This is a genomic window from Bacillus stercoris (assembly GCF_029772985.1).
GTDB lineage: Bacteria > Bacillota > Bacilli > Bacillales > Bacillaceae > Bacillus > Bacillus stercoris.
Genome location: NZ_CP121861.1, coordinates 402,913 through 633,598, shown reverse-complemented (window position 1 = coordinate 633,598; position 230,686 = coordinate 402,913). Strand labels below are relative to the sequence as shown.

Here is a 230,686-nt window from a genome sequence, read left to right as displayed (position 1 = left end):
TCCAGTTAGTTGGTTCCTTTAAACGATATCCATTTGAATTGTCTCCAACTATCTTCTCTCTATCAGCTATCGCAGCATTGTATTCTTCAGTCCGTTTCTTTTTACTGTAGTTAGTACCATTATGAGCAACGTAATCATTTTGAGTCATCCCCTCAGGTTTTTCCAACCATTGGGGTTTTTTAGACTGGCTACTCGCCATCTTCACAATCCCAAGATCCTTAACAGCCGGCTTTTCCACATTGACACGGACTGTCGGGATTCCGAATGTGAAGCCGTCAGGAGTTACTGGGCGTTCTGCGTATACACGGACGTTTGTTGGGACTTTAAATTGTTTTACTTTTTCTAGGGTTTTGTTAGCTTTTTGAACTTTTGAATGGGTTGCAAGCGGGATGCCTTTATCAATGTGTTTCGCCAATGCACCAGCACCAACCAAACTCAATGCCGCTTCGAGCGCCCCCTGTTTCCGCTTCTCCTCAGACACTTTGTTTCCGAACATATCCCGGCCTGTGACGGCTTCTGAGAATCCGTTTGACGCTACAAGGCCGTATGCACCCATTTCTGTCATTTTGAGAATGTCTAAGGATTTGCCTGTTTTGTAGGCGTCTAAAGCGTGTTCAGCAGCGATAGCTGCTTTTCCGGTTTTGTAGATGGCTTTTCCGCCTTTGAAGGCGCGGCCTGCCCAGCCGACGACTGGTATAAATCCGGCTGCGGCCATAGCTCCTGCTGTCACACGTTCTGCGGTGGAGAGTTTTTCTCCGGTAACCGGATCAACGCCTTCGGTTGCTCTTTTATAATCATAATAGCCAGTGACTTCTCCAGTAAAGTTGCAAACTCCATCCCATGTTTTTTCGTACCATGGTTTGTTTGCTTCTTCCTCGGCTTTTTCCTGGAGACGTCTTGCTTCTGCTTGCTGGGCTTTTGCATCGATATAGGTGGTTCCTTGATTTTCTACTTCAATGACGCTTTTGTAGACTTCATTGCTGTGGAAGGCTTTTTTGTCATAGTACATAGGGGATGCGCTCTTCCCATTGCTGGTGGCCTGCATGAGAACAGAATATTTGGTGAGCACTGCGTTGTCCAGAGATTCTAAATTTTGATATTCAGTGGTCAGGGATTCATCAAGCTTATCGACAGCTGTGATCGTGTCACGTCTGATTTTTTGGGCATCGCCCATTTTATCTGCATAGTCGTCAAGCGTATACATATCGAGATCAATAATATCGCTGATGCCTGACAAAATAGAATCGATTTCTTCTTTATGAGCGGAGACAATCTCTGAGGCTTTCAGGTCTCCATTGGGCAGCTCATGATCCAAAAATGAAGTTTCCACATATGAATCATTCAGTTCTTGATCTTTAATATCGCCTGAAATGCCATTTAAAAACGCAATTTGAGCAGAGACAAGCGTCAGCCAGCTTTCGACGATTTCCGCCTGTCCCTGAAAGAAATCTTTAATATTGTCCGCGCCTTTTCCTTTAAAATTATCGCCTAAATCTGCAACTCCCTGAAACGCTTTTTTCAGCGTGTTCAGCTGCTCTTCAAGCGTCTCATATTGCTTTTTTCTGCTCTTCGCTTCTTCGATTAAAGATTTTGATTCAAATACTTTACTCATCGCACTGCCCTTTCTGTTCTATTTTACCGCTATCGCCTCGTCCTGCTCTTTGAGTGAATCTACGTTATCCTTTGTATCCTCAATATTTTTCTGTACCGCTTTTTTGTAATCTCCGAGCATGGTTTTGATGTTCTCCTCACGCTCATGATATTTTTTCGTATAATCGAGTTTGTTTTTTCCATTGGATCCCGCGGCGCCGATTGATACGTCAGCAAGCGCATCTTTGACAGAATCTAATGTTTTGATTACAGTATCGTATTTCAATTTAATTTCTGACATAAAAAAGATCACCACAATTTAATAGATTTAATTTGATTAACAGCATCCTCCAAGAATTCTTCACCCTTAGCAAGAGTATGACCAGCAAAATTCGCTAGCTTTAATTCTTTGTCATAGAGAAATTTCTTAGATTCCAAATGAATAATCTCCATCTGAATCGAAGCCATATACTCGTTATATTTATCATTCACAATCTTGGATGCTTCCGATTTCGCCTCTTCTCTTCCCTTGTCGAAATCATCCGCTTTTGTTCCCGTCCAGTGCTTGCCCAATTCTGGTTTGACAATTTCTTTGATTTCAGTGATTGCCTCTTCTTGCAGTGTGTCTATGTCCTTTTTTGCTTTTTTCAGCTTTTCGATCTTGTCTTCCACGTCGGAAATTTTTCCGTTAAGCGAACTTTTGATATCCGCCAGCATACTTTCATAACCCATCTGAATCACCTCTTAATACTCAAAAAGTCGTATGGAGGGGCTGATGAAGATAGACTTTTCCATACTTTATTTCCATATATTATATTTTAAAATAGCCAGAAGGCGGCTTAAATAGGGTAAACGGCTTAATTTAGGCTTATAACACTCTTAAAACATAGGTATATGCTCTTGTTTTTGTTCGTTATACAGCTAATAAAAGCGTTTTACAAAATGGAAATACCTAAAGTCATAGTAATAAAGGCACTTGAAAGAGGCAGATGTTGTTGATCTGCCTCTGTTCATGTTTATGTTCTTCATCGGTTCGGCCACGTCTGATTTTGTCATTTGGCTTATATTATTTCCGCTTCTGATCAGGTATGACCCTTTGGATCAAAAGCTTGTATTAGCTGCAGTCCCAGTTGTACAGAACGTTTGAAAAGTCTTTTTTTCTTAAATCGTCAGGTGTGATGAAAAAATTGGCGATGCCGACGTCTCCCCACATTGAATCGATATCATCGTCTGAATCAATTTGCAAAAGCATGATGGTGTGTTCTTTATATGCGTATTCCCGCGGATCATGCTGGGTAAAAGAAGCGTAGCCGCCAATTTTATGGCCAAATCCGTTTTCAGCCAGTTCATTATAAACGTCTTCTTCATCCTCGCCGAACTGGCCAAAGAACTCCATTGTTTCCATGCCCGTATACTGCTCAAATTGAAAATCTGTCGGCAGGACCCATTCCGAAGATTTCACAGGCTCAACTGCTGCTTCTGATAAAATCGGAAAATCACATTCGCCTGTGCCAATAAATGAAAAATCAGAAACAAGCTCGTCTTCGTTTTCTATGATATTTTCAAAATAGATTACTCTGAAATCCTTTTGTTCACATCGATCGTCAAAATTCAATCCATAGACATCATCATGAACAGAAATGTAGAACTGCAGGATACCCGAAGAAGGATAGCCGTCAAGCTGGGGAATGTGCGAGAAATTAATCTGCGCCAGAAGCTTCATCGGCTGTCCATTTTCATCAGTCGGGTATGTTTCATGCTTGGGGAAATAGGGATCACCGGCAATTTTACTGTCATATCGTCCTGTTTTCCCTTTTCGGACATTCAATTTTACGTATTCTTTCGCTGATTTCTCCAGCAATTCGCGGTACGGTCTCATTTTTTCAGGCAGATGATTCATCAGATGACTCTCCTTTTCCGGCCTCTCCAATAATTTTTGAAAGATTTTATTTTCTGGTTTTCTTCGTTTCTTCTAATGTTTTATCAAACGATTGTGTAAAGAAGCCCTAATTCTGCATACTTTTCCAAACAATAGTTAAATAGTAGCAAATGTATTCAGCACCCCGCAATAGACGAAAAAAAGACTGGTGCGCAACCAGCCTTTCTTTTTCAATTATTGAATTAAACCTGACGGCACAACCGCCTTTCGTCCGACAGAATAATACTCCACTCCTGCAGCCAAAGCTTCATCCAATGTGTAGCAGTTTCTGCCGTCAAATATGAGCGGCGTTTCCATCAAATCCTGATAAGCCTCTAACGGGAATTGTTTAATGTCAGCCCAGTCGGTTAAAATCATGACGGCGTCGGACCCTTTGACAGCTTCCTCGATCGTCTCTTTATATTCAACAGCTTGCGGGAGAACATGCTTTGCATGGCTAACTGCAATGGGATCGTAGGCTCTAATACGGGCGTCGAGCGCAGCGAGACGGTCTGCAATGACAATTGACGGCGCTTCCCTCATATCGTCCGTATTCGGTTTAAATGACAGGCCTAAAAGGGCAATCGTTTTTCCCGTCACCCCGCCAAGCCTGTTCAGCGCTTTATCAACCAGCATCGCCTGCTGATTGTTGTTGACTTTGATAACCGATTTCAGCAGTTCAAAATCATGCTCGACATTGCCGGCAATTTGCACGAGGGCGTTTGTGTCCTTTGGAAAACAAGAACCGCCGTAGCCAATGCCCGCTTTTAAAAACTGGCTCCCGATCCGCTTATCCTGTCCCATCCCGTAGGCGACCGCTTCGATATCGGCGCCGACCTTTTCACATATATTCGAAATTTCGTTTATAAAACTGATCTTAGTGGCCAGAAAAGCATTTGAGGCATATTTGATCATCTCGGCGCTTCTGATATCCGTTTTGTAAATCGGGATTTGAAACGGACGGAAGAGCTCCTCAAGCGTATCGGCTGTTTTCTTATCGGCTGTTCCGATCACGATCCTGTCTCCATGAAACGTGTCAAAGATCGCCGACCCCTCACGCAAAAATTCCGGATTGGATGCGACCGATATACTGATAGGCTCAGCTAGATGTTCAGTGATCAGTCCATTAATCAAATCGTTTGTCCCGACGGGCACTGTGCTTTTCGTTACCACAATGGCATCTCGTTTGACATGCTGTGCGATGCGTTTGGCCGCATCTGTAATTTGCTCCAGATTGGCGTGTCCATCGCTTTTCTGCGGAGTGCCGACCGCTATAAAAATGATGTCTGCCTGTGCCAAGCCTTTCTCATAGCTTGTTTCAAAGTTCAGCCGTCCATCAGCCGTATTTTTTCTCATCAGCTCTTCAAGACCAGGTTCAAATATGGGGGAAATGCCCTTTCTCATTTCATCAATCTTGTGAGCGTCAATATCAATGCAGGTTACATGATGTCCAATCTCAGAAAGAGAAACACCTGTCACAAGACCGACATAGCCTGTTCCGATGACTGTAATATTCATTGTTTCCCTCCAACAGTTAAATTGCTGCTTTGCAGCTTTCGTAATATCGTATGAGAACATCCTATCATGAATGCGAATGATCTCCCGCATAGCCTGTCGGGTACAGCCTGTACAGATTTCTGAAATGTGATTCAATCATACAATACACTATTATATCGCTCTCAAAAAGAAAGTGGTGAAATGAGAATCGGCTGTTAAAAGAGACCAAACAATTTTCTTCTTTTGACCGGCTGCGGAGGCTGTCTGAAGATGGTCTGATTCCGCAGGAGAAGCTCAGCATTTTCCGTCAGCATGTAAGGAAGGTCCGGACCGAATTCTTTCTGTAAAACATAAAGGGCCTCTTGAGTGTGAAAATTTCTCGTTTTCACATTATGGGCATCTGAGGCTACGAAATGGATCAAATTGGCTTCAGCCAGCCGGAGAGAAAATGCTTTCAGCTGCTTGCCGAAGGTCCCCGCAAGACTCCCTGAAGTAACCTGAGATGCTGCTCCTTTTTCCACAAGATGATACAGCAAGGAGGGGTTTTCGCGAATTTCCCTGTTGCGTTCAGGATGGGCGATAACCGGAATATATCCTTTCAGCTGCAAATCATAAAAAAGCTGCTCCGCATATCGGGGAACGTGATCAAACGGAAACTCAATCAAGATGTATTTTGTGTCATTCAGCGAAAGAAGCTGCCGTTTCGCAAGGTCTTGTTCCACATCGCCGTAGATTCTGATTTCCTGCCCCGGAAGCACATGTAAAGGGATGTTTTCTTTGATTAAACGTTTGTTTAACTGGTCTGCTGCTTCTTTGACTGCGGCTGGCTCGTTTTCATACACACCGTTTTTATGATGAGGTGTCGCAATGATCGTCCGGATCCCCTGACGAACAGCGGCCTTTGCCATTTCTATGCTGTCAGCTGAATCACCTGCCCCGTCATCCATTGCCGAAAGAATGTGACAGTGAATATCGATCATGTCCTAGCCCCCTTTTTCACAAAAATAAATAACGGGCACGATGCACGTTATTTATTTTGCATGAAATTGTCTTTGTTTCCGTAATAACCGTATTCAGAGTGCTTTGAAAGCTTTTTGCCGTTCATAATCGCTCCAAGGAGCTTGCTATTGCACGATTCAAGTGCTTCTTTCGCTTTTGCGGCTTGTTCTTTTTCTGTTTTCCCGCTTGAAATAACCAAAACAGAACCGTCTGCCACGTTGCCTAAAATCTGTGCATCTGCTAAGGCAAGAATAGGCGGCGTATCAAAAATCACCATATCATATGCCACTCTCGCTTCGTCAGCAAGCTCCTTCATCCACTTCGAGGAGAGAAGCTCGGCCGGGTTTGGCGGGATCGGGCCGCTCGTCAGCACGTCAAGATGTTTTTCATTTGAGGCTTGCACAGCTTGCTCCATTGAACTTTTCTTTAATAAAACAGATGTTAAGCCAACCGTGTTTTCAAGAAAAAAGGCCGTATGTACTGTAGGCTTCCGCAAATCAGCATCAATCAGGAGCACTTTTTTTCCCTGTTGGGCAAATACGACAGCCAAATTGGCGGCCGTTGTTGATTTCCCTTCCCCCGGACAAGCCGATGTGATCATGACTGATTTCATTTGCCGGTCCACTGAAGCAAATTCGATATTCGTGCGAATCGTCCGATATTGTTCAGAGTTCAAGGATTTCGGTTCTGTCATTGCAATGACATTCCTGCGCATCCAAGAGCCTCTGCTTTTTCTAAGCGCCAAAATGTCCACTCCCCGCTTTTTCAGATTGGAAACCCTGTATGGCCTTTGCTGTTTTCTGCTCATTCGCAATGGTGGAAACCGTCCCTAAAACAGGTATGTCCAGCAGGGATTCGAGCTGCTCTTCCGATTTGATCGTATTATCCAAATGCTCAAGCAGGAAGGCCAGTCCGATGCTTCCCGCCAATCCGGCCGCAAACGCGATGGCAATGTTTAAAAGCGGCTTTGGCGATACAGGCGACGGATGTTCTGATACCTCGGCTTTTGACAAAATGCTGACATTATCAACATTCATAATGGATGTGATTTTGTCTTGAAAGACAGACGCGATGGTATTGGCAATATGAGCCGCTGTTTCCGCGTTTTCATCCCTGACCGATATGTTGACCACTTGAGAGTCCTGTTCGCTGGATACGGTAATTTTGTCATTCAGTTCTTGGGATGTCATCGACAGGCCCATTTCTTTAATGACTTCATCTAAGATGGCAGGGCTCTTAATGATGACATTGTACGTATTGATTAACTGAAGATTGGTTTGAACATCGTTAAATTGGACTTCTTTTCGGTCGTTTTTCGATTGATTGACCAGAATCTGAGTTGAATTTTCATAGATGGGTGTAAGTGCGAAGAAACTAATGAGTCCGCCTGCAGCAGTGGCAGCTGCGGTTACAATCATAATCAAAAGTATGCGTTTTGTTAACGTTGATAATATCTCTTTTAAGCTAGTAGATTCTCCCATGATACCTCCAAATCTCTTATAACATCCTTTTCCATCTACGATTATACAACGTTGAAACCGCATTTCTAAAGCTTTTCACGTGACATAATTCGACATTATTTTACAAAACGTTATGTTCCTTCATTTTATGTAAGCGCTTCACCAACTGTCTTGACACTGCTGCCTCTTTTTCTCTTATTCAGACAGTCACGTCATCTCGCATAAAAAAATCCCGCAAAAGGCGTGCGGGATTTTTATGTTGCATATCCATTTTTAATATGAGAAATCAAATTTTCAAGCATTTCCTTCGTCGTCATTTCAGATGACTGCTCACCAATTTCATGTGCATGCATCAAAATTTTCAGAAATTCTTCTTGATTCAATTTCTTTTCACTCATCTTTTTTTTCCTTTCAGCTTCCATAAGTTGAAAACACGATTATTATATGATCGGTTATCAATTTGCAATCTCTAATACATCATTCGACACATCCCATTTTTTATGTCCTTTTTTAGGAAAAACTTTTTAAGGCCGATGTGTTGCGATATAATAGAGAAATTGGATCTTTTTATTACGTGACTCGGTTAGGAGCGATAATCATGCTTCAGAATATGATTTCCAAAGACGATGTGCTGGCATCTGCTGAACAGTTAAAGGAACTTCTTCCTTACAATGAGGAAAATGTTCAGCTGATCAAAAAAGCCCTTATTTTATATCGGCAGGATTCAGTCTATCGTTTACAAGCAGTGAGTCCGACGGAAATTACGGCTTACGTGCAGGATGTTGTGCCTGTGCGGGTCACATTGAACTTGTTTGTCATAGTCAAAAGCGGCTGTTCATGTCCGTCCGGAAGAATCTGCCGCCATATGCTGGCTGTGTTTTTATATGTATATGCAATGTTCGAGCGAGTGGGTACTTTTACAGAGTATTGGCTGGAGAGGGAAAAGCTTGAGGAAAGCAAGGAGCTCGTCCGCCGCCAGTTTCAGGAAAAGGTGCTGCCGAATGAAGAATCGCTTTCAAGCTGGCTCACTTTTTTTGATTCAGAGTTTTCTCTCTGGCAGGCACGCACGCCAGAAGGCAGCCAAAACATGCAGGGCCTCTATTACGGCTACCTGTCCGCATTAAAAAAACATGCGCCGAACAAACCGGAGCTGAAAAGCCTGTATCAGATTCATTCTGCGATTGCGGTTTGGCTTCGCATGTTCACATTGATCGAAGCAGGCAAGCTGAACCCCGAACAAGATTTTTATTCCCTCAATCCGTACGTTGAACAGCTGATGGATACAATCTACAGCTCTATTGATAAATTAAAAACGTACGCACTGTCTTTTGCGCTCGATCCATTTTTGGATAAAACACCGGATGTTATCCGGCATTTGCTGTTGAAAGAAGAAATTTTCCAATATGAACGCATCCGTGTCTTTGGTGAAATTTGGAGTGCGCTGCTTTCGCGTCCAAAATGGGTGACACGCGAACAGGAGATATTGAAAAAAGAAGCAGGACGGCGTTTTTCTCCTGAATTGCAATTCGGGCGCCTGCATTTGGAGTTCCTGCAAAAGAATGATGACGTTATTTTTGCGGAAGTTGATCAATTCCCGCCGGAAGCGCTCCCTTATACGTTCCAATGGCTGAGTGAAATGACTGCCAAGAAGGACTGGAAACGGCTTAAAACATGGTACCAGCAAATTGAACCGATTGCGATGGGTTATACGAAGCTGGATAAGCCGTTTAAAGAGATTCGCGATGTGATCGGCGAGCTGTTCCTTCTGCTGAATGCCTATGTGAAGCAAACCAATGATCAAGCGCTGTTTGAACGCTATGCCGCGGGCTGTCTGCCGTATACGTTCACAGAATACAGCCATCATTTATATGAAAAAAAACGCTATGCCGAGTGGATTGAAATTCACAGCCTTGTCGGCTTTTCCATCAATGAAATGGATAAAATCATGCTGAAGGAAATTGGAGCGAGCGACCCAGAGGCGCTTATACCCGCTTACCATAGAGAAGTGTCCTTTTTTATCGATCAGAAGAACCGCAGCTCGTACAAGGAAGCCGCACGGTATTTGAAAAAACTGCGCACCCTGTACAGAAAAGCGAAGAGGCTGAAGGTGTGGGAGCGGTATATTCAGCAGCTGAGCTCACATTACAAGCGCCTGCGCGCGCTTCAAGAAGAACTGCAGAAAGGAAAGTTGATTGATGGCGAGTCTTAAAGAAATTCTCATCCACGTCGAACAAATGGAAGATGGATCATTTACGCTCTCGGCCTTTGATGAGAATGAGCAGCCTCTTCCCTACAGCCATATGAAAAAGCATTTGTTCCAGTGGCATGAATCCTCATTTTACGGAACCTTTCTTGAGGATGTCAGCTTCATCGGGACGACTGCTGTTCTGCTATCTCCATGGATGACTGTAGAGCTTCTCGGCAAAAACTCGTTCAACTCATTCAGCTCCGTGCAGCTTACAAAAGAAACGGAGCCGCTGATCGAGGCGGCATCGACCATCTATGAATTTATCGCAGACGGCGATTTTATGCCTGACTATGAAGCATGGACAAACGGTGTTTTTCGCTGGAAGGACCGCGACGATATATTGGAAGGCTTTACCGCGGAATGGTTTTCCGCTGCCGTTCAGGATTACATCCAATATGACGATGACCTGCGGGAAAAATGGGAACACATCAAGGAGAAATCGCCTGCGGTTACGACATTCCGCGGCCATTTTCTTGATGAAGAGGATTTTTTGGAGGGGATTGGCTGGATTGACGATCAATCTCCATTTACAGTCGGCTTGCGCTTAAATGAACCGGACTTTGACGGGGACGATTGGAAAATCGAAGTGTTTTTACGTGATAAAAAGAGCGGCGCTGTAGAATTTTTTGATGGGCTGAAGAGCCTCAAAAAATCGTGGCAGGCGTACAGCGATAAAATTGCGCGTGAGCAGGACCGCTTTCACAGAACGGTTCCGTGGCTGTCATTTGATTCCGGGACGACCCTGATCTCTGAGGAAGAAGCCTGGATCTTCCTATCAGAAGCAAGTGAGACGCTTGTCGATATGGGCGTTGAAATTCTGCTCCCATCCTGGTGGCAGATCGTCAGAGACAGCAACATGATGCTGAAGGCAAAAGTGTCGTCGGCCCCGCGCGGCGAGTCATTTGTCGGCATGAATGCGCTGCTTGATTTCAATTGGCGGTTTGCGACAAATGGAATTGAGCTGACTGAGGCTGAATTTAATGAGCTTGTCGCCAGCAACAGGCGCCTCGTTAATATACGCGGGCAATGGGTAAAAATCGATCCACAGTTTATCAAACAAATGAAACGCCTGATGGAAAAAGCGGAATCGGAAGGACTCCACATGTCCGATATTCTGGCGCGCGAACTAATGGATCAGGGGGAAGGCGGGCTTGAGGATTCAGATCTGATTGATACATCCGCTTTTGCCGGTATTCAATTTGATCTGTCCAAACAGCTCAGGTCACTGATTCGAAAGCTCACTGCCGCAGAAAACCTGCCGGAGCACGAAGTCAGCCCTTCTTTCCAAGGGACACTCCGCCCTTATCAGAAATATGGCATGAACTGGCTGCTATTTCTGCGGGAAAGCGGTTTTGGCGCCTGTCTGGCTGACGATATGGGGCTTGGGAAAACGATTCAAATGATCGCCTATTTCCTGCACGTGAAGGAAAGCGGCCGGCAAAAAACGCCTCATTTGATTATCGCGCCGACATCCGTACTCGGCAACTGGCAGCGGGAGCTTCAAACCTTTGCACCTGATCTCTCTGTCGCGCTCCATTATGGGCCGCGCCGTATAAAGGGTGATGATTTCGCCGCTCATTACGAAAACGCAGACGTGGTGCTCACTTCATACGGGCTGTCACATGCTGATTCGGAAGAGCTTTCTTCTGTGACTTGGAACACGATTTGCCTTGATGAAGCGCAAAATATTAAAAACGCGCATACAAAGCAATCACGCGCAATCAGAAAGCTGAAGGGGCTTCATCATATTGCGCTGAGCGGCACGCCGATGGAAAACCGTCTGACTGAGCTGTGGTCCATTTTTGACTTCATGAATAAAGGCTACCTCGGCAGTTTGACAGGCTTCCACAAACGCTATGTGCTGCCGATTGAAAAAGACCGGGACGAAAAGAGAATCGGACAGCTTCAGCAGTTAATCCGGCCATTCCTTCTGCGGCGGACAAAACGGGATGAAGAGGTCGCGCTTAACCTTCCTGAGAAGCTGGAAGAAAAAGAATTTATCCCGCTGTCAGCCGAACAGGCATCACTTTATGAGCAGCTTGTCAAAGACACTTTTGACCATATGACATCACTGACCGGCATGCAGCGAAAAGCGCTGATCCTCAGCATGCTCGGACGGCTTAAGCAAATATGCGATCATCCCGCGCTCTATTTAAAGGAAGAGCAAACCGAGCTGCTGGCTGGCAGATCAGTCAAGCTCGAAAAATTGCTGGAACTGATGACAGCGATCCGCGCCCAAAACGAAAGCTGCCTGATTTTCACGCAATACATTCAGATGGGGAACATGATGAAGCGGCTGCTTGAAAAAACGTTCGGGGAACCTGTGCAATTTTTAAACGGGAGTCTCTCCAAGCAGGAGCGGGATACACTCGTTGAGAAATTCCAGAGGAAAGAATATCCGACACTGATTCTTTCACTCAAAGCTGGAGGTACGGGACTTAATTTGACCGCCGCCAATCATGTCATCCATTATGACAGATGGTGGAACCCAGCGGTTGAAAATCAAGCGACTGACCGTGCATACCGCATAGGCCAAGAGCGCTTTGTCCACGTTCATAAAATGATTACGACTGGAACAATCGAAGAAAAAATTGATGCCATGCTCGAATCGAAGCAAACCTTGAACGATCAAATTATCCAAAGTGAACACTGGATTACCGAGCTTTCCACACAGGAGCTCGAAGAACTGTTTACATTAAGCGCAACAGCGCAATGATCATGACTAAAAAAGCTGGCTCTATAGAGCCAGCTTTTTTCCGTTCATAGCCGTCACGCCGAATTTCCAAGAATCCGTTACGCCGGTTATCAACAGGATACACTTTTGGTGCAGCACCTATACCTACAGCAAATGCTTAATCATATGTGCAACACCATGTTCGTCATTGGTCAAGGTGACAGCGTCGGCTATCGCTTTAATATCTTTCCGGGCATTGCCCATCGCTACCCCTTTTCCCGCAGCCTCAAGCATCGATTTGTCATTTAAACTGTCACCTACAGCCGCGGTTTCCTCGAGCGGAATGCTCAGCCGTTCCGCAAGCCTCTTCAGCGCCTGCCCCTTGGAAGCTTTGCGGGAAGAAAGCTCAAAGTTGTGCTCAGCCGAACTGACAAGCGTCAAATCTTCAGCGTGCTCATATCTTTTCCAGCCTGCCTCAAGCTTTTCTTTAAAGAAAGAAAAGCCGAGAATATTATAAAAATCGATTGGCTGATCCGCTTCAAACAGCTCTTGAAAGGAATTAATGTAAGCAAAGCCCGATTGGCTGTATTGCACCTCGGCCGCCTGCATAAGGACAGAAAGATCTGCTTCCGGATTTGCGCTTCTGAATCGGTCCAGTTCAACGTCTAGAAGTTCTCTGCCGTTTTGCGGTGTATAAATGGCTGAACCTGAGAATACCTCGTAATAATAGTTTTCTGATTCAAGCCATGAGAGAATGTCATACGCCCTTTGCTTATCAATGGTTTCGTGATGATAAAGCCTGCCGTCGGGATCGTGAATGACGGCGCCGTTTGCGCTGATGACCCACGTTTTGATCCCCAGCGGTTCAAAAATTGACCTGACATCAAAATGAGCGCGCCCAGTTGACACCACCACTTCAATGCCGTCCCGCTGCGCCTGCCGCAGTGCGTTTTCATTTTCCAAGCTCACCTGATGCTTGCTGTTGAGTAAGGTTCCATCTAAGTCAATCGCAATTAATTTCATGTTTGTCAGCCCTTTCCTTCATCCTGCTCTGTCACGAGAAGCTCCACGCCGTTGCGGTCAAGCAAGTCACAAAATGCCTGATTCGGCAGCCTGTCTGTGATCAAGAGATCGATTTCATTCAGCTCTGCATACTGATAAAAACTGGTGCTGCCCAGCTTCGAATGGTCTGCAAGCGCGATTACCTGCTTTGCCTGCTGAATCATTTTCCGCTTCACCATGCCATCTTCTTCATGCGCAATGGTAATGCCATGTTCGGAAATACCGACCACACCGATCACCGCTTTATCGACGTGGTAGCTTGAGAGCTTTTCAATCACAGAGGCGCCGTACAGAAAGCGGTGCTCCTTTTCCAGCTTGCCTCCCAGCAGATAAATTTCAATTCCTTCTTTATCGGACAGCACATCCGCAAGATTAATTGAGTTGGTGATTACGGTACAATCAACCGCTTGCAAATGCTTTGCACAGGCCTGAACGGTTGTCGAAGCATCTAAAATCACCCGGTCACCATCATGAATAAGCGATGCTGCAAGCCTGCCGATCTTGTTTTTTTCCTCTGATACTGTTTTCAAGCGGCCGGAATAGCTTTGAATTTTCTGATGAACAGTCGGCAAAATGGCGCCGCCTCTAGTGCGGATGATGACATTCTGTTCCTCCAGCTTTACTAGATCGCGTCTCGCTGTATCCCTTGACACTTTCAAGAGCGTACAGATTTGCTCTGTTGTAATTCGGTTATGCTGTTTTAAAAAATCCAAAATCGCTACTAATCTTTCTTCTTGATACACGCCCTCATTCCTTTTCTTAGCAATCATCTTTAAGTAATTATAAGTTTTTTATTAATTTTATTCAACATTATTAAGTGTTTTTAAGCAAAAATGCATCATAGGAACCAATTTTTCCTAAGTAAACAAAAAGAAAGAACCAGTCTGGTCGACTGGTCATTTTTGAGGGGATGATGCGGAGATCCGAATGAGTGAATGGATAGAAAACGGGAGGAGCGGGGGTTGTCAATCAGCAGCTTTTTCCCGGGGTTTAGGGTCCATAAAACGAACAGTGTCAGCCAATACTTCTGTTACATACACGTTAACCCCTTCTGCGTTTTCATAGCTTCTTGTCTGAATCCGTCCGCTTACGCCGACAAGAGAACCTTTTTGGCAATACAACGCGGTGTTTTCAGCTGTCTTTCTCCAAAGTGTGCAATTGACGTAATCAGCTTCGATTTCACCTGAAGCATTTTTGAAGCTGCGGTTCACCGCGAGCGTAACGTGGGCGACTGCCGCACCGGCGGAAGTGTAGCGAAGCTCGGGATCTTTTGTAAGACGTCCGACAAGCATGACCTGATTGAACATGCGATTCCTCCTCTCCTTGCGGTTGTATGTATTGTAAATGATGCAACAAGAAAAGAAAAACGCTTAAAAATGGCTTTCAGCCTCTGTTTTTATCTTTCGTTTTCATTTTCCCTTCAGCTAAAAACATCTTTTGCTTTTTCCCTTTAAAGAAATATGTACTTTTTAAAAAACGGAAAAAGATTTGCTTCGTCAGCCAATTTTGCGTATTCATGCGCACATAGGAAGAACCATCCCACGCAAACCACTGAAAGCTCAACTTTTTTTCCGGCATTGACAGCTTGATTTTATACTGCTCCATGCCATCTTGTGTTTCGTATAAAAAACTTATCCTTCCTTTTTTGTTCAGATGGACCTCAAACACTTCCTTACGGCTTAACATATATGTTACTTCCTTTTGAATCAAATGGTTTTCAGAAGGAGCGCCGTCAATATAAATTTCCTTTAAACGAAATTGATTCATACCACATCTCTCCGTAATCCATAGTCAGTTACAGTATAATGAAAAAATAGAAATTATTAAATGTTTCACTCATACAAAATTCTTTAGCCCCAGCATTGCAGCATTTTTTCCTCGAAAACGTTTATGTTATAATGGAAGGCAAGAAATCTTTGGAAGTAATCGGGGTGAGAAGAAATGAAAACCTTTAAACTGGTTGACCTGAATGTGGAACGAGTGGACAAGGAAGAACAATCAATTGAACAGTTTCCTCTTATTGACGGACTGATTATCAATAAAGAAGACGGTGAAAATCACTGGCTGATTGAAGCGCTTGTACAGAAAGAACATCTTTCTTTTTTTGAACAGCTTCAAAACAGCCAATCTGAAGCCAAAGTATTTGTAACGATTACGAAAAAAAGCAATCGCCCCGCCCAGCTGACAGCAGCAGTGAAAAATATCGTCAAGCTGGAAGAAAGCATACAGGTTTTACTCTACGGACAAATGGTCACAAGAAAACAGCAGGGAACTGAGACCATACTCGAATCCCTTGTAAAAGAGGGCTATACAGGAACAAAACTTATTGAGGCATTTAAGCAAAAAATATAAAAAAGAAGCGAAAAAGCCGCCGTTCTAAAACGGCAGCTTTTTTTCACTCTTGCATAATTAATTGGTATGGCCAAAAGAATCAACCAATTCCCCTTTCACAACGAGGCGCCCTTCGGTTTTGACCGCCTTGTCACATGTGATTAACGTAATCTCCTTTTTGTTTGTCTCCTCAATTACATCTGCATCCATTTCCGATATGATGTCTTTAGATGTCACAGAATAGATATAATCCTTTTTAAAATCCGTGATAACAATTTGGGCACCTGTTTTTACGCTTTCCAGAGGTCCGAACAGAAGACTCTTTTGCTTCAAATGATGGCCCGCCAACGGATAATTCCCCTCGCCCATTTTTTGATCCGGGCGCATTGTTGCCGCTCCTATCAATAGATTTTCGTTGGTTGTTCCTTTTACGATCGGAAGCTCCAGATCGACGCTTTTAATCGTTATCCGTCCAATAACCGCTTTTTGATCGTGTTCAAAGCCGGCCTTTATGGCATCCATCAACTCAGGCGGTTCGATTGAATCAAATTCAAATTCCGCTTCTCTCTCATTATTTTTTTTCAGCTGCTCTACAGTTAAGGCCGACTCACTTTGGCTTTTGCTAAGATAGGCTATGATTCCTCCTTTGATATAAGGAGAAGAGATCAGCAGCAGTCCTAAAAGAATGAACACCGTAATGATCATTTTTTTGTACATGCAAAAAACCCTTTCTTATGCTTCCTTCTAAAAATGCGCCTTGTCAGTTTCACTTTTAAAAAAGCACCTGATCGGTTCTTCAATGATCAGGTGCCTTCCTATTTATCCTTTTCTTTGCTTCTTTCTTGAGGCAACAGCTAAGCCTCCGCCTGCCATAAGCAACAGGATGCCAATCATGGCCGTCAGCATGCTGTCTGTATCTCCGGTTTTCGGAAGGGTTTTGTCTGTGTTCGTCTGACCATTCGAGCTGCCATCTGTACCATTGGTTTTCGAATGATCTCCATCTTCTTTACCATTTCCGTCCGGTGTAGGTTTATCAGGATGATCATGTTTATCTGGCGTTGGTGTTTTCACTTTTTGATTAGAAACAACGATCTCAACAGCTTTTGACTGTCCTTTTTCAATTGTGAATTCAATCGGTGTTTCATCAAGTTTGTAACCTTCGGGAGCCTTTGTTTCAATCAACTGATAGCTTCCAGGCGCAAGGCCTTTTACAGTGAACTGTCCATCGTGATCCGTTTTCCAGAGTTCAGAAAGCTCTTTTCCATATCCGTCAGTTTTTACAGGCTTGCCGCTTTCATCCAATAACTTGAATTCAGCGCCTTCCAAAACGGTGATTTTATCATCTTGATCCACTTTTTTCACATTTACGTCACCTGGTGCCAATATGTTTTCCGCGGTGATTTCGACTGTTTTTGTGTCTGTGTTTGTGATCTTGAACGATATAGGAGTTTGGTTCAACTCATAATCTTTAGGCGCTTTTGTTTCCACAAACTGATATTCGCCAGCTTTAAGGCCGTGCACCGTGATTTGTCCTTTGTCATCGGTAACCAAACCGGACTTCAGCACTTTGCCATTGGCATCTGCCAAATTGAACTCCGCGCCTTGCAGAACTTTATTTTTATCATGCTGATCCACTTTGGTGAGAACGACAAGGTTCTTTGTATTAACCGCTGTCACTTTCACTTGCTCAGGTTTGCCGCCATATTCTGCTTTAATGGTGAATGACACTGGTTTTTCGGATAAAAGATATCCATCTGGCGCCTGTTTTTCAACAAATTGATAGCTTCCCGGCGCTAACCCGTCAACTTCAATTTTACCGCCTTCTTTTGAGACTAGATCGTCTCTCACAGTGTTCCCACCGCTGTCCGTGATTTTGAATACCGCACCTGCTAAGCCTTTTCCATCTTGGTCTTCCTTCGTCAGCTGAACCGATCCTTGATAGTTCACGACGATCCCGGCATCTGCGGATTTTGGCCTTCCTGCTGCTGATTCAGAAATGATAAACTCTTTTTTCTCCGTGTTCAGCACATAACCGTTTGGCGCTTTCGTTTCAACAAAGGCGTAGCGTCCCGGTGCAAGACCCGTAGCCTTCACTTTTCCGTCATTATCGGAAGTCAGCTCTTCTTGAACCGTATTTCCTTTTTCGTCGACAATGTTGAAAACTGCACCTTCAAGCTTCTCGCCTTCAGCATTTTCCTTCGTCAACTCAACGGAGCCTTTATGGTTAATGGCTACCCCGGCATCTGTAACTGCAGGCTTTCCTTCAAAGGAATCAGAGATCTCAAACTCAATTTTCTCTGTATTCAGCACATAGCCCGCTGGCGCTTTCGTTTCAACAAAAGCGTAGCGTCCCGGTGCAAGGCCTGAGGCTGCGACTTTCCCGTTTTTATCCGAGGTCAGTCCTTCTTGAACCGTATTGCCTTCCTTGTCGATAATTTTAAAGACGGCTCCTTCAAGCTTCTTGCCATCGGCATCTTCCTTCGTCAGCTCAACAGAGCCTTTATCGTTAACGACGATTCCGGCATCTGCGGCTTCAGGTTTTCCTGCTGCAGATTCTGAGATGGTAAATTCTTTTTTCTTTGTATTCAGCACATAACCCGCTGGCGCTTTTGTTTCCACAAAGGCATAGCGTCCCGGCGCAAGGCCCGAAGCCTCAATTTTTCCTTCCTTATCTGAAGTCAGCTTCTCTTGAACGACCTTCCCATCTTGATCGACAATGTTGAATACTGCGCCTTCAAGTTTCTGGCCTTCAGCATTTTCCTTCGTCAGTGAGACTTTTCCTTGATAGTTGGTCATTTTTCCTAAATTCACATCAGACACTTGATTCTTTTCATTCTTTGCGATTGAGAAGTGAATCGCTTTTGTATTTACGATAAAGCCTTCAGGAGCTTGTGTTTCTGTCAAGCGATAGTATCCCGCCGGCAAACCGTTCATTTCTACTTTTCCGTTTTTATCAGATTTGATATCTGTTCGTATGAGAGTATAGGTGCCGTCATTTGACTTTTTCTCCAGCTTGAAAACAGCACCTGCCAAAGGGTTGTTTTGTTCGTCTTGTTTGATAAGCGTCACCTTGTTCTGTTGATTTACGACTTTGTACAGCGCTCCTGTCTTGGAGGAGTTGCTGTCTATTTTCACAGAGACTCCTTTTGCATAAGCATCACTGATGGTATATCCGTCAGGCGCTTTTACTTCTTTTAATACATAGGAACCATAGCGAATATTTCCAAATGCAAGCTTCCCGCCGGCATCCGTCGTACCAGTGCGGAGGAGCTGTTTGGAGTCCTCAGACCATAACTGGAATTCTGCTCCTTCTAGAGCTTTATCGTCCTCTCCAGTCTTAAAAATCGTCAGGCTTCCTTTTTCTCCAGATCCGGAACCGTCACCGCTTGAAATGGCAACAAAGATCGAGCTGCTGTTTTCTTGTGTCTGCTCCTTCACATTTGTTCCTGAAATGGACACCTTATTTTTAACATGGCCGCTCGTGCCGGCTATGTTAATCAGAGACCGGTATTTGATCACATAGGCACGGTCAATTTGTTTATAGCCGCCTATAAATGTCAGGACAAATGATTGTTCACCTGTTGTATTGTCCGTTTTGATGTGTAACGTGTAATCCTTGTCTTTTTGAAGCTCGAGATCGCCCGCGGTCAGATTTCCGCTGCTGTCTTTGACCACTCCGTTTTCATCATATTTTGCTTGATATACTTTAAAAGAATCTGCATCTAAAATTTGATTTTCATCCGGCGTGTCTGTGACTTTTACATCATCCAGCGTTGATTGGCTGGAGTTGACATTGATGTTCCAATCGATGTAGTTTCCATTTTGTTTGCCGCCTTTGAAAACCAGGCTTCCTCCGTTCGTAACTGAAACAGAGCCCGTCAACGTACGGTCTGCATAGCCGTTATTATAGTAGGTTGCCTTGTTTGTGTACTGATTCTGATCAATGACCTGTCCTTTGAGTGATGTCTTAAACTCAATCAGATATGGTACAGAATCGCCTGTTTTAAGATGTACCGTCAGAGTGCGTTCATTATTCGCAGAAGGCTCTTCGACATCATACTTGGAAGGATCAAGCGCGTCTCCTTCTGTGATCGAGCCGTTTTTATTGATCGTATAACTCTTAACGACAACGGAACCCGGCACAAATTGCTGAGGATCTGTTATGGCATCTTTGATATAAGGATTTTTCGTCGGCTCGCCGTTATAGTTGACGCCGATTTTCCACGTGATTTCCTTTGAAACCGCGTTGTATGAACCGTTTTTAAACCCATTATTTGAAGTCTGGTGATTCGGCGTAAAACCGCTTGATACTTTATTCGTGCGCTCATTGCCGTTTTGATCAGTCCATGTCGACTGAGCTGTATTCTTAACGATTTCGTTAGAATAATCGGCATTGAATGTTGTCGTATAAGTGATCTTAAATTGACTGTCTGTTTTTGCATAATCCCCGATCAATGCCAAAGTAAAGCCTTTATGATCCGTTTTTTTTGTTAACGTGTAGTCTTTGTCTTTCTGCAATGTTTTGTTGTTCGTTATGTCTTGAAGCTTGAACGATTCATCAAGCAGAACCATTCCGCCGCTTTCAAATTGATCATCCAAAGCCCAATTGTGCATCAAGTATTTATTTTTATTAACGGTAATCGTCCAATCAACCGTCTTCTTTTCATAATCTACGTTTGAATATCCTTTGATGAGATTCTGCTGAATGGCTATTCCGGAAGCTTCTTTTGAATCCCCTGTTCCGGTCACCACGCTATTGGTATATGTTGTAGATTTATCAATGATCACTCCGCTGTTGACCTTTGTTTGATATGTGATTTTGTAAGCGCTGGTAATGGTTTTATTAAATTTGATTTCAAATCCGGTTCCATTATCGATCAGCGTGTAGTCTTCGCCTTCCTTTAAAGGCGTTCCCGCTTGCTCGCTGCCATTCTGTCCGAAGGTAATAGGAACAACCTTCAAGGAATCTTTTACAAGATGCAAATCGCCAGTTCCAAAAGAATCTTTAATGCTGGCCTTGGATTGGTCGATCTGTTTCTCACCATAGTTGTATACAAGAGCCCAGCTGAATGTTTGAGATTCTCCATCATAGCCTGTTGATGATTTCGCGATCATTTTTCCATATTTGGCTGCAACAGTGGCTTCTGCAGAAATGGGCTCCAGTTGATCTCCGCTGAATGCTGCCTTGTTCGTCAACGTTATATTTCCGCCTTCACTCGGCTTCGCACTATTGTCAATGTCGGTTTCGTATATAAGGCGGTAGGCTGAATCAATTGTTCCGTCAAATGTGACATTTCCTTTTGAATCAACACTGTAGCCGGAAGAAACTTCATTTCCTCTTCTGACAGAACCATCAATGTTCACATTGAGTTCATACACTTTAACTGAACGGTAGATTACGCCATCTGGAAGGCTCTCCGTGAGTTTGGCATTTTTGACTTGATCCAACTTTTTATTGACATCTACCGTCCATGTTACTTTACCAGGGTTGATGCCTTTATCCAGCACACCTGATTTATCAATGGTTTTACTCACATTGGGTTTAAAATAAACTGTTGTTTCAGGCGTATCGGCATTCACAGGGAATGGAATCTTTTGTGTGGTCGAACCCGTAATTTTTTTCTCGTTGAACTGCGTATTGATAACCAAAGTACCTTTGACATGAGAACTTTCTTTTATCTCGCTGTTAAATGTCATCACCACATGTCCGTTCGTATCAATAGAAAATGTCCCGAAGGTGGTGTCTCCGGCGCTTAACGGCAGGTTCACAATGTCATTATGCATAATAAATTCTTTAGGCAAATCAAATTCATATTTATCGCCGGCATTGATTGTTTTTCCTAAATCGTCAGGAATGGCCCAATCAATTGAAATTTTCACCGGAGAATTCGTATTGGCGCGATTGCCCTTGTCATATGGCTCTCCGTTTGCATCCGTCAATGTCACGCCAGTTAAAATATTTTGCGTGATTTGTTTTTCTTCAGTTTGCAAGCTTTTGAAAGCTGATTGACTTGAGGATGACACTTTTTTTGAATCATCACTCTTAGAGGATTCGCCTCTCTTAGAATCCGCTGATGGCTGCTGTTCTTCCTCTTTTTGCTCCTTGCTGACTGAAGGTGCAGATTTGTCATCTGCCCCTTTCTGATCACCCGCAGTATCAGAAGAGTCGTTTTTTGGCTCTTCCTCGCCATCTGGTGTCTCCTCTTTCTTAACAGGGATGATCACCTGCTGGGTTTTGCCTCCCCCTAGCTGAAAAAGGGCTGCTGCTGTATGTTCATCGTCTTTTACATCTGCAGTAAACTTAGCTGGCAGTGTAATGGTCCCCTTGGCATCAAGAGAATCCGCGGATGCAGTTGTTAATTTTACCGTCATGGTGCTGCTGCCCGCCGGCACTTGATAGCTGCCGATGACCTGATCAGCAGATTTGATCTCACCTTCTGCACCTTTATCAAATGTAAAGCTTTTAGGTATCTCCACATTGATATCCTGTTCGCTATCTGCTTTTTTGTCTTTTTTCAATGACCATTCATATGTCAGTGTCACGTCGTCCCCCGGTGTTAGTGCCGGTTCGCTTCCTTTTGATCCGTCAACAATCCGGCCCTTGGCGTCCTTAACTGTTACCGAATCGAAGAATTGACTGTCACTTGGCGTTACACCTACAGCCTGCGCTGTAAGAGTATAGCTGGCGATCTGGCTGAAGAAGAAAAAGATGGCAAGGCTTATGATCATGACGATCCGCCCGCTTTTTTTCAGCCCTAAGGGAAAACTCCTCGTTCTCAACTTTTCATTCCTCCCTCTCCTATCTATTTTTCACTTGCCGATTGATCCGCGAGACCATAACATCATGTCTCATCCCCCACAATGAACTGCTAATACCGAATGTGCTCCAAAACTAAGATTTGCCATCCGAACCAAACTACATTGTATGAAATGGAACTATACAATTTCTGTACAACTCAAAAATCATGTATGATTGAAGTGAATTGGAGAGTTGAAGATTCAACCAGGAGACATATGGCGAGGGCCTTCCCTTTAGCTGACATGCACAAAAAAACCAGTGTGCATCGAAAGGCAATCGACACATACTGGTTTGGAGTTTTTTAATTAATTTGATCCTTCATTTGTTTGTAACGCTGATATTCTTTTATCGCCTCTTCTACCTTCCCGTTTTTGTTAAATAGCTGCAGCTTGTATTGCATGATTTTATGATCACAAGGCTCAATTTTCTCGGCTTGCAGGCAAACGTCCATCGCTTGATGATCGTTCATTTCCTGAATATGATAATCGATCAGTTCATAAGCCTTTCCAAGCCAAAGCTGGGAAAGACGCGTCTTTTCCGGTTCTGCCCAAAGATAGCCGTGCTCCATTAGATAATGATTTTGATAGGACATGAAAATATCCATGTGCAAATGTAATGTAGCTGCATTTAGCGGCGGCGCCCCTTTTAGTGATTTTTCCCATTCCACAACATCGATTTTTGCGCCTGAAAGCCGAAGAATATATCCAGTATCAGTCTTCTCGATTGTTTGGCTGAAAGGGATCTGGCTGAATAATTTTCGTATTTGATAAATGGTCGAGTAAAGCTGGGTGCTTGCTTTTGAAATATCATAATGAGGCCAAAAAAGATCGATCAGCATGTCTTTACTAACCACACGGCCATGATTGTGAAGTAAAAATAAGTATATTTCACGTGCTTTCGACGTTCTCCACTTGACTGGAATGTTTGTTTTGGCACCCTTTAAGATTTGATGAAACTGCAGGCTTCCAAAGCATTGGATCGAAAAATGCGCCTCGGTATTTTCTGCATTTTGTCTGAGCATATGATTTGTTTTGATTCGTTCAACAGTAGTCTCAAGCCGCTTGTATACGACAGGCTTCAGCAAATAATCAATGGCATTCAGCTCAAACGCTTTGATAGCAAACTCATTATAAGCCGTGATGAAAACGACTTGGATGTTTTCATTCATCGATTGAATGGCCTCAGCAAGCTCAATGCCATTTACCCCCGGCATTTCAATATCAAGAAACACCGCATCTACAGCAGGAGTCTCAGGATGCTCCAAGGCTTCAACCGGATCTTGATACGCCATAATAGATTGAAAGGCGTTTGTTCGTTCAAGCATTTTCTTAAAATGAAGCAATGCCAAGTGCTCATCATCAACAATTAACGCTTTCACAAAACATCCCACCCTATATGTAAAATCGAGATATCAGTAAATAACTTCTATTATATCATGACAAATAACCCCTTTATCTGGATTCTTTTTCTTTCTATTGTAGTTTTTGAAATTTTGCACTTACAATATTTATAAAAAAATAGGAATTTAGAATGATCTGATCCTATTTGAATAAAGGAGCCATGATATGAAAGAGAAATTCATCTTTACTTCGATTATTTTCGGTTACGCTGCATTCTTTATGGTTTTCATTGCCATTGACCATTCTTCCGGGTCAACGCTTCCTGAGGCAAGGCAAGGGGTCATGAACTTAGAGAATTGGGATTTTCAGAAGGATGGGAATGTACAGCTGAACGGAAAATGGGCATTGTATCCAAATCAGATTCTGTCACCAAAAGAGATCGCTACAGCAAAAGGAAAAGATCCTCTCTTCGTTGATGTTCCCAGCAATGTAAAGCTGTCCAAACAAGGTATGAATGTAGATTACGGAACATATAAGCTGACCATCAGATCAAAGCAAGACCATCAGGTATTCGGGATCAGCACGTCGTTTATTTACAGCGCCAATCGCATCTATTTTAATGGACAACGCATTGGCCAAAGCGGAAGCCCTTCAGATAATCCTGATTTCGCGGCACAAAACCGCCCATATACGAGCTTTTTTATGCTTCACAAGGGTGGCAATGAACTTGTCGTACAATTTTCGAACTTCGGAAAAACGCCGGGATGGGGAATCGCAAAGCCAATTACTTTTGGCACTCAGGACCAAATAGTGCGAGAAAACAAAATTTCCTTTCTTAATGATACGATCATGATTACAGCTTTTTTCATTACCGGATTATATTTTCTGGGCTTTTTCCTGCAAAGAAAAAAAGATAAACATTTGTTGTTTTTTTCTGTTATGTGTCTTCTGTTTTCGTTCATTATTCTGATGATCGGAAAAGAGCGGATTATATTTCTCCTTTATCCGTCAATTTCATTTTCATTGCTAAATTCATTGAGGGCCATCTCTACAGTGCTTGTCAGCATTGCGGTTTTTCTTTATCTCTATTTTGCTTACAGAGAGATTGTTTCAAAGCGTTTTATTCGCATAGCCACCGTTTTTTCCGGACTGGTCTTAGTCACAGATTTTTTAACCGTCGGTTTTATCGGCCATACCTCGTACATCTTACATTCTGTGCTAGCCGTCTCGACTCTGGTTTATATTACATATATTTTTACGATTGCTGCGATCCGCAAAATGGAAGGAAGCCTGTATCTGACCATCGCCTCTATATCAATGAGTGCTTTTGTCATTTTAACCACCATATCAGCTTATAGCGGCAAAACAGCCTTTTCCTTTAATTCGATTTATTCATTGCCAACAGTTATCGCTTTGCTGGCGATCGTTCTGCTAATGGCACAGCAATTCGCCGGGGCATTCCGTGAAAATGAAGTGCTATCGTGGAAATTGCTCAAAAGTGACCGTTTAAAAGATGAATTTATCGCCAAAACATCACATGAATTCAAAACACCGCTGAACAGCATCATTAATATATGCCAGACCCTGTTGGCCGGCAAAAGAAAAAGAACGATAGAAGAAGAGAAGGAAAATATGCAGCTCGTCATCCGCATGGGCTACAGGCTGTCCAATCTGGTAAATGACATCCTGGATTTAGAAAAAATAAAGCAGGGCATGCTTCAAATCCACCCGGTTCCTGTTGATATTTATACTTTAGTTTGTTCGGAAATGAATTTCTACAATCTTTTATCGAGACATAAAAACTTGAATATGGTGATTCATATCCCGGACGATCTTCCTTTAGTGCTCGCGGATGAAAACCGCTTCCGCCAAATCTTAACCAATTTAGTCGATAATGCAATCAAATATACAACAGAGGGCCAAATCACACTTTCTGCTTCAAGACTGAACGACAGCATGATCAAAGTGACAGTAATGGATACGGGAAGCGGCATTTCAGAAGCTGATCGCCAAACCATCTTTGAGTCTTTTCAGCAAGCCGAAGCGAATAAAGACGATGGTGCCGGTCTTGGCCTTAGCATTGTCAAACAGCTGGTTCAGCTCCAAAACGGAGACATTTGGGTCGAATCGAAAGAGGGAAAAGGTTCGGCATTCCATTTCACATTGCCAATCGCCCAAAATGAATCTGTATCTGAAACAAAGAAACGTCTTCCTGAATTGCATTCCAGGAAAGATCTGTCGGATATCTCATTTAGCACACCTTATTACTCTGAGCGTATTGACGCTCCAACCATTCTGATAGTCGATGATAACATTGACAGTTTGAAAATTTTGAGCGATATGCTTGAAGGTGTGCCCTACAATGTGATTGCTGCGAAGAATGGAAAGGAAGCATTAGAAATCATCTCTTGCACGAAGCTTGATTTGGTTATTTTGGACTTGATGATGCCGGATATGACTGGTTTTGAAGTCTGTATGAAAATTCGCGAACGATTCAGCATGGTCGATCTCCCGGTTCTGATGATTACAGCAGCCATTATCGGCCATGACAAATACAAGGCGTTTCATGCCGGAGCGAATGACATTTTGCAAAAACCTTATCATTACTCTGAATTTATGGCGCGTATTCAAAACCTGATCATGATGAAACATACAGCAAATCAAGCGACAAGAATGGAAATGGCATTTCTCCAATCGCAAATCAAGCCTCATTTTCTTTATAATGTCTTAAACACGATTATTTCTCTCACTCATTTGGATATTGAAAAGGCCCGGGAGGTAACAGAGGAATTTACCAACTATTTGAGAATGAGTTTTGACTTTCAAAATACATCTGCCATCAGTTCCTTCAGACATGAGCTTTCGATTATCAATTCCTACCTTTCTATAGAAAAAACGCGATTCGGCAATCGGCTTGAGGTTCTTTTCGATATAGATGAAGACATTGACTTTATCCTTCCGCCTTTAATGATTCAGCCCTTAGTGGAAAATGCCGTTCTTCACGGTGTCAGCAAGAAAAGAGGCGGAGGATGGATCAAACTGACAGCTAAAAAACAAAGCAAAAATGAGTATTACATCAAAGTAGAGGATAACGGTGCCGGGATGACTCCGGAAAAACAAAAAGATCTCTTATCTGCGGATTTTGATCGCAGCGTCGGATTAAAGAATATCAATCAGCGGCTGAAACATTTTTGCGGAAGCGAGTTGATGATCAGCAGCAATCCGGATGCAGGCACCTCAGTCTCAATGCTCATTCATCTCGCTGAAACAACGGAAAACCCCGCGGGACTGAAGGACATAGAACGCACCTAAACGAAAAAAGAGATAAAAAAAGACGCCGTTTCTAACGGCATCTTTTTTATTCCGGCGACTTCGTTTGCTGCTTCAGCAGGTCTCTGATTTCTTTCAGCAGCTCCTCCTGCGCATCCGCAGCTTCCTCCGCTGCCTCTTCTTCTGCTGCTTCTTTTTTGCGCCTTAACCCATTCAAAGTCCGAATGACGATAAAAATGGAAAAGGATATAATTAAGAAGTTCACAATCGTCTGTATAAAGCTGCCATACTTCACTACAGCGTCGCCAAACGTAAACGACAGGCCTGAGAAGTCAAGCCCTCCCAGCAGCAAACCGACCAAAGGCATAATGATATCATTTACTAGAGATGTGACAATCTTGCCGAAAGCGCCGCCTATCACAACACCAATCGCTAGGTCTACGATATTTCCCCGCATGGCAAAGGCTTTAAATTCATTCCACATACAATCACCTGCTTTTCTATTTTTGTAAAGAAAAAGACAAATGTGCCCCTGGCCATCTGCCTTTTTTCATTTATTCTCCGAGGGCAAAAGTCAGTTCAACTTCGCAAACGACTTCGCCATCAACTGTGGCAACGCCTTTTCCGCGCCCGATTGTGCCGCGGGCACGAATGATTTCAACCTCAAGGTGAAGCTGGTCACCAGGCTTGACTTGTTTTTTAAAGCGGCAATTATCAATGCCTGCAAAAAAAGCCAGTCTGCCGCGGTTTTCTTCTTTAATCAGCATCGCAACAGCTCCGACTTGAGCAAGCGCTTCTACGATTAATACGCCGGGCATAACCGGATACTGAGGAAAATGTCCGTTAAAGAACTCTTCATTTGCGGTTACATTTTTATAGCCTTTCGCCCGTTTGCCTTCTTCAACTTCCGTAATCCGATCCACAAGCAAAAACGGATAACGGTGAGGAATAATTTCTTTAATTTGCTGAGTATCAAGCATTGTCTTGACATCTCCTTCATCTGCATTAGTATGTATAGCAATCATCAAAGATCCAATCTGTACATTTGAAAAGTATATTATGAATTAATCTCTTTTTCAACTGCGCTAACTATGTAACCAACTGTCAATGAGAGCCGTCAAAAGTTATGATATGATAATTATAGATTTTACCAATAGCAAAGAGGTAGGAAAATGATTTCGAAGTTTATTGAAAAAAGAATGCTAAACATGTTAGACGAGTGGTATTCCGCAATGAGCAAACGCAAAATGAATCACGTTTGCACACTGAAAGAGAAAATTGACCAGCACCTTCCTAAGATCAAAAAGAACACAAAGCTTTGGATGCGTTATCAATTGTTTCAGGCCCGCCATCAGTTGCTTTTTGAAAACCAGAACGGACTCGATTCATTGTTCGATGACCTATATGGCCTGGAAGACAAAATGGATGATGAATTGAAGTATTATCTGTATTTTTTCTCTGGATTATATGAAATGGTAAAAACAGCTCCGAAACATGCAGTACATCATTTTAAAAAAGCTGAACAGTACCTGGCCGCCATTCAAAATACGTTTGAAGCCGCTGATTTATATTATCAAACCGCCGGCGCCTATTACTTGATGAAATCACCGCCGCTTTCCATCCAATACGTCAAAAAAGCATTACACATCTATTTGCACCAATTCGGCTATATCAAAAAGGTAATCACCTGTAAACTTTTGCTCGCCGTTAATTATATTGATCAAGAACGCTACGAAAAAGCTGAACAGCTTTTCAAAGACATCATTAGGAAAACCCAGCAATTACATGACGAAAACCTGCTATGCCACGCTTATTATAACCTTGGCTTTTTAAAAGCAACCGAAAAAAAAGACCAGGAAGCGCTTCTTTACTTTAAAAAGGTATTAAAGAATCAAGAATTTGAAACGAATTCTCCAGTCTCGTATCTGCATTGTGTGTACGAATCTGTCAGAGCGCTTTTTAAAACAGGAAAGGTCACAGAAGCGAAAGCCGTCCTGGAAAAAGGGAAAGAATTATCTGAAAAGGTAGACATTCAAACCATTTATTTAAAATTAAAAACGCTTGAAGCACTCTACACCTCAGTGGAAGATCCCTATGAGCAGCTGCTCGAATATGTGATTGAATTAGAAAAAATCGAGGCGTGGGTGGATTTAGAAGTCCTGCTAGAAGATATTACGGAATACTACAAAAAAAAGGACGATTTCGAAAAAGCCGCTTTTTTTATCATGCGCGGCTGATTGAAAACGCCCATTTTCTTATTATCTGACTGAATTGATTAAACCGAGCATTTGATCTCCCATTGTGATCGTTCTGCTGTTCAGCTGATATGAACGCTGGGACGTAATCAAATCTGTCATTTGTTCTGAAATATCGACATTGGACATCTCAAGTGAGCCCTGCTGCATGCCAATGTTTTGTCTATTTGCGCCATTCAGCTCTTCAAAAGCTGCCGCATTATCAATAGAGAAAAGGTTATTCCCTTCCGATTTCAGCTCTTGAGGGTTATTCACTTGGACAACCCCAAGGTTAAACCGCTGGACCGCATTTCCGTTAGAGGCGGTTAACGTGCCGTTCTTATTGATGGTGATATTCTTCATTGAACTGTCGATGTTCACTGTATTGCCGTTTTCATCAAGAACCGGATACCCATTTCCAGTAACGAACTGAAGCTGGTTGGCATTATTGGCTGAAGGCGTTAAATATAATGCTCCGTCTCTCGTATACTGGCGGTTTCCATTTACATTCACCTGAAGATATTGGTATGGTGACGTAAACGCGATATCAAGATCACGATCCGTCTTCTGAACGCTTCCTTGATCAGAGACAAGGCGTGAATTCATCATCGCTCCGACGCCAAGGCGCAAGCCGGGCGGCGTTTTTCGGGCTTTTGCCACTTCCTCGTTTTTTTCATCAACCTGATCGAATTGCTGTCTGACAAGCTCAGAAAAATTCGTATCTTTTGCCTTATAGCCGGTTGTGTTGCTGTTTGAAAGGTTGCTGCTGATGGTGTCAATCTGCTGCTGCAGCTGGTTTAAGGTTGTTGATGCCGTTAGCATTGACCTGAGCATGGTTCATGTCCCCCGTTTTTTCTTCCGTTATCTTAAATTTTTCCGATTTCATTCGCTGCTTTATCCATACTTTTATCGTAAGCCTGAATAACCTTCTGATTCGCCTCAAACGATCTGTACGCTTCAGTCATTTCTGTATAGGCGCTTGTCACATCCACGTTTGAAAGTTCTGAGATGCCTTGTTTTAATGAATAGGATACTTGATTATTTCCAGCTGCGCTTGGCAGATCATTGCCGTCCGCCGTGCTGTACAAATCGTTTCCGTCACGTTTCAGATTGCGGACATCTTCCGCCATTCTGACATCAATCTGGCCGGCTGTCCGTCCGTTTGTTGTCACAGTACCGTTTTCAGACACAGTGAAATTCTCATTATCAACAGTAATTGGCTGGCCATCCGTCGATAAAACAGGGCGTCCGTTGATCGTCAGCTGATTATTCTCATTTAGTGAAAATGTGCTGCTTTTTGAATAACGGATTCCATCCGCTGTTTGAACCGGATAAAAAAGAGCCGCGTTTTCATTGGTTTCCGCATTGATCGGAACTTGATTTTCGACCAATGCAATGTCTGTAGGCTGTTCTGTAGACTTCAGGCTCCCCTGTGTAAGGAGTGGCTTAAGCTCCTGCATGTACACTCCCGTATTCACGGAACCGATTTCCGTCCTCGATGTTCCGGCCGGAGATTTTGATTCAATTCTGCTGAGCAGCATCTCAGGGAACGCTCGCATCGAGCCTTGATCAGCTTTATATCCTGATGTATTTGCGTTTGCAATGTTATTTGAAAGCATTTCCGTTCTTCGCTGCTGGGCAATCATTGCGGATGTTGCTGTATATAATCCTTTTAACAAATTTTCCACCTCTAAAAATGGCATTTTTTCCAGTTGTCATATAGGAACGTTTGTTCTATAATAGAAATCAGTATTTTATCCTATTATCGTCATTTAATATCTTTTCGTGAAGGCTTTTCATAAAAAAACCTCATTCTTTTTCAGAATGAGGTTTGTGAAATCAGCTTAGTTTGCGTTTAGGAAGCTTGTCCATATTATCAAGCATGACACCTGTGCCGATGGCTACGCAATCCATAGGATTTTCAGCAACGAGGACCGGTACCCTCAGTTCTTCGGCAAGCAGCTGGTCAAGACCGTTTAAGAGCGCGCCTCCACCGGTAATAATCACGCCGCGGTCGATAATATCAGCAGAAAGTTCAGGCGGTGTTCTTTCAAGCACTTGTTTCGCAGCCTGAACAATAACAGCGACAGATTCACGAAGGGCTTCTTCAACTTCTTTACTGTTGACTGTAATTGTTCTTGGAAGACCGGAAACCATGTCCCGTCCGCGAATGGAAATTTCCTCGTGACGTGCGTCTGGGAAAACCGTTGCGACTTTAATCTTAATATCCTCCGCAGTACGTTCACCGATAAGCAGCTTGTACTCGCGTTTGATATAATTTAAGATTTCCATGTCAAACTTGTCCCCAGCCATTTTAATAGAAGAGGAGGTGACAATATCGCCCATTGAAATAACCGCGATATCCGTCGTACCGCCTCCGATGTCTACAACCATGTTACCGCTTGGCTGGAATATTTCCATACCCGCGCCGATAGCGGCAACTTTAGGTTCTTCTTCAAGGTATACATGTTTCCCGCCGCTTTTTTCTGCAGCTTCTTTGATTGCTTTTTGCTCAACAGATGTAATATTCGTCGGGCAGCAAATGAGCATGCGCGGCTTTGAAAACAGGCCTTTTACATTTAGCTTGTTAATAAAATGTTTCAGCATTGCTTCTGTTACTTCAAAGTCAGCAATAACTCCGTCTTTCAGCGGGCGAATCGCAACAATATTCCCAGGTGTACGTCCAACCATTCGTCTTGCCTCTTCGCCAACCGCCAGCACTTTGCCGCTGTTTTTATCAAGTGCAACTACGGAAGGTTCATTCAGAACAATTCCTTTACCTTTAACATGGATCAGTACATTTGCAGTACCGAGGTCAATACCAATATCCCTTGCAAACATCTATTTATATCCTCCTTGAAAATCTGTTTCACAGTAAATATCCACATTGTGCCCTAATTATATATATTATCATAAAATATAGAAAAAAAGTTGGAAGCACATTAAGTTCTTTACAAATTTTTGCGGATGTTTTATGAACGATTTCAAGAAGACAACGTCAGGCGATTACGATTGCTGAACAGGCTCTCCCTCGAGTATTTCATCTTTTTTATATTTGAGTTTTGTCGCTTCTCCTCCTCTTAAATGCCTGATGGATTTATGATAATCGAGTATTTCTTTCACTTCGTTTGCCAAGTCGGGGTTAATTTCAGGCAGACGCTCTGTTAAATCCTTGTGTACTGTACTTTTGGAAACACCAAATTCCTTCGCAATGACACGAACGGTTTTCTTTGTCTCCACGATGTACTTCCCTATCTTGATTGTTCGCTCTTTGATGTAATCGTGCACACCACTCGACCTCCCTAAAATGGATGTGAGAAGTGTGAAATGAGATCCGTATTCTGTAAAGAGTCATTCATTATGCCGCTTCTTTGTTGTATGGTTTTAAAAGTAAGTTTGTGAAATATGCCCACGATCCCTCACCTCAAACACTCTCTTTGTTAGGTTTGTAACAGTGTATTAGCATTCTTTTGGGAATATGCTAAAAACTCAATAAGGACAAGGGGTGAAACGAACTTTTTCAGCATCAGCAAACTATTTCGCGTCACTAAATTTTCATCTTTACATCTATTCACCGCTCCTGTAGAATGAAATAAGCAATTAGTTACTTAGGTAAGTTTTTTAGAAGGAGACAGACATGACCTACGTCAACAGACACCTCATTCATCAAATCAACCAAAGCGCCCGCCTGATTGCCAAGAAAGCCAATGAACAGCTGGAGCCATTCGGCCTTTATTCATCTCAATGGTCAGTTTTATATTGTTTGCGTACGATCGGACCAATGACTCAAAAAGAGATTTGGTCCTATTTAAATGTGGAAGCGCCGACTGTCACACGGACGATCAAACGCCTGGAGGAGAACGGCTGGGTCCAGAGACGGCAAGGTGAAGACAAACGGGAAAAACTTGTTGTCCTCACCAAAGAAGCCGAGAAAAAATACGAAGAAATCAATGTGAAAATGCTGAAATTCGAGGAAGAGCTGCTTGCAGATTTCCGGGATGAAGATAAAGAAGCCTTTTCTCATTTATTCCGCATGTTTTTACAACAATGATAATAAGGAAGTGACATACATTTGAAAAAAGCGGATGCGATATGGACCAAGGATTTTATTATGGTCCTGCTTGTCAATTTATTTGTGTTTGTGTTCTTTTATACATTTTTAACGGTATTGCCGATCTATACGCTGCAAGAGCTTGGCGGCACAGAATCACAAGGCGGGCTTTTAATCAGCCTGTTCCTTCTGTCTGCGATCATTACTCGGCCATTCTCCGGGGCCATTATTGAGCGTTTCGGGAAGAAAAGAATGGCGATTATATCGATGGCGTTATTCGCCCTATCATCTTTTCTGTATATGCCGATTCATAACTTTTCCCTGCTGCTCGGATTGCGGTTCTTCCAAGGGATTTGGTTCAGCATTTTAACGACTGTCACAGGTGCAATTGCCGCTGATATTATTCCAGCCAAACGGCGCGGTGAAGGGCTTGGATACTTTGCCATGTCTATGAACCTGGCTATGGCGATCGGGCCTTTCCTTGGCCTGAATTTGATGAGGGTGGTCAGCTTCCCTGTATTCTTTACAGCCTTTGCGCTGTTTATGGTTGCTGGCTTACTTGTTTCGTTCTTGATAAAAGTGCCGCAAAGTAAAGACAGCGGCACGACTGTATTCCGTTTTGCGTTCTCGGATATGTTTGAAAAAGGCGCACTCAAAATTGCGACGGTCGGTTTGTTTATTTCTTTCTGTTATTCAACTGTTACATCATATCTGTCTGTATTCGCCAAATCAGTTGATCTTTCGGATATCAGCGGATACTTCTTTGTTTGCTTTGCGGTGACAATGATGATTGCACGTCCGTTCACAGGGAAACTGTTCGACAAAGTCGGACCTGGCATTGTCATTTACCCATCAATCCTGATTTTCTCTGTGGGACTCTGCATGCTGTCCTTCACACACAGCGGCTTGATGCTTCTGCTTTCAGGAGCGGTTATCGGGCTTGGATACGGATCAATCGTTCCATGTATGCAAACATTGGCGATCCAGAAATCTCCAGCTCACCGCTCAGGTTTTGCAACGGCAACGTTCTTTACCTTCTTTGACAGCGGAATTGCTGTAGGGTCGTATGTATTCGGATTGTTTGTAGCATCTGCCGGCTTCTCTGCCATTTATTTATCAGCGGGGCTGTTCGTTTTAATTGCTCTGCTTCTCTACACGTGGAGCCAGAGAAAACCTGCTGAGGCTGAAGGAAAAGTGTCTATCGCAGAATAACTTGTCAGACTGCCGGGAAATCCCCGGCAGTCTTTTTTGCATCTAAAAAACGGCGTCCCGCTCGGTTGAACGAGAGAACGCCGCTTATAGCAACTATTCAATGACTTTCCGCGCAGGTGAATCAGGATCTAACGTAAAGTCATAGGAATCTTCATCACGATACATCGGATCGGCATAAATGGATTGCTGATCGTTATTTGTTGCTTTTCGATACGACGAAAATGAATCGTATTCATTCTTTTTCCACATCCATATGCCGTCTTGATCCGCTTCCTTATGGTACACGTTATGATTGACCGTATTGCCTTCATTTTCTGTAAAATCGTTTCCGATAAATAATCTTGAATCACTGGCCGTCAAAATATTCTTTTCGATTGTGTTGTTTTTCGTATCGTACTGCAGCAGCAGTTGTCCGCCATACAGCCCCTTTGTGTCATTCCGGTACATAATGTTGTGTGCAATCAGAGAATTGCTGGTTCCGCCCCGCTTTTTGTCATATCCTCCGATTGAAATACCGGTGTACGCATTGTTGTACACTTTGTTATCTGTGATCTGAATAGCATTTGCATACTTTCCTTTATGTTCAGATGTTGCTTCAATCCCAATATCGTTATCGTAAACTGTGTTGTTCTTAATCTCGATACCGTTTCCGCCATCGACATAAATCCCGCCCGCTGAGTAGTCGTCCCCATAGGCAGGATTGCCGTAAGTCGAGTTTTGATAAACCGTATTGTTTTCTACGACACCGTTTCGCACGTAATCGTTTTTATCCGCGGTTCCCTCATAACCGATAAGATCAATCCCAATGTTGTTATTGTTGCGGACCACATTGCCTGCAACAGTAAAGCCATCGATATTACCGTTCAGCACAACTGCTTCACTCGCTCCAAGCGTCAGTTTCTCAACTGTATTGTCCTCGATTCGGATGTCCTTCATGCTGCCAGTCCCATAAACTGCGATTCCGTGGGCATTTCCTTCATCCGCTGCTGTCTTAATACCCTGGATATGATTATCCTTGATGGCGATATGACTGCTGGACCCTGACACATAAATCCCCATAGCAGTTGCTTCCTCAGATGAAACAGAAAGATCTTGAATCGTTAAACCGCTGATGGCAATGTCATGTTTATCGTGAATGCGAATCAGCGGTGTTTCATATTCAGCGTTCGCAACGGATTCACCGGTAATCACGACGTTTTCATTTTCATAGTTTCGGAACGTGATAGGCTTTCCGTCCGTACCGCTGTGCTTCACATCAAGGATTTCATGATACGTGCCCTCTCGAATCATGACGGTTGTGCCGGGAGCAGCCTTCTCAGATGCGTGTGCCAATGTACGAAACGGTTTTTCTTTTGTTCCTTCATTTTGATCGCTGCCATTTGGCGAAACATATAGGCAGTCTTCATCTCTTTCCTCATTCGCTTTTGTCTCATCAAAAACGAAAGCGAAGATGCCCAACGCTAAAACACCTGCCAAAAGAATAAAATACCTTTTTCTCATTTTCGATTCCCATTTCGTTTTAGAATAGATTTCTAAAACCATTATAAATGCTCTATTTATGGAAAACCATTTCAAAAATATGAAAATATACCGTTTATATAGATCTTATTCAGCCTGGCGGACCTGTGCAGGTTCAACCGTTTCAATCGCCGACGATGCAGGCGGGTGAACACGCATCAGAACAATGTAGAAAAGAAAGGAGATCAGCACACCTACAAACCAAGAAATATCGTATAAGCTCTTCAATGCAGGAACATACATGCCAATCAGCGAAATCAGCGCTCCTAACATTGTGGCTGCGAACGCACGGTAATTGTAGCCCTTCCAATACACATACCGTCCTGTTTCGGAATACAAGTCATCTACCGAGAGCTCACGTTTGCGAATGATAAAATAATCGGCCATCATCACGCCTGCCACCGGTCCAAGCATGCCGCCTATTAAACCGAGAAACGCATACACGCTTGTCGCACTCTCCATCAGCTTCCACGGAACCGTAAATAAAGCGAGCAACGCTGTGATAAAGCTGCCGCGTTTGAAATTAATATATTTCGGCAGGGCATTCGCTATATCATAAGCGGGCGATACGATGTTCGCCGCGACATTTACAGAGATCGTGGCGATGCAGAGCGTGATGACGGACAAGACGATGACATAAGGGTTATCAAACCGCGCCAAAATATCGACAACATCCCAAATCGGTTCTCCGAACGCGACCTGCGAGCCGGAGGTCACCGTAATACTGGCGAAAGCAAACAGCGCAAATGTTCCCGGCAAACCGTAAAATTGCCCTTTGATTTGCTCCTTTTGTGTTTCAGCAAACCGTGTAAAATCAGGTATATTTAAAATTAATGTCGCCCAGATGCCGATGATGCCGGTCACTCCGGCAGCAAACGGCCAGAATGTTTCTGAAAACATATGAAACTTTCCTGGCTGAGAGTATATCGGCCCCAATCCTCCGGCAATATCGACGGCCCACCATACCATACCGCCAAATACCAGATACACTAAAGGCCCTGCCCATACCTCAAAACGTTTAATTGACTCCATGCCGTGATGCAATACGAGTAAATGAACGGCCCAAAAGAATACAAAAGAAAGCAAACCAGGCAAGTGAATGCCGAGAATGTTCCACTCGCCGCCAATTTCTCCCCAGCCCGGCCACATATTCAAAAGCAAAATGTTCAGTGCCGTGCTGCCCGCAAAGGTCTGGATGCCAAGCCACATGATGGCTGTAAACGCCCTCAGAAGCGCGGGGACATTTGCGCCATATATCCCGTAAGAAGCCCGGATGATCACCGGAAACGGCAGCCCGTATTTTGTCCCCGCATGGCCGTTTAAGGCAAGAGCGCAAAATAAGATAAGCGATGCCGTAATAATGATCGCCAGCACCTGCCAAGGCGAAAGGCCGATCGCAATTAATCCTCCCACCGTCGCGTATGTCGGTATATTATGTATACATCCCATCCAAATGGAGGCAAAGTTCATTGCTCTCCATGTCCGTTTTTCCTGCCCCAAAGGCACCAAGTCTTCATTGCTCAGCCTGTTGGACTGCTGCTGACTCTCTTTTAATTTCATAGCCGGCTCCCCTTTCGATATTGTCTGCTCTCCATCACATGTATCGTTTTCTGACATTCGATGTCACTTAATATAACTGAAGAATCAGACAATAACATTGGCTATGATGTACAATTTTCTTATTTGTATTTGAACAGCCTAAACAAGAAAAAGAGACAGACCCTCAGAGCCCGTCTCTTTCTCAAGATGCAGTTTTCATTAATGCAGCAAATCTCACAGCCATTAACAGGCTTGCTCCCCCCGTGATGATCATAATGATTCCCATCATATCAAAATGGGCTGCCGTGATTTCTTTACCAAAAAGAATGCCAAGAATCACCGAAGATAAAATCGATCCTAGGTAACGGCAGGTTTGAAACAGCCCGGAAGTCGTTCCTACCATGTTGGAAGGACTCGTTTTCAGCATTGCTGCCTGAAGCGCGACATTTCCCAGTCCGTAGCCTATACCCAAGAGCGATAGAATGAGGCCTTTCCCAATGGTCTCGACATTGATAAAAAAGATGGTTAAGAGCACAGCTCCAACCGTCATCAAAAGCGCTCCAACAAAGATTGGCTTGACGACACCTGATCGGTCGATCCATTTGCCCGTAACAGGTGACACAATGATGCTCATTCCAGACATAAACAGCATAAACAGGCCGCTCGTTTGAACAGAAAGATGCATTTCATCCTGAAAATAACTTGGCAGACCAAAAAATAAACAATAGAAGAAAACATTCAGCAAAATAAATTGAACATATACGGCTGACAGGTTTCGCTGTGTTTTAAACAGACGGACATCAATGAAGGGCTTATCCGTTTTCAGCTCGCGCCAGACAAACGCACAGAGCAGAAGCACGCCAAGCACACCTTCAACCGCATGCGGCGTTGTGCTGAACGACAGAAGGAAGGATAGAAGGAAAATGATTCCCCCGGCAAATAAAACAATTCCAAGAATGTCGAGCTGCCGAATAATCGTTTTGATTCCTGTCCCTTTTTTCTGATCCTTCGGGAACATATACAGGCCCAAAAAGAAGCTGAGGATAATAAACGGCAAATTAACGATAAAGATCGCCGGCCAGCCGCCCCACACAATTAAAAACCCGCCGACTGTCGGCCCCAGCGCCGTCATGGCGGACGCAAAGATAGAAAGTACAGCCAAGGCTGAAGCTTGGCGCTCATGAATATGATTCCGAATCAATCCGACACCTGACGGATAAATCGCACTGCTCCCCACCGATTGAAACAGCCGCATGACCAATAATGTCATAAATGTTGGCGCAAACGGTGCTCCGATGGCTGAAACCGCTACAAGAATAAGCCCGAATAAAAACAAGCGTTTCCGCCCAATTAAATCACCGAGCTTTCCCGTTACAGGCTGCGCTACGGCACTTGCCAGGTAAAACGAGGAAATCAGCCAAGAAACCGTTGTAAACGAGAGGTGAAACTCATGCTGGATGCTATGGAGCGCGAGAGAAATCATAGACGAGTTCAGCGGATTCAGCATTGTTCCCGAAGCCACCGCTGTTAAAAATACAGCCCGGCTTTTTTTCGATAACATCATTTCACTTGTTCCAGAAATTCTTCCGTTGTCCGCGATTTACCGATTCTCGGGAAAATAAAGCGCAGTGTAGCTTCATGCTCTTCATCGCTAAACGTGGACATGGCATCTGTAATAAAAATCTGCTGATAGCCAAGCTGAAAGGCCTCGCGCGCTGTACTTTCCACCCCAATGTTCGTTGCAATGCCGCACAATACAATCGTATCAATGCCTCGGCGTCTCAGCTGCAAGTCTAAATCTGTGCCAAAAAACGCACCCCACTGCCGTTTTGTCACCGTGTAATCTCCATCCTGCACACCGATTTCCGGAACAAATTCGGCCCAGTCCGCCGGCATCTCCCCTGAACCTGCCTGCGCAGGCTCATCCGTTTGCGGCTTCAGGGCGTCCACTCCATCGTGAAAGGCTACATTTACAAAGCTGATGAACCCGTTCTGTTTCCGAAATTCTTCTACAAGCTTTTTCGCGTTCGGGACAACCTGGCCGCTTTGATCAATCGGCACAATCCCCTTTTGTAAATCAATGATCACCAATGCTGTTTTTTGAAAATCAATGTTGAGTGTATTCATCATACGTCTCCTCCTGATGCTGTTAGTGTTTCTCACATTGCATATTTTACTCTTCACACTGCCTAAGTTCTTTTTTGATGCTTGTGAAATTCTCAGAAGGAGCGTTTTCTCATGATTTTTCTTTTATGTAATAGTAACAGGTTGTGCATACGAACAAACCGGCAAGCACTGTAATCATAAGGGGCGTCATCACTTCATCACCTGCCTGCCGTCTATCGGTTCCTGCTTGAAAATGCCTATGAATTTGCGGCGATCCATCCAAAGCAGGATGAGACACATAACCATTAATATCGTGCTAAGATCCTGCACGCCAATATCAAAACAATAGTTAATCAAGACGATGTTCACTATAATGGGCATAAAAATAACTGCCCCTAATGCAGCCGTTCGCGGAATCAGTAATAAAACAGCTGCTAAAATTTCACCAAAACCTATAAACAGTTCATAGACATGAGAATAACCGAAAAATGCCCACGCGATGGTAAACCCCTTCCCGGCAGCCGCCTCGATTTCAGGCGTCACCTCGCCAAACTGGCCAATCACCACTTTCGCCAAACCATACACGAAAAAATTAAAGGCTAAAAACAATCGGAACGTCGCGGGAATCGACTTGCGCACCGCTCTCCTCAACCTGCCGCCTTTATTCATCACCCATCCCCCTAAGTGTATTATTTGATGTAGTACAATTAATACAATATATAGTATTCTAATTAATGTCAATTCCCTTTTCCGTTCATATGAACATCTTCTTTTATAGATATAAAGTCTTATATCATAAAAAAATGCTGTTCTCCTTTCTTTCCATCCTTCGATAACATTCCCTGAAAAACCATGTTAGGAAATCTTACATGAAAATGTTTTATCATTCTTTTTTCTCTATAATGAAGAAATATAATAATTGCTTTTTATTCTGAAAGATACGGAGGAATGAGACATGCAAATGGGCGATACAGTTTTTATGTTCTTTTGCGCTTTACTCGTGTGGCTGATGACCCCGGGATTAGCGTTATTTTATGGAGGGATGGTAAAAAGCAAAAATGTGCTGAGCACTGCCATGCACAGTTTCTCTTCCATTGCCATCGTTTCCATCGTTTGGGTGCTGTTCGGATATACACTTGCCTTCGCACCAGGCAATTCCATCATCGGCGGACTGGAGTGGGCAGGCCTCAAAGGGGTCGGATTTGATCCGGGAGATTACAGCGATACCATTCCCCACTCGTTATTCATGATGTTCCAAATGACGTTCGCTGTCCTGACTACAGCGATTATTTCCGGGGCTTTCGCAGAGCGGATGCGATTCGGCGCTTTTCTTTTATTCTCGGTTTTATGGTCCTCCTTGGTTTACACACCCGTAGCGCATTGGGTATGGGGCGGCGGCTGGATCGGCCAGCTTGGGGCGCTCGATTTCGCTGGCGGCAATGTTGTTCATATTTCTTCCGGTGTGGCAGGACTTGTTCTTGCTATTGTGCTAGGCAAACGGAAAGACGGCACAGCGTCTTCTCCGCATAACCTTATTTACACCTTCTTAGGAGGAGCCTTGATTTGGTTCGGCTGGTTCGGCTTTAACGTCGGCAGCGCTTTGACCTTAGATGGCGTGGCCATGTATGCCTTCATCAACACAAATACTGCGGCAGCAGCCGGAATTGCCGGCTGGATCTTAGTCGAGTGGATCATTAATAAAAAACCGACAATGCTCGGAGCGGTATCTGGCGCGATTGCCGGGCTTGTCGCCATTACGCCGGCAGCCGGATTTGTCACACCGTTTTCTTCCATTATTATTGGCATCATCGGCGGGGCCGTATGTTTCTGGGGTGTATTCTCGCTGAAAAAGAAATTCGGATACGATGACGCGCTTGACGCCTTTGGCCTGCACGGGATCGGCGGGACATGGGGCGGAATCGCGACAGGATTATTCGCCACAACCTCTGTTAACTCAGCGGGAGCAAATGGGTTATTCTACGGTGACGCAAGCTTAATCTGGAAACAAATTCTCGCCATAGCCGCCACTTATGTTTTTGTATTTATTGTCACTTTCGTTATTATTAAATTTGTAAGCCTCTTCCTTCCCCTTCGTGCAACCGAAGAAGAAGAATCACTTGGGCTTGACTTAACGATGCACGGGGAAAAAGCATATCAAGATTCTATGTGAGGAGTGACGTTATGAGCGGTCAAATGTTCAAGGTAGAAATTGTAACGCGTCCGGCAAATTTTGAAAAGCTGAAGCAGGAACTCGGAAAAATCGGTGTCACCTCTCTCACCTTCTCCAATGTTCACGGCTGCGGCCTTCAAAAAGCACATACGGAGCTCTATCGAGGGGTAAAAATAGAAAGCAATGTATATGAGCGTCTAAAAATTGAAATCGTGGTCAGCAAGGTGCCTGTTGATCAAGTGACTGAGATCGCTAAAAGGGTGCTGAAAACAGGATCGCCGGGTGACGGTAAAATATTTGTCTATGAAATCAGCAATACGATCAACATCCGCACAGGCGAAGAAGGACCTGAAGCACTTTAATGGTTTAGAAGAGATCCGAAATTCCGGGTCTCTTTTTTTGCCCCCCATAAACACCGCGCCCTCTTCGAATTCTCTTCAAGCGTCATTCTTTCTGACAAACTCTTTTTTGATTTGAAACTTTTTATGAGTATAATGAGTCTATTATTAAAAATGTAAAAGGTGATTATTTGAACTACGAAATTTTTAAAGCCATCCATGGTCTATCTCATCACAATTCCGTTCTCGATTCTATTATGGTCTTCATCACGGAATATGCCATTGTCGCCTATGCCCTTATCCTATTGGCGATCTGGCTGTTCGGGAACACACAAAGCAGAAAAAATGTACTTTACGCAGGCCTCACAGGAATTGCAGGTCTTGTGATCAACTATTTGATTACACTTGTTTATTTCGAACCGCGCCCGTTCGTTGCGCATACTGTGCATACATTGATACCGCATGCTGCGGATGCTTCATTTCCAAGTGACCACACGACAGGTGCATTAGCGATTTCTATCGCGATGCTTTTCAGAAACCGTAAAATCGGCTGGCCGCTTGTCATTTTCGGGCTTTTGACAGGCTTTTCGAGAATTTGGGTGGGACATCACTATCCGGTAGATGTATTAGGCAGCCTCGTTGTCGCCATCATTATCGGGTTCCTATTCTTTAGATTTTCAGAACTGCTTCGCCCGTTCGTCGATTTGGTCGTGAGGATCTATGAAGCCATGATCAATAAACTGACGAAAAAACCAACCGATCAAAATTTCTAAAAAGACAAAAGCCGGCGTCTTTAACCAAGACAGCCGGCTTTAATATTTTTCATACATCTCTTGTTTTCTCCGCTTCGCCAACACATATAAACCATAAAACAATCCAATTCCCACAGCATCGATGAGCACATCCCGAATGCATCCATTCCTGCTGAAGAAGAGCTGAAGAACTTCTGTGAAAAAAGCAAACGCGAATGAGCCGGCTGCTGCTGATCTTATGCTGCCCCGCTGTTTCCACAGCAAATAAGTCAGCACAAAGAAGGAAAACGCGTGCCCGATTTTTTGAATACACGCTTCAGGTACAGTAAGCTCAGTAAAATCCATAACGAAAAATTGAGACAGGTCAGGGTGCGGCTGAAAATGAAAAGCCACCGTTTGCGATACGACCATACCGCTGAAGCTTTCCGTACAAACAGAAAGCAGGATAAAAAAGATCCAGCCTGCAAGCAATAGGCGGTTCATGACATAACCTCCTTTATAGTCTACGTGCCTATGTGTAACTACATAGACGATTAAATAAAGCAGAAAGTAACAAAAAAAACGTCCATCACACGGATAGACGTTTTCTAGATTAAGACTGTTCAGTGTCTTCTGTTGTGCTGCTTTCTTTAGAACCAGATTTGTCAGTTGAATCGTCCTTTTTCTCACCGGACTTTTCTTCTGTTCCTTTTTCAGTTGATCCATCCTTTTTTTCGGAAGATTGCTGAATGGATTCTTCTGTTTCTTGTGTGGCAGCTTTTTCTTCAGCAGCTGCTGCTTTTTCAATAGAAGAAACCGGCTTGTCCATAAAGTTTAACGGATTCATTGCGACTCCATCTTTACGGATTTCAAAGTGCACGTGGTTTCCGCTGTCTTCACTGTAAAGGTTCTTGCCAGATTTTCCGATCACTTGGTTTTGTTTTACTTTGTCACCTTGCTCAACACTTACTTCAGAAAGGGATTGATACACAGTCGACAAACCGTCGGCATGTTCAACTTCTACAACATATCCCAGCACTGGATCTTTTTCAGCTTTGACAACCGTACCGCTCAGAGAAGCAGAAACATCGAAATCTTTTCCGTCTTTCTCAGCTAAGTCAATTCCTTTGCTTAGGCTGTACGTGTTATTATAGGTAACGAGTGCTGCTTCTTTCTCTTCTTTTGCGGCATCGGTTTCATAGAACTTTTTCACAACAGAAACGTTTTCAGAATCAACAACCGGCATTGCGACATTTTCCATTGACTTTCCTACTTCAACTGCATCGTCGTTGTTGTCATATGCAGAGTTTCCGCCGTTATCAGCTAACTGATCCTTCACTTCATCATTTGATACTGATTGATACCAAAGGACAGCTGTTAAAATGACGGCCGCACTGACTAAGTAAATTGCAGGGAACACCCAGCGTTTACGAAAAAACTGCTGAAGTTTTTTGACTTGAGAAGTTTTCTTTTCTTCCTCTCTCATTGTTTCATCACCTCAGCAACATTCTGAACACTTTTCTGAAAATATATACACCTATCCAAAAAAACTTTTTTTAGATGTAGTTTGCGCAGACTAAAACGAAAATATGTCATTTTTTTGAGAGGAGTGCCTAATACGCATGAACATGACATTGCGTCTTGCTGAACATAAAGATCTGGAGGCTGTTGTTGCGATTTATAATTCAACGATCGCTTCTCGAATGGTAACAGCCGATACCGAACCGGTAACTCCTGAAGATCGGATGGAATGGTTTTTGGGACATACAGAGTCACGTCCGCTCTATGTTGCCGAGGACGAAAACGGAAACGTCGCTGCCTGGATCAGTTTTGAAACATTTTATGGAAGGCCGGCCTATAATAAAACAGCGGAGGTCAGCATATACATTGACGAAGCATGCCGCGGCAAAGGTGTTGGATCATTTTTGCTTCAGGAAGCGCTCCGCATTGCGCCGGATCTTGGCATCCGCTCACTTATGGCCTTCATTTTCGGACATAATAAACCAAGCCTGAAGCTGTTTGAAAAGCACGGGTTTGCAGAATGGGGACTATTCCCCGGCATCGCCGAAATGGACGGGAAAAGATACGATTTAAAAATTTTAGGGAGAGAGCTGTCATGATTAGTTTGGATAAAGATGAAAACGAAATGGAAAATCATAATGAAGAAAACAGCCCCGTTGAGCAGGAGACTGCGCCTGCGGAAAATGAGAGCCGCCAGCTGAGCGCCTCTGCTGTCAAGTCGCTATCCGCCATTGCCAAGTGGGGCAAAATTTCCGGCATCTTGTTCATTATTATGGGATCGCTTGTTACACTGTCTGCTTTAATGACAGTAATTGGCGCCATTCCGGGCGTACTGCTCATTATTTCAGGCGTATTTTTAATGCGCTCGGCAAAAGCAGCCGCTGAAGCCGAAGGAAATTTAGCCGGCAGCGCTGGCGAAAGCATGCTTGAAAATTACGCGACATTTATTAAAATGCAGCTGTTTTACGCAGCATCCAGTATCGTCACCTGCCTGATCGGAATTATTGTAGCCATTTTCGTGCTGGTGATAATCGGCATTGCTGCTTTTGAAAATACCCCTTCGTATGATGATCCGGATTCTTACTATTATGAGGACGATCCGGTGTTTGAATAATGATGAAACAGGACAGGGCATGAGTTCCAGATCAAACGGAACCATGCCTTTTTTATTTGTCGATTTCCGTAAAATTGTCAATCAAAGCAGGCTGGCGTAAACACCAAGTCTTGAAGCAAGCATACAATCAGACATCACTAGTAGAGGAAAATCACCCCAGACATAAATAACAAAAAAAAACTGTCCATGAGGTCTGGTATCTGCATACAAAAAAACACCCGGATTGTCTGGAAAATCCAACAATCCGGGTGCAGCTTTTATTCATACATTTTCTTGCGTCTGTCTTCCTCAGTCAAAAATTCAACAAAACTCCGCATCGCAAACGGTTCTTCCTTTATCTGTCGTGCGTAGGAGTTTTTCCGTTCTTCTGAAAGGATGTCGCTCTTTTTGATCCTGTTCAGCATATAGATGTGAACCGTTTTTTGGATTTGTTTGTGCTGATAGCCTGCCTCTTTAAAAAACGCCAGCCCGAGCGCCGCCAAAAGAGCGAATATGCCCGCACTGATCAGGGATCCCCTGTCAGCTGAAGCGTGAAATAGAAAAGCAGCTAAATTAAAGAGAGAGAATGCAGCAAGCGGAATAGCAAGAAAACGGTAAATGACGGTTTTTTTCATGAAAGGCTGTACAGCCTTTTGAATTTTTTGCATTTCTGTTTTGATGAACCCCGGCATTTGTTCGACTCTGTAAAAGTTCATGTTATCCTCCCCCTTTATTTGTTGTTGCAAGGCTTCACGAACGTTATCATATGTGTTTATTTTAACGCAGGTGCAAGCCGGTTTTAAAGAAATCTGCCCGTATTTTTCACGAAGAATCTGGATCGCCGCTCTTTATTCTTTTAAAATGTGAGTGTTATAATTTGTAATGGGAATCAGATCACTGTTATTCATGGAATACTAATGGCAATCTTCTTGATAAATATGAATGAGCGGGGTTACAAAGTGAGTATTTCTTCCATCCTTTTATCACTTTTTTTCATTTTAAATATTCTTTTGGCGATCATTGTCATCTTCAAAGAACGGCGCGATGCCAGCGCATCTTGGGCGTGGCTGCTTGTTCTTTTCTTTATTCCCGTTTTAGGCTTTATTTTATACCTATTATTCGGCCATAATCTTAGACGCAAGCATTTGTTTCAATGGGAAGACCGAAAAAAGATTGGAATCGAAAGACTGCTGAAACATCAGCTTGAAGATTTAGAAACCAAGCAATTCCAGTTCAACAACCGGGCAACCTTTGATAACAAAGATTTAATTTATATGCTGATCATGAATAATCATGCTGTGTTTACAGAGGATAATTCAGTTGACGTCATTACAGACGGACGGGATAAATTTCAGCGGCTGCTGAATGACATTTCAAAGGCTAAGGATCATATCCACTTACAGTATTATATTTATAAAGGTGATGAATTAGGCAAAAAATTGCGGGACGCTCTCATCCAAAAAGCGAAAGAAGGTGTTCAGGTCAGAGTGCTTTATGATGAACTCGGGTCCAGAACGCTGAGAAAAAAGTTTTTTAAAGAGCTTCGCGAGGCTGGCGGGCATGTGGAGGTCTTTTTTCCTTCAAAGCTCAGGCCGATTAACCTGCGGCTGAATTATCGGAACCATCGAAAGCTTGTGATCATAGACGGCATGACCGGGTATGTCGGAGGTTTTAATGTCGGAGATGAGTATCTGGGGCTTAATCCGAAATTCGGTTATTGGCGGGATACGCATATCAGGCTGCAAGGGACGGCCGTGCACGCCATCCAAACACGGTTCATCCTTGACTGGAACCAAGCTTCACATCACCATACGCTGACATATATTCCGAATCACTTTCCTGATTACGGCCCAAAAGGCAACGTCGGGATGCAGATTGTCACAAGCGGCCCTGATTCGGAATGGGAACAAATTAAAAATGGCTACATCAAAATGATATCGAACGCCAAGCGTTCCATTTTGATTCAAACGCCTTATTTTATCCCGGACGCAAGCCTGCTGGATGCTTTGAGGATCGCGTGCCTATCGGGTGTTGACGTCAATATTATGATCCCGAACAAGCCTGATCATGCCTTCGTATACTGGGCCACGCTTTCATACATCGGCGATCTGCTGAAAGCCGGAGCGACTGTCTATATTTATGATAACGGCTTTATTCACGCGAAAACAATCGTGGTGGATGACGAAATCGCTTCAGTCGGCACAGCGAACATTGATGTCCGAAGCTTCAGGCTGAATTTTGAGGTTAATGCATTTATTTACGATATCACCATTGCTAAAAAACTGGTTTCAACTTTTAAAGAAGATTTGCTAGTATCCAGAAAATTCACCTATGAAGAGTACCTGCAGCGCCCGTTGTGGATTCGTATAAAAGAATCCGTCTCGCGGCTGTTGTCGCCGATCTTATAAGATGCGCCAAAAAACCCGGCCTTTACGGCCGGGTTTTGTCTTGATGGTCACAGTAAATAATGATCGCCTCCCGCAAAAAAGCGGCAAGACCTTCTCCATATTGATCGATCGAATCAGTAAATCGCGCGTCAGTGATATACACTTCTCCAAGTCCCCTGAAAATGTCGAGTGTGCAATCGTAATGATATTGGCAAATATGATTGCGAAATGCCCCCACTGCGTCCTGAACCTCTGCATCATCGGGCCCATGTTTCATTCGTGCCGCAATTCGTCTGTAAATCGAATCGAATTCATCCATAATCGTGCGCCAATCATCTGCCGAGTAAGAAGACGTCCTTTTCTCTGTTTCTTCTGCGATTTCCTTTCCATACAGCTTTCTGACTTCATCAGCGTATGTCTGCTGGTGCTCTTCAATGTCTTTCATGCTTAATCCGGCAAATAAATCCCGTTTATTCATCGTTTCCCCTCCATCAACGGACAAAAGCGTCCTGTCTATTGTTTGAATCATTTCTTCCATTCTTTGTTTTTTCTTCATCAATATTTCCTTTTGCGACTGAAGCGCCGCTTTCCGGTCAAAATTCGGATGATCCAGCATCTCTTTAATTTCATCCAGACGAAACCCAATTTCCTTGAAAAATAAAATCTGCTGCAGTCGTTCCAGATCTGCGTCACTGTACAATCGATACCCAGCATCAGTAAGCGCTGAAGGAATCAGAAGCTCAATATGGTCATAGTGATGAAGCGTCCGAATGCTGACGCCCGATATTTCCGCCACTTGTTTGACTTGATATTTCATACATAACACCTCCTCTTTTTTATCGTAAACAATCACGCAGCGTTATGGTCAATCCCAAAAATGTTGTTTTCTATATACAAAACTTCTCACAAATAGTGTATAAAAGAAAAGTGAGTATTTTTTTGTAAAGGGGAGCTACTATACATGAATCCTGAAACAATGAACAAAACCCTCATCAGCATTTCAAAATGGGGAAAAGCTACAGGCATTTTATTTATTATTATGGGCGCAATTACCGCGCTTTCCGGCGCGTTCTTTTTTCTAATCGGTGCCGTGCCGGGCGTGCTTCAAATTATTTCCGGCATCTTTTTGATGAGGTCAGCTAGAGAAGCAGGCCAAATGGCTGAACACAATAGCGGACAGTCTGAAGACTTAATGCTGGAGAATTACGCGAAATTCGTAAAGATGCAAGGGATTTATTTGATCGTAAGCATTGCTGTATCCATTCTTGCGATCATCGCCTTCTTTATCTTTTTCATGCTTGGGATTGCTGACGGCATATTCAGCGATACGTACAGCACTTATTAATGAGAAAAACCCGGAGCTGGCTCCGGGTTTTTTATTATTCCGCTTCGCTTACCACTGTGAAGCGCTCATTTTTGTGTTCGGGATTTTCAAGCTCATCCAACACGGCAATGGCATAATCTGCATAGCTGATATAGCTGTCGCCTTTGGAATTTACGATGACATTGTCTTTCCCTTTTTGGTAAGAGCCAGTCCGTTTTCCTGCCGGATCAAAAAATGCCGCAGGACTGAGGAATGTCCAGGAAATAGAGTCTGTCTGCTGCAAGTCTTTCAGGTTCTCGCCTTGATTTGATGCAGTTGGCAAATATTCTTTCGGAAATTCCGGCGTATCCATTAAACGGGTTGTTTTGGCTTCATCAACAAACAGGCTTCCCGCTCCGCCAACAACAAGCAATCTTGTGTGCTTCGCGTCTTTTAAGATGCTGATGAGTGCTCTGCCTGCTTCTACATGAAGATGTTCCTGGCCAGGCGCTGCCCCAAAAGCATTTACGACCGCGTCAAAAGGCTTGATGTCTTCTGCAGTCAGTTCAAACACATCTTTCTCCAAAACCGCTACGTCCTGTTCCTGCACTTTTGAAGCATTTCGGACGATGGCAGTCACTTCATGGCCTCTTGTTTTCGCTTCTTTCAAAATCTCATTTCCTGCTTTTCCGCTTGCCCCGATAATTCCAATTTTCATTTTTCATTTCCTCCTTGTTTGTAACAATTTTAGTTACATGTTAGCGGTGAGAAGTCATCCCTTTTGTCTAAAAGAGATGATTCATAACATCTTTTAATGACTTGCTTGCCAGTTCATTTTCCATCGCTCTTTGGACACTTTCAAACGTTTCATCCAGGGCGTTCTGAATTTTTTTCCCTACCGGACATTTCGGGTTTGGATTTTCATGAACCGCAAAGAGTTCTTCTTGCTTTTGGACAGCCCGGTACACTTCTAAAAGAGAAATATCCGCCGGATCTTTTCTGAGGCTTGCACCAGGCACACCTGCGCGTGAGGTGAGAATATCAGCTTTTTTCAGCAGGCTGATCATTCTTCGGACCACTACCGGATTCGTGTTGACACTGTCAGCAATGATTTCTGAAGATGTTTTTTCATCCATCGAGATGAGGGATAAAATATGAATGGCAACAGCAAGACGGCTGTTAATCATGTTTTTTCACCACCGTTGTAACTATAATAGTTACATTTAGTTCGTTTGTCAACATCTAATATACACTAAATACACGTGTTTTGTGCACCGTTTTTAGTCAATATAACGGCCGGATGCACTCCGGCCGCGTCTTATCAGAATAAAAAATATCTTTGTCCAAGCGGAACATAATCGACAGGCTGGCAAGACAATTCCTCCCCATCAGCGAAGACCTGATAGGTTTTTGGATCAACCTCGATCTTCGGCAAAGCTGAGTTCAATTTCATATCCAGCTTGCTCAGCTTTCTGATATTTTTGACAGGAGAAATTCTTTTTTGCAACCCTAAGCTTTCCGCCACACCCCGCTCTATGCTTGCCTGAGACATGAATGTAATCGAAGTTGAGTTGTTGGCTTTTCCGTAAGACGCATACATTTGGCGCATGAAAACCGGTTCAGGAGTCGGGATGGAAGCGTTCGGATCTCCCATTTGCGCACGTGCAATCATGCCGCCCTTTAAGACCAGCTCCGGTTTTACACCAAAAAATACCGGGTCCCACAGAACGAGATCGGCAAGCTTCCCTTTTTCCACCGAGCCGACTTCATGGCTGAGCCCGTGCGTAATTGCCGGATTTATCGTGTATTTGGCAATGTACCGTTTTGCGCGCACATTGTCGTTTCCATTTTCGCCAGCAAGAGCGCCTCGCTGCTTTTTCATTTTATCGGCTACCTGCCACGTTCGAATGATCACTTCACCGACCCGTCCCATCGCTTGGGAATCCGATGATGTCATGCTGATCGCACCGATATCATGGAGAATATCCTCCGCGGCAATCGTCGCAGCTCTGATTCTGGAATGGCTGAACGCCACATCTTCAGGCACTTTCGCATCTAAATGGTGACAGACCATCATCATATCAAGATGCTCATCCATCGTATTAACGGTATAAGGAATGGTTGGCGTTGTAGATGACGGCAGAATGTTCGCGTAAGAGGCGAGCTTCATAATATCCGGGGCATGTCCGCCGCCTGCACCTTCAATGTGATAGGTATGAATGACCCGGTCCCCAATCGCGTCGAGCGTGTTTTCCAAAAATCCCGCTTCATTAATCGTATCTGTATGGATGGCAACTTGAATATCAGCCTCATCCACAACTTCCATACACGTTTTAATGGCGCTTGGCGTCGTGCCCCAGTCTTCATGAAGCTTAAGGCCGATGGCGCCGGCTTCCACCTGCTCGATCAGCGGCGCTTTATCGGATGCATTCCCTTTCCCTAAGAAGCCGACATTGATTGGAAATGCTTCGGCCGCTTCCAGCATTCTCGCCATATACCATGCGCCGGATGTACAAGTGGTCGCTTTGCTGCCTGTTGCGGGTCCTGTTCCGCCTCCCAAAAGGGTCGTCACACCTGAAGAAAGCGCAACTTCCATCTGCTGTGGACAAATAAAATGAATGTGTGTGTCCACTCCCCCGGCTGTTAAAATTTTGCCTTCACCGGAAATCACCTCTGTACCCGCTCCGATGACCATATGCGGATCGACACCATCCATGATATCAGGATTTCCGCTTTTTCCGACGCCGACAATCCGGCCATCCTTCACACCGACATCCGCTTTGACAATGCCTTTGTAATCCAATAGCACGACGTTGGTGATAACCAAATCCAAAGCGCCGTCCTTCCCTGTAATTCTGCCGTTTTGGCCCATGCCGTCGCGGATCGTTTTTCCGCCGCCAAAGATCATTTCTTCACCGTATACTGTGAAATCCTTTTCGACTTCGATCCATAAATCCGTGTCGCCCAATCTGATTTTATCGCCCGTTGTCGGGCCAAACAGCTCCGCATATTCCTTCCGTGACATTTTCATCGGATTACACCCTCCATCCAGCCGGCTTGTTTTAAGTTGGCCAATGTTTTTTCTTTGCCGCGTTCATCGATAAACGTGTCGGCCATTCCGTTCAGGCCTCTAATTGTCTTGCGTCCTCCGATTTCCACAAGTGTGACCGTTTTCTGCTCTCCAGGCTCAAAACGGACCGACGTGCCCGATGGAACATCAAGGCGCATGCCGATCGCCAGCTCACGGTCAAATAATAAAGACCCGTTTGCTTCCGCAAAATGAAAATGCGAGCCGACTTGAATGGAGCGTGATCCGGTGTTTTTTACCGTAATCTCCCGTGTCTCACGGCCTTCATTAATCGTTATCGTTCCCTCAGCAATTTGAAATGCCCCCGGCTTCATGACTTCACCTCCGCAGAAATTGGCTGATGTACCGTAACAAGCTTTACTCCATCCGGGAATGTGGCCTCCACCTGAATGCTGTCCAGCATCTCAGGCACACCCTCCATCACATCTTTTTCCATTAACACATGGCGGCCGGCTTCCATCAGCTCTGCTACTCCCTTCCCATCACGCGCGCCTTCCATAATAATGCAGGTGATATAAGCGGCAGCCTCAGGATAGTTCAGCAGAACGCCCCGCGCCTTTCGCTGTTTGGCTAATTCCCCCGCTGCAAAAATGAGCAATTTTTCTTGTTCAACCGGTGTCAGTTTCATCTGTAATCCTCCTTCTTTTGTCATATAAAGCGGATGCGGTTACTACGAATTTTTGGAGCATGCAGGCGGGACATCACCTCCCTTTCTTCAAGTACCGGGTCATACGGTAAGATGCCTTTCAAAGCGGCGTGCCGTTTCTTCATCGGCCTTTCCATGGTCGACAACCGTTCCCCTGTCGATCACATAAAGGTAGTCAGCACATGTTAACGCGTTTTCCAGACTGTGCTCGACTAAAACAACGGAAATGTCTTTTTTTCTGGAAATTTCTACGATAACTTGTCTGATTAGTTCGATAATTGATGGCTGAATTCCTTCCATTGGTTCATCAAGTAAAATAATTTTTGGATTTCCCATCAGCGCTCTGGCAATTGCAAGCTGCTGCTGCTGGCCTCCGCTTAAATCGCCGCCTTTGCGGTCAAGCATCTCCTTTAAAACAGGAAACCATTGAAAAATGTCTTCCTTGACCTGCCCCGTTCGCTCCTTCTTCGGAAGCGGCTCTTCCCCAAGCAGCAGGTTGTCACGAACAGTTAAGGAGGAAAAGATGTCTCTTCCCTGCGGAACGTACGCAATTCCCGTTCTTGCCCGTGTTTCCGCCTTTTCGTTTTGAACAAACGTTTGATTAAAACAAATATCCCCCTTTTTTGCCGGAAGCAGGCCTATGATTGTTTTCAGCAAGGTGGATTTGCCGACTCCGTTTCGGCCTAATACAGCGACAATCTGCCCCTCGCGAACCTCCATGCTGAGGCTGTGCAAAACCATCGATTGATCGTAACCGGACGTTACATTCCTGACGGCAATCATGACACACCGCTCCTTCCTAAATACACCTCTGCCACCTCTTCATTGCTTGTGATGTCATCCATCGACCCTTCACAAAGCACTTTGCCTTCATGCATGACCGTGACTTTTCTGGAAAACGAGCGCACAAAATCCATATCGTGCTCGACAATCAGAACAGTGCACGTTTTTGCAATTTCTTCAAGCAGGGCTCCGGTTTTTTCCCGCTCCTTTCCTGTCATGCCGGCAATCGGTTCATCCAGCAGCAAAAGCTTCGGCTCCATGGCGAGCTGCATGCCGATCTCAAGCCATTGCTTCTGTCCGTGTGACAGGCTGCCAGCTGTTAGATCCCATTTGTCATCTAACCCAATCAGCCGCAGGATGTCTATGATCCTGTCACTTTGCTCTTTTGTCATACGAGCTGTCAGCAGTGAAAGGATCGTTTTTTTCTGTTTCATGGCAAGTTCGAGGTTCTCAAACACAGTCAGCTGCATAAAAACACTCGGAGCCTGAAACTTTCTGGCGACCCCCAGTTTGGCGATCTGATATTCCCGCGCTTTTGTCAGTTCATTCGTTTCTTGAAATAGCACTTCGCCTGAATGCGGCTTCGTTTTTCCGCAAATGATGTCCAGCAAAGTCGTTTTTCCGGCGCCGTTCGGCCCAATTAAAAAATGGATATCACGTTCCTGCACGCTGATATCAACGCCCTGCAAGGCCCAAAATCCGTCAAACTCAACCTTCACGTCACGGCAGGTAAGTATCGGTTTCATAAGTAGCCGCTCCTTTCTTTTTCGAGGAAGAAAGCTGGGTTCTAATCTTCTCGAACAGCCCGATAATCCCTTTTGGCATATAGAGCACCACAATGATAAACAGCGCGCCGAGGAAGTACAGCCAAATGTCAGGGTAATATTCGCTTAAATAGCTTTTCATGCAGTTCGTTAACAGCGCGCCAAGCACCGCCCCGAAAATGGAGTGCCTGCCGCCGATTGCGACCCACAGCACCATTTCCACCGAAGGGATGATGCCCATCATTTCCGGCGAGATCATCCCATCCTGAAGCACAAACAGCATCCCGGCAATCCCCGCCATCGCAGCAGATACACAGTAAATAAACACTTTAAAAACGGTGGAGTGATATCCGAAAAAACGGACTCTGCTTTCTCCGTCGCGCACCGCCTGCAATAGCCGCCCAAAACGGCTTCTCGTCAGAAACAAAGCAAACATGACAGAAACACCGAGGAAAAAGACTGTCGTAAAATACAAAATCTGCTTTATTGCAGGATCGGCCAGAGCATATTGAAAAACGGTAAAGAAATTCGTGAGGCCATTCGTGCCGCCGGTGATGTCCTGGCTGCCGATGAACAGTGTGACAACAACAACCACAACAGCCTGAGAGATCAACGAAAAATAAACACCCTTTATGTTGTTGCGGAAGGTAAAGTAACCGAGTGAAAAGGCCAAAAAAACAGGAACAATAACGGCTGCAGCAATCGCAGCAAAAGGATGCCTGAACATTGCCCATATCCACGGCAGTTCACTGACGCCGGTCCACTCCATAAAATCAGGAATGCCTGACGGTGAGGCTTCTATTTTTAAGTACATGGCCATGCAGTAAGCGCCCAACCCGAAAAAGACGCCATGTCCCAAACTCAAAATGCCTGTATATCCCCAAATCAGGCAAATGCCGACCGCCACAATCGCGAAGCATAAAAACTTCGCCAACAGCCCTAATCGAAACTCCTGCAGAAAGAACGGAGCGGCGATAAAAAGGGCAAACATCACCAGATACGGACTGAATTGTGAAAACCGCTTCATCCGGTTCCCTCCTAATCAAGTAATCTCGTTCTGACACTCGCAAGACCTGAAGGCCGCCATTGCAGAAAGAGAATAATAAATGCAAACACGACTACCTTTGCAATCGTAGCGCTTGTGGAATACTCAACGAATGTGCTCAGCAAACCGATCGTCACCGCGCCGATAATAGTGCCTTTTAATTTGCCAATTCCGCCTAATATGACGATCATGAAGGCATCGACGAGGTATGAGGAACCGAGAGTAGGCCCGATCGAACCAAGCAATGTGAGTGAGCTCCCCGCGATACCGGCCAGTCCGCTTCCGAGCGCGAAAGCCAATGTATCTGTTTTTCTCACAGATACGCCGAGACACGATGCCATGCTCCGGTTCAGCGTAACTGCCTGCATCCGCCGCCCCGCAGAGGTTTTAAATAAATAGAAACCGAGCAGTGCCAGCGTAAAAAGAACGAGCGCCAAAATAAACAGCCTTTTATACGGAAAGGTAACCGAAAACAGCGTCACCCCTCCCGTCAGCCACTCAGGTGATTTGACGGCCACATTCGGCGCGCCAAAAATTGATCTTGCTGCCTGCTGCAGTATCAAGCTCACCCCCCACGTCGCCAAAAGGCTGTCGAGCGGACGGTCATATAATCGCCTGACAATCACTTTTTCAATGACAATCCCAATAAACGCCGCAACCGCAAACGCCATGATGATCGCGATTAAAAAATAGTAAGAAAACAGAGAAGCCGGCAAATAGCTTAAAAACAGCTGCTGAACGACATATGTCGTGTAGGCTCCTGCCATAATCAGCTCACCGTGCGCCATATTAATCATGTTCATCAAACCGAATGTAACGGCCAATCCAATCGCAATGAGAATTAAAATAGAACCGAGACTGATCCCGTTAAATAATTGAGTAACGACGACAGACATGCTCCGCCTCCTCCCCCGCAAACGGCTTTGATTTATTTAGATAACCCCTTTGCCCAGTCGTACGTTTTTAAATATGGATCAGGTTTTACCGGTTCACCTGAGTTCCATACTTCTTTAAACTGTCCATCCCCCGTGATTTGCCCGATTCTGACCGTTTTGTAGAGATGCTGTGTATCACCGTCAATTTTCACTGTGCCGCCCGGGGCCTTGAATGAAATCCCGTCAGCCGCTTTCTTCACCTTATCGACATCAAAGGACTTGGCTTTTTCAACTGCCGCTGCCCAGAGATAGACCGCATTATAGCCGGCTTCAATCGGATCGCTCGTCACCCGGCTATCGCCGTTCATTTTTTTATAGTTCTTCACGAATGTTTGATTTTCGCTCGTATTGGTTGTCTGGAAGTAATTCCACACCGCATAATGTCCTTTTAGCACATCAGGGCCGATCCCCCTAATTTCTTCCTCAGCGACACTTGCCGACATGACAGGCATATCATCAGCCGATATCCCCGCATCTTTCAGCTGTTTGAAAAACGCCACGTTGCTGTCGCCGTTTAATGTGTTAAAAATGACATCGGGCTGTTTTTCTTTGATTTTGCTGACGAGCGTACTGTAATTGGTGTGGCCTAGCGGCGTATACTCTTCACCGGCAATTTCTCCTCCGTCCGCTTTTACTTGTGCTTTAATGATTTTATTGGCTGTTTTCGGGAACACGTAATCTGATCCGATCATAAAGAACTTTTTACCTTTATTTTTCAGCAGATAATCCACAGCTGGCACAATTTGCTGATTCGTCGTTGCTCCGGTATAAAAAATATTAGGTGATGTCTCCATTCCCTCGTACTGCACCGGATAGAACAGCAGCCCATTGTTTTGCTCCACAACCGGAAGCATGGCTTTGCGGCTAGCAGATGTCCATCCGCCAAAAACAGCAGCCACTTTGTCTTGCTGAAGCAGCTTTCTCATTTTTTCCGCATATGTAGGCCAGTCTGAAGCGCCGTCTTCCACGACGGGTTCAAGCTTTTTGCCGAGAACTCCGCCTTTTTGGTTGATTTCTTGAATCGCGATTAACTCTGCATCATGGACGGACACTTCGCTGATCGCCATTGTCCCGCTTAGTGAGTGAAGAATCCCGACCTTCACTGAATCCCCGCTTGTGTCGATATCAACTGTTTTTTTCGCACTTCCGCTGGCTTCTGACACTTTCTTCGGCGCAGCACACCCTGCCATCAACACCATGATCAGACACAACAGAAAAACAGCCTGTATTCCAACCCCTTTGTTTTTCATTCAGAACCTCCCTTTGTCATGTGATGTTACAAAAGTTAACAACTCATGTCATTATTATATAGAAGAGATTCATCAATTCAAATAATATTTGAAAAATTTAGATATTTTGACCAAATCAGATGCTTTTTTTGTTATATTTATTCACATCAGAAAAAGTGAACAAAAAAAAGACAAGAAACATATCGTTTCCTGCCTCTTCCGTATGATTAATCTTTATCTGAGAATTTATCCTTCGCTTTCCCGATATCCTTTTGGATTTCGCCTTTCGCCTTATCTTTTTTGCCTTCAGCCTTCATATCCGTTCTGTCAGTCATATCTCCGGCTTTATCCTTCACTTCTCCTTTGGCTTTATTAAAGCCGCCTTTCATTTTGTCTTTTACACTATCGTTACCCATGTTGATTCTCTCCCCTCATTTATATGTGTACTTGTTACCTTCCCGATCTGAGAGGCACTAAACATTCGAATGTTATTTATCGATTTCGTAGCGCTCTCCGTGACGGAGCACTTTGTATATCGCCAGCCCGTCTGATGACTTTTTCTCTGAATACCGAACCGGCAGAAGGGCGAAAAACACGTAATACGTAGAAAAATAGACAAACTGATAGAAAAACACATTCGGCTTTAATACACTGTGGATAATCAGCAGATTGACTGCAAAAATCGTGATAAGGTTAAACAGGCAGCCTCCGGCATACACGAGTGCATTTGAGAATCGATTGTCAATCTTCAAATCCCCGTATCGGCAAAAAGAATCGATAAAATAAATCGTTCTGAACCGTATTGGCCCAATCTTAAGCAGTGTTTTTCCCATTCCAATATCCAATGAGCCTTTTCCGCCAAAAATAAAGGCCATAAAGCTGTGCCCCGAAACATGTATGATCTGTACAAGCGGCAGAACAATGAGGAAAGACCATAGAAACTTCACCATATCATTGAAACCAAACATCGAATTCCCCCTCAATCAATCATGTATATCTGCATCCCAAAACGGCTTTTGTACAAAAAACAGTGCTGTAGCGATTTTTCCTGTTCTCCCCGGAAATAAACGTTCCGATGCTCCCCTTTTTTTTGCATATAAAAAAACCATCTGCCGGCAGATGGTTTTGTCTCATACTTTATATAAACAATCGTTCCTTTGAATCATCTCTCTCATGCTGACCGCTTTTTCATAAAAATACACCGCTTCTTTATATTGCTCACGATGACTGAAATGGGAGGCAGCATCTAAAGCAAATTCTTCAATATATACGTACAGGCCTTTTTCTTCCATATAATCAAATACTTCTTGAATCATATCCAAATTGACAGATTCCACATATAAGGCCTGCAGAAATTTATATTTTGCCAGACTGAAGAAGTCGTTACGTTTTTTGGCGATGGCAATTCCCTTTTCATAGTAGTGCATCGCAGCCTCGGCATCTTGTTTTTTGAAAAGAACGCGGGTCAGGCTGAAGAGCGTTTTTGGAAGCTGTTCAAGCTGATAATCCTCGAAGACTGGAAGCGCTTTTTCAAAGTATTCGGCGGCTTGATCCAGCTCCCCCTTGTCATCATAGCAATTCCCGATATTATAAAGGGCTGATCCGATCAAACGGGGCTGTCCCTCCAATAAAGCAAGACGGTATGCGTCATCCAAATGCTCAAGCGCTTTTTCATAATTTCTGTAGTCTATGTAATTTCCTGATATGACGAAATGGCATTGAATTCTTCTGACTCTGTAAAAATCGTTAGCCTTATACGTCTCCAGCGCCTGTACGGCGTGGTTCATGGAAAAGTGCGTCTGCTTCATAATATAAAAGACTTCTGCCACCTTAAAATGAAATTCCGCTCTTTCAATTTCATCTTCTACAAACGCAAGCATCTTCTCAGCTTTCCGGTAAAAGGATATAGCGGAGATGTAATTGTTCTGTTCAAATTCGTACATTCCTCTAAACAAGTGAAAATAATACTCAGATAATCCGGAGATGCTGTCCTGATTGCTTTCCAGCCTTTTGATCAATTCACGATATTGAAGCTGAGATTCCTCGTGCAGGTCGGGCTTTACATAATCCAGCATAATTTGGTGCCTGTAGCTGATCAGCTGATAATACAAGAGAAGCAGCTGATCCTCTTCCATCTGTTCTATGTCTTGATCAATTTCTTCCTTCAGCTTTACGGCATCAGCCACTTGAAATGCTAAAATGTGCTTATACCACTTATTGATTTTCACTCCTACTTGAGATGACGGGATCTCGTACGCGGCCATGCCCTCCAACCCTTTCTATTTTCTAATTGGTTATATTTTATCATAATGTATGGCTTTGGAATTAAAATTTCTTACAATGAATCCTTCTTTATGCCTATCCTTATATATTTCGGTTTTTATACGAATTTTTTGCACTCAGATTTTGATAAAAAAAGCTTACCGGACAGCGCCGATAAGCTTTTGACTTCATATTAACCGCCAATATAAGACATTTCCACTTTCTTTTTGCCTGATGCTTTTGATAGCGTACGATCGACTGAATACTGATCGATCCGGTTTTTCCAGACTGTGCCGATCATTTCTGACAGTTCGTCATCACTTAATTCCTGCCGAACCGGAGCTCTGAGGTCAAATCCGCTTGAAGCGAATAAACAGGTGAACAGCTCACCCCTCGCAGAAAGACGGGCCCTGTTGCAAGATCCACAGAACGCATCAGATACAGATGAGATGACGCCGATTTCTCCGGAGCCGTCCAAGTAGCGGAATCTGGAAGCCACTTCGCCTGTATAATTAGGCGCTATCGGCTCAACCGGCATGTGTTCATTGATCAAATCTATGATTTCCGCCTTCGTCATAACGTCTTTCTTTTCCCATTGGTTGGTATTGCCTACGTCCATAAATTCAATGAATCTCAGGATATGGCCTTTTTCTTTAAAATAACGGGCCATTGGCAGTATATCTTTTTCATTGACGCCCTTTTGAACGACCATATTGATTTTAACACCGAGCCCCGCTTGCTTCGCCGCTTCAATACCTTCCAGCACCTTGCTGACAGAAACGCCGCGTCCGTTTATCTTTTTAAAACGCTCATCCTCTAAAGAATCAAGGCTGATCGTAACCCGTTTCAGCCCGGCTTCCTTGAGCCTCTCCGCATAAACAGGCAGCAGTGAACCGTTTGTCGTCATCGCAATATCACGGACACCCGGAATGCGGGCCAGTTTTTTGATTAGTTCCGGCATATCCTTTCTCATGAGGGGCTCTCCGCCGGTCAAGCGGATTTTTTCAACGCCAAATCTTGTGACAAAAAGTGTCGCAAGCCGTTCCAGCTCCTCAAATGAAAGCAGCTCCTCTTTCTTTAAAAAAGGATAGTCCGGACCGAATAATTCGGCGGGCATACAGTACGTGCATCGGAAGTTGCAGCGGTCTGTAACAGAAATGCGAAGGTCTCTCAGCGGTCTGTTTCTCTTATCCAACATCTGACGCGACTCTGTAATCATAGCTACAGCCCCTTCCTATCCCCCGATTCTCTCAGGGTGTGTATATACATTAAATGATTCGTTTCTGACAAATCCGATCGCTGTGATATTCAATTCTTCCGCCATTTGAATCGCAAGCTCCGTCGGGGCCGATTTGGAAATGACAATCGACACGCCGATTTTTGCCGCCTTTAACAGAACTTCTGATGAGATTCTGCCGCTGAACACAATCAGTTTGTCACGGACGGACATCCCATTTAGTAGACAATGCCCGTATAATTTATCAAGTGCGTTGTGCCGGCCGATATCTGTGCGCATCAACAGCAGTTTCTCTGTGTCGCATAGCGCCGCATTATGGACGCCTCCCGTCTCCTGAAACGTCCCGCTCATTTGCTGCATGTCTTTCATAAGCGCCAGACATGCATCAGGCGATATCTTGATTTGGCTGACAGCCGTCTTGGCTGTTTTGACATCCTGCTGAAAATAAAAATGACGGCCCTTCCCGCAGCATGAGCCGATCACCCGTTTCGTATAATCCTTTTGATCCAATGTCTCAGGATGAACGAGGTCGACATAAACAAAACCGAGACTTTCATCTATTGTAAACCTTTTAATCTCTTTTTGAAATCGTATTACACCCTCTGATGCGAGAAATCCGATGACAAGCTCTTTGATATGCTCAGGCGTGCAAACGAGCGTCACAAATTCACTGCCATTCAGTATCACTGTCAAAGGGTATTCCGTTACCATCCGGTCTTTTATTTTGCTTATTTCCCCTTGTTCATAGCGCCATACATCCCTGACCGCAGTTGCTTTATCGTTCAATGTCTCTTCCCCTCCGCAATGTTCCTGCCTTTATATTTTTTCACACTCCCCGGATTTTGTCGAATTCTGAGGCATAAAAAAGAGCCCTCTGTACAAAGGACTCTATGTTTGATTATGCTGATTCTTTCTCAGGACCGTAAACAGCACGATAGCTGCGATCAAGGTGAGAATGCTGACAAAAAAGAAGGCTGCCAGTTTTAGAAGAACACCAATCAATATGAATGCCACGGTGGCTATAAGAAAAATCATTCCTAATAATTTCATATGTCCAACCCCTTTTAAGGGTATCATTCCCGCCCCAACTGTTTTTAAACCAATAAAAAAAGGCGCCTGGGGGAGCGCCTGATCTTTAGGTTCCTTACTCAGTAAATTTTTGTGCTTCTTTTTCCCAAGCCTGTTCAAACTCATCCGCACTGTTCGCTGAAATGTATTCTCCGCCTCCAGCTACAGCCGCTTGTTTCATCTCTTCATTGCCTTTAACATCAAAGTTGAAGCCAATAATGTTTACGATCGTGTCCACATTCGATGCACGAAGCTTTTCGATTTCCGCCGCTGGGTCTCCGCCGCACGTTTCTTCACCGTCAGTGATTAAGTACACCACATTTTTTCCGTCAGCGTCAAAAGCTTCAAATTCTTTTCTTGTATCTGAAAGTGCTTTGGCAATCGGTGTCCAGCCAGTCGGCTTGATCTCACTCAATGAATTGTCAAACAGCGATCCTTCATATGGGTGAAGGCCGTAAATGGTTTCCGTCGTGCTGCATGAAAGAGCTTTGCCGGACAATTTATTGTTTCCAGCATGTCCGAAAACGCGAAGCATGAGATTTGTATCCTTCGGAAGCAGCTCGGCAAAAGACTTTACTGATTTTTTGGCAATGTCTATTTTGCGCTCTCCCCCTGTTTTTTGAATCATGCTTCCGCTTCCATCAAACAAAACAGCTACATTTGTGTCAGTCTGTTTCTCAGCGGCAAAAGACGGGGAGGCAAAGGAGACAGTCAGCAATCCAATGATGCCGGCAGCCAGCAGTTTTTTCATGTTTTTCTTCCTTTCTTTATCATATTTTCCAACTATAGCTGGATTCTTCTTTATGCTAGAATATGAAAATGCAAAAAGATATAGGGCAAGCTGCCTTTTGTGCTGCTTTCACTTTCTGTTCAAAATCACTTGAAATGCCGATGATATGTAGCCTTTTTCGCCCAAAAAGCATATACAGATTGTGACATGATTCATTCTTTTTTCGCCTTGATCATCACAGAAAAACGGAAATCTGCTACTATGCTACAGGCTGATACCTGATTACTTTTGAACATTATGTTACATACCAAAAAGAGGCTGACCGCTATCAGCCTCTTTTTTTCTTATTTAGATAACATCAATGATTGCTGAGTGAAGATTTTCTCAACATCTTTTTGTGTATAAGCAGGGAAGTATTCACCGCCGCCTACTTTCGCAATCGCGTTCAGCTGGCCTTTGTATCCCTCTTTATAATCAAAACCGATCACATTCACAGTGATATTGTCTTTTTGCAGTTCCTTTGCTGTTTTAATCGGATTTCCTCCGCACGTTTCCTCACCGTCTGTCAACAGATACACCACTTTTTCCCCTTTTGCGTCAAGCTGGTCAAAAGAAGATTTCGCCTCATTCAGCGCTTTGGCAATTGGCGTCCAGCCAGTCGGCCCAATTGTATTAAGAGAATTGAGGAAGCTTTGCTCGTTAAAGCTTTGGAAGCCGTATACGTTGCGAATGGCTTCACATGATTGAACTTTTCCGGAATTTTTATTGTTTCCTTCAGAGCCAAACACACTCATTTTCACCTGAGTTCCTTCTGGCAGTGAGCTTGCAAACTTTGAAATTTCTTTTTTGGCTGAATTAAATTTAGAGACACCGTCTATTCTTTTCGCCATACTTCCGCTGGCATCAAGCAAGACTGCCACGTTCGCAGGAGCTTTAGCCTCCGTTTCTTTCTTTTCAGCTGCAAAAGCAGGTGAAGTTAATCCAAATAACAATCCCGTCATCATGATCAGTGAAAATCTTTTCTTCATGTTCGTACCCCTTTACCAATTTGTTTCTGCGTGCAGATGTTCAACGCTGAACATAACCTATCGTAATCGACAAAAACCGAGAAATAAATAGGGCGGGCTTCCCCATTGCTGTTGTTTACTTTTGCATAGAAACCTATGTTTTTATTAGTGATTTCCACCTAACGCTCCTATGAAAAAAGAAGATTGTCCGCCTTTCGGCTTTCGTTATATGAGTCTGTCGAAGTCTGTCGACAAATGTGGATGACTTTACCACAATCTTAAAACCTGCAATCAGGAAAAAAGGACTGGTCCTTAAAGACTGCCAGAAGCTCCTCTAAACCGTTTCAACCGCTCTTAGATAAAAGACATTCAGGAATAGAAAAAGACGCTCAATGAGCGTCTTTTTTACTTTTTCGCCATATATTTATTCAAAAACGAATCGGCCTCAGAAATTTGTGTGCCCTGATAATAGTACTTCACGATGTCATCAACCGTTTTTCCTTCTTTCGCCATAAAATTCGCTCCGTATTGGCTCATCCCTACACCGTGGCCAAATCCTCTCGTCGTGACTGTAATTGTGTCTCCATTTCGCTTCCAATCAAAATCGGCGGAGTTGAGACCTAGCTTTTCACGTATGTCTCTTCCTTTCAGCGTCTTGCCGTTAATGACAGCTGTTGCGACCTGGTGGCCCGGTGTCTCTCCGGTAATCCTTCCTACTGCGCTAGACCCATCCAGCTTGACGCCAAGCTTTTGCTCAAACTCTGCCGCTGTAAAGGTTTTTGTTGACTTATATTTCGGAGACTTTTTATCCCATGGGCTTTTGACACTTTTTAAATATGGGATAGCACTTGTCCAATAAGCTTCTGCATTCTCTGTGTAGCCATTGCTTGTGGAGAAAAAGGAGGCTTCAATCGGCTGGTTGTTGTACGTTAGGATTTTGCCTTGCGTACTGGCAACCGCATCTGTGATTTTCTTCAGTTTTGCTTCATAGCTTGTGCCCCACTGCTTTTTTAGCTCCGCTTTGTTTTTATACACCTGGAACATCTGTGTATCATCCACCAGTGAACCTTTAGGGGCCTCAACCGCTGAATTTGACACCATCAGTCTGACAATAAATGTTCTGGCGGCGAGGGCCTGGGCTTTCAGCGCTTCAGGTTTAAAGGTTGCCGGCATTTCGGAGGCGACGACTCCAATCACATACTCTTCAAGCGGAATGTTTTCTACGGATTGATTTGCGGTTCGATAGACGGGAATAGAAACAGGTGATGTCTTCAATGTTTCTGCTCCTTTCGATGCTGGTTTCGTGCTGACTGCTGTCTTTTCTGATTCTACACTGGCCCCCGCTTCCTTATTATGCTGGAACGGTATAACCAAAAGGGTGGGAACCAAGAGAATCAATGCACATAGTACGGATAGTGTGATTGCGAATTGTTTCATATTCAGCTGCCTCCTGCTCGGGATTCGACTCTAGTCTAGTCTATGGGCAGGGACAAGCTAATATGACTCTCGTTTTGGACAGAAACTTTATTTGTCATTTACGTATTCTTTTTTGCTATTTTGCGCATAATGATGATAATACACAAAAAATAAAAAACCAGTATGCCAGAGTGACATACTGATTTTCAAGTAAGTTTATGCATTTAAGTCAGAAACGACTTCTTTATTCTCTTGCTCAGAAGCAGACTCATCATTTACACGTTCGATGTCTGCGCCCAGAGCGGCAAGCTTCTTATGGAAACCAACGTAACCGCGGTCTAAGTGCTTCAGTTCAGTAACACGTGTATGACCTTCAGCCACTAACCCCGCAAGAATCAGCGCTGCACCTGCACGCAAATCAGTCGCTGCAACTTCAGCTCCCTGAAGCTGTACAGGACCGTTAATGATGACAGAACGTCCTTCAATCTTGATATCACCATTCATACGGCGGAATTCTTCCGCATGCATAAAACGGTTTTCAAAAACAGTTTCTGTAATCATGCTTGTGCCGCTTGCACGAAGCAGAAGCGCCATCATTTGTGACTGCATATCAGTCGGGAAGCCTGGGTGAGGCATTGTTTTGATATCAATCGGTTTCAGTTCTTTCGGGCCGATGACACGCAGGCCTTCACCTTCATCCTTAATTGTTACACCCATCTCTTCCATTTTTGCGATTAAAGAGGTAAGGTGCTCAGGAACCGCTCCTTTTACTAATACGTTTCCTTCAGTGATTGCAGCAGCAACCATAAATGTGCCCGCTTCAATACGGTCAGGAATAATATGGTGTTTTACGCCGTGAAGCTTTTCGACTCCTTCAATTTTGATGGTGCCGGTGCCAGCTCCGCGGATTTTTCCGCCCATGCCGTTGATATAGTTTGCTAAATCAACGATTTCGGGTTCTTTTGCCACGTTTTCCAGCGTTGTTGTTCCTTCAGCTAAAGCAGCTGCCATAATCAGGTTCTCTGTAGCTCCTACACTTGGGAAGTCCAGATAAATTTTTGCGCCTTGCAGTCGGCCTTTTACTTCAGCTTCAATGAAGCCATTACCGACTTTGATTTCAGCGCCCATTGCTTCAAAACCTTTTAAATGCTGATCAATCGGTCTGGAACCAATTGCGCATCCACCCGGAAGCGCAACTCTTGCATGACCTGTACGCGCAAGAAGCGGCCCCATGACAAGCACAGACGCACGCATTTTACGAACATATTCAAAAGGTGCTTCAGTTTGCAAAGCGTATGAAGCATTCACAGTCACTTCATTATTCTCAAAATGCACATCTGCTCCTAAATGACGCAACACTTCGTTAATTGTATATACATCGGAGAGCGTAGGTACATCACAAATTACGCTTTTTTCTTCACTTGCTAATAAAGATGCAGCGATAACAGGTAAAACGGCATTTTTAGCGCCTTCAACTTTGACTGTGCCGTTTAACTTCTGACCGCCGCGGACGATGATTTTTTCCAAGGTATTCCCCTCCGCGTCCCTAAATTCTCTATATTAATATTCAGTCGTAACGATTGGTGTGCCAACCGTAACGGTATGTTTTCCGCCCATTCCTGCACTTCTAAGTGCAATTTGCAAATTCATCTTATGTTTCGAGGTCATAATGTACTCTTCCCACTCATCTGTAAACGCAGAAATAGAAACGAAATTTGGCTCAACTACATGTTCTACTGATCTTGCTTGAAATTCATTTAATAACTGATTTGCTTTTTTTTGCAAAACAATATTCATATTATCATCTAAATGACCATTTAGACAAGTAAAAATAACTACTTTTTCTTGGAATATCCCAAGTGTCTCCCGTTCAAACTGTTCATATGTATTATTCCAGCTATCCGGTGTCTCAAGACTCATTTGCTCATATAATAAATACGAAGTTGGGTTGTGTTTTTTGAGGGTTGTGACAAGCTGCAGTCTAAAAGAAGTGCGATTTTTTTTGTCAGTATATGTGCCAATTGCCTTTACGACTTTATCTTCCTGTGCAATCGTCCAATCATATTGACGATACTCTGATTTTAAACGTTGCACTTTTTGATCAAATTCTTTTTCGGTCAGTGACATGTTTTGTTTTGCATGCAATGTCCACTTATCTATTGACACATCTTGGCGTTCCATCCCCTCTGCTATTTGTGCCAACGGCGTTAATTCACTCGCATGAATGGTATGGAAAACAGCAATGACGAAGCTTAACATGACGGAAATCATAATGGCGTGGCTTACTTGTTTTTTCTTCATGTTTATCTCTCCCCCTTATCCCCAGTTTTACCGGAGGCAAGAGGCGCCATACGTAAAAATCTTCGTCAAAACTCGAGCTATAGCTTCAACCCCGCTTCCTCCAACCATTCCCATGATGACGATAGTCAAAACCTATTAAAATAGATAGGGAAGCTGCTGTGAATAATTGAGGTAATCTAAAAAGAAATTCGCAACCGCCGTTCCAATAGCGATTGTCAGCAAAATCATCAGGAGTCTTGCCTGCACGACTTTGCCTTTTTTGATTAACGGATCTATATTGACGGCTTGCAGCGCCCACCAAGTCACTGCTATAAAAATCAGGTGAACGACAATGCCGATTGCAGCCTGCTGTCCCAATACACTCATCTATTACACTCCTTTCTCTGCGCTCATACCCTTTCTTATTATATAAGAAGCGCAGATAAAGATGATACATTTTATACAGAACGGAATAATCAGCCAAATCTAGGGCTAACCCCCACTTAAAGTGTGATTCTTTTACATGATATACTTTATTGGAAAGGAGCTGGCAAATGTGAATCATTCTTTTTTTCAGCCTGAAAAGCAATATGGTGAGGACCTGCCAATTTTTGAACAGGAATGGGAAGCAATTGCATTCTATTATGATTATAGACAGTCACAGATTGAAGAACTGAATGAATTGTGTCAGTTTTTTAACATTTCTCTTACCTATACGAGAGAAAGCCTTGAAGAGCTGGAAAACCTCTATTTTCAAAGTATACAAGAGCTTTTGCTTGCTGATTGGAATCTTCCTATTGAAGAATTCGAGAAAATGATCAGTGTTTATCTTATAGATTGCGTGATTGCCCACCATGAAGATGCTGAATGGGTTGTAAAACCTTATCCGTATAAAGACGGCGCTTATACACTGGGCTTTAGAAGACATCGCAAATCGTGGAATACCATGAATACCTGTGATGGTTTATACTTGCGCCAAAAAGAGGATCGCCCGCTGCTGTCGCTGTTTGATTCTCTAGTGCGTTCATAAAAAAAATCCTTCTCATAAAGAGAAGGATTTTTTTCTTATTTCCCTGCTACATCCAATCTGTTCAAAGCCCGCTGTAACGCAAGCTCAGCCCGACGAATGTCAGTATCATCTGATTGAGAATTCAAACGCTCCTGCGCCCGCTGGCGTGCAGCTTCAGCGCGCTCTTTATCGATGCCTTCCGCTGTCTCGGCAGCCTGGGCTAGGATGGTGACCTGATCAGGACGGACTTCTACAAATCCGCCGCTGACGGCAACCATTTCAGTCTGTCCGTCTTTTTTCAGACGGACAGCGCCGATTTTAAGAGGAGCCACGGTTGGAATATGACCTGGCAAAATACCGAGATCGCCGCTTTCGGCTCTCACACTCACCATTTCGATATCCGCATCGTATACTGGGCCGTCGGGAGTAACGATATTGACTTTAACGGTCTTCATGCTTTTACCCTCCTAGGACCAGATTAAACTTCTACACCCATTTCTTTTGCTTTCTCAACAACTTCTTCGATACGGCCTACAAGACGGAACGCATCTTCTGGAAGATGGTCGTATTTACCGGCTAAGATTTCTTTGAAGCCTTGTACCGTCTCTTTTACAGGCACGTAAGAACCTTTTTGTCCAGTGAACTGTTCAGCCACGTGGAAGTTTTGAGAAAGGAAGAACTGGATACGGCGTGCGCGTTGAACGACAAGCTTGTCTTCATCACTTAATTCATCCATACCGAGAATCGCAATGATATCTTGAAGCTCTTTGTAACGCTGAAGCGTTGACTGTACTTCACGTGCAACAGCATAATGCTCTTCTCCAACAATTTCAGGAGCAAGGGCGCGTGATGTAGATGCCAACGGATCAACCGCAGGGTAAATACCCATTTCAGTTAATTTACGCTCAAGGTTTGTTGTCGCATCCAAGTGAGCGAACGTTGTCGCCGGCGCTGGGTCAGTGTAGTCATCGGCAGGCACGTAGATCGCCTGGATAGATGTAACTGATCCAACGTTCGTAGACGTGATACGCTCTTGGAGCTGACCCATTTCAGTTGCAAGCGTCGGCTGATAACCAACCGCTGAAGGCATACGGCCAAGAAGGGCTGAAACCTCAGAACCCGCTTGTGTGAAACGGAAAATGTTATCGATGAAGAACAGTACGTCCTGTCCTTGTACATCACGGAAGTGCTCAGCCATTGTAAGGCCTGTCAAAGCAACACGCATACGTGCGCCCGGCGGCTCGTTCATTTGTCCGAATACCATGGCTGTTTTGTTGATTACGCCAGAGTCACTCATTTCATAGAAAAGGTCGTTCCCTTCACGAGTACGCTCTCCTACGCCGGCGAATACAGAGATACCGCCATGCTCTTGCGCGATGTTGTTGATTAATTCCTGGATTAATACGGTTTTACCTACACCGGCACCGCCGAACAATCCGATTTTACCGCCCTTGATGTAAGGAGCAAGCAAGTCAACAACTTTAATACCTGTTTCAAGAATTTCAACTTCTGTTGAAAGCTGATCGAATGATGGCGCCTGTCTGTGAATCGGATCCTTTTTCGCATCCGCAGGAACCGGCTCATTCAAATCAATATTTTCTCCGAGAACGTTAAATACACGTCCGAGTGTTACATCACCAACCGGTACTGAGATTGGCGCTCCTGTATCTACAGCTTCCATACCGCGCTGAACACCATCCGTAGATGCCATTGCGATTGTACGTACTGTATCATCACCTAAATGAAGAGCGACCTCAAGCGTTAAATCAATACCTACTTCGTTTTCACTTGCAGCTGGCTGTGAAATTTTAATCGCATTATAAATTTCAGGCAAGTGACCGTCTTCAAAACGCACGTCGACGACCGGTCCTAATACCTGGCTAACGCGTCCTTTCTTCATCGCTATCCCTCCTGACAAAATCTTCCTATTCTAAAGCGGCTGCTCCGCCGACAATTTCCGTAATTTCTTGTGTGATGGCTGCTTGGCGAGCGCGGTTGTATGAAAGCGAAAGTGAATCGATAAGTTCCTTCGCGTTGTCCGTCGCATTTTTCATCGCCGTCATTCTTGCAGCGTGCTCACTTGCTTTACTGTCAAGAAGCGCACCGAAGATTAAGCTTTCTGCATATTGAGGAAGCAAAACCTCCAGAACCTCCTCTTCAGATGGTTCAAATTCATAAGACGCCGTTCTTTTTCCGCCGCTGCTGCCCAAATCAGATAACGGCAGAAGTTTTTTCTCCGTTACTTCTTGAGAAATGGCGCTGACAAAATGGTTATAAACAAGGTGCAGTTCATCAAACGCACCGTCTATAAACATTTGGATCGTTTGACGGGCAAGATCCTTAATTTCTGTAAACGTTACTTCATCTCCAAGCCCTGTTAACTCGGAAATGATCGGAATCTCACGCTTCCTAAAGAAATCACGGCCCACTCTTCCGATGGCAATCACCGCATACTCATCCTTAGACTGATGACGTTCCTGCATGGCCTGATAAGCACTTCGTAAAACCGAACTGTTAAAAGCGCCGGCAAGACCGCGGTCAGACGTAATGACAAGGTATGCCGTTTTTTTCACTTCTCTGCTGAGAAGCATCGGATGCTTCACGTTGCCGGAAACTCTCCCGACGTTTGACACAACCTCTTGGATTTTATCCATATATGGCACAAATGATTTTGCATTGTTTTCAGCACGATTCAGCTTAGCCGCAGATACCATCTGCATGGCTTTTGTAATCTGGCTCGTTTTTTTCGTTGACGTGATCCTTGACTTAATATCGCGTAATGAGGCCAAAGATTTCACCACCTTTTCTCTTCATCTGCGTAAAAAGAGAGAAAAAGAGAACCTTTTTCTCTCATCAGCATTCGAGTTAGTTGCTTGGTGCAAATGTACGTTTGAAGCCTTCGATTGCAGCTTTGAAGTCTTCATCAGCAGGAAGGTTTCCTGTTTTCGCAATTCCGTCAAGCAGGTCTCTATGGTTTTGGTCAAGGTACATGTAGTACTCTTCTTCAAAACGTCTGATATCCGCCACAGGAATATCATCAAGATATCCTTTTGTCAGCGCATAAAGAATGGCTACTTGGTTTTCAACCGGAAGCGGCTTGTTCAGATCCTGCTTCAGCACTTCAACTGTACGCGCACCGCGGTTCAGTTTTGCCTGAGTCGCTTGGTCGAGGTCAGAACCGAATTGAGCGAATGCTTCCAGCTCACGGTATGACGCAAGGTCAAGACGCAAAGTACCTGATACTTTTTTCATCGCTTTGATTTGCGCTGAGCCGCCGACACGGGATACAGACAATCCGGCGTTGATCGCTGGACGTACGCCTGAGAAGAACAAATCAGATTGCAGGAAGATCTGTCCGTCGGTGATGGAAATGACGTTCGTCGGAATATAAGCAGAGATATCTCCGGCTTGTGTTTCTACGAACGGCAGAGCTGTAATTGATCCTGCGCCTTTCGCGTCGCTAAGCTTTGCTGCACGCTCAAGCAGACGGGAATGAAGATAGAATACATCCCCAGGGAACGCTTCACGGCCTGGCGGACGGCGAAGAAGCAAGGACAGCTCACGGTAAGCAGCTGCTTGTTTAGAAAGATCATCATATACAACAAGAACATGCTTGCCGCTGTACATAAATTCTTCTGCCATTGTAACCCCAGCATACGGTGCCAGGTACAGAAGCGGTGCCGGCTGTGACGCAGACGCCGTTACAACAATTGTATAATCAAGCGCGCCGTGTTTACGCAATGTTTCTACTACGCCGCGGACTGTTGATTCTTTTTGACCGATCGCAACATATACGCAGATCATGTCTTGGTCTTTTTGGTTTAGGATCGCATCGATCGCAACAGAAGTTTTACCTGTTTGACGGTCGCCGATGATCAGCTCACGCTGGCCGCGTCCGATTGGAATCAGTGCATCGATCGCTTTGATACCGGTTTGAAGCGGTTCATGAACGGATTTACGGTCCATAACGTCTGGCGCAGGGCTTTCGATCGGACGAGTTTTGCTTGTCAGGATCGGGCCAAGTCCGTCTACCGGCTGGCCTAGCGGATTTACGATACGGCCGATTAACTCTTCACCAACAGGGACCTCCATGATGCGGCCTGTTCTTTTTACTTCGTCTCCCTCACGGATCTCACTGAAAGGTCCTAAGATGACGATACCTACGTTTGATTCTTCAAGGTTTTGAGCCATACCCAAAACACCGTTTGAAAATTCGACAAGTTCACCGGCCATACAGTTGTCAAGGCCGTGCACACGAGCAATACCGTCACCGACTTGGATGACTGTACCTACGTCTTGAACTTCAATATCAGATTGATAATTTTGTATTTGCTGTTTTATCAGTGTGCTAATCTCTTCAGCTTTGATGCTCACTTAGGTTTCACCCCTTCTATCGATTTTCTCCGGCTAATTGACGTTCGATGCGCTGAAGCTTCCCGCTTACGCTGCCGTCATAAATCCGGTTTCCAATGCGGACTTTAATGCCGCCTATTAAATCCGTCTGCACTTCATTTCTGATTCTCAATGAAGCGACTCCGGCTTTTTTTGCAAACACTTGTGATAATGGTAACATTTCTGCATCCGTCAGCGGTTTCACTGAATATACGATAGCGTCTTCTGTTTGACGGGCCACATTTGCGAGTTTGATAAACTCATCTGTGAGCTCAGGGACAATCGCGGCACGATGGCGGTCAATCAAAAGAAAAATCGTATTGAGTACGGACTGTGACAAAGAGCCAAATGCATGTTGAATCAGCTCTTTTTTCTTCGCAGCCGGCACCTTCGGATGGTTTAACACATCATTAAGCGCTTTTTCATTTTGAAATACTTGTTTTACAACAATTAGCTCTTCTTCTACTTGATTCAGCTGAGCAGACTCATTGGCTATATCAAAAAGAGCTGATGCATATCGTTTAGAGACAGCTGATCCACTCATCGGCTTTCTCCTACCTCTTTAAGATAGTCCTGGATTAATTTCTCTTGAGCTTGTTCATCCAGTTCTTTTTCGATCACTTTCGACGCAATCATGACAGAAAGAGACGCTACTTGCTCACGGAGAGCAGAAACCGCCTGTTCTTTTTCCTTCACGATTTCAGTTCTTGCTGCTTCTTTCAGACGTTCAGATTCTGCACGTGCAGCCTGAATAATCTCTTCTTTTTGCTTCTCTCCCAGTTTCTTTGCGTTTTCGATAAGAGTTTGGGATTCCTGTCTTGCTTCTTTTAAAAGAACGCGCTGCTCTTCAATCAGCTGCTGCGCTTCTTTATTTTTTTCTTCAGCAGACGTAATTTCTCCAGCGATGTGGTCTTCACGCTGTTTCATTATGTTTAATAGCGGCCCTAAAGCGTATTTCTTCAGAAGCGCTAATAAGATTAACATAGCTAACAGTTGGAACAGGATATCTCCGCCGTTAAACGACAATCCTAGTTCAAGTGGTAATTGAGACATCTACTACGGCAACTCCCTTCTGCAGGTTTTTCTTTGCTGATCCAGCAGCCGCACTTGTCTCTTTTCAGCCGGCAAGGCGGGATGCTTATCAGACATAAAGCAATGGCGAAGGTTCTCTTGGAATGATCTTCGCCATTTTTAGTTCATATAAGGCTTTTATGCTTAGCCAAAGAACGCTAAGAATGCGATAACGACAGCGATAATAGGAAGGGCTTCAACTAATGCGATACCCATGAACATAAGAGTTCTTAGTTCTTTACCTGCTTCCGGTTGACGGGCAATCCCCTCTACCGTACGTGAAACAATCAAACCGTTACCAATACCTGCACCAAGTGCGCCTAAACCAATTGCGATCGCAGCTGCTATTAAATTCATGAAAAAGTTCCTCCTTTAAAATGTTATCCGTTTGGATATAATGTTTTAATGATCATGACTGATTTTATGAGACATGTACACCATCGTCAGCATCGTAAAGATAAATGCCTGGATGGCACCAATAAATAAACTGAATGCTTGCCATGCCAGCATCGGCAGAATCGCGCCGACTGTACCGACAAGACCGAGAGCCACGCTTTGCGAATAGTGACTTGTCGCTAATCCTGCAAGCAGGCCGAGAAGAATTTCTCCGGCGAAGATGTTACCATAAAGCCGCAAACCGAGAGTCAGCGTATTCGCAAACTCTTCGATGATTTTCATCGGGAGCATGAATGGCACAGGTCTCAAATAGTCTTTGGAATATTCCTTGAGCCCTTTCATCTTCACACCATAGTAGTGGGTTAAAGCAACAACCATCACGGCTAGCGTTAATGTAATGGCAGGATCCGCTGTCGGAGACTTCCACCAGAGCTCATGTCCGATTGTAATAGAAAACGGCAGCCCCAGCATATTCGACACAAATATGTACATCAGCAATGTGACACCAAGTGCCAAGAAGTTAGCCCCTGTTTTTAAATCCATTGTACTGCCAATAATATTGCGGACGAAATCAACAATCCATTCCATAAAGTTCTGGGCTTTTCCAGGACGGATCGAAAGCGTTCTTGTCGTTAATATAGCAATCAATAAAACAATCACACTCGCCACAGTAATCATCAGAATGTTTGTCAGATTAAAAGTAAGACCTAGAAATTCTATAGTTCTGTAACCATGATTCAAAGGGTTTTCACCTCTCTTCCATTGATGAACGTTTAAGCTGGATAAAGGAATCTATCATAATGACAGGGTATATTGTCATTAATCCAATAACTGTACTTGCCATATGAAAATATTCGGGATTTTTATAGGCGACAGCCACAGCAAGAATCGCATTGCACCACCGCGCTGCGCTCCCGAGAGATCGTATGGACTTTCCTTTCTCAACAGCTCTGTCAAAAGCATTCATTCTCCTGACGAGCAGTAAAAAATTAAACAAACTGAAAACAGTTCCCAGAATAAGGCCTAAAAAAACGGTTTTATACGCTGTTAAACCATAACCCAGTACATACACTGCCAAAATGAACAATAAATATTTGCGTTGTCTGCTAAATGTAAGCTTGGGATCGTCCATCAATTATCTGTCTCCTGATGAAAAAATAATGTATAGCTTGGATACGGCAAAAATCAGCGGTTAACCCTTAGTAGAAGACCTTTTTTGATCGGCAAAAAACGGGCCTGTTCGAAAAAATCATTCATCCGCAAGCCTTGCAGGGATGCTGTTTCATTCGCTTAAATAAATCCTCATAATACGGGTTTGCTGAGAGGATTTACATTGGGGATGAGGACTATAATGAAAGCTATGAAAACCTTCTCATAATACCCTCGTTTAGCATACAATAGCCCCTAACATGTGTCAATCTGTTTAAAGTTAAAAAACTTTTTATACTTTACGTCTCCACAGAATGTTCACATTTTCACCTATAATTGTATACAAATTGACCGAATATCAAAAAACTGGATAAAAAAAGAACCCCCTTTATTTTGGGGTTTTCTTTTTTATTTTGTTCCAAACATGCGGTCTCCCGCGTCTCCGAGACCTGGAACAATATAGCCTTTTTCGTTTAATTTTTCATCAAGCGCCGCGATGTAAATATCAACGTCCGAATGATGCTTCTGCAATTCTTCCACACCCTCCGGCGCTGCTACAAGACACATGAAACGGATATTTTTCGCACCGCGTTTTTTGAGGCTGTGAATGGCTTCAACTGCGGAACCGCCTGTAGCGAGCATCGGGTCAACCACGATGAATTCACGCTCTTCCACATCAGAAGGAAGCTTGACATAGTATTCCACGGGTTTTAAGGTTTCAGGATCACGGTAAAGGCCGACATGCCCCACTTTTGCAGCGGGAATCAGCTTTAAAATGCCGTCAACCATTCCCAATCCTGCTCTTAGGATAGGAACCACTCCGAGTTTTTTCCCTGAGATGACTTTCGATTTTGCAGCCTGAACCGGTGTATTGATGTCCACTTCTTCCAAAGGAAGATCGCGGGTAATTTCAAATGCCATAAGTGTGGCTACTTCATCTACTAACTCTCTAAAATCCTTCGTACCTGTATTTTCATTCCGTATATATGTCAGCTTGTGCTGAATTAAAGGATGATCAAATACATAAACCTTTCCCATACTGTGTTTCAGCTCCTTTTTTATTGTCCCATCAACAATTACACACTTCTATTGATTCTACAAAAAAAGACATTGAGTTTCAAGAACATCGTCAAAAAACCCGCCTGGCATAAAGCCCCAAGCGGGTTTTTTGGATCTTAATAATCTAATTCTTTATATAAAGGAAATTTATCAGTCAGAGCAGCTACACGCTGTCTTGCTTCTTCAAGTTTCCCTTCATCTTCGTGGTTTTTCAATGCAAGCGCAATGATAGCACCGACTTCTTCCAATGCGTCTCCGTCAAAACCGCGGCTGGTTACAGCAGCTGTACCAAGACGGATACCGCTTGTAACGAAAGGTTTTTCAGGATCGTATGGAATCGCGTTTTTGTTAGATGTAATACCGATTTCATCAAGTACGTGCTCTGCAACCTTACCAGTCAGTCCGAGAGAACGAAGGTCAACAAGGATAAGGTGGTTGTCAGTTCCGCCTGAAACAAGCTGGATGCCCTCTTTCGTTAACGCTTCAGCCAAACGTTTCGCGTTTGAAATGACGTTTTGTGCATATGTTTTGAAATCGTCCTGCAATACTTCGCCGAATGAAACAGCTTTTGCGGCAATAACGTGCATCAGCGGGCCGCCTTGAATGCCAGGGAAGATTGATTTATCAATTTTCTTGCCAAACTCTTCACGGCAAAGGATCATACCGCCGCGAGGACCGCGAAGTGTTTTATGTGTTGTTGTTGTAACGAAATCAGCATAAGGAACCGGGTTTGGATGAAGGCCTGCCGCAACAAGTCCTGCGATATGCGCCATATCCACCATGAAGTAAGCGCCGACTTCATCAGCAATTTCACGGAATTTCTTAAAGTCGATTGTACGAGGATACGCACTTGCTCCTGCTACGATAAGCTTTGGTTTATGAGCGAGGGCTTTTTCACGCACGTCATCGTAATCAATATATTGAGTTTCTTTATCTACGCCGTACTCAACAAAGTTATATTGAACACCGCTGAAGTTGACTGGGCTTCCGTGTGTTAAATGGCCGCCGTGGGAGAGGTTCATCCCAAGTACAGTATCGCCTTGCTCCAAAATCGTGAAGTACACTGCCATATTTGCTTGTGCGCCTGAATGCGGCTGAACGTTTACATGCTCCGCTCCAAAGATTTCCTTCGCGCGGTCACGAGCGATATCTTCAGCGACATCGACGTGCTCGCATCCGCCGTAGTAGCGTTTGCCCGGATATCCTTCTGCGTATTTATTTGTCAAAACAGATCCTTGTGCTTCCATAACCGCTTCACTTACAAAGTTCTCAGAAGCAATCAATTCGATCTTAGTCTGTTGGCGTTCACGCTCATTTTTAATGGCGTTAAACACTTGTTCGTCTTGCGCAGGTAAATGTTTCATCAGCGAGATCCTCTCCTATCCGTATCCTGTTCTTTGTTTTACCATCACTATTGTACATGGTTTTTAAGGCTGATGTAAAAGATTATTTTTAAAAAATCTAAATTTTTATTGGTAAAAACGAATAATGATAACTTAAATTTAATTTAAAGTTCGGAATTTATATCACTGTCTTAAAATAAAAGAAAAGACTGGCCATGCAGTCCTTTCATTCGCAATCATAAACCGCCCGCACTCCGCCGATTAGTTTCGGCCGTGTACGCGCGAATGTCACATGGGCTGAACCGAGGCTGTTTTGAGAGACACGCACAGGGACAGCCACCGGCTTCAGATGCATGCCGATAAACGTATCGCCTATATCGATTCCTGCGTCAGCCTGAATGGTTTCAACAAGAACAGGAGACTTCATCTGGTTAAACGCATAGGACGCCATCGCGCCTCCCGCTTTTGGAACGGGCACGGCAGAAACGGTTGGAAGCCTGAACAGCCGGGCCGTGTCTGCTTCGACAACAAGCGCTCTGTTCAAATGCTCGCAGCATTGAAACGCGAGATGGATTCCCGTTTTTTCCCGAAGCTCGGCAAGTCCGCTGAAGATGCTTTCTGCAATGTCTACACTCCCCGATGTGCCGATCCGGCTGCCGGCCACTTCACTCGTGCTGCATCCAAGGACGAAAAGCTGATCTTGTTTCAATTCAGCTTGTTCCTGAAACTCAGACAGCATCGCCTTCCACGTTTGTTTCATCTCATTCATTAAACAGCACCCCTACAGGTTTTTCTCTTCATAATCTGAGATTTTTCCAATACGCGTTTGGTGTCTTCCCCCGGTAAACTCAGTGGTCAGCCAGATTTTTGCGATTTCCCGAGCCAGACCAGGGCCGATCACCCGTTCACCCATCGCAAGGATGTTTGTGTCATTATGCTCCCTCGTCGCCTTGGCGCTGAAGGTATCGTGCGCCAGCGCGCAGCGAACCCCTTTTACTTTATTTGCGGAAATGCTCATGCCGATGCCTGTCCCGCAAATTAAAATTCCTCTGTCAACTTCGCCGCTAACCACTTTTTCGGCCACCGGAAAAGCATAATCCGGATAATCGACAGAGCCGCTGCCGCAGTCGCAGCCCATATCAATATATTCAATTTGCAATTCGTCCATTAAATCTTTGATTTCATTTCGAATGTGAACGCCGCCATGGTCCGATGCAATGGCTACTTTCATCTGCTTTTCCTCCCAGCGTGTGTGATGCGGCCCGCCCGCTTTATTGACCGCGCAGCCTGTCCGCTCTTTGATTCACACCATATGATGTGCTTTTCACTATATTCTACTCCTTCACGCAGGATTTGCAAATGACCTGTTTGCAGATATTCTGGCAACTTACCTGCCTTCTTTTTTCAGCTGTTTTGCCAGCTGCCGAAGAAGTTCTTCAAGCTCATCTCGCGTTTGTTTATAGATGTCAATTGAGCCGCCGAACGGATCGATAACATCCCCATGGCTGCCTGTGACATATTCTTTTAATGTAAACACTTTATCACGATAACGTCCAAATTGGCTGGCAATGATCTGTTTGTGCTGATGCGTCATAGCCAGAACCAAATCTGCCGATTCCATATGTTCTTCAGTTAATGGAGAAGACACATGATTTAGGGCAATGTGTTTTTCAAACAGCGCTTCGACTGCATGAGGCGTCGCTCTCCCATTAGGCGAAGCAAACACGCCTGCCGAACGTACACTGACATTCAGCCCTTCCGTTTCTGCAATTGATTTAAAAAGCGCCTCAGCCATCGGGCTGCGGCACGTATTTCCAGTACAGACAAAAATAATATCCAAGTCAGTCACCCCTTATTTTTTTCTATTATATATGAAGAAAAAAGAAACGGCGACTTCGTTTCTTTTATTGGTATATTAAATTGGCAATAGCAGCTTTAGGCCGAATACGATTAATATGATGCCCCCGAGCGCTTCGCTGTATGTGCCAAGCCATGACTGCACTTGTTTTCCGACCAAAAGGCCAAGCCATGTCAGCATCATGCTGAACAGCCCAAAAAGGGTGATTGTGAGGAGCGGATGCGAGCCGTATATTCCCAAGCTCAAGCCGACGGAAAAGCTGTCAAGGCTGACGCCGACGGCAAACAGCAATAAGCCCGGCCCTGCCGGCGACATCAATCGTTCTTCTGACTGTTTAAAAGAAGCCATAAGCATTTGAACCCCAAGAACAAAAAGCAGCGCCCCTCCGATATAAACCGCTAACACGCCGAGGAGCCCTGACAGCATGTTACCGGCCGCCATCCCCGCGAGAGGCATGATAACGTGAAAAAGGCCGATGATGAAACCGATATAGAATATCTGCTTCTTTCTGAGTTTGACCATGCCCATTCCAAGGCCGACAGAAAAAGCATCCATCCCTAAAGCAAACGCCATGATGCTTAATGTCATCAGTTCGCCTATAAACAAATCCGACATACATAAATAACCCCCTTGGACACGCCCCGCTTTTTTAGCCTATGCGTGTCCAAAAAGGGTTAGAACATCCGACTGCTTTCAGCGAATCACTCTTCCTCCGGCGGCTTTCATCAGCCTGTTCATAATGGCGAGACCGACACCTGTGTCCGGAAAGGATTCCGAGATAATAACATCCACATAATTCTCATCAAAGCTGCGTAAAGCATCATACAGCCCTGCCGCAACAGTCTCAAGCTGAGCACGTCTTCCGCAGCTCTTTACATAATCAGCGGAATAAACGCCCGCGTTTTCTTCTGTTGTCAGGACACCGACCCGTTTTCCGCCCTGTTGATATTCTTGAATGAGGTGCTGCATGCGCTCTGGGCTGCCTTCGCAAATGGCAAGCGGCGCTGTCGGCGCATAATGTGTATATTTCATTCCTGGAGAAATCGGCTTCTCATTTTGGTCGCTGAGCCCTTTATCCACATGGATCGGTCCGATCACCGCTTCAATTTGTTCCTTCGTAATGCCGCCCGGGCGCAGGAGAACAGGGACGTCGCCCTCACATGAAAGCACGGTTGATTCGACTCCGATTCCGGTAGGGCCTCCATCCATAATACCGGCTATGCGGCCATCCAAGTCGTGAGCCACATGCCCCGCTTTTGTGGGACTTGGCTTGCCTGATAGATTGGCGCTCGGTGCTGCAATCGGCAGCCCCGATTCACGAATCAATGCAAGGGCAAGCGGATGATCCGGCATTCTAATAGCAACGGTTTCAAGACCTGCCGTTACACGAGGTGAAAGCGCACCGGGTTTGCAAGGCAGAATGAGCGTAAGTGCTCCCGGCCAAAACCGCTTCATCAATGTTTTCGCCTTTTCCGGCGCTGGGCCCGTTAAATCCTCAAGCTGGCTGATATCCGCGATGTGGACAATCAAGGGATTATCGCTCGGCCGCCCTTTTGCCTCATATATTTTTTGGACGGCATCCGTATTTTTCGCGTTTGCGCCTAGGCCATATACCGTTTCTGTCGGAAAGGCAACGACCTCATTTTCTCGAAGCAAAGCGGCTGCTTGTGCAATTTGTGGATCATTTGTGGATAACTCGTCAGTTACATCCACAAACCATCTTTTCGTTTTCATTTCTGACCAAACTCCTTATTCACAACAATAAAACGATTGTTTTACGCGTGTAATCCTTTTGAAAGTATAAAAGATGTCCTGTAATAAAACAAGCGTTATCCACAAATTGTGGACAACGCTAATAAAGAAGTGGATAAGTATGTGTATAAACTGCATTTATCCAGACGTTTTTTTCATCAAAACGGCCCCTTCTGTTTGCCGCGATTCACAGAAATGATCAGAAGAGAACAGTTCTTCCGGTACACTTTCAGCTCTTTCAAATCCCATGGCCGTCAGAAAGTCCGCAGAGGAAAGCTGATTCGCTACTAGATATACGGTTTTGATTTGATGCTTTTCGCACAGCACCTCCATGCTTTGAAAAAGCGTGACAATATGGCCTTGGTGAAGCTTGTCCGATATGACCAGCGACCGCAGCAGCCCCTGGTCACAGCTTATTTTTTCAATTCCGAGGCAGCCGGCAATGTTTTTCTCATTGTCCTCTAGCATAAGAAATTGAGTGAAGCCTTCTTTCACGCCTTCATAGCTGGTTTTCGCCTGTTTTAAAAATTCCTGAAGCACCTCTCCGTCTTTTTCCCTTGCCACCCGCAGTTGATAAAACATTCGTTCACCCCGTTTTTCGTTCTTTCTTCAAATCTATGAGGCAAATCTATTTTTAGACCAGATGATTAGGAAAAAAGGTCGGAAATCCATTCGACTAAGAAGAATTTCACTTCTGTGCCGTCTTCCTTCTCTTCTTTCTCTTCTTTTTTTGCTTTCTCTGCTTTAGCGGTTACGTCCTCAAGCACTTTTTCAGTCTGCTTTTTTGAGGCTTCTTTATCTTCTTGTTCTTTGACGGCTTCCCCGTTAGAAAAATCGAGAAAGCAGAGGGGTGGGAACAGCACACACCACCAGTTGGCGCCGTCGCCGTTTCCAAGCGTGATCAAAATCGCTTCATACTCACCGGCTGGATAAACCATGTTGCCGTAAAGCTTTGTCGGAAATGAGATTTTGTCAAAATCAACGGATACCGACTGATTCGCTCCTTCTTTCTCCATCGTTTCCTTTGCAATCGCTTTGATTTCAGGCAGCTTTGAGCGAATCACACGACGCGCTTCTTCAATAGAAGTAATATCCTTTACCCAAGTTGTGATTTCTTTATTCACCGCATCTCTGATATGACGTTTTAATTGCTGGTCTTGATCACTATCGCTGTTTGCCAATATTCTCAAACGAATCGCCTGATCTGGTATGACCACCGGCTGATTTTCCGATTGCTGTGCCGTCTCTTCTTTCGCAAGCCCTACAAGCGCTCCGGATAATAAAAGAAAGATATATATACAAATGATTACTGTTTTTTTCATCGGTCCCCACCGTTCCTCTCCGTGCTTTGTTTCTAGCCCTATTATGGACAAGGAGAACCTGGGGTAAACGTGCAGGGTGAAAAAAATCTAGCAAGCTGTTAATCTTATTTATGGTACGATAGTGTTTTAGGAGGTTTAAGATGAAATACAATTATACAGTGCTGTTATCAGCATTCACGATGTCGGTTCTTTATTCGGTTATTTATATTCATTCATTTATTATTGCCGCTCTCATCACAATGGCATTTTATTTTCTGTTTCCTTATTTGATCTTCGCACTGCCGCTTCAAATCATGATGAATAAAAAGCCGAAACGGTTCAGCCCTTTGTACCTGCTGTATTACCTTGCCGCTGCTTTTATTGCCAACGCGATCATTTTCGGCGTGCTTCAGCCTTCGGGACAATCTCTGTTTCAAAATACAGCCTTCTATCTTTTCGCTGTATTAACAGCTCTTATCTATTGGATATGGGACTCTGTTTTATTGCAAAAAAAGGAAGCCTAAGAGGCTTCCTTTTTTATTAAAACAAAACCGTAAGCAAATAACATAGAATGGAAGGTATCGCCGCAACAAAAAAAGCGGCTGCCATTTTTAGACGTGATGTACGGCCTTCTTTGGTTTCTGAATGGTAGTTTGCCCGCTGATCGCTTCCGCTTACAGCCAAACCCGATGTGATGATCGCGAGCCCAACTAAAACGAGAGACGCAACGCCAAAAATCGCTTCATATGAAGGAGCCTGCGGAAAAATGGTGCCAATCATGCTCTCAATCGCGATGAGCAGGATTCCTGCTGTCAGGGCCTTTTTCATGTTTACATCCCCTTTGCTGGTGTTCAACAGCTTGATCCATTCACTCGCCGGCAAGCTGCTTATTTATTTTTATGAATCAGAGCGCATATGGTTCTGTCTTTTCCATTAATATCTTTCAGCACTTCCACTTCCGCATCCTTAAACGCCTTGAGGATCAAGTCTTTGACCGCCGCCCCCTGTTTCCAGCCGATTTCAAAAACGACAAATACTTTCTCCTTCATGACAAGCGGGATGTCTTCCATAAACCGCTTATAAAATTTCAGCCCGTCTCCGCCATCAGTGAGCGCGTGCAGCGGCTCATGAAAACGGACAATTTCTGATAGATCAGCCATTTCTTCCTCTGAAATATATGGCGGGTTCGAGACAATGATATCTGCTTTTTTTCCCGCCTTAATAAAAGGCTCAAGCAGATCGCCCTGATAAAAGCGCACATTCGCTCCAAGTTTTTCTGCATTGGCAGAGGCGACTTGCAGCGCCTCTTTCGAAATATCGACTGCTGACACAGAAAAGCTTTGGTTTTCAAGCGCAAGCGTGACGGCTATCGCGCCGCTCCCTGTACCAACGTCAACGACTTCGAGCCGGTCTTCTTCAGAAAAGACATTACGATATTTTTCAAGCAAATGAAGGACAACCTCTTCTGTTTCCGGCCGCGGGATCAGCACATCATCATTCACCATAAATTCCCGCCCGTAAAAAAACTCTTTTCCGATAATGTATTGAACCGGCACGCCCTCTTTATGCATCTCGACGTGACGCGTAAAACGATACAGTTCGTCGTCGCCAATCGGTTCCTGCAAGCTGGCGAGCAGCCTGCTTCTCTCCATTCCAGTATCATAAAGCAATAGCAGCTCGGCAGCATTTTCTTCTCTTCCCGCTTCGGTTAAATAAGAAGAAGCCCATTTCAGGGCTTCGAATATCGTCTTCATCTTAACCTTCCGACTGCTGAAGCTTGCTCGCCTGATCTTCTACGATCAGTGCTTCAACCACTTCGTCAAGTTTGCCTTCAAGAATCTGATCTAGCTTTTGAATCGTCAAACCGATTCTGTGATCCGTCACACGGTTTTGCGGGAAGTTGTATGTGCGGATACGTTCAGAACGGTCACCAGATCCGACTGCTGATTTCCGTGTTTGATCATATTCAGCCTGGGCTTCCTGCTGAAATTTATCATAGATTCTGGCACGAAGAACCTTCATTGCTTTTTCTTTGTTCTTGATTTGAGATTTTTCATCCTGGCATGATACAACAACACCTGTCGGCAAGTGCGTCAGACGAACGGCAGACATTGTTGTGTTGACGCTTTGTCCGCCCGGTCCGCTTGAAGCAAACGTATCGACGCGGATATCCTTCTCATGGATGTCAACCTCTACCTCCTCCGCCTCAGGAAGACAAGCTACCGTTGCAGTGGATGTATGGATACGTCCGCCCGATTCTGTTTCCGGAACACGCTGTACGCGGTGGGCGCCGTTTTCATATTTGAGTTTAGAATATGCGCCGCTTCCCGTAATCATAAAGATGATCTCTTTGTAGCCGCCTGTTCCGGTTACATTCGCTTCCATGACCTCAGTCTTCCAGCCTTGAAGCTCAGCGTAACGGGAATACATTCTGTACAGGTTGCCAGCGAATAAAGCAGCTTCCTCGCCTCCTGCAGCTCCGCGAATCTCCATGATAACGTTTTTGTCGTCATTAGGATCTTTCGGGATCAAGAGCACTTTCAAGCGTTCTGACAGTGTTTCCGTTTCCTTCTGAAGTTCAGAAATCTCTTCCTTCACCATGTCGCGCATCTCAGCGTCCAGCTTCTCTTCAAGCATTGCTTTTGCATCAGCCAGCTGTTCTGACGCATCTCTGTATTGTCTATATACGTCAACTGTTTCTTGTATATCAGATTGCTCTTTTGAATATTCTCTCAGCTTTTTCGGATCGTTGACTACTTCTGGATCGCTTAAAAGCTCATTTAATTTTTCGTATCGTTCTTCGATTGATTTTAAACGGTCTAACACGGTCTTCACCTCTGTTTTCCTGTGCGTAACATTCTCATTATAGTATAGTGATTAACCCCAGTCAAAAGCATTTCAATCCCAGCTTTAAAAGCCTCCTCTGCTATACTGGGAATCGAGGAGGGATATTGTTGCTGAAATCCATACATCATATTGCAATCATATGTTCAGATTACGAAAAATCGAAAGCTTTCTACGTACATAAGCTTGGTTTTCAGGTGATTCAAGAAACGTACCGCGAAGAGCGCGGCTCCTATAAGCTTGATTTGTCGCTTAACGGCTCGTATGCCATTGAACTGTTCTCGTTTCCCGACCCGCCCGAACGCCAAACCCGGCCTGAAGCCGCAGGCCTGCGTCACCTCGCCTTTACAGTCAGCAGCTTGGATGAGGCGGTTCAGGCGCTTCATGAAAAAGGAATTGAAACAGAGCCAATCAGAAAAGATCCGCTGACCGGCAAGCGTTTCACCTTCTTTTTTGATCCTGATCAGCTTCCTTTAGAACTGTATGAACAATAATATTTTTTGAAGAAAAAAAGGAGATACCCACTTTCTTTGCCGAATCTTTTCTTGTTTTGTCTAACGGGAAGGGAACCGCATTCTATGGTCGAATACCTAGCTAAAAAGGAGGTATGGGATCATGAATACAAATATGGTAGCAAGTGAACTCGGCGTCTCCGCAAAAACGGTGCAGCGGTGGGTGAAGCAGCTGAATCTCCCTGCCGAACGCAATGAGCTCGGACACTATTCGTTCACAGCAGAAGACGTGAAGGTTCTAAAATCTGTTCAAAAACAAATCTCTGAAGGCACGGCGATTCAGGATATTCATCTGCCGAAAAGCGCTAAAAAGCGCACAGGCTTCCTTGTCCAAAAAACAAATGGCGACACAGAACGAAGAATCGAGCAGCTTGAACAAAAGCTGGACACCCTTTTACAGCAAAGGCAGGACGAAAACGAACTGATAGCAAGGATTTCGGAGCTGGAACGCCAGCTGAAACAAAAAGCCGATGAAGGTGTATCTTACCAGCTGCTTCAGCACCGCAGAGAAATCGATGATATTCTTGCAGACCTGCAATCACTGACCTCGCAAATGAAAGAATTCACCGCTCAGCCGATCCCCGAGACTGCTGCTGCTTCCGAAAAAACCAAAACAAGAAAAAAACCGCTGCTGTCACTGTTCAAATTTCAAACCTAAAGCAAAAAGCTCCCCGTAAAGGGAGCTTTTTTTGTTACGCAGTAAGCGCGATAATGATTGGAAGTGAAATCAAAGACAGAATCGCACTGACCACAAACGCAGTCGCAGTTTCTTCTTCTTGTTTCTCGAAACGAGTCGCAATCATGGCTGCAACGGCAGAACCAGGGAATGCAACTAGAAGGATCGCTTTTGTCATTTGGTCAGCTGGAAGTCCGACTGCAAGAGCAATCAGGAACATTAACGCAGGCTGAACCGCAACTTTTAGTAACGCAATACCGATAGCCGGCATACTGAGTTTAATTTTACGAATACCAACGGTAACACCGACAGCAAAGAGAGCAACACCAGATGTTGTGCTTCCAAGCTGATCGAGCATTTTAACACCTAGCTCAGGAAGAGTGAAGTTGAACACCAACACTAAGATCATACTGATTAACGGAGCAGCTGCAAGCGGCTCACAAAGACCATGCAGGATTGATTTTCCTGTCATCTTCCAGAAGCTGTCGCCACCCTCTTCGTTTTTCTTAGAAGTCTCACCTACAGTAGCAACAATGATCGCGAGCGGATCAAGAATCGCGTTTACCACGATACCTGTGACCGCGATCGGAATCGCAACTTCATTCGCTCCGAATAAGCTTCCCAATACAGGAATACCCATAAACGCGAATGTCGGCTGTGCAGAGTTCAAAGAAAATACAGATGAGTTCGTTAAATCATACTTGAAAATAAATCTACAAACCAAAAGAATGATGATATAGAAACCAACAATCCCAATAATTAAAGAAATCATTAAAGGAACTTGTGATAAAAATTCACTTCTGGAAGTTGTCAAAATACCAGCGATAAAGTGAGCTGGAAGTGCGTATTTCGTTACTAACGTACTTACCCCTTTTGCCGACTTGGCATCATAACTTCCAAAATGTCCTGCAAACCAACCCAGCACGATAACAAAGAAGATCGGCGCCAGGAGGATTAAGATATCTAAGATGCTCAAAATATTCTCCTCCAAATCCTATGTCCGTATACTTTAGCTTTACAAAAAGCTTTCCCTCGGACAGAAAAATTTACTCGCTAATTATTTCGCGATGATTTTTTTGTATTCCGGTGTCCACATTGCATCAAGAACCGCTTGTTTCACATCTTCAGGCTGACGATTTGCCACGCCGTCTTTAATTGCTGCTTCAGCAACGGCAATCGCAACTTGAATAGAAACCTCTTGAAGCTTATCAATGCTTGGAAGCAGCCCTGCTCCAGGTGTTTCAAGATCAACCATTTCAGCAATCGCATCAGCAGTTGCAGCAAACATAGCAGGTGTAATGATACGCGCTTCAGCTACAATTGAACCAAGTCCAAGACCAGGGAACGCGAATGCGTTGTTAGATTGTCCGATTTCATAAGAAACACCGTTGTATTCTACATTGTCAAATGGGCTTCCTGTTGCAATAAGCACTTTTCCGTCAGTCCATTTGAACAGGTCTTCAGGAACTGCTTCAGCAAGGTGAGTCGGGTTAGACATCGGCATGATAACCGGACGGTCTACGTGAGATGCCATTTCTTTTACAATTTCCTCTGTGAACGCACCTGAAACCCCTGAAGTGCCAATCAAGATCGTTGGTTTCGCTTGGCGAACCACTTCATCGAATGGAATTTGACCTTTTTCATCGCGCTTCCAGTCTTTCACTTCATCCGCATTGCGAAGGTAAGGTTTTTGGAAATCAAGGATGCCTTCGATGTCTTCAGTCAGCAAGCCTCTGTAATCAAGTGTGTAGAAGCGTTTGTTAGCTTCTTCTTCAGACAATCCGGCAAGCACCATTGTGTCACGGATTTGGTCAGCAATACCAATACCGGCAGAACCAGCACCGAAAATAACAACACGCTGATCTTTAATAGAAGCGCCTGTTTTCTTCATAGCGGCAAGCACACCAGCAAGTGTAATCGCGCCAGTACCTTGAATATCATCATTAAATGTCAGGATTTCATGATTGTATTTCTTCATGATATTGCGTGCATTTTTGTTGCCAAGGTCTTCCCAGTGAAGAAGCGCTTTAGGGAAGAATTTCAATGCAGCTTTTACATAAGCGTCAATGAAAGCTTCATAGCGTTCACCTTGAACACGTTCATGCTTGTTCCCAATATATAAAGGATCGTTTAGAAGTTTTTCGTTGTTCGTACCGACATCAAGCACAACCGGGATAACACGGCTAGGGTCAATACCAGCTGCAGCAGTGTAAACAGCTAATTTACCGATTGCGATGTTAATACCGCCTACACCCCAGTCACCGATACCGAGAATGCTTTCAGAGTCAGTAGCAACAATAAGATCAATATCGCCTGCTGTCGCATGAAGGTTTTCAAACGCTTTTTCAATACCGTCAATGTTGTCGATTGACAAGTAGATTCCTTGAGGTCTTCTATATTCATGGCTGTACTCCTGAATCGCTTCACCAACTGTTGGTGTGTACACAACAGGAAGCATTTCGCGAAGATGGTTTTGCAGCAATTTATAGAAAAGAACTTCATTGCGGTTTGCAAGATCACTTAAGTAAACATTTTGACGAAGGCGGTCAGGCTGCGCTTGGAACTGCTCGTACGCGCGTTGTGCTTGTTGATCAAGAGAAAGTACAGTTGGCGGAAGAAGCCCTTCTAAGCCAAGTTCTTGTCTTTCTTCTAGTGAAAAAGCAACGCCTTTATTTAAAGTAGGAATAGATAAAACTTCTTTTCCTCTAAGAGTTGTTTCTAAGTGCCCTTCTTTGGTTTTTTTTATGTTATTCAAGCAAATCTCCTTCTTTCTTGAAATAGTTAACCAAGTTAAGTAATAACCCATCTAAAATATGACCGATCATGATCTTTATGCGACTTTGTGACAATTATTCGAACAATGTCTCAAAACTATTTACATTACGTAAGCTATTGTATGCCTGTCAAAATCAAAATTCAAGGGAAGAAAATTACTTAATTTTTTAATATACTTAATTAAATTTTTTAATTGAATATTATCAGAATATAAAAAAAACACCGGTGTTTTCAGCCGGTGCTTTCTATCTTTATACCCATGTTTTGGACTATTTTTTAGATTTTCCTGGGACTTCATGATGATGTCTGCATCTGGCTTCATACGATTCAGAGGCACCAACCAAAATGACCGGATCATCGTAAGAAGCAGGTTTGCCGTTAATGAGGCGCTGTGTTCTGCTCGCCGGTGATCCGCAGACAGAACAAACGGCTTGCAGCTTTGTCACACTTTCTGCAATCGCCATAATATTCGGCACGACGCCGAACGGCTCTCCCCTAAAATCCATATCAAGGCCCGCTGCTATCACACGGTAGCCTTTATCGGCAAGAGATGATAAAACCTCAACAATTTCCTGATCAAAAAACTGCACTTCATCAACCGCAATCACATCTGTACTTTCACTGATGTGATCCCAAATGTCAGCAGCAGACGAAATGGCGTAGCTCGTCATTGATGTTCCATTATGGGAGACAACAGCAGCTTCGCTGTATCGATTATCAATCACAGGCTTAAATACCCTAACTTCCTGCTTGGCGTAAGTCGCTCTCTTCACTCTTCTGATCAGCTCTTCAGATTTCCCCGAGAACATGCTGCCGCAAATCAGCTCAAGCCACCCGCTTTGTTTCATTATGTACATATGCTTCGCCCCCCTCTCTCTGCCAGCTGTGCTTTAGACAATATAAAAAACAGGCAAGATTGCTTCTTGCCTGTTGAGAAATCTATTATTACTTAAGACCGTATTTTTTGTTAAAGCGATCAACACGACCATCAGCAGAAGCGAATTTTTGACGACCAGTGTAGAATGGGTGGCATTCAGAGCAAATCTCAACGCGTACCTCTTCTTTTACTGAGCCTGTTTCAAATTCATTTCCGCAAGCGCATTTAACTGTTGCTTTTTTGAAATTAGGATGAATTCCTGCTTTCATTGTATCCATCTCCTTCCGCCCTGAATCCCGTGTGGAAACAGAGTTATTATTTCGGAGCGTTGTCCGAAACGCATATGAGAAAATTATATCAGTGATTTACTTCTTTTGCAAATACAATTTACCTTCTTGCAGATGATAGATTTGCCTGTTTCCATTCTTGATTGAGAATATCGAAAAATTCCTGGTTTGTTTTGGTTTTTTTCATTTTTCTCATGAACTTTTCTGCGAAATCAGGTGAATCAGACATCGTTTTGCGGATCGACCATAGACGATCAAGATGCTCTTTAGGCACAAGCAGCTCTTCTTTGCGCGTTCCAGAACGGCGGATATCAATGGCAGGGAAGATGCGGCGCTCTGCCAGAGAGCGGTCAAGGTGAAGCTCCATGTTGCCTGTTCCCTTGAATTCTTCGTAAATAACATCATCCATACGTGATCCTGTATCAACAAGAGCCGTAGCAAGGATGGTTAAGCTGCCGCCCTCTTCAATATTTCTCGCAGCTCCGAAGAAGCGTTTCGGACGGTGGAACGCCGCTGGGTCAATCCCCCCAGAGAGCGTTCTTCCGCTTGGCGGAATCACTAAGTTGTAGGCGCGGGCAAGCCGAGTGATACTATCCATCAGGATGATGACGTCTTTTTTATGTTCCACGAGACGCATCGCGCGCTCAAGCACAAGCTCGGCCACTTTGATATGGTTTTCCGGCACTTCATCAAACGTTGAGCTGACGACATCCCCAGCTACAGAACGCTCGATATCGGTTACTTCCTCAGGTCTTTCATCAATTAAAAGCACGATTAGCTCTGCTTCAGGCTGGTTCGCTGTAATGCTGTTGGCAATTTCCTTCAGCAATATCGTTTTTCCGGCTTTCGGCGGCGCCACAATCAATCCGCGCTGTCCAAATCCGACCGGCGCCATCATGTCCATAATTCTTGTAGACAAGAAGTTCGGCTTTGTTTCAAGCACCATTTGGCGATCTGGATAAAGTGGCGTAAGAGCAGGGAAATGCACACGCTCTTTTGCTGATTCGGGATCATCCCCGTTCACTGCTTCAACGTGCAAAAGTCCATAGTAACGCTCATTTTCTTTTGGCGGGCGAACCTTGCCGGATACTTTGTCTCCGTTCCGCAAATCGAAACGGCGGATTTGTGAAGCTGAGATGTAAATATCTTCTGAGCTTGGAGAGTAGTTGATCGGTCTCAGGAAGCCGAAACCTTCAGACTGGATGATCTCAAGAACGCCTTCCATAAACAACAGGTCTTCCTGTTCTGCATTCGCTTTCAGAATGGCGAAAATGAGTTCTTTTTTTGTCAGTTTACTGTAATAAGAGATTTTATAATGTCTTGCAAGTTCATAAAGCTCTTTCAATTTCATATTTTCCAATGAGGAAATAGATACGTCTTTCATAAAAACACCACGCTTTTCATAGTCAATATCTTACTCTGAACATGTCATCTGCTGCTTTTGCACAACATCCGCCAAAGCACATTCTTTTTTTAACATAAAGGAACTTCTATCGGTAACACTTCCACCCATGATTGGCGCTTTTGTTAAAAGGATTGTCTTAATGAGTTTTGAAGGAAGCGAGGACAAAAACATGAGAAGATCAATACTTATATCGTCTGTATGCGGTAGAAATTGAAACTTTCCTAGTGCTTAAAAGAAGGTATTACGCAGTAAAATTCGCAGCACTCTTTATTTTTACCTTATTTCAAAAAATTATTCAACTGAAATAAGGTTTTGACATGGAATTGATAGAGTTGACGCTTTTCTGCAAAAGTTAAAGCGGGCTCTCACCCGCTTTTTCTGTTTGTTATGGACGGATTACAAGATTTGGTTTCTTTTTCAAGCTGTGTCTGCCGTCAACGAAACGGACAGTGCCTGATTTTGCACGGATAACTAAGCTTTCAGTTGTTCCGACAGAGCCTTTAAATTGAACTCCTTTTAACAGCTCGCCGTCAGTAACCCCTGTAGCTGCAAAAATCGCGTCATCACCCTTCACAAGGTCTTCCATGCGAAGGACTTTGCTTAAATCAAGGCCCATTTTGTGACAGCGTGTGATTTCTTCTTCGTTTTGCGGAAGAAGTTTACCAATGATTTCTCCGCCGAGCGCTTTTAGCGCGACAGCGGATAGCACACCCTCAGGAGCGCCGCCTGATCCGAACAGGATGTCAACGCCCGTGTGGTCGAAAGCCGTGTTGATGGCGCCAGCGACATCGCCGTCATTGATCAATTTGATTCTGGCGCCGGCCTCACGAAGCTCGGAAATGATTTTTTCGTGTCTTTCACGGTTTAAAATGGTGGCAACGACGTCCTCAACGTCCTTGTTTTTTGCTTTTGCCACCGCTTTAAGGTTGTCAATGACAGGTGCTTCAATATCAATGCAGCCCACCGCCTCCGGACCGACTGCAATTTTTTGCATATACATGTCAGGAGCATTCAGCAGCGTGCCATGGTCTGCGACCGCGATCACCGTCAGCGCGTTCCAGCCGCCGCTTGCTAAGATGTTTGTGCCTTCAAGAGGGTCAACTGCGACATCAACGCGCGGGCCGTACCCGTTTCCGAGTTTTTCCCCGATATACAGCATTGGCGCTTCGTCCATTTCTCCCTCACCGATTACAACGGTCCCTTTCATCGGCACTGTATCAAAAACGTCTCTCATTGCACTTGTTGCCGCTTCATCAGCCTCGTCCTTTTTTCCCCGGCCCATCCATCTCGCCGATGCTAATGCCGCAGCTTCGGTTACACGTACCAATTCCATTGATAAACTTCTTTCCATTTCAACACGATCTCCTCTCACAAGAAACCATTATGAATTTTGAAGCTGTTCTATTTCTTCGTCTGTCATTCTTTCACGCCAAATTGTAGCTCCAAGCCCCTCAAGCTTCTTCTCAAGGCTGCTGTAGCCGCGGTCAATATGCTCCAGTCCTGTAATTTCCGTGACGCCGTCAGCCATCAGTCCGGCTACCACCAAGCAGGCACCGGCACGAAGATCGCTCGCCTTCACTTTTGCGCCTTGAAGCTCGACAGGACCTGTGATGATGGCGGATCTGCCTTCTACTTTCATATTGGCACCCATCCGTCTCAGCTCATCAATGTGCTTGAATCTTGCCGAGTAGATGGTGTCTGTAACGACGCTTGTCCCTTTTGCCCTTGTCAGAAGCGCCGTCATCGGCTGCTGTAAATCCGTCGGAAACCCCGGATATACGAGGGTTTTGACGTCAACCGGCTTTAAGTTCTTCTGCCCGCCGACAATAAGAAGCTGGTCGTCGCTTGTTTCGATATGATAGCCCATTTCTCTCAGCTTTGCCGTTAACGACTCAAGATGAGTGGGAATGACGTTATCGATAATGACTTCCTTGCCCATTGCAGCGCCCGCAATCATAAATGTCCCGGCCTCAATTCTGTCCGGTATGATCGTATGCTTGCAGCCGTGCAGTTCCTGAACGCCGTCGATTCGGATCACATTGGTGCCCGCGCCTTTGATTTTGGCGCCCATGCTTGTAAGCAATGTCGCGACGTCAATAATCTCAGGCTCTTTGGCAGCGTTTTCGATAATCGTTTTCCCTTCTGCCAAAACAGCGGCGAGCATAATGTTAATCGTTGCTCCTACGCTTACGACATCTAAATAAATCCGTGCGCCTCTCAGCCTTTCAGCTCGCAAATAAATGGCGCCTTGTTCATTGGTTACTTCAGCTCCGAGCGCCTCAAAGCCTTTGATATGCTGATCAATCGGGCGGGGCCCTAAGTGACAGCCGCCAGGCAATCCAATGACTGCTTGCTTAAAGCGGCCTAGCATCGCCCCCATTAAATAATACGACGCGCGAAGCTTTTTTACTTTCCCGTTAGGAAGCGGCATGCTGATCATCGATGTAGGGTCAACAACCATTTCCCCATTCTCAAAATGCACGTTGCCGCCGATTTCCTTTAACAGGTCACGCAGCGTTTCAATATCTGAAATCTCTGGAAGCCCTTCAATTGTCACCTCGGAATTTGCCAAAATGGTTGCAGGTATTAACGCAACAGCGCTGTTTTTAGCGCCACTGATATGTACTGTACCGTTTAACGAGTCACCGCCGGCAATATTCAACTTTTCCATGATAGTCTCCTTCCATAAGAAGATAGCTGCGGAGCTAAATAAAATGTCATTTTATTCTGTCTCTGCAAATAAAGCTCATGTCCAAAATCTAGCCAATTCGAAGAGAAAGAATACAACACATTGTAAAATATCAGGAAGAAAATAGCGAAGCTTTGCGGGGCACAGGTTTCAAAAGTTGCACAGAGACCCGCCGGCTTAAGAGACATCGTCTTCATCCGGCAAAAGCAGTACGCAAACCCTTCATTCCGATATCAGCTTCTGCAGCCCAATGATTCCTTCTCTGTAAAGCGGCGTCAGCATCTGAAGGTCCGCTGTATCAGGTCGGTGAAAAACAAAGGCCGCGGCAAACAGGCATAAAGCTGTTTGCCGCCCCTTTCATTATTTGTTCCAGTCTGCCAGGAATTGTTCGATTCCTTTGTCTGTTAACGGGTGTTTAGTGAGCGCATGAATGACTTTCAGCGGCATTGTGCCGATGTGAGCCCCTCTTAAAGCGGCTTCTGTCACGTGCTGCGGGTGGCGGATAGACGCTGCAATGATTTGCGTGTCAAGTCCGTGAATGTCAAAAATCTGTTTAACTTCTGAAATCAGGTCAAGTCCATTGTGGCCGATGTCATCTAAACGTCCCAGGAATGGAGATACATACGTCGCCCCCGCTCTGGCAGCAAGAAGCGCCTGGTTGGCATTGAAGATCAATGTAACGTTTGTTTTGATGCCTAAGTCAGTAAGTGCTCTCACCGCTTTTAAACCGTCAGACGTCATTGGAATTTTGACCGTAATGTTCGGAGCGATTTTCGCCAGTTCTTTTCCTTCCTCGATCATTTCCTCAGCTTTCAAAGAAATAACCTCTGCGCTTACAGACCCTTTCACGACGTCTGTGATCTCGCGAAGACGGTCGTGGAATGATACGTTAGCTTCCTTTGCTACTAAACTAGGGTTCGTCGTAACACCGGCGAGAATTCCTAATTCATTCGCTTCTTTAATTTCATCGATATTCGCTGTATCAACAAAGAATAACATTTTCAAAAAGCCTCCCTGATTAAGAAATTTTCTGAACTGTGAATTATGATTGCGCTTTCTATAGATAGACGGAAAACCGCCTGTCAAGCTGTCAGGCGGCTATAAAAAGTTCCAATTGAATTAAGCTTGGTTTGAAGAACCAAATTCACGCATTTTACCGATAACTGTTTCTTTGATCGCTTCACGAGCTGGTCCAAGATATTTACGTGGATCGTACTCGTCAGGCTTAGCTGCCAATGTTTCGCGAACAGCTTTTGCAGAAGAAATTTGGTTTTCAGTATTCACGTTGATTTTAGCTGTACCAAGTGAAATTGATTTTTTGATGTCAGCAGTCGGAATTCCAGTACCGCCGTGAAGAACTAGCGGAAGACCAGTTGATTTCCCGATTTCTTCCATTTCTTTGAAACCAAGGTTTGGTTCGCCTTTGTAAGGGCCGTGAACAGAACCTAATGCAGGTGCAAGGCAGTCGATGCCAGTGCGCTCAACAAGCTCTTGGCACTCTTTAGGGTCAGCGTAGATTACGCCTTCAGCGATAACGTCATCTTCTTGTCCGCCGACTGTTCCAAGCTCAGCTTCTACAGATACTCCGTGGAAATGAGCAAGCTCAACAACTTTAGCAGTTGTTGCTACGTTTTCTTCAAATGGATGGTGAGAAGCGTCGATCATTACAGATGTGAAACCTGCATGAATCGCTTTCGCACAAGATTCAAAGCTTGAACCGTGGTCTAAGTGAATCGCAACAGGAACTGTCACTTTGTACTCTTCCATAAGTGCTTTTACCATAGCAACGACTGTTTTGAAGCCGCCCATGTAGCGTCCCGCACCTTCGGAAACACCAAGGATCACTGGAGATTTTTCTTCTTCAGCTGCTTGTAAAATCGCTTGAGTGAACTCAAGGTTGTTTAAGTTAAATTGTCCTACAGCGTACCCTTTTTCTTTAGCTGTATTCAACATTTCCGTCATAGAAACTAAAGGCATGTCGAATGTCCTCCTTATGTAGCCTGATTGTCTTCTAGCGAAAAAAGCTTTCCACCCTAGCATGACCCATATATTGCTGTCATATGTAAATACTCAGATCGCTTTTTCTCCATAACTAGGATACCAACTTTTCGACAAATCGGCAACACAATGACATCATTCATTTGTTTCTTCTTTTTGTCAGTTAGACTTCAGGGGCAGATATTTTTTGACGGCGTCTCTGATTTCGTCGATGTCAAACGGCTTTGCAAAGTGCGTCAGAGCGCCCAATTCCTTTGATTCCTGGATCATGTCGAGCTCTCCGTATGCCGTCATGATAATGACCCGGATGTTTTCGTCAATGACCTTCATCCGTTTTAGGATTTCGATTCCGTCCATGCCGGGAATTTTCATGTCTAAAAGCACCAGGTCGGGCCGTTCTTTTGTCACAATGTCAAGCGCCTGCAGGCCGTTTGCAGCCTGAAACGTCTGGTAGCCTTCTTTATTGAACACTTCATTAAGCAAAATACGAATGCCGTATTGATCATCAACGATTAAAATTTTTTCATTCATCATTTTACACCCCAATATTATGATTTTCGTCAAAAGTAAGCAGTAGTGTATGTATTCTGTTTGATTTTCCTATTTCCTTTAATTATAATAGTCTACTTTACGACATTTTCTGAGCATTTTCTCTTTTGTTGTATACTGATATTGTACGTTATAAAGGAGGATTCACTTATGTTGAAAATATTTACGACGCAGTTAACAGGTATTTTTTCCCGCATTCAGGATAAGGAATCTGACGCGATTGAAGATGGGGCGCGGCTGCTTGCTCAAGCGGTGATCAGCGGGCATTCCATTTATTTATACGGAGCGAACGAGCTTCAGGGCGTCTTTTATGAGGCCACTGAAAGCAAAGAACCCTTTCCATCTGTCAAAGCCTTTCCAGAAAGCGCTGAAGAAGTGACAGAAAGCGACAGGGTGCTGATGTTTTGCTCAGGGACAGGCACAGCCGAAGAGCAGGCGCTCGCAAAAGAGCTGTATGAAAAAGGCGCGGGAGTCGTATGCGTATCGCCCACAGCCAAAGATAGCGCGGGAATAGAACAGTATTGTGATGTGCATATTGATTCCAAATTAAAAATGCCGCTTGTTCCCGATGAAGACGGCACCCGTTACGGATTTCCCTCTTTAATGACGGCACTGTATGTCTATCACGCTTTATCGTTTACCCTAAAAGAAATTCTGCAAGAGTATGCATAATATCTTATTGTACATGCTTGATCTTGCCGAAAACAAATAAAAAAGACTTGCCCGCTTTTGACAAACGGCAAGTCTTTTTTTGTTACTTCTGATTCGCAGCTTCGACAGACGCTCCGATAAAGCCTTTGAATAGAGGCTGAGGTCTTGTCGGTCTTGACTTGAACTCTGGGTGGAACTGAGAAGCCACGAACCAAGGGTGGTCTTTCAGCTCGATGATTTCAACAAGGCGTCCGTCAGGGCTTGTGCCTGAGAATACGAAGCCTTGCTCTTCCATTTGCTGTCTGAATTCATTGTTAAACTCATAGCGATGGCGGTGGCGCTCGTACACCACTTCATCCTGATACACTTCAAAGGCTTTCGTGCCTTCTTCAAGCTTACAAGGGTAAAGGCCGAGACGAAGCGTTCCTCCGAGATCCTCAACATCCTTCTGTTCAGGAAGAAGGTCAATGATCGGGTATTGAGTTGACGGATCAATTTCCGCTGAGTGAGCGCCTTTTAAGCCCAATACGTTTCGTGCGTATTCAATAGACGCCACCTGCATGCCCAAGCAAATGCCCAAGAACGGAATGTTGTTTTCGCGCGCGTATTTTGTTGCGACGATTTTGCCTTCAACACCGCGGTCTCCGAATCCGCCCGGCACAATGATGCCGTCAGTTCCGCTTGTGAGTTCTGCGATATTGTTTTCTGTCACTTCTTCCGCGTTGATCCATTTCACTTTTACATCTGTGTCAAACGCATAGCCCGCATGGCGAAGGGACTCGACAACAGAAATGTATGCGTCAGGAAGCTCAACGTATTTGCCGACAAGGCCGATTGTAATCGTTTGAGACAGGTTGCTGACCTTGTTAACAAGCTCTTTCCACTCGGACATTTCCGCTTCTTCGCATGCCAATTTCATGTGCTCGCAAACAAGCTTATCAAGCCCTTGTTTTTGAAGCTCAAGCGGAATGGAGTAGAGGTTGTCCGCATCTTCACATTCAATAACCGCTTTTGTATCGATGTCGCAGAATAGCGCGATTTTATCTTTCATATCTTGAGAAATCGGCATTTCTGTACGAACGACGATGATGTTTGGCTGAATGCCCAAGCTGCGCAATTCTTTTACGCTGTGCTGTGTCGGTTTTGTTTTTAATTCCCCAGCAGCTTTAATGTAAGGAACAAGCGTACAGTGGATGTACATTACGTTTTCACGGCCGATGTCGCTCTTCATTTGGCGGATTGCTTCAAGGAATGGCAATGATTCGATGTCTCCGACAGTACCGCCGATTTCTGTAATAACGACATCTGCGTTTGTCTCTTTTCCTGCGCGGTAAACACGGTCTTTCAATTCGTTTGTGATGTGCGGGATGACCTGCACGGTTCCGCCAAGGTAATCTCCGCGGCGTTCTTTTTTAAGAACTGTTGAATAGATTTTACCTGTTGTCACGTTGCTGAATTTATTCAGATTAATGTCGATAAAACGCTCATAGTGACCAAGGTCCAAGTCTGTTTCAGCGCCGTCATCCGTTACGAATACTTCACCGTGCTGGTACGGGCTCATTGTTCCCGGGTCAACATTGATGTATGGATCGAATTTTTGAATCGTCACGTTCAGTCCGCGGTTTTTCAGCAAACGTCCTAATGAAGCTGCTACAATACCCTTTCCAAGTGAGGATACAACTCCCCCGGTTACAAAAATATATTTCGTCATTTCGTTTGCTCCTCTCTTCGCTCTTAGCTACATTTTTAAAATGTACTATTTTATAAAAAATCATTTAGCCTTTTAAATGATTTATAAGAAAAATGAGGGGTGAAAATAAGAAAGCTCCCTTTCAATTTCTTGAAAGGGAGCATAACGTACTATGTTCTCTCTTCGTTTTTGAAGAGCCCAAAATACATACTACCTAGTTCGACTATGAAAGTCAAGATCGTTTTGAAGATGAAATCTGATACTATTTAATTTCCTCTTCTTCATCGTCATAGTCTTCATCATCTTCATCAATAATATCTTCTTCAATCTCAAGATCGTCATCGTCTTCATCAATATCTTCATCATCAAAATCGTTGGTCTCAAGATCAAGTTCTTCCTCAACTTCATCCAAATCAAGGTCGTCCTCGTCGATCTCTTCAAACTCGTCAAGATCAAGATCTTCCTCGACTGCTTTCTTCGCTTTTTTCTTTTTCGCCTTGACTGTCGGCTGAGTTTCTTCATCAAGCTGATCATACGGATACCAGCTTCGAAGCCCCCACGTCTGGTCAGAAAGCGCCAGGAAGCGGCCGTCAATGTTTAAATCTGTATAAAATTGAGCGATGCGGTCTCCAAGCTCTTCTTTTTTCACGCCGAGCAAAGATGCAATTTCATTTAAAAGCTCCTGAAAAGGAACTGGTTTTTTATGTTCTTCAAATAATTCGTGAGCGATTTCAACTAAAGCCATTTCCTTTAGCTCTTCCTGTGAATATTGTTTGATACCCAAGGTCGGACACTCCCTTTCTATTACTTATATGTATCTGTTTTATCAATAATGAAAGCGATTTTGTATCGTTCTTATACAAACCATACCTCTCATTATAAACAAAATAAAACAGAATATGCTACCCTTAACAGCGTTAATTTAAATAATTTTACAAGAGTGATCCGACTGAGAGATGTTTTCCGTTAATCCGCGAGCATTCTTGAGATGACAAGTCTTTGAATTTCTTGAGTGCCTTCATAGATTTGCGTGATTTTCGCATCACGCATATAGCGTTCTACTGGATAATCTTTTGTATAGCCGTAGCCGCCGAAAATCTGCACGGCTTCAGTCGTCACCTTCATCGCCGTATCCCCAGCCATCAGTTTGGACATGGCGGAAGCTTTTCCATATGGAAGGCCTGATGATTCTAACCATGCAGCCTGATAGGTCAGTAGCCTTGAAGCTTCTATCATTGTCGCCATATCCGCGAGTTTAAAAGCGATGCCCTGCTGCTCAGCGATCGCTTTTCCGAATTGCTTTCGCTCTTTTGCATATTGAAGCGCCGCGTCAAGCGCCCCTTGAGCGATGCCCACGGCTTGTGCGGCGATGCCGTTTCTGCCTCCGTCAAGCGTCTTCATCGCGATTTTGAAGCCTTCTCCTTCTACTCCGAGACGGTTTGATGCAGGGACTACACAATCTTCGAACATGATTTCCGTTGTCGGTGAAGAACGGATGCCCAGCTTCTTTTCTTTCTTGCCTGTAAAAAATCCTTCAAAATCCTTTTCTACTATAAAAGCGGTAATGCCTTTTTTCTTTTTCTCGGGATCGGTGACTGCGAAAACAATATAAATATCAGCAACACCGCCGTTTGTGATAAACACTTTTGAACCATTTAACACATAGTCATCGCCGATTCGTTCAGCAGTTGTTTTCATGCCGCCGGCGTCAGAACCTGACCCTGCTTCGGTCAAAGCGAATGCGCCGATTTTCTCTCCTAGGGCCAGCTGTGTTAAGTACTCTGTCTTCTGTTCCTCCGTCCCAAAGGCAAACAGCGGCCAGCTGCAAAGAGAGATATGGGCGGAAAGCGTCACACCGGTGGAGGCGCACACTTTTGACAGCTCCTCCACCGCGATGACGTAGGCCAAATCATCACTCCCGATTCCACCGTAATCTTCAGGCCACGGAATACCCGTCAGCCCCAGATTTGCCATTTCCCGAAACAGTTCGCGATCGAAGCGTTCTTGTTCGTCTCGTTCTGCCGCTGTCGGAGCCACCTCATGTTTCGCAAAATCGCGCACCAATTTTCGTATCATCTCGTGTTCTTCTGATAATGAAAAATTCATTCCTTCTCCCCCATTTTCAGGTCAGCGCCTAAAACGGATTGAGCCAGAAGCTCGACGACGTCGTATGTTTTGACTTGGTCTTCGGCTTCCTTCGCCTTTGTGCCGTCCCCAAGCATCGTGAGACAGTACGGACAGCCGGAACTGATCACCGATGGGTTGACCGCTAGCGCTTGCTCAGTCCTGGCGACGTTAATCCTGTTGCCCGTTTCCTCCTCCATCCACATTAATCCCCCGCCGGCTCCGCAGCACATGCCGGTTTCCCGGTTCCTCTCCATTTCAATCAGCTGCACGCCCGGAATGGCTTTCAAAATCTCTCTCGGCGGATCATAGACTTCATTGTACCGGCCCAAATAGCACGAATCATGGAAGGTAATCGTCTCATGAAGCGGGTGCTGCGGCTTTAACTTTCCGTTTTTCACAAGCTCGGCCAGCACCTCTGTATGATGATAAACCTCGCCTTCAAATCCGAAATCCGGATATTCGTTTTTAAATAAATTGTATGCATGGGGATCGATCGTAACGATTTTTTTGACATCATTTTTTTCAAATTCAGAAATATTCTTCTCAGCCAGCTCTTGGAACAAAAATTCATTTCCGAGGCGGCGCGGGGTGTCTCCTGAATTTTTTTCTTTATTGCCGAGGATCGCGAAGGACACGCCTGCGTGATTGAGCAGCTTGGCAAAGGAAATCGCGATTTTCTGGCTTCTGTTGTCGTAGGACCCCATGGAACCAACCCAGAAAAGGTACTCAAACTCTTTTCCTTCTTTTTTCATTTCTTTCACGGTCGGAATCTCAGCATCCGGCGCCGCGTCACGCCAGTTTTCGCGTTCCTTGCGGTTCAATCCCCACGGATTTCCCTGCCGCTCGATACTAGTCATCGCGCGCTGGGCGTCACTGTCCATTTTTCCTTCAGTCAGTACGAGGTAGCGGCGGAGGTCGATGATTTTATCCACGTGCTCATTCATGACCGGGCATTGATCCTCACAGTTTCGGCAAGTGGTGCACGCCCAAATTTCTTCCTCTGTGATGACGTCGCCGATCAAGCTTGGACTGTAATCCAGCGCCGCTGCGGCTTCCTGCGATCCGCTGCCCGCTGACGCTGCCGCCAGCTGATTGCCTCTCGTATGTTGGAACGCTGCCGCGGGCACCCATGGCGAGCGCGAGGTGACGGCGGCGCCTTTTTCCGTGAGATGGTCTCTGAGACGCAAAATCAAGTCCATCGGAGACAGCATTTTTCCGGTGCCTGTTGCAGGGCACATATTGGTGCAGCGGCCGCACTCAACACATGCGTACAAATCAAGCAGCTGGGACTGCCTGAAATCTTCAATTTTCCCCGCTCCGTAGCTTTCTTTCGTTTCGTCGGTAAAATCTATTTTTTCAAGTTTTCCGGCAGATTCCATTCGATTGAAAAATACATTTGCCGGGCCGGCGAGTAAATGGGCATGCTTCGACTGAGGTACGTACACTAAAAAGCTAAGCAAGAAGAGGAGATGGATCCACCATGCGATATAGAAAATCACCGCCGCGCCTGTTTTCCCGACCCCGCTAAGCATAAACGCAATACCTGAAGCAATTGGCTCGCTCCAAGAAAGCCCATGCTCATGCCAGATCAGATTCATCCCGTTTCCAAGCAGAACGGTCAGCATTAACCCTCCGATGAAAATGAGAACGAGTCCGGCTTTGAAATTGCGTTTCAGCCTCACGAGCTTTTCAATATAACGTCTGTAGAATGCCCATCCCACAGCAATTAAAATGAGAAACGTAACGATTTCCTGAAAAAAAGTGAAAGCTGGATAGACCGGGCCAAGCGGCAGATTTCGGCCGGGAGCCAGTCCTTTGATGATAAAGTCAATCGCTCCGAACTGAACCAAAATAAATCCATAGAAAAACATGACGTGAATGATACCGCTTTTCTTGTCCTTGAGCAGTTTTTTCTGCCCGAATACATTCACCCAGATGGCGCGAAGCCGTTCCTTGAACCGTTGATCAAATTGTTCTTTCTGGCCGAGCTTGATATAGGCCAGTCTCGTTTTGACCAAGTACACAAACAAATAGACAGCGTAAGCGGTTACAATCAAAAATAATAATGCATTTGCGATGAGAAAGCCGCTCATTCCAATTCCCCCTTTTTACTGGATAAAGACCGCGATCCCCTACCCCCGAATCTGTATAAGATTACCTTTATGATAAATAATGAATGAGTGTTCAGTCAATAATTAAATTCCCGCTGTTCGGGCACACTACCTTTACTACGGAAAGGAGTGCCGGTATGAAGGTATTTATCGTGATTATGATCATTGTCGTTATTTTTTTTGCTTTGATTCTGCTTGATATCTTCATGGGCCGTGCCGGATACAGAAAGAAGGCGTACGAGCCTGTTTTTTCAAAAAAGAAGAGTGACATCGAATTAATCCACTGCGGCGCTGATCTTGTCGAACGGATGATGGAAGACATCCGCCAGGCTGTTTCCTCTGTTCACGTGATGTTTTTTATTATGAAAAATGATGAGGTCAGCCACAATATGTTTACGCTACTGAAAGCAAAAGCTAAAGCCGGTGTTTCTGTTTATTTGCTGCTGGATTGGTCAGGCAGCCAAAAAATTAAAAAACCGGCGCTGAAGACGATGAAAAATGCCGGGGTCCATGTTCATTTTCTTAACAAGCCCCGTTTTCCTTTTTTCTTTTTCCATATGCACAAACGAAATCACCGAAAAATCGCTGTGATAGACGGGAAGATCGGTTATATCGGCGGGTTTAACATCGGTGAGGAATACCTTGGAAAGAAGGCGAAGTTCGGCAATTGGGAGGATTATCATCTGCGCATGAAGGGAGAAGGTGTCCGCGATCTTCAGACGCTTTTTACAGCCGATCTAAAACGAAATACCGGATCAGCTGAACTGGCCCCGGATGTTTGGCCGGAGCTTCCGCAAGGGAATATCTCTCTTAAGATTTATGCGACTGATGGTTATTCTCTTGAAAAAACGTATTTGGCAAATATCGCGCAGGCAAAAGATCGCATTACCATTTGCACACCTTATTATATTCCGACAAAACCGCTTCAGCAGGCATTGGTCAAAGCAAGAAAAAACGGTGTAACTGTTACGCTCATCGTGCCGATGAAATCAGATCATCCGCTGGTCAGAGAGGCAGCTTTTACGTATTATTCAGAGCTCTTGGATGCCGGCTGTCTTATCTACCGTTTTTACCAGGGGTTTTATCATGTGAAAGCCCTGATCATTGACGATCACTTCAGCGTCATCGGCACCGCCAATTTTGATCAGCGAAGCTTCTTTTTAAATGAAGAGGTGAATGTTGAAATCGATGATAAGGCTTTTACAAAAGAAGTCTATGCCACGATTGAAGAGGATATTAATAGGTCGGAGCTGCTGACAAAGGAGAATTTCAAAAAGCGTACGTTCAGACAGCGCCCGGCGGAATGGCTCGGCAAGGCGTTATCTTATTTCTTATAAAGGAGAGTTCCTATGATTTTCAGATTTGGGTTCGTTTCAAATGCGATGAGCCTTTGGGATGCGTCTCCCGCTAAAACATTGACATTCGCGCGTTATTCAAAGCTTTCAAAGACTGAAAGAAAAGAAGCGCTTCTGACAGTGACAAAAGCCAATTTACGCAATACGATGAGAACCCTTCACTATATCATCGGACACGGCATTCCTTTGTACCGTTTTTCCAGTTCGATTGTGCCGCTGGCTACGCATCCCGAGGTGATGTGGGATTTTGTAACACCATTTCAAAAAGAGTTTCGGGAGATTGGAGAGCTTGTGAAAACACATCAACTGAGAACAAGCTTTCATCCAAACCAATTCACTCTGTTTACGAGCCCGAAGGAATCTATCACAAAAAATGCGGTAACCGATATGGCGTATCATTACCGTATGCTTGAAGCCATGGGCATTGCTGATCGCTCCGTGATCAATATTCATATTGGCGGCGCTTATGGAAATAAAGACACCGCCACTGCGCAATTTCATCACAATATAAAACAGCTGCCACAGGAGATCAAGCAGCGGATGACACTTGAAAATGATGATAAAACATATACGACGGAAGAAACGCTTCAGGTCTGTGAGCAGGAGGATGTTCCGTTCGTCTTTGACTTTCATCATTTTTACGCCAATCCAGATGATCACGCCGACCTGAATGAAGCGCTGCCCCGGATGATCAAAACGTGGGAGCGGATCGGCCTTCAGCCTAAGGTTCACTTGTCTTCCCCAAAATCGGAGCAAGCCATGCGCAGCCATGCCGATTATGTTGACGCCAACTTTTTGCTGCCGCTGTTGGAACGCTTTAGGCAATGGGGAACAAATATAGATTTCATGATCGAAGCAAAGCAGAAAGACAAGGCGCTTCTCCGCTTGATGGATGAATTAAGCTCCATCCGCGGTGTCAAACGCATCGGCGGCGGCGTGCTGCAATGGAAGTCATAAATGTGCAAAAACAGGTTTACGGCTTGCTCGCTCTGGGAACATAGGCTATATAAGACAACAATCGATGGAGGAGAAAGATCATGAAAAACATCAAGTCTCTGAAAGTAGCCGCACAGGCATTTACTTTAAGAAATTTGATTCATCTTTATAAGATGTGCCATTCCGGAAGTCACGAGGTTTATATTTACTCAAAGAAAACGATGTGCAAAATCAAAAGCTTAATTGAGCTTGAAACATTCCGCATGGCTCATAACGAAAAGGAATATCTGATCGTAGTGGAAGGAACAAAAGCGCCACAGCTGATTGAGAAATTCCAAAATCTCATCGAGCCTGCTGAAAGAGAAGCGCTTTAAATTTACATATAAAAAGGATAGACATCTTGTCTATCCTTTTTCTTATGATCTTACATAATGGAGCTGAACCGCTTGTCCAAATTGTTTCATCCCTTTTAGCCGTAGCTTTGTTTCGTTCGTTAGCTCTTGAAACAGCGGGATGCCGCTTCCTAACACAACCGGAATAACGGTGATGATGAATTCGTCGATGGCATCTTCTTTCATAAAGGCATTCACCAGCTCTGCCCCGCCAGCTATCCAGATGTTTAAGCCTTTTTCCTGTTTCAAACGGTCAGTGAAGACTCTGGCTCCCTCATTGATAAACGTCACATGTTCATCCTGATAACTGTCGGGTGATCCTGTAAAAACATAGCAGGTTTTACCCTGATACGGGAAAACGGGGGTTAGCACTTTAACGTGCTCATATGTGCTCCGCCCTAAAATGACTGTATCAACAGTCTGATAAAAATCACTGTAGCCGTTGTCGCCTTCACCTTCAAATTCCTCCAGCCAATCGATGCTTCCATCTTCTCTTGCGATCATTCCGTCCAATGAAACAGCAATGTACAGCACATTTTTTCTGTCCATGTTCTCCCCCTATCGCTGCACCATTTGCCCGAATTGCGCTTGATGCAGCCTGCTGTATAGGCCTCCGGCTTCGATCAGGTCTTGATGACGGCCTTGTTCTTCAATCCCATTGTTTGTAACGACTACAATTCTGTCCGCGTCTTTGATTGTCGCCAGCCTGTGGGCGATGACGAGCGTCGTGCGCCCCTCGGACAACTCTTGAAGCGCCTTTTGGATCGCCGCTTCCGTTTCCGTATCAAGGGCTGAGGTGGCTTCGTCGAGAATCAGGATCGACGGATTTTTCAAGAACATCCGCGCAATTGACAAACGTTGTTTTTGTCCGCCGGAAAGCTTCACGCCGCGTTCGCCAATCATAGTATCCAATCCATCCGGCATGCTATGGACGAGATCTTCCAGATGCGCCTGCTTCACAGCCTGCCAAATGTCTTCTTCTGATGCGCTTAATCGGCCGTAGGCGATATTTTCTCTAAGCGTACCCGCGAATAAGAAAACGTCCTGCTGTACGACGCCAATTTGCCCGCGCAATGAAGAAAGCGTCATGTCTTTTATGCTGATACCGTCAATTGTAATGTCGCCCTCCGATGCTTCATAAAAGCGCGGTAGCAGGCTGCAAAGCGTTGATTTTCCCGCACCTGACGGACCAACGAACGCAACCGTTTCCCCCGCTTGAATGGATAGGTTAATGTCATTGAGGACGTTGTGATGGTCATCATAGCCAAACGAAACATGTTCATAGCGGATATTGCCCTTCAGGCCGGAAACATCTCTCGCATCAGGTAAATCCTGAATATCCGGCTCGGTCTCCATGAGTTCCATATAGCTTTTGAAACCGGCGATCCCCCTCGGATACATTTCAATAATGGCATTAATTTTGTCAATAGGCCTGAACAGCACATTCGTCAGGAGCACAAACGCCACAAATTCCCCGTACGATAAGGAGCCGCGAATAACAAACCACGTCCCGCACAAAAGGACAAACAGCGTGACAAACCTGGTCAGCATATAGCTGATTGAACCGTTTTTCGCCATGATTTTGTAGGAAGAAAGCTTTGTGACACGAAAACGCTGGTTGTTGACGGCGAAGCGTTCTTTTTCAAACGCTTCATTGCCGAACGCCTGCACAAGCCGGATCCCGCCGATATTATTTTCTACCCGCGCGCTGAAGTCCCCGATATCTTTGTTCAGTGTGGTAAATGCTTTGGTCATTTTTTTGTTGAAATAAAGCGCCAGCCAAATGACGATCGGCATAATGATAAACGTTAATAATGCCAGCTGCCAGTTAATAAACAGCATCACTCCGAACGCACCGAGTATGGTCATGACGGCAATGAATAAGTCTTCCGGACCGTGATGGGCAACTTCACCGATATACATTAAATCGTTCGTCAGCTTCGACATCAGTGTTCCCGTCTTGTTGTTGTCGTAAAATTTAAACGGGAGCTTTTGCAAATGGTCAAAAAGCGACTTTCTCATATCCGTCTCGATATTAATTCCGAGCATGTGCCCCCAGTAGGTCACAATATACTGAAGAGCTGAGCTGAGCGCGTACACCGCAAATAAGCCGATTGAGGTCGCGATGATCAACCCCCAGTCCCTGCCCGGCAGCAAGGTATCAATAAAATAATTGACGATCAAAGGAAAGCTCAGCTCCATTAAACCTCCCGCGATCGCTGAGAAAAAGTCGAGAAAGAACAACGTTTTATATGGTTTATAATATGAAAAAAATTGCCGCAGCACCCTATCTTCCCCCAATGTATAAATAACTGATAATATTTCTCAATTATACTATACACAGGCCGTTTTGAAAGATCAGATTTCTTTTTTCTTACAGAACCCCTGAAAACAAGCGGGCAAATGACTCTTTTGTCCGGTCAGCCACGCCTCTTTTATAAAAGCCGACAGGGCTGAGCTTTTCACTTTCCTGCATATCCTCTTCAAAATGGGCCTCAAGGGTGCGGATCGCTTCGGCATCCGTGAAGAACACATTCACTTCAAAGTTGAGCTGAAAGCTGCGCATGTCCATATTCGCCGTGCCGACGGAGGCGAGATCGCCATCAATGATCATGACTTTTTGATGCATGAAGCCTTTTTGGTAGGAGTACACTTCAATCCCCTCAAGAAGCAGCTCCGGGAAATAGGACCTCGACGCGTATTGGGTCAAAAAGCTGTCGTTCCTCTCCGGCACCATAACCCTTACCTCCACGCCTTTTGTCGCTGCTGCTTTCAGCGCTGTGCGAATGGATTCATTGGGGACAAAATAGGGCGTGGCAATCCAGATTGACTTCTGTGCGGAAGAAATCATTTCATAGTATAGGTCGCTCATGCTTTCCTTCATGTCAGGGCCTGTCGCGACAATTTGATAAATGCCCCCTCCCTCCACGGGCACAGGGGTATTGTACTCTTCTTGATCAATTAACACTTCATTGGAGACGTATTCCCAATCCAGCATAAAGATGGCGTGAAGCGTTTGCACAATCTCACCTTCCAACCGAAGGTGAGTGTCTCTCCAAAACCCGATGTGCGGATCCCGGCTGATATATTCCTTCCCGACATTTAAGCCGCCCACAAAGCCGATTTTTCCATCGATGATCACAATTTTTCGGTGATTTCTGAAATTCAGCTTCTGGTTGAAGAACCCGTATTTCAGCGGAGAGAACGGAACGATATTCACTCCCGCTTGTTTCATTCTCATAATGTCTCTTCTTGCCAGCTTCATGCTCCCTGCCGCATCGTATAAAAACCTCACCTCGACACCCTGGCGCGCTTTCTCCATCATAATGTCCATCATGCCGCGCCCAAGCATGTCTGATTTAAACATGTAGTATTCAATATGTATGTAAGACTCCGCTTTTCTCATCGCTTTGAAAAGTTCAGGAAAGGTTTCTTCGCCGTTTTTCAGCACTTTGATCTTGCTTTTCGTATTGATATTCATATGGGCAGCCTTGATGGAATATGTAAAGAACCTCTCTTGATTGTCCTTCAGCCCTGTCACTTCGGGCGTTTCCTCCTTGTCAAACAGCTTCCTGAGCTTCTCCCTGTTGTACATTCGTTTTGTCTTAAACAGCTTGCCCTTTACATAAAGCTGTCCGGAAAAGAGATAAAACACGTAGCCGACGATTGGAAAAAAGACAAGAATGTGGATCCATAACAGCGTGTGCTGCGAGGTGCGGTTTTCAAGAATTAATGAATAGATGCTGAACAAAATAATGCTTATATAGCAAAGCAATCCTCCGTAAAACTCAAGTCTGGAAACCGGAAAAAACCATATGACATATGCCCCGATGAGCATCATATATAAAAAGAAAAATTCCAGTCTCCTTTTCAGCATCCTAATTCTCTCCTATCTGATTCGATTACCTCTGTATTACCTCTTTTTTCTAGTCTGTAAACCTTCTATGCAAAAAGCCTCACCGCAAAAAAAGCGGAAAGGCCTATGATGAGGCTTCCTGAGATTGGCCGGGTGTCATGTTCTTGAGCAAAATCGGATTGAGGGAGTAGCTGCTTTTGATTTTATTTTTGAAGAAGCCGACGATCAGGCCCGTGACCGCGATGGACACTAAGGAGCAGAGCCCTTTCAGCAAGCCGACTGAGAAAATGCCGGCCAGCACTGCGGCAAAATCGAAGAGAAAATTAACTGTCCCGGGGTTCCAGCCGTATCGTTTTTGCAGAAATAAAGCGAGAATATTGGCACCGCCGAGTGAAGCCTGATGGTAAAACATGAGCGACAGGCCGAGCCCGATCAGCGCCCCGCCGCAAATCGCCCCGGCAAGCGGTGAAAAAGAGGCAGACGGCAGCCAGATATCCGCGCTTGTGAACAGAGTCAGCGCTGTGACTGCAAATGCGGTGGATAGCGTGAATTTGATGCCCATTCTGATGAGAGAAAACACATAAAACGGGATATTGATCAGAAAGAAGGTGATGGCAAACGAGGAGTGAAACAAGTATGTCAGGCTTAGTGACAGTCCAGCCGTGCCGCCGGTTAATACATGAGAATGTCTGAGTGTCAGGACCCCGGCGCTTGTCATAAGACAAGCCATTAAAATGAGTAAAATCCGCTTCATTCTTCACTCTCCTTTTCAGATGATGCAATACAAACATAACAAGACTGCCGGCCGCCCAGCCATTATCTTGGCAGAAAATATCTTATGTTTTCATCAAGATAAATAAATCCCCCTCTTGCAAGGGGGATTTTTACGAGCGTTTCCGATACACGACATAGCTGCGGGTCAGATACTTTAGCGGCAGACTGAACACATGAACCAATCTTGTAAACGGCCACAGGATAAAAACAACGTAGCCTATCACAATATGAAACTTAAACCATAGCGGGACACTCTCCATCAACGAGGGGTCAGGCCGGAACAAAACGATTTCCCTGAACCACGGCCCGACTGTTGTCCGGTAATCAAAGCCTTTCGAATCAATGTTGAGAAACGTGGCCGCAACACCCGACAGCATCATGAAAAGCAGCAGGATGAGCGTAAGGATATCCGATGGCGAGCTGGTTTTGCGGATTCTTTTGTCAAACAGCCGTCTGTACGTCAGGATGACAAGTCCGGTACATGCCGCAATCCCCGCCGGCAGGCCTGCACCAATCGCCATTTTGTGATACATGTGCTCTGAAATGCCAATTGCACCATACACGCCTTCCGGGATCAAAATTCCCATGACATGCCCGCCGACAACGCACAGCAGTCCCCAATGAAAAAGAGCGCTGCCCGCCGCAAGTTTTTTCTTTTCTAACATCTCGCTTGATTTCGCCGTCCAGCCAAATTGGTCATGCTGGTATCGGTAAATATGGCCGCCGATAAAGATCGTCAATACAATGTATGGCATCACGCCCCAGAGGATCTGTCCGTTCATGCCTGAACAGTCCCTTCAATGCTTTCACGAACGCTGAGGTTTTCCAGCGCGGCCAGCAGCACGTGCAGCAGCCCAGCGTATATGCTGTCATTTTTTTCGAGGCGGGATGCCAGCTCCCTTACATTTGACAAATACTTCTCAAACACACTTCTCGCTGCTTCAATTTCTGCAACTGCGGCAAATTCCAGCATCAGCGGCAGGTAATCTGGCAGTTCCTTCTCTGTCGGCAGGAAACCGGATTGCTGATAGGTGTTTTTTAAATGCAGCAATTCGATGCCGCGTTCCCTTTGCTCGCCTGAGTTAAAGTAGGTGACATACATATTTGTTTTTTTCCCGAAGTCGAATGTATAGACATAGTGTTCAATCAGCGCTTCCGGAGAAAAGCTGGCTGACGTCTCGAAAAAGTGCAGCAGCTTCTCCCGGATTTGCCGGTTGCCGATTTCATGGATAAGAGCCTTCCAATCGGGAAGCTCGGCTCTCCACTCTTCATCCGGATAAGAGAGAAGACAGGAAAGAGCAGAGAACGTGATTTGCCGATCTGTGGTGTTCATCTTGTTACACCTCATTTATCAAAAGTTAGAAACAGGAGCCGGGGCCGCCTGAAAATGATAAGCCGCAGCTTCCTTGTTCAGCGTATAAATCTGATACTTCTTCTCGATGGCTGCTCGGAATCACAAAGCGGTCATCATATTTAGCAATCGCAAGCAGCCGATACATGTCTTCAATTTGCTGTTCTGTTAAGCCGACACTGGAGATCAGTTCCGGATCGATTGATTTATTCGTCTGGACCGCTCTCATATACTGGCGCATGACAGACATTTTCTTTAATGTTGACCGAATATGATCCGTATCACCGGCTGTTAACAGCTGCGCCAAGTAATCTATCGGGATTCTCATTTGGTCGATAGCCGGAAAAATATCTTCCGCCGTTTGCCGGCTGCCTTTTCCTTCAAAGAGATTCATAATCGGGCTGAGCGGCGGAATGTACCACACCATTGGCAGCGTGCGGTACTCAGGATGAAGCGGCAGCGCTATCTTCCAGTCAATGATCATTTTATAGATTGGTGATTGCTGCGCGGCCTCTATCCATTCAGCCGGAATGCCCTGTTCTTTTGCCAATTTGGCAATCTCAGGATCATTCGGATCAAGAAAAACATCCAATTGAGAATGGTAGAGATCCTTTTCGTTTTCAACAGATGCCGCTTCCTCCACTTTGTCCGCGTCATACAGCATGACGCCGAGGTAGCGGATTCTGCCAACACACGTCTCGGAGCAGATGGTCGGCAGTCCCGCCTCCAAACGCGGAAAGCAGAGTGTGCATTTTTCCGCTTTGTTCGTTTGCCAGTTAAAATAGACTTTTTTATAAGGACACGATGAGACGCAATATCTCCATGAACGGCATGCGTTTTGATCCACAAGCACAATGCCGTCCTCCTCGCGTTTGTACATGGCGCCGGACGGACAGGATGAAACGCACGCCGGGTTGATGCAGTGCTCGCAAATACGGGGCAGATACATCATAAAGACCTCATCGAATTCTGTTTTGATCGATTCCTCCATCTTTTGCACGTTTGGATCTTCAAGTCCCGTTATGTGGCCGCCTGCGAGATCATCCTCCCAGTTCGGCCCCCATTCGATATTCATGAAATCCCCCGTCAAGGACGATTTCGGTCGTGCCACTGGCTGGTGTTTTTTCTGCGGGCTATTCGTTAATGTTTCATAATCATAGTTCCAAGGTTCATAGTAATCATCAATTGATGGCTGATTTGGATTATAGAAAAGGCCTGCAAGCCGGTTTGTTTTCGAGCCTGATTTCAGCTCGAGCTTTCCTTTTTTCAATGTCCAGCCGCCTTTATATTTGTCCTGGTCCTCCCATTGCTTCGGGTAGCCGATGCCCGGCTTTGTTTCTACATTATTGAAGTACATATATTCCGCACCGGAACGGTTTGTCCACGTGTTTTTGCAGGTGACGCTGCACGTGTGGCAGCCGATGCATTTATCCAAGTTCATGACCATACCGATTTGCGCTTTAATCTTCAAGCCAATCGACCTCCTTCAGCTTGCGGATGACGACATTCAGGTCGCGCTGATTCCCCGTTGGGCCGTAATAGTTAAAGCCGTAGCTGAGCTGGGCGTAGCCCCCGATCATCTGTGTCGGCTTGACGTGAATCCTTGTAGGGCTGTTATGGGTGCCTCCGCGGTTATTCGTCAGCTTTGTTCCTGGCACGTTGATGTGGCGGTCCTGGGCATGGTGCATAAACGCCATTCCTTTAGGAATCCGATGAGACAAAACCGCTCTCGCGACGACAACGCCGTTTCGGTTGAAGCATTCAATCCAATCGTTGTCTTTAATATCCGTGTCCTCTGCATCATCTTTATTCATCCATACGGTCGGCCCGCCGCGGAACAGCGTCAGCATCGGCAAGGAATCAAAATACATGCTGTGGACGGACCATTTGTTATGCGGCGTCAAATAATTGAGGACGATCTCTTTTCCCTCTTGATCAGGCCGCTTGCTTAGAAACGGGCGGTGCTGGAGGATCGGTTTAAATGTCGCCATCGTTTCACCGAATTCCATCATCAGTTCATGATCGACATAATAGGATTGTCTGCCTGTCAGCGTTCGCCACGGGATTAATTTCTCCACATTCGTCGTAAACGGCGAATACCTGCGCCCGCCTTTTTCAGAGCCGGTAAACGCCGGAGATGTGATGACCGTTTTCGGCTGGGCTGTAATTTGTTCGAACGTAAAGCATTCTTCCTCACGCTCTTCCGCCAGGTCTTTCAGCTTCAGGTTTGTGATGTTTTCAAGTGATTCCCATGCTTTTACGGCGACCTTTCCATTCGAAGTGGACGATAGGGTTAAAATCGCTTCTGCCGCCTGCTTTGCTTCACTTATATTTGGACATCCCTTTGCCACGCTGTCTGAGGTGATTTCTCCCAGTCTCTTTTTGAGCGATTCATATTCATCGGCTATTGACCAGCTCATCCCTTTTGTTCCGCTCGGCTTTAAAGCAGCGTTAGGACCGAGTGCGGTCATTTTATGAAAAATGTGTTTGTAATCCCGTTCAACGACTTGGATGTTCGGCATCGTTTTTCCCGGAATGGCTTCACATTCGCCCTTGCTCCAGTCATTGATTTTGCCGAATGGCTGGGCCAATTCCTGCATGGTGTCGTGGAGGAGCGGCGTCGCAACCACTTCTTTCACCGGCTCCATATCGACTTCTTCTGCCAGATCTGAAACGGCTTTTGACAGCGCCTTGAAAATATCCCAGTCTGACTTCGATTCCCACGGAGCCGAGATCGCCGGAGCAAATGGATGAATGAACGGATGCATATCCGTGCTGCTGAGATCATGTTTTTCATACCATGTCGCCGCCGGCAGCACGATATCAGAATACAGCGCCGTACCCGCCATTCGAAAATCAAGATTGATTAATAAGTCGAGCTTTCCTTCCGGCGCCTGCTCCCGCCATTTGATTTCTTCAGGGCGGATGCTGTCGCTGTCGTCATTCATTAAACCATTCGTCGTCCCCAGCAAATGCTTGAGAAAATATTCATGCCCTTTTCCTGAGCTTGAGATCAGATTTGCCCGCCATACAAAGAGATTCCTTGGGAAATTCACTTCATTGTCAGGATCTTCAATCGCGAATTTCAGTTTTTTCTCTTGGAGCTGTGAGGCCACGTACGCACCTACGTCTTCAGGTGTTGCTGCCCCTGCTTTTTCAGCTTCTTTATACAGATCGATGCCATTTTGATTGAAAGTCGGGTAAGACGGAAGCCACCCTAGCCGCGCCGCCAGCACATTGTAATCAGCGTGGTGCTTGTAGCGGGATGACGCAGCAATCGGTGATGCCAAATCACTGATCGGCTGGTCCTCGTAACGCCACTGATCTGTCGCAAAGTAGAAAAATGAAGTGCCGTTTTGCAGCTTGGGAACGCCCTCCCAGTCCTTTGCAGTTGCAATCGTCTGCCATCCTTCAGCAGGTCGGAGCTTTTCCTGCCCGACGTAATGGGCCCAGCCTCCGCCATTTACGCCTTGGGCGCCTACAAGCAAAACAAGATTTAACACCGCTCGGTAGATCGTGTCGGAGTTGAACCAGTGGTTAATGCCGGCTCCTACGATAATCATGGACCGGCCGTCTGTATCGATCGCATTTTGAGCAAACTCTCTGGCAATCTTAACGACAGCTTCTTTTTTGATTCCTGTCATTTGTTCCTGCCATGCAGGCGTAAACGGCTCTGGATCATCATAGGAGACAGCTTGTTGTTCGCCGATGCCCCGATTTACGCCGTAGTTAGCCAGTATCAAGTCAAACACGGTCGTGACGTACGTCTCTTCACCGTTCAGGTTCATTTTTTTAATAGGAAGATCCCGCTCGAGCACTTTGTTTCCGTCATTTGAAAAATACGGGATGCGCACCGTGCCGATTTCATCCTCTATTCCGAGCACAGAAAGACGGGGTTCAATCGCTTCTCCTGTTTCTTCATCAATCATATGCAGGTTCCATTTCTGCTTCCCGTCCCAGCGGGAACCCATTGTCCCCTGCGGTATGGCAAATGCGCCTGTCTGTTCATTCCAGACTGCGGGCTTCCACTGATCATGCTTTGTCTGCCGCCCGATGTCCTTCGCATGCAAAAACCGGCCCGCTGTGTATACGCCATTTTCTTTTGATAAGGTGACGAGAAATGGAAAATCAGTGTATTGCTTCGCATACTCAATAAAACGTTCAGTTTCTTGGTTCACGTAGAATTCCTGAAGAATGACGTGACCCATGGCCATCGCAAGCGCCCCGTCAGTCCCTTGGCGGATACTCAGCCAGTCATCCGCGAACTTTGAGGATTCCGCAAAATCCGGACTGATCGAAATGACCTTAGCGCCTTTATAGCGGGCCTCCGCCAAAAAGTGCGCGTCAGGGGTTCTCGTTAACGGCACGTTGGAGCCCCATGTGATGATATAGCCTGAATTGTACCAATCACTGCTTTCTGGAACGTCCGTCTGGTCACCCCAAATTTGCGGGGACGCCGGCGGAAGATCCGCATACCAGTCATAAAAACTGAGCATAGGGCCGCCGATTAACGACATAAACCGGGAGCCTGACGCGTGGCTGATCATGGACATGGCCGGAATCGGAGAAAAGCCGACATTCCGGTCGGGCCCGTATTTCATCACTGTATACAGCAGAGAGGCTGAAATCAGCTTCAGCACCTCCGGCCATTCAGCACGAACAAAACCGCCTTTCCCTCTCGCCTGTTTATAGGACTTCGCTTTTTCAGGGTTTTCAACGATAGATTTCCAGGCATCCAGCGGATTTTGATGCATCTGCAATGCTTCCCGCCACAAATTGATCAGCACACTGCGCACGTATGGATATTTCACACGGAGCGGGCTGTAGATATACCATGAAAAACTGGCCCCCCGCGGACAGCCTCTCGGTTCGAAATCAGGCATATCCGGGCCTGTTGATGGGTAATTCAAATTTTGTCCTTCCCACGTGACAATTCCGTTTTTCACATAAATATTCCAGCTGCAAGACCCCGTGCAGTTAACGCCGTGGGTGGAGCGAACGACTTTGTCGTACTGCCATCTGTTTCTGTATACATTCTCCCAATCGCGATCTTCGCGGGTGGTTTGGCTATGTTTATTTGAATGGTGTTCTATAGGAGAGAAAAAATTCAATCTCCTAAACAACGGACTCATTTTCTTTTTCTTCATGAGAGTTCACTCCTTCCGAGTCAGGTGGTGCTAAGTTCACTATAAACAGAGACAGCGTGTTCCCTTGTGAACTATGTCACACACTCTGCTTTTTTCACAAAATGTTCACACAAAGGAGAAGGAAGGATTTTCACAGGATGTGAGGAAGGCCGCGTTTGCAGGACGCCTGATCATGAGCCGCCTTTTCATTCAAAGATCAAAAAACCCGGCTCTATTTAAGAACCGGGCTCAGCATTTTCGTCTTGTGATGTATGCAAATACCGCAAAAATAACTGATAGGAACAAAAAACATTTTGCTGAAGCATGGCCAAAAAGTTCATTTGCAGCTGCGGATTGTAAGACATCATTTTTTTAAATACGTAATAAGGGATATTGAGAATCAGAATGTCTGAAGTGGCATTGACTGAGATAAAAGGCGATAAATAAAGCCCGCCTTTTTCATCAATCGGAAACACATCGCCTTTTTCCCACAGCGCAACGGTTTTCGACCCTTCAGGGAGCCTGGTGTCCATAAAACGGACACTGCCTTTTAATACAATATAAACAGATTGTGAATGAAGAAAGGATGGAGTTTGATCACATGGGCCGCTGATAAACGTGCCGTTTTTCAGCAAGGTTTCGACAATAGATAGAGGCACTTCATTAAACATGGGAAATTGTTTCAGAAATAATAAATAGTCACACTGATTCATAAGAAAGCCTCCTTCCTGTGCTAAGGATAGCTTTAGTGTAGCTCGACTGAGCCTGTACAGCAGTGATGTATTTCACAGCCTGTATGATGAATGTCACTTATCAGGAGGGTGACTGCATTTATAATGAAAGAAAAAAGGAGGGTTTCGATGAAAGCGCTGATTCCGAAGCAGCACGGCGCATGGGCGATGCTGCTGATCCCATTTTTACTAGGCATAGTCAAGGGAGGCCCCGTTATCTGGCATATCCCGCTCTTCCTTGGCTGGCTTTTCCTATACTTAGCCGTTTATCCCGTTACACTTGCCTTAAAAAAGAAACAAATCAAACCATATCAAAAGTGGATGTGTTATTACGGTTTTCCCGCCTGCTGCTTTTTGATGATCTCGGTCTTTCATAAGCTGCCTCTCATCTGGGTAGGCGTTTCTTTACTGCCGCTGTTTCTCATCCATATGTATTTTGCCCGCCGAAAAAATGAACGAGCCCTATTGAATGATGTTGCGGGTGTTTTGTTCTTTTGTTCGGGAGGTCTTGCAAGCTGCTGGCTGGGGATGGGAACCCTTGACGGCGGGGCTTGGTTTATTTTCTTGCAGTCTGCTTTATTTTTTATCGGGAGTTCCTTTTATGTGAAATCGGTGATCCGCGAGAGAAAAAACAGGGCATTTGCATACTGGTCATGGGGATATCACCTGCTGCTCCCCTTTTTATCCGCTCTTTTCGGAGCAGGATGGGCGTTTCTCGCTTTTATCCCAAGCAGCTTGCGGGCATGGTTTTTTCATGGCAGGGATTGGCCCGCGAAAACGATTGGCATTCTGGAAATCGTGAATGCCTGCTTCTTTTTTGCCGTCATGTGCTTCTTTATGACAAGGTAAAAAAACAAGGACACCGCTGTCCTTGTTTTTTTCAGTCAATATTGCAAATCTCCAGCGGACAATTTTCACACTCAATTTCACATCGCAAATAGTCCCGCTTGTGCAAAATAATTTTTCCAGATTCGTCTATCGAAATAACCCCTTGTTTGCGGAGATCTCCGAGCATGCGGTTGACGCTTTCCCTTGCAGCCGCGCAAAACTTTGCCAAATCCTGATTTGTCAGGACAATGTTAATCAGAATGCCGTCGCTTCGCTCCACTCCGTAGCTGTTTGATAAGCGGATCAGGGTGGAATAGAGCGCACCCTTTTTGCCGTGAAGAAGCAGATCCCTGATTTTGGACTGAATTTTCCGGAGATGGGTGCTCATCCATTTCATGAACTCAAATGTCAAAGCGCCGTTTTGGATTAATTCTTTTTCCAGCTTATTTTTATTAATGACGAGCACCTCGCCATCCTCTAGCACTTTTGCACTGAGCATATACCTCGGTTCTTCAGTGAAAAGTGTTAATTCACCGACGATATCGTTTTTTTGGCAGATTCTAAGCGTCAGGTCTTTTCCGTCAGATGTCAGCTTGCCGATTTCAATGAGTCCTGATTGAATCAGATAAAGCTCTTCTGCATCCATTCCTTCTCGAAACAAATACGTGTGTTTTTCCATTTTTCTTTTCGTGCTGATCGATTCCAGCAATTCATGCAGATCACTGGATATAAGATCGCTATCAGATGGTCGAACAGAGAGAAAATTCATGAGCTCACCTCGAAGAAAGTCACGTTGTGTGTTTATTGTAACGTGAATTGATTTGTACCCATCGAGAAAAAACTAACAATCTTGTGAATGCTCCAGTGTTAGTTGATGCTCTGACTGTTTCTCTCCGTGTGCATTTTCATTCTTTCCTGCCAATACATCCAGATCACAAGGACAAAGCTGGCTAACGCCACCTCTGAAAGCGCCATAAATCCGATCGCATATTGGCCTGTTGCCTGAAACACACTCGCCAATATCAGCGGAGGAAAAAAACCGCCTAATCCGCCCATTGCAGACACAATCCCATTGGCAATTCCCGCTTGCTTCGAAAAATAGAAAGGCACCAGTTTAAAAACCGTCCCGTTCCCTATGCCTGAACAAACTGCTACAGTTAATGACCCAAACGTATAAAGGCCGATAGTCGGCGAGAACGATAAGATAATGCCTGATAATGTAAGCCCCGCAAAAACGAGCATCAAGATGCGGAGCGGGCTTATTTTATCAGCCAGGAATCCGCCCGCAGGCCTGAGCAGCGTAGAGACCGCAATAAAGCCAGCCGTCCGCAAACCGGCATCCGCCGGACTCAGTCCAAAGTGCTCCACCAGAAAGTTCGGCAAATAGATGGTGAAGGCGACAAAGGCACCAAACGTAATAAAATAAAACAGGCTCAGAAACCACAGGACATGATTTCGGTAAACGGCTTTGATTTGAGTCTTTACAGAAACCTTGACCTTCTTCTCATGCCTGTCGCCGAATAAAACATGCAGTAAGGCAAAGACAGCCAGCAAAACCAGGTACATCTGCACGGTTGCTTTCCAACCGACGGCTTGAGCAATAACCGGCGCCGCAAATGTCGTAACGGCTGTCCCGATATTTCCTGCACCGTAAATCCCATTGACGACACCGTGCTTTTCCTTCGGATAATATTTCGGAAGAGAGGTCACCCCAATGGAGAATACCGCTCCCCCGATCCCTAAGAAAAAGCCGCCTGCGATTAAATCAAACAAAGAACCCGCAATACTGATCCAAAATACAGGAAACAAAAGCAAGATAAAGCTGATCATAAACATCAGCCGCGCGCCAAACCTGTTCGTTAAATACCCTAAAGGAATGCGGAGAAGCGACCCGAGGATCACAGGTATCGCCGTCACCAAAGAAATCTCGCCCTTGCTTAAATGAATATCTAATGTGATTTGGGAAATGAGTGATGAAATCAGCACCCAAACCATAAACCCTGCCACCAAGCTTAATGACTGTAACGATAATTGAATGTGTTGACGGTTGATCATTTGGCTTGCCCCTTTCAATGATTCAATAATCAGTCTTATCATACAAAAACTCGGCAAACAGGATTGTGAAATACATCACACGTTTTCCTCATAAAAAAAGGACAAAGCCCGAAGACTTTGTCCTTTGATCATCATTACATTTTTTCCGGAGCCGATACGCCAATCAGCTGAAGCGCGTTGTTCAGCGTAATTTGCGTTGCCTTCATTAAAGCCAGGCGCGCGCGGCTTTTCTCTTCATTTTCAGGATCGATGACTTTCTCTGCGTTGTAGAAGCTGTGCAGAGCGGAAGCCAGGTCATAAATATAGTTTGTGACACGGTGCGGAATTCGTTTTTCTGCTGCTTCCGCAACTGCCTCTGGGAAGCCGCCGATCGTTTTCAGCAGATCATATTCTTTTTCTGATTGGATATGGCTGAAATCAAGGTCTGCCGCAGGTGTAAGTCCCTGCTCCTCCCCTTGGCGAAGCATGCTGCAAATACGGGCATGCGCATATTGTGCATAATACACAGGGTTTTCGTTAGATGTTGATACAGCAAGATCTAAGTCAAAATCCATATGTGTGTCCGCACTGCGCATCGCAAAGAAGTAGCGCACGGCATCCAAGCCTACTTCTTCAATCAAATCACGCATCGTTACGGCTTTACCGGTCCGTTTGCTCATTTTCATTTTCTCGCCGTTTTTGTAAAGGTGAACGAGCTGAATGATTTCTACTTCAAGCGTTCCTTTTTCATAGCCCAGCGCTTCGATTGCCGCTTTCATGCGCGGGATGTAGCCGTGGTGATCGGCGCCCCAAACGTTGATCAGCTTATCAAAGCCGCGGTCAAGCTTGTCCTTATGGTACGCGATATCAGGAAGCAGGTACGTGTACGTGCCGTCCTTCTTGATCAATACGCGGTCTTTATCATCGCCAAACGTCGTAGAGCGGAACCAAGTCGCGCCGTCTTCTTCATAGACATGGCCTTTTTCGCGGATCGCTTCAAGCGCCTTATCGATTTTTCCGTTTTGGTACAGAGACGTTTCGGAATACCACACATCAAACGGCACACGGAAGTTTTCCAAGTCCTTGCGCAGCTTTTCTAGCTCATATTTCAGGCCATATTCACGGAAAAACGCGAGGCGTTCACTTTCCTCTTCGTTAACGAAACGATCGCCGTATTCCTCAGCGAGACGCTTTCCGATCGCAATAATATCCTCGCCGCGGTAGCCGTCCTCCGGCATCGGTTTTTCCAAGCCGAGCGCTTCAAAGTAACGGACTTCAACAGAAAGCGCCAGATTGTTGATTTGGTTTCCCGCATCGTTAATGTAGTATTCGCGGCTTACATCGTAACCCGCTTTTGAAAGCACGTTGCACAAGGAGTCACCGACAGCCGCACCGCGTGCATGCCCGAGGTGAAGGTCTCCCGTCGGATTCGCTGATACGAATTCGACCTGAACTCGTTCACCGTTTCCGATGTTCGTTTCCCCGTATGCTTCCCCTGCTTCCAGTACAGACGGAATCAGCTTTGTTAAATATTGATTGTTCATATAGAAATTGATAAAACCCGGGCCGGCGATATCCAGTTTTTCAATCGAAGCCTTTCCTTTATCAAAATGAGCGACAATCTCTTCAGCGATTTGGCGCGGCGCTTTTTTTGCGACTCTCGCCAGCTGCATCGCCATATTTGTAGAGTAATCGCCGTGTGTTTTATCTTTCGGTGTTTCTAAAACGACATTAGGAAGCTGGCTTTCTTCAGCCAGTCCCGCTTTCAGAACGGCCGCTTTGATTTCTTCTTTCAGCACGTCCTTCATTTGTTCCGCAATGTTCATGCGTGAGTTCCTCCCTCATACGTGATCGTCATATTATGTAAATGCTCCTGCTCGTCTCCGACATGCATGTCATATGCGATGCTGATACGGCCATTTTCTTCACCGAGATCAGATTGAATCGATTTTGTGCTTGTTTTCAGCTCAAGCTCACCAAATGACATTTTATATTTAGCAATTGTGGAAGCTCCCGTTACGAAACGCTGATTCATTTTGACAGCGCCTGACCTCATGACCAGGACTTCGCCTTCGCTTACTTTCACAATCGTTTTGACTTTGCCTAAGTCGTGTTCTTCATAATAAGATAGATACACTTTATTTTGTTTTACATAGTAAAATCCGGTGGTGCGGAATTCGATGACCTCTTGGTTTCCGTCATCCTCAATCACAGACTTCACATGGAGTGTTATCGGTGTCTCTTGCTTCATTCTGACACGTCCTTTTCATCATTCCACTTTGACTTGAATAGTATAATCATTCGGTTTGTAAACTTCAACTGCTTCTATCTTACCATCATTGCTCATCAGATTTGAAGATAAACCTCATAAAAAGCATTTCCTTAATAGAAGAGAAAATCATATCACTAATTACCTTTAGGAAATGTTACATTTTTCCGAAATCTATCATTTCCATTTCACATTTTTTTCAAAATATATGTATTGAATTAGTAATTTGATAGTTTTAAGATAAAAGTACAACATAGATCTGCTAGAAAAACAAAAAAAGGGAGGATTCAATTATGAAAAAAGCTGTCATTGTAGAAAACAAAGGTTGTGCAACATGCTCGATCGGAGCCGCTTGTTTAGTGGACGGCCCAATCCCTGATTTTGAAATTGCCGGTGCAACAGGCCTATTCGGTCTATGGGGATAAGGTTCTCCAAAAAGGGCATAGTCTTTCTACTATGCCCTTTTTAAGTAAATTACAATTTTTAACTATATTCTACCTCTTGTATATACATACACAATCATTTTTCATTTGAATCATAGATATAGGGGATGGTATTTTGTTTAAAGAGCAGATGTATCCATTTATTAATGAAAGTGTAAGAGTTCACCAGCTTCCTGAGGGTGGCGTGTTAGAAATCGACTACTTGCGCGATAATGTCTCCATTTCTGACTTTGAGTACTTGGACCTCAACAAAACGGCTTACGAGCTTTGCATGCGCATGGATGGCCAAAAAACAGCTGAACAGATTTTAGCTGAGCAATGTGCCGTGTATGACGAATCTCCCGAAGACCATAAAGACTGGTATTACGACATGCTCAACATGCTCCAAAACAAGCAGGTCATCCAGCTTGGCAACCGGGCCAAACGCCATACAATCACCACGAGCGGAAGCAATGAATTTCCAATGCCGCTCCACGCCACATTTGAGCTGACGCACCGCTGTAATTTGAAATGCGCCCACTGTTATTTGGAAAGCTCGCCTGAAGCGCTCGGCACCGTGTCGATTGAGCAATTCAAAAAAACGGCTGATATGCTGTTTGATAACGGTGTATTGACATGCGAAATCACGGGCGGGGAAATTTTTGTCCATCCAAACGCCAATGAGATTCTTGACTATGTGTGTAAAAAGTTCAAGAAAGTCGCTGTCTTAACAAACGGAACACTCATGCGAAAAGAGAGCCTGGAGCTTTTGAAAACGTACAAGCAAAAAATCATCGTCGGCATTTCTCTTGATAGTGTCAATTCCGAGGTTCATGACTCCTTTAGAGGGAGAAAAGGCTCTTTTGCCCAAACTTGTAAAACGATAAAATTGTTGAGTGACCACGGTATATTTGTCAGAGTCGCCATGTCCGTCTTCGAAAAAAACATGTGGGAAATCCACGATATGGCCCAAAAAGTTCGGGATCTTGGAGCGAAGGCGTTCTCTTACAATTGGGTTGATGATTTCGGAAGAGGCAGGGATATTGTCCATCCAACGAAAGACGTCGAGCAGCACCGCAAGTTTATGGAATACGAGCAAAATGTGATTGATGAGTTTAAAGATTTAATTCCGATTATTCCCTATGAGAGAAAACGCGCGGCAAATTGCGGCGCTGGCTGGAAGTCCATTGTGATCAGCCCGTTCGGCGAAGTACGTCCGTGCGCCCTCTTTCCAAAGGAATTTTCATTGGGAAATATTTTTCATGATTCCTATGAAAGCATCTTTAACTCCCCTCTCGTCCATAAACTGTGGCAAGCGCAGGCGCCGCGGTTCAGCGAGCATTGCATGAAAGACAAATGCCCGTTCAGCGGCTATTGCGGAGGCTGTTACTTAAAAGGGCTGAACTCTAACAAATATCACCGGAAAAACATTTGCTCTTGGGCGAAAAACGAACAATTAGAAGACGTGGTCCAGCTTATTTAGGAGGGAAACGATTTGTCACCAGCACAAAGAAGAATTTTACTGTATATCCTTTCATTTATCTTTGTCATCGGCGCAGTCGTCTATTTTGTCAAAAGCGATTATCTGTTTACGCTGATTTTCATTGCCATTGCCATTCTATTCGGGATGCGCGCGCGGAAGGCTGACTCGCGATGAGCATTTTGGATATACACGATGTATCCGTTTGGTATGAACGGGACAACGTCATCTTAGAACAAGTGGATTTACATTTAGAAAAAGGCGCCGTTTACGGCCTGCTTGGGGTAAACGGCGCCGGAAAAACGACACTGATTAATACGCTGACAGGCGTGAATCGCAATTTCAGCGGGCGCTTTACGCTGTGCGGAATTGAAGCGGAGGCCGGCATGCCTCAGAAAACATCAGATCAGCTGAAGATTCACCGTTACTTCGCCGCCGATTATCCGCTGCTGTTTACAGAAATTACGGCGAAGGACTATGTGTCTTTCGTCCATTCGCTTTACCAAAAGGATTTTTCAGAGCAGCAGTTTGCCGGTTTGGCCGAGGCCTTTCATTTTTCAAAATACATCAACAGGAGAATTTCAGAGCTGTCCTTGGGGAACAGGCAAAAGGTTGTGTTGATGACAGGCTTATTGCTGCGCGCCCCCCTGTTTATTTTGGATGAGCCGCTCGTCGGTTTGGATGTGGAATCGATAGAGGTCTTTTATGAGAAAATGCGCGAGTACTGTGAGGCAGGCGGAACCATTTTGTTCTCTTCTCATCTGCTCGATGTCGTGCAAAGATTTTGTGATTATGCGGCCATTCTTCACAACAAACAGATCCAAAAGGTCATTCCGATTGGAGAGGAGACCGATCTGCGGCGGGAATTTTTTGAGGTGATCGGCCATGAATAGCATAATCCCCATCATGTCTTTGCTGTTCAAACAGCTTTACAGCCGGCAAGGGAAAAAGGATGCCATCCGCATTGCCGCAGGCCTTGTCATTCTGGCCATCTTTGAAATCGGGCTGATCCGACAGGCTGGCATTAACGAATCGGTGTTAGGGAAAACGTATATCATACTCGCACTTCTCTTGATGAATGCGTATATGGTGTTTCTTTCTGTGACATCTCAATGGAAGGAATCTTATATGAAGCTGAGCTGCCTGCTGCCGATTTCTTCACGGAGCTTTTGGGTTGCCCAGAGTGTCGTTCTCTTTGTCGACACTTGTTTGAGAAGAACATTATTCTTTTTCATTTTACCGCTGTTCTTATTTGGAAACGGAACGCTGTCAGGGGCACAAACATTGATTTGGCTCGGCAGATTTTCGTTTTTTACCGTTTACTCCATTATTTTCGGAGTTGTGCTAAGCAACTATTTCGCCAAAAAGAAGAACTGGATGTTTCTGCTGCATGCGGCGATATTCGCCTGTGTATGCCTCAGCGTCGCTTTTATGCCGGCCGCCACGATTCCGCTTTGCGCGGTTCATATCCTGTGGGCAGTGGCCATTGACTTTCCTGTCTTTCTGCAGGCGCCTCCGCAGCAGAGCAAGTTGCATTCATTTATGCGGCGATCTGAATTTTCGTTTTACAAAAGAGAATGGAACCGATTTATCTCTTCTAAAGCGATGCTGTTAAATTACGCGGTCATGGCGGCGTTCAGCGGATTCTTTTCGTTCCAGATGATGAACACCGGCATCTTCAATCAACAAGTGATTTATATCGTGATTTCCGCGCTTTTGCTCATCAGCTCACCGATCGCTCTTTTGTATTCGATTGAAAAAAACGACCGGATGCTGCTTATCACGCTTCCGATCAAGCGGAAAACAATGTTTTGGGCGAAATATCGCTTTTATGCCGGTCTATTGGCAGGCGGATTTCTCCTTGTCGCGATCATTGTGGGTTTCATCAGCGGCCGTCCGATTTCAGCTCTCACTTTTTTGCAGTGCATTGAGTTGCTGCTGGCGGGAGCGTTTATCAGGTTAACCGCGGATGAAAAACGGCCCTTCTTCAGCTGGCAGACGGAGCAGCAGCTATGGAGCGGTTTCTCAAAATATCGGTCTTATCTGTTTTGTCTCCCCCTATTCTTAGCCACATTAGCCGGCACCGCTGTCTCCCTGGCGGTCGTTCCGATAGCCGGTCTGATCATAGTCTATTACCTGCAAAAACAGGATGGTGGTTTCTTTGATACAAGCAAAAGAGAACGGCTTGGAAGTTAACCTGCTGAAGACTCATCAATTTTCAACTATTTCAATCGCCGCGAGCTTTCTGAAACCGATCGAAAGCGCGGCGGAACCTGAGGAAGAAACAATTTATTTTTATGGCGCCGCCGCATACCTGAAGGAGCAAATCATTGACGCTTTCGGTTATGCTGCCGGCAGCCGTTTCATGTACTCGGCGAATCTCTTTTTTGATCAGCAGCTGAAAACCTGCGGGACCCGTTTGATTCACCCATTGTATAACGGGAATCTTCATGTTGACGCCCTAATGAAAACTTTTGCAGACATGTCTTTCCCTTCCTCCCTTTCACCCGAAGCCGTTGAAAAAGCACGGAATGAGCTGCTGCTGAAAATCGAAAAGAAATTCGCTGATCCCTTCTCCTACTCGGCAGCGCGCTTGGCTGAGGAGGTCTTCGGAAACCCGATGTACGGCACAGGCATGTTCGGCCGGAGAGACAGGATAAAGGCGATTCATCCAAAACGGTTTCTCGACGCAACGGACTTTATCGTTGATTTAATGTCCCAACAAAAACAGCTGAACATATTGGGACAAGTACAAGCATGTGATGTTCGGGGACATGCCCCGCAAACGTCCGCTGTAACGTCCGGAAGAATACCCGTAAACCGGCATGTTTTTGAAACAGAGACACGCAGCGCTGCAGGCCCTTCCGTCTTGACACTCGGATTTGACTGCGGAGAGATGAAAGATGCCAGAGATTATATCAAAATACAGCTAATAGACGGATTACTGGGAAAGTACGGCCATTCCGCTTTATTCAAGCACTTCAGAGAGAAGGATCTGGCAGTCTATCACGTTATCACCCGTTACGATGTCATGAACAATTTGCTGCTTGTTTCAATATGTACAGATCAGCTTCATGAGAAAAACATTCCCCCGCGCGTTTTGGAAGCTGTCTCAGCTTTTCAAACGAATGAGCGGGAACTGGAACAGGCAAAGCAATTTTTACGGAATGAAATGCTGCTGCAATTCGATTCTCCCGAAGGTCTGTTGGCCTATATGGGGATTCTGCGCCGCTTCTCCTGCACGAAAGAAGCCTTGCTGGATGGCATCTCAGCGGTAACGTGCCGTGATGTATTGCAATTCATAGCGACTATCAATTATATCGGAGCTCATGTAGTAAGGGGATGAAGAGATGGAAAAGAAAGCCTTTTTTCAACAGCTGGATGAACGAACCGATATCAAATACACAGACAGCGGGCTGAAAATATTCAGATTGAAATTCCCCCGCGCCCACCTGCGGCTGTGCAATGTGAAAATCGACTTTGGCAGCCGGGATGTATGTATACGTGCAGAATCCGGTGATACACTGCTTCCGTATGGCACAGCGCATTTTTTAGAGCATCTTCTCTTCTGGCATAACGGCCGCAACCTGTACAATGATTTTTTTGCGCATGGCGCGCTTTTAAACGCATTCACTACCTACACCGATACCAATTTCATGTTTACCTCATTACCGGATCGGCTCAGACAAACGATCCCCATCCTGCTCGATGCTTTATGGAACCACTCATTTAACAAAAAGATTGTCGCTCAGGAAAAAGCTGTGATTACAAGCGAAATTCAAACAGCACACCTTAACCATCAGCTCTCATATCATTATCAGCTGATCAGCATGCTTTCTCCCGCCTCACCTGCAGCCGTTTTCCCCGCAGGCAGAATCGAGGATATTAACGCGCTGAGCATCGGTGATTTACAAAAAGCCTACAAAGCCGCCTACAAAGCCCATCGGATGACGCTGTTTTTGATTGGGGGTTCAGAAGATACGGAAATGCTTTTACCTCCTCACCTTCAGCTGCAGAAGCGTCCGCATGATCAAGCTAAAAAGAAAATCATCCCGGCGTGCCCTCCACCCCTTTCACAAAAAATGGTGCTGGGTGATGAGGAGCGGATAGAAGATACATGGACCGGTTTACAGATCGGCGCACTTCCCGTGCAAAACGATCTGTTGACCGTAAAGCTTTATTGGGATATCGCGTCTCGTATTCTATTTCAATTAGATTCACCGTTTTTTCAAGAAATTCAGCAAACGTATCGCCTAGAAATCGATCGCTTGTCAGCCGATACACATATATATGAGGATGGCGGTTTCTTGATCCTTCACAGTCAAGGGACCCATTCTTCAGCTTATATTGATGTCGCATCATACTACGTCACGCAGCAGAAAGAGCAGGTTGCGTCCTGGCTTCAATACGGCAAGGACTCTTTGACGGACGCGATCATTTATGACAGCGATTATGTGCGTAAATGCTTCGAATGGGCGGCCGAGTGTGACAGGAACGATTGCTCGTTTCTTGACATGTACCACATCATTCAAGATATGGATACGCAGATTTTCTTGTCTCTCATTGATGCATTGGCATCTTCTAACAAAGCGATCATTCATGTTTCCCAGAAAGAGGCGATCAAACAATGAGAAAAAGCACTGTCTTTACCTTGTTATTGCTGCTTGTCGGTATGGCGGCTTATTCCTTCGGCTGGGTTCAGGCCGCCGCCGAATCCGCCGCCCAATATGTACAGATGATCAACAGTGATGCCGTGCGGCTCGGACTGCTGGCTTGTACCGCCGCCGTCCTGATGCTGCCTGCTTTTCTCTATCTTCACTATGTCACCCAATCCGTGAAAAACATGACAGCAGCTTTTCAGAAACTCACACACTCTCATCAAAGCTGCTGTGACTTTCAGCAACACAACCTGTGCAGCCGCTATGCAGAAGACGTCAAATCGCTGCGTGACAGCTATAAAAACGTCCGCCAAACATACGTGATGGCTGCTGTATTAAGCCAAGTCGTCATATTCGGCTGCATGTTCGAAATCGTCAAAGCCGTCCCTTTCCGCCTTTACACGCCCCCTGCCGTTTCAATGGGGCTTGCGCTGTTACTGATCTTGTATTTATTGTTTTGCATGCGAACGTATTTGCTGCAGCTTTTGCAGCACGCCAGCCTATTCAGAAAAGTGCTTGCGGGAGCGCTTGCAGCAGCCGGGATATGGTGGATGCTCAGTTTCACTATAAGTGAACTGCTGTTTCTGATCATCGTAGCGGCGATCCAGCAGATCGGATCATCAATATATAAGCACATCTCTGATCGCCGCCCCGCTTCTTTCAAACTATAAAGCTTCTACATTGCAATCGCAGACGGACCCGCGCCAACCGGAATCACCGTCACAGCTGTATAATCGCTCGTGCGGTACACGGTCACAGCATTGTCGTTGGGCTGTGCCGCATAAATATACTGATTGTCCGGCGTTACGGTGAGGTCAAAGGCGCCGGGCAGAGACACGTTTGCAATGATTCTCTGTCTAGCCGTATTAACTACGGATAAGTTTTTTATGAGAAACGGTTCACTATAAGGCTCTAGAAAATAAGCTCTAGTGCTGTCTAAAGAAAATACAATCGTTCTCAGAGTTTCAAATAAACGGTTAAATTCGCTTCCCCTGCTTAATGGTGACAGACTGATCTCCGTTACACCTTTCGGCCACAGCTCACCATTCAACACGTACGCAAAATTTCCAGCGTAAGGAGTTGCAATTAAACTGGGGAATTCAAATGAATCGATGATACTTTCTGCCAACTGACCTGTACTTACATCATATTTATCAACCGACCAACTGATTGCATTAGCGGTATAGACATACTGTCCATCCGGATCAAGAGCAAAGTCTAACGCGCCGGGTATCGGAATGACATCAATGACCGATTGAGAGGCTATGTTAATCATATATATAGATCCGGCGGCCATCACGTACGCGAACTCATCTGTTGAATCAAATTCGATCTTTCTCGGCCCTCCTCCAACAGTAATGGTATTTATGATACTCAATGTTTTATTATCAATCACTGAGACAAGGTTGGTATTCCCATGGAGGACATACGTGAATGCTTTATCGAAAGTAACGCCTAGATTAGTTGGCACGTCAGAAAAAGGGATTGTTTTTACTACCGTGTTTAAATCTGCATCAATAACCGAAACCGTGCTGTCTCCAGTATTAGCAGTAAACACATATGATTGAGGGTCTGGTGATGGCGGTAAAACAAGTGTACCGGTCACCGTAAGCGGACTGCCGTAGAAAGGCGGTACAATGAGAAGGTCTTCCACTGTTATTTGACTAAAATCAGGACAGCGGCCAGCCTGCGCTGCATAATAAACAACTTGGTCAATCTCTTCAGAATGAATCACAGAAACCGCCCCATTGCCTTGTCCATATTGATTTCGCACAGGCGACACACTGACAAGAAGAGTAACGGTCCCTTGTACTCTCACAGCATATCGAACACCGATATCTTCTGTTTCAGGCCCAGTCTTGATTAAGCAAGGCTCACTGGTGCAGGACAAATTGTCTGTACTCCATGTAACAGCCGCTGACGCTTCAGCCGAATCAACCTTAAAGCCCTCAGGGATATCTATAGGCACTTGAAACGGCACTTCCCGGCCGATTTCCTCATCACAAAAACAGAAACAATTTTCCTGTAAAGCAGAAAGATCATTCTTTTTCATGATTTCACGTCCTTTTAGAAATGCACAGCATTCAGTTGATTAGATCGCAATAGCTCCCGGTGAAACCCCAAGAGATATGATAGTTTCCACAGAATAATCACCCGTGTTGTAAACAGTGATGTTCTGCTCTAAAAAATGGGTTGCATACAGAAATTCGCCATTCGGAGTAAACGCAAAGTCTCTTGCCGATTGCGGAACATTTCCTATAACGCCTGCTCCATTCGGACTGACAGAATACAAATTGCCAGTGAAGCTGTCATGTAAATACACCTCTGATCCACTCGTAAACATTGCATATTGGCCGTCAGGCTCCAGTTCTTGGGTAATGCTGATCGTAAACGTATTTAGATCAATAACCGTCAAATAATTGAATAAGAATTCTTGTTCTAACACATACGCATACCTCTCCAGAGAATCTGTTTCTATGGATGATACGATGAGATCTCGTTCAATCGTTCCTATGACTTCACCAGTGAATAGGTCCACTTTTTGCACTAAACCAAAATTAAGAACATAGGCGAATAACCCATTGGGGTCGATTGCAACATCAAACCCTTCTACAGGAATCGACCTATCAACAGCCAGCGTATCAATTCCAATCACATAAATTGCTGTACCGGCGAAAACATAAGCAAACTCATGATTAGGGATAAATTTGATCGATCGAGGCGGCTGATCCAGCATTATGGATGCTGTCACTGTTAATGTGTCATAATCGATGACAGAAATCACATTGTTGTTGAAGTGCAAAACAAACACAGCGCTTTTATCCGGGGTCACTTCAATATCTGTCGGCCTATATGGAAGAGCAATCGTTGTCACAACGGCATGAGTGTTTGTATCAATCACAGAAACTGATTGATCATTTGGATTCGCTGTAAACGCATAAACAGGCTCCGGCTCGGGTACAAGCACAATCGTCCCCGTCACCGATAAAGGACTGCCGTAAAAGGGCGGAACAACAACAAGGTTTTCGATCGTGATGTCACTGATATCCGGGCAATCTTCCGGTTCATCGGAATAATAGACGACTTGATCGATCTCTGCATTGTGAATGACGGAAACAGCCCCATCCCCTTGTCCATATTGATTTCGCACAGGTGAGACACTGACAAGAAGCGTAACGGTTCCCTGCAGGCGCACTGCAAATTGAACACCGATCTCATCAGGCTCAGGCCCCGTTTGAATTAAGCATCGTTCACTGACACAGGAAAGGCTGTCTGCATTCCACGTGACACTTGCAACAGCTTCAGCCGGATCAACGACAAACCCTTCAGGTAATTCAATCGGTGCTTGAAACATGGCCTCGCGGCTTGCTTCTTCCTCACAAAAACATAAACATTCTTCTTGTGCGGCTTCTGCTTTTTCTTTAAAGGAAAGCTTGTTTTTTCTCATACCTTCACTTCCTTTTCAGACATACACTGCTCACGCAGATATAACAGAATATGGAAGGTGAATCTGTTTGCTTGTACAAATTGCCGAGGGTAAAAGCGGTTTTTTGAAAAAATTCCCTCTGATATGCGGTGTAACGAAAGAAAACATTGCGGTTTTTTTGCGCTTCTCACAAGAATGAAGATGATAAAATATGACATATATAGAATAATGAAGGGAGGGATTTGCAAACGTGACAGGTGTCATATCTTCTTCTTCCATCGGAGAAAAGATTAACGAATGGTATATGTACATACGCCGATTCAGCATACCCGATGCAGAATATTTGCGACGAGAAATCAAGCAAGAGCTGGATCAAATGGAAGAAGACCAAGACCTTCATTTGTACTATTCACTGATGGAATTCCGGCACAACCTGATGCTTGAGTACCTTGAACCGTTAGAAAAAATGAGGATTGAGGAACAGCCGAGACTGTCTGATCTACTGCTTGAGATTGATAAAAAACAGGCTCGTTTAACTGGTCTGCTTGAGTACTATTTTAATTTCTTCAGAGGCATGTATGAGCTGGATCGCCGTGAATATGTATTAGCCATTCAATTCTTTAAAAAAGCTGAGAGCAAGCTGGTTTTTGTGAAAGACAAAATCGATAAAGCGGAATTCTTTTTCAAAATGTCAGAAGTCTATTATTATATGAAACAAACTTATGTCTCCATGGACTATGCACGTCAAGCATTCGAAATATACAGTGAACAGACTACATATGATATCAGAATGATTCAATGTCAGTCCTTATTCGGAGCCAACTTTTTGGATTTAAAACAATACGAAAAAGCAATTACCCATTTTCAAAAAGCCTTTACACTTGCAAAAGCAGAGCAGCAGCCGCAATTAATGGGAAGAACTCTTTATAACATAGCACTCTGCAAGCAAAACCAAAACAGTTTTGAATCAGCGATAGAGTATGTAAAAAAATCTATTCAAGTATTTGAAGGATCTAAAATGCTCCCTTCACTGCCACAAGCTTTTTTCCTAATTACACAAATTTATTTTAAATTAGGTAAGATTGATAACGCCTGTGAATATCATAAAAAAGGAAAGGAGTATTCTGCAGCCGCGGGAGATACCGTGTATCTAACGGAGTTTGAATTTTTGGAATCTTTATACTTGTCTGGACCGGATGAGGAACGGATAGAAAAATGTTTTGTTTTTCTTGAAGGTAAAATGATGTATGCAGATATCGAGGACTTCGCACTTGATGTTGCTAAATATTATCATCAACAGGAAAATTACAAAAAAGCATCTCATTACTTTTTAAAGGTTGAAGAAGCAAGGCAGCACATTCAAGGGGGGGTGAATTTATATGAAATGGAAGTATAAATTATTACTCGCTTGTTTAGCTGTGAGTGCTGTATTTATCACAGTCGAAGTATCAAATTCATCAACAGAACATTTTGATGTTGCGCAGCGCGCCATGATCTAAACCGCCGTCCACCGGCGGTTTTTTTGTCCCCTCTTTACCCATCCTCCCAATCCATGCTATGATTCTTTCAATAATCTTGAAGAGGTGGCAATACAGTATGTCTCTGGAAAGTGTGAAAACCCACTTTACACAGTGGTATCGAGAAAATGATGTGATGGAGTTCGAAACGTCGAGCGCGACAGTTGAACAAGCAGCTGAGACGATCGGCGTGAGCCCGGCTAGAATCGCCAAGACCCTGTCCTTCAGAGGGGAAGGAGATCAGGCGATTCTGATTGTGGCAGCCGGAGATGCCAAGATCGACAACAAAACGTTCAGGCAAACATTTGGCTTTAAAGCAAGAATGCTCTCTCCTGATGAGGTGCTGGAGCAGACAGGCCATGAAATTGGAGGTGTTTGCCCGTTTGGGTTGGCTTATGATCTTGAGGTTTATCTAGATGTATCGCTGAAACGGTTTGAGACTGTTTTCCCGGCTTGCGGCAGCAGAAACTCCGCTATTGAATTAACGCCTAAAGAATTATCCGAATTTTCTTTCTCAAAAGCATGGATCGATGTTTGTAAAGGCTGGGAATAAAAAAACATCCAGACATCGTCTGGATGTTTACCTATTTCACAAACCCAAGCAGCATCTCACGGATGATTTTGCTGGCTGTGTTTGCCGTTTGCTCTGAGTGGTCATAAACCGGTGCGACTTCCACTAAGTCAGCGCCCTTTACATTTACCTCTGAAAGCGCGATTTCATGGACGGATGCAAGCAGTTCTTTAGACGTGATGCCGCCGGCGTCAACCGTTCCTGTTCCTGGTGCGTGGGCAGGGTCTAATACGTCAATGTCGATTGTGACATAAACCGGACGGCCCGCGAGCTTCGGAAGCACTTCTTTCAGCGGTTCAAGCACTTCAAATTTTGAGATGTGCATGCCGTTTTCCTTCGCCCATTCAAACTCTTCCTTCATGCCGGAACGGATTCCGAATGAATACACATTGTGCGGTCCGATCAATTCTGCCGCTTTGCGGATCGGCGTAGAGTGAGAAAGCGGCTCTCCCTCATAATCAACGCGAAGATCTGTATGTGCATCAAAATGGATAATCGCAAGATCTGGGTATTTCTTGTACATCGCTTTAATGACAGGCCATGACACGAGGTGCTCCCCGCCCATACCCATTGGGAACTTCCCTTTTTCTAAAATGCTGTCCACGTACTCTTCAATCATATCCAAGCTTCGCTGCGGATTACCGAACGGCAGCGGAATGTCGCCGGCGTCAAAAAAGTTCAAATCAGCCAGATCACGATCTAAATATGGGCTGTATTCTTCAAGGCCGATTGATACCTCACGGATTCTGCTTGGGCCAAAGCGTGAGCCCGGGCGATAGCTGACTGTCCAGTCCATTGGCATGCCGTAAAGAATGGCGTCCGCCTCTTCCCACTCGGGACGGCTCGCGATAAATACTTTTCCTGAATAAGCTTCATCAAATCTCATCTATAATACCCTCGCTTTCCTGTAAAAAAGCGCAAGATTCGCTCCTGCGCCATACCATCATTATTTAATCAGATCACTCACAAATTTCGGCAGAACAAATGCCGCTTTATGAATATCTTTTGTGTAATATTTTGTCTCAATATCGAAGAAACGGCTGTCTTCCACTGCAAGCGGATCATATTTTTTCGAGCCGATTGTAAATGTCCACAAACCGCTTGGATATGTCGGAATGTTCGCCGTATACAGCTTCGTAATCGGGAAGATTTCCTTCACGTCGCGCTGTACATTTGTGATTAATTCCGGTGTAAACCATGGGTTGTCCGTCTGTGCGACAAAAATGCCGTCTTCTTTCAGCGCTTTCGCGATTCCTGCGTAGAATCCTTTTGTAAACAGGTTTACAGCCGGTCCGACTGGTTCAGTTGAATCTACCATGATGACGTCGTATTGATTTTCAGATTTCGCAATGTGCATAAATCCGTCATCTACCTGCACGTCAACGCGCGGATCATCCAGTTTGCCTGCGATAGAAGGAAGGAACTTTTTAGAGTATTCGATCACCTTGCCGTCAATATCTACAAGTGTCGCTTTTTTCACACTTGGATGCTTCAGGATTTCTCTGATAACGCCGCCGTCACCGCCGCCGACTACCAGAACGTGCTCCGGATTTGGGTGCGTAAATAATGGCACATGCGCCACCATTTCATGATAAACGAATTCGTCTTTTTCAGATGTCATCACCATGCCGTCCAAAAACAGCATGTTGCCGAACTCTTCTGTTTCCACCATTTCTAAATGCTGAAACTCCGTTTGTTCTGTATGTAACGTTTTGTTAACCTTCATCGTAATGCCAAAGTTTTTCGTCTGCTTCTCTGTGTACCAAAGTTCGCTCAATTGTCATCTCCCTTTCCAGGCTGTATTCATTTATTGTAAGCGTCTAATCAGCTTTTATTCTCGGTTGAAATCTCATTTTCACCTAAGGAAAAAGTATAGAGGATGGCGGGAAAAAAGTAAAGATGCGTCCTGTTCAGCAATGTTTAAAAACGATCTTTTTTCCTCATAATAGTAGAAACATAAAAAAAGGGGGAACCCGTTGTGGATGCAATGACAAATAAACGGCTGAGACTGACGCTGAAAACCGTTCGCGCCTTTATCTTTTTAGGGGCTTTTGCGGCCTTTGCGGCAGCGGCCGTGTTTATGACTGTCATTTTGATAGCCAAATACCAGGGCGCTCCCTCGGTGCAGGTGCCGCAATCCACGATTTTGTATGCGAGTGACGGATCAAAGCTCGGGGAAACGAACTACGGCGAAAAGCGCTATTGGGTCCCCTTAAAGGACATGAATCCGACGATCGTAAAAGCGACAGTGTCGATTGAAGACCAGAATTTCTACGATCATCACGGCTTTGATTATAAACGCATGGCAGGCGCGGCGCTTGCTGATCTGAAAGCATTTGCCAAGGTTCAGGGTGCAAGCACCATCACCCAGCAATATGCGAGAAACTTATACCTTGAACACGACAAAACGTGGAAACGGAAATGGAATGAGGCGTTCTACACGATCCGTCTGGAACAAAACTATTCTAAGGACGAGATATTAGAAGGCTATTTAAATACGATTTACTACGGCCATGGCGCCTACGGCATTGAAGCCGCTTCCCGCCTGTATTTCGGCAAGCATGCCAAAAACCTGACGGATGCGGAGGCAGCGCTTTTGGCAGGAATCCCGAAAGGCCCTTCCGGCTATTCACCGTATGTCAATGAGACGAAAGCCAAGGAACGCCAGAAAACGATTGTGCGGATGATGGAAAAGCAGCAGATGATCAGCCAAAAGAAAGCGGATGAACTGATCAAGGAACCTCTTTCCTATCAGCCTTTGAATAAACAAGTTTCCAAGAGAAAGGCCCCTTATTTCTATGACAATGCGATGAGAGAACTGGAGAAAAAGCTTGGCATGACGCGGGAGCAAATTGAAACGAGCGGGTTAAACGTCTATACAACGGTGGATAAACGGATGCAGCGCATCGCCGAGGAGACCATTACCAAAACGGTTAACGCGGGCTCTGACATTCAAGTCGGGTTTTCAGCCATTGATCCCCGCACCGGAAACGTTCTCGCCCTTGTCGGCGGCAGGGATTATCAAAAAAGCCCGTTTGACCGGACGACACAGGCGAAGCGCCAGCCTGCTTCGACGATCAAGCCATTGCTGTACTATAAAGCGATTCAAAGCGGATTTACGCCAGTCACTTTGATGAAAAGCGAAGAAACCGAGTTTCAAATTGATGCAAAGGGAGAAACCTATTCACCAAGCAACTATAACGGATACTACGCCAACAAGCCGATTACGCTTCTGCAGGCGCTGGCGCTTTCCGACAACATTTACGCTGTGAAAACGCATCTTTTTCTCGGCACGAACAAACTCGTAAAGGCCGCAAAGGAATTCGGCATTACCGCCCATCTTCAAGCACTGCCGTCCCTGGCACTCGGCACTGAACCCGTACGCCCGATTGAGATGGTCAACGCCTATGCCATGCTCGCAAACGGCGGAAAGAAAATCGAACCGACTTTTATTTCGCGAGTTACGGACGCGGCGGGCCATGTGCTGTACGAAAACCCGGGTCAGCATAAACAAGTTCTTGATGAAAAAGCCGCTTTTGTCACGGCGAGTATGATGACAGGCATGTTTGATACCGATTTAAACGGATATACATCGGTAACCGGACGAACGATAGCCAACCGCCTGACAAGAACGTATGCCGGAAAATCAGGAACCACCAGCGCAGACAGCTGGATGATCGGCTTCAATCCGAAGCTGGCCGCGGGTGTTTGGACTGGTTATGACAAAAACAGCACCATCGACTCGGTCGAAGAAAAAAGCTATGCTAAAACCATTTGGGCGGACTTCATGGAGAACGCGCTCAAGGGCGATCCGGAAACCGCGTTCAAGCCGCCAAAAGGCGTAACCGGCGTGTACATTGATCCAAAGACAGGCTACTCATCAGGTCCCGGCTGCGCCGCAAAGCATTACACATATTTTGTGAAAGGCACAGAACCATCAAACGTGTGCTACGGGGCAGAACCCGCAAAACAAACAAAAGACCGGCTTCCAGCCAAAGAAAAGCCCGCTTCCGAGAAAAAATGGTGGGACAAATGGCTGGGGCGAAATCATTGAAAATAACCCGGCTTCTCGGAGGCCGGGTTATTCGTATGGTTGGTCAATGCCCCATGGAAGCAACTTGTTTCACTGGATAAGTCTGTCCGAACTCAAGTGAATTTCATCCATCAACTATTTGGAATTCCTGCTTAAGACTAGATTCCACTAGAAAATGTTTTGCCCCTTTATATCTTTCCTAAGCATTTGCACCAGAACCCCTTCTTTCAATGCAAAAACTTAAGATGTATCGCATTATCTTTAGAATCATTTCCATTTCCATAAAGCTCTTATAAAGTTGAATTTCTTGTTTTATTTTAGCTTGATGCTGAAAAGATACTAGAATGCAATTTTTTTCATTATTCAAATCAGGATAAATATCTACTGTCGTTTGATAGGCAATGCATAATAGCCAAAAGCTAAATCCAGCAAGGCACTTGCTTCTTGACGTAGTAACAGATCTTTCGGACGGAACATAAAGGATCCGTCAGCATTGATGGAAGTATCAGGGTCTAGAATTCCTTGGGAGGCAAGTGCCTGAATCGATTGAATTGCCCAGTCATCCGCAGCATCATGTAATTTAACTTTAATAGCTTTATCAGGTTGAATCGGTTTCATGTCATGAATTTGCTTTAAGTTTTGAATCATGGTTGCCGCGACCTGTCGGGTAATCGGAGTAGCACGGTCATACCCTGGAATTCCTTTCATAACTTTTTCCCTTGCCTCCTTGGAGTCGTCAGGAAAACCGTTCCATCCATAAGCAAGTAACAACGCATCCGTAAACTCTCCTTGTGTCATGATGTCCATCGGATTGAATAGATTACCTGTTTTAGCACCCATAATATTTAGAGCATGAAGATTATCAATGTGACTTCTATAGTTACTCTTTTGTGGAACGTCATCAAAAGGTGGTTTGTTGTTAATTCTCTGGGCATCTGCTACAAAATCAAGGCTTTTAGGAGAGTTGTAGTGAAAATATGCGATTTCTCCAGCTGAATTCTTTTTGAAGGCAACTTTGTTACCTTCCGAATCTTCAAATAACAACGGATGAATCATTTTGAGAGCTTGTTTTCCAGTTCCACCCTCCATGACCAAGTTCCCGTTTTCATAAGTGAAATGAGTGCGAAGTGCAGCGAAACGCGTATTTTGGAATAGGCCCAAGTATTGATGCGCTTCTTTTTCCTCTAACGGGAGATAACTTGTTTTTCCTTCATTCTTCTTAGCAGGGAAATAGTGATCCATGAGAGTTTCATATATGTCTACACTCATCATTGAATCATTATTGTAAGACATGAAGAATGCTGTTTTTTGTTCAGGCACTAAGATCAGCAATGATTGATGTCCAGGCATGCTTCCCCCTTTTATTACAACGTGTTGACCGTTAGCAAATTCATTAAAAGGCGTTTCAAACCCAATTGTTGCAACAGGAATCGTCTTATCATCAAAAACTTGATAGGAATGCATCATATCTATGCTTTTTTCACTTACAATTTCTTTGTCTTTAAACTTTCCTTTCTGTAGTTGCATAATCATGTATTTTGACATGTCTTCCGCAGTAGATAAAATGCCTCCTTGTGGCGTATCCCTTAAACCGCTCCCGCTTGTTGGAATCGGGTCGCCAGTGGGACCATAATGTGTAGCCATTCTTTCGAGAAGATCAGGTGTAAAGCTCATACTTGTAGATTTCATATTTAATGGTTTAAAAATATTCTTTTCCATATATTTCGAGAAAGAGGTGCTAGTAACATTCTCTACTGCTAACCCCGCGAGCGCAAATGAGACGTTGTCATACGTATAAGCTTCTCCTGGTGGCCGTATCACTGTTGGCATATGTTTAGAGAAAAATTCTTTCATTGGTATATTATTATTAATATATTCAGGTCCGGTTATATTTGTGAGATCGGGAAAATCTACCCCGCTAGTATAAGTGAGCATATCAAACAGGGTAAGAGGTTTCCCTGTTTGATTAGGTATTTTTAATCCACCAAGGTATTTTTGTACATCTTGATCTAGTTTAAGCTTTCCTTTATCAACTTGCTGCATCACAGCCAAAGCAGTAAAAGTTTTTGAGACTGAAGCGATTTGAAAAACCGTGTCCTTAGTAACGGGGATTTTCTTTTCTTTATCAGCATATCCATACCCTTTATTGACAACGACCTTTCCATCGTGAACCACGACAAAACTAGAACCGTTCACATTGTACTTCTTCATTTTTTCTTCAAATAACGGATCAGCAAAAGATTCTATTTCTTTTTTATTATTAGGTCCTTTCGCAATTTGGATATTAGTCGTGGAAGCCGATGGTTTTGATTTTCCTGCTTCTTGTTGGGAACAAGCAGAAATCATAGTTGAAGAAGAAAGAAGAATTGCAACGATCCCCAGTTTGTTAATTGCTTGTTTCATTTTTATACGCTCCTTTATTTGATTCGGATTTTTTGTCAGCACAACGAGTTAGCGTATGAACAGAGTGTAGCAAGGGGTAAGTCATAGTCGCTAGTGAGCTTTTGTCATATTTATAAAGGACAACAAAAATTGAGTGAATAAGGCTGTATTGATAGCTATGTCATAAAAATCATGACATTTTGACACTACTGTATGTGACAGAAAAACACTTAGAATCAAGGAGCAGTTTTAAAGTATTAACAATAAATGCTGAAGAATTAGTAAAGATGGGGATTTCTCTGCTCCCAGACTTTGCCCCAGGAAGGGGCTGGTCCTACTCAAACACAAGATACGCCCTTACTGAAAAAGTAACTGGAAACAGCTATGCGGAAGAGGTTGAAAATCGAATTATTGAACCGCTTGAATTGTCGAATACATTCCTACCTGGTAATTCAACGGACTTATTCTAACCAGGTAGCTCGGATGGAGATATGATTTCTACTGCTGACGATTTAAACAAATTTTTTTCTTACTTAGTGGCAAATTACTGAAGGAACAGCAACTAAAACAAATGCTTACTACAGTTCCTACAGGAATAGAAGGAATGGATGGATATGGTCTTGGAATCTATGTAACTAAGCTTCCAAACGGTATATCGATATGGGGACACACAGGTGGCATTCCAGAGCTTTCCGCTCTTGCTGAAGGCACACTTGGAGGCAAGCTTGGCCGTCAATTTGAACAGCCTTAAAGATAAATAATAGTCTTGATCCTTTTAAAAATATTTTACTTGCTGAATTTAGCTAGTAGGCAAAAAGGAAAAACGAATAAATTTTGTCATAGTTTTTATAGTTGAAAATATACTTTTCCGGTTCAAAAAACAAAATCCTCGGTAACATGAAAAAACGTTATTCTTTCTCTAGAATCATAGGAAAGGATAGCGTTTTTTACATTTGGGGGTAAAGCCATTTCTTAAGTTAAAATGTAGATTTACAACGGTAAACTCATCAAGGTAATTCTGGCAACAAAACATTGTTGACATTAAAATTTATACATTGTTCATAAACATAATAAAAATAAGGCTTAGATTAATTAGAGTGTAATCGTATAAGAGAGGCGCATTTTATGAAATACTGTACTAAAACTATTTACCAGCCCTCTGTGAAGATAGGTTTTAATAAAATATTCATCTCCCTTATACATTGTTCCAATTTTAGTCTACGACTTTTATAGTCATCGACATCCTATTCCAAAGTGTTTTACTTTTTCGATATGAAAATCCAAATACCCCTTTTAAACAACTTTCCAACTCTTTATTCTTCATTGTAGTTTCAAATATGGTAATGGGTAGTGATGCCGTGCATGATCTGTATGTTCCCCATTGACTTCAGCTAACTAGTTCAAGTGAGAGTGTCAAGAAAGTAATCCTGTTTCTTTTGCCTTTTGTACGGCTTCTTCTCGATTTTTAACTCCTAGCTTCTCATAGAGATTGGAGGCGTAATTTCTTACCGTTCCGTTTGACAAGTAAAGTTTCGAAGCTATTGTTTTATAACGGCTTCCTTGTGATAATAGTTCCAAAATCTCTAATTCTCGTTTCGTTAATCCATACTCTTTTCCATCTGATTTTGATTCAAATGATCCTATTTCTTCATTTTCTTCCCACATTCTATGGAACAAGTCATGATTAATCATCGTACCTCCTCGATAGACTAGACGAATTGATTCAGCTAGTTCACGCGAATCTATGGATTTCAACAAATATCCATCCGCACCATTTCGTATGATTTCTTTTGCCCTTTTTGTATTCTGAAAGGTTGACAGAATGAGTACACGAATGTCCGGCCATTGTTCCTTAATCATTTTAGTCGCATGAATTCCATCCAAATTAGGCATCTCTAAATCCATTAATACTACATCTGGCTTTAGTCTTTCACACAATTCCATAGCTCGTTCTCCATCTTCAGCCATTCCCACTACTTGTAAATCCTCCTGCCCATCCAAAATTGTATGCAGACTTTCTCGAATAAATGACTGATCATCGACAATACACAGGCGGATTTGTTCACTAGACAGTTGTACTTGTTTCGGTAATACACATGAAATTAACGTACCTTCCCCTTTTTTGGAATAAACAATAACTCTTCCTTGTGACTGACTCACGCGCTCTTTCATTGCAGTTAATCCAAAACCATCCTTCCACTCTTCCGCCCCGCATCCATTATCCTGTACATCCAATCTTATCTGTTGTGGTTCAAAGTGGAGTGACACAGTAATTTCTGTGGAATGCCCATGGCGAACAGCATTTGTTAGTGATTCCTGCAAGCTCCGATATAGTGTCATTTTTGATTGTTTGGAGACCATATACTCTTCCCCTATTATTCGAGTACGTACATTTACCTTTGTATGTTTCTTAAATTCCTCTGTCAATTGTTGTAATGTGATAGGTAAGGGAAGCGACTCTTGTGATAAATCCATTTGATGCAAATACAGTCTTACTTCTTCCATACTGTTACGGGCCAATTGTAATAATGAATCGAGCTGTTGCTCTCCTTCTTTAGTCTTTAATTCCGTACGTAATGTTTCCATACCCATAATAATTGAAGTATAGGAATGCCCCATTGTATCGTGTAAGTCTTTCGAGAGCCTATTACGTTCCTCCAGTAAAGTAATCCGTTCAACCTGGGATACGTATTGTTCCAATACATGTTTCTGGTTCCGAATGGTTTCACTTTGACGGTAATTAATAGCCAGTAAACGAAAGAAAGAGCCCATAGCAAAAGCTAAACTGAGGTGTGGGATGATTACCCATAAATCTGTTACTTTGGAAAATATCGCAATGAGCAACGGAAACAAAATAATTGTGATAGGACCCGACCAGCGGTAAGATTTATGAGCGCTATTTGCCGCAATCATAAAAGTTGGCATTAAAAAAGCAAGATACGCTGACGGAAATAATAAAGTTAAATAGAAACACACTCCGCCAAATAATATTATTTCAGTCAACAAATAATAGCGATAACTGAACATTAAACAAATCCAAGGTACTGAAAATGAAACGACTTCCCAAAGAATTATGATCCAAAGTGGTACTGTCAAATGATCTTGTTGTTGGGTAGTCGCAAATATCAATGATAGCCAAATGATAAAACGTATACAAAGTAAGGCCCAATCATACCAAAACCATAGTTTCAAAGTCTTAAACAAGTTATCACTCCTTTATAGCTTTAAACATAGTACGTGTATACATTCCAATTATTCGAACTAAACAGTTTCCAATACATATACGTATCCAGATGAGAATACATCCAACAATCATGACAAAAAAAGCTTCCGTCCACGAATTCACAGAAATCCCCAACAAGTATATATTAAAATATCGAAAAAGTAAGGGCGTAACGATAAATACTAGCGGCGTTACATACAGTAAAATAGCGCATATAAGACTCATTATTCCGATAAAGAACTTCTGCATCAGCCAAAAAATAGCCCTCCAGTTGCTATTATTAAAGATTGTATCGCTCGCTTTAATCCATTTATCTCCCTCCTTTCTTCTCCTTGATTCGAATAACTCTATCGATATATCCGTATAAACCTTTGTCTGAATGCGTTCATACTGAACAAACGTGTGAGTTGTTTGTAGCACCCAAGCCAACAAGGGAATACCAAAAAAGATAACCGTCATTACTAATGCAAATGTAATGCTGACCAGATAGAAACAAAAGTAAAAGAATCCGGATGCAAAGGTAAATAACAAGAAATAGAAATCTTGCAAAGTTTTTTGAGCTGATGCTTTCGTCATTAAAATCTCTCCTCCTCATTCATTGTCAATGCGGTAAAAGCTACTTTTTGATTCTAAGTATTTTTCTGTCACATACGGTAGTGTCAAAGTGTCACGGTTTGTATGACATAACTACCTAGACAGCGGCAGCCCACTCAATTTTTGTTACCCTTTATAAAAATGACAAAAGTTCACTATCGGCTATGACTCGCCGCGCTTGCTACACTACACTCTGTTCATACGTGGTACGGCCATCAGGAGAAGCTTATACGTATGACAACGCCTCATTTGCGCTCACAGGGTTAACAGTAGAGAAATTTCTCGAAATATATGGAAAAGAATATTTTTAAACCATTAGATATGAAATCTACAAGTATGAGCTTTACGTCTGATCTTCTCAAAAGACTGGCTACACCTTATGGGCCCCCCGGCGATCCAAATATAAAACAGATTTCTTCCGTCTAATATAGTGGATTATTATTTTTATAATGGAAATGATAAGCATGCAAAAAACCGATTCTCTTTACACTAAAAAGAATCGGTTTCTAGTTCTATCCTCTAGATAACATTGGATAAAGGAATGAGGAAACTGAGATATTATCACTTGAGAGCATTAATTGTAACCTTGGCAGCCTGCGCAATCAGTTCATTATCATAGGTAGCATCTTTCTTATCTCGGCTGGACAGAATTGCGATGATAATAGGTGCTCTATTCGGTGGCCAAATGATGGCGATATCATTTCGTGTTCCGTAGCTTCCGGCTCCAGATTTATCACCGACTTCCCAGTCTTTTGGTACGCCAGCGCGGATGAGTTTGTCTCCTGTAGCATTTCCACGCATCCAATCTGTAAGAATTTTACGTTTGTCAGCTGGGAGCGCATTTCCGACTGTGAAAGCTTTAAGATCGGTAGCAAGTGTTTTTGCTGTACTTGTATCACGAATGTCTCCCGGAATAGCTTCGTTCAAATCCGTCTCAAAGCGATTAGCCACGGTAACGTTATCACCAATCTGTCTAAGCGCTTTTTCAAAGCCTTTAGGTCCGTCTAGTTTCTTGAATAAAAGGTTCCCCGCAGTGTTATCACTATAGCGAATAGCAGCCTCGCAAATTTCCCCAAGGGTCATCCCAGTGTCCACATGTTTCTCTGTGACTGGTGAATACGTAACTAAGTCATTTTTGGTATAGGTAATGACCTCGTTTAATTTGTCAATTGAGTTTTGCTGTAATACAGCTCCTGCCGCCAAAGCTTTGTAGGTAGATGCGTAAGCAAACCGTTTATTAGGTCGATAAGTTACTGTCTGGTTTGTACCAGTGTCGATAGCATAGACACCTAGTCGAGCGTCAAACTTTTTCTCAAGTTGAGCGAACTCTCGATGAGTCGCATGGTTTGCATGATTGTTGTGCTCTGTTTTTTCTTTTGCTTCAACTTGCAATGGTTCACCTATAAAGAATTTTACGCTTGCAAGGCTTAAACTTAGTATGCCAACACACACCCCTATTTTTAGCATCCTTGTACTTTTCAAAATGATCATTCCCTTCAGACTTTTAATATTTAAAACGGATGTTAAATTAGATACAATTGTATTGAATTTGAACATCAGTTTTTAAAATTACACTTAATAGACAATCTAAATAACAATATTGTTCCATATCTTTTAAAAAAATAATTTAACCTTAAGATAAAATAGAACCTACATAGAGAAGGGTTTTATGTTACATACAAGAAGCTTTGAATTTTTTGAGCAAATAGTTGTAATTCATCAGATACAGAAATAGGCATGCAAAAGGAAATGATGACTAGTACAGCTGATTCCCCGTTAGGAAAGTATGGGCTTAGCATACATGCAACAAAATTGCCGGACGGTACCGAAGGATGGGGGCATGGTGGTGGCATTCCCGGGTTTACTAACTTTGCAGGTGGAACGGAAGATGGTCAACATGTCATTTCGATAAACATCAATGTACTAGGAGCAGAAAAACATATCAAGAATATTTTAGTCTCAGAGTTTGCAGGGAAAACCAAACAGGTAGTAACCAATTAAAAAATCCCAAGTGTCATAGCAGGCGGATTAAAGAAGGATAAACGCTGGCCTTATGCAACAGGGACAGCGAGTTACGAGGTACCGCGCGCAGTAGAACCGAACTTTTCATTTCGTATTGGAAGCATCACGAAGACGTTCACAGCGTCCGTTATACTGCAGTTGGCTGAGGAGAAACAATTAAACCTTGATGATTCGGTTGAAAAATGGTTACCGGGGATCGTACAGGGTAATGGGTATGACGGTAACAAAATTACCATTCGTCAGTTATTGAATCATACAAGCGAGATTGCATCCTATACAGATTTGAATATGACGGAATGAGACCTAGATCTCTAATACTTGATCCTTTTGAACCGGCAGTTCATTCACTGCCTCATAATAGTTAAGACAGTTACCACATTCACACATATCCTTTATATCTTTCTCATACTGCTTTCTCGTTTCTTCCACGTCGGCTTTTATCAACCAATCGCCGACTCGAATGGTTTCGTACATCATATCCCCCTAAAAATGAAAAACCCCGAGTCTTGTTTCGGCTCGGGATTTTCCATGTCCTATTTCTGTATCACCAGTTTACTCAATGTTTAGGAAAAATATCACAAATATTCTAAAGGTTCACAGAAAATTCACAAATTAATTATCTTCCGGAAGCAGGCTCGTTTTTAACTCATCTGAGGAACGGTCCCATAGGCCCTGATCATGCTTTTTCAGAAATTCGCCTAGTACACGCTTCGAGCTGTCGTCCATTTTATCAACGATGATTTTCCGTTTCATGGATTTATCCATCAGATTCACATGCTCAGGCAGTGACTTGTAGCCTCTTCTGATGCTTCTGTCGACCGTCATTTCACAGGCTGTTACCCCTGCGTAATAAGGGCCCTCTTCTCTTCTGTCAATCGTCACCCACACAAGCCAGTATGGTTTTCCGTTCGGAACTTCTTCTTTATTCGGGAGAAATTTAATTCCTTTTTCAACGGTGCTGCGGGCATGCATGGCGCCGATGTCTACGAACGCTTCTTTTTCCTCTACATCGACGAACACGGGAGAAATGTTATCAAGGCTGAGTGCCCCTACGCCAAAACCGCCGTGTCCGTCTGTCGGATCACTTTTGATAATATTAAACCCGATTGATTTTTTCTTTTTTTCTTCCATGAAGTTCTACCTCCTACAAAAGCGGTTGAAATATCGCTGAAAACAGCTTTAAAATCGAATCTCTTCCTGCATTAAGCAGCGGCCACAGCACGTAAGATCCGAGCGGTGTCACAAACAAAACCAAAAACACGATAAAGCCGTAGTTCTCCGCTTGCGTCATTTTGGCACGCACGCCCGGCGGAACGAGATCTTCTATAATTCGATAGCCATCGAGCGGAGGAAGCGGCAGCAGATTAAATAAAAACAAGACAAGATTCAGCTGTATCCAAATAGAAAAAAACTGATCCAATCCCGTGCTGAATGCCGCAAGCATTTCCATTCCGTACGCATGCATCAACACTAACAAAAAGAAACCGATAAAGGCAAGAATCAGGTTACTGACAGGCCCGGCTATAGATACGAGCACACCGGCAAGCCGTGGTTTCTTAAAGAAGCGGCGATTAACAGGAATGGGACGCGCCCATCCAAAGCCGGCCACCAAAATCAAAATGGTACCGAACGGATCAAGGTGCTTGATAGGATTCAGCGTCAGTCTTCCTTGTTTTTTCGCCGTATCGTCACCAAATTTGTATGCGACATAAGCATGGGCAAGCTCATGCATCGTAAACGACACAATTAGCGTGATGACGAGGTATGGCATTAAAGATAACGGATAATATAAAAAACGGTCCAAGTGAGATATCCCTCTTTCTCAAAATGCAAGAATTTACTTTATTCAGTATACTATAAGAAGCCTCTTTTTCTAAAGAGAGGAAACGAGATAAAGGAGGATTCAGCACACATGCCATACGTAACTGTCAAAATGCTCGAAGGCCGTACAGACGAGCAAAAGCGCAATCTTGTTGAGAAAGTAACAGAAGCCGTAAAGGAAACAACCGGCGCTTCTGAAGAAAAAATTGTTGTCTTTATAGAAGAAATGAGAAAAGACCATTATGCCGTTGCAGGCAAACGCCTGAGCGATATGGAATAATCTCTATAAAGCCGGCGCTTCGCGCACCGGCTTTTTCTATCTCTATTGAGCCAGCTTCGCAATAATCGCCAAGAACGTCTTCTTCTCTTCGGCTGTTAAACGTTCAAACATCCCGTCAATCAGCTGCTGGCGGTTTTCGATCATTTGTTCAGCCGCTCCCCGGCCCGATTCAGAAAGCGTAATCCATACGGTACGGCGGTCATTATTATTTCTGGATCTCTCAATAAACCCTTCCTGCTCTAAATGATTCAGAGCTGTAGTCGTGGCAGAGGGAGACAGTGTGACCTCCTTCAAAATATCCTTTATGGTGCAGCTCCCATGTCTGTATATGATCCGCAGAATAAATCCTCTTACATTATTCACGTGTTTCGGAACGGTGGCTTCATCTAATTGCTTCGTGCTTTTCAAATATTTTGTAAGTGCGTGATCCAGCAAATTTGCTTCCAGTTTGTCATGGTCCATGTCAATTTCCCCATTTCGAGATGCATTCATAACATACGAACGATATGATTTACTTATTATTTTACTGATTCCGAATAGGGAAAGTCAAAAAAGCAAAATGTGAATTTACAGCTTTTATCCTACATGCCTCGATTTTCCACCTGTTTCACAAGCTTATCTTTGAATGTCTGAAAAGAAACGTGTTCATTCTGCTGATGTCCGAATTGGCGGACGTTAACCGCGTTCTCCTGCTCCTCTTGATCTCCAAGCACCAGCACGTACGGGATTTTCTGCATCTGCGATTCTCTGATTTTATAGCCGAGCTTCTCATTGCGCTCATCAATGCCGGCTCTTATCCCCGCCTGCTTCAGCTTCGCCTGCACCTTTCTGCAATAATCCAAGTGTACGTGCGAAACCGGTATGATTTGAACCTGGATCGGTGCGAGCCAGACTGGAAAAGCCCCGCCGTAATGCTCAATCAAAATACCGAAGAAACGGTCGATCGAGCCGAAAACCGCTCTGTGGATGACAACGGGACGAACCTTTTCATTGTGTTCGTTGATATATGTTAAATCAAATTTTTCCGGCATTTGAAAATCAAGCTGAATTGTCGCACATTGGTGGCTCCGTTTTAGGGCATCTTTTATGTGGAAATCAATTTTCGGCCCGTAAAACGCCCCATCGCCTTCATTGATCTCATAAGAGAGGCCAAGCTCGTCAAGGACGCGTGCTAAGGCACGTTCCGACGCTTCCCAAAGGCTGTCATCGCCTAATGAATCCTCCGGGCGAGTCGAAAGCTCAACTGAATACTCGAAACCAAATGTCCGATATACCTCATCAATCAGCCGAATCGCTTCTTTGATCTCACTCTCAATCTGATCCTCCCGAACGAAAATATGGGCGTCGTCTTGACAGAACGTCCGAACACGAAGCATTCCGTTTAAAGCGCCGCTGTATTCATGGCGATGCACCTGTCCGAATTCCGCCATGCGAATCGGCAGATCCCGATAAGAATACAGGCTGTTTTTAAAGATGAGCATATGGCCGGGACAATTCATCGGCTTCATTGCAAACCTTGTATCATCCACTTCTGAGAAGTACATATTGTCGCGATAATGATCCCAATGGCCTGACTGCTCCCATAACCGCTGATTCATCATAAACGGCGTACGCACCTCATCGTAGCCGGCATTTGTTTGCAGTTCACGCGAGAAGCGTTCCAGTTCATTGCGGACAATCTGCCCTTTCGGCAAATAAAACGGCATCCCAGGCGCTTCTTCAGAAAACATAAACAGCCCTAACTGTTTGCCGAGCTTACGATGGTCTCGTTTTGCCGCTTCTTCCAGCATATGCAGGTGCGCATCCAAATCTTTTTTCTTTTGAAACGCAACCCCGTACACCCGCTGCAGGACTTCATTTTTGCTGTCTCCCCGCCAATAAGCGCCTGATACTCTTGTCAGTTTGAACGCCTTGATCATTCCTGTAGAAGGAAGATGCGGCCCGCGGCACAGGTCAATGAATTCTCCTTGCTGGTACAGCGTGATATCCTCCCCGCGCGGAATATCCTTTAAAATCTCAAGCTTGAGGCGCTCGTCTTTTTGTGCAAACAGCTCTTCAGCTTCTTCGTAAGAAACCTCTATACGTTTGATTTCAAGGTTCTCATTTATAATGTGTTTCATTTCTTTTTCGATAGCCTCTAAGTCTCCTGATCCCAAGCTTTTCTCCAGCTTCATGTCATAGTAGAAGCCGTCTTCAATCACAGGCCCTACCCCCAATGACACTTCGCCGTACAGCCGTTTTACTGCTTGAGCCAGCACGTGCGCTGATGTGTGGCGAAGCACCTGCAAGCCTTCTTGTGAATCGAGTGTGACAATCGAAAGCTCAGCATCCTCCTCCAGCTTGAAACTGAGATCAACAAGCTTGCCGTTGACCTGACCTGCAGCCGCCTTCTTTTGCAGACTGGAACTGATCGAACCAGCTGCTTCCTTGATTGTGATGCCTTTCGGATATTCCTTGATCTGTCCGTCCGGAAGCTGAATGTGTACATGTTTACTCATTTTAAAACACTCCTTATTCATTGTTGTATATAAAAAAACACACCCGTCCCGCAGATAGGGACGAGTGTGTGATTAACCCGTGGTTCCACCCAAGTTCCCGACAAACACGATGTTGTCGGCTCGGTGCTGTAACGCAGCATAGACGGCATTGGATACTTTAGTTCCCCAATGCTGCTCAAAGGCGGTAAATGATATTCCTAAGCTGGGAAGCTCTCACCTTTTCTTCCCTCTCTGAAAACCGTAAAAATCATTCATGTCCTTTTCATCGCATATATTCAATTCATAAAAAAACACACCCGTCCCGCAGATAGGGACGAGTGTGTGATTAACCCGTGGTTCCACCCAAGTTCCCGACAAACACGATGTTGTCGGCTCGGTGCTGTAACGCAGCATAGACGGCATTGGATACTTCAGTTCCCCAATGCTGCTCAAAGGCGGTAAATGATACTCCTAAGCTGGGAAGCTCTCACCTTTCCTTCCCTCTCTGAAAACCGTAACTATCATTCATGTCCTTTTCATTGCATGTATTTAATTCATAAAAAAAAACACACCCATCCCTCTAAAAGGGACGAATGTGTTGATCATCCGTGGTTCCACCCAAATTCCCGATCAATTCAATTACACATGGTGATCGGCTTGAAGATGCTGTAACGCAGCATGACGGTATCAGATACTTGTTTTCCCCGATACGGCTCAAAGGCGGTAAGCTGCTTTCTCTGCGTTAGGAAGATTTCAGCTGTCCTTCCCTCTCTGGAAACCGTAAAAAGCATCTCATGTCCTTATCAGTGCCTGTTGTTTCAATAATTTTTTATATCTTACTATATATTCCCACAAAGCGCAATCAGTGATTTACATTTTTTCTGACGCGGCAGTCCCGTTATGGGCAGCCAGAAACAGCCATACAAGCAATGCAGCGAGGCTGTACGCCGCCCCCATCATCAAAAATGTAAACCCGGCACCGGCGTACCAAGTGGCGGACAGATGAATGATCACCCCGGTTATCGCTACGCCGACCAAAGCTCCGATTTGCCGGTTTGCATTTAACGCCGCACCGGCAATGTTCGCATGCCTTTGCCCGGCAGCCTGCATGATCACAGTTGTCATGGCAGGAACTGTAATACCGGTACAGAGGTTCATGACAGACATCAAAACCGCCAGCTGCCAATAAGGAAAATCCGGAGAAATCAGCACAAACAACAGCAATGCAATGATACAGCTGACCGCCATTGAGACAAACATAAGCTGCCCGGCTTCAAATCGATTCGCCAGACGGGCGAACAGCAGATTGCCGATCACGAAGACCGCCATCATCGGCAGCAGCTCAACTCCGGCCATGAAGGAGTTTGCGCCTCCTGCTTCCTGCAAAAAAAGACTCATCATAAACATGCCGCCAAAAAGAGCAAAATTCAGCAAAAACCCGATAAATTGGGCCGCTGAGAAACGGCCGTTTTTATATAAGGACGCCGGCAGGATGGGTGTTTTCGCAGAAATTTCCCGCAGCAAAAACAGCACAAATGTCAAAATCGCTGCAGTACATGCTAGAAGAATCACGGGCGAGCGCCAGCCCGCTGAAGGCCCCTGTATCAATGCATAGGAAAGAAAGCCGAGAGCCATCATGCCAAGCAGATGCCCGGTGATGTTCACGCGGCCGGTTTTTCCCGGGACGCGGCTGAGAATTCGGTAAGCTGAAATGAGCGCGGCAGCCCCCAACGGCACATTGATCAGAAAAATACTCTGCCAGCCTGCCAACTGTACCAGCATACCCCCAATAAAAGGCCCAAGGGCTGAAGCAGCAGAAACAAGCGCGGCCCACAGTCCAAACATTCTCGCCCGCGCCCGTTCATCAGGGTAAGAGGCAGCCAAAAGACTGAGTGAGCTTGGCATAAACAAGGCTGCGCCAATTCCCTGTATAAGACGTCCGGCAATCAGCATCTGCCCATTAAAGGATGCAGCGCATAGACAAGAGGCGAGAACAAAAACAGCTAAACCCAGGATATAGATCGCCTTCGATCCGAAACGGTCGGCCAAGGCTCCGCCCGCCAGCAGAAGTGACGCAAAAGTAAGAATGTACCCGTCCACAACCCACGTTACACCTGAAAGTGACATTGAAAGAGTGTTTTTCATATCCGCCATCGCCACATTCACAACGGTTACATCAAGAGTAGCCATGAGAAAACCCAGAGCGAGCACGATCAGTACAGATATTCCTGTTGATGAATCTGTTTTGTGTAAAGATCCGCTGTTTTTCATTGCAATTGCCCTTTCATTTGCTCGTTTATCCAATCATCTATTTTTTCAAGATCATACAATTCCCCTACTCTGTCCATGACATGCTGCAAGGACTCTTCTTTCATGAGATTGGCCCATTTATCCTCGATTTCCGCCATGACTGTCTCCAGCACACAGTTTTCACCCTCGAATACAGATTGCAGCAGACCTTTTCCCTGATACATCGAACCTCTGCCTTCGACCGCTTGATAAATATCATAAAGCGTAATGTCCGCCAAAGGCTTCGTTAGGGTAAAACCGCCCTTCGTCCCTGGCAAGGATTCTGCCAAACCTGCTTGAACCAATGTTCTCATCAGCTTCTTCAAATAAGACGGAGACACGCGCAATCGCTGGCTTATTGCCTCTGACGTCAAAGAAGCCTGTACAGGCAGCCGTGACAGTAAAAGCAACACAGAAACCGCCTGCTCCATCCCGGATTTCATTTTCATCATACACACTCCCGATTCATTATGGATAACTATTATCCACAATAGACCCCTTAGCGGCTTTTGTCAATAAAAAAAGCAAAAGAAACGGTTCATTTCTTTTGCTTGGTATCCTTAACAAATCTGCTTCAGTTCCTCTATGTATTGAAGCGCTTCGTCATATTCTTCATTTGTATATTTTTGCTTGCTTTTGATTGTAAAGACTTTTTCTTTCTTTTCCTCATCCTCAAGCCCGTCAAAGTAAAGGATCGTGGAAACCAGCTCTAAAAACCGTGATGAACGGCTGTTTACACTGTCGATATAGCCTTTCATATCCGGCATGTTCAGATCAGCATGGTCTAAAAATGCGGAGCCTGTCTCAGTAAGCGAATACCGGTATTGAAAGTAGCCGCCCTTTTTTTCCTTCACCTCATGCAGAAATCCAAGGTTGCATAGCTCTTCAATCTGGAGCGTCAGTTCCTCTGAATATGGTCCGTAAAAGTGAAAATCATATTTCTCATAGAAAGGAAACTGCATTTTCTTGGCGATATAAATCATTTTCTGCAGCTTCTTTCGCCCGATGATTTCTCCAGAATCCGAGAACACCTTCATCAGTTTTGCATGTTCTTTCAACAAATTCCCGACATCTCCTTTTTCCTTCTTTCCAATTTCTATGTCAGTCCCAGCAGCTGCCGGATTTTCATTTTCGCTTCCGGATGTTTAGAGCCGTCACAAATCAAGTCCTTTGGATAGTACAGCTTGTGGTCCGTCCGCCGTTTACCGGAGATGGATTCCACAATAGCCGACTGCCTGGACAGCTCTTTAATTTGGCCGTTTTGCGTCAAGAGATGGATCGGCAGACGCTCCTCTTCCTCTCCCGGCCGGTAAAAATCGTATGGCAGATCTGAAGAAGAATCAACGACCAAATAATAGCTCGGATCGATCCCCGCCTCTTTGAACAATGACGTCAGCTCAAAATAAGCCGACATTTCTTCATTCGGATTGAATTCAACGTATTGGAACAGCTGGCGGTTAATGAATCTGCGGCACAAGTCGGATAAAATCGCGTCTTCTTCATCCTCCCAGGCCTGGAAGTAATACAAAATAATAGATTCATCCAGCTTTACATAATCCTCCAGTGTCAATTTCCCCTCAAAAATAGAATAAAAATGAACCGGAGCGTGAGTGAAGACATAGCCTTCATCATGCAGCTGCTTCGCCCTGTGAAGAATCTTCGTTAAAATGACCTCTGCACTTCTGGTCACAGGATGGAAGTAGACCTGCCAGTACATTTGGTAACGGCTCATGATATAGTCTTCGACAGCGTGCATTCCGCTTTCTTTAATGACGATCTGATCCTCGCGCGGCCGCATCACCCGAAGAATCCGCTCCATATCAAAATGGCCGTAGCTGACGCCCGTATAATAGGCGTCACGCTGCAGGTAATCCATCCGGTCTGCGTCAATTTGACTCGAAATGAGGCTGACCACTTGCTTGTTTTTATATGTTTTGGCAATGACTTCAGCAACATCCTGGGGGAAATCCGGGCTCACCTTTCTGAGCACCTGGTTAACCTCCGTGTCTCCCAAAATGATACCTCTTGTAAAATCTTCGTGGTCAAGGTGAAAGACCTTTTCAAATGAATGCGAGAACGGCCCGTGCCCGAGATCATGAAGCAGCGCCGCGGCCAAACAGAGTTCGCGCTCACTGTCATCCCATTCAGCGCGGCCTTTAAAGACGTCATCAACCATTCTCCTGACAATTTCATAGACACCGAGAGAATGGTTGAACCGGCTGTGCTCAGCCCCATGGAACGTCAAATAGGTCGTGCCGAGCTGCTTAATTCTGCGGAGACGCTGAAATTCACGGGTTCCGATCAAATCCCATATCAGCTTGTCCCGAACATGAACATAGCGGTGCACCGGATCTTTAAACACTTTTTCTTCTGATAATTTTCCATTTGGATACGCCATCGTCATTCCCTCTTTTTTTTAGCCGTGTTTCTATTATATCGACTCTATTCTTTGAAAACATCCTTGAATTTGCCCGGCGATTTGTTCCATCTTCATGAAAAACACATCTTGTGAAGCAAAAAAGCCTGACCTGAGGGCCGAGGCTAAGAAAAAATATGTTTTTACTTTTTTATTTTCTTTTTTACTTTGTCAATCAGCTCATCCTCTGTCGGAGCTGACAGCGGGCGATTGTTCACAAAAGCAAATGATTTTTTCCGTCCGGGCCCGCAATAAGATTGGCATCCTACCTCAACCTTTGCGTCCGGGTCCACTTCTTTCAAACGCGGCAGCAATGTTTTGATATTAGTGGCTTGGCAATCATCACACACTCGAAATTCATTAGCCATGACGTACGCTTCCCTTCATTTCTATGTTCATCTATGTGAATAACCTAAAATCACGTTTCAAAAAAATCACATCACTCTTCATTTTACAAGGATTCGACTGTTCCTGCAAGCCGCTCCATCCTTCGTATCTCCTATTCTTTCAGCCAATTTGTATAAATATTTTCCAACCTGGACATTCTAATACCATGAAAAGAAAAATGGGAGTTGAGATAAATGACAAAACAACGACAAGACGCTTGGTCAGAGGAAAACGATCTGCTTTTAGCTGAAACAGTGCTTCGGCATGTGAGAGAGGGCAGCACTCAATTGAATGCATTTGAAGAAGTCGGCGATAAATTAAACCGGACATCCGCAGCCTGCGGATTCAGATGGAACGCGGTGGTCCGCCATCAATATGAAAAAGCGCTTCAGCTTGCGAAGAAACAGCGAAAACAGCGGATGAGAGCGCTTGGAAAAGGGCAGCCTGCGAAAAAAAGACTATTATATCAGCCTCCTGCCGTTGATCCTGAAATCATTCAAGAAACCGCTGCAGAGGAACCAGTCAAAACGGATGCACCATCTGCCGAAAATGAGCAGCAGCCTTTAATGTCTGGCGAACATATGCCTTTTGTTGATGAAAGCTTTAAGGAAGAGTTAGCTAGTCTATCACACTTATTGTCTCCTCAAACGCCTGCAGCTGCGCCTGAGATGACGATGAATGATGTGATCCGCTTCCTGCAGAATTACGAAGGCAATAACGAGCAATCATCAGCATTAAAAATGGAAAATGAACGTTTAAAGAAAGAAAACCAGGAGTTGCAAAGCAAGACGGAGCAGCTTGAGGCAGAAGTTCAAAAGCTTGAAAAAGATCAAAAAACGATCCAAGAAGATTATGAAACCTTGGTGAGAATTATGAACAGAGCCAGAAAGCTAGTTTTATTTGAAGAAGATGAACATGCCTCTCCGTCCTTCAAAATGGACAGGAACGGCAATTTAGAAAAGTTAGCGGAATAACAAAGTGAAATCCCAAAACGAGCGGCTGTTTTGGGATTTTCGCCATGTGCAAAATCCCCTTTTCTATTGAGAAAAAAGGATTTCCTCATTTTGCAGCCGGATCAGCTATTCTTGTAAAATGAGGCCAAGCTTATGTGAATCTATTAAGACATGTGAGCTGCCTCGGCCGTTTTATGTTTCCGAGGCGCAGCAGAAATGACCAAAAGCCCCAGCATCATAAGTGCAATGCCAATCCACGAGGAAGGCGAAAGCATTTCTCCTATGAAAAACACGCCAAGCAATGAAGCAGTCAGAGGTTCGGCTAAAGACAGCGTGACCGCCGCCGAGGCCGGAACCCCGGTAAGCCCTTTCGCAAACAAAAAATATGCGGCGCATGTTGCAATTAACCCGATGTAAAGGCTCGTTCCCAGTCCTCTAGGGGTCAATATCCACGAGATATCTGACTGCCATAGTAGCGGCGTCAGCAAGATGGCGCTGATCATAAAGACAACGGCGGAAGTCGCTCGCGGAGGTTGGGTTTTCATCATCGCTTTACTGATGAGCGTATAGCCCGCAAAAGAAGCACCTGCTCCAAGTGCCATAAGAACACCACCCACATCAATCCGAACATTGGAACTGTCGGAAAACAGAAGCCAGCAGCCCGCTAAAGCCAGCACGGTCGCAATCCACCAGGAGTTTCGCGGGCGTTTCTTCAATACGGCCCACTCAAGGCTCCCGGCAATGATAGGCGCACTGCCGATAGCAATCACAGTTCCCACCGCAATTCCCGTTTCTTTAACAGCTGTGAAAAACAGCGGCTGGTAACACGCCATACAAACAGCGGCTAAACATATGAGCGGCCATGACCAATTTTTCACGTGAAGCTCCCGGCTGATCCAAACCGCAAGCAGCATGGCGCTTCCTCCTATTAATAACCTGAACGCTCCAAATGCCAGCGGTGTGGCGCTTTCTGGAGCCAACGCCTGAACGGTTCCCGTGGTCCCCCAGAAAAAAGCCGCAATCAATACAAAAAGGCTGTAAATATTCCCTTTCATCTGCCTCTCCCCTTTAATATGGATGCTGATGTCATTTTATCGTTTTTCTATTTGTCACGGTTATCTGTATGTAAGAAGGATTTATCTGAAAATAAGATCTTTGGGGGTAAAATGCCGCTTGAGATAAAAAATGCATGCCGGCATATACAGCCGGCATGCGAAGAACGTTCACCCAAATACCTTTGCATTCCGTTCAGCCATCCGGACGAGGTTTTTCTCAAATTCCATTTCCTCGTCAATGGACAGGCCCGCTGCGTATAAATGGGTGCTTAACGCTTTTAGTTCTGTCAGTAAAGCGAACATTAAGTCTTGTACGGAGATGTCTGTTTGCAGAAGCTCACTTAAGGACGCCATCGTTTCCGGACGTATTTCCGGATAGACGCCTTTTTTATCATTTTCTTTATCCTTCAGCGCCGCTAGGTAAAATCGTCTGATCAAGTCGGCCCTTTCACTGCCGCTTTTACCCGCGCAGAGATAAATTTGAACAGCGACTCCGCCGCGAACGCGTCTCTGGGAGATGCCGGCGAACTTTTTGCCATTTATGCTGAGGTCATAGCTGCCGGGACAATAAGACCCTTCAATTTCATAGGCTTCGATCTTTGCGTTGTACGGTTTCAGCATTCGTCTCATCAGCTCAACCATCGCTTCATATCCTTTGTCTATATCGATGCCTTTCTTTTCGTCCTCGAAGATGAGAGAGATATTTAAAACACCTTCATCCAATACGACAGCAAGACCGCCGGAATTGCGTACGATCACACGGTATCCTTCACTCTCCAGCAAGGAAATGCCCTCCTGCAAAAATGGGAGGCGTGTATCCTGTATCCCGAGGACAATCGTATCGTGGTGCACCCATGAGCGCGCTGTCGCCGGCGACACGCCTTTTCCGACAGACATGCACAGCGTATCATCCATTGCGAAGGATTGCTTCGCATCAAATAAAGGGCCGAGACTGGATTGGTCAATGACTCTCCATTTCGGCTGCATCAGTAAATCAATCGGTTGGTTTGCCATCTATGTAAAACCCTTTCATGTTAGGCTTATGAACAAAAACTATTATATCATTTCAGTCGCTGCGATTGATAATTGCTTTTCAGCATCGTAATAAAAATTTCTTTGTTTTTGGTATTCTCCATGAGAGGAGAATGGATGTAAGACAGCTTGCGCTTTAACGAGAAATCTTTAATATGCAGAATTGAAATGTCGCGGTGAATCAAATCCTTATGGAGCACGCTTCTGGATAGAACCGAGAGTCCCATGCCGCTGATCACCGCTTCCTTTACACCTTGGTTGCTGCTGATGGTGAACATTGATTTCGGCCGAAGTCCATTTGAACTGAGCACATGATCGAGAAATTCTCTCGTCCCGGAGCCTTTCTCTCTTGTCACCCACGCTTCGTTTTGCAAGTCGCTGATTGAAATATCTCTTCGTCCGGCCAGCGGGTGCTGATTTGGAGCGGCAATGCACATTTCGTCCTCCATGAACGGCTCAATTTCCAGCTCATTCTCGTTTGTATGTCCTTCGATCAGCCCGATATCAGCCTGAAGCATCCGCACACGCTCGCTGACCTCCTCTGTATTGCCAATCATGACATCGAGATTCAGCTCTGGATACAGCTTTTGCAGCTGGGCCAATAGCGGCGGAAGAATATACTCTCCGATTGTAAAGCTTGCAGCGATTTTCAATTCACCCTTCACATAGTGATGATGCGCATAGATTTCAGCCTTGGCTTGTTCGTAGAGAAACACCATTTGCTTTGCTCTTTGATATAAAATGTCTCCTGTCGGCGTTGTCGTAAAGTGTTTTGGCGACCTGTTCAGAAGAGCCGTTTGAAATTCTTTCTCAAGATTTTTGATATGCAGACTGACGCTGGGCTGGGAGATCATCAGCTTTTCCGCCGCTTTTGTGAAGTTTTTTTCTTCTACCACCGCTATAAATGTTTTCAGCACGTCGTAATACAAAAACCCCACCCCTGTCATTAATGAAATATATGGTTATGATTAGTTTTCTTTATTGTACTCATATCATCCGTCTTGGTAAAGAAGGCTATACGGAAGCGCAAAAAAGGCAGCCCTCAGTCGAGAGCTGCCATCGTCTTCATTTTTATTACAGTGCTTGCACCGCTGTAATTAATGCGAGATTGTAAACATCTTCAGCGTTACATCCTCTTGAAAGGTCGTTCACAGGCATATTTAAGCCTTGCAGGATTGGTCCTACCGCTTCAAAGTTGCCCAATCGCTGAGCGATTTTATAGCCGATGTTTCCCGCTTCAAGACTTGGGAATACGAATACGTTAGCGTCCCCTTTGATCTCGGAATCCGGCGCTTTTTTCTCAGCTACAGATGGAACAAATGCGGCATCAAATTGGAATTCGCCGTCAAGTGTCAGTTCAGGCGCTTTTTCTTTCGCGATTTTCACAGCATCCGCTACTTTTTCTGTTTCATCAGATTTTGCTGAGCCTTTTGTAGAGAAGCTGAGCATTGCCACGCGAGGCTCAATGTCGAACATTTTTGCCGTGTTGGCACTTTCAATCGCAATCTCGGCAAGATCTTGGCTGTCAGGCGCAATGTTGATCGCGCAATCTGCGAATACGTATTGCTCTTCTCCGCGAGCCATGATGAACACGCCGGAAGTCTTTTTCACGCCTTCTTTTGTTTTGATGATTTGAAGAGCCGGGCGGACAGTGTCAGCAGTTGAGTGAGCCGCTCCGCTTACGAGTCCGTCTGCAAGGCCTTTATACACCAGCATTGTACCGAAGTAGTTCTCGTCTAATAACGCTTTACGAGCCTGTTCTTCTGTCGCTTTGCCTTTGCGGCGTTCTACGAATGCTTGTACAAGGTCTTCCATGCCTTCATATGTATGAGGATCATAAATCTTAACGCCGTCCAGCGTAAGATTCAATTCTTTTGCTTTTGCTTGGATCTCATTTTCATTGCCGATCACAATCGGATTCAGCACTTTGTTTCCTGCAAGCTTGCTGACCGCTTCTAAAATACGCTCGTCTAAGCCTTCAGGAAATACAATTTTAACGTCTTTTCCAGCTACCTTTTCTTGCACTGTTGAAAATAAATCTGCCACAATAAAACCTCCTCAAAAAGTTACAAAAACGCTTTCTTTTACTAGCATACTCTTCTTCCAATCAAATTCAAACAGCCAACTTTCATTATAGCGCTTTCATAAAAAAATCTTATTTTTCTAACTAATTTAAGTGACTCACTCTTCCCCTTATAGGTTCTTCTATTTTGATGGAGTTATACGGAAGGGATGTTCAAGGTTTCTCCACAGTAGAATCGGATAAACTATGGTATAGTGAAGGCAATCATGAAAAGATAATAGGAGTGAAGATAAATGAGTGAACAGCAAATGACAAACGAAGCGGCAAAAACGCTTGACGGCTGGTATGCGCTTCATGATTTCCGCACAATGGACTGGACATCCTGGAAGCTGCTGTCCAGTGATGAGCGCCAATCTATCATACACGAATTCACCGGGTTGCTTGAAAAATGGGGCGTAGCTCAAAAAGAAGGAAAAGGATCGCAAACTCTTTACAGCATCGTCGGCCAAAAAGCTGATTTTATGCTGATGATCCTTCGTCCTACAATGGAAGAATTAAATCAAATCGAGCTTGAATTCAACAAATCAAGACTTGCTGAGTTCACCATTCCGGCATACTCCTACGTATCAGTGGTAGAGCTTAGCAACTACTTGGCAAGCGGTGACGGTGATCCTTACGAAAATCCGCATGTGCGCGCGCGCCTTTACCCTGAACTGCCGGAGTCTAAATATGTATGCTTCTATCCAATGGATAAAAGAAGATCCGGCAATGACAACTGGTACATGCTTTCTATGGAAGAACGCAGAAACTTGATGAGAAGCCATGGCTTAATCGGCCGCAGCTATGCGGGGAAAGTCAAACAGATCATCACTGGCTCTGTCGGCTTTGACGACTACGAGTGGGGCGTTACATTATTCAGCGATGATGTCCTTCAATTCAAGAAGCTTGTGTATGAAATGCGTTTTGACGAAGTCAGCGCCCGTTATGGTGAATTCGGTTCATTCTTTGTCGGCAATCACCTTTCGCTTGATACACTTCCTCAATTCCTATATGTATAATATCCCCTCCCGCCCTATCCGGCGGGAGTTTTTCAATCCACCTTTATCAGAATTTAAATAAAATTTGCTATTTTCTCCGTTTTTTCTTACGATGTAGGTAATAATCCAATTTTTTCAAAGGGGTGCAGTGATTTGTCAAAACGAACCGCATTTGTTATGGGAGCCAGTCAAGGGATCGGGAAAGCAATCGCTCTGAAATTAGTAGACCAGCATTTTTCCCTCGTCATTAATTCACGAAATTTGGATAATATTGAATCTGTCAAAGAAGATATTTTGGCCAAGCATCCTGAGGCGAGCGTCATTGTCCTTGCGGGGGATATGTCTGACCAGCATACGAGAGCGGGCATTTTTCAGGAAATCGATTCTCAATGCGGACGGCTTGATGTTCTGATTAATAATATACCGGGCGGCGCGCCTGACACATTTGATAACTGCAATATAGAGGATATGACAGCCACTTTCACACAAAAGACCGTTGCCTATATTGACGCTATCAAGCGTGCTTCCTCACTGATGAAACAAAATGAGTTTGGCAGAATCATCAACATTGTCGGAAATCTGTGGAAAGAACCCGGGGCCAACATGTTCACAAACAGTATGATGAATGCCGCTTTAATTAACGCCAGTAAAAACATTTCCATCCAGCTTGCTCCTCACAACATTACAGTCAACTGCCTGAACCCTGGTTTTATCGCTACGGACCGTTATCATCAATTTGTGGAAAATGTGATGAAAAAAAACAGCATATCCAAACAGGAAGCAGTGGAACAGATCGCTTCCGGGATTCCGATGAAACGGGTCGGATCAGCCGAAGAAACCGCAGCGCTCGCCGCGTTTCTTGCCTCTGAGGAAGCCTCCTACATCACAGGACAGCAAATTTCCGCTGATGGCGGCAGCATGAAAAGCATATAAAAAACATCCCGCTTTTTAGCGGGATGTTTCTTGTAATGACCCGAACGGCAGGTTCAGTTTTTGAATCCGCATGACAAATTCCCGCAGATCCTCTTGCTTCGACACCATTGAGATTCTGACATGCCTTTTTCCGTTGCTTCCGAAAATTTCGCCCGGTGTGACTACGACATGGGCATGCTCCAGCAAGTAATCGGAAAATTGGTGAGATGTCTCAAACGTATTCGGAATTTCAGCCCATACGTAAAAGGTTCCTTTTGGCTTCTCCATCTTCCAGCCCAATTCCTTTTCGCAAAGCGCCGTAAAAAAGTCAATTCGTTCTTTATAAATTCGTTTCAGCGATTCCGTTTGCTCCGGATCTCCGGAAAGCGCCGCACTCGCCGCCTGCTGCAGCCCGCCGAACATGCCGACAAATACATGATCCTGAAATTCATTGACGGCCTGAATGATCTTTTCATTCCCAACCGCAAACGCCATTCTCCAGCCTGCCATATTAAATGTTTTTGAAAATGAATAAAGCTCTGCTCCGACAGCCTTGGCATCCTCTGCCTCAAGAAAGCTGGCCGGTTTTTGATCGAATTCAAACGCCCCGTATGCAAAGTCATGAATCAAATGGATATGATGCTCTTTCGCAAAAGCAGCCGCTTTTGCATAAAAAGCCGCATCAGCCACAGCTCCAGTGGGGTTGTTCGGATAGTTTAAAAACATAAGCTTCGCTTTTTCCAGCACGGCTGGATCAATCTTTTCAAAATCCGGCAGATAGCCATTTTCTTCATACAGCGGCATTTCGTAAAGCTCAGCTCGCGCCATCGTAATCCCTGATAAATATTCAGGGTAGCCTGGATTCGGGACTAAAGCGATGTCTCCCGGATTGAGCAGGCATTGTGTCAGCACATACAAACCGGCTTTCCCGCCTCCGAAAAGGGCGACCTCCGTTTCAGGATTGATTGTCACGCCGTATTCTCTTTTATAGAAAGCAGCGATTGCTTCCTTCAAAAAAGGATAACCTCTGAATGGGCCGTATCCATGAAACGAAGGATTCAGAGACGCCTCCCGCAAAGCCTCGACGATATGCGGCGGAGTGGGAAGGTCAGGGTTTCCTTGTCCGAGATTAATGATGTGGGCCCCCGTTTTTTCCAATTCCTTTACCTTTTGAAAAACGAGAGAAAACTCCTGCCTTGGAAGTGTCTTGATGACATCGGACGGTGTTATTTCCATCTAAAAGACTCCTTTTTGCTCCGTTTTATTATCCCGTTCCAAAAACGATTTGTTAACAAGCTTCGTATGCAGAAACAATCCGCATACAATCACAACAATCAGCCCCATAATGACCGGAGCGCTGAAGACGTTGATTAACATTGAACCAACAGAAATGCATAATCCGATAGACGCTTCGGCTACTGAAAAAATGCGCCCTTGAATCTGGTTTGCCGCATTCTCCTGAACCTTCACCTTTGCAAGCACTTCCCCGTATTCCATCGCGATGAAAAAGAGGATCGCCGCAATGATAGAAACAGCGAATATCGGCGTGAATAAAAACAGCGCCAGCGAAACAATCGATAAAACGGTAAAGTACGTCAGGCCTCTATTGTTGTTAAAGCCCCATTTGCTGACAAGCGCCGCCCCGATAAAGCCGCCGAAGCCGATGCAGAATGTGAGGATAAAGTTGCCGATTTCCCCATCACCAAGAAAGCGGCTGACAATCGGAAAATAGCTGTACACAATTCCCCACAGCATAGCCATTGTAATCATCGTAAACATGGCGTTTAATACGAATGCATTGCTTTTGATTTCCTTGAGTCCTTCTTTAAAAGACTGAAAGGCCTCTTTGATGTTTTCAGATTGAATCGGCACAAATTGCAGTTTGATACGGCTGATAAAAAATGCCGAAATCAGGTATGTCACACCGTTAAAGGCCACAGCCAGCTCCACAGATCCGCCTAACAGAAAGAGCCCTCCGGCAGCCGCCCCGACGATAATGGAGATGGTTGTCGCTTTTGCAAATAACGTGTTGATGCTTTTAATATCTGATTCCAAGGACGACATGACAGCAAGACGGGCCGGATTAAAAAACACGCCGCTTCCATAAGAAATAAACAGCAGAGCCAGAAAAATGAGGGGATACTCGCCTTTTGGAAGAAATGTGAGCCCCAAAAAAATGATGCCTCTGATGATATCCGTCCACAGCATGATCTTAATTCTGTCTAACCGGTCGACCAGAACCCCCAAAAACGGCTGGAACACCATCGGAATGCTTCTGACCACGATGACCCCGGACGTCACCCAGTAATCGTGATAATATGTAGACAAAATGAGCAGGGCTGGGAGAACACAATAGTCTCCCATAAACGACAGCGCCTGCCCGTAAAGCAAGTACTTAGAGTTTGGCTTCAGCTGTTTCATACTGGCAGCACATACTTTGCCGTCAGCTTTGCATGCTGCTGAATTTGTCTGATTGATTCAGCCACATCCTGTGAATTGCTCCCTTTCAGTTCAAATGCAGCGATGGAGTTGAAAGCTTCGAACAGTGTCAAATCAACTGAAGTTCCTGGTGCTGCGGCCGAAAAAGAAACGATTTCAGTATCCCCTTTTAAAAGCCCGTCAGGCAGATCGATCGCTTCAATGACCAAATCCTCAGCGGTTTCTGGAATCTGGCCATTTTGTTTGAAATGCTGCGGGTACAAATGGCAGTCGGCAACATAGTATGGCTCTTGATCCAATAATCCGTCAGGCAGATCGGCGTCTTTTCCGAAACAAAGGACATCTAATAATAATTGCGCCATATCAAGGCCGAAAACCTTTTTAATATTAGGGATCATATTCCAGCCAGCGAATCTGGCTGCCGATTCAATTAAACCCGGTTCTCTGTTTTTCATTAGCTTGATCTCTGTATGTGTTGCGCAATTTTGCAGGCCAAGACCTTCATTTGCCTTTTTGGCGGCTTCGACAATTTTCTTTTTCGCCTCTTCATCCAGAATGGACGGCGTAATGTGGGATGTTTCTGTAAATCCGATTTGCGGCGTTTTGTCATGAATGGCGATCGGGAAATACTCACCGTCGGCCATGATGCCTTCGATGCTGATATAGTCGGAGTACCCCTCTGTTTGATACCAGTCTCCATACTCACCCTGTAAAAATTCTTCAGCGATAAACGGCGCTTCAAACGTAACCGCCTTTGGCACGTTAATCGACTTCAGATAGTCATTGACTCTATTAAATTCTGCTTCTGCCGTCTCAGTGTCCGTAATCAGCGTGACGCCGATTGAACTCGCTAAGTATGTAGGCTTTAAAATAAGAGGTGTGCCGATCTCTTCAAGTGCGGCACGGAAATCCTCAAGAGTTGTGACACGTTTGTTTTTGATTGATTTGACGCCAGCCTTATTAAAAGCGTCTCTCATTTTATTTTTATCTCTGGCATTTTCGGCTGCCTGGACGCCGGCACCTCTCAGGCCCAGACGTTCACAGGCTTTCGCCATCGGGGCAATGAATAATTCATTGTTTGTTGTGATGGCATCCACCCCAAACATTTCGGCAACCTTGACGATTTGCTCGACAACCTCTTCTTCAGGCTTGTCATGGTCCTCATGCGCCCAGTAAATAGAATCAGGATGCTCAAAATCAGCTAAACTCTTAAAATAGTCTTTATCTTTTATGACCGCGACCGAGTATTTTTCAATCAATGCTGCGTGGGAGGCTGTAATTGCAAAAGGCCTTGGAATAAAGCTGACCAGGTTATATTTTTCAGCAGCGCTTTTATAAAACATGTGCGGCGGGCAGCCTCCAAGATCAGCAATGACCAATACTGTTTTTCTCTCCATATGTAAACACTCCTTCTCTATTGTGCGGTGTATCCTCCGTCTGCGGTGATGGCGCTTCCGGTCATATAGCTTGATAAATCCGAGGCTAAAAACAGCATCACATTTGCGATTTCTCCGGGTTTCCCCAGCCTCAGCAGCGGATTTACCTTTGCCTTTTCTTTTTTGATCTCTTCAAGTGTGCCTTCATTATTTTCAAGGAATGATTTTTCATTCAGCGGTGTGTCGATAATCCCTGGACATACGCAGTTCACGCGAATTTGATGCTTCGCATAATCAACGGCCATTGATTTAGTCAGCTGCAAAACGCCGCCTTTGCTGGCATTATAGGCAGGAATATCAGGCCATGCCACGAGTCCGCCGACTGAGCATGTATTAATGATGTTGCCCTTGCCGGCAGCCAGCATATGCTTGAGTGCGTGTTTGCTCATTAAAAACGTGCCGGTCAAATTGACTTGCAGCACCTTGTTCCAATCGCTGAGCTCCATCTCGTGAATGGGCGCCACGATTTCGATGCCTGCATTATTAATCAATACATCCAGCCCGCCAAATGTATCGACCGCCGATTCAACAGCGTGCTGACAGGCAGCTTCGTCTGTAATGTCCGTTTGCACAAAGTGCAGCCTGTCATTATTTTCTTTCCGGACCATTGCTTCTCCCTGCTTCTCGTCAATATCCGCCACAACCACATTGGCCTGCTGGTTCAAAAAAGCCTGAACCGCCGCATAACCAATCCCTGATGCGCCTCCTGTTATGAGGACGGTTTTATCGGTGAGGTTCATGATTATTCATCCGCCTTCATTTTTTTTGCTTTTGCCCTGTTATAGCGCGGCGGGAAGAAGATGTTAATCGATTTTGATTCTTTTTCTGAACGGTTGATGGCACCATGATCTTCACGAGGCTCACAGAAATAAGCTGTGCCGAATTCCATCTCGACTGTGCAGCCTTCGACCGTCATGTCATAGCCGCCGCCGATGCAGATGCCGATTTGTTCATTGCGATGTTTATGGAAAGGCATTTCTCCGCCGTTTCCAGGGATTTTGGCAAGCATAATCTCTACCCAATCCTCAACAAAGAACGTGACTTCCATGCCCGGCAGCAGGTCTCTTGTTTTGAAAATATCCAAAAAATAGTCCTCAGGACTTGTATACGTTTCATCAGCTTTCAGCCGCTTGATATCAATAGCAATCACTTCTTGGTCTGTGTCGTTTCTTGCCCCGTGAGGCACATGCGGCGGCGCGATATAGGCAGATTCCAAGGCTGTCATTTTTCTTGTCACATCTCCGACAGTCATCATCAGCTCGCCGGAAACGACCATGCCGATTTGGACCTCCTTATGCTGATGGGGTTCAACATTGGTATGCGGCGGGACGTAAGACATTAATACTTCAGTATCCCCTCGTACGGTTGAATACTGTCTCACTCCGTTTTCCCATTCAATTAATTTCGGAGTCGGGAAATAAAGCTCCTGCATATCTTCTTTAGTTTTCATCATCAACGTCTCCTTTTCCAAATAATGACCAGCTCATCGGAATGCTTTTGAATGTTTTTACAAAGGTTAGCCCGTACTTTTGCCTTGCAAGCTCATTGGTTAAGGCAATATCATACAAGCCTTCTTTTACTTTTCTTGCAGCTTGGCTGGTCGAATTGACCAGTTTGAAACGTACATCTTTGCGGGTAAAATATTTGATTAGATTAATAGGTGATGGATGTGAAACAACAACAGATGTATCAAGCATATCGTCTCTGAATTCAAAGTCAGGACGAACAGCCAGGCCGTACATCGGTGTATCGCACCTGAAGATCTGCAATAGCTGCAAATCCGGCCTCATGTAGAAATGCTTAATGCCGTCATAAGCGTGTGGGACGATGGTATATTCCAGCGGGCTTTGGAGTGTCCTTTCAATGCATGATTCAAAAGTATCATGCAAGGACAATTTACTGTTCAGCCCTTGTAGAAGAGTAAAATTGGAAATGAAATGCTTTGCTGCGTACTCACTGCTTGTCCCCTCAGGGCCGAGCGTGTTGACTGTAATGAGTTTGGATAGTGTATCAGTTCGTTTTTTTGTCTGAATGCTATTATCCAATATAATCATGAGCACCAACCAATCTTTTAAAATTTTAAGTAAATTTTATCCAGCGGAAATTGAACTGTCAATGTTTTTTGAAAATATTGATAATTATTCCCATACAAACAAAAAAACCCTTTAAAAAGGGTTTTTAATTATAGGAATTTAGAAACTTTGTTTATTGGGATAAGGACTGATCGGCCTTCTGCTCATGCTTGCCGTATTTTTTATATGCGAATACACTGAGTACAAATCCGAGCACTGTGATGGCGGCGCAAATCCATCCGACGGCTGCATAGCCGTATGCCACATAGACAGGTCCCATCAAAGCAGATCCTAATGTCACGGCCAGATTCGAGGCGAGACTGTAAAACACCATGATTTTTCCGCGATGACGCTCTGAGCAATCACTCAAAATGGTGCTGAGCAGCGTCACCGTCAAGCTTTGCATTAATCCCCATATAAATAGGCTGACAATTAACAGAAACATTGACGCCGGTGCATATGGTAAACATGCCAGCAGAACGCTGATGACCCCCAGGGCAATCAAAAGGGAGCGCATTTTTCCGATGCGGTCGGCCACCTTTCCTGTAATGACACTCATGGAAAACCCGATTCCATAAATCATGATAAATAAGCCCGCAGCTGTGTTTCCTCCGGTAAAAACGTCCTGAAGATAGGTGCCTAAAAAGGAATACATACCGTAAAATCCAATCATATTACAAAAGGTTATCGTGATATAAACAGGTACACGCGGAACTTTCAGCGCATCCCGGAATGTTCCTGCCGGCTCTTCTTTTTCTTCCTCGCCGCTTGTTTGATGCTGGGCATGACGGCGCATTTCAAGGAGAATCAGCAGGACGACGAAAACGCCCATCAAGGCGAAAATCCAAAATGTCCATCTCCAATGCAGGACGCCGCCGATAAATGATCCGAGCGGCACTCCAAAAATCAGCGCCAGCGACCAGCTTGAAACGATCAGCCCCATCACTTTGCCCCGGTATGTATAAGGAACACGATCACCGACAACGGCGTAAGCGGTCGGCACAAACGCTCCGGCAGCCAATCCCGAAAGCGCCCGGCCTAAAAAGAAGAAAAAGATATTTTGACTCAAAGCGCATATCACTGTTCCTATGATAAAGATCATGAGCCCGGCCAATAAACTCAGTTCTCTGGAGTATTTATCGCCTAATGGAACCAAAAGCGGCGCACCGATAAAAATCATAATGCCGTAAATACTGATAGATAATGCAAGGACACTGACATCTGAGCTGAAGGCTTTTGCTAAATCCGGAAGCAGCGGTGAGATCACAAGCTCTTCAGATCCGGCCGCAAATACCCCCATCGTTAAAGCCAGTGCTAACAATAGCGGAAAATGATGTTTTGTTTTGATGTCATTGTTTTGATTGCTGTTCATTCTTTCTCAAACACCTCTTCCATAATCTTCTTATCATAAAGTTGTATTATAGTTTAGCATTGTTTTTTCATCATTTACAATTCGAACGAAACCTTTACATTTTTAATTATTTTCATTTAAATCCCAATATAGATTTCCTCGTTTCATTTTGAAAATCAACTGATTTTAACATACCAAAAAGCTCTCCGGTCTCCCGGAGAGCTTTTCCTATTGCGCCTCTGCCTGCTCTTTTTCTGCCGGTTCATGATTGATACGCTTTTTGATGCTTAGATGATAGTACGCATAGCAGAAAATAATGATCGGCACGCCGCAGTACAAGCCGATCCTTTGATCCGGAATGAAAATAAGGCTGATCAACACACATCCGTATAAACAAAATCCGAGAATTGGGACTAGCGGATAAAGCGGCGTTCGGAACTCCAGATCATTCACATTTCCGCCTTCAGCGAGGAAACGTCTGCGAAAGAAAAATTGCGACGCACAAATGGACATCCACGCGACAACTGTCACCATGCCCGAGATTGAGATACACCATAAATACACTGTTTCTGCGGCCATGACACTTGTCAGCAGCGAGCAGCCGGAAATGCCGAGGGTAATCAGCAGGGCATTCATCGGCACGCCTTTTTTTGTCAGTCTGGTGAGAAAGGAGGGGCCCATTTGATTTGATGAAAGTGACCACATCATGCGCGACGCCGCATACAAACCCGAATTGGCAACAGATAAAATCGCCGTTAAGATGACAAAGTTCATGATATCTGCCGAAAATGGGATGCCGATTTGATCGAGCACCGCTACAAACGGGCTTTCAATAACGCCCGCCGTTTTGTACGGAAGAATGGCGACCAAGACGAACATTGCCAGCACAAAGAAAAACAGCGTGCGCCAAATGACATTCCGAATGGACTTTGGCAGTGTTTTTTCCGGACTTTCACTTTCCCCTGCCGCAATGCCGACAAGCTCCGTGCCCTGAAAGGAGAAATTCACCATGACCAGCGTAAACATAACGGCCAGCACCCCATTAGGGAAAAGTCCCCTGTCAGTCATAAAGTTAGACAAGAAGGGTGTTTCGTGTCCGCCTTTAAAGTCAATCAAGCCAAACACAGCGGCTCCGCCAATCACGATAAATAAGATGATCGCCGCCACTTTGATGCTTGAAAACCAAAATTCCATTTCTGCAAAGCTTCTGACAGACAGCGCATTAATCAAAAAGATGACAATCCCAAACACGAGACACCATATCCAAATCGGAACGGAGGGCAGCCACCTTTGCATCAAAATGCCTGCTGACGTCAGCTCCAAACCTACTGTATTCGCCCAGCTGAACCAATACAGCCAGCCGATCATAAAACCTGTTGACGGTCCCAGAAATTTAGTGGCGTAGGCCTGAAACGATCCGGCCACCGGCATGGCAACAGCCAATTCTCCTAAACAAAGCATGACGAGATACATTAAAAATCCGCCGATGATATACGCGGCAATGGCGCCGAGCGGTCCCGCCTGGCTAATGGTAAAGCCGGAGCCTAGAAACAGCCCTGTGCCAATCACCCCTCCCAAAGCAATCATAAACAAATGCCTGCTTTTCATGCTGCGCTGCAATTCATTTTTATGATTCTGCATCATCCTTCCTCCTTTGATTCTTTTGCCGTGATGGTCATCCGGTAGCTTTGCAAAAGATGGACGGTGGTTTGTTGTATGAGGAAAGGCAATACATGAAATGTGTATGGTTTATAGACTCGTTCCGTCCATTTATGGCCGTCTTTTCCATACACGCCCATATTAATGGATGGAATATTCAGCTTGCGTATGTCTTTAAACGGAATGGTTCCAATCATATTCCACCCAGGGAAGTTTCTGATAAAAGAATCAATTTCGTCATCGGTTTCATGCAGCGATAAGAAACTGCCGTCTGCCAAGTAGGGGAAAAACTTTTTGAAGACAAATGTTTCGCCTGTCGATGCAGCGGTTTTGTCAGCCGCTTCTTTAATCACATGCTGCAAAAGCTGATCTCTTGTGCTATCTTCTTTCAAATAGTTATGCGGCAGGTAAGGAGGTGCGTAAAATAGAATGACTTTTGCGCCTTGATCGGGGTCAAGCTTTTGAAGCTCTTCGATTGCCTGAAAGCATCTCATACGAAGTTCTAGGTGCTCGTTGGCTTTGAATGTCTGCTCGATACACTGTTCGGGGTCTATTCCCCGGTTTCTCAGCTTTTCTAAGTATTGCTCCAGGCTATACACTTGGATGCCCCATGATAAATGTTTCTTTGGCAGGTTGGCTCTTTTTGCATATTCTTCATAATAGTCTGATAATTTTTGTTCTGTTTCTCGGCATGCTTCCTCAGTGACTTCAATAAGCAAATCCATCATTTCTTTTGCTGTTCTTTCATAAATAAAACAATTGAAATACAAGCTTGTGCTGACAGCCGTTTGCACATTATAGGATTCCTTGTTATCACGCTGATACAAACAGGATGGGGGCAGAACCAACTCCCCTTCAACCTTTTCTGCCAGATGAATGTTATTGTGGAGACGGCTTGTGATTTCAGCTGAAATGAAATTCGGGTCAATCCCTGCCAGTGTATCGCCAACATGGACTTCACGGCCGTAAATGTAAAAGCAAGGCAGTAGTTTTCCCGCGGCTCCAGTATAGATATATCTTGTCTGATCACCATCGTAAAGCGGGGTAATAAAATCTGTATTAATGGCAGCCAGATAGTGAAGCTGTTTTTCTTTTTTTAGCCGGTTCAGCTCTGAAATGCTGGCGAGCACGCCCGAATGCTGGCTCTCCTCATCGGGATTTGCCATAAACAATACATTTCCCGGCAATGTTTCAAGGTTCTCCGAAAAATGCAGGAGATTGGCTAAATGTACGGCGATGCCGCTCTGCATATCGACAGATCCTCTTCCAAACATCCAATCGCCTGATTTGGCATCCCGCTGAACATCCTGATCGAACTCATAGCGGCTGAAATACTCCGCCAATTTCTCACAATCAAAAGCGATATCCTTTAAAGGGCCGAAATCTTCAATTCCGACTGTATCAAGATGGGCATGGTAAATGACTGTATTTCGGCTTTCTCCAAGTCCTTCAATAAACGCAAAAATATTTTTGCGATTGTATGGGTCATTGGGAATCGCCTGTTCCCACACATGACTCGGGTGTTCCTGAAAATAAGGATAGCTCGTGATCACTTCTTTGATGAAATCCGCTTTTGTCCCTTCTCCAATGGTGCCGTTCACACTGCTGAGGCTGACCAGAGATGCTGTCAGCGCCTCCACTCTTTCAGCCGGATTCATGTGACTGATTTTTGTATACTGCATAAATTGTCCTCCTGATCAAAAAGTTGAAATCGTGCGATCCGCTCAAGAATCGCACGATTTGATTTCTCTCAAATCAAAAAGCTTCGGACGTTGTTTTGGCTTGCATATGAAGAATTAAGTAATCGGGACCGCCTGCTTTTGAGTCTGTTCCGGACATATTAAAACCGCCGAACGGCTGATAGCCGACAATTGCTCCGGTGCAGCCTCTGTTGAAGTATAGGTTTCCAACATGGAAATCCTCGCGCGCCCGTTCAATGTGCGCACGGTTTTTCGTCAGAAGCGCGCCTGTTAATCCGTATTCCGTGTTATTGGCAATCTCCAGCATATGATCGAAATCACGCGCTTTGCAAATCGCAACAACCGGGCCGAAAATTTCTTCCTGCATTAAGCGCGCGTTTTCATCAACATCTGCAAAGATCGTTGGCTGAATAAAGTAGCCTTTTGAATCATCGCCTTCTCCGCCGGCCAATAGCTTGCCCTCAGATTTGCCGATTTCAATGTATTTCATCACTTTGTTGTAGGATGCTTCATGAATCACGGGACCCATATACGTATCAGGATCTTCTGGATTGCCGACAGTCAGCGTTTTGGTCAGCGCCACAGCTTTTTCCACCACTTCATCATAGACATCCTGATGGATAACTGCGCGGGAGCCCGCAGAACACTTCTGTCCTGAATATCCAAATGCTGAGTACACGATAGAGGATGCAGCAAGGTCAAGATCAGCGTCCTTGTCGACAAGCACTGTGTCTTTTCCGCCCATCTCAGCAATTACCCGTTTGAGCCATTTTTGGCCCGGCTGCACTTTGGCGGCTCGCTCATAAATCCGGCAGCCGACTGCACGGGAACCTGTAAATGAGACAAATCGTGTCTTCGGATGCTCAACTAAGAAATCACCGATCTCCGCTCCATCTCCCGGAATGTAATTCAGAACACCGTTTGGCAGGCCCGCTTCCTCCATGACCTCGACAAATTTCGCTGCCACTACCGGTGCTGCGTCAGCCGGTTTTAAGAGAATCGTATTTCCTGTCACAATCGCTGCCGCCGCTGTTCCCGCCATAATTGCAAGCGGGAAGTTAAATGGTGAAATGACGATGCCGACGCCAAGCGCTTCGTAATGATATTGATTGAACTCGCCAGCACGGCTCTTCACCGGAGCCCCTTCCTTAAGGTTTAACATTTGGCGCGCGTAGAACTCTAAAAAGTCTATCGCTTCAGCCGTGTCCGCATCCGCTTCCTTCCATGGTTTTCCCGCTTCCTTCACAAGATAGCTTGAAAATTCATGCTTTCTTCTGCGCAAAATAGCCGCTGCTTTAAAGAGAATATTCGCGCGGTGCTCCGGTCTTTGTTTTTTCCAGGATTCAAACGCCTGCAATGCGGCTTGCATCGCTTTTTCAGCAAGCTCTTGATCCGCTGTAGACGCGTACCCAATCACCTCTTCTTTGTTAGCCGGGTTAATAGAAATGATTTTGCGGTCCGTTTCAATTTTTTCTCCATTGATAACAAGCGGATAATGCTTGCCAAGCTGAGTGTTTACAAAGGCCAATGACTCCCCAAATGCTGTTTTATTCATTGCTTCCGTAAAATCTGTAAATGGTTCGTGCGCGTATGTAACTGTCATATGTAGTCCCCCTCGTGTTATGAAATATATCTTCGCATATGAATAAAAATGCAAGAATCATGCCATTTTCTTGTCTTTTGCTGAAAAAACTTGTTGAATCGAACAGAAATTTGTCTAACAGGTGATCACCTTTCTCTTTTTCCGAGCTTGAAAGCAAATTATTTTTGCGGTTTTTGCCCTTCCCACAAAGAAAAACGCAAAATTATTTTGCATCGGCTATTACACCCATCCGCGGAATCGCGATGCTTCTGCCGATTTTCTGATGCCCGTCATGTAAGCCGCCAAGCGCATATCCACTTTATGCGTTGCCGCTGTCTGATAAATCGTTTCGAACGAGCTGACCATGACGCTTCTCAATTTTTCTGCAACCTCTTCTTCCGACCAATAATATCCTTGGTTATTCTGCACCCATTCAAAATAAGAAACCGTGACGCCGCCGGCACTCGCCAGGATATCCGGCACAAGCAGCACGCCTCTTTCATTTAGGATCTTAGTGGCATCAATGGTTGTCGGTCCATTCGCTGCTTCGACGACGATTGACGCCTGAATGTTATGTGCGTTTTTGGCTGTGATTTGATTGGAGATCGCGGCAGGCACTAAAATATCGCCTTCCTTTTCAAGCAGTTCCTCATTTGTGATGACGTCAGTAAATAAGTTGGTGACCATGCCGAAGCTGTCCCGTTTATCGAGCAAATAAGGAATATCAAGGCCGTCCGGGTTGTAGAGCCCGCCATGGGCATCAGAAATCCCGATCACCTTCGCGCCCGCGTCGTGCATGAATTTGGCCAGGAAGCTACCCGCGTTTCCAAAGCCCTGTATGATGATGCGTGCGTTTTGCAGCTTGATCCCTTTTTTCTTCACCGCCTCTTCAATACAAATCGTGACGCCCTGTGCCGTCGCCGTTTCCCGTCCTTGCGATCCGCCTAAAACGAGCGGCTTGCCTGTAATAAAGCCCGGAGAATCGAATTCCCGCAGCCGGCTGTACTCATCCATCATCCACGCCATAATCTGCGAATTGGTGTATACATCTGGAGCTGGAATATCCTTTGTCGGACCGACGATCTGGCTGATAGCACGGACATACCCCCTGCTCAGCCTTTCCAGTTCTCCAAATGACATTGTCCGCGGATCACAAATGATACCGCCCTTCCCGCCGCCGTAAGGAAGATTGGCAATCCCGCATTTGAGCGTCATCCAAATGGATAATGCCTTTACTTCCTCTTCATTGACTTCTGGATGGAAGCGAACGCCCCCCTTTGTCGGACCGACAGCATCATTGTGCTGTGACCGGTAGCCTGTGAACACTTTGACGCTCCCATTGTCCATTTTGACCGGAATGCGGACAGTGAGCATTCTCTGCGGCTCTTTCATGAGTTCATACATATCGCCCGGATAACCCAGCTTCCGAATGGCCTCCTTAATGATCGTTTGGGTAGACAGAAATAAGTTAAGAGCTTCTTTTTCTTCATCTTTTGAGACTTGCTTTGCTGACATCTTTTTCACCTCATTGTTTTTTTGGCCGGCTGTAATGTAAGCGCTTTAAAAAATCAGCCCGCCAATTCCTTTCTTCATTGGATTCACCATATGATCATGCAAGATCCGTACCAGCTTTTGAATCCACAAAAAAAAGAGACTGAAAACATCTCAGTCTCTGACTACAAATCTATCGATTAACGGGGATCAATCACCAGTTGCGTTTCAGCATAAAAACTGCCGATTCCCAAACCGTTTACTACATCGCCTTTAATCGTGTAAGTGCCTGCGCGAGGAAGAGTTTTACGCACCATGACGAGGTCAAATTCGGATGCGCCTAACAAATCAAGCGTAAGCGGGAGTCTGACTGTTTTTCCATCGTTTAAAATCTGTGTTTCTTTCAGTGTTCTTCCATTTACTGAATCTCTTGTCGTAGCATGAAACCCGTCAGGAAATTGAAATACTACCGCTCCAAGAGAAAGCACCGCATTTGGTTTATATGTCACTTCAATATCAGAAGTGGTCCACTCTTTTGTGCTGTTGATCGTTTTTGCCTCGATTGATGCAGACTGTGCATGAGCTTGGCCTGAAGGAAGCAAGATTGATAGTAAGACAGCTGAACTGATCAATAATGAAGATACGAATGAAGTTCTTTTTAACATGACATTTCCTCCTCAAATCACTGTTGAAATTGGCCAGAGCGTCCTCTGCAGAAAAAGCGTTTTTTTGCAATTCGCGAATTACCAGTTCTTTTTCTTAAAAATTAATCTATCATCATTTTCCATGGAAGTAAATGCTTTTTCAGGAATATTAACACTTGGGTTCCTTGAGAATTCCTTCCTGTTTATACAAGGTTCAAATGGAGGATTTCTCACTCTTTTTCTAGTAACTTCTACCTTCCTATTTCTATCTTTTATCCTATTTTAAAAAAGGACAAAAAAAGTCGAAGATGCCTCTGCTCTTCGATTGATCACGTTCCTATTTTTATCTGAATTCAGTGTTCCAGTTAAAACCGATCGTCTCATCATTCCACGGAATTCTTTTTTCATCAGGCTGATCCGGATTATACGACATGGTGGTAAAGTAGATAATTGTCAGCGGCGTTTCTCCCAGCACTCTGTATCCGTGGGCCACCCCTTTTGGGATTAATAACAGCATCGGGTTGTCTTCGCCCATATAATAGACGTCCGTTTCTCCTTTTGTCTTTGAGTCGTCTCGAAGATCGTAGAGGACAACCTGAGCGTGACCGGTTGGGAAGAACCAGAGATCATCCTGCTTCTCATGATAATGAAATGCCTTAATCACACCCGGATAGCTTTTCGACCAAGAGGCCTGCCCGAAATGCTCAAGAAGATTCTCATCATCCCGGACCAGCTCAGCAAAAAAGCCTCTGTCATCGCTATGCTTCGTCAATTTTTTCACCTTGACTCCATCAATCATGCACACTGCTCCTTTCCTGCAAATACTCCCGTAACGCTTCCCGCCAGTGGCGGGGGCGGATGCCGGCTTCTTCAATAGCCCGATGGCTCAGCACAGAGTATGCCGGGCGGGGCGTTTTGTTCCCGTATTCCTCTGTTGTGACAGGCAAAATGACTGTGGCCAGCCCGCTTTCTTCCATAATCCCCTTCGCAAACTCATACCAGCTGCATATGCCTGAATTGCTGACATGATAGATGCCCGGCGGATGGCTGAACAGCTTGATGACCGCTTCTGCTAAATCCTTCGTATAAGTCGGCGAACCTATTTGATCGGTGACAACCCGCAGCTCTTGTTTCGTTTCAGCAAGCTTCAGCATGGTATGAACGAAATTGCTGCCGCCATGTCCGTACACCCATGATGTTCTGATGATCGTGCTGTCTTTTGTTGCCAAACGAATCAGTTCTTCTCCGAGCTTTTTGCTTTTGCCATAGATGGTGTTTGGATCAAGGGGATCGTTTTCCTTGTAAGGCTGGTTTCCTTTCCCATCGAATACATAGTCCGTGCTAATATGAACATATTGAGCGCCGATGCGGGTTGCCTCTAGCGCAGTATAATAAGCGCCGATTCCGTTGATCAAGTACGCTTTATCAAGCTCTTTCTCACATTGATCAACCGACGTAAACGCGGCGGTATTGACCACAATATCCGGCTGATAATGGCCAAACGAATGCCGTACTGAGCGCTGGTCAGCAATGTTCATCATCTTCTTTGTTAACGCAATGACCTCGTATCCGGCTTGCTTCAGCTGGCGGCACAGTTCCAGTCCAAGCTGTCCTCCCGCCCCAGTCACCAATACCTTTTTCAATCAGATCACCTTCTCATCGGTCATTGTCTGTATACCACTGAATCGTACGCGCAATGCCTTCTTTAAACGGCACTTCCTGCCGCCAGCCAAGTTCGTTTTTCAGTTTTGATGCATTGATCGCATAGCGCCGGTCATGCCCTTTTCGGTCTTCCACGTGGGCGAACAATTCCTCACAGCCCAGGTGCTTCATGATGATGCTCGCAAGCTCTTTATTCGTGCGTTCATTTCCGCCGCCGATGTTATACACCTCGCCTACGGTTCCTTTTTCTAAAATCAGCTTGATGGCGCGGCAATGATCCTCCGCAAACAGCCAATCTCTAATCTGAAGTCCATCTCCATACAGCGGAACCGGCAGGCCTTGCTTCGCATGACGGATAATCGTCGGAATCATTTTTTCGCTGTGCTGATAAGGGCCGTAATTGTTGCTGCATCGTGTAATGATCGCCGGAAGCTTGTGGGTTTTCACATAAGACAATACGAGCAAATCAGAGCTTGCTTTGCTGGCTGAGTAAGGATTATTAGGAGAAAGCGGCGTCGTTTCTGTAAATGCTGGATCATCCGCTTCTAAATCTCCGTACACCTCATCCGTTGAAATATGAATCAGCTTCTTGGCTTTGCCTTGCAAAACCGCTTCCGCCAATCGGTAAGTCCCCATGACATTTGTGGTGATAAACGGCTCTGCTTGGGAAATGCTTCTGTCCACATGCGATTCTGCAGCGAAGTGAATAACCCCGTCATAGGTCTCGTCAAACGCGCGGTCGATATCATCCTGAACGCTGATGTCCCCTTTTATAAAGCGAAAGCGGCTGTTTTGCTTTAATGTTTCCATTTCTTCCGGGTGGCTGGCGTACGTCAGTTTATCTAAAACGGTAATGCGCGCATCCGTTTCCCTCAGCATGAGCTTTGTAAACGTGAGCCCGATGAAGCCGGCCCCGCCCGTAATTAAATATGATTTTGCCATCACTTTTCGTCCTGTCCTTTCTGTAAAGCCTTGTGTACAAGCTGGGAAGCGAGATAAAGCGATTCGTGAGTTCCGGCATCTACCCACCAGCCTGATAACACATCATACGTAAGCTGGCTGTTTTCGATGTATAGATTATTCACATCGGTGATTTCCAGCTCGCCTCGCTTTGATGGTGATATTTGTTCAATATACGAAAATACCTCCGCATCATACATATAAATGCCGGTAACGCAAAGGTTGGTCGGCGGCTGTTTGGGCTTCTCGATGATGGAACGAATCCGTGTGTTTTCTTCATCAATCTCAGCGATTCCGAAGCGTTCCGGGTCATCCACTTCTTTCAGCAGCACCTTTGCCCCTTTCCCCTGCTGTTCAAAGCGTTCTGTATAAGGCTTTAATGAATCTTCAAATATATTATCACCTAATAATAAAATGAAAGGCTCTTTTTTCGTAAAGCGCTTTGCATAAGACAGCCCATCCGAAATGCCCGATGCTGCAGGCTGTACCTGATAAGTGATTGTAACGCCAAGCTCTTCCCCGTTTCCAAGCAGTTTATAAAATTGCGGCATATGCTCTTTTTGGCTGATGAGTAAAATGTCTGTTATTCCGGCTTCATACAGCTTCATAATCGACCAATATATCATCGGATACGGCCCTACAGGAAGCAAATGCTTGTTGACGGCTTTCGTTAAGGGCATAAGGCGTGAGCCGTTTCCTCCGGCTAAAATAACACCTTTCACATTAACACTTCCTTACATGCATTTTTATACCTTTTGTTCATGTAATTCTTGAAGAATAGCTGTTACCCGCTTGAGGCCTTTTCCATCCACGAACGGCCTTCCTCCTTTGTGCAAAGAACGGCGAAGAGGATAGCTGCTCACAATGCGCGACATCTGATAAATGAGTGTTTCACCCGGTACAAGCTCACCCAAGCCAAGATCAAGAGCGGCACCTTGCTCGGCAAATGTTTTGGCTGTTGCCGTTTGATGTTCAACCTGAGAGAGAACAAGGCACGGCACGCCGATGCAAATGGCTTCATACAGTGAGATGCCGCCGGCGACAATGGCTGCGTCCGCTTGTTTCATCAAACCCGCCATATCATTTGTCTGTTCGATCACCTTGTACTGCGGCTTCTTTTCGATCTGCCTTCGGACTGCCTCTTGATGCGGTGAAGCGCTCCCCATCACAAACATCATGTTTTTGTCTTTTATGGCGGGGACTTGATCAGCGGCAGCCAGCACTTTAAAAATAAGCTGCTTCGGATCACTTCCTCCTAATGCAACAAGGATAGTGCGGCAGTCTTTCTTAAGTGTGTAATTCCCTCTTGCGGCCTGAAAGGCGGGATGAAGAATAAGATAGTCCGGGCCTTCATAGACGCGTGTGTTTCCCTGAACGTACACCCTGCCTCTGATGTCACCGTAAATGCCGTTAATGACCGCGTCACTAAATTGAATCGATTTACCGTTTTTCTCTTCAAAGAGAACAATTTTCGCATCTGTTTCCGTCTTTATTTTCTTTAACAGCTCTGCAGGCGCACCTAGAATATCAAATAAAAGCAAATCAAGCTTCTTGCTTTTTATTTCCCGGAGAATAAATTCGTGCTGCTGCAGCTCCGGTTTTACGATGACACGCCAATGCTCTGCATGAAGAAACGCTTCAGACTCCTGATTCGTGTAAAACGTAATCAAGCAGCTCTGTTTGAGTTCTTCCGCAAGTCTCTTCATCCGAACAACATGGCCCATTCCCTTTTCATAGCCCCCGTCTGCAACGATCCCAACATTCATGACTAGTCAGCCTCTCGTTCGATCGCCGCATCAGAGTTTCGGTTCAGAATGCTGATGAGCTCAGAGGCTGATACATCGGGGCGCTCGCCTGCTTTTTGATAGAGGGACTTTATCGATTCATAGTCTTCCTTTGTATCAATGGTCAGCCGATATCGAGGGGCGCGAAACCGTTCCGGAGCTTCCAAAAACTGGACGTGATAAAGAGCTGGATGATTTCTCACATATAACGTGACATGCTCCTGATATTGATCCTCCAAAGCCTGAATACGGCTGATGTCAATTAACAGGTTGGCGTTGACCACTTCGCCGCAAATCCCTAATGGGGCATTCAGGATATACGTATAATCCGCGCCTTGATCAAAATGCGCCTTAATCATTACATCGAGCAGCTCTGGATCGACAAACGGATTATCACCCGTTAACCGGATGATGACTGACGGTTTGACAGCCTCTATGACCTTTACAAACCTATCGAGAACACGTTCTTCGCTCCCGCGGAAAACGCGATAGCCATGTTTGATGCAATGCGCCTCTAATATGTCGTCGATTTCTTTGTCAGACGTGGCAATGACAAGATTATCCCGATCCTTTTGGTAAAACGCGCTTTTCCGGACGCGATGAACGAGAATATCAAGTAAACGATCCGATCCAATCGGTCGAAGCACTTTTCCCGGCAGCCTTGTTGAACCCATTCTCGCTTGAATGATAAAGAGAATGTCATTCATGAAACGGGCTGTCCTTCATTAAAATGTCATCCCAGGCAATGCCTGTGTCGGCCGGGATGTCTCTTACAGCCCGAACACCGCCGGTCAGCAGTTCAAAAAATCTCGGGTGCAGTCCCTGCGGCTTTTGTCCGGGCCGAAGCACTGCGATATTGTCTTCACTAAAGACTTCACCTTTTTGAATCGGAGCTGTTGTAAAAATGCCTCTGTATGCAAAATTTCTGATTTCTCCTTCGATGGCGGTTGTTGTTTTGTATGAACTGCCAAGCAGTTTTTCAGAGATCGGCTTTTTGATCCCCTGTTTCAGCTCAGCCTCCGTTTTCCTGATGCCATCGACCATTTCTTTCAATTCATCCGGATTTAATGCAAACGAGTGGTCGGCACCCGGCAGATTTTTATCGATCGTAAAATGCTTTTCTATCAGTCTTGCTCCAAGCCTAACCGCGGCACACGGCGCTTCTGTCGGATTCTCGCTATGATCCGAGAAGCCGATTACCGCCTCAGGAAAAGCGGCGGCAAGCATCGGAATGACGCTGAGGTTGCTGTACTCCGGCGGTGCAGGGTATTTCGCCACACAATGCATTATGGCAATTTGATTGTTTCCCTCTGCCCTGATGGTGCTCCAAGCTTCTTGAACGTCAGAGATTTCAGCTCCGGCTGTCGAGAAAATCATCGGCCTGTTCAGCCGGGCGACATATTTGAGCAGCGGGAGATGGTTAATTTCATAGGATGCGATTTTAAAAGCGCTCGGCGAGGTGGACTGAAGCAGATCAGCTGACCCTTCGTCACATACCGTGCTTAGAAAGATTACCTGCTTTTCGCGGCAGTAATCCAATAACGGTGAAATCCACTCAGCGGGCATTTCCATAGATTGAACCAAAGAAAAAATAGAGACGTCCTTGCCCGCTGCCGTTTTGTACAAACCAGGATCTTTCTGGTACATCCTATCAGCCTGGAACATTTGAAATTTCACGGCATCCGCTCCCGCTTCCGCCGCGGCGTCTATCAGTGCAAAAGCCTGATCAAGCTTCCCGTCATGATTAATCCCCGCTTCGGCGATAATAAATACAGGAGCGTCATGCCCTACAGTTTTATTCGCAATCTGAAACTTTGCCATTATTTCGCCTCCTTGCCCGGCCAAATATGATAATAGTAATACGATTGTTCAGCGGTGAAGCCCATTCGTTCATAAAGGCGGATCGCCCTTACATTGTGAAGCTGCGTCCCCGCTGTTACCGTTCTATGCTTCTGGGTCTCCGGTTGTTCTATGAGATTCGCCAATAAATGAAAGGCAATACGTTTTCCTTCAAATCCCGGCTTTACAGCCATCAAATCGAGAATGCACTCATCATCCCTTGATAAGCCCTGAAGATAACCGATGACCTCGCCATTGTGTTTAGCGACAATATTAACCGCCGCCCTTCCATTCAGATTGTTTCGTGTCCACTCCTGAAAAATGTTGTTTGCTGCATCGCGGCTGAGATGAGGGTCCTGAAAATATCTGCTTTTTGTAAACGAGTCTCGGGCCAGCTCACATATCGCTTCTGTGTCTCCGGGCTCAGGCGGACCCAGTTCAAAAAATGGCGGGGTTTTGTCATAAAAAGACGGAGGCATCGCCAGCTTCAGCAAACTGCCGACAAAGTAAGAGGACGGCTGCTGCTGTATCACATGCGCGGCTCCGATATCTTCAGCCGGAACACGGACAAAGATAAAATCCGTTTCATCCATTTGGCGTACAGAATAAAAAGCTTCAAACAGCCTCTTCAGCTGCCCGGTGCTGTTCGCCGCAAGAAGTTTGACATTCATGACTTTCTTCTGAAGCACCTTGCTTTCCCACAAAGAATCTTCGTAAAGCAATACGCCTTGGAGCCTGCTGTTTTCAAAAAGGCCGAGGGAAAATTGATACGGAACATCCAATGTAAGCTGTCTGCTTTGGAGAAATTCCTCAATCGCCTCTTTGGAGACATGTTCTTTTACCGTATACACTTAACCAGCCCCTTTTACGATATCCCGCACAGCTTCAATGACATCATGTACATCGTCGTCAGACATTGACGGATAAAGCGGGAGGGAAAGGGTTCGTTTATAGTAATTCATGGCATTCGGGAAGTCCGATTCCTTAAATCCAAATTGTTTTTGATAATACGGATGAATGTGTACTGGAATAAAATGAACGCTCGTGCCGATATTGTATTCATCCTTTAGAGCCGTAATCATTTCGCTTCGCGTAACACCAGCCTTTTTTTCATCAACTTGCAGAACATATAAATGCCAGGCGTGTCTGCCGTCATCATGAACAAACGGTGTGATCAGCCCCGGAATCTGCTGAAAAGCATTTTGATAGCGACCGGCAATCTCTTCTCTCCGTTTCTGCATATCATCCAGCCGTTTCAGCTGATGAAGTCCAAGAGCCGCCTGCAAATCAAACATATTCATCTTATAGCCGGGCGATTCGACTTCATAGTACCAGCTGCCATTTGAAGAATAACGGTTCCATGCGGCTTTACTCATGCCGTGAAGGCTTAGCACCCGAATCTTATCGGCAAGCTCCTCATCATCTGTCGTGAGCATGCCGCCTTCCCCTGTCGCCAGGTTTTTGGTGGCGTAAAAGCTGAATGCCGTCGCATCCCCAATCGAACCGATCATTCTGTGCTTATAAGTCGTATATACCGCATGCGCCGCATCCTCCAGCACGAATAAACCATGTTTTTGGGCAATTGCCAAAATCACATCCATATCGCAGGACTGCCCGCCAAAGTGGACAGGTACAACTGCTTTCGTTCGCGGTGTGACGGCTGCCTCAAGCTTTACCGGGTCAATATTGAGCGTGTTTTCGTCAATGTCCGCAAACACAGGCGTCGCTCCTGTATGAATAATCGTATTGGCGGTCGAGCTGAACGTAAGCGGAGAGGTAATGACCTCGTCCCCAGGACCGATTCCTTTTGCTTTCAAAGCCAAAAATAAAGCTGCGGTACATGAATTCACCGCCACGGCGTGTTTCGCCCCGACAAATGCGGCAAACTCTTTTTCAAACTGCTGAACCTTCGGGCCTTTGGAGAGCCATCCCGATTCAAGCGTTTCAGTAACCTCCTGAATTTCTTCCTTACCGATTAACGGCAATGAGTAAGGGAGAAAATGATTTCTCTTTTGCACCATTTCTTTGCGCTCCTATCATTTTATTCAGTATCTTCCCGCCTATAATCAACCCCTGTTTTGGCTTTCAGTTCCGTAAATAAAGCGTTTGTTGATTCTGCCACCGGATAATTAGCCGCTATGAATGCCAGACGCGCCTCTTCCGCTTTTTGATGCACGTCAGGGCTTCGAAGAACCTCAACCAAGGTGTGTGCCAGTTCATCCGGCTGGTCAAACATAAAATCGCCAAGAGATTCATAGTACGGATACGAACGATTTCCGGATGATTTGCCGATCAGCACAGGCTTTTGAAACAGCATGGCTTCGAGACCGACTGTTGAGGTTTGCGTCACTGCGGCATCAGCATACGGCAGCAAGTCATAAAGGTCGAGCTCCTTTTTGATGACTCTGCATGCTTGATGTTTTTTCGCCGCTGCGTGATACAGATCAAGCTTGTTTTTTCCAATTTCCCACGGATGGGGTTTGATGATGATTTGCAGCTGCTTCTGATCAGAAAGCCCTTCCAGCACACCGGAATAAAAATCTGCTGAAAAGGGCTGAGTGGCAATGAGCACAATTTTTTTAGACGGGTGAAAAGCAAGTTTTCGATAGAATATGGACATATCCATTGGTGTTCTGTTAAAAATCTGATCGAAGCGGGGATGTCCCGTTACAAGAATCTGCTCGGGTTTACAGCCTTTTCGTAAGAACCACTCTGCTTCATACGCTCCGAAAACTGCTTGATAGGTTGTAAAAACAGGAATGAAGGCTTCATCTCCCATCAACGCGCCATGCTGAAGACAAATGCTGACGGCCCCTTTCCTTTGACACATGAGAGCAAGCACCCTGCTGTAAATATCTTCTGCCGTGCCGACAATAACTGCTGAAATCTTTTCCTGTTCAAACAGCGCATCAACTGTATCAATGGCTTCTATAAATAAAGGAATGTCTTTGAAAAGCCGGTCACGAAACGCTTGATCACCAAATGCCGGGTGGTCATCATAAGGGGCGAGAATCGAACAGGCTGTTTCGAGATAAGGCTTCGAATCGCCTTTTTGGCATGATTCCGCAATCTCCCGCTTGCTAATCACAGGCAGATCACAATAATGCGGCAAACTCCATCTGGCCAGAACAGCGGTTTTTTCAGGATCAAATTGATAGTAATTTTCGTTTGAAAAACGCAGGTAATCAAAGTGCAAAATGACTTTCCCTTTAACAGGTTCGGCATTTGTTTTAACGATGTTTTGGATTCTTTCTTCAAAAAACGGCTGAATCTGCCCCTCATCGATATGCTGATCCACCGGTCCGAATAACTCCGGTTCTTCTTCCATCATCACCCTCAGCTCAGGGCTGATGTATTGATAAAAATTACTGATAAGCCCAAGCGGAATCCCTTTGTAGCGAAGTTTGTCAAAAAGCGCGACATACTTCCGGTACAGCACCCAATAATTGCTTAAATAGGCCGACAAGCTCTCACCCCATTCCAAGCTTTTTTAATGATTCACGCAGCTCTCGGCAATTTCGCTGCGGAGGCAGGTTCCTGACAAATTCATTTTTGTCTGATTCAAACAGCTGAAAGTGAATCGATTGGTCGGTAATATAATTCAGGTCCAGCTCCTCATCCAGCGGGTAAAACGGATAAAAATGATTGACTCTCCAAAAGAACCGGGCATCTCCTATACGGTAAAACGCCGGGCTTTCATCCCAATAGGAGCCAAACTTCTCCTTCACCTTCTCAAGCACCGAATATCTGTGCATCACCGAGCAATGATCGATGGCGCACGGCGCGTTCCATGTCACTTGAGCGGCAGGCCTGACCGTTTCTTTTACAATGTCGCGATGCTCGTTTAAATGATAGGTTTTGGAGGCTGAGTAAATCACAGCCTTTTCAGGATGGGCATCGAGCTCCCGCACCATTTTCAGGAGCCGGTCCGGCATATAGATGTTGTCATCCGTCGCATAGGTGATATATTCACCTTCCGCCATCTCAATTGCCTGATTGATCAGTGCCGCGTACCTCGTTTTTTCTGTTCTTTCCTTTACTCCAGATACATCGCTTTGATAAAAACGCACTCGGCTATCATTCAAAAAAGGACGGATTACATTCAGCGTCTCTTCATTGGAGTTGTCATCCATAATAAACAATTCAAAATCTGAAAACGTTTGTGAGAGTATGCTAGAAATGGACTTTGCCACATAATCGCTTTTGTTATAGCTCGTCATAATGACTGATACTTTCGGCAAATCCTACACCTCCTTCTTGGAACTTCACACCTGAAACTATCGTTATCTTATGTCGCTTACGCTCAAGTTGCGCTAGGGATACAAACCAATATGCGAAAAGTTTGTGTATGTCTATGAAAAACAGAGGCTGCCCAGAGTGAAATCTGATCCGTCCGCTGTTCTTTTTCAGCATATTCCAAGCATCAGCCTCATAAGGTGAAAGAGATAAAAATCGCACCAGCGACTAAGATCGTTTTTCATCGGAGGTGAGTCATCGCGGAGCGTTCACCTATACATCCAGAACATGTTTTGAATGGCTTTCATAAAAAGGAGGAACGATATGAAACCGAAAAAAAATCAATACCAGCAAATGCAGGGATTTGATAATATGCAGGGGTATCAGCCTCAGTTTGGCGCCAACCCTTACCCGCAGCAAGGCCAAGGGTCACAAATGCAGACGATGGGGATGCAGCCAATGATGCCAATGCAGCAGGGACAGCAAGGACAGCAAGGACAGCAAGGATTTGGATTCCCGGGCCAGCAGCAGGGCGGCGGGTTTCAAATTCCTTCGGGGCCTACACCATCAGCACCAGGCCAAAGCGTTCCCGGCATGCTGCCTGTTGAGGAATCTTATATTGAAAATATTTTGCGCCTGAATCGGGGAAAAACAGCCACCATTTATATGACATTTGAAAACAGCAAGGAATGGGGCTCGAAGATCTTTCGCGGCGTCATCGAAGCAGCGGGCCGGGATCACATCATTATCAGCGACCCGAAATCAGGAACACGCTATCTGCTCCTGACAATCTACCTCGATTACATTACGTTTGATGAAGAAATTGCTTATACGTATCCATATTCCATGGCGTCCTATTCGCCAAGATAAGAAAAAAGCCAATCACTCATATGATGAGGATTGGCTTTTTTGTTTAGAGATATTTGACGGCTGCGACAACAACCATAATCCAAGAAATAATAAACGCCACACCGCCGAGCGGAGTGATCGCGCCAAGAATGGAGATTTGCGTCACACTTAGAATATATAGGCTTCCGGAGAACAGCACGATTCCCGCAAACATCAGCCATCCGGCTGTCGTGACACTGCCTATGCCGGATAATTTATCAGCCAGAAACGCGACAACGAAAAGCCCCAGAGCGTGATACATATGATACTGCACGCCTGTGTGCCAAACCTGAAGATATTTATCAGGTATTTTCCCTTCTAATCCGTGAGCGCCAAATGCTCCGAGCCCCACAGCAAGCAGGGCGTTAATGGCCCCTAATATGATAAAAACTTTCATCTATCTCTCCCGCCTTTTCGTTAAACTCATATCATTTATCTTATCGCACCTGCACCAAAATTCAATGTTTGTTCTCCGTTGACACGAGATTGTCGGATTTTCTCCTGCGCCAAAGCTGGAACTGGTCAGCCCCTATTGCAGCAAGCGTCCCTAATACGAGCCCGTTGCTTAACAGAGAAATAAATACCGGATGCAATCCTTTTAACGCAGTTTCAGGAACAAACATGATACCGACCCCTGTCAGCAGCGAGATGCCGATGACAGACCGCACCCTTTTTAATTCTTCTTTCTCATATGAATCAAATTCGGCAAAGGCCAGACCGCCCATTGCGGAGAAAACAACAAAATTCACCGCGAATCCGACGGGTGACGGCAGGCTCGCAAACGTATTCATAAAAAACGGGATCACGCTGATCACGATAACCAGAATACTGCCGAGCATAAACGGTTTTTTAGAAGGCATTTTGGTTGTTTCAATAAAACCTGCGGCTCCCGAAATCGGAACCGGTGCAATGGCACCCGTCAAGCCGCTAAGCAAATGGCTGAATGAAGCGGCAAAACCGGCATGGCGTTCATGATGCTTTCCATCAGGCTGTTTGCTGAATTTTTTCACGGCGATGTCCACGACCTTCATGCTCGCCAGCATATTCACGATCAGCAAGATGGTAATAAATATAGAAGTGATGATCAGCCCGCTGTTAAATAACGGAGTCCCAAAAGGAAACAGGGAGGGCAGCTGAAACATCCGGTCCGGCATTTCAATCGGCTTTGCCGCCCCGGCAGCCGCAAACAGCACCCATCCGCCAAACAAGGCTAATAAAATAGAATATTGCTTAAAAAACATGATATTCGAATTTGTCATCATAAAGGCGGCAGCGATTACAACAAGCGCCAAACCAAATACAAGACCGTCCACCCCGTCCTTTCGATAGCCGATCCCGAGAATTCCTTTTATAATCGGCTGACTCAGCTGCATCACAAGAAGCAATAAATAGACGCCCGTGACAACCGGAGTAAACAATTTTGCAAGCCGGTCAATGACCTTGAAAACACTTAACAAAAAGAAACATACAGCGCTTACAAGGAGAGCTCCCTGCAACCCCCGCAGTGTGTCTCCATATGTCGCAAACACAGTTCCCGTCAGCCCTGCGTAGATCGTATACACTCCCCACCACAAACCGGCGGGGCTTTCATTGATCGGCAGTCTGTGGCCTTTCAAACACTGGATGACGGCGGCAATTCCCAGTACAAAAAAAGTGCTTTGAATCAATCTCGCAGAATCCGAGTGATCCAGATGAAACGACTGGGCAACCGCCACCGGAACAACAATCGCCGCAGCAATGATAAACGCTGTCCATTGCAGTGCGCCAAGAACCAATTTCACGTAAGCTCAACCTCTCTCTTTAAAAATCAAATAAAGACTCTCCGTTTCCGTCCTCTTCCTGCTTCTCTTTTTCTTGCTTTCGATATTTGTTTAATCCCGCGCTCCCCATCATTTTTTCCATCATCAGCTGGTCTGTCGATGGCGGCGGGGCAGGACTTGGTGTAACGCTTGGCTGTATGCGGGGCGCGCTCGCGGTCTCCGGCTGATCAAGCACGACATCACACAGAGAACGGACAACCGCTACATAACGCTTCAGCTCCTCATCTCGTTCAGCCGTTTTTGCTTTTTTCAGCTCTTCTTCCATCTTTTGAATCAAAGCAGATATATGAATGTTCATGAAGCACCCTCCAAAAAATAAATGTTATCTTCCTGCATTTTATCAAATTCCTGCCGTGAACGCAGAAATGAGTTTGTTATTTTTTCTGACAAACCCTGCGCAATTGACAAGCAGAAGAAATTTTTCACATAATAAATCACCATACCTTACAAAAAGGAGAGACGGAATGAACAGCAGCCCCTCTATCATCAGCAAGCATAAAACCTATTTTGCGGCGGGACATACGAGACCGCTTGAATCGAGACTGAACATTTTGCGGAAGCTGAAACAAGCCGTCAGAACTCATGAAGCCGATCTCATAGCCGCTCTCTACCAGGATCTCCATAAATCCGAGCAAGAAGCATACTCAACAGAAATCGGAATCGTCTTGGAGGAAATCAGCTTTGTCATGAAACGGCTGAGAAAATGGTCCAAGCCGAAACGAGTCAAAACGCCGCTGACTCATCTAGGCTCCAAAAGCATCATCATTCCTGAGCCGTATGGAACCGTTTTGGTGATTGCGCCTTGGAACTATCCCTTGCAGCTGGCGCTTTCCCCGTTGATTGGAGCCATTGCGGCGGGGAACACGGTCGTTCTCAAACCGTCAGAATATACGCCGGCTGTTTCCGCTGCACTTTCGAAACTCATCAGCAGCGTTTTTCCGACCGATTATGTCGCTATGGCAGAAGGCGGGCCCGACGTCAGCACGGCATTATTACAGCAGCCCTTTGACTACATTTTCTTTACAGGCAGCGTAGCCGTGGGAAAAGTCGTCATGGAGGCCGCCGCCAAACAATTAATTCCCGTAACCTTGGAGCTCGGCGGAAAAAGCCCCTGCATCGTCCATAAGGATGCTGACATACGGCTTGCCGCAAAACGCATCGTCTTCGGGAAATTTACAAATGCGGGACAAACCTGCATCGCACCGGATTATTTATTTGTCCACGAGGACATCAAAACGAAGCTGGCGGAAGAAATGAAGCATGCAATCAGAGAATTTTACGGCCCTCAGCCTGAACGAAATCCGCAGTACGGGAAAATCGTCAGTGAACGGCACTATCAGCGGCTGCTCAGCTTTCTGAATGATGGCATCCCGCTCACAGGCGGACAATCTGATCCTGATCATCACAAAATTGCGCCGACCATTCTCGAACAAGTGAGAGATGACTCTCCAGTGATGCAGGAGGAGATTTTCGGGCCGATTCTTCCGCTCTTTACATACCGTGATATCGGGGAAGTCATTGAGAAAGTCCAATCGCGCCCAAAGCCGCTCGCCATGTATCTCTTCACCACAAACAAAGAAACTGAGCGCGCTGTTTTAGAGAATCTGTCGTTTGGCGGAGGCTGTGTCAATGATACGTTAATGCATGTTGCGACGCCGTATTTGCCATTCGGCGGCGTCGGGGAAAGCGGCATCGGCAGCTATCACGGATTTGACAGCTTTAACACGTTTACGCACAAAAAAAGCATCGTCAAACAAACGAACCGCTTCGACTTCGCATTTCGTTATCCTTCCTCCAAAAACGGGCTGCGAATGATTCGAAAAATACTCAAATAAAAAAGCGCAGATCACCTGCGCTTTTTACAAATCCTTAATACACCAATCAATCGGCGCCTCTCCCATTTTCTCCAAATAGGTATTCGCCCGGGAAAACGGTTTGCTCCCGAAAAATCCGTTTCTTGCAGAAAACGGGCTGGGATGCGTTGATTCAATGATAAAATGCTTGGACGTGTCGATCCGTTCTTTTTTCATTTGAGCATGCCGTCCCCACAAAATAAAGATAACCGGCCGCTCTCTTTCATTCAGCACATCGATAATCCGGTCTGTCAGACGCTCCCAGCCTTTTCCCTTATGGGAATTCGCCTGTCCGCGCCTTACTGTCAGCACAGTATTCAGCAAAAGAACCCCTTGCTTTGCCCAGCTCACAAGCGATCCGTGATTTGGGATGCTGCATCCGATGTCCTGCTGCAGCTCAAGAAAAATATTTTTTAACGAAGGCGGCTGCTTTACACCCGGCTTTACGGAGAAGCTTAAGCCTTGAGCCTGTCCCGGCCCGTGATACGGATCCTGCCCCAGAATGACGACCTTGACATCATCATAGGACGTATAATGCAACGCATTGAAAATGTCCCGGCTGTCCGGATAAATCGTTTGCTCCGCGTATTCCCGCTTCAGCATTTCTCTGAGCTCTTGATAATACGGTTTCTCAAACTCTTCTTTTAGCTGATCCCACCAGCTGTCTTGTAAAAGCTGTTTCAAGATTCAGGCCTCCTTACGAACGATGAAGTCTGGAATAAACAGGTTCGCCATCCCAAACCATTTCACTTTTTGCTTCCCGCCTTTTCATCTCAGGCTCTTCAAGCAGGACGGCAAAGTTTTTCGTCGGCAGCTCTCCGAGTCCGTGCTTTTCACTTAACCGATCCAAATATTGCTTCCGCTTGGCGCCAAGGTCCGCAGACTGATTGTCTCCCGCGTCACTGAAGGCATAAATCACACTGGCGCAAGGGACCCGCTTCACCCGGTAATCCTTGGCCGCGCGTAAATAAAAATCCCAGTCCCAATAATTGTGCACATCAGCATCGAAATACCCGATTTCATCATGCAAGAAACGTCTGTACATGCTGCCCGACGGCACATATGTAGAGAACACTCTCATATCCTCATAGTCTGCGGTATAAGCAAACAGCTTCCGTGAAACAGGATATCTTGTTCCGTTTTTCTCTTCAAACGAGACAATTTCCGCATCAGAATGAACGAAATCTGCCGTTTCTATTTCCTTCGCCATTCTCTCCACATGCCCTGGCGTAAAGAAATCATCGTCATCACACAGCATAATGCAATCGCCAGACGCCTCTTTTACACCGGCATTTCTCGCAGCCACATGCCCCGAGTTCTTTTCTAAATTGATGACAGCAATCGGCAGCTCCGGATACAGTGCTTTGACTGGCACGACCGATTCCCCCGCATCATTTACGATAATAATTTCATACGGCTTCAAGGTCTGGCGGGAAATCGACTCCAAAAGCTCACACAAAGCCGGAATCCGATTATAGGTCACAATTACGATAGAAATCTTCATGATGCTCTCCTTCTCATTTTCATAGTCATGTACTATTAAAACATATATTGGACGGGAGATCAGTGGGAATATCCTACTGAAACAGGAAAGGTGACCTTGAGAATACCAGATGATTTGCTAAGCCTTCTATATTGTGATACAGAGAAAATCTAACTATAATGAAAGACAAAACACGATGGAGGTTCAAGACATGTCTATGCATAAAGCACTCACCATTGCCGGCTCAGATTCCAGCGGCGGTGCTGGGATTCAAGCTGATTTAAAAACATTCCAAGAAAAAAACGTATACGGGATGACCGCCTTAACGGTGATCGTTGCGATGGACCCGAATAACAGCTGGGACCACCAGGTATTCCCGATCGATACGGATACAATCCGCGCCCAGCTTGCAACAATTACGGACGGCATCGGTGTGGACGCCATGAAAACAGGAATGCTGCCAACCGTTGACATTATCGAGCTTGCAGCAAAAACGATCAAAGAAAAACAATTAAAAAATGTGGTAATTGACCCGGTTATGGTTTGCAAAGGTGCTAATGAAGTCCTTTATCCAGAGCATGCCCAAGCCCTGCGTCAGCAGTTGGCTCCGCTAGCCACTGTCATTACGCCAAACTTGTTTGAAGCCAGCCAGCTCAGCGGCATGGATGAACTAAAAACAGTTGACGATATGATCGAAGCCGCGAAAAAAATTCATGCACTCGGCGCTCAATATGTCGTCATTACAGGCGGAGGCAAACTCAAGCACGAGAAAGCCGTTGATGTTCTCTATGACGGTAAAACAGCGGAAGTCCTTGAAAGCGAAATGATCGATACGCCTTATACACATGGCGCAGGCTGTACATTCTCAGCAGCCGTGACAGCGGAGCTTGCCAAAGGTGCGGAAGTCAAAGAAGCCATTTACGCAGCGAAAGAATTCATCACAGCTGCCATTAAAGAATCCTTCCCGTTAAACCAGTATGTCGGACCTACGAAGCATTCTGCGCTGCGCCTGAATCAACAATCATAAAAAAAGCGGCTGCCTTACTGAGAGGCAGCCCCTTTTAAATCACCGAAGACTTTTCACAGAAAAAACTGCCGATCCCCTCGGCAGCCTGTTTATTTGATTTTTAAATTATTTGCAGATTTCCTCAAAAATGCTTCTATCGACTGAACAAAAAGTGCATATTCCTTCATTTGTTCATATGCCCGCGTGAGAATTTCCGCCGTTTCACTGTGCGGTGTTGTTCCGCCAAGCATTTTTTTCAGCTGAAGCAGCACATCCTTATATTCTTCCCGCTTATCTTCAACTTGGTCCGCAGCCTTTTCCAAACATGCCGGTGTTATCTTCTGTTCATGTATATTCAAGAAAACAACTCCTTTTACAGAAAAAAATAGTAGGTTATCGTTGAAGAATAGCACAGATGGCTTAGATTTCACATAAGAAAATAGAAGGATTTTCTACATAAGGGTCCAAATTCCGACATTCATTTCAGATTTCCCGGTCGAACTGGCTGTTACTTCATGATTTCCCGGGAAAGGAAAATATCTTGCACTAAAAACCTCTTCTCCGTTATTCATAAAGATTTCCACAGATGACGCGTCGAGAAACATGTGTACGGTATGCAAATCCTTGATGCGGCAATGTCTTGCTTCTGTTCTTTTTCCGTCAAAGCTCTTTCGTTCCAGCGTAACAATCCCCGCGTCTTTATGGAAGGAAAACGTAGCCGTTCCGCGGATACTGATTGAAAAGCCAGACTCCGTATGAATGTCTTCCAGCAGAATCTCAGCTCTTTCAGGTTTTTCCACTGGAAGCGTACCAGATGATCCATGCATGTTGATGTGTATTTTTTTCTCATTTCTGCGCATGGCTTTTAGCTCAGGCAGCGGCTGCTGAATCAGCTTCTGGCCTGAAAGCGTCAGCTGTCTCGGCAGCGTCATGCAGTGAATCCAGTGGTAGTCAATGGTCGGATGGGACCCTTCATCCTGATCAGGCACCGCCATCCATGCAAACAAAATCCGCCTTCCCTGATCGTCTTCAAGTGTTTGCGGTGCGTAAAAATCAAAACCTTGATCAAGTTCCCTAAAATCACCATGCTTCAGTTCAGGCTTGTTATAATCGAGACGCCCGACAAAATAACCTGACTGGTACACGTTCTGATAAAGGAAACTGTCAGCCTCAAGCCCTTGAGGCGAGACAATCAGCACGTCGGACCCTTGAAGGGAAAATAAATCAGGGCATTCCCACATGTATCCAAAATCGTCCAGCCCGTTGAATCCCGCGCCAGTTATCGGGCCAAGAAATCGCCACTCCGTCAGGTTATCAGAAGCAAACAATACAGCCTGCCCGTTCAAATTTTCCGTTTGCGCACCAATCACCATATACCATGTACCTTCATGCTCCCATACCTTCGGGTCGCGAAAATGGGGCGTATATCCTTCCGGAAGGCGGGCGACAACACCCTTTTTCTCAAAGGACAGCCCGTCGTCAGAAACAGCAAGGCATTGATACGTTTCCCGATTTCCCTCCTGGTCCCTGACATTTCCTGTGTAAAACAGATAGAGCCGATCGTCTTTCGTGACAGCGCTGCCCGAGTAGCAGCCGTTTTTATCAAACCAATCACTCGGAGCCAGCGCAATCTCTTCCCGCTTCCAATTCACAACATCCTGTGTCGTATAATGCCCCCAAAATTTCGCGCCGTGCCCCGTCTGAAACGGCTGCCACTGAAAGAATACATGATAGGTGCCCTTCCAATAAATCACGCCATTCGGATCATTCAGCAGCCCAACCGGCGGCATGATGTGAAAATGCTGGCGATGCGGATCGCTGTCAGCGATAGGCTCTTTTTTCTCCACCTCTTCATAAGCCCGGCGACGAAGCTCCTGATCATGTGCTGTCATTTTTTTCTCCCCTCATCCTCATTAATCTTCATGACAAATGCTGCAATGAACGCTGACACTGCCGCAATGACCATTCCAATCAGATAGTTGATCAAGTTGCCCATGCCAAACGGTGCAGCAATGGCGATCATCGGAATACCCGTTAACCCATAAGCGTTTGCAGCAACATGAGTAAAGACGACATAAGCACCGCCCAATGCGCCTCCGATCATCGCGGCGATAAACGGTTTTCGGTAGCGAAGGTTAACTCCGAATATGACGGGCTCAGTAATGCCGAGAAAGGCGGAAAATGCTGCCGGAAGCGCGATTTCTTTTGTCTTTGCTTTTTTGGCCATAAAGAAGACGGCAAGGCCAGCCCCGCCTTGTGCGACATTCGCCATTGACCAGATCGGCAGCAAGTAGTTTTTGCCTATATCTGCAATTAGCCCCGCCTCAATCGCATGGAAGCTGTGATGAACACCTGTCAGTACGATGAGTGAATACGTGCCCCCGAAAATCAAACCTGCAACAAAACCGGCATGGTCATACACATAAGTTAAAGCAACCGTAATCCCGGAGCCAAGGGCTCTTCCCAGAGGGCCAATCGCGATAAAAGCAACAAACCCGGTGACGATTACAGTAACAAAAGGTGTAACAAGCAAATCCACCGCATGCGGAACCACTTTTCTTGTCCATTTCTCTACCTTGCTCATTACATAAACCGCCAGCAGAACAGGGATGACAGTTCCCTGATAACCTAGAAGCGCGATATCCAATCCGAAAAGATGCATATAATCAGGTGTCGCTTCAGCCAAACCCCATGGATTCAGAAGGTTTGGATGAATCATGATTCCCCCAATGACCGCTCCCAAGTATGGGTTGCTGCCAAATTCTTTTGAAGCGCTTACTCCAATTAGAATAGGCAAGAAAATGAATGCTGCACTTGAAAACATATCAAGCAGCTGAAAAACCGCAGAATCCTTGCTCATCCAATGAAACGCATTGATCATACCCAGCAATCCCATTAATAGGCCGCTGGCTACAATAGCCGGGATAATTGGGACAAAAATATTAGAAAGCGTTTTCGCAAATCTCGCAGCGGGATTCAGCTTTTCTTTTGCCGCATCCTGATGATTGACGTGTTCCTCACGCTCAATATCAGCTTCTTTAGAAAAAACATCGAATACTTTATTCACAAGGCCTGTTCCGAAAATGATCTGGTACTGGCCAGAGCTGCTGAAGGCCCCTTTGACACCATCAAGCTCTTCAACCTGTGCTTGATCTATCTTTGATTCATCTTTCATCACTAAACGCAGTCTTGTTGCACAATGAGCCGCGCTGATAATGTTATCTTTCCCTCCGAGAAGCTCAATGAGGCGTTTTGCAGTCTCTTTGTAATCCATCTGTTTCTCCCCCTTTTATTTAAACAAAAAAGACCTAAAATTCGCCAACGAATAAAGGACACAGTGATCCTTTTTTCATTTCGCAAATTTTAGGTCTTGCCTGCTTTACCAGTCACAATCCCGCTTATTCAGATTGAGAATACGCTTTCATCATAAAACATGACAGCGTTTTCGTCAACTACTTTTTAGTTAAATAGTTTGATAAAACATGTAGACAAAAATTCGTAAAAAATATTTGTGAAATAGTTCACAATATCATGCTATACTATGCTCAATCATGATAGAAAGCAGGAAAAGACCATGGAAACTCAAGCATTGCAAAAGGTTGAACAGTACGCTTTGAAAAAACAAAACATATTCGCTTCAAGCAAAATCCGTTATGTGCTTCGGTCCATTTTGGCCAGTATGTTTATTGGTTTTGGCATTACAGCAGCAAGTAAAACCGGCAGTTATTTCTATATGGCTGATTCTCCATTTGCCTTTCCGGCAGCCGCTGTCACTTTCGGGGCCGCTATTGTGCTGATCGCTTACGGAGGCGGAGATTTATTTACCGGCAATACCTTTTATTTCACCTATACCGCGCTCCGAAAAAAACTCCGCTGGCGCGATACCCTGTACTTGTGGATATCAAGCTATGCCGGCAATTTAATCGGCGCCATTTTGTTTGCCATCCTGATCAGTGCGACAGGGCTTTTTGAGGAGTCTTCCGTACATTCCTTTTTGATTCATCTGGCAGAACACAAAATGGAGCCGCCGGCTTCCGAGCTGTTTTTCAGAGGATTTCTGTGCAATTGGCTTGTCTGCCTCGCCTTTTTCATTCCAATGGCTCTCAAAGGGGAAGGAGCAAAGCTCTTTACCATGATGCTTTTCGTTTTCTGCTTCTTTATTTCCGGCTTTGAACACAGCATTGCCAATATGTGCACATTCGCCATCTCACTTTTGGTCGAGCACCCTGATACAGTGACACTGATGGGAGCAGTCCGAAACTTAATTCCCGTTACGCTCGGGAATCTGACCGCGGGAATGGTCATGATGGGCTGGATGTACTACACACTCAATCCTGATCAATAAAAAAAACTTCCAGAGATCACTCCCTGCAAGTCAAAGCGGTTATTCCGAGAGATCTTGAAGACGCTGGACATGCAGCGTGATATAGCCGGCCTCGGATTCCGGCAACTGTAATTGATATTCATTTTTCAAAAACTCCGCCAGCTCCAGCGCACATTGATAGGCAAATGAATACTTTTTTTGGATGAAATAAAGCATCTCCTCGTCCATATGATGGAGCGCTTCATTTGATTCCAACCGGCTGACCGCGTATCGCAAATGCGTGACAAGGCGTTGATAGGAAATGCTGTTTTCATCCACCTTTCGATTAAAGTATTGTTCTATTTTCTCTATCATTTCTTTGATCATGGTCGTATGCTTCAGCGCTGAATACATGCTCTCCGCATCCATCTTGGCCGTATGGATGTGAAGGGCAATATAACCCGCTTCATCTTCAGGCAGAGACACGCCCAATGTCTCTTTTACATGTCCGATCGCCCATAGGCCGATCTCGTATTCTTTTTTATAGAGCGCTTTTATCTCATGCAGCAATTTATTCTGCACAAGCAGCCCATTTTGAACCCTTTCGATCGCAAAGGATAAATGGTCAGAAAGCGCGATATGAATGTGGTCGCTCAGCGGCGCCGCGAGCTCCCCTTCCGCATAGCTGATGATATCTTCAGCTATCTCTATATGCTCCTCCGGCAGTGTTTGCAGGATTTGTTTGAATTTTTCATTCTCGTCGCGCACGACAAAGATTTTTTCCACTTTATTCATAGGGATGAGATCATTTTTCTTTTTTTGAAAAGCGATTCCAGGTCCCATCACGATTTTTTCCTGATCATCCTCTTTTATTAAAGCCGCATTGTTGTTTAATACTTTATAGATTTTCAAGAGGTTATCTCTCCCGCCAATTTGCTTTTGACTGGGATTTTACCTCCTTTTGACCGCCATGTAAAGATGCGGGCCCGCTCTCTCCTGCTTTGGCGATTCCTTGAAGGCTTGCAAACACCTTCTTTTATAAAGCGCGGCGGCTTTCGCTTTCTGTTTTTCTTCCTCATTCACAGCCATCCGCCATTCATAAAACGAAACAAGTCCCGCGGCTTGCACCGCCGCCTTTCTTTGGTATGTACGCTGAGCCGAGTAGACCGCGGCAGCCGCAGTTTTTCTGTCCGGCGTCACCCAGTTCATCAAAAAGACCATCCACACCCGTAAAGATACAAGCAAACGTTTCATAGAAAAACATCCCTCCGCTTCTTTTTGGCAGGCAGCCTTTTTTAGCAGCCCGTTTTCTCAGCCGCAGCCCGCAGGAAAAGACGGCCGATTTCTTTTCTCGCAAACTAGCAGCTCTAGCAAAACTCATGACTCTATGATAGACCGTTGAAAGAGAATTCTTTGTCACAATATGAGTGAAAAAACCAACTAGTTTTTAGAAGTTTTGTTGAAAGCTGAAAGAATTGAAATGAAAATTGGAGAACGGTTTGAAAACTTTATACACAAGTTATCCCAAAGATAAGAACAACTTAATCACAAGAGATATCCACATGTCCACAAACTCTATCTATATTTTGTATACGAACATTTATTCCCAACTATATATATACACAGGTTTATTCACTTATGCACAGGGTTCTGTGTATAACTCCTTCCTTATACACAAACAAAATCCAATAAATGGTCCAAATGACACAAGGATTTTTTTGAATTTTCAAGAAATATATACTAGATCTTTCACATTTTTTCTAAATACAAAGGGGGAAACACATTGAAAAAGGGGATCATTCGCTTTCTGCTTGTCAGTTTCGTCTTATTTTTTACGTTATCCACAGGTGTTACGGGCGTCAAGGCAGCACCGCCGTCTTCAAAAACGTCGGCTGACCTGGAAAAAGCCGAGATATTCGGTGATATCGACATGACAACAAGCAAAAAAACAACCGTTATAGTGGAATTAAAAGAAAAATCCTTGGCAGAAGCGAAGGAAGCTGGAGAAAGCCAATCGAAAAGCAAGCTGAAAACCGCTCGCACAAAAGCAAAAAACAAAGCAATCAAAGCGGTGAAAAACGGAAAAGTAAACCGGGAATATGAGCAGGTATTCTCAGGCTTCTCTATGAAACTCCCAGCTAATGAGATTCCAAAACTTCTCGCGGTAAAAGACGTGAAGGCAGTATACCCGAACGTCACGTATAAAACAGACAATATGAAGGATAAAGACGTCACGATCTCTGAAGACGCCGTATCTCCGCAAATGGATGACAGTGCGCCTTATATCGGAGCAAACGATGCATGGGATTTAGGCTACACAGGAAAAGGCGTCAAGGTGGCGATTATTGATACTGGGGTTGAATACAATCACCCAGATCTGAAGAAAAACTTTGGACAATATAAAGGATACGATTTTGTGGACAATGATTACGATCCAAAAGAAACACCAACCGGCGATCCAAGGGGCGGTGCAACGGACCACGGCACACACGTAGCCGGAACTGTGGCTGCAAACGGAACGATTAAAGGCGTTGCGCCTGATGCCACACTTCTTGCTTATCGTGTGTTAGGCCCTGGCGGAAGCGGGACATCGGAAAACGTCATTGCTGGCGTGGAACGCGCTGTACAGGACGGAGCAGATGTGATGAACCTGTCTCTCGGAAACTCTTTAAACAACCCGGACTGGGCGACAAGCACAGCACTTGACTGGGCCATGTCAGAAGGGGTTGTCGCTGTTACATCAAACGGCAACAGCGGACCGAACGGCTGGACAGTCGGATCGCCTGGCACATCAAGAGAAGCGATCTCTGTCGGTGCGACTCAGCTGCCGCTCAATGAATACGCCGTCAAATTCGGCTCCTACTCTTCAGCAAAAGTGATGGGCTATAACAAGGAGGACGAGGTCAAAGCACTCAATAACAAAGAAGTTGAGCTCGTCGAAGCGGGAATCGGCGAAGCAAAGGACTTTGAAGGAAAAGACCTGACAGGCAAAGTCGCCGTTGTCAAACGAGGCAGCATTGCATTTGTGGATAAAGCGGATAACGCTAAAAAGGCCGGTGCCATCGGCATGGTTGTGTATAACAACTTCTCTGGAGAAATTGAAGCCAATGTGCCAGGCATGTCTGTCCCAACGATTAAGCTTTCATTAGAAGACGGCGAAAAACTCGTCAGCGCCCTGAAGGCTGGTGAGACAAAAACAACATTCAAATTGACAGTCTCAAAAGCGCTCGGTGAACAAGTGGCTGATTTCTCATCACGCGGCCCTGTTATGGATACGTGGATGATTAAGCCTGATATTTCCGCGCCAGGCGTCAATATCGTCAGCACGATCCCAACACACAATTCTGACCATCCTTACGGCTACGGATCAAAACAAGGAACAAGCATGGCATCGCCTCATATCGCCGGAGCTGTTGCCGTTATTAAACAAGCCAAACCAAAATGGAGCGTTGAACAGATTAAAGCTGCCATCATGAATACCGCCGTCACTTTAAAGGATGGCGATGGGGAAGTATATCCGCATAATGCCCAAGGCGCGGGCAGCGCAAGAATTATGAACGCGATCAAAGCCGATTCGCTCGTCTCTCCTGGAAGCTATTCATACGGCACATTCTTGAAGGAAAACGGAAATGAAACGAAAAAAGAAACGTTTACGATTGAAAATCAATCTTCCATTAGAAAGTCATACACACTGGAATATTCATTTAATGGCAGCGGCATCTCCACATCCGGGACAAGCCGTGTTGTGATTCCGGCACATCAAACCGGAAAAGCCACTGCAAAAGTAAAAGTCAATACGAAAAAAACAAAAGCTGGCACATATGAAGGAACAGTTATCGTCAGAGAAGGCGGAAAAACGGTTGCTAAGGTACCTACACTGCTGATTGTGAAAGAGCCCGATTATCCGAGAGTCACATCTGTCTCCGTCAGTGAAGGGTCTGTACAAGGCACCTATCAAATTGAAACATACCTTCCTGCGGGAGCGGAAGAGCTGGCGTTCCTCGTCTATGACAGCAATCTTGATTTCGCAGGCCAAGCAGGCATTTATAAAAATCAAGATAAAGGTTATCAGTACTTTGACTGGGACGGCACGATTAATGGCGGAACCAAGCTTCCGGCCGGAGAGTATTACTTGCTCGCCTATGCCGCGAACAAAGGCAAATCAAGCCAGGTTTTGACCGAAGAGCCTTTCACTGTTGAATAAGAAGAAGCCCTGCCGATTGGCAGGGCTTTTTAACGATCAGTCAGCTAACGCCTCCTGCAATAAACGATACGACCGGAGCTTATCTTCAAAATGATGTGTAATGGTCACCACCATGATTTCCTCTGTTTCATACGCTTTACTCAAAGCTAGCAACTGCTCCTTAACCTGTTCTTTCGTACCAACAATCATTCGATTTCGATTATCAGCAATTCGTCTCTGTTCATAGGGAGAGTACGTATTTTTCCGAACAGCTTCATACGAAGGAACTCCCTCTAAAGGAATCCCCTGCTCTCCCGCCAAAAGCGTAAAATCGAGGACAGCCCCAAGCTCCTCTGCCTTCTCCTCTGTGTCAGCACAAAGAACAAAAACAGCAACTGCCGCTCGAGGCGTATCTCCTAACACAGACGGTTTGAATCGTCTCTTATACTGTCTGACAGTATCCTCTCCGCCTTCTCCATTGATAAAATGGGCAAACATATAGCCAGCGCCAGATTCCGCGGCGAGCAGCGCGCTTTCTCCAGAAGAGCCTAGCAGCCATACATCCGGAGCAGTTGAAATATGCGGCGCAGCCGTCAGATTCGGAAAACGGTGTTTGTCATCCGCCAAATCATGCAAATACATGGTCAGCTCCTTAATTTGCTGCGGATACTGATCAGCATTGCGCTTACCGCCGTCATTCAGCGCCCATGATGCAATCGGCATTCCCCCCGGTGCTCTGCCAAGCCCCAGGTCAATTCTTCCCGGTGTCAGCCCCTCCAGAACACGAAAGTTTTCAGCTACTTTATAAGCACTGTAATGCGGCAGCATAACTCCTCCTGATCCAACGCGGATTCGCTTTGTTTTCGCCGCTATATGACTGATGAGCACCTCAGGACTGGAGCCTGCCAGCCGTTTAGAAAAGTGATGCTCAGAAACCCAAAATCTCTTATATCCAAGGTCCTCAGCAGCTTGGGCAAGCGCAACGGTTTGCTGTAAGGCCATTTCTGCATTGCAGCCCTCTGATACTGGAGATTGATCTAATATACTTAATGAAACCATCCCTACCACCTCATCCTCATCGTATCACTGATCCCCTAATTTTTCTCCAAAGCCGCTCACACTGCTTATCAGTGTCCCCCATCATTCGCCATTTATTTGTGAAAGCATGTCCCTATTTGTCGGAATATGTTACACGTGAAACATAAAAACCCCTCCTAGACGGAGAGGTTGGCTTTAGTTTTTATTAAAGCCCTTTTCTTTCACGTAGTCATTTAAATACGTACGCGGCTTCTGCTTCATAAAGTTCAGTATTTGATCGGACCACGTTTCTTCCCGCTGTCCGTTTGTTCTTTCTCTATAGTAATCAGAAATGGTTTTGTCATACGTATTCATAGTATGACGGAAATCGTCTGCGTTCACATTATACGCATTCTCATGATAAACGGCCTGCTTTGGCAGTCTCGGTTTTTTGCCGGATAGATTCGCTGGATGACCTACTGCCAGCCCGAATAGCGGGAGCACATGGTCAGGCGTTTGCAGCACCTCTGTCACCTTGTCCAACTCATTCCGAATGCCGCCGATATAACAAATGCCAAGCCCCATAGATTCAGCCGCAATGCTCATATTTTGCGCTGCCAGCGCCGCATCAATCAAGCTAACCATAAACATTTCCGTATTCTCGAGCAGCTCAGAAATATGTTCCCCTTTTTCCTCAGCCAGTTGTTGATGGCGGTACAAATCCGCACAAAATACAAAAAAGTGCCCGTTCTTCTCAACGTAAGGCTGATTCCCAGCAAGCACAGACAGCTCACGTTTTTTCTCAGGATCAGAAACCCCGATAATCGAATATGCCTGCACATAACTGGATGTAGACGCAGCCTGCGCACTTTTCACTAATGTATCAATTTCTTCAGCTGTCAAAAGCTGATCAGTAAAAGACCGGATTGACCGATGATTCAAAATGGTTTCGATTGTGTTATTCATCACAAGAACCTCCTTATCTCTTTTTATCATATCCGAAAAAAAGTATTCCCAAAAGTGAAATGCTCTGCACAAAAAAAAGACAACCTCTGAAAAGGCTGTCTTCATCTTAAGAATTAAAGAGATAACTTCTGTATTTCGTCAGCTGCACACTCGCGTTATACACAATCCCGAAACCGATTAGCGTTGCAAGCGTCGAGCTTCCACCATAGCTGACAAACAGCAACGGAATCCCGGTAACAGGCATAATGCCGATGTTCATTCCGATATTCTGGAATGTGTGGATGACAATTAACGCCGTATAGCCAACGCAAAAGAAGGAAGCAAAACGGTTAAACTGATGTATTTTATCTATCAGAACGACAAGCCTGTAGATTAAGAAGAAGAACATGATGACGACAATCGCACAGCCTATAAAGCCAAAGCTTTCACCCAAAATGGCGAAGATAAAGTCGGTCTGTCCTTCTGGTACATACACCTTCAAATTGTGAACGCCATTTCCGACAATGCCGCCTGAGCCGATAGCCATAACAGCCTGATCAACCTGCCAGCTGCTGTTTGCATCTTCCTGAGTTGTTCCATTTGTATCAGAAACCCAGGATGTTACCCTCTTTATTTGATACTCTTGAATCCCAACTGATTTAGCAGCATCAGGAAAATTAATCATCACTAATAAAATAAGAGAAATAAGTAAGATACCAGAACCACCAATGATTGCGATCAGCTTCCAGTTTACTCCTGACATAAAGATCATGACAATCACAATAAACATACATATCCCGGCTGTACCAGCATCCTGAAGAAGGATAAGTCCGATCGGCACTACCGATACACCTGCAATCTTAAGCAAAAGATGCACATCATCTCTGAGCGTTCGGATTTTTTTAGGGCTTGCTTTTGAAATCACCGAGGCTACCATCATCATGAGCCCGATTTTCATAAATTCAGAGGGCTGTAACGTTACAGAACCAAACTGAAACCAGCTTTTTGCACCGTTTTTCACTGGTGCAATAGACTCAGGACTGACTCTCAATATCAAAAGAAGCAAAATCCCGAATAAAAATACATATAAACTCAGTTTTTCAAGCTGCTCCAAATCGAAATACAGCAACACCGAAATGGCAATAGCCCCCAAAGCATAATAAATAATTTGTTTCGTCCAGGCATTATCTCCATACTGCCCAAACTGACCGGCAGCATAAATCGCCAATACGCTTATAATAAAAAACACACCAAATATAAAAATCAAATCCCCCTGGTAAAAGGGGCTTTGCTGTTTCTTATATCGACTCATTCTATCCCGCCTTACATTTTCATCGGAAAATCACTAATGTTTATTATACATGAACCACGTTCAAGATGACACGTGAAGCTCGCTTCCTTTTAAGTTTTTTCCGCACTTGCGGCGCTTTTCAGCTACACGACATATGACGTATGATAAACCGAAATGTTTCGATTGACACAAAACTTTTCAAATAAAAAAACCCCTTTTAAATAAGGGGTTAAAAGAAATCCATAAGAAATGGAGGTTTTAGTTGAAAGTCGTCATCAAGCCGTTTGATTTCCGATGCCGGTCCTTTTATCATGCCTGCTTCAAAAAGGAAACGGGCACTTCTGGCGCCTAGGAAGAAAGCGGTTAAAGAAGATATGCTGCATTCTATTAGATGGTCAGATGACTTTTCTGGAACGATCTGCACCTGCTGCGAATCGATGCGGAAAGTCTGTTGATTCCACGGTGCCCATTGATCCGTTACCTTAAAGTCAAAGGGAGCTGTTACCCGAGATTTTGGATATTCCCGTAAAAAACCTTCAACGTCAACGATGCGCGCCATACTATAAGGATATATCTCTTGTTTGACCCGAGGTTCGGCAGTTAAAAAATCAAGATCTTCCTCCATCCGTACAGTCAGTTCCGCTTCATTTAGCATCGAATCATGCTGGCAAATAAAATTCCACAAGCCTCTCTGTGCCTCTCTGTTCAAATAAACAAATTCCTCAACTCGCATCGTTTTATTTTTGATGTCATACACAAGATATCCACAGGGCACCCCATCTTCAGAGATGTACATAGCTTTCATTCCATGGATCTTCTCTGTCCAATGCTCCTTTGAACGCTTCATCAGCCCATTATGCTTCGTTCTGTACTGATTATAGATGGCATTCACTGCACCTGTTTCATCCTTTTGAAGCCTTCTCACGTCCCCAGGGGCATCGCCTAGTTTTTGAAACTGTTCTTTAAGGTAAGTCAGGCGTTTTTGATAGAAACAGAGTTCCCAGCCAAATTTGCGGTAAAAGGAGATCAGGAACGGATGCAAAAAGCTGATGGTTTGGTTTCTTTTCTTCATAATCGTTAGAGCGTCTAGAATAAGTTCCTTTACTGTTCCTTTTCTTCTGTATTCAGGCCAGGTTGCTACCCCGGCAATACCTCCCATCTTCATCTCCTGCTCTTCCAGCATGACAGAAAAGGGAATGATGTGAAGCTTAGAAAGGAGTTTCTCTTGTTCTTTGATTCCGATGATGTAATGGTTCTCTAAAGCTTTTACTTTCTCTTCTCGTTCCTCATCACTAAGTTCTTTCTGAAAAGCATATTCAGACATACTGATTACTTCCCGCCAGTCTTCTTTTTCAAGCTTTATTACCTGATACATCTACATTCCCCCTGTTCTAAAAGAAAGCTCCGTACAATCTCCTATCTTATAAAGCATAAAAATAAGACAATAGGTCTAACTCATTTTCACGAAAACGTGTATCAATTTCTGGAAAACATGGTATAATAATTGTAACAGAATGTTCACAAAACAACCACAAAACAGACACAACTCAGTTCCTCTATTTCATTTTTGTAAACGTTATCACAAAATGAAAGGAGACGGGTATGATGGACATGTTTTTCGCTTACTTATTGGTTGCCAGCGCAACGCCTCTCTTTATTTGGCTTGATAACAAAAAAGTCGCACTCTCAGCTATTCCGCCAATCATCTTAATGTGGGTATTCTTCTTCTTTTACGCAACAGAAAGCCTTTCTCCACTAGGACACACTCTCATGATTATCTTGTTTGCCGTCAACGTCATTGTCGCTCATATCGCTGCATTTATCATTTACGGTCTTCCGTATCTTCGCAGAAAGCGAAGCAGCTGAAGACAGCAAAAAACCCTCTTCTCACGAAGAGGGTTTTTGTATTATTCGTTGTGGCCTGAGTGCTCTGAGTGTTTAGCGCCTCCAGGAGGATTTCCGTCCATGTGGTCACCATGGTGATAGTGAGCCGCGAAAATCCAGATGGAGCCAAGTACGATAACGATCGCGCCAAAGAATCCGAACAGCGTGTTTCCGACTTGGATTGTGCCGTTTTCGCTCTCTGTCATGTGCATGAACATGAGAAGCTGCAGCGCCGCCTGAATGAAGGCGAAACCGAAGATAATCCAAAGTTTTGCTGATGAGCTCAGGTCAGTATACACTGCAACCCATAGAGCCAGCAGGGTCAAAACGATAGACAGTGCAAAACCTACAATGTGCTTCCATGGAAAGTGACTGTGTTCAGCAGATTTGTTTGCCATTTTACAGACCCCCCAATCCCATGAGATAGACACCTGTAAAGATGAAAATCCATACAACATCTAAGAAGTGCCAGTACAAGCTTGAGATAAAGATTTTAGATGAAGTTTGCGGAGTTAAGCCGCGTTTCTTCAACTGAATCAGAATTCCTGTAATCCAGAAAATACCGATTGTTACGTGAGTTCCGTGAGTTCCAAGTAAAACAAAGAATCCAGACCAGAACGCACTTGTACTGAGAGCCGCTCCTTCATGTACATAATGGACAAACTCGCTGATCTCGCATCCGACGAAGCCGGCACCGAGAAGAAGAGTGATAATTGTCCAAATGACGACGCCTTTTAAACTTCCGCGGCGCATTTCATGAACAGCGATCCCGCAGGTAAAGCTGCTGATAAGCAGCAAGAACGTCATAATCATTACCAGATTGACTTCAAAAAGTTCGTCTGGCAAGACACCTCCAGCTGTTCTGTTTTTAAGAACGAAGAAGGTTGCAAATAGTGTTGAGAACAACACAATTTCTGCCCCTAAAAAGATCCAAAACCCGAGTATATTAAGTCTGCCGGTTTCAGATTGATATTCCATAGGCGCGTTAGAATTGCCGTGTTCTGCATGTTCCATAACTCACGCCTCCTTATTCGGAAATCTTTCTTTCCGTCTCTTTTATTTCATCAACACTAATGTAGTAGCCGTTGTCGTATTCGAATGAACGCAGAACCATGCAGAGCAGGACTCCGATCAATCCGACTACGCCCATCCAGTACCATTCAAAGACAAGTCCAAAGCCTGCAAGACCGAAGGCAACAGACATAAAGAACGGTCTGCCTGAGTTGCTTGGCATATGGATTTTCTTGAATTTGCTTTCAGGGTATAATTCAGTTTTTTCTTCTTTCAAATGCAGGAATGCATCTTGAGATTTGACTTCAGGAAGCACCGCAAAGTTGTAATGCGGCGGAATCGCAGAAGAAGTCGCCCAATCAAGCGTACGTCCCACACCCCATGAATCTCCGCTGATTTCACGAGTAGAGTAACGGAAGCTGTAGTAGATGTTATAGCAAAGGATTAAGAATCCTACACCCATCATGAAAGCTCCGACAGTTGAGATAAAGTTCAATGTTGTCCAGCCGTCGTTTGGTCCGTATGTGTAAATACGGCGAGGCATGCCTTGAAGCCCCAAGAAATATTGAGGGAAGAAACATACATTGAAACCGATCATAAAGATCCAGAAGAACCATTTTCCGATTCTTTCGTTCAGCTTGTGGCCGAACATTTTTGGATACCAGAAAATAAATCCGGCGAAACAAGCAAATACAGTACCCGCGATCAGCACATAGTGGAAGTGAGATACAAGGAAGTACGTATTATGGTATTGATAATCCGCTGCTGCCATCGCAAGCATAACCCCTGTAACCCCGCCGATTACGAAGTTAGGAATGAACGCAAGCGCCCACAGCATAGGTGTTGTAAAGCTGATTCGGCCTTTATACATCGTAAAGAGCCAGTTAAAGATTTTAACCCCGGTTGGGATTGAGATTGCCATTGTCGTAATTGAGAAGAATGAGTTAACTGACGCACTGTTCCCCATTGTGAAGAAGTGGTGAGTCCAAACTAAGAAACTCAATACAGAGATGGCGATAATAGAACCAACCATCGCTTTGTAACCAAACAATTGTTTTCTTGCAAAGCTTGAGATGATTTCTGAGAAAATACCAAATGCCGGAAGAATAACGATATATACTTCAGGATGTCCCCAAATCCAGAACAAGTTAGCCCAAAGCATCGGCATACCGCCTGCTTCCAATGTGAAAAAGTGAGCGCCGAACAAACGATCAAATGATAAAAGTGCTAATGCTACTGTAAGTACAGGGAACGCAAACACGATAATAACCATTGTGATCAGTGTTGTCCATGTGAACATTGGCATACGCATTAATGTCATGCCTTTTGTTCTCATTTTTAAGATTGTTACCATAAAGTTGATCCCTGTCATCAGGGTACCGATACCGGCAATCTGAAGTCCGAGGAGGTAGTAGTTCTCACCCGGCCCAGGGCTCATGTCGTTACTTGCAAGCGGCATATAACTCGTCCAGCCTGCGTTCGGAGAACCTCCGATTACGAATGAAATATTGAAAAGCATCGCACCTACAAAGAACGTCCAGAAGCTCAGGTTGTTCAAGTAAGGGAACGCAACGTCGCGAGCACCGATTTGAAGAGGTACAACAACGTTGATAAGACCGATTAAGAACGGCATCGCCATGAAGATGATCATGATTGTACCGTGAGTTGTAAAAATTTCATTATAGTGGTTTGAGTCTAAAAAACTGTTATTCGGAAGCGCTAGCTGGGCACGCATCATCAGACCGTCAACACCGCCGCGGAATAACATAATTACAGCAGATATAATATACATGATTCCGAGTTTTTTATGGTCAACAGTAGTTATCCATTCAGACCAAAGCCATTTCCACTTTTTGAAGTAAGTCAGTACAACAATGATGGCAATGGTTGAAAGCGCAATGGAAACTTGTGCGCCCAGAATTAATGGGTCACCAGTTACGAAAAATTCGTCCCATTTCATTTTCATGCGGGCTTCCTCCTTTCCTGATCAATATCATTCTTCTGTATCATCAGACTTCTTAAATTCGTTTTTCTTTACGTTTTCAAACGGATCTGTTTTAGAGTGCGGTGAAACGGCTTGATAGCCAAGGCGTTTGCGCGCCTCCATCGCGTACTCAGCGTCTTGTCCGTGATCAACGTATTTCAGGTGAGTAGAAGAGAACGTTAATTCGTCCACATTTTCAGGAAGCATCAATTCATCATACTTCTCTTTTGTCAGCTTAGGAGCCTCGTTCTGAGTCTTTTTCACCCAGCTGTTAAAGTCTTTTTCTGTGACTGCATTCACATCAAACTCTTGGTCTGCAAAATGTTCACCTGTGAAGTTCGCATTACGGCCTTCGTAAGTACCCACTTTATCAGCCTGTAAGTATTGATCCATCAGCATTCCGGCCATCGCATATTTTTGTCCTCCAAGCTGAGGAATCCATAGCGAAGCCATTGAATCTGCAGATGAGATTTTGAACAAGATCGGGCGGTCGACAGGAATGTTTAAGTAGTTGACCGTTTCAATATCCTGTTCAGGGTAGCTGAATACCCATTTCCAGTCTACCGAAGTAGCGTAAACAACAAGAGGCTCTTTGTCTTTTGTTGCTTCAGGAGCTTTTTCTAACGAATATATCGTCTGTACTGTTGGCACAGAAAGTGCGATGACGATTAAAATTGGGATCACTGTCCAGACTACTTCTAAAAACGTGTTACCGTGAATTTCTGGGTTATAAGATCCATTATCTTTGCCTTTACGGTCGCGGTATTTTACTAAAATAATGGTAAATAGAACAAAGACGACCCCGACGATAAACAGCATAAATCCGATAGATAACAGGATTAAATCACTTTGCTGTTCAGCTACAGGCCCTTTCGGATCTAGTACTGAAGCATTGCTGCATCCCCCAAGGACGAAAACCACAGTTAACAGCGCTAATACAAGCAACGGTTTTAATGCTCTGAACAAGAAGATCACCATCCTTCCTATTGATGTAATAAATCTGAAGTGCATACTTCCTCAAAATCTTTTCTCTACTTTGTTATGCTATCAAAAAGTTCACTTATTAGCTTTATTTTTTTATAAACTTCATCCCATTTTCGCTTAAATGTCATAAAATCGACAAAAATTGCTCCAACTTTATTCACATCTATCGCTTAAGATGAAAAGTTTCTAGTTATTTCCGCATATAAAGTAAAGAAAGATGATGAAGAACTAATTCTGACAAATTAAGGTTTACCACAATAAAAAACTTAGGTCAATCAAAAGTTTCATTTTGTTAAACTTTCTAGATAGGAATTATTTTTTCCTTGTCTAGCATCTTTTCACATGGTTACCATTTTAACGCATCAAATATTGAAAGAAAAGGCTCAATGAAGAGCCAATATGCTCTGAATTGTCCGCATTTTTCAAAGAGAGCATCCAGTTGTTTATCTTGTACAAAAATGAGGAATGATATAAGCAAATAATAAAAAATAGGATGTGTTGCATGATGAGTTTTCTTATTTCACTTATCGTAGCTATTATTATCGGATGGCTTGGAAGCCTTTTTGTAAAAGGAGATATGCCCGGAGGAATTATTGGGTCTATGATCGCAGGTCTTATTGGCGCCTGGATCGGACATGGGCTGCTTGGAACATGGGGGCCACACCTAGCCGGATTCGCCATTATTCCAGCGGTAATCGGCGCAGCCATTGTTGTCTTTCTAGTAAGCCTGTTAACCAGAAAAAGAGGATAAATGCAACAGCACCCGAAGCGTCAGCGCTTTGGGTGTTTTGTTTTGCATAAAAATCGAAAAAGCCTCAACCTTAGCGGTTGAGGCTTTTGACTGGTTTGGCGCCCAACTGATCGATGAACGTTCTGAAGGCCTGTTTTCCCTCTGTTGTCTGTTTAAATACACCGGCGTGTTCAAGAATGCGCGCGAATACCTGTCCCAGCTCTTCCTTTATGACTAGATCTGCATTCTCTTTCGTTATGGTTCTTTTTTCCATCATCCGAAGAGCCCATTCACTATGTTTTGCCGTGAGCGGATTTTGTTCTAAGGCTGTTTTCGGATCAGCAGAGCATAGCGCCGCTGCCGTTTCTTTCATTTCCTCCTGTAAGCGGCCAGGCAATATCGCCAATCCCATGACCTCAATCAGGCCGATATTTTCTTTTTTAATATGGTGGACTTCCTGATGAGGATGAAATATTCCTAATGGATGCTCCTCATTTGTCCGGTTGTTCCTCAGGACGATATCGAGTTCGTACAGGTCTCCCCTGCGCCGCGCAATCGGTGTGACCGTATTATGGGGCGTATCGCCTGTATAGGCGGCAATGCCGGCTTTTTCATCGGAATACGTTTGCCACGTGCGGAAGATATGATCAGCAGCTTCAGCGACACGATCCGGTTTGTCTCCTTGGAGCCTGAGCACAGACATCGGCCACTTCACTAAGCCCAGCGACACGCTGGGATAATCATTTAAGTCATAAACGTCTTCCGCTTCTGCACGTGCCATTGGAAAATCATGCGCGCCGCCTTGAAAATGATCATGGGTTAGGATGCTGCCTCCGACAATCGGGAGATCCGCGTTCGAACCGATAAAATAATGCGGATACTGCCCAAGAAACGACATCAGCCTTTCAAATGTTTTTTTGCTGATCTCCATCGGTTCATGTTCACCTTTTAAGACGATGCAATGCTCTGGATAATAGACGTATGGCGAGAATTGCAAAAACCATTGTTCGTCTTCAAGGATGACTGGAATGATTCTGTGATTTTGCCGGGCTGGATGATTCACATTTCCCTCAAACCCGACATTTTCTCTACACAGCAAACACATCGGATAATTTGTCTGCACCTGCTCTTTTGCAGCCGCAATCGCTTTCGGGTCCTTTTCAGGCTTGGATAGGTTAATGGTCATTTCCAGCTCGCCATATTCGGTCGGTACTGTCCAATGAACATTTTTGGCGATTCTGTCAGTACGTATATAATAGACATCCTCTGAATATTGATAGAATTCCTTTGTCGCCTGTTTTGGGCCGTATAATGCTTTTGTTTCTTCAAACTTGCGAATGACCTCGGATGGAGGAGGTACAAAACAGCCCATCAGCTTTGCGCTGAGCAGGTCACGGTACGTATCTGTATCCGCTTCCATTCGGCCGGTTTCCGCAGCCCATTTATAAATGGGAGCGAGTAAGTCCGGAAGGCTTTGTGACTGCTTAATAGAGGTGCTGGAGACCGGCTCGGGATGTGTGATGCCCAGCGCTTCATAAAGACGGTTTCTCGTATATTCCCGATCCCAGATTGAAATCAGTTTTCGTTCTAGGCCATACTCAAGCAGCTGTTCCAGATGTTCTACAATACTCATGTGTCACTCCCCCTTTAGTTCTCTTGCTCCTTCTCCGATATCGGCGACATAAAAATCCGCTTGGAGCCCTGTTTTTTCTTGATATCTGTCTCCAACTTTTTGAATAAAATCATCCACAAACACATCTTTTACAATGCTGATGGTGCAGCCGCCGAAGCCCGCGCCCGTCATTCTTGATCCAATTACACCTTCGTGATCCCACGCCGCAAACACAAGCTCATCAAGTTCAGGGCATGTTACTTCATAGTCATCCTTCAATGAAAGATGGGATTCCTTCATTAAACGCCCGATCTCATCTATATTGTTTTCTTTGAACATATGGGCTGTCTTGATGGCACGGTGATTTTCGTATACAGCGTGCTTTGCCCGTCGTCTGTTCGTTTCATTTTGGATCAGGCTGGAATGCGCATCGAAATCAGAAGGCGTGACGTCGCCCAGCGAGGCAATATCGAGGCCTTTTTGCAGATCAAGCAATGCATCGTTGCATTCTTGGCGTCTCGTATTATAGCTTGAGTCTGCCAATGTCCTTTTTTTGTTCGTATTCGCGATGACCAGCGCGAGGCCAGAGACATCGAGCTTGCTATATTCATAGTCAAGCGTGTCACAGTTCAGCAGCATCGCATGATGTTTTTTCCCCATTCCGATTGCGAATTGGTCCATAATCCCGCAATTGACGCCGATAAAGTGGTTTTCCGCATGCTGCGCCATTTTCACAAGCTCAAGCGCATCTACTTCAGGATGAAAATAGCTTTGGAGGACGACTCCCATCAGCAGTTCAATAGAAGCGGACGACGACAGCCCCGCCCCGTTTGGAATATTTCCTGAAAATACAATGTCAAAGCCATGGGGAACAGAATAGCCCCTCTGCTGGAATTCATAAATAACGCCTTTCGGGTAGTTCGCCCAGTCGTCTTCTTTTTGATAGTGAATGTCGCCAAGGCTGCACTCCTTGATGCCTGCGTTTTTAAAGTTATCTGAATACATCCGGACAAGCCCGTCGTTTCTTTCTGCAACAGCAGCATATGTACCCATTGTCAGCGCGCACGGAAATACATGCCCGCCGTTATAGTCAGTATGTTCTCCAATCAAATTCACTCTTCCAGGTGCGAAAAAAAACCGTAATCCCTCTTTTTCTCCGAATACACTTGCAAATATCCCCTTTAGCTCTTCCCGCATGTGCAATCACCTTTCTGGTTTTTATTTTTTATTCCCTTTATTTCTTCAGAGAAAACGGTAGATCATATGCTACTGTCCTCTGTCATACCCCTTCTTCTTTTGTTTTTTTGAAGACGAGCCATTTGCTCGCAACATAGTTGACGACAACAATGACTGCGTTGTCGAGTATTTTGGCCAAGGTTTCATTTGTATTGAACTGGCCGACAAGAATGATCATCATGCCTAAATCTATGCCGAGAGACAGGACCCGAACGCTGAAAAAAGCAGTGATCTCTTTCAGCAGGCTCTGCAGATCATGTGTTTTTTGCTGAAACACATATAATTTATTTGTTATGTAAGCAAACAGCACGGACAAAATCCAAGCAGCGACAGTGGCGGCTTTGTAATCCATATTTATCATCTCTACCAATATATAAAAGCTGGCGATATTCACAATGGTTGTGAAAACCCCCATAATGACATACATAATCATTTCTCTATACTTCACTGATGTTCCTCGCTTTCTGAAAAACTTTTCAAAATTCTTGGCCTCTCGTGCGCTCTGTCTAAGGTGAAAAATGCCGAAAGTGCGTCTAAAAAGCTGCGGAAGGTGGCGGGCTGGCCCAATACATATGATTGTTTGATGATTCCGTCGAGGACTGCACATATTATTTTAGCCGTATATTCCGGATCAATACAGGCGTCAATCAGCTTTCTCTCCTTCAGCCAATTAATAAACAACACATTTTCTTCCACCCACAATTCGTACAGCCGGACATAGGCCTTGCATTTCTGTAAGACTTTATATGTCGGCATGTTCATGGCAAACGAGGTAATGTCCCACGACGGTTTATTTATGTAATAGGAATAAAGCAGTTCTGCAGCGTGTTTTGCAGCCTCGTCCAATGTCAGCGATTTCACTGATTCCCGCTCCATTTGATCAAGGTACCCTATAATGATCTTTTTTTTCATCTGGCGTTTTTCAAGAAGATACAGCAGAAAATCGTCCTTGCTGACAAAATGAACATAAAACGCTCCTTTGCTGTATCCGGCGGCTCTGCTGATATCTTCTACAGAAACCGGATCATACGCTCGATCAATCAACAAATTCACGCCAGCTTCTATAAAACTTTCAAATGTTGCTTCTCTTTTGATTTGAAATTTGTTTTTTTTCATATTTTTCTCCTGGCGGTAATGATTACCCTTATCTTACACCGGATCAATCTTTAGCGGTATTTATTTCTTTGAACGGTTATGCTATTCGGTTTCCCAGGGGTCATTTTTAATAGGCTAATTGATTTATTTTCATTTACATACTATCCAGTCAGTATTTAATTGTTTATTATTATAATTAAGATCCATTGGTTATATTAGTCATTTTTTTAGGGAATAGGTAGGTGGTTTTTCCTTCAGTTTGTGAACACCGAGCAACTATGTGTGAAATTTGTTGTACTCGCCTCATCATCGCGCCGGCTTGTCTTTTATTGCCCGCATGTTGCAGGAAAACATTTTATACAATTGGAGGTTACTATGAAAACTCATGTTAAAAAAGATTTGGACAAAGGTTGGCATATGTTGATTCAAGAAGCTAGATCCATTGGATTAGGCATTCATGATGTGAGGCAGTTTTTAGAATCTGAAGCAGCATCGAGAAAGAAAAACCACAAAAAAACCGTCCGCCAAGACTAATCCGAACAGGCGGATCTATTTACCTCTGGCTTTTCTATCACCTGATCTGAGTTTTCACCATATCCTCTATTTCGAAAGCACATTGCTGCGCTTAGCTTGAGGACAAACGGTGTGTCAGCTAACAACAACAGACAGCCGGTGATGCGATCACCTCTTGGCACATGCATTGTCATAAAGAGGTGATGTGAATATGATAACCGTGCTCTGATAAACAGCAGCTTTGCTGAGAAGAAGCTGCATTCGGTGAGGTTTTGAAAGCAAACTCGTTTATACACGGCCGAGCTTGAAAACCTTCGCCTGTCTTTATACCGCTGTGTTCACTTCTTCACGACTTCCTTCTTTTTTCATCCTCCAGGTATAGTTCAACGCATAAATCAGACTTTCAGTACATACCTATTGGTGTACCTTTTTGCTTACGTATAGCGAATAAAAGGAGGAAAGCCATGTACAAAGCTGATTACAAACAGATTGCTGCAACGCCGTCTTTCCAAGCTTTTTTAAAGCAGAAACGCGCTTTTATTGTTCCTTCAGCGATTTTCTTTTTTGTCTTTTATTTTTCACTTCCTGTTTTGACATCTTATTTCACCTTTTTGAATGCGCCGGCCATTGGAGCTGTTTCATGGGCTTGGCTGTTCGCCATCGCCCAATTCGCCATGACCTGGATACTGAGTACGGTGTATTCCCGGAGAGCAGCTCATTTCGATCGGTATGTAAGCGCTTTAAAAGAAGATCTAAAGGGTGAACAGACATGAATATGACCGCTTTTTTATTGTTTTTGGCGATTGTCGGCCTGACGCTTATTATCACGTATTTTGCCGCGAAGAAGACAAAAACGACAAGTGAGTTTTATACGGCGGGCGGCGGGCTCACCGGTGTTCAGAATGGACTGGCAATTGCGGGTGACTATATGTCTGCCGCCTCGTTTCTTGGGATTGCCGGAATGATTGCGTTATATGGATTTGATGGTTTCTTTTACAGCATCGGTTTTCTTGTGGCTTATCTCGTTGTCTTGTATATCGTGGCGGAACCGCTTCGGAATCTTGGAAAGTATACAATGGCAGACATGATAGCCGCTCGATTTAAAGAAAAGAAAATCCGCGGAGTTGCGGCGCTCAATACCATTGCCATCTCTACTTTTTATATGATTGCCCAGCTCGTGGGGGCAGGCGCGCTGATCAAACTGCTTCTTGGACTGGATTACACCGCGGCGGTTCTCATCGTCGGAGTGCTGATGACCATTTATGTCGTGTTTGGGGGCATGATCGCGACAAGCTGGGTTCAAATTATTAAAGCCGTTTTGCTGATGGCCGGCACACTCGTGATTTCGATCATCGTGTTTTCAAAATTCGGCTTTAGCCTTAATACCATGTTTGAACAGATGAAAACGGCTACTCCGCTTGGCGCTGATTTCTTGAATCCCGGGAATAAATACAAGGTGCCGCTTGAAACCTTATCGTTAAACTTGGCACTCGTGCTGGGAACCGCCGGGCTTCCGCATATACTGATCCGGTTTTATACGGTTAAGGATGCCAAAACGGCCCGTACATCTGTTGTGTCAGCGACATGGATTATCGGCGTGTTTTACATTATGACGGTGTTTCTCGGCTTTGGCGCTGCTGCATTTGTCGGTTTTGACGCGATTACGGCAGCTGATCAAGCGGGAAATATGGCGGCTCCGCTTTTAGCAAAAGCGCTCGGGGGAGACTTCCTATTCGCGTTTGTATCAGCCATTGCCTTTGCTACCATTTTGGCTGTCGTGACAGGATTGGTGCTGTCTGCCGCCTCAGCATTTGCCCATGATATTTACAGCCAGATCATCAGAAAAGGAGAGGCAACTGAAAAAGAACAGATGAAAGCGGCCAGATGGGCTTCTGTCGCCGTCTCAGTGCTCTCGATTCTTCTAGCGATTTTTGCACAGTCCTTAAATGTGGCGTTCCTTGTTGCCCTTGCGTTTGCGGTAGCCGCCAGCGCAAATCTCCCGCTGATTGTGTTTACTGTCTTTTGGAAACGATTCAATGCTTCAGGCGCTTTATGGGGAAGTCTGACAGGCCTGATCAGCGCGCTTGTGCTTGTGTCGATGAGCCCTAGTGTGTGGGATCCGGCCGGAGGTGCTATTTTCACAGGCGATCCGCTCATCCCGCTGTCTAATCCAGGGATTATTTCCATCCCGCTTGGCTTCCTCGGCGCGTGGCTCGGAACGGTGCTGTCGTCTGATAAAACAATTGATGAAGATACCTTTGCAGAAATACAGGTGAAGGCGCATACCGGCATTCATATGGAACAGGAGTAAAAAAGCTCTCTTTATCGAGAGCTTTTCCCTTACTTTTTCTTCTGCTCGTCAGAAATCGCTTTTTCAAATACATCCTTGCCGGCCGCACCCGGAATGACAGTGTCGCCAATAATAAAGGTTGGAACGGCTGTGATGTCAGCCTCTTCATAGGCGTGCTTCAAGGCTTGGCGCTGCACGTCCTGATATGTTCTTGCTTCCAGTGCTGATTGAAATGATGCTCCGTCTAATCCCACTTCCTCGGCGAGCTTCGTCAAGATGTCAATGTCGCCGATATTTTGTCCCTCTTGAAAAAATGCCTGAAAGACACGGGTGTTGTATTCATGTCCTTTATTGAATTCCTTCGCAAAATGGAAGCCTTCAAACGCGAGATCTGTATACGGATGGGGCGAGACGTTTGGAAAATTGATCTCGACTCCTAATTTCTCCGCCATTGGCTGAATGGAAGTCTGCCACATGTATTGTTTGGACGGATCATTGACCGGATCAAGCTGAGGGGATGGGCTTGGGCGCAGTTCAAACGGCATCCACTCGACTTCAACATCCTTTCCTTTTATCGCTTCTTCAAAAGCGGCTTTTCCAACGAAACAAAATGGGCAGACGTAATCTGAATAAACTTTGATGTGTACTGTCATGATAATTCTCCTTTCGTATAAATTGATTTTAAACTGTAACAATTAAAGTTACAGCTGTTTTTTTAAAAAGAAGCCGATAAGGCTTCTTTTATGATTCCAGCAAACGCTGGGCAATATATTCTCCTTTTTTGCAGCCGCCTGGGCATGCATATAAAGCAGAACCGATTGTTTGTGTATATTCGTTTAACGCATCCTTTGCTGAAAGAGCCTTCAGCATCGGGATAAACTGATTGTCGGGATTTTTTTGAAAACTGATAAACAGGAGACCTGCATCCATATAGCCGGTTTTCGGATCAAGTCCTTCTGTGTAAGAGAAAGCTCTTCGCAAAATTTGTTTTCCAGTAGATTTCGCTAGACTGACGTGCGAATTAGACGGAATTTGATTCAGCTTCACGGGATCTGTTTCCTTTTTCTGTCCGAAAGGCGCCCCTGAGCTTTTTCTGCGGCCGAAGGTATCCTCTTGGTCCTTGAGGGAAGAGCGATCCCATATCTCAAGGAACATTTTGATTTTCCGAAAAGCCATATAGGTGCCGCCCGTCATCCAGTCAGGCTCACCGGACTCAATCCACACGATCGAGTTCATCAAGCTGTCATCCTCCGTGCTCTGGTTGCCTGTTCCATCTTTGAACCCGAAGAGGTTGCGCGGTGTTTCACCATTTTTCCCTCCGCTTAAAAAGCCTTTGTTCACAAAGCGGACCTCACAAGTGCCGACCGCTTGATTTAACAGGTTGCGCAGCGCGTGAAACGCCACTTGCTCATCGTCTGCACACACTTGAATGCAGATGTCCCCGCCTCCCTGCTTTTCATCCAGGTTGTCATTCGGCATCGCTGGAAGAGCGGCCAAGTGTTTCGGTTTTTTGCTTTTCAGCCCGAAGCGGTCCTTTCCGTCTTTTTCAAAAAAGCCAGGCCCGAATCCGAATGTGACCGTTAAGTTGGAAGGGGGTAAATCAACAGACTCACCTGTATCCTGCGGCGGCAGATATTGATTTTTCTGCTCAGCCGACATTTTCTTGCCAGACGTCAGCATCTGTGTGAGACTTGTCCAGTTTCTAAATAATGTAATGATGTCGCTTTTCTCTTTTGCTGTTACATCCAGCGCAGCAAAATAGACATACGTTTGATGGGCAGTCGTGATTCCGGACTGATGCTTTCCGTAAAACGGAACGACCTGATCATCTTCTTTTTCATCCTTTTTCGATGACTTAGCCGCGGTCTGCACAAGCGGAGCGAGTCCGCCGAGTCCGCCGAGTCCGCTGGCACCGATCGCAACGGCTGCCCCCGCCATTGCCCCCCATTTTAAAATGTCCCGTCTGTGAATTTGTTCTGGCTTTTTTTGTTCATCGCTCATGATGTTACAAAACTCCTTTTATAGCACATTCGCAATCTTCGACATGGTTTCAGAAAGAGTCGTCAGCTTAGTGCTCAGCTCTCTGATTTGCTTTTCACTTAATTTATCATAAGACGTATAGGACTGATCATTTGTTTTGTATTTTGCCATTAAAACTTCAAATTCGCTGAATTCCGTATCCAGTTTTTCCGTCAAGTCGGAGTGATCTTTTACAAGCGCGCTTTTCACTGTTTGATAAACGGCTTCGGAGCCTTCCACATTTGCCATAAGGTCGACTAAGTCGATTCGTGAGTAGCGCTCTTCTTCTCCCGTGATTTTCGAAATCCCGGCTTCGTTCAGAAGCTCCATCGCGCCTGCTACAATTTGTTCAGGTGTTAATTTCAGTGATTGAATTGAACCGTCAAGCTTTTTTACATCTTTGAGAAGCTGGTCAGCTGTTGCCTTTTCCCCGGAAATATCTTGATCCTTCCAAATGGCCTTCTCAAGCTTATGGAAGCCTGTCCATTTGTCTCCTTCTTCAACATCGTTTTCTCGTGCATCAATTTTCGGGTCAAGATCTCCAAGGCTTTCAGCGATCGGCTCGATTCGCTCGTAATAAACACGCGCTTTCGCATATAACGTTTTAGATTTTTCGATATCGCCAGATTTCACAGCGTTTGTAAATGCTTCAGTCGCTTTGACAAGCTGGTCACTCTGCTCTTTGACATAGCCTTTATATTCATCCGCTGCTTTTGCCAGCTGATCGCTAGCCTTTTTGCCGCTCTTCTTTGCTTCTGTCAGGTCTTCTAAGGATGCTTTCAGTGACTCGGATTCTGTCTTGATTTTTGCTGTATCCGGTTTGTCTTTTTGCGCTTCTGTGTAGATTGGCTGAAGATGCTTTTCGATTTCTGTATATTCGAATGGATAGTCGCTGCGAATATCGTTTTCAAAGGAAAGCCAGTAGCTGTTTAACTCTTTCCCTTTCTTTTCAATCTCTTTTTGGTCTCCTTTTTCCGCTGAGTCATTCAGCTTGGAAATGATGGTTTCCATTTTATTTACGGATGCGGTGATTTCTTTAGTGACCCCGCTTTTTTCTGATGAAGCTTTTTCTTTGGTTGAAGATGTGTCGTTGGCTCCGCAGCCTGCGCACAGCGCAAGGATGCATCCGGCTGATACAGCGATTTTTGTGAAATTCATTTTGTCAGTTCCTTTCCGTTTGTAAAATGTTTTGCCGCTTCTGAAACAAGCGCAATCAATAAAAAGAGTAAAATCAGTAATTGCGGAATCGTGCTGTACACGGACGGATAAATTCCTAACACCGATACAGACGGCAGCCAGCTTTCTGCATCAGACGGAAGAATGCCCGCAAGCTGAAGGCTGTGAACACCGGTTCCGAGAAATTTCACGCACATATACAGGACAACCGCCATTGATAGAAGAAAGAACGGCTTCAATGGAATGCGCATCCCGAGCTTGATCATCAGAACACCGACGATAACGAGAACGATAAGCCCTGCGGCAGTTCCGCCAATCAGTTCAGTGAGCGGGAGCTTCCCGACAAGCCCGATGAAAAAGATGACCGTTTCGAGACCTTCTCTTACAACGGCCAGAAATGCAATGAGCGCAAAGGAAAGCAGGCTTCGTTTTTTCAGTGCCTGGGACTTCTGGATATTGATTTTCTCTCTCCATTTATCCATTGAGGCGTTTCTGTGCAGCCACACCCCGACATACAAAAGCATGACAGCGGACAATACGCCGGTAACACCGCCAAGCAAGAAATTGTTTTCTCCGAATACACTGGAGGAGAACAGAACCGTGACACCGATGCCCGCTGCTAAGGAAACAACCATGCCGGCGGACGCCCCGCCCCAGATCCATGCCGAGGAGCGCGTGACCCGCGCTTTTTTTGTCATGGTTAGCAGCGCTCCGATGACAAGGAGGGCCTCCATTCCTTCACGAATCGGGATCAGCGCCGCGTCCCACCAGCTGTAGCTGCTTGAAGCGATCGGCTCGAGCAATTGAATCATTTCGTCAATTTGCTTTGATACCTTTTCGGGATGGCTGCCGATCTCAGCTTTCATCAACGCCAGATTTTCCTCTGACGTCGTATAGGCTTCTTTCGATTGGGAAACGACGTCTCCCTCTACGGCGAGCCAGGATGTAACTAAATTGTCGATTGCGGATGATGCTTCATCCAATTGTTTTTTTTCTATTAACTGCTTCGTGTCTTTCAAGCTGTGTATATAGGCTGTTAAGGATGCCCTTGATTGACCTGAGGATGTCTTTTTCAGCACGACAGCCTGCTGATAGGTTTCTAAATGAGACGAAAGCTCTTCAAGCTGTGTTTTGAGCTTGTCTGCATCTTGATTGATAAAAGAAAGAGAAATCATTGCGATATTCGCGTCCATTTCGCTGTGAGAAGAAAGGTTTTCCTTCTTAATAGAAGGTTCTTCTTTTTTCCACTTCGCCTTGAAGGTTTCAAACGTTTGTTGTGCCGAGTCTATATCTCCGTCTTGTACGGATTTGATCATTTGCTTGTTTAATTGAATTAATGCAGCGATCGGATCATCTTCCGCGTGTGCCGCAGAACCGAAAACCATCAACAAGCTGAATAAAATAAGTGCCAGCCCCCGAGCCATCATGTTCCTCCTATAACTGAAAATGATTATCATTGTATAACATAATCATAGCCAGTTCCTGTCCTTTGTCAATTAAAATTTGAAGGTCTGAAAACCTTGATGGAAAGCAAAAAAGCTGTCCTTTTACAGAACAGCTTTTTGAAGAAAGATGAACGATTATCTTCCTGTTTTATATGTTTGAATTTCCTCACGAAACTTGCGTGCAGCACTCTCAGGATCCTCCGCCTGACTGATGGCGCTGATCATACTGACACCATCGGCCCCCGCTTGGATAACAGGTGAGGCATTATCTATTGTGATGCCGCCGATGCCGACAATTGGGATGCTGATGCCTTGGCGGCGGACTGCTTCGATAAGAGATACCCCTTGTACCGCTCTCGTATCCTTTTTCGTTTCAGTCGGATAGATCGGCCCGAGTCCGACATAATCCGCTCCGTCTTCTTCGGCTTGCTTCACCTCAGACATCGTATGGGCGGAAACGCCGAGAATCATATCACCTATAGTAGCTCTTACCTCTTTCGCGTTTGCGTCTTCCTGGCCGATGTGGATACCGTCAGCTTTCAGCTTCAGAGCCAATTCCACATCATCATTGACAATGAACGGAACACCAGCTTCACGGCAGGCTGCCTGCACTTTTTCAGCAAATTCAGCCCGAGCCTCTCCAGTCAGTGCATCCCCGCCCTTTTCACGGAATTGGTACAGGGTGGCACCGCCTTTTAACGCTTTTTGTACAACTGTGACAGGATCAGCTTTCGTATTGTTTGACCCCATAATGAAGTAAACAGATAATAACTCTTTCATCATTTCCCGAGAAATACGAGTCATGAGACAGTCACCCTTTCAATTGTCGCCCATTCTTGGACGTCTTGTTCAGTAACAGACGAAAGCTTGTTCAGCAATTCAATCTGAAAGCTTCCTGGACCTTTGTCAGCTGTTTGCTGTGCGGCAAGCTGAGCTGCGACTCCATACGAGGAAATAGCAGCGATAGCTGCAAACAATGGATTTTCTTCCACAGCGCAAAACGCACCGACAACGGAAGTCAACAGGCAGCCGGCGCCTGTTACTTTTGTCAGCAGCTTGTGGCCATTATGAAGGGCATATACGTTTGATGTGTCGGCAATGACATCGACTTCACCAGTAATCGCAATGACCGTGTTTAGCTTTTGTGCCGCTTGCTGAGCCAGCCGGATGATGTCGCCTCCGCCTTCACCCGCATCAACACCTTTGATCAGCCAATCCGTCACACCGACGGTATGGGCAATTTCCGCCGTATTTCCTCTGATTGCAGCAAGGCGCACCTCACGAATGATGTCACGTGCCGATTCAGTTCGGAACGGTGTTGCTCCGGCACCGACAGGATCAAGAATGACGGGGACGCCATGTTCATTGGCTGATTTTCCCGCGATGATCATCGCTTCGACTGACTCCTTGCTTAGCGTTCCGATATTCAAAACGAGTGCCCCCGCAATCTTCGCCATATCGGCAACCTCTTCTTTCGCGTACGCCATAACGGGCGATGCGCCGAGCGCGAGCAGGCCGTTTGCTGTGAAATTCGTTACAACATTGTTGGTTATGCTGTGCACCAGAGGGCTATGCTGGCGGACAGCAGTCAGGCATTTTGCTGCTGATTGTGCATCCATGTTTGCATCATCCTTTACTATCTTTTTTCGGGTCCCATAAATACGATTTCGTATGTTCGAGCCAAGCTCTGGCGGCAAACGGCAAGTAGCGGTCCTTTCTCCAAATAATGGCGAGATGCCAAGGGATGACCGGATCGATAAGCGGAATGACTTTCACTTTTTCCGGGTCAAGTCCGCGGCAAATTCGTTCCGGCAAAAGCCCGATTCCAAGGTTGGCTGACACCATCTCACTAATAAAATCCCATTGTGAGGTTTCATAAATGATATGAGGCCGGAATCCAGCCTTAATACATTCCGTCATAATTCGGTTGTGCAGGACAAAATCCTCCCTGAAGAAAATAAAAGGCTCGTCCTTCAACTCACGCAGCTGACATTCTTTCTCATCAGCCAGCCGGTGGGAAGGGTGAACGACAAGCATTAAGGTTTCTTTTACGATTGTAAACGAATGAAAGATGTCTTCGTTTGCGGGAAGGACCACAACGCCGATATCAAGAGAGCCGTCCCCGACACCTTCTTGGACTTTTATAGAACCGTCTTCGACTAGTTGAAAGGTGACATTCGGATAGTTTTCACGGAAATCGCCGAGCACTCTCGGGAAAAACCCCGAGCCGATCATCGGCGGCAGTCCAATCCGTACGTGCCCTTTCTTGACTTCCATAATATCATTTAATTCTGACGTCAGGTTTTGAAATGATTTAATAATTTCCTGCGCCTGCACATACATGCTATGGCCGGCGTCTGTCAGTTCCACCTGCCTGCCATTTCGGTAAAACAGTTCAATCCCGAGCTCTTCTTCTAAATTTTTGATCATTTTTGATATCGTCGGCTGAGAAACATAAAGGGATTGGGAAGCCTTCGTAAAACTTTTTAAACGGGCGACTTCCAAGAAATATGTTAAATGGCGGATATCCATGTGCTTCACCCTTTCTATAGACAAAAGGAATACTTCTTATTCTTAATATATATTTTACCTATAGTGAAACCTTATGTACAATATGAATATAAGGGAGGCATCAATATGAAAAAACTGTTGCTAACCGTTATTCAAATCGCTCTGTTATTTATATTTGCTCGGCTGATTAATTGGGTGACAGCCCTTCTTCATATAAATATTCCCGGCAGTATAATAGGGATTGTGATTCTTTTCACATTATTGCACTTTAACATCATCAAGCTGGAATGGATAGAGCTTGGTGCAGCGTGGCTTCTCGGGGAGCTGCTTTTATTTTTTATCCCGTCTGCCGTCGGAGTGATTGAATACGGAGACATTATGTCGAAATTTGGTGTCAGCATTCTGCTTGTTGTCATCATCAGCACGTTTGTCGTGATGGTGTCTACAGGAACGCTTACACAACTTATTGCAAAAAGAAAGGAGAAAAAGCATACGTGTTCATCGGAATTGTAAGTTTGTTTTTAACGGTTTTGGTGTATTTAGGAGCAAAAAAGGTCTATCAACGCTTTCCGCGTGTTTATACGTCGCCGCTATTGCTGACGCCCGCTGTGTTAGTCGGTCTGCTGCTGCTGGTGAATGTCCCGTACGAGTCCTATAATCTCGGCGGCGGTTTGCTGACCGATATGCTTCAGCCGGCCACCGTGGCATTCGCGATCCCGCTATATAAATATTTCCCTGTTTTAAAGAAATACGCAGTGGAAATTATTTTGAATGTGGCCGTTGGTTCATGCATAGCGATTATTTCTACCGCTCTTATTGCGAAATGGCTTCACCTCGGCACCGGCTTAATTGACAGCCTCGTCCCGAGATCAGTGACAACGCCGATCGCGATGAACGTATCTGAAATGATCGGCGGAATGCCTGCCGTCACTGCCGTGTTTGTGATTTTAACCGCTTTGTTCGGCACGGTGATCGGCCCGATGGTCATCCGCTATTTCCGCATTGATAACGAAATCGCACGAGGCGTGCTGCTCGGCACAAGCGCGCACGGAGCGGGAACGTCAAAAGCATTTGAGCTCAGCTCTGTGTCCGGCACGATTTCAAGCGTGTCGATGATCCTAGCTGCGATTATGACGCTTTGCGCGGCGCCGTTTTTGCTTTCATTTATGTAAAACTGTCCTTTCACGGGCAGTTTTTTTATGTGCTTCCACTTATTGAAAAGCTGGCGAATTCCAATATAATGTATTTGTGGATACCAAAGGAGGCACCCTGATGCACAACTTGCAGGTGAGACGGCATTATGCCGCGTTAAAAGGATTTTATTTGTTTGCTTTTCTCGGTACGGGCAGCATGATTCCCCTACTCAGTATGTATTTAACGAAGGAACAGCATTTAAGCGGATCACAGGTCGGCTTGATCATGTCACTGGGCCCGATTGTGATGATTTTCTTTCAGCCGTTTTGGGGCATGCTGAGCGACTATACACA

General features: G+C 44.9%; 230 protein-coding genes, 5 pseudogenes and 3 other annotated features (2 of these 238 running past the window's edge). Of the genes and pseudogenes, 57 read left to right on the top strand and 178 right to left on the bottom strand.

Annotated features, from left to right (window positions below; genetic code table 11):
• The 10 genes and pseudogenes from QA442_RS03295 to QA442_RS03250 all read right to left on the bottom strand — a co-directional run.
• Positions 1-1,612: the 5' portion of a T7SS effector LXG polymorphic toxin gene (locus QA442_RS03295; protein WP_095432209.1), read on the bottom strand. 206 nt of this gene lie to the left of the window's left edge; 1,612 of the gene's 1,818 nt are visible here — the first part of the coding sequence; it begins with the start codon at positions 1,610-1,612; its stop codon lies off the left edge, out of view.
• Positions 1,613-1,630: 18 nt separating this feature from the next.
• Complete coding sequence (locus QA442_RS03290) at positions 1,631-1,891, bottom strand: YwqI/YxiC family protein (RefSeq protein ID WP_003227825.1); 261 nt, start codon at positions 1,889-1,891, stop codon at positions 1,631-1,633.
• A gap of 8 nt (positions 1,892-1,899) precedes the next feature.
• Entirely contained in the window at positions 1,900-2,322 is a 423-nt protein-coding gene (locus tag QA442_RS03285; protein ID WP_040081594.1) for a YwqH-like family protein, read from the bottom strand.
• A 219-nt stretch (positions 2,323-2,541) separates the two neighbouring features.
• Positions 2,542-2,646, bottom strand: a pseudogene (locus QA442_RS03280) (hypothetical protein); the annotation flags it as partial.
• A gap of 58 nt (positions 2,647-2,704) precedes the next feature.
• A complete protein-coding gene (locus QA442_RS03275; RefSeq protein ID WP_040081592.1) occupies positions 2,705-3,490 on the bottom strand; it encodes a YwqG family protein in 786 nt (261 codons plus the stop codon).
• Positions 3,491-3,703: 213 nt separating this feature from the next.
• Positions 3,704-5,026, bottom strand: a complete 1,323-nt coding sequence (uglF, locus tag QA442_RS03270; RefSeq protein WP_095432210.1) for a UDP-glucose 6-dehydrogenase UglF — start codon at positions 5,024-5,026, stop codon at positions 3,704-3,706.
• 194 nt (positions 5,027-5,220) lie between these two features.
• Positions 5,221-5,985 (bottom strand): tyrosine-protein phosphatase, encoded by a 765-nt coding sequence (locus QA442_RS03265; RefSeq protein ID WP_095432211.1) that lies wholly within the window; start codon positions 5,983-5,985, stop codon positions 5,221-5,223.
• A gap of 47 nt (positions 5,986-6,032) precedes the next feature.
• Positions 6,033-6,749, bottom strand: a complete 717-nt coding sequence (gene ptkA, locus QA442_RS03260) for a tyrosine-protein kinase PtkA (RefSeq protein WP_095432212.1) — start codon at positions 6,747-6,749, stop codon at positions 6,033-6,035.
• A complete protein-coding gene (gene tkmA / locus QA442_RS03255) occupies positions 6,739-7,485 on the bottom strand; it encodes a protein-tyrosine kinase activator TkmA (RefSeq protein WP_014665652.1) in 747 nt (248 codons plus the stop codon). Before tkmA ends, ptkA begins: the two co-directional genes overlap by 11 nt.
• A gap of 233 nt (positions 7,486-7,718) precedes the next feature.
• On the bottom strand, positions 7,719-7,862 hold the full coding sequence (locus QA442_RS03250) for a YwzD family small protein (RefSeq protein WP_003242876.1): 144 nt from the start codon (positions 7,860-7,862) through the stop codon (positions 7,719-7,721).
• A gap of 200 nt (positions 7,863-8,062) precedes the next feature.
• Between QA442_RS03250 and QA442_RS03245 the strand changes: the two genes are divergently transcribed.
• Together QA442_RS03245 and QA442_RS03240 are read left to right on the top strand one after the other, a co-directional pair.
• Positions 8,063-9,673, top strand: a complete 1,611-nt coding sequence (locus QA442_RS03245) for an SWIM zinc finger family protein (protein ID WP_095432213.1) — start codon at positions 8,063-8,065, stop codon at positions 9,671-9,673.
• A complete protein-coding gene (locus tag QA442_RS03240; protein WP_095432214.1) occupies positions 9,660-12,428 on the top strand; it encodes a DEAD/DEAH box helicase in 2,769 nt (922 codons plus the stop codon). The genes QA442_RS03245 and QA442_RS03240 overlap by 14 nt, the downstream gene beginning before the upstream one ends.
• Positions 12,429-12,551: 123 nt before the next feature.
• On the opposite strand, the gene ywpJ is transcribed toward QA442_RS03240, so the two are convergent.
• From ywpJ to ywpG, 4 genes are all read right to left on the bottom strand, one after another.
• Positions 12,552-13,409, bottom strand: coding sequence for a phosphatase YwpJ (gene ywpJ, locus QA442_RS03235; protein WP_014665655.1), 858 nt, complete (start codon positions 13,407-13,409; stop codon positions 12,552-12,554).
• 5 nt (positions 13,410-13,414) lie between these two features.
• Positions 13,415-14,191, bottom strand: a complete 777-nt coding sequence (glcR, locus tag QA442_RS03230) for a transcriptional regulator GlcR (RefSeq protein WP_040081586.1) — start codon at positions 14,189-14,191, stop codon at positions 13,415-13,417.
• Between the two features lie 222 nt (positions 14,192-14,413).
• Positions 14,414-14,755 carry a single-stranded DNA-binding protein SsbB gene (gene ssbB, locus QA442_RS03225; protein WP_014665657.1) on the bottom strand — a complete coding sequence of 114 codons (342 nt, stop codon included), beginning with the start codon at positions 14,753-14,755 and terminating at the stop codon, positions 14,414-14,416.
• A 76-nt stretch (positions 14,756-14,831) separates the two neighbouring features.
• The gene (gene ywpG / locus QA442_RS03220) at positions 14,832-15,215 is read right to left on the bottom strand and encodes a DynA interaction protein YwpG (protein WP_014665658.1); all 384 of its coding nucleotides are present in this window, start codon (positions 15,213-15,215) and stop codon (positions 14,832-14,834) included.
• 174 nt (positions 15,216-15,389) lie between these two features.
• Between ywpG and QA442_RS03215 the strand changes: the two genes are divergently transcribed.
• Positions 15,390-15,800, top strand: coding sequence for a YwpF-like family protein (locus QA442_RS03215; RefSeq protein ID WP_014665659.1), 411 nt, complete (start codon positions 15,390-15,392; stop codon positions 15,798-15,800).
• Positions 15,801-15,857: 57 nt separating this feature from the next.
• Here the strand turns inward: QA442_RS03215 and QA442_RS03210 are convergent, their stop codons facing one another.
• The 3 genes from QA442_RS03210 to QA442_RS03200 form a co-directional block, all read right to left on the bottom strand.
• The gene (locus QA442_RS03210) at positions 15,858-16,496 is read right to left on the bottom strand and encodes a class A sortase (RefSeq protein WP_103749277.1); all 639 of its coding nucleotides are present in this window, start codon (positions 16,494-16,496) and stop codon (positions 15,858-15,860) included.
• Between the two features lie 102 nt (positions 16,497-16,598).
• Positions 16,599-22,559, bottom strand: a complete 5,961-nt coding sequence (locus QA442_RS03205; protein ID WP_095432215.1) for a SpaA isopeptide-forming pilin-related protein — start codon at positions 22,557-22,559, stop codon at positions 16,599-16,601.
• Between the two features lie 320 nt (positions 22,560-22,879).
• Positions 22,880-23,956: a response regulator gene (locus QA442_RS03200; protein WP_071581736.1), complete on the bottom strand. Its 1,077-nt coding sequence runs from the start codon at positions 23,954-23,956 to the stop codon at positions 22,880-22,882.
• 187 nt (positions 23,957-24,143) lie between these two features.
• Between QA442_RS03200 and QA442_RS03195 the strand changes: the two are divergent.
• A pseudogene (locus QA442_RS03195) lies at positions 24,144-26,033 on the top strand (sensor histidine kinase); the annotation flags it as partial.
• 225 nt (positions 26,034-26,258) lie between these two features.
• Positions 26,259-27,230 (top strand): histidine kinase, encoded by a 972-nt coding sequence (locus tag QA442_RS03190; RefSeq protein ID WP_250621270.1) that lies wholly within the window; start codon positions 26,259-26,261, stop codon positions 27,228-27,230.
• 46 nt (positions 27,231-27,276) lie between these two features.
• On the opposite strand, the gene mscL is transcribed toward QA442_RS03190, so the two are convergent.
• Positions 27,277-27,672: a large conductance mechanosensitive channel protein MscL gene (mscL, locus tag QA442_RS03185; protein WP_014665664.1), complete on the bottom strand. Its 396-nt coding sequence runs from the start codon at positions 27,670-27,672 to the stop codon at positions 27,277-27,279.
• A 70-nt stretch (positions 27,673-27,742) separates the two neighbouring features.
• Positions 27,743-28,168, bottom strand: coding sequence for a 3-hydroxyacyl-ACP dehydratase FabZ (gene fabZ, locus QA442_RS03180; protein WP_003221796.1), 426 nt, complete (start codon positions 28,166-28,168; stop codon positions 27,743-27,745).
• Positions 28,169-28,360: 192 nt separating this feature from the next.
• Between fabZ and rapD the strand changes: the two genes are divergently transcribed.
• Entirely contained in the window at positions 28,361-29,425 is a 1,065-nt protein-coding gene (gene rapD / locus QA442_RS03175; protein WP_071581738.1) for an aspartate phosphatase RapD, read from the top strand.
• Between the two features lie 21 nt (positions 29,426-29,446).
• Here the strand turns inward: rapD and flhP are convergent, their stop codons facing one another.
• The 5 genes from flhP to QA442_RS03150 all read right to left on the bottom strand — a co-directional run bounded on the left by flhP (position 29,447) and on the right by QA442_RS03150 (position 32,835).
• Entirely contained in the window at positions 29,447-30,256 is an 810-nt protein-coding gene (gene flhP, locus QA442_RS03170; protein WP_071581739.1) for a flagellar hook-basal body complex protein FlhP, read from the bottom strand.
• Positions 30,257-30,288: 32 nt separating this feature from the next.
• Entirely contained in the window at positions 30,289-31,101 is an 813-nt protein-coding gene (gene flhO, locus QA442_RS03165) for a flagellar hook-basal body complex protein FlhO (RefSeq protein ID WP_014665667.1), read from the bottom strand.
• Positions 31,102-31,261: 160 nt separating this feature from the next.
• Positions 31,262-32,263: a cell shape-determining protein Mbl gene (gene mbl / locus QA442_RS03160; protein ID WP_014665668.1), complete on the bottom strand. Its 1,002-nt coding sequence runs from the start codon at positions 32,261-32,263 to the stop codon at positions 31,262-31,264.
• Between the two features lie 165 nt (positions 32,264-32,428).
• Positions 32,429-32,710: a sporulation transcriptional regulator SpoIIID gene (spoIIID, locus tag QA442_RS03155; RefSeq protein ID WP_003221804.1), complete on the bottom strand. Its 282-nt coding sequence runs from the start codon at positions 32,708-32,710 to the stop codon at positions 32,429-32,431.
• 14 nt (positions 32,711-32,724) lie between these two features.
• Positions 32,725-32,835 (bottom strand): protein usd, encoded by a 111-nt coding sequence (locus QA442_RS03150; RefSeq protein ID WP_080478284.1) that lies wholly within the window; start codon positions 32,833-32,835, stop codon positions 32,725-32,727.
• Positions 32,836-33,059: 224 nt separating this feature from the next.
• On the opposite strand from QA442_RS03150, the gene QA442_RS03145 reads away from it, so the two are divergent.
• A complete protein-coding gene (locus tag QA442_RS03145; RefSeq protein WP_003235672.1) occupies positions 33,060-33,473 on the top strand; it encodes a MarR family winged helix-turn-helix transcriptional regulator in 414 nt (137 codons plus the stop codon).
• 21 nt (positions 33,474-33,494) lie between these two features.
• Positions 33,495-34,685, top strand: coding sequence for an MFS transporter (locus QA442_RS03140; protein ID WP_014665669.1), 1,191 nt, complete (start codon positions 33,495-33,497; stop codon positions 34,683-34,685).
• A gap of 93 nt (positions 34,686-34,778) precedes the next feature.
• Here QA442_RS03140 and QA442_RS03135 read toward each other — a convergent pair whose 3' ends face one another.
• From QA442_RS03135 to QA442_RS03115, 5 genes are all read right to left on the bottom strand, one after another.
• On the bottom strand, positions 34,779-36,185 hold the full coding sequence (locus QA442_RS03135; RefSeq protein WP_095432277.1) for a right-handed parallel beta-helix repeat-containing protein: 1,407 nt from the start codon (positions 36,183-36,185) through the stop codon (positions 34,779-34,781).
• Positions 36,186-36,290: 105 nt separating this feature from the next.
• On the bottom strand, positions 36,291-37,763 hold the full coding sequence (pucI, locus tag QA442_RS03130) for an allantoin permease (protein WP_095432217.1): 1,473 nt from the start codon (positions 37,761-37,763) through the stop codon (positions 36,291-36,293).
• A 181-nt stretch (positions 37,764-37,944) separates the two neighbouring features.
• On the bottom strand, positions 37,945-39,303 hold the full coding sequence (locus tag QA442_RS03125; protein ID WP_095432278.1) for an MFS transporter: 1,359 nt from the start codon (positions 39,301-39,303) through the stop codon (positions 37,945-37,947).
• Positions 39,303-39,872 (bottom strand): hydrolase, encoded by a 570-nt coding sequence (locus tag QA442_RS03120; RefSeq protein ID WP_095432218.1) that lies wholly within the window; start codon positions 39,870-39,872, stop codon positions 39,303-39,305. The genes QA442_RS03125 and QA442_RS03120 overlap by 1 nt, the downstream gene beginning before the upstream one ends.
• Positions 39,873-40,058: 186 nt before the next feature.
• Complete coding sequence (locus QA442_RS03115) at positions 40,059-40,520, bottom strand: hypothetical protein (protein WP_095432219.1); 462 nt, start codon at positions 40,518-40,520, stop codon at positions 40,059-40,061.
• A 283-nt stretch (positions 40,521-40,803) separates the two neighbouring features.
• Here QA442_RS03115 and amtB point away from each other — a divergent pair, with 283 nt between their 5' ends.
• The 3 genes from amtB (at position 40,804) to bcrC (ending at position 43,129) form a co-directional block, all read left to right on the top strand.
• Positions 40,804-42,018 carry an ammonium transporter AmtB gene (gene amtB, locus QA442_RS03110; protein ID WP_014665677.1) on the top strand — a complete coding sequence of 405 codons (1,215 nt, stop codon included), beginning with the start codon at positions 40,804-40,806 and terminating at the stop codon, positions 42,016-42,018.
• 11 nt (positions 42,019-42,029) lie between these two features.
• Positions 42,030-42,380, top strand: a complete 351-nt coding sequence (locus tag QA442_RS03105) for a P-II family nitrogen regulator (RefSeq protein WP_014665678.1) — start codon at positions 42,030-42,032, stop codon at positions 42,378-42,380.
• 167 nt (positions 42,381-42,547) lie between these two features.
• A complete protein-coding gene (gene bcrC, locus QA442_RS03100; RefSeq protein WP_071581744.1) occupies positions 42,548-43,129 on the top strand; it encodes an undecaprenyl-diphosphate phosphatase BcrC in 582 nt (193 codons plus the stop codon).
• Between the two features lie 39 nt (positions 43,130-43,168).
• Here the strand turns inward: bcrC and QA442_RS03095 are convergent, their stop codons facing one another.
• Both QA442_RS03095 and spoIIQ read right to left on the bottom strand, forming a co-directional pair.
• A complete protein-coding gene (locus tag QA442_RS03095; protein WP_069150471.1) occupies positions 43,169-43,591 on the bottom strand; it encodes a VanZ family protein in 423 nt (140 codons plus the stop codon).
• A gap of 109 nt (positions 43,592-43,700) precedes the next feature.
• Positions 43,701-44,573, bottom strand: coding sequence for a stage II sporulation protein SpoIIQ (spoIIQ, locus tag QA442_RS03090; RefSeq protein WP_014481160.1), 873 nt, complete (start codon positions 44,571-44,573; stop codon positions 43,701-43,703).
• Positions 44,574-44,715: 142 nt separating this feature from the next.
• Between spoIIQ and QA442_RS03085 the strand changes: the two genes are divergently transcribed.
• Together QA442_RS03085 and QA442_RS03080 are read left to right on the top strand one after the other, a co-directional pair.
• Entirely contained in the window at positions 44,716-45,207 is a 492-nt protein-coding gene (locus QA442_RS03085) for a GNAT family N-acetyltransferase (RefSeq protein ID WP_080488051.1), read from the top strand.
• Positions 45,204-45,722, top strand: coding sequence for a DUF5362 family protein (locus tag QA442_RS03080; RefSeq protein WP_014665683.1), 519 nt, complete (start codon positions 45,204-45,206; stop codon positions 45,720-45,722). The genes QA442_RS03085 and QA442_RS03080 overlap by 4 nt, the downstream gene beginning before the upstream one ends.
• A 257-nt stretch (positions 45,723-45,979) precedes the next feature.
• Here the strand turns inward: QA442_RS03080 and QA442_RS03075 are convergent, their stop codons facing one another.
• Positions 45,980-46,417, bottom strand: a complete 438-nt coding sequence (locus QA442_RS03075) for a DUF5392 family protein (protein WP_014665686.1) — start codon at positions 46,415-46,417, stop codon at positions 45,980-45,982.
• 243 nt (positions 46,418-46,660) lie between these two features.
• Here QA442_RS03075 and cls (QA442_RS03070) point away from each other — a divergent pair, with 243 nt between their 5' ends.
• Positions 46,661-48,109, top strand: coding sequence for a cardiolipin synthase (gene cls, locus QA442_RS03070; RefSeq protein ID WP_095432220.1), 1,449 nt, complete (start codon positions 46,661-46,663; stop codon positions 48,107-48,109).
• Between the two features lie 22 nt (positions 48,110-48,131).
• On the opposite strand, the gene mta is transcribed toward cls (QA442_RS03070), so the two are convergent.
• A complete protein-coding gene (gene mta / locus QA442_RS03065) occupies positions 48,132-48,905 on the bottom strand; it encodes a transcriptional activator Mta (RefSeq protein WP_095432221.1) in 774 nt (257 codons plus the stop codon).
• Positions 48,906-49,049: 144 nt separating this feature from the next.
• Between mta and QA442_RS03060 the strand changes: the two genes are divergently transcribed.
• Positions 49,050-49,433, top strand: a complete 384-nt coding sequence (locus QA442_RS03060; protein WP_040081566.1) for a DUF5362 family protein — start codon at positions 49,050-49,052, stop codon at positions 49,431-49,433.
• A gap of 34 nt (positions 49,434-49,467) precedes the next feature.
• On the opposite strand, the gene QA442_RS03055 is transcribed toward QA442_RS03060, so the two are convergent.
• The 22 genes from QA442_RS03055 to QA442_RS02950 form a co-directional block, all read right to left on the bottom strand.
• Positions 49,468-50,109, bottom strand: coding sequence for an NAD(P)-dependent oxidoreductase (locus tag QA442_RS03055; RefSeq protein ID WP_095432222.1), 642 nt, complete (start codon positions 50,107-50,109; stop codon positions 49,468-49,470).
• 67 nt (positions 50,110-50,176) lie between these two features.
• Positions 50,177-50,578 (bottom strand): Rrf2 family transcriptional regulator, encoded by a 402-nt coding sequence (locus tag QA442_RS03050; RefSeq protein ID WP_014665691.1) that lies wholly within the window; start codon positions 50,576-50,578, stop codon positions 50,177-50,179.
• 134 nt (positions 50,579-50,712) lie between these two features.
• On the bottom strand, positions 50,713-52,422 hold the full coding sequence (gene ureC, locus QA442_RS03045; protein ID WP_095432223.1) for an urease subunit alpha: 1,710 nt from the start codon (positions 52,420-52,422) through the stop codon (positions 50,713-50,715).
• Entirely contained in the window at positions 52,419-52,793 is a 375-nt protein-coding gene (gene ureB, locus QA442_RS03040) for an urease subunit beta (protein WP_040081563.1), read from the bottom strand. Before ureB ends, ureC begins: the two co-directional genes overlap by 4 nt.
• Positions 52,790-53,107, bottom strand: coding sequence for an urease subunit gamma (gene ureA, locus QA442_RS03035; RefSeq protein WP_095432224.1), 318 nt, complete (start codon positions 53,105-53,107; stop codon positions 52,790-52,792). The genes ureB and ureA overlap by 4 nt, the downstream gene beginning before the upstream one ends.
• Before the next feature lie 99 nt (positions 53,108-53,206).
• Positions 53,207-53,908: an urea ABC transporter ATP-binding subunit UrtE gene (gene urtE, locus QA442_RS03030; RefSeq protein ID WP_095432225.1), complete on the bottom strand. Its 702-nt coding sequence runs from the start codon at positions 53,906-53,908 to the stop codon at positions 53,207-53,209.
• Positions 53,905-54,654, bottom strand: coding sequence for an urea ABC transporter ATP-binding protein UrtD (gene urtD, locus QA442_RS03025; RefSeq protein ID WP_095432226.1), 750 nt, complete (start codon positions 54,652-54,654; stop codon positions 53,905-53,907). Before urtD ends, urtE begins: the two co-directional genes overlap by 4 nt.
• Positions 54,629-55,699 (bottom strand): urea ABC transporter permease subunit UrtC, encoded by a 1,071-nt coding sequence (gene urtC, locus QA442_RS03020; protein ID WP_095432227.1) that lies wholly within the window; start codon positions 55,697-55,699, stop codon positions 54,629-54,631. The genes urtD and urtC overlap by 26 nt, the downstream gene beginning before the upstream one ends.
• Positions 55,700-55,710: 11 nt before the next feature.
• Positions 55,711-56,613 carry an urea ABC transporter permease subunit UrtB gene (urtB, locus tag QA442_RS03015; protein WP_095432228.1) on the bottom strand — a complete coding sequence of 301 codons (903 nt, stop codon included), beginning with the start codon at positions 56,611-56,613 and terminating at the stop codon, positions 55,711-55,713.
• Between the two features lie 32 nt (positions 56,614-56,645).
• A complete protein-coding gene (gene urtA, locus QA442_RS03010; protein ID WP_095432229.1) occupies positions 56,646-57,902 on the bottom strand; it encodes an urea ABC transporter substrate-binding protein in 1,257 nt (418 codons plus the stop codon).
• 206 nt (positions 57,903-58,108) lie between these two features.
• Entirely contained in the window at positions 58,109-58,297 is a 189-nt protein-coding gene (gene csbD, locus QA442_RS03005) for a stress response protein CsbD (RefSeq protein ID WP_095432230.1), read from the bottom strand.
• A 72-nt stretch (positions 58,298-58,369) separates the two neighbouring features.
• Complete coding sequence (locus tag QA442_RS03000) at positions 58,370-58,849, bottom strand: hypothetical protein (protein ID WP_095432231.1); 480 nt, start codon at positions 58,847-58,849, stop codon at positions 58,370-58,372.
• Positions 58,850-59,011: 162 nt separating this feature from the next.
• Entirely contained in the window at positions 59,012-60,145 is a 1,134-nt protein-coding gene (gene rapB / locus QA442_RS02995; RefSeq protein ID WP_095432232.1) for a response regulator aspartate phosphatase RapB, read from the bottom strand.
• Positions 60,146-60,336: 191 nt separating this feature from the next.
• On the bottom strand, positions 60,337-61,362 hold the full coding sequence (moaA, locus tag QA442_RS02990) for a GTP 3',8-cyclase MoaA (protein ID WP_040081560.1): 1,026 nt from the start codon (positions 61,360-61,362) through the stop codon (positions 60,337-60,339).
• Between the two features lie 15 nt (positions 61,363-61,377).
• On the bottom strand, positions 61,378-62,166 hold the full coding sequence (gene fdhD / locus QA442_RS02985; protein ID WP_095432233.1) for a formate dehydrogenase accessory sulfurtransferase FdhD: 789 nt from the start codon (positions 62,164-62,166) through the stop codon (positions 61,378-61,380).
• Between the two features lie 102 nt (positions 62,167-62,268).
• On the bottom strand, positions 62,269-62,430 hold the full coding sequence (locus tag QA442_RS02980; RefSeq protein ID WP_014665707.1) for a hypothetical protein: 162 nt from the start codon (positions 62,428-62,430) through the stop codon (positions 62,269-62,271).
• Between the two features lie 94 nt (positions 62,431-62,524).
• Positions 62,525-63,199, bottom strand: a complete 675-nt coding sequence (locus QA442_RS02975; RefSeq protein ID WP_069838531.1) for a vWA domain-containing protein — start codon at positions 63,197-63,199, stop codon at positions 62,525-62,527.
• 323 nt (positions 63,200-63,522) lie between these two features.
• Positions 63,523-64,206: a vWA domain-containing protein gene (locus tag QA442_RS02970; RefSeq protein ID WP_024571497.1), complete on the bottom strand. Its 684-nt coding sequence runs from the start codon at positions 64,204-64,206 to the stop codon at positions 63,523-63,525.
• A gap of 384 nt (positions 64,207-64,590) precedes the next feature.
• Positions 64,591-65,622, bottom strand: a complete 1,032-nt coding sequence (spoIID, locus tag QA442_RS02965; RefSeq protein ID WP_095432234.1) for a stage II sporulation protein D — start codon at positions 65,620-65,622, stop codon at positions 64,591-64,593.
• Positions 65,623-65,817: 195 nt separating this feature from the next.
• Positions 65,818-67,128: a UDP-N-acetylglucosamine 1-carboxyvinyltransferase gene (gene murA / locus QA442_RS02960; protein ID WP_040081555.1), complete on the bottom strand. Its 1,311-nt coding sequence runs from the start codon at positions 67,126-67,128 to the stop codon at positions 65,818-65,820.
• 33 nt (positions 67,129-67,161) lie between these two features.
• Positions 67,162-67,902 (bottom strand): YwmB family TATA-box binding protein, encoded by a 741-nt coding sequence (locus QA442_RS02955; protein ID WP_095432235.1) that lies wholly within the window; start codon positions 67,900-67,902, stop codon positions 67,162-67,164.
• Between the two features lie 135 nt (positions 67,903-68,037).
• Positions 68,038-68,268: a DUF1146 family protein gene (locus QA442_RS02950; protein ID WP_003227691.1), complete on the bottom strand. Its 231-nt coding sequence runs from the start codon at positions 68,266-68,268 to the stop codon at positions 68,038-68,040.
• Between the two features lie 169 nt (positions 68,269-68,437).
• On the opposite strand from QA442_RS02950, the gene QA442_RS02945 reads away from it, so the two are divergent.
• Positions 68,438-68,911 carry a hypothetical protein gene (locus QA442_RS02945; RefSeq protein ID WP_080478362.1) on the top strand — a complete coding sequence of 158 codons (474 nt, stop codon included), beginning with the start codon at positions 68,438-68,440 and terminating at the stop codon, positions 68,909-68,911.
• A gap of 35 nt (positions 68,912-68,946) precedes the next feature.
• Here QA442_RS02945 and QA442_RS02940 read toward each other — a convergent pair whose 3' ends face one another.
• From QA442_RS02940 to spoIIR, 18 genes are all read right to left on the bottom strand, one after another.
• Entirely contained in the window at positions 68,947-69,345 is a 399-nt protein-coding gene (locus QA442_RS02940; RefSeq protein ID WP_014478254.1) for a F0F1 ATP synthase subunit epsilon, read from the bottom strand.
• Positions 69,346-69,368: 23 nt separating this feature from the next.
• Positions 69,369-70,790, bottom strand: coding sequence for a F0F1 ATP synthase subunit beta (gene atpD, locus QA442_RS02935; protein WP_003235764.1), 1,422 nt, complete (start codon positions 70,788-70,790; stop codon positions 69,369-69,371).
• A gap of 25 nt (positions 70,791-70,815) precedes the next feature.
• Positions 70,816-71,679, bottom strand: a complete 864-nt coding sequence (atpG, locus tag QA442_RS02930; RefSeq protein ID WP_040081552.1) for an ATP synthase F1 subunit gamma — start codon at positions 71,677-71,679, stop codon at positions 70,816-70,818.
• Positions 71,680-71,755: 76 nt separating this feature from the next.
• Positions 71,756-73,264: a F0F1 ATP synthase subunit alpha gene (atpA, locus tag QA442_RS02925; protein ID WP_279473668.1), complete on the bottom strand. Its 1,509-nt coding sequence runs from the start codon at positions 73,262-73,264 to the stop codon at positions 71,756-71,758.
• A gap of 16 nt (positions 73,265-73,280) precedes the next feature.
• Positions 73,281-73,826: a F0F1 ATP synthase subunit delta gene (locus QA442_RS02920; RefSeq protein WP_014665718.1), complete on the bottom strand. Its 546-nt coding sequence runs from the start codon at positions 73,824-73,826 to the stop codon at positions 73,281-73,283.
• Positions 73,823-74,335, bottom strand: coding sequence for a F0F1 ATP synthase subunit B (gene atpF, locus QA442_RS02915; RefSeq protein WP_003244051.1), 513 nt, complete (start codon positions 74,333-74,335; stop codon positions 73,823-73,825). The genes QA442_RS02920 and atpF overlap by 4 nt, the downstream gene beginning before the upstream one ends.
• Positions 74,336-74,497: 162 nt before the next feature.
• Positions 74,498-74,710: a F0F1 ATP synthase subunit C gene (gene atpE / locus QA442_RS02910; RefSeq protein WP_003151167.1), complete on the bottom strand. Its 213-nt coding sequence runs from the start codon at positions 74,708-74,710 to the stop codon at positions 74,498-74,500.
• A gap of 45 nt (positions 74,711-74,755) precedes the next feature.
• The gene (gene atpB, locus QA442_RS02905) at positions 74,756-75,490 is read right to left on the bottom strand and encodes a F0F1 ATP synthase subunit A (protein WP_014665720.1); all 735 of its coding nucleotides are present in this window, start codon (positions 75,488-75,490) and stop codon (positions 74,756-74,758) included.
• Between the two features lie 7 nt (positions 75,491-75,497).
• The gene (atpI, locus tag QA442_RS02900; protein WP_003243159.1) at positions 75,498-75,881 is read right to left on the bottom strand and encodes an ATP synthase subunit I; all 384 of its coding nucleotides are present in this window, start codon (positions 75,879-75,881) and stop codon (positions 75,498-75,500) included.
• A gap of 425 nt (positions 75,882-76,306) precedes the next feature.
• On the bottom strand, positions 76,307-76,936 hold the full coding sequence (gene upp / locus QA442_RS02895) for a uracil phosphoribosyltransferase (protein ID WP_003227670.1): 630 nt from the start codon (positions 76,934-76,936) through the stop codon (positions 76,307-76,309).
• Positions 76,937-77,073: 137 nt separating this feature from the next.
• Positions 77,074-78,321, bottom strand: a complete 1,248-nt coding sequence (gene glyA / locus QA442_RS02890; RefSeq protein WP_014665721.1) for a serine hydroxymethyltransferase — start codon at positions 78,319-78,321, stop codon at positions 77,074-77,076.
• A gap of 205 nt (positions 78,322-78,526) precedes the next feature.
• Positions 78,527-79,069, bottom strand: coding sequence for a TIGR01440 family protein (locus QA442_RS02885; RefSeq protein WP_095432236.1), 543 nt, complete (start codon positions 79,067-79,069; stop codon positions 78,527-78,529).
• Positions 79,070-79,081: 12 nt separating this feature from the next.
• The gene (gene rpiB, locus QA442_RS02880; RefSeq protein WP_095432237.1) at positions 79,082-79,531 is read right to left on the bottom strand and encodes a ribose 5-phosphate isomerase B; all 450 of its coding nucleotides are present in this window, start codon (positions 79,529-79,531) and stop codon (positions 79,082-79,084) included.
• A 156-nt stretch (positions 79,532-79,687) separates the two neighbouring features.
• A complete protein-coding gene (gene prpB / locus QA442_RS02875) occupies positions 79,688-80,140 on the bottom strand; it encodes a protein arginine phosphatase PrpB (protein WP_040081549.1) in 453 nt (150 codons plus the stop codon).
• A gap of 75 nt (positions 80,141-80,215) precedes the next feature.
• The gene (locus QA442_RS02870; protein ID WP_069150488.1) at positions 80,216-80,773 is read right to left on the bottom strand and encodes a manganese efflux pump MntP; all 558 of its coding nucleotides are present in this window, start codon (positions 80,771-80,773) and stop codon (positions 80,216-80,218) included.
• 78 nt (positions 80,774-80,851) lie between these two features.
• A complete protein-coding gene (locus tag QA442_RS02865) occupies positions 80,852-81,892 on the bottom strand; it encodes an L-threonylcarbamoyladenylate synthase (RefSeq protein WP_095432238.1) in 1,041 nt (346 codons plus the stop codon).
• Between the two features lie 156 nt (positions 81,893-82,048).
• A complete protein-coding gene (locus QA442_RS02860) occupies positions 82,049-82,492 on the bottom strand; it encodes a GNAT family N-acetyltransferase (RefSeq protein ID WP_103749267.1) in 444 nt (147 codons plus the stop codon).
• Between the two features lie 65 nt (positions 82,493-82,557).
• Positions 82,558-83,232, bottom strand: coding sequence for a stage II sporulation protein R (gene spoIIR, locus QA442_RS02855; protein ID WP_069150490.1), 675 nt, complete (start codon positions 83,230-83,232; stop codon positions 82,558-82,560).
• Between the two features lie 140 nt (positions 83,233-83,372).
• Here spoIIR and QA442_RS02850 point away from each other — a divergent pair, with 140 nt between their 5' ends.
• Positions 83,373-83,735 carry a UPF0715 family protein gene (locus tag QA442_RS02850; RefSeq protein WP_014478265.1) on the top strand — a complete coding sequence of 121 codons (363 nt, stop codon included), beginning with the start codon at positions 83,373-83,375 and terminating at the stop codon, positions 83,733-83,735.
• A gap of 16 nt (positions 83,736-83,751) precedes the next feature.
• On the opposite strand, the gene QA442_RS02845 is transcribed toward QA442_RS02850, so the two are convergent.
• Genes QA442_RS02845 through prfA form a run of 3 tightly spaced genes read right to left on the bottom strand, consistent with a single transcriptional unit; the run spans position 83,752 to position 86,037 of the window.
• A complete protein-coding gene (locus QA442_RS02845; RefSeq protein WP_095432240.1) occupies positions 83,752-84,039 on the bottom strand; it encodes a DUF5316 family protein in 288 nt (95 codons plus the stop codon).
• A gap of 59 nt (positions 84,040-84,098) precedes the next feature.
• Positions 84,099-84,965, bottom strand: coding sequence for a peptide chain release factor N(5)-glutamine methyltransferase (prmC, locus tag QA442_RS02840; RefSeq protein WP_071581762.1), 867 nt, complete (start codon positions 84,963-84,965; stop codon positions 84,099-84,101).
• Between the two features lies 1 nt (position 84,966).
• The gene (gene prfA, locus QA442_RS02835) at positions 84,967-86,037 is read right to left on the bottom strand and encodes a peptide chain release factor 1 (protein WP_003227645.1); all 1,071 of its coding nucleotides are present in this window, start codon (positions 86,035-86,037) and stop codon (positions 84,967-84,969) included.
• A 125-nt stretch (positions 86,038-86,162) separates the two neighbouring features.
• Between prfA and gloA2 the strand changes: the two genes are divergently transcribed.
• Both gloA2 and racA read left to right on the top strand, forming a co-directional pair.
• Positions 86,163-86,549 carry an SMU1112c/YaeR family gloxylase I-like metalloprotein gene (gene gloA2, locus QA442_RS02830; protein ID WP_095432241.1) on the top strand — a complete coding sequence of 129 codons (387 nt, stop codon included), beginning with the start codon at positions 86,163-86,165 and terminating at the stop codon, positions 86,547-86,549.
• Between the two features lie 121 nt (positions 86,550-86,670).
• Positions 86,671-87,225 (top strand): chromosome-anchoring protein RacA, encoded by a 555-nt coding sequence (racA, locus tag QA442_RS02825; protein WP_069150493.1) that lies wholly within the window; start codon positions 86,671-86,673, stop codon positions 87,223-87,225.
• Positions 87,226-87,259: 34 nt separating this feature from the next.
• On the opposite strand, the gene QA442_RS02820 is transcribed toward racA, so the two are convergent.
• The 11 genes from QA442_RS02820 to spo0F form a co-directional block, all read right to left on the bottom strand.
• A complete protein-coding gene (locus QA442_RS02820; protein ID WP_014478268.1) occupies positions 87,260-88,219 on the bottom strand; it encodes an AEC family transporter in 960 nt (319 codons plus the stop codon).
• Between the two features lie 81 nt (positions 88,220-88,300).
• Complete coding sequence (gene malS / locus QA442_RS02815) at positions 88,301-89,998, bottom strand: oxaloacetate-decarboxylating malate dehydrogenase (RefSeq protein ID WP_040081540.1); 1,698 nt, start codon at positions 89,996-89,998, stop codon at positions 88,301-88,303.
• 289 nt (positions 89,999-90,287) lie between these two features.
• On the bottom strand, positions 90,288-90,875 hold the full coding sequence (locus QA442_RS02810; RefSeq protein ID WP_095432242.1) for a thymidine kinase: 588 nt from the start codon (positions 90,873-90,875) through the stop codon (positions 90,288-90,290).
• Positions 90,876-90,963: 88 nt separating this feature from the next.
• Positions 90,964-91,164, bottom strand: coding sequence for a 50S ribosomal protein L31 (gene rpmE, locus QA442_RS02805; RefSeq protein WP_003151132.1), 201 nt, complete (start codon positions 91,162-91,164; stop codon positions 90,964-90,966).
• A gap of 118 nt (positions 91,165-91,282) precedes the next feature.
• Positions 91,283-92,566 (bottom strand): transcription termination factor Rho, encoded by a 1,284-nt coding sequence (gene rho / locus QA442_RS02800; protein WP_041352859.1) that lies wholly within the window; start codon positions 92,564-92,566, stop codon positions 91,283-91,285.
• Positions 92,567-92,596: 30 nt separating this feature from the next.
• A complete protein-coding gene (locus QA442_RS02795; RefSeq protein ID WP_003227632.1) occupies positions 92,597-92,758 on the bottom strand; it encodes a hypothetical protein in 162 nt (53 codons plus the stop codon).
• A gap of 214 nt (positions 92,759-92,972) precedes the next feature.
• A complete protein-coding gene (gene glpX / locus QA442_RS02790) occupies positions 92,973-93,938 on the bottom strand; it encodes a class II fructose-bisphosphatase (protein WP_040081539.1) in 966 nt (321 codons plus the stop codon).
• A 30-nt stretch (positions 93,939-93,968) separates the two neighbouring features.
• Complete coding sequence (locus QA442_RS02785; RefSeq protein WP_014665738.1) at positions 93,969-95,258, bottom strand: UDP-N-acetylglucosamine 1-carboxyvinyltransferase; 1,290 nt, start codon at positions 95,256-95,258, stop codon at positions 93,969-93,971.
• A gap of 378 nt (positions 95,259-95,636) precedes the next feature.
• The gene (gene fsa / locus QA442_RS02780; protein WP_014665739.1) at positions 95,637-96,275 is read right to left on the bottom strand and encodes a fructose-6-phosphate aldolase; all 639 of its coding nucleotides are present in this window, start codon (positions 96,273-96,275) and stop codon (positions 95,637-95,639) included.
• A gap of 120 nt (positions 96,276-96,395) precedes the next feature.
• Entirely contained in the window at positions 96,396-97,253 is an 858-nt protein-coding gene (locus QA442_RS02775; RefSeq protein WP_003243339.1) for a class II fructose-bisphosphate aldolase, read from the bottom strand.
• Between the two features lie 180 nt (positions 97,254-97,433).
• Positions 97,434-97,808, bottom strand: coding sequence for a sporulation initiation phosphotransferase Spo0F (gene spo0F, locus QA442_RS02770; RefSeq protein ID WP_003227621.1), 375 nt, complete (start codon positions 97,806-97,808; stop codon positions 97,434-97,436).
• A 165-nt stretch (positions 97,809-97,973) separates the two neighbouring features.
• Here spo0F and QA442_RS02765 point away from each other — a divergent pair, with 165 nt between their 5' ends.
• On the top strand, positions 97,974-98,495 hold the full coding sequence (locus tag QA442_RS02765) for a DUF2529 domain-containing protein (RefSeq protein WP_095432243.1): 522 nt from the start codon (positions 97,974-97,976) through the stop codon (positions 98,493-98,495).
• A gap of 82 nt (positions 98,496-98,577) precedes the next feature.
• Here the strand turns inward: QA442_RS02765 and pyrG are convergent, their stop codons facing one another.
• The 4 genes from pyrG to QA442_RS02745 all read right to left on the bottom strand — a co-directional run bounded on the left by pyrG (position 98,578) and on the right by QA442_RS02745 (position 104,384).
• Positions 98,578-100,185 carry a glutamine hydrolyzing CTP synthase gene (gene pyrG, locus QA442_RS02760; RefSeq protein ID WP_014665741.1) on the bottom strand — a complete coding sequence of 536 codons (1,608 nt, stop codon included), beginning with the start codon at positions 100,183-100,185 and terminating at the stop codon, positions 98,578-98,580.
• 241 nt (positions 100,186-100,426) lie between these two features.
• Positions 100,427-100,948 (bottom strand): DNA-directed RNA polymerase subunit delta, encoded by a 522-nt coding sequence (rpoE, locus tag QA442_RS02755; RefSeq protein ID WP_095432244.1) that lies wholly within the window; start codon positions 100,946-100,948, stop codon positions 100,427-100,429.
• 182 nt (positions 100,949-101,130) lie between these two features.
• Complete coding sequence (acdA, locus tag QA442_RS02750; protein ID WP_095432245.1) at positions 101,131-102,270, bottom strand: acyl-CoA dehydrogenase AcdA; 1,140 nt, start codon at positions 102,268-102,270, stop codon at positions 101,131-101,133.
• Positions 102,267-104,384, bottom strand: a complete 2,118-nt coding sequence (locus tag QA442_RS02745) for a heterodisulfide reductase-related iron-sulfur binding cluster (RefSeq protein WP_095432246.1) — start codon at positions 104,382-104,384, stop codon at positions 102,267-102,269. The genes acdA and QA442_RS02745 overlap by 4 nt, the downstream gene beginning before the upstream one ends.
• Positions 104,385-104,539: 155 nt before the next feature.
• On the opposite strand from QA442_RS02745, the gene cls (QA442_RS02740) reads away from it, so the two are divergent.
• The 3 genes from cls (QA442_RS02740) (at position 104,540) to QA442_RS02730 (ending at position 107,067) form a co-directional block, all read left to right on the top strand.
• Complete coding sequence (gene cls / locus QA442_RS02740; RefSeq protein ID WP_095432247.1) at positions 104,540-105,739, top strand: cardiolipin synthase; 1,200 nt, start codon at positions 104,540-104,542, stop codon at positions 105,737-105,739.
• Between the two features lie 12 nt (positions 105,740-105,751).
• Positions 105,752-106,714, top strand: a complete 963-nt coding sequence (uvsE, locus tag QA442_RS02735) for a UV DNA damage repair endonuclease UvsE (protein WP_095432248.1) — start codon at positions 105,752-105,754, stop codon at positions 106,712-106,714.
• A gap of 80 nt (positions 106,715-106,794) precedes the next feature.
• Positions 106,795-107,067, top strand: a complete 273-nt coding sequence (locus QA442_RS02730) for a hypothetical protein (protein WP_014665748.1) — start codon at positions 106,795-106,797, stop codon at positions 107,065-107,067.
• Positions 107,068-107,109: 42 nt separating this feature from the next.
• Here QA442_RS02730 and QA442_RS02725 read toward each other — a convergent pair whose 3' ends face one another.
• The 9 genes from QA442_RS02725 to arfM form a co-directional block, all read right to left on the bottom strand.
• On the bottom strand, positions 107,110-107,634 hold the full coding sequence (locus tag QA442_RS02725) for a dihydrofolate reductase family protein (RefSeq protein WP_095432249.1): 525 nt from the start codon (positions 107,632-107,634) through the stop codon (positions 107,110-107,112).
• 9 nt (positions 107,635-107,643) lie between these two features.
• Entirely contained in the window at positions 107,644-109,371 is a 1,728-nt protein-coding gene (locus QA442_RS02720; RefSeq protein ID WP_069150499.1) for an ABC transporter ATP-binding protein, read from the bottom strand.
• A gap of 88 nt (positions 109,372-109,459) precedes the next feature.
• Positions 109,460-110,962 (bottom strand): cardiolipin synthase, encoded by a 1,503-nt coding sequence (cls, locus tag QA442_RS02715; RefSeq protein WP_095432250.1) that lies wholly within the window; start codon positions 110,960-110,962, stop codon positions 109,460-109,462.
• A gap of 103 nt (positions 110,963-111,065) precedes the next feature.
• On the bottom strand, positions 111,066-111,695 hold the full coding sequence (locus QA442_RS02710; protein WP_095432251.1) for a YitT family protein: 630 nt from the start codon (positions 111,693-111,695) through the stop codon (positions 111,066-111,068).
• A gap of 130 nt (positions 111,696-111,825) precedes the next feature.
• A complete protein-coding gene (narI, locus tag QA442_RS02705) occupies positions 111,826-112,497 on the bottom strand; it encodes a respiratory nitrate reductase subunit gamma (RefSeq protein WP_095432252.1) in 672 nt (223 codons plus the stop codon).
• Entirely contained in the window at positions 112,494-113,048 is a 555-nt protein-coding gene (narJ, locus tag QA442_RS02700) for a nitrate reductase molybdenum cofactor assembly chaperone (protein ID WP_095432253.1), read from the bottom strand. The genes narI and narJ overlap by 4 nt, the downstream gene beginning before the upstream one ends.
• 25 nt (positions 113,049-113,073) lie before the next feature.
• On the bottom strand, positions 113,074-114,537 hold the full coding sequence (gene narH / locus QA442_RS02695; RefSeq protein ID WP_095432254.1) for a nitrate reductase subunit beta: 1,464 nt from the start codon (positions 114,535-114,537) through the stop codon (positions 113,074-113,076).
• Positions 114,527-118,213 (bottom strand): nitrate reductase subunit alpha, encoded by a 3,687-nt coding sequence (locus QA442_RS02690; protein ID WP_095432255.1) that lies wholly within the window; start codon positions 118,211-118,213, stop codon positions 114,527-114,529. The genes narH and QA442_RS02690 overlap by 11 nt, the downstream gene beginning before the upstream one ends.
• A 215-nt stretch (positions 118,214-118,428) precedes the next feature.
• The gene (gene arfM, locus QA442_RS02685) at positions 118,429-118,905 is read right to left on the bottom strand and encodes a Crp/Fnr family transcriptional regulator ArfM (protein WP_095432256.1); all 477 of its coding nucleotides are present in this window, start codon (positions 118,903-118,905) and stop codon (positions 118,429-118,431) included.
• A gap of 147 nt (positions 118,906-119,052) precedes the next feature.
• Here arfM and QA442_RS02680 point away from each other — a divergent pair, with 147 nt between their 5' ends.
• Positions 119,053-119,772 carry a YwiC-like family protein gene (locus QA442_RS02680; protein WP_095432257.1) on the top strand — a complete coding sequence of 240 codons (720 nt, stop codon included), beginning with the start codon at positions 119,053-119,055 and terminating at the stop codon, positions 119,770-119,772.
• A gap of 31 nt (positions 119,773-119,803) precedes the next feature.
• Here the strand turns inward: QA442_RS02680 and fnr are convergent, their stop codons facing one another.
• The 4 genes from fnr to QA442_RS02660 all read right to left on the bottom strand — a co-directional run bounded on the left by fnr (position 119,804) and on the right by QA442_RS02660 (position 124,036).
• On the bottom strand, positions 119,804-120,520 hold the full coding sequence (gene fnr / locus QA442_RS02675) for a fumarate/nitrate reduction transcriptional regulator Fnr (RefSeq protein ID WP_014665760.1): 717 nt from the start codon (positions 120,518-120,520) through the stop codon (positions 119,804-119,806).
• A 98-nt stretch (positions 120,521-120,618) separates the two neighbouring features.
• Positions 120,619-121,806, bottom strand: a complete 1,188-nt coding sequence (gene narK, locus QA442_RS02670; RefSeq protein ID WP_095432258.1) for a nitrate transporter NarK — start codon at positions 121,804-121,806, stop codon at positions 120,619-120,621.
• A gap of 134 nt (positions 121,807-121,940) precedes the next feature.
• Positions 121,941-123,611: an arginine--tRNA ligase gene (gene argS / locus QA442_RS02665; RefSeq protein ID WP_095432259.1), complete on the bottom strand. Its 1,671-nt coding sequence runs from the start codon at positions 123,609-123,611 to the stop codon at positions 121,941-121,943.
• Positions 123,608-124,036, bottom strand: a complete 429-nt coding sequence (locus QA442_RS02660; RefSeq protein ID WP_040081525.1) for a YwiB family protein — start codon at positions 124,034-124,036, stop codon at positions 123,608-123,610. Before QA442_RS02660 ends, argS begins: the two co-directional genes overlap by 4 nt.
• A 311-nt stretch (positions 124,037-124,347) precedes the next feature.
• Between QA442_RS02660 and sboA the strand changes: the two genes are divergently transcribed.
• Genes sboA through QA442_RS02615 form a run of 9 tightly spaced genes read left to right on the top strand, consistent with a single transcriptional unit; the run spans position 124,348 to position 131,285 of the window.
• A complete protein-coding gene (gene sboA / locus QA442_RS02655) occupies positions 124,348-124,479 on the top strand; it encodes a subtilosin A (RefSeq protein ID WP_003222002.1) in 132 nt (43 codons plus the stop codon).
• Positions 124,436-124,588, top strand: coding sequence for a bacteriocin biosynthesis protein (locus QA442_RS02650; protein WP_095432260.1), 153 nt, complete (start codon positions 124,436-124,438; stop codon positions 124,586-124,588). Before sboA ends, QA442_RS02650 begins: the two co-directional genes overlap by 44 nt.
• A 24-nt stretch (positions 124,589-124,612) precedes the next feature.
• Positions 124,613-125,959, top strand: coding sequence for a subtilosin maturase AlbA (albA, locus tag QA442_RS02645; protein ID WP_095432261.1), 1,347 nt, complete (start codon positions 124,613-124,615; stop codon positions 125,957-125,959).
• Positions 125,960-125,971: 12 nt separating this feature from the next.
• Complete coding sequence (albB, locus tag QA442_RS02640; RefSeq protein WP_003222006.1) at positions 125,972-126,133, top strand: antilisterial bacteriocin subtilosin biosynthesis protein AlbB; 162 nt, start codon at positions 125,972-125,974, stop codon at positions 126,131-126,133.
• Positions 126,130-126,849, top strand: a complete 720-nt coding sequence (locus QA442_RS02635) for an ATP-binding cassette domain-containing protein (RefSeq protein WP_040081524.1) — start codon at positions 126,130-126,132, stop codon at positions 126,847-126,849. The genes albB and QA442_RS02635 overlap by 4 nt, the downstream gene beginning before the upstream one ends.
• Positions 126,842-128,152 carry a bacteriocin biosynthesis protein AlbD gene (locus QA442_RS02630; RefSeq protein ID WP_095432262.1) on the top strand — a complete coding sequence of 437 codons (1,311 nt, stop codon included), beginning with the start codon at positions 126,842-126,844 and terminating at the stop codon, positions 128,150-128,152. The genes QA442_RS02635 and QA442_RS02630 overlap by 8 nt, the downstream gene beginning before the upstream one ends.
• Complete coding sequence (gene albE, locus QA442_RS02625; RefSeq protein ID WP_095432279.1) at positions 128,142-129,302, top strand: antilisterial bacteriocin subtilosin biosynthesis protein AlbE; 1,161 nt, start codon at positions 128,142-128,144, stop codon at positions 129,300-129,302. Before QA442_RS02630 ends, albE begins: the two co-directional genes overlap by 11 nt.
• 4 nt (positions 129,303-129,306) lie before the next feature.
• Positions 129,307-130,587, top strand: a complete 1,281-nt coding sequence (locus QA442_RS02620; protein ID WP_095432263.1) for a M16 family metallopeptidase — start codon at positions 129,307-129,309, stop codon at positions 130,585-130,587.
• Positions 130,584-131,285 (top strand): bacteriocin biosynthesis protein AlbG, encoded by a 702-nt coding sequence (locus QA442_RS02615; protein WP_095432264.1) that lies wholly within the window; start codon positions 130,584-130,586, stop codon positions 131,283-131,285. The genes QA442_RS02620 and QA442_RS02615 overlap by 4 nt, the downstream gene beginning before the upstream one ends.
• 5 nt (positions 131,286-131,290) lie before the next feature.
• Here the strand turns inward: QA442_RS02615 and QA442_RS02610 are convergent, their stop codons facing one another.
• Positions 131,291-132,667, bottom strand: coding sequence for a YncE family protein (locus tag QA442_RS02610; RefSeq protein ID WP_095432265.1), 1,377 nt, complete (start codon positions 132,665-132,667; stop codon positions 131,291-131,293).
• A gap of 39 nt (positions 132,668-132,706) precedes the next feature.
• Positions 132,707-134,062 (bottom strand): YncE family protein, encoded by a 1,356-nt coding sequence (locus QA442_RS02605; RefSeq protein WP_095432266.1) that lies wholly within the window; start codon positions 134,060-134,062, stop codon positions 132,707-132,709.
• Positions 134,063-134,291: 229 nt separating this feature from the next.
• Between QA442_RS02605 and QA442_RS02600 the strand changes: the two genes are divergently transcribed.
• From QA442_RS02600 to QA442_RS02590, 3 genes are all read left to right on the top strand, one after another.
• Entirely contained in the window at positions 134,292-135,437 is a 1,146-nt protein-coding gene (locus QA442_RS02600; RefSeq protein WP_095432268.1) for a response regulator aspartate phosphatase, read from the top strand.
• A complete protein-coding gene (locus QA442_RS02595) occupies positions 135,421-135,540 on the top strand; it encodes a PhrC/PhrF family phosphatase-inhibitory pheromone (RefSeq protein ID WP_014665774.1) in 120 nt (39 codons plus the stop codon). Before QA442_RS02600 ends, QA442_RS02595 begins: the two co-directional genes overlap by 17 nt.
• A 97-nt stretch (positions 135,541-135,637) precedes the next feature.
• Positions 135,638-136,111, top strand: coding sequence for a YbaK/EbsC family protein (locus QA442_RS02590; protein ID WP_095432269.1), 474 nt, complete (start codon positions 135,638-135,640; stop codon positions 136,109-136,111).
• A gap of 31 nt (positions 136,112-136,142) precedes the next feature.
• Here QA442_RS02590 and speB read toward each other — a convergent pair whose 3' ends face one another.
• Entirely contained in the window at positions 136,143-137,015 is an 873-nt protein-coding gene (speB, locus tag QA442_RS02585) for an agmatinase (protein WP_095432270.1), read from the bottom strand.
• A 60-nt stretch (positions 137,016-137,075) separates the two neighbouring features.
• Complete coding sequence (gene speE / locus QA442_RS02580; protein ID WP_003227543.1) at positions 137,076-137,906, bottom strand: spermidine synthase; 831 nt, start codon at positions 137,904-137,906, stop codon at positions 137,076-137,078.
• A gap of 201 nt (positions 137,907-138,107) precedes the next feature.
• Between speE and QA442_RS02575 the strand changes: the two genes are divergently transcribed.
• Positions 138,108-140,183, top strand: coding sequence for a transglycosylase domain-containing protein (locus QA442_RS02575; protein ID WP_095432271.1), 2,076 nt, complete (start codon positions 138,108-138,110; stop codon positions 140,181-140,183).
• A 360-nt stretch (positions 140,184-140,543) separates the two neighbouring features.
• On the opposite strand, the gene QA442_RS02570 is transcribed toward QA442_RS02575, so the two are convergent.
• The gene (locus QA442_RS02570) at positions 140,544-142,565 is read right to left on the bottom strand and encodes a serine hydrolase domain-containing protein (RefSeq protein WP_095432272.1); all 2,022 of its coding nucleotides are present in this window, start codon (positions 142,563-142,565) and stop codon (positions 140,544-140,546) included.
• Positions 142,566-142,813: 248 nt separating this feature from the next.
• Here QA442_RS02570 and QA442_RS02565 point away from each other — a divergent pair.
• A pseudogene (locus QA442_RS02565) lies at positions 142,814-143,351 on the top strand (serine hydrolase domain-containing protein); the annotation flags it as partial.
• 606 nt (positions 143,352-143,957) lie between these two features.
• Here the strand turns inward: QA442_RS02565 and QA442_RS02560 are convergent.
• Positions 143,958-145,748 carry a helix-turn-helix transcriptional regulator gene (locus QA442_RS02560; RefSeq protein WP_095432273.1) on the bottom strand — a complete coding sequence of 597 codons (1,791 nt, stop codon included), beginning with the start codon at positions 145,746-145,748 and terminating at the stop codon, positions 143,958-143,960.
• Between the two features lie 4 nt (positions 145,749-145,752).
• The gene (locus QA442_RS02555) at positions 145,753-146,343 is read right to left on the bottom strand and encodes a sensor domain-containing protein (RefSeq protein WP_095432274.1); all 591 of its coding nucleotides are present in this window, start codon (positions 146,341-146,343) and stop codon (positions 145,753-145,755) included.
• Between the two features lie 221 nt (positions 146,344-146,564).
• Here QA442_RS02555 and QA442_RS02550 point away from each other — a divergent pair.
• Positions 146,565-146,760: pseudogene (locus QA442_RS02550) on the top strand (serine hydrolase); the annotation flags it as partial.
• A 162-nt stretch (positions 146,761-146,922) separates the two neighbouring features.
• Here QA442_RS02550 and bla read toward each other — a convergent pair.
• The gene (gene bla / locus QA442_RS02545; RefSeq protein WP_409196910.1) at positions 146,923-147,852 is read right to left on the bottom strand and encodes a class A beta-lactamase; all 930 of its coding nucleotides are present in this window, start codon (positions 147,850-147,852) and stop codon (positions 146,923-146,925) included.
• Positions 147,853-148,098: 246 nt separating this feature from the next.
• Here bla and QA442_RS02540 point away from each other — a divergent pair.
• A pseudogene (locus QA442_RS02540) lies at positions 148,099-148,680 on the top strand (serine hydrolase domain-containing protein); the annotation flags it as partial.
• A 6-nt stretch (positions 148,681-148,686) separates the two neighbouring features.
• Here QA442_RS02540 and QA442_RS02535 read toward each other — a convergent pair.
• The 3 genes from QA442_RS02535 to QA442_RS02525 all read right to left on the bottom strand — a co-directional run bounded on the left by QA442_RS02535 (position 148,687) and on the right by QA442_RS02525 (position 150,187).
• A complete protein-coding gene (locus QA442_RS02535) occupies positions 148,687-148,857 on the bottom strand; it encodes a hypothetical protein (RefSeq protein WP_176465953.1) in 171 nt (56 codons plus the stop codon).
• Positions 148,858-148,995: 138 nt separating this feature from the next.
• Positions 148,996-149,514, bottom strand: a complete 519-nt coding sequence (locus QA442_RS02530; protein WP_015714898.1) for a YwhD family protein — start codon at positions 149,512-149,514, stop codon at positions 148,996-148,998.
• A gap of 13 nt (positions 149,515-149,527) precedes the next feature.
• Positions 149,528-150,187: a site-2 protease family protein gene (locus tag QA442_RS02525; RefSeq protein ID WP_014665778.1), complete on the bottom strand. Its 660-nt coding sequence runs from the start codon at positions 150,185-150,187 to the stop codon at positions 149,528-149,530.
• A gap of 108 nt (positions 150,188-150,295) precedes the next feature.
• Between QA442_RS02525 and QA442_RS02520 the strand changes: the two genes are divergently transcribed.
• Complete coding sequence (locus tag QA442_RS02520; RefSeq protein WP_003222038.1) at positions 150,296-150,484, top strand: 2-hydroxymuconate tautomerase; 189 nt, start codon at positions 150,296-150,298, stop codon at positions 150,482-150,484.
• A gap of 42 nt (positions 150,485-150,526) precedes the next feature.
• On the opposite strand, the gene QA442_RS02515 is transcribed toward QA442_RS02520, so the two are convergent.
• The 7 genes from QA442_RS02515 to QA442_RS02485 form a co-directional block, all read right to left on the bottom strand.
• Complete coding sequence (locus QA442_RS02515) at positions 150,527-150,946, bottom strand: MarR family transcriptional regulator (RefSeq protein ID WP_003242889.1); 420 nt, start codon at positions 150,944-150,946, stop codon at positions 150,527-150,529.
• A gap of 119 nt (positions 150,947-151,065) precedes the next feature.
• Complete coding sequence (gene thrS, locus QA442_RS02510; RefSeq protein ID WP_095432275.1) at positions 151,066-152,982, bottom strand: threonine--tRNA ligase; 1,917 nt, start codon at positions 152,980-152,982, stop codon at positions 151,066-151,068.
• Between the two features lie 53 nt (positions 152,983-153,035).
• Positions 153,036-153,257: a binding site (T-box leader), on the bottom strand.
• A 31-nt stretch (positions 153,258-153,288) separates the two neighbouring features.
• Positions 153,289-153,510 (bottom strand) — a binding site (T-box leader).
• A 33-nt stretch (positions 153,511-153,543) separates the two neighbouring features.
• Positions 153,544-153,777 (bottom strand) — a binding site (T-box leader).
• Between the two features lie 54 nt (positions 153,778-153,831).
• Positions 153,832-155,232, bottom strand: a complete 1,401-nt coding sequence (locus QA442_RS02505; protein ID WP_095431141.1) for an MFS transporter — start codon at positions 155,230-155,232, stop codon at positions 153,832-153,834.
• Positions 155,229-155,699 carry an Rrf2 family transcriptional regulator gene (locus QA442_RS02500; protein ID WP_095431140.1) on the bottom strand — a complete coding sequence of 157 codons (471 nt, stop codon included), beginning with the start codon at positions 155,697-155,699 and terminating at the stop codon, positions 155,229-155,231. The genes QA442_RS02505 and QA442_RS02500 overlap by 4 nt, the downstream gene beginning before the upstream one ends.
• A gap of 111 nt (positions 155,700-155,810) precedes the next feature.
• On the bottom strand, positions 155,811-156,311 hold the full coding sequence (locus QA442_RS02495; protein WP_040081509.1) for a YwgA family protein: 501 nt from the start codon (positions 156,309-156,311) through the stop codon (positions 155,811-155,813).
• 35 nt (positions 156,312-156,346) lie between these two features.
• On the bottom strand, positions 156,347-157,648 hold the full coding sequence (locus QA442_RS02490) for an HD domain-containing protein (RefSeq protein ID WP_095431139.1): 1,302 nt from the start codon (positions 157,646-157,648) through the stop codon (positions 156,347-156,349).
• 161 nt (positions 157,649-157,809) lie between these two features.
• Positions 157,810-158,034: a YuzB family protein gene (locus QA442_RS02485; RefSeq protein WP_003222050.1), complete on the bottom strand. Its 225-nt coding sequence runs from the start codon at positions 158,032-158,034 to the stop codon at positions 157,810-157,812.
• Between the two features lie 213 nt (positions 158,035-158,247).
• On the opposite strand from QA442_RS02485, the gene rsfA reads away from it, so the two are divergent.
• Positions 158,248-159,027 (top strand): prespore-specific transcription regulator RsfA, encoded by a 780-nt coding sequence (rsfA, locus tag QA442_RS02480; RefSeq protein ID WP_071581886.1) that lies wholly within the window; start codon positions 158,248-158,250, stop codon positions 159,025-159,027.
• A 143-nt stretch (positions 159,028-159,170) separates the two neighbouring features.
• Here the strand turns inward: rsfA and QA442_RS02475 are convergent, their stop codons facing one another.
• From QA442_RS02475 to pta, 4 genes are all read right to left on the bottom strand, one after another.
• Entirely contained in the window at positions 159,171-160,061 is an 891-nt protein-coding gene (locus QA442_RS02475) for a carboxylate/amino acid/amine transporter (RefSeq protein WP_071581885.1), read from the bottom strand.
• A 168-nt stretch (positions 160,062-160,229) separates the two neighbouring features.
• Complete coding sequence (gene ywfL, locus QA442_RS02470) at positions 160,230-161,075, bottom strand: octanoyl-[GcvH]:protein N-octanoyltransferase (protein ID WP_095431138.1); 846 nt, start codon at positions 161,073-161,075, stop codon at positions 160,230-160,232.
• 47 nt (positions 161,076-161,122) lie between these two features.
• A complete protein-coding gene (gene cysL, locus QA442_RS02465; protein ID WP_014665792.1) occupies positions 161,123-162,022 on the bottom strand; it encodes a cysJI operon transcriptional regulator CysL in 900 nt (299 codons plus the stop codon).
• A 145-nt stretch (positions 162,023-162,167) separates the two neighbouring features.
• Entirely contained in the window at positions 162,168-163,139 is a 972-nt protein-coding gene (pta, locus tag QA442_RS02460; RefSeq protein WP_014665793.1) for a phosphate acetyltransferase, read from the bottom strand.
• Positions 163,140-163,409: 270 nt separating this feature from the next.
• Between pta and hemQ the strand changes: the two genes are divergently transcribed.
• Both hemQ and bacG read left to right on the top strand, forming a co-directional pair.
• On the top strand, positions 163,410-164,174 hold the full coding sequence (hemQ, locus tag QA442_RS02455; RefSeq protein ID WP_003227507.1) for a hydrogen peroxide-dependent heme synthase: 765 nt from the start codon (positions 163,410-163,412) through the stop codon (positions 164,172-164,174).
• A gap of 132 nt (positions 164,175-164,306) precedes the next feature.
• On the top strand, positions 164,307-165,086 hold the full coding sequence (gene bacG / locus QA442_RS02450; RefSeq protein ID WP_095431137.1) for an NADPH-dependent reductase BacG: 780 nt from the start codon (positions 164,307-164,309) through the stop codon (positions 165,084-165,086).
• Positions 165,087-165,101: 15 nt separating this feature from the next.
• Here the strand turns inward: bacG and bacF are convergent, their stop codons facing one another.
• From bacF to spsA, 23 genes are all read right to left on the bottom strand, one after another.
• Positions 165,102-166,301, bottom strand: coding sequence for a transaminase BacF (bacF, locus tag QA442_RS02445; protein ID WP_069838485.1), 1,200 nt, complete (start codon positions 166,299-166,301; stop codon positions 165,102-165,104).
• Positions 166,302-167,486 carry a bacilysin exporter BacE gene (gene bacE / locus QA442_RS02440; protein WP_095431136.1) on the bottom strand — a complete coding sequence of 395 codons (1,185 nt, stop codon included), beginning with the start codon at positions 167,484-167,486 and terminating at the stop codon, positions 166,302-166,304.
• Positions 167,483-168,901 carry an alanine--anticapsin ligase gene (gene bacD, locus QA442_RS02435; protein WP_071581879.1) on the bottom strand — a complete coding sequence of 473 codons (1,419 nt, stop codon included), beginning with the start codon at positions 168,899-168,901 and terminating at the stop codon, positions 167,483-167,485. The genes bacE and bacD overlap by 4 nt, the downstream gene beginning before the upstream one ends.
• A gap of 17 nt (positions 168,902-168,918) precedes the next feature.
• A complete protein-coding gene (bacC, locus tag QA442_RS02430; RefSeq protein ID WP_141237705.1) occupies positions 168,919-169,680 on the bottom strand; it encodes a dihydroanticapsin 7-dehydrogenase in 762 nt (253 codons plus the stop codon).
• Between the two features lie 2 nt (positions 169,681-169,682).
• A complete protein-coding gene (gene bacB, locus QA442_RS02425; RefSeq protein ID WP_069150529.1) occupies positions 169,683-170,390 on the bottom strand; it encodes a 3-((4R)-4-hydroxycyclohexa-1,5-dien-1-yl)-2-oxopropanoate isomerase in 708 nt (235 codons plus the stop codon).
• Positions 170,380-170,994: a prephenate decarboxylase gene (bacA, locus tag QA442_RS02420; RefSeq protein ID WP_014665801.1), complete on the bottom strand. Its 615-nt coding sequence runs from the start codon at positions 170,992-170,994 to the stop codon at positions 170,380-170,382. The genes bacB and bacA overlap by 11 nt, the downstream gene beginning before the upstream one ends.
• Before the next feature lie 151 nt (positions 170,995-171,145).
• Positions 171,146-172,384: an MFS transporter gene (locus QA442_RS02415; protein WP_014665803.1), complete on the bottom strand. Its 1,239-nt coding sequence runs from the start codon at positions 172,382-172,384 to the stop codon at positions 171,146-171,148.
• 207 nt (positions 172,385-172,591) lie between these two features.
• Positions 172,592-174,004, bottom strand: a complete 1,413-nt coding sequence (locus QA442_RS02410; RefSeq protein WP_040081499.1) for an amino acid permease — start codon at positions 174,002-174,004, stop codon at positions 172,592-172,594.
• Positions 174,004-175,704, bottom strand: coding sequence for a M20 family metallopeptidase (locus tag QA442_RS02405; RefSeq protein ID WP_095431133.1), 1,701 nt, complete (start codon positions 175,702-175,704; stop codon positions 174,004-174,006). The genes QA442_RS02410 and QA442_RS02405 overlap by 1 nt, the downstream gene beginning before the upstream one ends.
• A 73-nt stretch (positions 175,705-175,777) precedes the next feature.
• Entirely contained in the window at positions 175,778-177,325 is a 1,548-nt protein-coding gene (gene pruA, locus QA442_RS02400; RefSeq protein WP_069150532.1) for an L-glutamate gamma-semialdehyde dehydrogenase, read from the bottom strand.
• 219 nt (positions 177,326-177,544) lie between these two features.
• Complete coding sequence (rocG, locus tag QA442_RS02395; protein WP_095431132.1) at positions 177,545-178,819, bottom strand: glutamate dehydrogenase; 1,275 nt, start codon at positions 178,817-178,819, stop codon at positions 177,545-177,547.
• Between the two features lie 176 nt (positions 178,820-178,995).
• Positions 178,996-179,460: a biofilm surface layer hydrophobin BslB gene (gene bslB / locus QA442_RS02390; protein ID WP_040081494.1), complete on the bottom strand. Its 465-nt coding sequence runs from the start codon at positions 179,458-179,460 to the stop codon at positions 178,996-178,998.
• 322 nt (positions 179,461-179,782) lie between these two features.
• Positions 179,783-180,238 (bottom strand): dTDP-4-dehydrorhamnose 3,5-epimerase family protein, encoded by a 456-nt coding sequence (locus QA442_RS02385; RefSeq protein WP_014665810.1) that lies wholly within the window; start codon positions 180,236-180,238, stop codon positions 179,783-179,785.
• Positions 180,231-181,082 (bottom strand): dTDP-4-dehydrorhamnose reductase, encoded by an 852-nt coding sequence (rfbD, locus tag QA442_RS02380; RefSeq protein ID WP_095431131.1) that lies wholly within the window; start codon positions 181,080-181,082, stop codon positions 180,231-180,233. Before rfbD ends, QA442_RS02385 begins: the two co-directional genes overlap by 8 nt.
• A gap of 13 nt (positions 181,083-181,095) precedes the next feature.
• Complete coding sequence (gene rfbB / locus QA442_RS02375; RefSeq protein WP_095431130.1) at positions 181,096-182,043, bottom strand: dTDP-glucose 4,6-dehydratase; 948 nt, start codon at positions 182,041-182,043, stop codon at positions 181,096-181,098.
• Entirely contained in the window at positions 182,043-182,783 is a 741-nt protein-coding gene (locus tag QA442_RS02370; RefSeq protein ID WP_095431129.1) for a sugar phosphate nucleotidyltransferase, read from the bottom strand. Before QA442_RS02370 ends, rfbB begins: the two co-directional genes overlap by 1 nt.
• 24 nt (positions 182,784-182,807) lie before the next feature.
• Positions 182,808-183,827 carry a PseG/SpsG family protein gene (locus tag QA442_RS02365; protein ID WP_095431128.1) on the bottom strand — a complete coding sequence of 340 codons (1,020 nt, stop codon included), beginning with the start codon at positions 183,825-183,827 and terminating at the stop codon, positions 182,808-182,810.
• A 2-nt stretch (positions 183,828-183,829) separates the two neighbouring features.
• Positions 183,830-184,552: a glycosyltransferase family protein gene (locus QA442_RS02360; RefSeq protein WP_095431127.1), complete on the bottom strand. Its 723-nt coding sequence runs from the start codon at positions 184,550-184,552 to the stop codon at positions 183,830-183,832.
• On the bottom strand, positions 184,545-185,666 hold the full coding sequence (locus tag QA442_RS02355; RefSeq protein WP_095431126.1) for an N-acetylneuraminate synthase family protein: 1,122 nt from the start codon (positions 185,664-185,666) through the stop codon (positions 184,545-184,547). The genes QA442_RS02360 and QA442_RS02355 overlap by 8 nt, the downstream gene beginning before the upstream one ends.
• On the bottom strand, positions 185,666-186,535 hold the full coding sequence (locus QA442_RS02350) for a GNAT family N-acetyltransferase (protein WP_014665816.1): 870 nt from the start codon (positions 186,533-186,535) through the stop codon (positions 185,666-185,668). Before QA442_RS02350 ends, QA442_RS02355 begins: the two co-directional genes overlap by 1 nt.
• The gene (locus QA442_RS02345; protein WP_071581873.1) at positions 186,536-187,705 is read right to left on the bottom strand and encodes a DegT/DnrJ/EryC1/StrS family aminotransferase; all 1,170 of its coding nucleotides are present in this window, start codon (positions 187,703-187,705) and stop codon (positions 186,536-186,538) included.
• Positions 187,706-187,725: 20 nt separating this feature from the next.
• On the bottom strand, positions 187,726-189,150 hold the full coding sequence (locus tag QA442_RS02340) for a CDP-glycerol glycerophosphotransferase family protein (protein WP_095431125.1): 1,425 nt from the start codon (positions 189,148-189,150) through the stop codon (positions 187,726-187,728).
• A gap of 4 nt (positions 189,151-189,154) precedes the next feature.
• A complete protein-coding gene (spsA, locus tag QA442_RS02335) occupies positions 189,155-189,925 on the bottom strand; it encodes a spore coat dTDP-glycosyltransferase SpsA (protein ID WP_095431124.1) in 771 nt (256 codons plus the stop codon).
• Positions 189,926-190,244: 319 nt separating this feature from the next.
• Here spsA and gerQ point away from each other — a divergent pair, with 319 nt between their 5' ends.
• Entirely contained in the window at positions 190,245-190,790 is a 546-nt protein-coding gene (gene gerQ / locus QA442_RS02330; RefSeq protein WP_095431122.1) for a spore coat protein GerQ, read from the top strand.
• A gap of 43 nt (positions 190,791-190,833) precedes the next feature.
• Here the strand turns inward: gerQ and QA442_RS02325 are convergent, their stop codons facing one another.
• The 3 genes from QA442_RS02325 to QA442_RS02315 form a co-directional block, all read right to left on the bottom strand.
• Positions 190,834-191,205, bottom strand: a complete 372-nt coding sequence (locus QA442_RS02325; RefSeq protein WP_014665823.1) for a DUF423 domain-containing protein — start codon at positions 191,203-191,205, stop codon at positions 190,834-190,836.
• A 61-nt stretch (positions 191,206-191,266) separates the two neighbouring features.
• Positions 191,267-192,589, bottom strand: a complete 1,323-nt coding sequence (locus QA442_RS02320; RefSeq protein ID WP_095431121.1) for a purine/pyrimidine permease — start codon at positions 192,587-192,589, stop codon at positions 191,267-191,269.
• Between the two features lie 19 nt (positions 192,590-192,608).
• Positions 192,609-192,926 (bottom strand): YwdI family protein, encoded by a 318-nt coding sequence (locus QA442_RS02315; RefSeq protein ID WP_014665825.1) that lies wholly within the window; start codon positions 192,924-192,926, stop codon positions 192,609-192,611.
• A 166-nt stretch (positions 192,927-193,092) separates the two neighbouring features.
• On the opposite strand from QA442_RS02315, the gene QA442_RS02310 reads away from it, so the two are divergent.
• Positions 193,093-194,463 (top strand): aldehyde dehydrogenase, encoded by a 1,371-nt coding sequence (locus QA442_RS02310; protein WP_095431120.1) that lies wholly within the window; start codon positions 193,093-193,095, stop codon positions 194,461-194,463.
• 24 nt (positions 194,464-194,487) lie between these two features.
• On the opposite strand, the gene QA442_RS02305 is transcribed toward QA442_RS02310, so the two are convergent.
• Both QA442_RS02305 and QA442_RS02300 read right to left on the bottom strand, forming a co-directional pair.
• Complete coding sequence (locus QA442_RS02305; protein ID WP_071581867.1) at positions 194,488-195,165, bottom strand: uracil-DNA glycosylase; 678 nt, start codon at positions 195,163-195,165, stop codon at positions 194,488-194,490.
• A 13-nt stretch (positions 195,166-195,178) separates the two neighbouring features.
• Positions 195,179-195,985 carry a glycosyltransferase family 2 protein gene (locus QA442_RS02300; protein ID WP_047183375.1) on the bottom strand — a complete coding sequence of 269 codons (807 nt, stop codon included), beginning with the start codon at positions 195,983-195,985 and terminating at the stop codon, positions 195,179-195,181.
• A gap of 190 nt (positions 195,986-196,175) precedes the next feature.
• On the opposite strand from QA442_RS02300, the gene QA442_RS02295 reads away from it, so the two are divergent.
• A complete protein-coding gene (locus QA442_RS02295; RefSeq protein ID WP_071581866.1) occupies positions 196,176-196,991 on the top strand; it encodes a bifunctional hydroxymethylpyrimidine kinase/phosphomethylpyrimidine kinase in 816 nt (271 codons plus the stop codon).
• Between the two features lie 89 nt (positions 196,992-197,080).
• Here the strand turns inward: QA442_RS02295 and QA442_RS02290 are convergent, their stop codons facing one another.
• From QA442_RS02290 to scrA, 3 genes are all read right to left on the bottom strand, one after another.
• Positions 197,081-197,329, bottom strand: a complete 249-nt coding sequence (locus tag QA442_RS02290) for a hypothetical protein (RefSeq protein WP_014665831.1) — start codon at positions 197,327-197,329, stop codon at positions 197,081-197,083.
• A gap of 93 nt (positions 197,330-197,422) precedes the next feature.
• Positions 197,423-198,862, bottom strand: a complete 1,440-nt coding sequence (gene sacA / locus QA442_RS02285) for a sucrose-6-phosphate hydrolase (protein ID WP_095431119.1) — start codon at positions 198,860-198,862, stop codon at positions 197,423-197,425.
• Positions 198,859-200,244 carry a PTS system sucrose transporter subunit IIBC gene (scrA, locus tag QA442_RS02280; protein WP_095431118.1) on the bottom strand — a complete coding sequence of 462 codons (1,386 nt, stop codon included), beginning with the start codon at positions 200,242-200,244 and terminating at the stop codon, positions 198,859-198,861. The genes sacA and scrA overlap by 4 nt, the downstream gene beginning before the upstream one ends.
• Positions 200,245-200,544: 300 nt before the next feature.
• On the opposite strand from scrA, the gene QA442_RS02275 reads away from it, so the two are divergent.
• Positions 200,545-201,315 carry a formate/nitrite transporter family protein gene (locus QA442_RS02275; protein ID WP_095431117.1) on the top strand — a complete coding sequence of 257 codons (771 nt, stop codon included), beginning with the start codon at positions 200,545-200,547 and terminating at the stop codon, positions 201,313-201,315.
• A 39-nt stretch (positions 201,316-201,354) separates the two neighbouring features.
• Here the strand turns inward: QA442_RS02275 and sacT are convergent, their stop codons facing one another.
• Both sacT and QA442_RS02265 read right to left on the bottom strand, forming a co-directional pair.
• Entirely contained in the window at positions 201,355-202,185 is an 831-nt protein-coding gene (sacT, locus tag QA442_RS02270) for a sac operon transcriptional antiterminator SacT (protein ID WP_014665835.1), read from the bottom strand.
• A gap of 39 nt (positions 202,186-202,224) precedes the next feature.
• Positions 202,225-202,527 carry a hypothetical protein gene (locus tag QA442_RS02265; protein ID WP_003222155.1) on the bottom strand — a complete coding sequence of 101 codons (303 nt, stop codon included), beginning with the start codon at positions 202,525-202,527 and terminating at the stop codon, positions 202,225-202,227.
• A gap of 529 nt (positions 202,528-203,056) precedes the next feature.
• Here QA442_RS02265 and vpr point away from each other — a divergent pair.
• Positions 203,057-205,477 carry a serine protease Vpr gene (gene vpr / locus QA442_RS02260; RefSeq protein ID WP_095431116.1) on the top strand — a complete coding sequence of 807 codons (2,421 nt, stop codon included), beginning with the start codon at positions 203,057-203,059 and terminating at the stop codon, positions 205,475-205,477.
• A gap of 36 nt (positions 205,478-205,513) precedes the next feature.
• Here vpr and QA442_RS02255 read toward each other — a convergent pair whose 3' ends face one another.
• The 4 genes from QA442_RS02255 to QA442_RS02240 all read right to left on the bottom strand — a co-directional run bounded on the left by QA442_RS02255 (position 205,514) and on the right by QA442_RS02240 (position 210,084).
• Entirely contained in the window at positions 205,514-206,515 is a 1,002-nt protein-coding gene (locus tag QA442_RS02255) for an LLM class flavin-dependent oxidoreductase (RefSeq protein ID WP_095431115.1), read from the bottom strand.
• 174 nt (positions 206,516-206,689) lie between these two features.
• Positions 206,690-207,439 carry an oxygen-insensitive NADPH nitroreductase gene (gene nfsA / locus QA442_RS02250; RefSeq protein ID WP_014665840.1) on the bottom strand — a complete coding sequence of 250 codons (750 nt, stop codon included), beginning with the start codon at positions 207,437-207,439 and terminating at the stop codon, positions 206,690-206,692.
• A gap of 106 nt (positions 207,440-207,545) precedes the next feature.
• Positions 207,546-208,730 carry an FtsW/RodA/SpoVE family cell cycle protein gene (locus QA442_RS02245; RefSeq protein WP_095431114.1) on the bottom strand — a complete coding sequence of 395 codons (1,185 nt, stop codon included), beginning with the start codon at positions 208,728-208,730 and terminating at the stop codon, positions 207,546-207,548.
• Between the two features lie 208 nt (positions 208,731-208,938).
• Positions 208,939-210,084, bottom strand: coding sequence for a GNAT family N-acetyltransferase (locus QA442_RS02240; protein WP_095431113.1), 1,146 nt, complete (start codon positions 210,082-210,084; stop codon positions 208,939-208,941).
• Between the two features lie 227 nt (positions 210,085-210,311).
• Between QA442_RS02240 and ywcE the strand changes: the two genes are divergently transcribed.
• Positions 210,312-210,575: a spore morphogenesis/germination protein YwcE gene (ywcE, locus tag QA442_RS02235; RefSeq protein WP_003227411.1), complete on the top strand. Its 264-nt coding sequence runs from the start codon at positions 210,312-210,314 to the stop codon at positions 210,573-210,575.
• Between the two features lie 41 nt (positions 210,576-210,616).
• On the opposite strand, the gene qoxD is transcribed toward ywcE, so the two are convergent.
• From qoxD to qoxA, 4 genes are read right to left on the bottom strand one after another with little or no spacing between them, the layout of a single operon-like run.
• The gene (gene qoxD, locus QA442_RS02230) at positions 210,617-210,991 is read right to left on the bottom strand and encodes a cytochrome aa3 quinol oxidase subunit IV (protein ID WP_014665842.1); all 375 of its coding nucleotides are present in this window, start codon (positions 210,989-210,991) and stop codon (positions 210,617-210,619) included.
• 1 nt (position 210,992) lies between these two features.
• Positions 210,993-211,607, bottom strand: coding sequence for a cytochrome aa3 quinol oxidase subunit III (qoxC, locus tag QA442_RS02225; protein WP_069150551.1), 615 nt, complete (start codon positions 211,605-211,607; stop codon positions 210,993-210,995).
• Positions 211,608-211,620: 13 nt separating this feature from the next.
• Positions 211,621-213,570 (bottom strand): cytochrome aa3 quinol oxidase subunit I, encoded by a 1,950-nt coding sequence (qoxB, locus tag QA442_RS02220; protein ID WP_095431112.1) that lies wholly within the window; start codon positions 213,568-213,570, stop codon positions 211,621-211,623.
• Between the two features lie 27 nt (positions 213,571-213,597).
• Positions 213,598-214,563 (bottom strand): cytochrome aa3 quinol oxidase subunit II, encoded by a 966-nt coding sequence (gene qoxA, locus QA442_RS02215; protein WP_010886637.1) that lies wholly within the window; start codon positions 214,561-214,563, stop codon positions 213,598-213,600.
• 514 nt (positions 214,564-215,077) lie between these two features.
• On the opposite strand from qoxA, the gene QA442_RS02210 reads away from it, so the two are divergent.
• Positions 215,078-215,323: a GlsB/YeaQ/YmgE family stress response membrane protein gene (locus QA442_RS02210; RefSeq protein WP_009968363.1), complete on the top strand. Its 246-nt coding sequence runs from the start codon at positions 215,078-215,080 to the stop codon at positions 215,321-215,323.
• Positions 215,324-215,393: 70 nt separating this feature from the next.
• On the opposite strand, the gene galT is transcribed toward QA442_RS02210, so the two are convergent.
• The 4 genes from galT to slrC form a co-directional block, all read right to left on the bottom strand.
• Entirely contained in the window at positions 215,394-216,935 is a 1,542-nt protein-coding gene (galT, locus tag QA442_RS02205; RefSeq protein ID WP_095431111.1) for a UDP-glucose--hexose-1-phosphate uridylyltransferase, read from the bottom strand.
• A 3-nt stretch (positions 216,936-216,938) separates the two neighbouring features.
• Positions 216,939-218,111, bottom strand: coding sequence for a galactokinase (locus tag QA442_RS02200; RefSeq protein WP_095431110.1), 1,173 nt, complete (start codon positions 218,109-218,111; stop codon positions 216,939-216,941).
• Positions 218,112-218,193: 82 nt separating this feature from the next.
• A complete protein-coding gene (locus QA442_RS02195) occupies positions 218,194-218,577 on the bottom strand; it encodes a GtrA family protein (RefSeq protein ID WP_095431109.1) in 384 nt (127 codons plus the stop codon).
• A gap of 17 nt (positions 218,578-218,594) precedes the next feature.
• Positions 218,595-219,266, bottom strand: a complete 672-nt coding sequence (gene slrC, locus QA442_RS02190) for a transcriptional regulator SlrC (protein ID WP_095431108.1) — start codon at positions 219,264-219,266, stop codon at positions 218,595-218,597.
• Between the two features lie 354 nt (positions 219,267-219,620).
• Here slrC and slrA point away from each other — a divergent pair, with 354 nt between their 5' ends.
• The 3 genes from slrA (at position 219,621) to QA442_RS02175 (ending at position 222,069) form a co-directional block, all read left to right on the top strand.
• Positions 219,621-219,779 (top strand): transcriptional regulator SlrA, encoded by a 159-nt coding sequence (slrA, locus tag QA442_RS02185; protein WP_014665849.1) that lies wholly within the window; start codon positions 219,621-219,623, stop codon positions 219,777-219,779.
• A 443-nt stretch (positions 219,780-220,222) separates the two neighbouring features.
• Positions 220,223-220,531: a DUF485 domain-containing protein gene (locus QA442_RS02180; protein WP_003222190.1), complete on the top strand. Its 309-nt coding sequence runs from the start codon at positions 220,223-220,225 to the stop codon at positions 220,529-220,531.
• Positions 220,528-222,069: a solute symporter family protein gene (locus QA442_RS02175; RefSeq protein ID WP_095431107.1), complete on the top strand. Its 1,542-nt coding sequence runs from the start codon at positions 220,528-220,530 to the stop codon at positions 222,067-222,069. Before QA442_RS02180 ends, QA442_RS02175 begins: the two co-directional genes overlap by 4 nt.
• A 29-nt stretch (positions 222,070-222,098) precedes the next feature.
• Here QA442_RS02175 and QA442_RS02170 read toward each other — a convergent pair whose 3' ends face one another.
• The 7 genes from QA442_RS02170 to cidR all read right to left on the bottom strand — a co-directional run bounded on the left by QA442_RS02170 (position 222,099) and on the right by cidR (position 229,220).
• Positions 222,099-222,701 (bottom strand): DsbA family oxidoreductase, encoded by a 603-nt coding sequence (locus tag QA442_RS02170; RefSeq protein WP_095431106.1) that lies wholly within the window; start codon positions 222,699-222,701, stop codon positions 222,099-222,101.
• Positions 222,702-222,789: 88 nt separating this feature from the next.
• Entirely contained in the window at positions 222,790-224,049 is a 1,260-nt protein-coding gene (gene efeB / locus QA442_RS02165) for an iron uptake transporter deferrochelatase/peroxidase subunit (protein ID WP_095431105.1), read from the bottom strand.
• A gap of 18 nt (positions 224,050-224,067) precedes the next feature.
• Positions 224,068-225,225 carry an iron uptake system protein EfeO gene (gene efeM / locus QA442_RS02160; protein ID WP_095431104.1) on the bottom strand — a complete coding sequence of 386 codons (1,158 nt, stop codon included), beginning with the start codon at positions 225,223-225,225 and terminating at the stop codon, positions 224,068-224,070.
• A complete protein-coding gene (gene efeU, locus QA442_RS02155; protein WP_095431103.1) occupies positions 225,222-226,667 on the bottom strand; it encodes a ferrous ion permease EfeU in 1,446 nt (481 codons plus the stop codon). The genes efeM and efeU overlap by 4 nt, the downstream gene beginning before the upstream one ends.
• 156 nt (positions 226,668-226,823) lie before the next feature.
• Entirely contained in the window at positions 226,824-227,492 is a 669-nt protein-coding gene (gene thiE / locus QA442_RS02150) for a thiamine phosphate synthase (RefSeq protein ID WP_095431102.1), read from the bottom strand.
• The gene (thiM, locus tag QA442_RS02145; protein ID WP_071581846.1) at positions 227,489-228,307 is read right to left on the bottom strand and encodes a hydroxyethylthiazole kinase; all 819 of its coding nucleotides are present in this window, start codon (positions 228,305-228,307) and stop codon (positions 227,489-227,491) included. Before thiM ends, thiE begins: the two co-directional genes overlap by 4 nt.
• Before the next feature lie 7 nt (positions 228,308-228,314).
• Positions 228,315-229,220 (bottom strand): cidABC operon transcriptional activator CidR, encoded by a 906-nt coding sequence (cidR, locus tag QA442_RS02140; protein WP_040081438.1) that lies wholly within the window; start codon positions 229,218-229,220, stop codon positions 228,315-228,317.
• A 105-nt stretch (positions 229,221-229,325) separates the two neighbouring features.
• Here cidR and QA442_RS02135 point away from each other — a divergent pair, with 105 nt between their 5' ends.
• The 3 genes from QA442_RS02135 to QA442_RS02125 form a co-directional block, all read left to right on the top strand.
• On the top strand, positions 229,326-229,712 hold the full coding sequence (locus QA442_RS02135; RefSeq protein WP_003227375.1) for a CidA/LrgA family holin-like protein: 387 nt from the start codon (positions 229,326-229,328) through the stop codon (positions 229,710-229,712).
• Entirely contained in the window at positions 229,694-230,371 is a 678-nt protein-coding gene (locus QA442_RS02130; protein ID WP_014665858.1) for a CidB/LrgB family autolysis modulator, read from the top strand. Before QA442_RS02135 ends, QA442_RS02130 begins: the two co-directional genes overlap by 19 nt.
• 100 nt (positions 230,372-230,471) lie before the next feature.
• Positions 230,472-230,686, top strand: partial view of an MFS transporter gene (locus QA442_RS02125; protein ID WP_095431101.1) — the 5' portion only. The gene runs 988 nt beyond the window's last position; only the first 215 of its 1,203 coding nucleotides appear in the window; the start codon lies at positions 230,472-230,474; the stop codon falls past the right edge of the window.

Bases quoted from the DNA above. Each gene is read 5' to 3' on its own strand.
- QA442_RS03290 (WP_003227825.1), bottom strand. From the start codon at position 1,891: ATGTCAGAAATTAAATTGAAATACGATACTGTAATCAAAACATTAGAT.
- QA442_RS03285 (WP_040081594.1), bottom strand. From the start codon at position 2,322: ATGGGTTATGAAAGTATGCTGGCGGATATCAAAAGTTCGCTTAACGGA.
- QA442_RS03275 (WP_040081592.1), bottom strand. From the start codon at position 3,490: ATGAATCATCTGCCTGAAAAAATGAGACCGTACCGCGAATTGCTGGAG.
- uglF (WP_095432210.1), bottom strand. From the start codon at position 5,026: ATGAATATTACAGTCATCGGAACAGGCTATGTCGGTCTTGTGACAGGT.
- QA442_RS03265 (WP_095432211.1), bottom strand. From the start codon at position 5,985: ATGATCGATATTCACTGTCACATTCTTTCGGCAATGGATGACGGGGCA.
- tkmA (WP_014665652.1), bottom strand. From the start codon at position 7,485: ATGGGAGAATCTACTAGCTTAAAAGAGATATTATCAACGTTAACAAAA.
- QA442_RS03250 (WP_003242876.1), bottom strand. From the start codon at position 7,862: ATGAGTGAAAAGAAATTGAATCAAGAAGAATTTCTGAAAATTTTGATG.
- QA442_RS03245 (WP_095432213.1), top strand. From the start codon at position 8,063: ATGCTTCAGAATATGATTTCCAAAGACGATGTGCTGGCATCTGCTGAA.
- QA442_RS03240 (WP_095432214.1), top strand. From the start codon at position 9,660: ATGGCGAGTCTTAAAGAAATTCTCATCCACGTCGAACAAATGGAAGAT.
- ywpJ (WP_014665655.1), bottom strand. From the start codon at position 13,409: ATGAAATTAATTGCGATTGACTTAGATGGAACCTTACTCAACAGCAAG.
- ssbB (WP_014665657.1), bottom strand. From the start codon at position 14,755: ATGTTCAATCAGGTCATGCTTGTCGGACGTCTTACAAAAGATCCCGAG.
- ywpG (WP_014665658.1), bottom strand. From the start codon at position 15,215: ATGAATCAATTTCGTTTAAAGGAAATTTATATTGACGGCGCTCCTTCT.
- QA442_RS03215 (WP_014665659.1), top strand. From the start codon at position 15,390: ATGAAAACCTTTAAACTGGTTGACCTGAATGTGGAACGAGTGGACAAG.
- QA442_RS03210 (WP_103749277.1), bottom strand. From the start codon at position 16,496: ATGTACAAAAAAATGATCATTACGGTGTTCATTCTTTTAGGACTGCTG.
- QA442_RS03190 (WP_250621270.1), top strand. From the start codon at position 26,259: ATGCTTGAAGGTGTGCCCTACAATGTGATTGCTGCGAAGAATGGAAAG.
- mscL (WP_014665664.1), bottom strand. From the start codon at position 27,672: ATGTGGAATGAATTTAAAGCCTTTGCCATGCGGGGAAATATCGTAGAC.
- fabZ (WP_003221796.1), bottom strand. From the start codon at position 28,168: ATGCTTGATACTCAGCAAATTAAAGAAATTATTCCTCACCGTTATCCG.
- rapD (WP_071581738.1), top strand. From the start codon at position 28,361: ATGATTTCGAAGTTTATTGAAAAAAGAATGCTAAACATGTTAGACGAG.
- flhP (WP_071581739.1), bottom strand. From the start codon at position 30,256: ATGCTCAGGTCAATGCTAACGGCATCAACAACCTTAAACCAGCTGCAG.
- mbl (WP_014665668.1), bottom strand. From the start codon at position 32,263: ATGTTTGCAAGGGATATTGGTATTGACCTCGGTACTGCAAATGTACTG.
- QA442_RS03145 (WP_003235672.1), top strand. From the start codon at position 33,060: ATGACCTACGTCAACAGACACCTCATTCATCAAATCAACCAAAGCGCC.
- QA442_RS03135 (WP_095432277.1), bottom strand. From the start codon at position 36,185: ATGAGAAAAAGGTATTTTATTCTTTTGGCAGGTGTTTTAGCGTTGGGC.
- pucI (WP_095432217.1), bottom strand. From the start codon at position 37,763: ATGAAATTAAAAGAGAGTCAGCAGCAGTCCAACAGGCTGAGCAATGAA.
- QA442_RS03125 (WP_095432278.1), bottom strand. From the start codon at position 39,303: ATGTTATCGAAAAAAAGCCGGGCTGTATTTTTAACAGCGGTGGCTTCG.
- QA442_RS03120 (WP_095432218.1), bottom strand. From the start codon at position 39,872: ATGATGAATACACTCAACATTGATTTTCAAAAAACAGCATTGGTGATC.
- amtB (WP_014665677.1), top strand. From the start codon at position 40,804: ATGCAAATGGGCGATACAGTTTTTATGTTCTTTTGCGCTTTACTCGTG.
- QA442_RS03105 (WP_014665678.1), top strand. From the start codon at position 42,030: ATGAGCGGTCAAATGTTCAAGGTAGAAATTGTAACGCGTCCGGCAAAT.
- QA442_RS03095 (WP_069150471.1), bottom strand. From the start codon at position 43,591: ATGAACCGCCTATTGCTTGCAGGCTGGATCTTTTTTATCCTGCTTTCT.
- spoIIQ (WP_014481160.1), bottom strand. From the start codon at position 44,573: ATGAGAGAGGAAGAAAAGAAAACTTCTCAAGTCAAAAAACTTCAGCAG.
- QA442_RS03085 (WP_080488051.1), top strand. From the start codon at position 44,716: ATGACATTGCGTCTTGCTGAACATAAAGATCTGGAGGCTGTTGTTGCG.
- QA442_RS03080 (WP_014665683.1), top strand. From the start codon at position 45,204: ATGATTAGTTTGGATAAAGATGAAAACGAAATGGAAAATCATAATGAA.
- QA442_RS03075 (WP_014665686.1), bottom strand. From the start codon at position 46,417: ATGAACTTTTACAGAGTCGAACAAATGCCGGGGTTCATCAAAACAGAA.
- mta (WP_095432221.1), bottom strand. From the start codon at position 48,905: ATGAAATATCAAGTCAAACAAGTGGCGGAAATATCGGGCGTCAGCATT.
- QA442_RS03060 (WP_040081566.1), top strand. From the start codon at position 49,050: ATGAATCCTGAAACAATGAACAAAACCCTCATCAGCATTTCAAAATGG.
- QA442_RS03055 (WP_095432222.1), bottom strand. From the start codon at position 50,109: ATGAAAATTGGAATTATCGGGGCAAGCGGAAAAGCAGGAAATGAGATT.
- QA442_RS03050 (WP_014665691.1), bottom strand. From the start codon at position 50,578: ATGATTAACAGCCGTCTTGCTGTTGCCATTCATATTTTATCCCTCATC.
- ureC (WP_095432223.1), bottom strand. From the start codon at position 52,422: ATGAAAATGTCACGGAAGGAATATGCGGAGCTGTTTGGCCCGACAACG.
- ureB (WP_040081563.1), bottom strand. From the start codon at position 52,793: ATGAAGCCGGGGGCATTTCAAATTGCTGAGGGAACGATAACGATTAAT.
- ureA (WP_095432224.1), bottom strand. From the start codon at position 53,107: ATGAAACTGACACCGGTTGAACAAGAAAAATTGCTCATTTTTGCAGCG.
- urtE (WP_095432225.1), bottom strand. From the start codon at position 53,908: ATGATTGCCGTCAGGAATGTAACGTCCGGTTACGATCAATCGATGGTT.
- urtD (WP_095432226.1), bottom strand. From the start codon at position 54,654: ATGAAACCGATACTTACCTGCCGTGACGTGAAGGTTGAGTTTGACGGA.
- urtC (WP_095432227.1), bottom strand. From the start codon at position 55,699: ATGAAGCGGTTTTCACAATTCAGTCCGTATCTGGTGATGTTTGCCCTT.
- urtB (WP_095432228.1), bottom strand. From the start codon at position 56,613: ATGTCTGTCGTCGTTACTCAATTATTTAACGGGATCAGTCTCGGTTCT.
- urtA (WP_095432229.1), bottom strand. From the start codon at position 57,902: ATGAAAAACAAAGGGGTTGGAATACAGGCTGTTTTTCTGTTGTGTCTG.
- csbD (WP_095432230.1), bottom strand. From the start codon at position 58,297: ATGGGTAACGATAGTGTAAAAGACAAAATGAAAGGCGGCTTTAATAAA.
- QA442_RS03000 (WP_095432231.1), bottom strand. From the start codon at position 58,849: ATGTTTGGTTTCAATGATATGGTGAAGTTTCTATGGTCTTTCCTCATT.
- rapB (WP_095432232.1), bottom strand. From the start codon at position 60,145: ATGGCCGCGTACGAGATCCCGTCATCTCAAGTAGGAGTGAAAATCAAT.
- moaA (WP_040081560.1), bottom strand. From the start codon at position 61,362: ATGATTACAGAGTCGCGTCAGATGTTGGATAAGAGAAACAGACCGCTG.
- QA442_RS02980 (WP_014665707.1), bottom strand. From the start codon at position 62,430: ATGAAATTATTAGGAATGATTTTTCTTATAGCCACCGTGGCATTCATA.
- QA442_RS02975 (WP_069838531.1), bottom strand. From the start codon at position 63,199: ATGAAAAAACTGCTGGCTGCCGGCATCATTGGATTGCTGACTGTCTCC.
- QA442_RS02970 (WP_024571497.1), bottom strand. From the start codon at position 64,206: ATGAAGAAAAGATTTTCACTGATCATGATGACGGGATTGTTATTTGGA.
- spoIID (WP_095432234.1), bottom strand. From the start codon at position 65,622: ATGAAACAATTCGCAATCACACTATCCGTACTATGTGCATTGATTCTC.
- QA442_RS02955 (WP_095432235.1), bottom strand. From the start codon at position 67,902: ATGAAGAAAAAACAAGTAAGCCACGCCATTATGATTTCCGTCATGTTA.
- QA442_RS02950 (WP_003227691.1), bottom strand. From the start codon at position 68,268: ATGAGTGTATTGGGACAGCAGGCTGCAATCGGCATTGTCGTTCACCTG.
- QA442_RS02940 (WP_014478254.1), bottom strand. From the start codon at position 69,345: ATGAAGACCGTTAAAGTCAATATCGTTACTCCCGACGGCCCAGTATAC.
- atpD (WP_003235764.1), bottom strand. From the start codon at position 70,790: ATGAAGAAAGGACGCGTTAGCCAGGTATTAGGACCGGTCGTCGACGTG.
- QA442_RS02920 (WP_014665718.1), bottom strand. From the start codon at position 73,826: ATGAGTGGATCAGCTGTCTCTAAACGATATGCATCAGCTCTTTTTGAT.
- atpF (WP_003244051.1), bottom strand. From the start codon at position 74,335: ATGTCTCAATTACCACTTGAACTAGGATTGTCGTTTAACGGCGGAGAT.
- atpE (WP_003151167.1), bottom strand. From the start codon at position 74,710: ATGAATTTAATAGCAGCTGCGATCGCAATTGGTTTAGGCGCACTTGGT.
- atpI (WP_003243159.1), bottom strand. From the start codon at position 75,881: ATGGACGATCCCAAGCTTACATTTAGCAGACAACGCAAATATTTATTG.
- upp (WP_003227670.1), bottom strand. From the start codon at position 76,936: ATGGGAAAGGTTTATGTATTTGATCATCCTTTAATTCAGCACAAGCTG.
- glyA (WP_014665721.1), bottom strand. From the start codon at position 78,321: ATGAAACATTTACCTGCGCAAGACGAACAAGTGTTTAACGCCATTAAA.
- QA442_RS02885 (WP_095432236.1), bottom strand. From the start codon at position 79,069: ATGAATGAGATGAAACAAACGTGGAAGGCGATGCTGTCTGAGTTTCAG.
- rpiB (WP_095432237.1), bottom strand. From the start codon at position 79,531: ATGAAAGTAGCCATTGCATCGGACCATGGCGGCGTTCACATTCGAAAT.
- QA442_RS02870 (WP_069150488.1), bottom strand. From the start codon at position 80,773: ATGTCGGATTTGTTTATAGGCGAACTGATGACATTAAGCATCATGGCG.
- QA442_RS02865 (WP_095432238.1), bottom strand. From the start codon at position 81,892: ATGAAAACGAAAAGATGGTTTGTGGATGTAACTGACGAGTTATCCACA.
- QA442_RS02860 (WP_103749267.1), bottom strand. From the start codon at position 82,492: ATGTTTTATCAACTGCGGGTGGCAAGGGAAAAAGACGGAGAGGTGCTT.
- spoIIR (WP_069150490.1), bottom strand. From the start codon at position 83,232: ATGAAAAAAACAGTAATCATTTGTATATATATCTTTCTTTTATTATCC.
- QA442_RS02850 (WP_014478265.1), top strand. From the start codon at position 83,373: ATGAAATACAATTATACAGTGCTGTTATCAGCATTCACGATGTCGGTT.
- QA442_RS02845 (WP_095432240.1), bottom strand. From the start codon at position 84,039: ATGAAAAAGGCCCTGACAGCAGGAATCCTGCTCATCGCGATTGAGAGC.
- prmC (WP_071581762.1), bottom strand. From the start codon at position 84,965: ATGAAGACGATATTCGAAGCCCTGAAATGGGCTTCTTCTTATTTAACC.
- racA (WP_069150493.1), top strand. From the start codon at position 86,671: ATGAATACAAATATGGTAGCAAGTGAACTCGGCGTCTCCGCAAAAACG.
- QA442_RS02810 (WP_095432242.1), bottom strand. From the start codon at position 90,875: ATGTACATAATGAAACAAAGCGGGTGGCTTGAGCTGATTTGCGGCAGC.
- rpmE (WP_003151132.1), bottom strand. From the start codon at position 91,164: ATGAAAGCAGGAATTCATCCTAATTTCAAAAAAGCAACAGTTAAATGC.
- rho (WP_041352859.1), bottom strand. From the start codon at position 92,566: ATGAAAGACGTATCTATTTCCTCATTGGAAAATATGAAATTGAAAGAG.
- QA442_RS02795 (WP_003227632.1), bottom strand. From the start codon at position 92,758: ATGTTTTTGTCCTCGCTTCCTTCAAAACTCATTAAGACAATCCTTTTA.
- glpX (WP_040081539.1), bottom strand. From the start codon at position 93,938: ATGGAAAGAAGTTTATCAATGGAATTGGTACGTGTAACCGAAGCTGCG.
- QA442_RS02785 (WP_014665738.1), bottom strand. From the start codon at position 95,258: ATGGAAAAGTTGAATATTGCCGGCGGTGACTCGTTAAACGGTACAGTA.
- fsa (WP_014665739.1), bottom strand. From the start codon at position 96,275: ATGTTATTCTTTGTTGATACAGCGAATATCGATGAAATTAAAGAAGCG.
- QA442_RS02775 (WP_003243339.1), bottom strand. From the start codon at position 97,253: ATGCCTTTAGTTTCTATGACGGAAATGTTGAATACAGCTAAAGAAAAA.
- spo0F (WP_003227621.1), bottom strand. From the start codon at position 97,808: ATGATGAATGAAAAAATTTTAATCGTTGATGATCAATACGGCATTCGT.
- QA442_RS02765 (WP_095432243.1), top strand. From the start codon at position 97,974: ATGTTGAAAATATTTACGACGCAGTTAACAGGTATTTTTTCCCGCATT.
- pyrG (WP_014665741.1), bottom strand. From the start codon at position 100,185: ATGACGAAATATATTTTTGTAACCGGGGGAGTTGTATCCTCACTTGGA.
- acdA (WP_095432245.1), bottom strand. From the start codon at position 102,270: ATGAATTTTTCATTATCAGAAGAACACGAGATGATACGAAAATTGGTG.
- QA442_RS02745 (WP_095432246.1), bottom strand. From the start codon at position 104,384: ATGAGCGGCTTTCTCATCGCAAATGCATTATTATTTTTGATTGTAACC.
- cls (WP_095432247.1), top strand. From the start codon at position 104,540: ATGAAGGTATTTATCGTGATTATGATCATTGTCGTTATTTTTTTTGCT.
- uvsE (WP_095432248.1), top strand. From the start codon at position 105,752: ATGATTTTCAGATTTGGGTTCGTTTCAAATGCGATGAGCCTTTGGGAT.
- QA442_RS02730 (WP_014665748.1), top strand. From the start codon at position 106,795: ATGAAAAACATCAAGTCTCTGAAAGTAGCCGCACAGGCATTTACTTTA.
- QA442_RS02725 (WP_095432249.1), bottom strand. From the start codon at position 107,634: ATGGACAGAAAAAATGTGCTGTACATTGCTGTTTCATTGGACGGAATG.
- cls (WP_095432250.1), bottom strand. From the start codon at position 110,962: ATGCTGAAAAGGAGACTGGAATTTTTCTTTTTATATATGATGCTCATC.
- QA442_RS02710 (WP_095432251.1), bottom strand. From the start codon at position 111,695: ATGAAGCGGATTTTACTCATTTTAATGGCTTGTCTTATGACAAGCGCC.
- narI (WP_095432252.1), bottom strand. From the start codon at position 112,497: ATGAACGGACAGATCCTCTGGGGCGTGATGCCATACATTGTATTGACG.
- narJ (WP_095432253.1), bottom strand. From the start codon at position 113,048: ATGAACACCACAGATCGGCAAATCACGTTCTCTGCTCTTTCCTGTCTT.
- QA442_RS02690 (WP_095432255.1), bottom strand. From the start codon at position 118,213: ATGAAGAAAAAGAAAATGAGTCCGTTGTTTAGGAGATTGAATTTTTTC.
- arfM (WP_095432256.1), bottom strand. From the start codon at position 118,905: ATGAATCAGTGTGACTATTTATTATTTCTGAAACAATTTCCCATGTTT.
- QA442_RS02680 (WP_095432257.1), top strand. From the start codon at position 119,053: ATGAAAGCGCTGATTCCGAAGCAGCACGGCGCATGGGCGATGCTGCTG.
- fnr (WP_014665760.1), bottom strand. From the start codon at position 120,520: ATGAATTTTCTCTCTGTTCGACCATCTGATAGCGATCTTATATCCAGT.
- narK (WP_095432258.1), bottom strand. From the start codon at position 121,806: ATGATCAACCGTCAACACATTCAATTATCGTTACAGTCATTAAGCTTG.
- argS (WP_095432259.1), bottom strand. From the start codon at position 123,611: ATGAACATTGCGGAACAAATGAAGGACGTGCTGAAAGAAGAAATCAAA.
- QA442_RS02660 (WP_040081525.1), bottom strand. From the start codon at position 124,036: ATGAAGCAAGAGACACCGATAACACTCCATGTGAAGTCTGTGATTGAG.
- sboA (WP_003222002.1), top strand. From the start codon at position 124,348: ATGAAAAAAGCTGTCATTGTAGAAAACAAAGGTTGTGCAACATGCTCG.
- QA442_RS02635 (WP_040081524.1), top strand. From the start codon at position 126,130: ATGAGCATTTTGGATATACACGATGTATCCGTTTGGTATGAACGGGAC.
- QA442_RS02630 (WP_095432262.1), top strand. From the start codon at position 126,842: ATGAATAGCATAATCCCCATCATGTCTTTGCTGTTCAAACAGCTTTAC.
- QA442_RS02620 (WP_095432263.1), top strand. From the start codon at position 129,307: ATGGAAAAGAAAGCCTTTTTTCAACAGCTGGATGAACGAACCGATATC.
- QA442_RS02615 (WP_095432264.1), top strand. From the start codon at position 130,584: ATGAGAAAAAGCACTGTCTTTACCTTGTTATTGCTGCTTGTCGGTATG.
- QA442_RS02610 (WP_095432265.1), bottom strand. From the start codon at position 132,667: ATGAAAAAGAATGATCTTTCTGCTTTACAGGAAAATTGTTTCTGTTTT.
- QA442_RS02605 (WP_095432266.1), bottom strand. From the start codon at position 134,062: ATGAGAAAAAACAAGCTTTCCTTTAAAGAAAAAGCAGAAGCCGCACAA.
- QA442_RS02595 (WP_014665774.1), top strand. From the start codon at position 135,421: ATGAAATGGAAGTATAAATTATTACTCGCTTGTTTAGCTGTGAGTGCT.
- QA442_RS02590 (WP_095432269.1), top strand. From the start codon at position 135,638: ATGTCTCTGGAAAGTGTGAAAACCCACTTTACACAGTGGTATCGAGAA.
- speB (WP_095432270.1), bottom strand. From the start codon at position 137,015: ATGAGATTTGATGAAGCTTATTCAGGAAAAGTATTTATCGCGAGCCGT.
- QA442_RS02570 (WP_095432272.1), bottom strand. From the start codon at position 142,565: ATGAAACAAGCAATTAACAAACTGGGGATCGTTGCAATTCTTCTTTCT.
- QA442_RS02555 (WP_095432274.1), bottom strand. From the start codon at position 146,343: ATGACGAAAGCATCAGCTCAAAAAACTTTGCAAGATTTCTATTTCTTG.
- bla (WP_409196910.1), bottom strand. From the start codon at position 147,852: ATGATCATTTTGAAAAGTACAAGGATGCTAAAAATAGGGGTGTGTGTT.
- QA442_RS02535 (WP_176465953.1), bottom strand. From the start codon at position 148,857: ATGTACGAAACCATTCGAGTCGGCGATTGGTTGATAAAAGCCGACGTG.
- QA442_RS02530 (WP_015714898.1), bottom strand. From the start codon at position 149,514: ATGGAAGAAAAAAAGAAAAAATCAATCGGGTTTAATATTATCAAAAGT.
- QA442_RS02520 (WP_003222038.1), top strand. From the start codon at position 150,296: ATGCCATACGTAACTGTCAAAATGCTCGAAGGCCGTACAGACGAGCAA.
- QA442_RS02515 (WP_003242889.1), bottom strand. From the start codon at position 150,946: ATGGACCATGACAAACTGGAAGCAAATTTGCTGGATCACGCACTTACA.
- thrS (WP_095432275.1), bottom strand. From the start codon at position 152,982: ATGAGTAAACATGTACACATTCAGCTTCCGGACGGACAGATCAAGGAA.
- QA442_RS02505 (WP_095431141.1), bottom strand. From the start codon at position 155,232: ATGAAAAACAGCGGATCTTTACACAAAACAGATTCATCAACAGGAATA.
- QA442_RS02500 (WP_095431140.1), bottom strand. From the start codon at position 155,699: ATGAAAATGAAATCCGGGATGGAGCAGGCGGTTTCTGTGTTGCTTTTA.
- QA442_RS02490 (WP_095431139.1), bottom strand. From the start codon at position 157,648: ATGGCGTATCCAAATGGAAAATTATCAGAAGAAAAAGTGTTTAAAGAT.
- QA442_RS02485 (WP_003222050.1), bottom strand. From the start codon at position 158,034: ATGGCTAATGAATTTCGAGTGTGTGATGATTGCCAAGCCACTAATATC.
- rsfA (WP_071581886.1), top strand. From the start codon at position 158,248: ATGACAAAACAACGACAAGACGCTTGGTCAGAGGAAAACGATCTGCTT.
- QA442_RS02475 (WP_071581885.1), bottom strand. From the start codon at position 160,061: ATGAAAGGGAATATTTACAGCCTTTTTGTATTGATTGCGGCTTTTTTC.
- ywfL (WP_095431138.1), bottom strand. From the start codon at position 161,075: ATGGCAAACCAACCGATTGATTTACTGATGCAGCCGAAATGGAGAGTC.
- hemQ (WP_003227507.1), top strand. From the start codon at position 163,410: ATGAGTGAACAGCAAATGACAAACGAAGCGGCAAAAACGCTTGACGGC.
- bacF (WP_069838485.1), bottom strand. From the start codon at position 166,301: ATGGAAATAACACCGTCCGATGTCATCAAGACACTTCCAAGGCAGGAG.
- bacE (WP_095431136.1), bottom strand. From the start codon at position 167,486: ATGAAACAGCTGAAGCCAAACTCTAAGTACTTGCTTTACGGGCAGGCG.
- bacD (WP_071581879.1), bottom strand. From the start codon at position 168,901: ATGGAGAGAAAAACAGTATTGGTCATTGCTGATCTTGGAGGCTGCCCG.
- bacC (WP_141237705.1), bottom strand. From the start codon at position 169,680: ATGAACCTCACCGATAAAACCGTCCTCATAACAGGAGGCGCATCAGGG.
- bacB (WP_069150529.1), bottom strand. From the start codon at position 170,390: ATGAAAACTAAAGAAGATATGCAGGAGCTTTATTTCCCGACTCCGAAA.
- bacA (WP_014665801.1), bottom strand. From the start codon at position 170,994: ATGATTATATTGGATAATAGCATTCAGACAAAAAAACGAACTGATACA.
- QA442_RS02415 (WP_014665803.1), bottom strand. From the start codon at position 172,384: ATGAACAGCAATCAAAACAATGACATCAAAACAAAACATCATTTTCCG.
- QA442_RS02410 (WP_040081499.1), bottom strand. From the start codon at position 174,004: ATGCAGAATCATAAAAATGAATTGCAGCGCAGCATGAAAAGCAGGCAT.
- QA442_RS02405 (WP_095431133.1), bottom strand. From the start codon at position 175,704: ATGCAGTATACAAAAATCAGTCACATGAATCCGGCTGAAAGAGTGGAG.
- pruA (WP_069150532.1), bottom strand. From the start codon at position 177,325: ATGACAGTTACATACGCGCACGAACCATTTACAGATTTTACGGAAGCA.
- rocG (WP_095431132.1), bottom strand. From the start codon at position 178,819: ATGTCAGCAAAGCAAGTCTCAAAAGATGAAGAAAAAGAAGCTCTTAAC.
- bslB (WP_040081494.1), bottom strand. From the start codon at position 179,460: ATGTTAAAAAGAACTTCATTCGTATCTTCATTATTGATCAGTTCAGCT.
- QA442_RS02385 (WP_014665810.1), bottom strand. From the start codon at position 180,238: ATGATTGATGGAGTCAAGGTGAAAAAATTGACGAAGCATAGCGATGAC.
- rfbB (WP_095431130.1), bottom strand. From the start codon at position 182,043: ATGGCAAAATCATATTTAATTACGGGCGGGGCCGGCTTCATCGGGCTC.
- QA442_RS02365 (WP_095431128.1), bottom strand. From the start codon at position 183,827: ATGAATGTTGGGATCGTTGCAGACGGGGGCTATGAAAAGGGAATGGGC.
- QA442_RS02360 (WP_095431127.1), bottom strand. From the start codon at position 184,552: ATGAATGACATTCTCTTTATCATTCAAGCGAGAATGGGTTCAACAAGG.
- QA442_RS02355 (WP_095431126.1), bottom strand. From the start codon at position 185,666: ATGGCAAAGTTTCAGATTGCGAATAAAACTGTAGGGCATGACGCTCCT.
- QA442_RS02345 (WP_071581873.1), bottom strand. From the start codon at position 187,705: ATGGTGCAAAAGAGAAATCATTTTCTCCCTTACTCATTGCCGTTAATC.
- gerQ (WP_095431122.1), top strand. From the start codon at position 190,245: ATGAAACCGAAAAAAAATCAATACCAGCAAATGCAGGGATTTGATAAT.
- QA442_RS02325 (WP_014665823.1), bottom strand. From the start codon at position 191,205: ATGAAAGTTTTTATCATATTAGGGGCCATTAACGCCCTGCTTGCTGTG.
- QA442_RS02315 (WP_014665825.1), bottom strand. From the start codon at position 192,926: ATGAACATTCATATATCTGCTTTGATTCAAAAGATGGAAGAAGAGCTG.
- QA442_RS02310 (WP_095431120.1), top strand. From the start codon at position 193,093: ATGAACAGCAGCCCCTCTATCATCAGCAAGCATAAAACCTATTTTGCG.
- QA442_RS02300 (WP_047183375.1), bottom strand. From the start codon at position 195,985: ATGAAGATTTCTATCGTAATTGTGACCTATAATCGGATTCCGGCTTTG.
- QA442_RS02295 (WP_071581866.1), top strand. From the start codon at position 196,176: ATGTCTATGCATAAAGCACTCACCATTGCCGGCTCAGATTCCAGCGGC.
- sacA (WP_095431119.1), bottom strand. From the start codon at position 198,862: ATGACAGCACATGATCAGGAGCTTCGTCGCCGGGCTTATGAAGAGGTG.
- scrA (WP_095431118.1), bottom strand. From the start codon at position 200,244: ATGGATTACAAAGAGACTGCAAAACGCCTCATTGAGCTTCTCGGAGGG.
- QA442_RS02275 (WP_095431117.1), top strand. From the start codon at position 200,545: ATGGAAACTCAAGCATTGCAAAAGGTTGAACAGTACGCTTTGAAAAAA.
- QA442_RS02265 (WP_003222155.1), bottom strand. From the start codon at position 202,527: ATGAAACGTTTGCTTGTATCTTTACGGGTGTGGATGGTCTTTTTGATG.
- QA442_RS02255 (WP_095431115.1), bottom strand. From the start codon at position 206,515: ATGGTTTCATTAAGTATATTAGATCAATCTCCAGTATCAGAGGGCTGC.
- nfsA (WP_014665840.1), bottom strand. From the start codon at position 207,439: ATGAATAACACAATCGAAACCATTTTGAATCATCGGTCAATCCGGTCT.
- QA442_RS02245 (WP_095431114.1), bottom strand. From the start codon at position 208,730: ATGAGTCGATATAAGAAACAGCAAAGCCCCTTTTACCAGGGGGATTTG.
- QA442_RS02240 (WP_095431113.1), bottom strand. From the start codon at position 210,084: ATGTATCAGGTAATAAAGCTTGAAAAAGAAGACTGGCGGGAAGTAATC.
- ywcE (WP_003227411.1), top strand. From the start codon at position 210,312: ATGATGGACATGTTTTTCGCTTACTTATTGGTTGCCAGCGCAACGCCT.
- qoxD (WP_014665842.1), bottom strand. From the start codon at position 210,991: ATGGCAAACAAATCTGCTGAACACAGTCACTTTCCATGGAAGCACATT.
- qoxC (WP_069150551.1), bottom strand. From the start codon at position 211,607: ATGGAACATGCAGAACACGGCAATTCTAACGCGCCTATGGAATATCAA.
- qoxB (WP_095431112.1), bottom strand. From the start codon at position 213,570: ATGAAAATGAAATGGGACGAATTTTTCGTAACTGGTGACCCATTAATT.
- QA442_RS02210 (WP_009968363.1), top strand. From the start codon at position 215,078: ATGAGTTTTCTTATTTCACTTATCGTAGCTATTATTATCGGATGGCTT.
- galT (WP_095431111.1), bottom strand. From the start codon at position 216,935: ATGAGTATTGTAGAACATCTGGAACAGCTGCTTGAGTATGGCCTAGAA.
- QA442_RS02200 (WP_095431110.1), bottom strand. From the start codon at position 218,111: ATGCGGGAAGAGCTAAAGGGGATATTTGCAAGTGTATTCGGAGAAAAA.
- QA442_RS02195 (WP_095431109.1), bottom strand. From the start codon at position 218,577: ATGTATGTCATTATGGGGGTTTTCACAACCATTGTGAATATCGCCAGC.
- slrC (WP_095431108.1), bottom strand. From the start codon at position 219,266: ATGAAAAAAAACAAATTTCAAATCAAAAGAGAAGCAACATTTGAAAGT.
- slrA (WP_014665849.1), top strand. From the start codon at position 219,621: ATGAAAACTCATGTTAAAAAAGATTTGGACAAAGGTTGGCATATGTTG.
- QA442_RS02180 (WP_003222190.1), top strand. From the start codon at position 220,223: ATGTACAAAGCTGATTACAAACAGATTGCTGCAACGCCGTCTTTCCAA.
- QA442_RS02175 (WP_095431107.1), top strand. From the start codon at position 220,528: ATGAATATGACCGCTTTTTTATTGTTTTTGGCGATTGTCGGCCTGACG.
- QA442_RS02170 (WP_095431106.1), bottom strand. From the start codon at position 222,701: ATGACAGTACACATCAAAGTTTATTCAGATTACGTCTGCCCATTTTGT.
- efeB (WP_095431105.1), bottom strand. From the start codon at position 224,049: ATGAGCGATGAACAAAAAAAGCCAGAACAAATTCACAGACGGGACATT.
- efeM (WP_095431104.1), bottom strand. From the start codon at position 225,225: ATGAATTTCACAAAAATCGCTGTATCAGCCGGATGCATCCTTGCGCTG.
- efeU (WP_095431103.1), bottom strand. From the start codon at position 226,667: ATGGCTCGGGGGCTGGCACTTATTTTATTCAGCTTGTTGATGGTTTTC.
- thiE (WP_095431102.1), bottom strand. From the start codon at position 227,492: ATGACTCGTATTTCTCGGGAAATGATGAAAGAGTTATTATCTGTTTAC.
- thiM (WP_071581846.1), bottom strand. From the start codon at position 228,307: ATGGATGCACAATCAGCAGCAAAATGCCTGACTGCTGTCCGCCAGCAT.
- cidR (WP_040081438.1), bottom strand. From the start codon at position 229,220: ATGGATATCCGCCATTTAACATATTTCTTGGAAGTCGCCCGTTTAAAA.
- QA442_RS02135 (WP_003227375.1), top strand. From the start codon at position 229,326: ATGAAAAAACTGTTGCTAACCGTTATTCAAATCGCTCTGTTATTTATA.